This window comes from Shouchella xiaoxiensis, assembly GCF_016907895.1.
Taxonomy (GTDB): domain Bacteria; phylum Bacillota; class Bacilli; order Bacillales; family Bacillaceae_D; genus Shouchella; species Shouchella xiaoxiensis.
Genome location: NZ_JAFBCV010000002.1, coordinates 114,125 through 344,810, shown reverse-complemented (window position 1 = coordinate 344,810; position 230,686 = coordinate 114,125). Strand labels below are relative to the sequence as shown.

The 230,686-nt window shown below is 43.2% G+C and carries 231 protein-coding genes, 3 pseudogenes, 3 CRISPR repeat arrays and 2 riboswitches (2 of these 239 cut by a window edge); of the genes and pseudogenes, 33 read left to right on the top strand and 201 right to left on the bottom strand.

Annotated features, from left to right (window positions below; all coding sequences use genetic code 11):
• From JOC54_RS05110 to JOC54_RS05085, 6 genes are all read right to left on the bottom strand, one after another.
• On the bottom strand, window positions 1–31 hold the beginning of the coding sequence (locus tag JOC54_RS05110; RefSeq protein WP_204464921.1) for a DUF1659 domain-containing protein. 197 nt of this gene lie to the left of the window's left edge; the window shows 31 of its 228 coding nt (coding positions 1–31); the start codon lies at window positions 29–31; its stop codon lies off the left edge, out of view.
• Window positions 32–143: 112 nt separating this feature from the next.
• The gene (locus tag JOC54_RS05105) at window positions 144–440 is read right to left on the bottom strand and encodes a hypothetical protein (RefSeq protein WP_051991978.1); all 297 of its coding nucleotides are present in this window, start codon (window positions 438–440) and stop codon (window positions 144–146) included.
• A 2-nt stretch (window positions 441–442) separates the two neighbouring features.
• The gene (locus tag JOC54_RS05100; RefSeq protein WP_204464920.1) at window positions 443–1,120 is read right to left on the bottom strand and encodes an N-acetylmuramoyl-L-alanine amidase; all 678 of its coding nucleotides are present in this window, start codon (window positions 1,118–1,120) and stop codon (window positions 443–445) included.
• On the bottom strand, window positions 1,117–1,953 hold the full coding sequence (locus JOC54_RS05095) for an ATP-binding protein (protein WP_204464919.1): 837 nt from the start codon (window positions 1,951–1,953) through the stop codon (window positions 1,117–1,119). Before JOC54_RS05095 ends, JOC54_RS05100 begins: the two co-directional genes overlap by 4 nt.
• The gene (locus JOC54_RS05090; protein WP_204464918.1) at window positions 1,901–2,803 is read right to left on the bottom strand and encodes a DnaD domain protein; all 903 of its coding nucleotides are present in this window, start codon (window positions 2,801–2,803) and stop codon (window positions 1,901–1,903) included. Before JOC54_RS05090 ends, JOC54_RS05095 begins: the two co-directional genes overlap by 53 nt.
• 57 nt (window positions 2,804–2,860) lie before the next feature.
• Complete coding sequence (locus tag JOC54_RS05085; RefSeq protein WP_054792860.1) at window positions 2,861–3,082, bottom strand: helix-turn-helix transcriptional regulator; 222 nt, start codon at window positions 3,080–3,082, stop codon at window positions 2,861–2,863.
• 338 nt (window positions 3,083–3,420) lie between these two features.
• Here JOC54_RS05085 and spoIIP point away from each other — a divergent pair, with 338 nt between their 5' ends.
• The gene (spoIIP, locus tag JOC54_RS05080; RefSeq protein WP_204464917.1) at window positions 3,421–4,527 is read left to right on the top strand and encodes a stage II sporulation protein P; all 1,107 of its coding nucleotides are present in this window, start codon (window positions 3,421–3,423) and stop codon (window positions 4,525–4,527) included.
• A 159-nt stretch (window positions 4,528–4,686) separates the two neighbouring features.
• Here spoIIP and helD read toward each other — a convergent pair whose 3' ends face one another.
• The gene (gene helD, locus JOC54_RS05075) at window positions 4,687–7,026 is read right to left on the bottom strand and encodes an RNA polymerase recycling motor HelD (protein ID WP_204464915.1); all 2,340 of its coding nucleotides are present in this window, start codon (window positions 7,024–7,026) and stop codon (window positions 4,687–4,689) included.
• A gap of 261 nt (window positions 7,027–7,287) precedes the next feature.
• Between helD and JOC54_RS05070 the strand changes: the two genes are divergently transcribed.
• From JOC54_RS05070 to JOC54_RS05045, 6 genes are all read left to right on the top strand, one after another.
• Window positions 7,288–7,659, top strand: coding sequence for a hypothetical protein (locus JOC54_RS05070; RefSeq protein WP_204464907.1), 372 nt, complete (start codon window positions 7,288–7,290; stop codon window positions 7,657–7,659).
• A gap of 278 nt (window positions 7,660–7,937) precedes the next feature.
• Complete coding sequence (locus JOC54_RS05065; RefSeq protein ID WP_204464905.1) at window positions 7,938–8,525, top strand: TetR/AcrR family transcriptional regulator; 588 nt, start codon at window positions 7,938–7,940, stop codon at window positions 8,523–8,525.
• 26 nt (window positions 8,526–8,551) lie between these two features.
• Window positions 8,552–8,923: a DUF5367 domain-containing protein gene (locus JOC54_RS05060; protein WP_204464904.1), complete on the top strand. Its 372-nt coding sequence runs from the start codon at window positions 8,552–8,554 to the stop codon at window positions 8,921–8,923.
• Between the two features lie 183 nt (window positions 8,924–9,106).
• Window positions 9,107–9,265, top strand: coding sequence for a helix-turn-helix domain-containing protein (locus JOC54_RS05055; RefSeq protein ID WP_204464903.1), 159 nt, complete (start codon window positions 9,107–9,109; stop codon window positions 9,263–9,265).
• Window positions 9,266–9,283: 18 nt separating this feature from the next.
• Window positions 9,284–9,784, top strand: a complete 501-nt coding sequence (locus tag JOC54_RS05050; protein WP_204464902.1) for a kinase — start codon at window positions 9,284–9,286, stop codon at window positions 9,782–9,784.
• Between the two features lie 144 nt (window positions 9,785–9,928).
• Complete coding sequence (locus tag JOC54_RS05045) at window positions 9,929–12,001, top strand: autotransporter outer membrane beta-barrel domain-containing protein (protein WP_204464901.1); 2,073 nt, start codon at window positions 9,929–9,931, stop codon at window positions 11,999–12,001.
• A 20-nt stretch (window positions 12,002–12,021) separates the two neighbouring features.
• On the opposite strand, the gene JOC54_RS05040 is transcribed toward JOC54_RS05045, so the two are convergent.
• The 8 genes and pseudogenes from JOC54_RS05040 to JOC54_RS05005 form a co-directional block, all read right to left on the bottom strand.
• On the bottom strand, window positions 12,022–12,444 hold the full coding sequence (locus JOC54_RS05040; protein ID WP_204464895.1) for a hypothetical protein: 423 nt from the start codon (window positions 12,442–12,444) through the stop codon (window positions 12,022–12,024).
• 82 nt (window positions 12,445–12,526) lie between these two features.
• Complete coding sequence (locus JOC54_RS05035; RefSeq protein WP_204464893.1) at window positions 12,527–13,063, bottom strand: VanZ family protein; 537 nt, start codon at window positions 13,061–13,063, stop codon at window positions 12,527–12,529.
• 84 nt (window positions 13,064–13,147) lie between these two features.
• The gene (locus JOC54_RS23330) at window positions 13,148–14,365 is read right to left on the bottom strand and encodes a collagen-like domain-containing protein (RefSeq protein WP_204464891.1); all 1,218 of its coding nucleotides are present in this window, start codon (window positions 14,363–14,365) and stop codon (window positions 13,148–13,150) included.
• A 168-nt stretch (window positions 14,366–14,533) separates the two neighbouring features.
• Window positions 14,534–14,995, bottom strand: a pseudogene (locus JOC54_RS05025) (cupin domain-containing protein); the annotation flags it as partial.
• Window positions 14,996–15,183: 188 nt separating this feature from the next.
• The gene (locus JOC54_RS05020) at window positions 15,184–15,660 is read right to left on the bottom strand and encodes a nucleoside deaminase (protein WP_204464889.1); all 477 of its coding nucleotides are present in this window, start codon (window positions 15,658–15,660) and stop codon (window positions 15,184–15,186) included.
• Window positions 15,661–15,681: 21 nt separating this feature from the next.
• Window positions 15,682–16,878 (bottom strand): amidohydrolase, encoded by a 1,197-nt coding sequence (locus JOC54_RS05015; protein ID WP_204464886.1) that lies wholly within the window; start codon window positions 16,876–16,878, stop codon window positions 15,682–15,684.
• A 60-nt stretch (window positions 16,879–16,938) separates the two neighbouring features.
• Window positions 16,939–17,502, bottom strand: coding sequence for a GNAT family N-acetyltransferase (locus tag JOC54_RS05010; RefSeq protein WP_204464884.1), 564 nt, complete (start codon window positions 17,500–17,502; stop codon window positions 16,939–16,941).
• Between the two features lie 189 nt (window positions 17,503–17,691).
• Window positions 17,692–18,186 (bottom strand): hypothetical protein, encoded by a 495-nt coding sequence (locus JOC54_RS05005; RefSeq protein WP_204464882.1) that lies wholly within the window; start codon window positions 18,184–18,186, stop codon window positions 17,692–17,694.
• A 223-nt stretch (window positions 18,187–18,409) separates the two neighbouring features.
• Between JOC54_RS05005 and JOC54_RS05000 the strand changes: the two genes are divergently transcribed.
• Both JOC54_RS05000 and JOC54_RS04995 read left to right on the top strand, forming a co-directional pair.
• On the top strand, window positions 18,410–19,648 hold the full coding sequence (locus JOC54_RS05000) for an MFS transporter (protein WP_204464880.1): 1,239 nt from the start codon (window positions 18,410–18,412) through the stop codon (window positions 19,646–19,648).
• A 75-nt stretch (window positions 19,649–19,723) separates the two neighbouring features.
• Window positions 19,724–19,942: a hypothetical protein gene (locus JOC54_RS04995; RefSeq protein ID WP_204464878.1), complete on the top strand. Its 219-nt coding sequence runs from the start codon at window positions 19,724–19,726 to the stop codon at window positions 19,940–19,942.
• 180 nt (window positions 19,943–20,122) lie between these two features.
• Here the strand turns inward: JOC54_RS04995 and JOC54_RS04990 are convergent, their stop codons facing one another.
• From JOC54_RS04990 to hmpA, 5 genes are all read right to left on the bottom strand, one after another.
• Window positions 20,123–20,419, bottom strand: a complete 297-nt coding sequence (locus JOC54_RS04990) for a hypothetical protein (protein ID WP_204464875.1) — start codon at window positions 20,417–20,419, stop codon at window positions 20,123–20,125.
• 159 nt (window positions 20,420–20,578) lie between these two features.
• Entirely contained in the window at window positions 20,579–21,133 is a 555-nt protein-coding gene (locus JOC54_RS04985; RefSeq protein ID WP_204464873.1) for a GNAT family N-acetyltransferase, read from the bottom strand.
• Window positions 21,134–21,338: 205 nt separating this feature from the next.
• Window positions 21,339–22,888: direct repeats of the CRISPR family, unit length 32 nt; unit sequence ATTTCAATCCACGCACTCACATGGAGTGCGAC.
• Between the two features lie 323 nt (window positions 22,889–23,211).
• Entirely contained in the window at window positions 23,212–24,558 is a 1,347-nt protein-coding gene (gene allB / locus JOC54_RS04980; protein ID WP_204464871.1) for an allantoinase AllB, read from the bottom strand.
• A gap of 20 nt (window positions 24,559–24,578) precedes the next feature.
• Window positions 24,579–26,018 (bottom strand): YfcC family protein, encoded by a 1,440-nt coding sequence (locus JOC54_RS04975; protein WP_239586577.1) that lies wholly within the window; start codon window positions 26,016–26,018, stop codon window positions 24,579–24,581.
• A gap of 263 nt (window positions 26,019–26,281) precedes the next feature.
• A complete protein-coding gene (hmpA, locus tag JOC54_RS04970; protein ID WP_204464869.1) occupies window positions 26,282–27,451 on the bottom strand; it encodes an NO-inducible flavohemoprotein in 1,170 nt (389 codons plus the stop codon).
• Window positions 27,452–27,598: 147 nt separating this feature from the next.
• Between hmpA and JOC54_RS04965 the strand changes: the two genes are divergently transcribed.
• The gene (locus JOC54_RS04965; protein ID WP_204464990.1) at window positions 27,599–28,042 is read left to right on the top strand and encodes an RrF2 family transcriptional regulator; all 444 of its coding nucleotides are present in this window, start codon (window positions 27,599–27,601) and stop codon (window positions 28,040–28,042) included.
• Between the two features lie 6 nt (window positions 28,043–28,048).
• Here JOC54_RS04965 and JOC54_RS04960 read toward each other — a convergent pair whose 3' ends face one another.
• The gene (locus JOC54_RS04960; RefSeq protein WP_204464987.1) at window positions 28,049–29,668 is read right to left on the bottom strand and encodes a PucR family transcriptional regulator; all 1,620 of its coding nucleotides are present in this window, start codon (window positions 29,666–29,668) and stop codon (window positions 28,049–28,051) included.
• A 162-nt stretch (window positions 29,669–29,830) separates the two neighbouring features.
• Here JOC54_RS04960 and JOC54_RS04955 point away from each other — a divergent pair, with 162 nt between their 5' ends.
• Window positions 29,831–31,066: a Zn-dependent hydrolase gene (locus JOC54_RS04955; RefSeq protein WP_204464868.1), complete on the top strand. Its 1,236-nt coding sequence runs from the start codon at window positions 29,831–29,833 to the stop codon at window positions 31,064–31,066.
• A 12-nt stretch (window positions 31,067–31,078) separates the two neighbouring features.
• Window positions 31,079–32,290 carry a pyridoxal-phosphate-dependent aminotransferase family protein gene (locus tag JOC54_RS04950; protein WP_204464867.1) on the top strand — a complete coding sequence of 404 codons (1,212 nt, stop codon included), beginning with the start codon at window positions 31,079–31,081 and terminating at the stop codon, window positions 32,288–32,290.
• A gap of 45 nt (window positions 32,291–32,335) precedes the next feature.
• Here the strand turns inward: JOC54_RS04950 and JOC54_RS04945 are convergent, their stop codons facing one another.
• The 5 genes and pseudogenes from JOC54_RS04945 to JOC54_RS23495 form a co-directional block, all read right to left on the bottom strand.
• Complete coding sequence (locus tag JOC54_RS04945) at window positions 32,336–32,776, bottom strand: hypothetical protein (RefSeq protein ID WP_204464866.1); 441 nt, start codon at window positions 32,774–32,776, stop codon at window positions 32,336–32,338.
• Window positions 32,777–33,013: 237 nt separating this feature from the next.
• Window positions 33,014–33,634, bottom strand: a complete 621-nt coding sequence (plsY, locus tag JOC54_RS04940) for a glycerol-3-phosphate 1-O-acyltransferase PlsY (protein ID WP_204464865.1) — start codon at window positions 33,632–33,634, stop codon at window positions 33,014–33,016.
• 209 nt (window positions 33,635–33,843) lie between these two features.
• The gene (locus JOC54_RS04935) at window positions 33,844–34,848 is read right to left on the bottom strand and encodes an aldo/keto reductase (protein ID WP_204464863.1); all 1,005 of its coding nucleotides are present in this window, start codon (window positions 34,846–34,848) and stop codon (window positions 33,844–33,846) included.
• 31 nt (window positions 34,849–34,879) lie between these two features.
• Window positions 34,880–35,491, bottom strand: a complete 612-nt coding sequence (locus JOC54_RS04930; RefSeq protein WP_437183515.1) for an MFS transporter — start codon at window positions 35,489–35,491, stop codon at window positions 34,880–34,882.
• 16 nt (window positions 35,492–35,507) lie between these two features.
• Window positions 35,508–35,636, bottom strand: a pseudogene (locus tag JOC54_RS23495) (MFS transporter); the annotation flags it as partial.
• A gap of 150 nt (window positions 35,637–35,786) precedes the next feature.
• Between JOC54_RS23495 and JOC54_RS04925 the strand changes: the two are divergent.
• Window positions 35,787–37,028, top strand: coding sequence for a serine hydrolase (locus JOC54_RS04925; RefSeq protein ID WP_204464861.1), 1,242 nt, complete (start codon window positions 35,787–35,789; stop codon window positions 37,026–37,028).
• Window positions 37,029–37,042: 14 nt separating this feature from the next.
• On the opposite strand, the gene JOC54_RS04920 is transcribed toward JOC54_RS04925, so the two are convergent.
• The 6 genes from JOC54_RS04920 to JOC54_RS04895 form a co-directional block, all read right to left on the bottom strand.
• Window positions 37,043–38,263 carry an MFS transporter gene (locus JOC54_RS04920; RefSeq protein ID WP_204464858.1) on the bottom strand — a complete coding sequence of 407 codons (1,221 nt, stop codon included), beginning with the start codon at window positions 38,261–38,263 and terminating at the stop codon, window positions 37,043–37,045.
• Window positions 38,264–38,489: 226 nt separating this feature from the next.
• A CRISPR array of direct repeats spans window positions 38,490–39,051; the repeat unit is 32 nt; unit sequence ATTTCAATCCACGCACTCACAAAGAGTGCGAC.
• A gap of 266 nt (window positions 39,052–39,317) precedes the next feature.
• The gene (gene mtnA, locus JOC54_RS04915; RefSeq protein WP_204464856.1) at window positions 39,318–40,370 is read right to left on the bottom strand and encodes an S-methyl-5-thioribose-1-phosphate isomerase; all 1,053 of its coding nucleotides are present in this window, start codon (window positions 40,368–40,370) and stop codon (window positions 39,318–39,320) included.
• Complete coding sequence (mtnK, locus tag JOC54_RS04910; RefSeq protein WP_239586576.1) at window positions 40,354–41,571, bottom strand: S-methyl-5-thioribose kinase; 1,218 nt, start codon at window positions 41,569–41,571, stop codon at window positions 40,354–40,356. The genes mtnA and mtnK overlap by 17 nt, the downstream gene beginning before the upstream one ends.
• A 12-nt stretch (window positions 41,572–41,583) precedes the next feature.
• Window positions 41,584–42,555, bottom strand: coding sequence for an ABC transporter permease (locus JOC54_RS04905; protein WP_204464854.1), 972 nt, complete (start codon window positions 42,553–42,555; stop codon window positions 41,584–41,586).
• Window positions 42,548–44,035, bottom strand: coding sequence for a sugar ABC transporter ATP-binding protein (locus JOC54_RS04900; protein ID WP_204464983.1), 1,488 nt, complete (start codon window positions 44,033–44,035; stop codon window positions 42,548–42,550). Before JOC54_RS04900 ends, JOC54_RS04905 begins: the two co-directional genes overlap by 8 nt.
• Before the next feature lie 21 nt (window positions 44,036–44,056).
• A complete protein-coding gene (locus tag JOC54_RS04895) occupies window positions 44,057–45,166 on the bottom strand; it encodes a sugar ABC transporter substrate-binding protein (RefSeq protein ID WP_204464852.1) in 1,110 nt (369 codons plus the stop codon).
• A gap of 92 nt (window positions 45,167–45,258) precedes the next feature.
• Window positions 45,259–45,394: riboswitch (SAM riboswitch) on the bottom strand.
• Between the two features lie 192 nt (window positions 45,395–45,586).
• Window positions 45,587–45,700, top strand: a riboswitch (SAM riboswitch).
• 89 nt (window positions 45,701–45,789) lie between these two features.
• Here JOC54_RS04895 and JOC54_RS04890 point away from each other — a divergent pair.
• Genes JOC54_RS04890 through JOC54_RS04870 form a run of 5 tightly spaced genes read left to right on the top strand, consistent with a single transcriptional unit; the run spans window position 45,790 to window position 50,077 of the window.
• Window positions 45,790–46,980, top strand: a complete 1,191-nt coding sequence (locus tag JOC54_RS04890; RefSeq protein WP_204464848.1) for a 2,3-diketo-5-methylthiopentyl-1-phosphate enolase — start codon at window positions 45,790–45,792, stop codon at window positions 46,978–46,980.
• Window positions 46,977–47,642, top strand: coding sequence for a 2-hydroxy-3-keto-5-methylthiopentenyl-1-phosphate phosphatase (locus tag JOC54_RS04885; RefSeq protein WP_204464844.1), 666 nt, complete (start codon window positions 46,977–46,979; stop codon window positions 47,640–47,642). The genes JOC54_RS04890 and JOC54_RS04885 overlap by 4 nt, the downstream gene beginning before the upstream one ends.
• On the top strand, window positions 47,639–48,262 hold the full coding sequence (locus tag JOC54_RS04880; protein WP_204464842.1) for a methylthioribulose 1-phosphate dehydratase: 624 nt from the start codon (window positions 47,639–47,641) through the stop codon (window positions 48,260–48,262). Before JOC54_RS04885 ends, JOC54_RS04880 begins: the two co-directional genes overlap by 4 nt.
• A gap of 36 nt (window positions 48,263–48,298) precedes the next feature.
• Window positions 48,299–48,838, top strand: a complete 540-nt coding sequence (locus tag JOC54_RS04875) for a 1,2-dihydroxy-3-keto-5-methylthiopentene dioxygenase (protein WP_054792203.1) — start codon at window positions 48,299–48,301, stop codon at window positions 48,836–48,838.
• A 60-nt stretch (window positions 48,839–48,898) separates the two neighbouring features.
• The gene (locus JOC54_RS04870) at window positions 48,899–50,077 is read left to right on the top strand and encodes a pyridoxal phosphate-dependent aminotransferase (RefSeq protein ID WP_204464839.1); all 1,179 of its coding nucleotides are present in this window, start codon (window positions 48,899–48,901) and stop codon (window positions 50,075–50,077) included.
• A 63-nt stretch (window positions 50,078–50,140) separates the two neighbouring features.
• On the opposite strand, the gene JOC54_RS04865 is transcribed toward JOC54_RS04870, so the two are convergent.
• Together JOC54_RS04865 and JOC54_RS04860 are read right to left on the bottom strand one after the other, a co-directional pair.
• On the bottom strand, window positions 50,141–50,662 hold the full coding sequence (locus tag JOC54_RS04865; RefSeq protein ID WP_204464837.1) for a GNAT family N-acetyltransferase: 522 nt from the start codon (window positions 50,660–50,662) through the stop codon (window positions 50,141–50,143).
• Window positions 50,663–50,820: 158 nt separating this feature from the next.
• Window positions 50,821–51,115: direct repeats of the CRISPR family, unit length 31 nt; unit sequence TTTCAATCCACGCACCCATACAGAGTGCGAC.
• Window positions 51,116–51,386: 271 nt separating this feature from the next.
• Window positions 51,387–51,980, bottom strand: a complete 594-nt coding sequence (locus JOC54_RS04860; protein ID WP_204464835.1) for a histidine phosphatase family protein — start codon at window positions 51,978–51,980, stop codon at window positions 51,387–51,389.
• A gap of 82 nt (window positions 51,981–52,062) precedes the next feature.
• Between JOC54_RS04860 and JOC54_RS04855 the strand changes: the two genes are divergently transcribed.
• A complete protein-coding gene (locus JOC54_RS04855; RefSeq protein WP_204464833.1) occupies window positions 52,063–52,845 on the top strand; it encodes an NUDIX hydrolase in 783 nt (260 codons plus the stop codon).
• On the opposite strand, the gene JOC54_RS04850 is transcribed toward JOC54_RS04855, so the two are convergent.
• The 8 genes from JOC54_RS04850 to JOC54_RS04815 all read right to left on the bottom strand — a co-directional run bounded on the left by JOC54_RS04850 (window position 52,842) and on the right by JOC54_RS04815 (window position 58,878).
• On the bottom strand, window positions 52,842–53,372 hold the full coding sequence (locus JOC54_RS04850) for a DinB family protein (RefSeq protein WP_035421956.1): 531 nt from the start codon (window positions 53,370–53,372) through the stop codon (window positions 52,842–52,844). The genes JOC54_RS04855 and JOC54_RS04850 overlap by 4 nt on opposite strands.
• Before the next feature lie 15 nt (window positions 53,373–53,387).
• A complete protein-coding gene (locus tag JOC54_RS04845) occupies window positions 53,388–54,425 on the bottom strand; it encodes a DUF2332 domain-containing protein (RefSeq protein ID WP_204464830.1) in 1,038 nt (345 codons plus the stop codon).
• A gap of 234 nt (window positions 54,426–54,659) precedes the next feature.
• Complete coding sequence (locus tag JOC54_RS04840; RefSeq protein WP_204464827.1) at window positions 54,660–55,469, bottom strand: AAC(3) family N-acetyltransferase; 810 nt, start codon at window positions 55,467–55,469, stop codon at window positions 54,660–54,662.
• 16 nt (window positions 55,470–55,485) lie between these two features.
• Window positions 55,486–56,670 carry an RtcB family protein gene (locus JOC54_RS04835; protein ID WP_204464826.1) on the bottom strand — a complete coding sequence of 395 codons (1,185 nt, stop codon included), beginning with the start codon at window positions 56,668–56,670 and terminating at the stop codon, window positions 55,486–55,488.
• A gap of 91 nt (window positions 56,671–56,761) precedes the next feature.
• Entirely contained in the window at window positions 56,762–57,235 is a 474-nt protein-coding gene (locus tag JOC54_RS04830) for a DUF4352 domain-containing protein (RefSeq protein WP_204464820.1), read from the bottom strand.
• Between the two features lie 76 nt (window positions 57,236–57,311).
• Window positions 57,312–58,136 carry an NAD(+) synthase gene (nadE, locus tag JOC54_RS04825; protein WP_204464818.1) on the bottom strand — a complete coding sequence of 275 codons (825 nt, stop codon included), beginning with the start codon at window positions 58,134–58,136 and terminating at the stop codon, window positions 57,312–57,314.
• Between the two features lie 14 nt (window positions 58,137–58,150).
• Window positions 58,151–58,453, bottom strand: a complete 303-nt coding sequence (locus JOC54_RS04820; protein ID WP_054792215.1) for a hypothetical protein — start codon at window positions 58,451–58,453, stop codon at window positions 58,151–58,153.
• Entirely contained in the window at window positions 58,453–58,878 is a 426-nt protein-coding gene (locus tag JOC54_RS04815) for an acyl-CoA thioesterase (protein ID WP_275582682.1), read from the bottom strand. Before JOC54_RS04815 ends, JOC54_RS04820 begins: the two co-directional genes overlap by 1 nt.
• A gap of 229 nt (window positions 58,879–59,107) precedes the next feature.
• Here JOC54_RS04815 and JOC54_RS04810 point away from each other — a divergent pair, with 229 nt between their 5' ends.
• Complete coding sequence (locus tag JOC54_RS04810) at window positions 59,108–59,359, top strand: hypothetical protein (RefSeq protein WP_035421952.1); 252 nt, start codon at window positions 59,108–59,110, stop codon at window positions 59,357–59,359.
• Here the strand turns inward: JOC54_RS04810 and JOC54_RS04805 are convergent.
• The 4 genes from JOC54_RS04805 to JOC54_RS04790 all read right to left on the bottom strand — a co-directional run bounded on the left by JOC54_RS04805 (window position 59,356) and on the right by JOC54_RS04790 (window position 63,617).
• Window positions 59,356–61,539: an AAA family ATPase gene (locus JOC54_RS04805; protein WP_204464812.1), complete on the bottom strand. Its 2,184-nt coding sequence runs from the start codon at window positions 61,537–61,539 to the stop codon at window positions 59,356–59,358. The genes JOC54_RS04810 and JOC54_RS04805 overlap by 4 nt on opposite strands.
• 11 nt (window positions 61,540–61,550) lie before the next feature.
• Window positions 61,551–63,170, bottom strand: a complete 1,620-nt coding sequence (locus JOC54_RS04800) for a CopD family protein (protein WP_204464811.1) — start codon at window positions 63,168–63,170, stop codon at window positions 61,551–61,553.
• A 125-nt stretch (window positions 63,171–63,295) separates the two neighbouring features.
• Complete coding sequence (locus JOC54_RS04795; RefSeq protein WP_081761235.1) at window positions 63,296–63,433, bottom strand: acid-soluble spore protein N; 138 nt, start codon at window positions 63,431–63,433, stop codon at window positions 63,296–63,298.
• A 55-nt stretch (window positions 63,434–63,488) separates the two neighbouring features.
• Window positions 63,489–63,617 (bottom strand): FbpB family small basic protein, encoded by a 129-nt coding sequence (locus tag JOC54_RS04790; RefSeq protein ID WP_081765787.1) that lies wholly within the window; start codon window positions 63,615–63,617, stop codon window positions 63,489–63,491.
• Window positions 63,618–63,743: 126 nt separating this feature from the next.
• Between JOC54_RS04790 and JOC54_RS23135 the strand changes: the two genes are divergently transcribed.
• Window positions 63,744–63,878, top strand: a complete 135-nt coding sequence (locus JOC54_RS23135) for a hypothetical protein (RefSeq protein ID WP_275582681.1) — start codon at window positions 63,744–63,746, stop codon at window positions 63,876–63,878.
• 284 nt (window positions 63,879–64,162) lie between these two features.
• Here JOC54_RS23135 and JOC54_RS04785 read toward each other — a convergent pair whose 3' ends face one another.
• Together JOC54_RS04785 and acnA are read right to left on the bottom strand one after the other, a co-directional pair.
• Window positions 64,163–67,465 carry an efflux RND transporter permease subunit gene (locus tag JOC54_RS04785; protein ID WP_204464810.1) on the bottom strand — a complete coding sequence of 1,101 codons (3,303 nt, stop codon included), beginning with the start codon at window positions 67,463–67,465 and terminating at the stop codon, window positions 64,163–64,165.
• Between the two features lie 167 nt (window positions 67,466–67,632).
• Entirely contained in the window at window positions 67,633–70,350 is a 2,718-nt protein-coding gene (gene acnA, locus JOC54_RS04780) for an aconitate hydratase AcnA (RefSeq protein ID WP_204464809.1), read from the bottom strand.
• Between the two features lie 217 nt (window positions 70,351–70,567).
• Here acnA and JOC54_RS04775 point away from each other — a divergent pair, with 217 nt between their 5' ends.
• Window positions 70,568–70,696 carry a small acid-soluble spore protein P gene (locus JOC54_RS04775; RefSeq protein WP_035441987.1) on the top strand — a complete coding sequence of 43 codons (129 nt, stop codon included), beginning with the start codon at window positions 70,568–70,570 and terminating at the stop codon, window positions 70,694–70,696.
• Between the two features lie 71 nt (window positions 70,697–70,767).
• Window positions 70,768–70,851 (top strand): YjcZ family sporulation protein, encoded by an 84-nt coding sequence (locus tag JOC54_RS04770; RefSeq protein ID WP_051992938.1) that lies wholly within the window; start codon window positions 70,768–70,770, stop codon window positions 70,849–70,851.
• Between the two features lie 36 nt (window positions 70,852–70,887).
• Here JOC54_RS04770 and JOC54_RS04765 read toward each other — a convergent pair whose 3' ends face one another.
• Window positions 70,888–71,304: a hypothetical protein gene (locus JOC54_RS04765; protein WP_204464808.1), complete on the bottom strand. Its 417-nt coding sequence runs from the start codon at window positions 71,302–71,304 to the stop codon at window positions 70,888–70,890.
• Window positions 71,305–71,395: 91 nt separating this feature from the next.
• Between JOC54_RS04765 and JOC54_RS04760 the strand changes: the two genes are divergently transcribed.
• Complete coding sequence (locus JOC54_RS04760) at window positions 71,396–71,860, top strand: DUF2621 domain-containing protein (RefSeq protein WP_035421942.1); 465 nt, start codon at window positions 71,396–71,398, stop codon at window positions 71,858–71,860.
• Between the two features lie 330 nt (window positions 71,861–72,190).
• On the opposite strand, the gene JOC54_RS04755 is transcribed toward JOC54_RS04760, so the two are convergent.
• The 8 genes from JOC54_RS04755 to JOC54_RS04720 all read right to left on the bottom strand — a co-directional run bounded on the left by JOC54_RS04755 (window position 72,191) and on the right by JOC54_RS04720 (window position 80,165).
• On the bottom strand, window positions 72,191–73,972 hold the full coding sequence (locus JOC54_RS04755) for an ABC transporter ATP-binding protein (protein ID WP_204464805.1): 1,782 nt from the start codon (window positions 73,970–73,972) through the stop codon (window positions 72,191–72,193).
• A gap of 2 nt (window positions 73,973–73,974) precedes the next feature.
• A complete protein-coding gene (locus tag JOC54_RS04750) occupies window positions 73,975–75,723 on the bottom strand; it encodes an ABC transporter transmembrane domain-containing protein (RefSeq protein ID WP_204464803.1) in 1,749 nt (582 codons plus the stop codon).
• A 327-nt stretch (window positions 75,724–76,050) separates the two neighbouring features.
• Window positions 76,051–76,266 carry a YneF family protein gene (locus JOC54_RS04745; RefSeq protein ID WP_035421940.1) on the bottom strand — a complete coding sequence of 72 codons (216 nt, stop codon included), beginning with the start codon at window positions 76,264–76,266 and terminating at the stop codon, window positions 76,051–76,053.
• Between the two features lie 99 nt (window positions 76,267–76,365).
• Window positions 76,366–76,794, bottom strand: coding sequence for a sporulation inhibitor of replication protein SirA (sirA, locus tag JOC54_RS04740; protein ID WP_204464798.1), 429 nt, complete (start codon window positions 76,792–76,794; stop codon window positions 76,366–76,368).
• 151 nt (window positions 76,795–76,945) lie between these two features.
• Window positions 76,946–78,940, bottom strand: a complete 1,995-nt coding sequence (tkt, locus tag JOC54_RS04735) for a transketolase (RefSeq protein WP_204464797.1) — start codon at window positions 78,938–78,940, stop codon at window positions 76,946–76,948.
• Between the two features lie 86 nt (window positions 78,941–79,026).
• Window positions 79,027–79,266, bottom strand: coding sequence for a DUF896 domain-containing protein (locus tag JOC54_RS04730; protein WP_035421937.1), 240 nt, complete (start codon window positions 79,264–79,266; stop codon window positions 79,027–79,029).
• A gap of 60 nt (window positions 79,267–79,326) precedes the next feature.
• On the bottom strand, window positions 79,327–79,980 hold the full coding sequence (locus tag JOC54_RS04725) for a YneB family resolvase-like protein (RefSeq protein WP_204464796.1): 654 nt from the start codon (window positions 79,978–79,980) through the stop codon (window positions 79,327–79,329).
• Window positions 79,981–79,994: 14 nt separating this feature from the next.
• The gene (locus tag JOC54_RS04720; RefSeq protein WP_157683962.1) at window positions 79,995–80,165 is read right to left on the bottom strand and encodes a hypothetical protein; all 171 of its coding nucleotides are present in this window, start codon (window positions 80,163–80,165) and stop codon (window positions 79,995–79,997) included.
• 151 nt (window positions 80,166–80,316) lie between these two features.
• Here JOC54_RS04720 and lexA point away from each other — a divergent pair, with 151 nt between their 5' ends.
• The gene (gene lexA, locus JOC54_RS04715) at window positions 80,317–80,949 is read left to right on the top strand and encodes a transcriptional repressor LexA (protein ID WP_204464794.1); all 633 of its coding nucleotides are present in this window, start codon (window positions 80,317–80,319) and stop codon (window positions 80,947–80,949) included.
• Between the two features lie 48 nt (window positions 80,950–80,997).
• Here lexA and JOC54_RS04710 read toward each other — a convergent pair whose 3' ends face one another.
• The 5 genes from JOC54_RS04710 to JOC54_RS04695 all read right to left on the bottom strand — a co-directional run bounded on the left by JOC54_RS04710 (window position 80,998) and on the right by JOC54_RS04695 (window position 86,197).
• On the bottom strand, window positions 80,998–82,215 hold the full coding sequence (locus JOC54_RS04710; protein WP_367617765.1) for an MFS transporter: 1,218 nt from the start codon (window positions 82,213–82,215) through the stop codon (window positions 80,998–81,000).
• A gap of 282 nt (window positions 82,216–82,497) precedes the next feature.
• Entirely contained in the window at window positions 82,498–83,619 is a 1,122-nt protein-coding gene (dinB, locus tag JOC54_RS04705) for a DNA polymerase IV (protein WP_204464792.1), read from the bottom strand.
• A 313-nt stretch (window positions 83,620–83,932) separates the two neighbouring features.
• Entirely contained in the window at window positions 83,933–84,127 is a 195-nt protein-coding gene (locus JOC54_RS04700) for a hypothetical protein (protein ID WP_035422445.1), read from the bottom strand.
• Window positions 84,128–84,214: 87 nt separating this feature from the next.
• The gene (locus JOC54_RS23130; protein WP_275582679.1) at window positions 84,215–84,346 is read right to left on the bottom strand and encodes a hypothetical protein; all 132 of its coding nucleotides are present in this window, start codon (window positions 84,344–84,346) and stop codon (window positions 84,215–84,217) included.
• A gap of 1,317 nt (window positions 84,347–85,663) precedes the next feature.
• Complete coding sequence (locus JOC54_RS04695; protein WP_204464788.1) at window positions 85,664–86,197, bottom strand: hypothetical protein; 534 nt, start codon at window positions 86,195–86,197, stop codon at window positions 85,664–85,666.
• 403 nt (window positions 86,198–86,600) lie between these two features.
• On the opposite strand from JOC54_RS04695, the gene JOC54_RS04690 reads away from it, so the two are divergent.
• A complete protein-coding gene (locus JOC54_RS04690) occupies window positions 86,601–88,079 on the top strand; it encodes a hypothetical protein (protein ID WP_204464787.1) in 1,479 nt (492 codons plus the stop codon).
• A gap of 77 nt (window positions 88,080–88,156) precedes the next feature.
• On the opposite strand, the gene JOC54_RS23325 is transcribed toward JOC54_RS04690, so the two are convergent.
• The 6 genes and pseudogenes from JOC54_RS23325 to spoVK all read right to left on the bottom strand — a co-directional run bounded on the left by JOC54_RS23325 (window position 88,157) and on the right by spoVK (window position 94,040).
• Complete coding sequence (locus tag JOC54_RS23325) at window positions 88,157–89,047, bottom strand: N-acetylmuramoyl-L-alanine amidase (protein WP_367617764.1); 891 nt, start codon at window positions 89,045–89,047, stop codon at window positions 88,157–88,159.
• A gap of 74 nt (window positions 89,048–89,121) precedes the next feature.
• Window positions 89,122–89,531: pseudogene (locus JOC54_RS04680) on the bottom strand (phage holin family protein).
• Window positions 89,532–89,545: 14 nt separating this feature from the next.
• The gene (locus JOC54_RS04675; protein ID WP_204464785.1) at window positions 89,546–89,947 is read right to left on the bottom strand and encodes a hypothetical protein; all 402 of its coding nucleotides are present in this window, start codon (window positions 89,945–89,947) and stop codon (window positions 89,546–89,548) included.
• A gap of 337 nt (window positions 89,948–90,284) precedes the next feature.
• Window positions 90,285–91,634 carry a type I glutamate--ammonia ligase gene (glnA, locus tag JOC54_RS04670; protein ID WP_035422441.1) on the bottom strand — a complete coding sequence of 450 codons (1,350 nt, stop codon included), beginning with the start codon at window positions 91,632–91,634 and terminating at the stop codon, window positions 90,285–90,287.
• A gap of 115 nt (window positions 91,635–91,749) precedes the next feature.
• Window positions 91,750–92,991 carry a methionine gamma-lyase family protein gene (locus JOC54_RS04665; protein WP_204464979.1) on the bottom strand — a complete coding sequence of 414 codons (1,242 nt, stop codon included), beginning with the start codon at window positions 92,989–92,991 and terminating at the stop codon, window positions 91,750–91,752.
• A gap of 113 nt (window positions 92,992–93,104) precedes the next feature.
• Window positions 93,105–94,040: a stage V sporulation protein K gene (gene spoVK, locus JOC54_RS04660; RefSeq protein ID WP_204464784.1), complete on the bottom strand. Its 936-nt coding sequence runs from the start codon at window positions 94,038–94,040 to the stop codon at window positions 93,105–93,107.
• 218 nt (window positions 94,041–94,258) lie between these two features.
• On the opposite strand from spoVK, the gene JOC54_RS04655 reads away from it, so the two are divergent.
• The 3 genes from JOC54_RS04655 to JOC54_RS04645 are packed head-to-tail and all read left to right on the top strand — an operon-like array spanning window position 94,259 to window position 97,704.
• A complete protein-coding gene (locus tag JOC54_RS04655; protein WP_204464783.1) occupies window positions 94,259–95,263 on the top strand; it encodes a tyrosine-type recombinase/integrase in 1,005 nt (334 codons plus the stop codon).
• Window positions 95,247–96,044 carry an ABC transporter ATP-binding protein gene (locus tag JOC54_RS04650; RefSeq protein ID WP_204464782.1) on the top strand — a complete coding sequence of 266 codons (798 nt, stop codon included), beginning with the start codon at window positions 95,247–95,249 and terminating at the stop codon, window positions 96,042–96,044. Before JOC54_RS04655 ends, JOC54_RS04650 begins: the two co-directional genes overlap by 17 nt.
• Window positions 96,025–97,704 carry a putative ABC transporter permease subunit gene (locus JOC54_RS04645; RefSeq protein ID WP_204464779.1) on the top strand — a complete coding sequence of 560 codons (1,680 nt, stop codon included), beginning with the start codon at window positions 96,025–96,027 and terminating at the stop codon, window positions 97,702–97,704. Before JOC54_RS04650 ends, JOC54_RS04645 begins: the two co-directional genes overlap by 20 nt.
• 117 nt (window positions 97,705–97,821) lie before the next feature.
• Here JOC54_RS04645 and hfq read toward each other — a convergent pair whose 3' ends face one another.
• The 8 genes from hfq to miaB form a co-directional block, all read right to left on the bottom strand.
• Complete coding sequence (gene hfq / locus JOC54_RS04640; RefSeq protein WP_035422095.1) at window positions 97,822–98,055, bottom strand: RNA chaperone Hfq; 234 nt, start codon at window positions 98,053–98,055, stop codon at window positions 97,822–97,824.
• Between the two features lie 45 nt (window positions 98,056–98,100).
• The gene (miaA, locus tag JOC54_RS04635; protein ID WP_204464777.1) at window positions 98,101–99,060 is read right to left on the bottom strand and encodes a tRNA (adenosine(37)-N6)-dimethylallyltransferase MiaA; all 960 of its coding nucleotides are present in this window, start codon (window positions 99,058–99,060) and stop codon (window positions 98,101–98,103) included.
• Window positions 99,044–99,823, bottom strand: a complete 780-nt coding sequence (locus JOC54_RS04630; RefSeq protein ID WP_204464775.1) for a class I SAM-dependent methyltransferase — start codon at window positions 99,821–99,823, stop codon at window positions 99,044–99,046. Before JOC54_RS04630 ends, miaA begins: the two co-directional genes overlap by 17 nt.
• A 13-nt stretch (window positions 99,824–99,836) precedes the next feature.
• Window positions 99,837–101,729: a DNA mismatch repair endonuclease MutL gene (gene mutL, locus JOC54_RS04625; protein WP_204464773.1), complete on the bottom strand. Its 1,893-nt coding sequence runs from the start codon at window positions 101,727–101,729 to the stop codon at window positions 99,837–99,839.
• 15 nt (window positions 101,730–101,744) lie between these two features.
• Entirely contained in the window at window positions 101,745–104,351 is a 2,607-nt protein-coding gene (gene mutS, locus JOC54_RS04620) for a DNA mismatch repair protein MutS (protein ID WP_204464770.1), read from the bottom strand.
• A gap of 113 nt (window positions 104,352–104,464) precedes the next feature.
• Window positions 104,465–105,037 (bottom strand): outer spore coat protein CotE, encoded by a 573-nt coding sequence (locus JOC54_RS04615; RefSeq protein ID WP_035440665.1) that lies wholly within the window; start codon window positions 105,035–105,037, stop codon window positions 104,465–104,467.
• A 198-nt stretch (window positions 105,038–105,235) separates the two neighbouring features.
• Window positions 105,236–105,655 carry a YlbF/YmcA family competence regulator gene (locus tag JOC54_RS04610; RefSeq protein ID WP_204464768.1) on the bottom strand — a complete coding sequence of 140 codons (420 nt, stop codon included), beginning with the start codon at window positions 105,653–105,655 and terminating at the stop codon, window positions 105,236–105,238.
• Complete coding sequence (miaB, locus tag JOC54_RS04605) at window positions 105,652–107,217, bottom strand: tRNA (N6-isopentenyl adenosine(37)-C2)-methylthiotransferase MiaB (protein ID WP_204464767.1); 1,566 nt, start codon at window positions 107,215–107,217, stop codon at window positions 105,652–105,654. The genes JOC54_RS04610 and miaB overlap by 4 nt, the downstream gene beginning before the upstream one ends.
• 193 nt (window positions 107,218–107,410) lie before the next feature.
• Here miaB and JOC54_RS04600 point away from each other — a divergent pair, with 193 nt between their 5' ends.
• Complete coding sequence (locus tag JOC54_RS04600; RefSeq protein WP_035422086.1) at window positions 107,411–108,217, top strand: protein-glutamine gamma-glutamyltransferase; 807 nt, start codon at window positions 107,411–107,413, stop codon at window positions 108,215–108,217.
• Window positions 108,218–108,260: 43 nt separating this feature from the next.
• Here JOC54_RS04600 and JOC54_RS04595 read toward each other — a convergent pair whose 3' ends face one another.
• The 92 genes from JOC54_RS04595 to rnhB form a co-directional block, all read right to left on the bottom strand.
• Complete coding sequence (locus JOC54_RS04595; RefSeq protein ID WP_035422084.1) at window positions 108,261–108,521, bottom strand: stage V sporulation protein S; 261 nt, start codon at window positions 108,519–108,521, stop codon at window positions 108,261–108,263.
• 114 nt (window positions 108,522–108,635) lie between these two features.
• Window positions 108,636–109,427: a TIGR00282 family metallophosphoesterase gene (locus tag JOC54_RS04590; RefSeq protein WP_204464766.1), complete on the bottom strand. Its 792-nt coding sequence runs from the start codon at window positions 109,425–109,427 to the stop codon at window positions 108,636–108,638.
• A 52-nt stretch (window positions 109,428–109,479) separates the two neighbouring features.
• Entirely contained in the window at window positions 109,480–111,060 is a 1,581-nt protein-coding gene (gene rny / locus JOC54_RS04585) for a ribonuclease Y (protein WP_035422082.1), read from the bottom strand.
• A 140-nt stretch (window positions 111,061–111,200) separates the two neighbouring features.
• Window positions 111,201–111,863, bottom strand: coding sequence for an ATP-binding protein (locus JOC54_RS04580; RefSeq protein WP_204464765.1), 663 nt, complete (start codon window positions 111,861–111,863; stop codon window positions 111,201–111,203).
• Window positions 111,853–112,107, bottom strand: coding sequence for a hypothetical protein (locus JOC54_RS04575; RefSeq protein WP_035422080.1), 255 nt, complete (start codon window positions 112,105–112,107; stop codon window positions 111,853–111,855). The genes JOC54_RS04580 and JOC54_RS04575 overlap by 11 nt, the downstream gene beginning before the upstream one ends.
• A complete protein-coding gene (locus tag JOC54_RS04570) occupies window positions 112,104–113,543 on the bottom strand; it encodes an AAA family ATPase (protein ID WP_204464764.1) in 1,440 nt (479 codons plus the stop codon). The genes JOC54_RS04575 and JOC54_RS04570 overlap by 4 nt, the downstream gene beginning before the upstream one ends.
• Window positions 113,527–114,516, bottom strand: a complete 990-nt coding sequence (locus JOC54_RS04565; protein ID WP_204464763.1) for a metallophosphoesterase family protein — start codon at window positions 114,514–114,516, stop codon at window positions 113,527–113,529. The genes JOC54_RS04570 and JOC54_RS04565 overlap by 17 nt, the downstream gene beginning before the upstream one ends.
• Window positions 114,517–114,636: 120 nt before the next feature.
• Window positions 114,637–115,686: a recombinase RecA gene (recA, locus tag JOC54_RS04560; RefSeq protein ID WP_035422073.1), complete on the bottom strand. Its 1,050-nt coding sequence runs from the start codon at window positions 115,684–115,686 to the stop codon at window positions 114,637–114,639.
• A 215-nt stretch (window positions 115,687–115,901) separates the two neighbouring features.
• Window positions 115,902–117,515: a DEAD/DEAH box helicase gene (locus JOC54_RS04555; RefSeq protein WP_204464762.1), complete on the bottom strand. Its 1,614-nt coding sequence runs from the start codon at window positions 117,513–117,515 to the stop codon at window positions 115,902–115,904.
• Window positions 117,512–118,765: a competence/damage-inducible protein A gene (locus JOC54_RS04550; protein WP_204464760.1), complete on the bottom strand. Its 1,254-nt coding sequence runs from the start codon at window positions 118,763–118,765 to the stop codon at window positions 117,512–117,514. Before JOC54_RS04550 ends, JOC54_RS04555 begins: the two co-directional genes overlap by 4 nt.
• 13 nt (window positions 118,766–118,778) lie before the next feature.
• Entirely contained in the window at window positions 118,779–119,357 is a 579-nt protein-coding gene (gene pgsA, locus JOC54_RS04545; RefSeq protein WP_054792251.1) for a CDP-diacylglycerol--glycerol-3-phosphate 3-phosphatidyltransferase, read from the bottom strand.
• A 128-nt stretch (window positions 119,358–119,485) separates the two neighbouring features.
• Window positions 119,486–120,415 carry a helix-turn-helix domain-containing protein gene (locus tag JOC54_RS04540; RefSeq protein ID WP_204464758.1) on the bottom strand — a complete coding sequence of 310 codons (930 nt, stop codon included), beginning with the start codon at window positions 120,413–120,415 and terminating at the stop codon, window positions 119,486–119,488.
• 23 nt (window positions 120,416–120,438) lie between these two features.
• Window positions 120,439–121,206, bottom strand: coding sequence for a DUF3388 domain-containing protein (locus tag JOC54_RS04535; protein WP_035419252.1), 768 nt, complete (start codon window positions 121,204–121,206; stop codon window positions 120,439–120,441).
• Window positions 121,207–121,366: 160 nt separating this feature from the next.
• Complete coding sequence (locus JOC54_RS04530; RefSeq protein ID WP_035419251.1) at window positions 121,367–121,615, bottom strand: DUF3243 domain-containing protein; 249 nt, start codon at window positions 121,613–121,615, stop codon at window positions 121,367–121,369.
• Window positions 121,616–121,684: 69 nt separating this feature from the next.
• Window positions 121,685–122,398: an elongation factor P 5-aminopentanone reductase gene (gene ymfI, locus JOC54_RS04525; protein WP_204464756.1), complete on the bottom strand. Its 714-nt coding sequence runs from the start codon at window positions 122,396–122,398 to the stop codon at window positions 121,685–121,687.
• Window positions 122,399–123,685, bottom strand: a complete 1,287-nt coding sequence (gene yfmH, locus JOC54_RS04520; RefSeq protein ID WP_204464753.1) for an EF-P 5-aminopentanol modification-associated protein YfmH — start codon at window positions 123,683–123,685, stop codon at window positions 122,399–122,401.
• Window positions 123,672–124,964: an EF-P 5-aminopentanol modification-associated protein YfmF gene (gene yfmF, locus JOC54_RS04515; protein WP_204464751.1), complete on the bottom strand. Its 1,293-nt coding sequence runs from the start codon at window positions 124,962–124,964 to the stop codon at window positions 123,672–123,674. Before yfmF ends, yfmH begins: the two co-directional genes overlap by 14 nt.
• A gap of 52 nt (window positions 124,965–125,016) precedes the next feature.
• On the bottom strand, window positions 125,017–127,353 hold the full coding sequence (locus JOC54_RS04510) for a DNA translocase FtsK (protein ID WP_204464749.1): 2,337 nt from the start codon (window positions 127,351–127,353) through the stop codon (window positions 125,017–125,019).
• An 89-nt stretch (window positions 127,354–127,442) separates the two neighbouring features.
• Entirely contained in the window at window positions 127,443–127,664 is a 222-nt protein-coding gene (locus JOC54_RS04505) for a YlzJ-like family protein (protein WP_204464747.1), read from the bottom strand.
• Window positions 127,661–128,392 carry a ClpP family protease gene (locus JOC54_RS04500; RefSeq protein WP_204464745.1) on the bottom strand — a complete coding sequence of 244 codons (732 nt, stop codon included), beginning with the start codon at window positions 128,390–128,392 and terminating at the stop codon, window positions 127,661–127,663. The genes JOC54_RS04505 and JOC54_RS04500 overlap by 4 nt, the downstream gene beginning before the upstream one ends.
• 114 nt (window positions 128,393–128,506) lie before the next feature.
• Window positions 128,507–130,174: a ribonuclease J gene (locus JOC54_RS04495; RefSeq protein ID WP_035419245.1), complete on the bottom strand. Its 1,668-nt coding sequence runs from the start codon at window positions 130,172–130,174 to the stop codon at window positions 128,507–128,509.
• A gap of 439 nt (window positions 130,175–130,613) precedes the next feature.
• Window positions 130,614–131,498, bottom strand: a complete 885-nt coding sequence (gene dapA / locus JOC54_RS04490; RefSeq protein WP_204464743.1) for a 4-hydroxy-tetrahydrodipicolinate synthase — start codon at window positions 131,496–131,498, stop codon at window positions 130,614–130,616.
• Window positions 131,499–131,523: 25 nt separating this feature from the next.
• Window positions 131,524–132,738, bottom strand: a complete 1,215-nt coding sequence (gene dapG, locus JOC54_RS04485) for an aspartate kinase (RefSeq protein WP_035419243.1) — start codon at window positions 132,736–132,738, stop codon at window positions 131,524–131,526.
• Between the two features lie 9 nt (window positions 132,739–132,747).
• The gene (gene asd / locus JOC54_RS04480; RefSeq protein ID WP_204464741.1) at window positions 132,748–133,797 is read right to left on the bottom strand and encodes an aspartate-semialdehyde dehydrogenase; all 1,050 of its coding nucleotides are present in this window, start codon (window positions 133,795–133,797) and stop codon (window positions 132,748–132,750) included.
• A 99-nt stretch (window positions 133,798–133,896) separates the two neighbouring features.
• Window positions 133,897–134,481, bottom strand: a complete 585-nt coding sequence (gene dpaB, locus JOC54_RS04475) for a dipicolinate synthase subunit B (protein ID WP_035419242.1) — start codon at window positions 134,479–134,481, stop codon at window positions 133,897–133,899.
• 17 nt (window positions 134,482–134,498) lie between these two features.
• Window positions 134,499–135,383, bottom strand: a complete 885-nt coding sequence (gene dpaA / locus JOC54_RS04470; protein ID WP_204464739.1) for a dipicolinic acid synthetase subunit A — start codon at window positions 135,381–135,383, stop codon at window positions 134,499–134,501.
• 152 nt (window positions 135,384–135,535) lie between these two features.
• Complete coding sequence (locus tag JOC54_RS04465) at window positions 135,536–135,778, bottom strand: YlmC/YmxH family sporulation protein (protein ID WP_204464737.1); 243 nt, start codon at window positions 135,776–135,778, stop codon at window positions 135,536–135,538.
• Window positions 135,779–135,825: 47 nt separating this feature from the next.
• On the bottom strand, window positions 135,826–137,070 hold the full coding sequence (locus JOC54_RS04460) for a M16 family metallopeptidase (protein WP_204464734.1): 1,245 nt from the start codon (window positions 137,068–137,070) through the stop codon (window positions 135,826–135,828).
• Window positions 137,063–138,064, bottom strand: a complete 1,002-nt coding sequence (locus JOC54_RS04455) for a polysaccharide deacetylase family protein (protein ID WP_204464732.1) — start codon at window positions 138,062–138,064, stop codon at window positions 137,063–137,065. Before JOC54_RS04455 ends, JOC54_RS04460 begins: the two co-directional genes overlap by 8 nt.
• 110 nt (window positions 138,065–138,174) lie before the next feature.
• Window positions 138,175–140,313, bottom strand: coding sequence for a polyribonucleotide nucleotidyltransferase (locus JOC54_RS04450; protein WP_204464723.1), 2,139 nt, complete (start codon window positions 140,311–140,313; stop codon window positions 138,175–138,177).
• A gap of 162 nt (window positions 140,314–140,475) precedes the next feature.
• A complete protein-coding gene (rpsO, locus tag JOC54_RS04445) occupies window positions 140,476–140,745 on the bottom strand; it encodes a 30S ribosomal protein S15 (RefSeq protein WP_035419236.1) in 270 nt (89 codons plus the stop codon).
• Between the two features lie 137 nt (window positions 140,746–140,882).
• Entirely contained in the window at window positions 140,883–141,830 is a 948-nt protein-coding gene (locus JOC54_RS04440) for a bifunctional riboflavin kinase/FAD synthetase (protein ID WP_204464721.1), read from the bottom strand.
• Between the two features lie 14 nt (window positions 141,831–141,844).
• Window positions 141,845–142,762 (bottom strand): tRNA pseudouridine(55) synthase TruB, encoded by a 918-nt coding sequence (gene truB, locus JOC54_RS04435; RefSeq protein ID WP_204464719.1) that lies wholly within the window; start codon window positions 142,760–142,762, stop codon window positions 141,845–141,847.
• A 62-nt stretch (window positions 142,763–142,824) separates the two neighbouring features.
• A complete protein-coding gene (gene rbfA, locus JOC54_RS04430) occupies window positions 142,825–143,172 on the bottom strand; it encodes a 30S ribosome-binding factor RbfA (RefSeq protein ID WP_275582678.1) in 348 nt (115 codons plus the stop codon).
• Between the two features lie 23 nt (window positions 143,173–143,195).
• Complete coding sequence (locus JOC54_RS04425; RefSeq protein ID WP_198315989.1) at window positions 143,196–143,477, bottom strand: DUF503 domain-containing protein; 282 nt, start codon at window positions 143,475–143,477, stop codon at window positions 143,196–143,198.
• Entirely contained in the window at window positions 143,477–145,660 is a 2,184-nt protein-coding gene (gene infB, locus JOC54_RS04420) for a translation initiation factor IF-2 (protein WP_239586572.1), read from the bottom strand. The genes JOC54_RS04425 and infB overlap by 1 nt, the downstream gene beginning before the upstream one ends.
• A 13-nt stretch (window positions 145,661–145,673) precedes the next feature.
• The gene (locus tag JOC54_RS04410; protein WP_035440688.1) at window positions 145,674–145,982 is read right to left on the bottom strand and encodes a YlxQ family RNA-binding protein; all 309 of its coding nucleotides are present in this window, start codon (window positions 145,980–145,982) and stop codon (window positions 145,674–145,676) included.
• A complete protein-coding gene (gene rnpM, locus JOC54_RS04405) occupies window positions 145,979–146,254 on the bottom strand; it encodes an RNase P modulator RnpM (protein ID WP_035419232.1) in 276 nt (91 codons plus the stop codon). The genes JOC54_RS04410 and rnpM overlap by 4 nt, the downstream gene beginning before the upstream one ends.
• Before the next feature lie 20 nt (window positions 146,255–146,274).
• On the bottom strand, window positions 146,275–147,381 hold the full coding sequence (gene nusA / locus JOC54_RS04400) for a transcription termination factor NusA (protein WP_035419231.1): 1,107 nt from the start codon (window positions 147,379–147,381) through the stop codon (window positions 146,275–146,277).
• A 28-nt stretch (window positions 147,382–147,409) separates the two neighbouring features.
• Window positions 147,410–147,880 (bottom strand): ribosome maturation factor RimP, encoded by a 471-nt coding sequence (rimP, locus tag JOC54_RS04395; protein WP_035440690.1) that lies wholly within the window; start codon window positions 147,878–147,880, stop codon window positions 147,410–147,412.
• Window positions 147,881–148,083: 203 nt separating this feature from the next.
• The gene (locus JOC54_RS04390; protein ID WP_204464717.1) at window positions 148,084–152,376 is read right to left on the bottom strand and encodes a PolC-type DNA polymerase III; all 4,293 of its coding nucleotides are present in this window, start codon (window positions 152,374–152,376) and stop codon (window positions 148,084–148,086) included.
• A gap of 56 nt (window positions 152,377–152,432) precedes the next feature.
• Entirely contained in the window at window positions 152,433–154,133 is a 1,701-nt protein-coding gene (locus tag JOC54_RS04385; protein ID WP_204464714.1) for a proline--tRNA ligase, read from the bottom strand.
• Between the two features lie 42 nt (window positions 154,134–154,175).
• Window positions 154,176–155,429: an RIP metalloprotease RseP gene (gene rseP / locus JOC54_RS04380; protein WP_035419228.1), complete on the bottom strand. Its 1,254-nt coding sequence runs from the start codon at window positions 155,427–155,429 to the stop codon at window positions 154,176–154,178.
• Window positions 155,430–155,450: 21 nt separating this feature from the next.
• Window positions 155,451–156,593 (bottom strand): 1-deoxy-D-xylulose-5-phosphate reductoisomerase, encoded by a 1,143-nt coding sequence (locus JOC54_RS04375; protein ID WP_035419227.1) that lies wholly within the window; start codon window positions 156,591–156,593, stop codon window positions 155,451–155,453.
• 52 nt (window positions 156,594–156,645) lie between these two features.
• Entirely contained in the window at window positions 156,646–157,443 is a 798-nt protein-coding gene (locus JOC54_RS04370; protein ID WP_204464712.1) for a phosphatidate cytidylyltransferase, read from the bottom strand.
• Window positions 157,444–157,458: 15 nt separating this feature from the next.
• On the bottom strand, window positions 157,459–158,235 hold the full coding sequence (gene uppS, locus JOC54_RS04365; protein WP_035419225.1) for an undecaprenyl pyrophosphate synthase: 777 nt from the start codon (window positions 158,233–158,235) through the stop codon (window positions 157,459–157,461).
• 110 nt (window positions 158,236–158,345) lie between these two features.
• Window positions 158,346–158,903 carry a ribosome recycling factor gene (frr, locus tag JOC54_RS04360; RefSeq protein WP_204464709.1) on the bottom strand — a complete coding sequence of 186 codons (558 nt, stop codon included), beginning with the start codon at window positions 158,901–158,903 and terminating at the stop codon, window positions 158,346–158,348.
• A gap of 1 nt (window position 158,904) precedes the next feature.
• Complete coding sequence (pyrH, locus tag JOC54_RS04355; RefSeq protein ID WP_035419222.1) at window positions 158,905–159,621, bottom strand: UMP kinase; 717 nt, start codon at window positions 159,619–159,621, stop codon at window positions 158,905–158,907.
• 83 nt (window positions 159,622–159,704) lie between these two features.
• Window positions 159,705–160,589: a translation elongation factor Ts gene (gene tsf / locus JOC54_RS04350; RefSeq protein WP_204464707.1), complete on the bottom strand. Its 885-nt coding sequence runs from the start codon at window positions 160,587–160,589 to the stop codon at window positions 159,705–159,707.
• A gap of 88 nt (window positions 160,590–160,677) precedes the next feature.
• Entirely contained in the window at window positions 160,678–161,400 is a 723-nt protein-coding gene (gene rpsB, locus JOC54_RS04345) for a 30S ribosomal protein S2 (RefSeq protein ID WP_204464704.1), read from the bottom strand.
• 156 nt (window positions 161,401–161,556) lie between these two features.
• Window positions 161,557–162,006 carry a helix-turn-helix domain-containing protein gene (locus JOC54_RS04340; protein ID WP_204464701.1) on the bottom strand — a complete coding sequence of 150 codons (450 nt, stop codon included), beginning with the start codon at window positions 162,004–162,006 and terminating at the stop codon, window positions 161,557–161,559.
• A gap of 12 nt (window positions 162,007–162,018) precedes the next feature.
• Window positions 162,019–162,774 carry a FliA/WhiG family RNA polymerase sigma factor gene (locus JOC54_RS04335; RefSeq protein WP_204464699.1) on the bottom strand — a complete coding sequence of 252 codons (756 nt, stop codon included), beginning with the start codon at window positions 162,772–162,774 and terminating at the stop codon, window positions 162,019–162,021.
• A 13-nt stretch (window positions 162,775–162,787) separates the two neighbouring features.
• Window positions 162,788–163,270 (bottom strand): chemotaxis protein CheD, encoded by a 483-nt coding sequence (locus tag JOC54_RS04330; RefSeq protein WP_035419214.1) that lies wholly within the window; start codon window positions 163,268–163,270, stop codon window positions 162,788–162,790.
• On the bottom strand, window positions 163,270–163,872 hold the full coding sequence (locus JOC54_RS04325) for a chemotaxis protein CheC (protein WP_204464697.1): 603 nt from the start codon (window positions 163,870–163,872) through the stop codon (window positions 163,270–163,272). Before JOC54_RS04325 ends, JOC54_RS04330 begins: the two co-directional genes overlap by 1 nt.
• The gene (locus JOC54_RS04320; RefSeq protein WP_204464694.1) at window positions 163,856–164,764 is read right to left on the bottom strand and encodes a CheB methylesterase domain-containing protein; all 909 of its coding nucleotides are present in this window, start codon (window positions 164,762–164,764) and stop codon (window positions 163,856–163,858) included. The genes JOC54_RS04325 and JOC54_RS04320 overlap by 17 nt, the downstream gene beginning before the upstream one ends.
• Window positions 164,761–165,339 carry a hypothetical protein gene (locus tag JOC54_RS04315; RefSeq protein WP_204464693.1) on the bottom strand — a complete coding sequence of 193 codons (579 nt, stop codon included), beginning with the start codon at window positions 165,337–165,339 and terminating at the stop codon, window positions 164,761–164,763. The genes JOC54_RS04320 and JOC54_RS04315 overlap by 4 nt, the downstream gene beginning before the upstream one ends.
• Complete coding sequence (locus JOC54_RS04310) at window positions 165,308–166,321, bottom strand: flagellar biosynthesis protein FlhF (protein ID WP_204464690.1); 1,014 nt, start codon at window positions 166,319–166,321, stop codon at window positions 165,308–165,310. The genes JOC54_RS04315 and JOC54_RS04310 overlap by 32 nt, the downstream gene beginning before the upstream one ends.
• A complete protein-coding gene (gene flhA, locus JOC54_RS04305; protein WP_204464689.1) occupies window positions 166,318–168,354 on the bottom strand; it encodes a flagellar biosynthesis protein FlhA in 2,037 nt (678 codons plus the stop codon). The genes JOC54_RS04310 and flhA overlap by 4 nt, the downstream gene beginning before the upstream one ends.
• Window positions 168,355–168,384: 30 nt before the next feature.
• Window positions 168,385–169,473 carry a flagellar biosynthesis protein FlhB gene (flhB, locus tag JOC54_RS04300; RefSeq protein ID WP_200870814.1) on the bottom strand — a complete coding sequence of 363 codons (1,089 nt, stop codon included), beginning with the start codon at window positions 169,471–169,473 and terminating at the stop codon, window positions 168,385–168,387.
• Window positions 169,473–170,252 carry a flagellar biosynthetic protein FliR gene (gene fliR / locus JOC54_RS04295; protein WP_035440694.1) on the bottom strand — a complete coding sequence of 260 codons (780 nt, stop codon included), beginning with the start codon at window positions 170,250–170,252 and terminating at the stop codon, window positions 169,473–169,475. Before fliR ends, flhB begins: the two co-directional genes overlap by 1 nt.
• The gene (gene fliQ / locus JOC54_RS04290; RefSeq protein WP_035419207.1) at window positions 170,252–170,521 is read right to left on the bottom strand and encodes a flagellar biosynthesis protein FliQ; all 270 of its coding nucleotides are present in this window, start codon (window positions 170,519–170,521) and stop codon (window positions 170,252–170,254) included. Before fliQ ends, fliR begins: the two co-directional genes overlap by 1 nt.
• A 16-nt stretch (window positions 170,522–170,537) precedes the next feature.
• The gene (gene fliP, locus JOC54_RS04285; protein WP_204464687.1) at window positions 170,538–171,215 is read right to left on the bottom strand and encodes a flagellar type III secretion system pore protein FliP; all 678 of its coding nucleotides are present in this window, start codon (window positions 171,213–171,215) and stop codon (window positions 170,538–170,540) included.
• Complete coding sequence (locus tag JOC54_RS04280) at window positions 171,203–171,838, bottom strand: flagellar biosynthetic protein FliO (protein WP_051991371.1); 636 nt, start codon at window positions 171,836–171,838, stop codon at window positions 171,203–171,205. Before JOC54_RS04280 ends, fliP begins: the two co-directional genes overlap by 13 nt.
• A complete protein-coding gene (locus JOC54_RS04275) occupies window positions 171,813–172,175 on the bottom strand; it encodes a response regulator (protein ID WP_035419205.1) in 363 nt (120 codons plus the stop codon). Before JOC54_RS04275 ends, JOC54_RS04280 begins: the two co-directional genes overlap by 26 nt.
• Window positions 172,176–172,199: 24 nt before the next feature.
• Window positions 172,200–173,396 (bottom strand): flagellar motor switch phosphatase FliY, encoded by a 1,197-nt coding sequence (gene fliY, locus JOC54_RS04270; RefSeq protein WP_204464684.1) that lies wholly within the window; start codon window positions 173,394–173,396, stop codon window positions 172,200–172,202.
• Window positions 173,389–174,378 (bottom strand): flagellar motor switch protein FliM, encoded by a 990-nt coding sequence (gene fliM, locus JOC54_RS04265; protein ID WP_204464682.1) that lies wholly within the window; start codon window positions 174,376–174,378, stop codon window positions 173,389–173,391. Before fliM ends, fliY begins: the two co-directional genes overlap by 8 nt.
• A gap of 16 nt (window positions 174,379–174,394) precedes the next feature.
• The gene (fliL, locus tag JOC54_RS04260) at window positions 174,395–174,823 is read right to left on the bottom strand and encodes a flagellar basal body-associated protein FliL (RefSeq protein ID WP_035419202.1); all 429 of its coding nucleotides are present in this window, start codon (window positions 174,821–174,823) and stop codon (window positions 174,395–174,397) included.
• Window positions 174,820–175,038 (bottom strand): flagellar FlbD family protein, encoded by a 219-nt coding sequence (locus JOC54_RS23125; RefSeq protein ID WP_035419201.1) that lies wholly within the window; start codon window positions 175,036–175,038, stop codon window positions 174,820–174,822. Before JOC54_RS23125 ends, fliL begins: the two co-directional genes overlap by 4 nt.
• Before the next feature lie 10 nt (window positions 175,039–175,048).
• Window positions 175,049–175,834, bottom strand: coding sequence for a flagellar basal body rod protein FlgG (flgG, locus tag JOC54_RS04250; RefSeq protein WP_204464681.1), 786 nt, complete (start codon window positions 175,832–175,834; stop codon window positions 175,049–175,051).
• The gene (flgD, locus tag JOC54_RS04245) at window positions 175,831–176,286 is read right to left on the bottom strand and encodes a flagellar hook assembly protein FlgD (protein ID WP_204464680.1); all 456 of its coding nucleotides are present in this window, start codon (window positions 176,284–176,286) and stop codon (window positions 175,831–175,833) included. The genes flgG and flgD overlap by 4 nt, the downstream gene beginning before the upstream one ends.
• Entirely contained in the window at window positions 176,273–177,805 is a 1,533-nt protein-coding gene (locus JOC54_RS04240) for a flagellar hook-length control protein FliK (RefSeq protein WP_204464678.1), read from the bottom strand. Before JOC54_RS04240 ends, flgD begins: the two co-directional genes overlap by 14 nt.
• A 2-nt stretch (window positions 177,806–177,807) precedes the next feature.
• Entirely contained in the window at window positions 177,808–178,365 is a 558-nt protein-coding gene (locus JOC54_RS04235) for a MotE family protein (protein WP_204464677.1), read from the bottom strand.
• Window positions 178,366–178,809: a flagellar export protein FliJ gene (gene fliJ, locus JOC54_RS04230; protein ID WP_051991367.1), complete on the bottom strand. Its 444-nt coding sequence runs from the start codon at window positions 178,807–178,809 to the stop codon at window positions 178,366–178,368.
• Window positions 178,806–180,137: a flagellar protein export ATPase FliI gene (gene fliI, locus JOC54_RS04225; protein ID WP_035419197.1), complete on the bottom strand. Its 1,332-nt coding sequence runs from the start codon at window positions 180,135–180,137 to the stop codon at window positions 178,806–178,808. The genes fliJ and fliI overlap by 4 nt, the downstream gene beginning before the upstream one ends.
• The gene (gene fliH, locus JOC54_RS04220) at window positions 180,118–180,903 is read right to left on the bottom strand and encodes a flagellar assembly protein FliH (RefSeq protein ID WP_035419196.1); all 786 of its coding nucleotides are present in this window, start codon (window positions 180,901–180,903) and stop codon (window positions 180,118–180,120) included. The genes fliI and fliH overlap by 20 nt, the downstream gene beginning before the upstream one ends.
• Window positions 180,896–181,903 (bottom strand): flagellar motor switch protein FliG, encoded by a 1,008-nt coding sequence (gene fliG / locus JOC54_RS04215; protein ID WP_054792276.1) that lies wholly within the window; start codon window positions 181,901–181,903, stop codon window positions 180,896–180,898. Before fliG ends, fliH begins: the two co-directional genes overlap by 8 nt.
• 17 nt (window positions 181,904–181,920) lie before the next feature.
• Complete coding sequence (fliF, locus tag JOC54_RS04210; protein ID WP_204464676.1) at window positions 181,921–183,501, bottom strand: flagellar basal-body MS-ring/collar protein FliF; 1,581 nt, start codon at window positions 183,499–183,501, stop codon at window positions 181,921–181,923.
• Window positions 183,502–183,527: 26 nt separating this feature from the next.
• On the bottom strand, window positions 183,528–183,830 hold the full coding sequence (gene fliE / locus JOC54_RS04205; RefSeq protein ID WP_239586571.1) for a flagellar hook-basal body complex protein FliE: 303 nt from the start codon (window positions 183,828–183,830) through the stop codon (window positions 183,528–183,530).
• Between the two features lie 11 nt (window positions 183,831–183,841).
• Window positions 183,842–184,279 (bottom strand): flagellar basal body rod protein FlgC, encoded by a 438-nt coding sequence (flgC, locus tag JOC54_RS04200; protein ID WP_035419192.1) that lies wholly within the window; start codon window positions 184,277–184,279, stop codon window positions 183,842–183,844.
• A 12-nt stretch (window positions 184,280–184,291) separates the two neighbouring features.
• Window positions 184,292–184,687, bottom strand: coding sequence for a flagellar basal body rod protein FlgB (flgB, locus tag JOC54_RS04195; protein WP_035419191.1), 396 nt, complete (start codon window positions 184,685–184,687; stop codon window positions 184,292–184,294).
• Between the two features lie 519 nt (window positions 184,688–185,206).
• Window positions 185,207–185,986: a GTP-sensing pleiotropic transcriptional regulator CodY gene (gene codY / locus JOC54_RS04190; RefSeq protein WP_035419190.1), complete on the bottom strand. Its 780-nt coding sequence runs from the start codon at window positions 185,984–185,986 to the stop codon at window positions 185,207–185,209.
• Window positions 185,987–186,008: 22 nt separating this feature from the next.
• Window positions 186,009–187,406, bottom strand: coding sequence for an ATP-dependent protease ATPase subunit HslU (gene hslU / locus JOC54_RS04185; protein ID WP_204464675.1), 1,398 nt, complete (start codon window positions 187,404–187,406; stop codon window positions 186,009–186,011).
• A gap of 31 nt (window positions 187,407–187,437) precedes the next feature.
• The gene (hslV, locus tag JOC54_RS04180) at window positions 187,438–187,977 is read right to left on the bottom strand and encodes an ATP-dependent protease subunit HslV (RefSeq protein WP_035419187.1); all 540 of its coding nucleotides are present in this window, start codon (window positions 187,975–187,977) and stop codon (window positions 187,438–187,440) included.
• A 23-nt stretch (window positions 187,978–188,000) separates the two neighbouring features.
• Entirely contained in the window at window positions 188,001–188,903 is a 903-nt protein-coding gene (xerC, locus tag JOC54_RS04175) for a tyrosine recombinase XerC (protein WP_204464673.1), read from the bottom strand.
• A 65-nt stretch (window positions 188,904–188,968) separates the two neighbouring features.
• A complete protein-coding gene (gene trmFO / locus JOC54_RS04170; RefSeq protein ID WP_204464672.1) occupies window positions 188,969–190,279 on the bottom strand; it encodes an FADH(2)-oxidizing methylenetetrahydrofolate--tRNA-(uracil(54)-C(5))-methyltransferase TrmFO in 1,311 nt (436 codons plus the stop codon).
• A 158-nt stretch (window positions 190,280–190,437) separates the two neighbouring features.
• Complete coding sequence (gene topA, locus JOC54_RS04165) at window positions 190,438–192,510, bottom strand: type I DNA topoisomerase (protein ID WP_204464670.1); 2,073 nt, start codon at window positions 192,508–192,510, stop codon at window positions 190,438–190,440.
• Window positions 192,511–192,607: 97 nt separating this feature from the next.
• A complete protein-coding gene (gene dprA / locus JOC54_RS04160; protein WP_204464669.1) occupies window positions 192,608–193,516 on the bottom strand; it encodes a DNA-processing protein DprA in 909 nt (302 codons plus the stop codon).
• Between the two features lie 60 nt (window positions 193,517–193,576).
• Window positions 193,577–194,491: a succinate--CoA ligase subunit alpha gene (gene sucD / locus JOC54_RS04155; RefSeq protein WP_035419180.1), complete on the bottom strand. Its 915-nt coding sequence runs from the start codon at window positions 194,489–194,491 to the stop codon at window positions 193,577–193,579.
• Window positions 194,492–194,509: 18 nt separating this feature from the next.
• Window positions 194,510–195,670 (bottom strand): ADP-forming succinate--CoA ligase subunit beta, encoded by a 1,161-nt coding sequence (gene sucC, locus JOC54_RS04150; protein ID WP_204464666.1) that lies wholly within the window; start codon window positions 195,668–195,670, stop codon window positions 194,510–194,512.
• A gap of 133 nt (window positions 195,671–195,803) precedes the next feature.
• Window positions 195,804–195,983, bottom strand: coding sequence for a hypothetical protein (locus JOC54_RS04145; RefSeq protein ID WP_204464665.1), 180 nt, complete (start codon window positions 195,981–195,983; stop codon window positions 195,804–195,806).
• Between the two features lie 70 nt (window positions 195,984–196,053).
• Complete coding sequence (locus JOC54_RS04140) at window positions 196,054–197,127, bottom strand: hypothetical protein (protein ID WP_204464664.1); 1,074 nt, start codon at window positions 197,125–197,127, stop codon at window positions 196,054–196,056.
• A gap of 11 nt (window positions 197,128–197,138) precedes the next feature.
• The gene (rnhB, locus tag JOC54_RS04135) at window positions 197,139–197,924 is read right to left on the bottom strand and encodes a ribonuclease HII (protein ID WP_204464663.1); all 786 of its coding nucleotides are present in this window, start codon (window positions 197,922–197,924) and stop codon (window positions 197,139–197,141) included.
• A gap of 63 nt (window positions 197,925–197,987) precedes the next feature.
• Between rnhB and JOC54_RS04130 the strand changes: the two genes are divergently transcribed.
• On the top strand, window positions 197,988–198,743 hold the full coding sequence (locus tag JOC54_RS04130; protein WP_204464662.1) for a sulfite exporter TauE/SafE family protein: 756 nt from the start codon (window positions 197,988–197,990) through the stop codon (window positions 198,741–198,743).
• Window positions 198,744–198,766: 23 nt separating this feature from the next.
• Here JOC54_RS04130 and ylqF read toward each other — a convergent pair whose 3' ends face one another.
• The 18 genes from ylqF to smc form a co-directional block, all read right to left on the bottom strand.
• Window positions 198,767–199,600: a ribosome biogenesis GTPase YlqF gene (gene ylqF / locus JOC54_RS04125; RefSeq protein ID WP_239586588.1), complete on the bottom strand. Its 834-nt coding sequence runs from the start codon at window positions 199,598–199,600 to the stop codon at window positions 198,767–198,769.
• A gap of 39 nt (window positions 199,601–199,639) precedes the next feature.
• The gene (lepB, locus tag JOC54_RS04120; protein WP_204464659.1) at window positions 199,640–200,200 is read right to left on the bottom strand and encodes a signal peptidase I; all 561 of its coding nucleotides are present in this window, start codon (window positions 200,198–200,200) and stop codon (window positions 199,640–199,642) included.
• Window positions 200,201–200,291: 91 nt separating this feature from the next.
• On the bottom strand, window positions 200,292–200,639 hold the full coding sequence (gene rplS / locus JOC54_RS04115) for a 50S ribosomal protein L19 (RefSeq protein WP_035419174.1): 348 nt from the start codon (window positions 200,637–200,639) through the stop codon (window positions 200,292–200,294).
• Between the two features lie 132 nt (window positions 200,640–200,771).
• The gene (locus tag JOC54_RS04110) at window positions 200,772–202,607 is read right to left on the bottom strand and encodes an arginine--tRNA ligase (protein WP_204464658.1); all 1,836 of its coding nucleotides are present in this window, start codon (window positions 202,605–202,607) and stop codon (window positions 200,772–200,774) included.
• A gap of 133 nt (window positions 202,608–202,740) precedes the next feature.
• Window positions 202,741–203,898: an ROK family protein gene (locus JOC54_RS04105; protein ID WP_035419173.1), complete on the bottom strand. Its 1,158-nt coding sequence runs from the start codon at window positions 203,896–203,898 to the stop codon at window positions 202,741–202,743.
• 27 nt (window positions 203,899–203,925) lie between these two features.
• Complete coding sequence (gene nagZ, locus JOC54_RS04100) at window positions 203,926–205,452, bottom strand: beta-N-acetylhexosaminidase (protein ID WP_204464656.1); 1,527 nt, start codon at window positions 205,450–205,452, stop codon at window positions 203,926–203,928.
• A 26-nt stretch (window positions 205,453–205,478) separates the two neighbouring features.
• Window positions 205,479–206,393, bottom strand: coding sequence for a carbohydrate ABC transporter permease (locus tag JOC54_RS04095; protein WP_235194525.1), 915 nt, complete (start codon window positions 206,391–206,393; stop codon window positions 205,479–205,481).
• Window positions 206,393–207,277, bottom strand: coding sequence for a carbohydrate ABC transporter permease (locus JOC54_RS04090; RefSeq protein WP_204464655.1), 885 nt, complete (start codon window positions 207,275–207,277; stop codon window positions 206,393–206,395). Before JOC54_RS04090 ends, JOC54_RS04095 begins: the two co-directional genes overlap by 1 nt.
• Before the next feature lie 110 nt (window positions 207,278–207,387).
• Window positions 207,388–208,641 (bottom strand): extracellular solute-binding protein, encoded by a 1,254-nt coding sequence (locus JOC54_RS04085; protein WP_204464654.1) that lies wholly within the window; start codon window positions 208,639–208,641, stop codon window positions 207,388–207,390.
• A gap of 236 nt (window positions 208,642–208,877) precedes the next feature.
• Window positions 208,878–209,621: a tRNA (guanosine(37)-N1)-methyltransferase TrmD gene (gene trmD, locus JOC54_RS04080; RefSeq protein ID WP_035419167.1), complete on the bottom strand. Its 744-nt coding sequence runs from the start codon at window positions 209,619–209,621 to the stop codon at window positions 208,878–208,880.
• Window positions 209,621–210,139: a ribosome maturation factor RimM gene (rimM, locus tag JOC54_RS04075; RefSeq protein ID WP_204464978.1), complete on the bottom strand. Its 519-nt coding sequence runs from the start codon at window positions 210,137–210,139 to the stop codon at window positions 209,621–209,623. The genes trmD and rimM overlap by 1 nt, the downstream gene beginning before the upstream one ends.
• Window positions 210,123–210,548: a YlqD family protein gene (locus tag JOC54_RS04070; RefSeq protein WP_204464651.1), complete on the bottom strand. Its 426-nt coding sequence runs from the start codon at window positions 210,546–210,548 to the stop codon at window positions 210,123–210,125. Before JOC54_RS04070 ends, rimM begins: the two co-directional genes overlap by 17 nt.
• A gap of 54 nt (window positions 210,549–210,602) precedes the next feature.
• Window positions 210,603–210,833 carry a KH domain-containing protein gene (locus JOC54_RS04065; RefSeq protein WP_035419162.1) on the bottom strand — a complete coding sequence of 77 codons (231 nt, stop codon included), beginning with the start codon at window positions 210,831–210,833 and terminating at the stop codon, window positions 210,603–210,605.
• Between the two features lie 24 nt (window positions 210,834–210,857).
• Window positions 210,858–211,130 carry a 30S ribosomal protein S16 gene (rpsP, locus tag JOC54_RS04060; RefSeq protein ID WP_035419161.1) on the bottom strand — a complete coding sequence of 91 codons (273 nt, stop codon included), beginning with the start codon at window positions 211,128–211,130 and terminating at the stop codon, window positions 210,858–210,860.
• A 92-nt stretch (window positions 211,131–211,222) separates the two neighbouring features.
• On the bottom strand, window positions 211,223–212,578 hold the full coding sequence (gene ffh, locus JOC54_RS04055; protein WP_035419160.1) for a signal recognition particle protein: 1,356 nt from the start codon (window positions 212,576–212,578) through the stop codon (window positions 211,223–211,225).
• A gap of 19 nt (window positions 212,579–212,597) precedes the next feature.
• On the bottom strand, window positions 212,598–212,921 hold the full coding sequence (locus JOC54_RS04050) for a putative DNA-binding protein (RefSeq protein WP_204464649.1): 324 nt from the start codon (window positions 212,919–212,921) through the stop codon (window positions 212,598–212,600).
• A gap of 102 nt (window positions 212,922–213,023) precedes the next feature.
• Complete coding sequence (gene ftsY / locus JOC54_RS04045; protein WP_204464647.1) at window positions 213,024–214,013, bottom strand: signal recognition particle-docking protein FtsY; 990 nt, start codon at window positions 214,011–214,013, stop codon at window positions 213,024–213,026.
• A gap of 12 nt (window positions 214,014–214,025) precedes the next feature.
• Complete coding sequence (smc, locus tag JOC54_RS04040; protein WP_204464645.1) at window positions 214,026–217,592, bottom strand: chromosome segregation protein SMC; 3,567 nt, start codon at window positions 217,590–217,592, stop codon at window positions 214,026–214,028.
• Window positions 217,593–217,803: 211 nt separating this feature from the next.
• On the opposite strand from smc, the gene JOC54_RS04035 reads away from it, so the two are divergent.
• The gene (locus JOC54_RS04035; protein ID WP_035419156.1) at window positions 217,804–218,022 is read left to right on the top strand and encodes a DUF1128 domain-containing protein; all 219 of its coding nucleotides are present in this window, start codon (window positions 217,804–217,806) and stop codon (window positions 218,020–218,022) included.
• A gap of 39 nt (window positions 218,023–218,061) precedes the next feature.
• On the opposite strand, the gene rnc is transcribed toward JOC54_RS04035, so the two are convergent.
• The 12 genes from rnc to JOC54_RS03975 form a co-directional block, all read right to left on the bottom strand.
• The gene (gene rnc, locus JOC54_RS04030) at window positions 218,062–218,844 is read right to left on the bottom strand and encodes a ribonuclease III (protein WP_035419154.1); all 783 of its coding nucleotides are present in this window, start codon (window positions 218,842–218,844) and stop codon (window positions 218,062–218,064) included.
• A 160-nt stretch (window positions 218,845–219,004) separates the two neighbouring features.
• Window positions 219,005–219,238 carry an acyl carrier protein gene (gene acpP, locus JOC54_RS04025; protein WP_035419152.1) on the bottom strand — a complete coding sequence of 78 codons (234 nt, stop codon included), beginning with the start codon at window positions 219,236–219,238 and terminating at the stop codon, window positions 219,005–219,007.
• Window positions 219,239–219,317: 79 nt separating this feature from the next.
• Window positions 219,318–220,061, bottom strand: a complete 744-nt coding sequence (gene fabG / locus JOC54_RS04020; RefSeq protein WP_035419151.1) for a 3-oxoacyl-[acyl-carrier-protein] reductase — start codon at window positions 220,059–220,061, stop codon at window positions 219,318–219,320.
• 2 nt (window positions 220,062–220,063) lie between these two features.
• The gene (gene fabD, locus JOC54_RS04015) at window positions 220,064–221,005 is read right to left on the bottom strand and encodes an ACP S-malonyltransferase (RefSeq protein WP_035419148.1); all 942 of its coding nucleotides are present in this window, start codon (window positions 221,003–221,005) and stop codon (window positions 220,064–220,066) included.
• Window positions 221,006–221,998, bottom strand: coding sequence for a phosphate acyltransferase PlsX (gene plsX, locus JOC54_RS04010; RefSeq protein WP_035441950.1), 993 nt, complete (start codon window positions 221,996–221,998; stop codon window positions 221,006–221,008). It abuts the gene before it with no gap.
• Window positions 221,995–222,576, bottom strand: coding sequence for a transcription factor FapR (fapR, locus tag JOC54_RS04005; protein WP_035419257.1), 582 nt, complete (start codon window positions 222,574–222,576; stop codon window positions 221,995–221,997). The genes plsX and fapR overlap by 4 nt, the downstream gene beginning before the upstream one ends.
• 88 nt (window positions 222,577–222,664) lie before the next feature.
• Window positions 222,665–224,710, bottom strand: a complete 2,046-nt coding sequence (gene recG, locus JOC54_RS04000) for an ATP-dependent DNA helicase RecG (protein ID WP_204464643.1) — start codon at window positions 224,708–224,710, stop codon at window positions 222,665–222,667.
• On the bottom strand, window positions 224,707–225,597 hold the full coding sequence (sdaAA, locus tag JOC54_RS03995; RefSeq protein ID WP_204464641.1) for an L-serine ammonia-lyase, iron-sulfur-dependent, subunit alpha: 891 nt from the start codon (window positions 225,595–225,597) through the stop codon (window positions 224,707–224,709). Before sdaAA ends, recG begins: the two co-directional genes overlap by 4 nt.
• Before the next feature lie 11 nt (window positions 225,598–225,608).
• Window positions 225,609–226,271 (bottom strand): L-serine ammonia-lyase, iron-sulfur-dependent subunit beta, encoded by a 663-nt coding sequence (gene sdaAB / locus JOC54_RS03990; protein ID WP_204464638.1) that lies wholly within the window; start codon window positions 226,269–226,271, stop codon window positions 225,609–225,611.
• A 65-nt stretch (window positions 226,272–226,336) separates the two neighbouring features.
• Entirely contained in the window at window positions 226,337–227,197 is an 861-nt protein-coding gene (locus JOC54_RS03985; protein ID WP_204464636.1) for a DegV family protein, read from the bottom strand.
• Window positions 227,198–227,225: 28 nt separating this feature from the next.
• Window positions 227,226–228,854, bottom strand: coding sequence for a DAK2 domain-containing protein (locus JOC54_RS03980; protein ID WP_204464977.1), 1,629 nt, complete (start codon window positions 228,852–228,854; stop codon window positions 227,226–227,228).
• A gap of 56 nt (window positions 228,855–228,910) precedes the next feature.
• On the bottom strand, window positions 228,911–229,273 hold the full coding sequence (locus tag JOC54_RS03975) for an Asp23/Gls24 family envelope stress response protein (protein ID WP_035419142.1): 363 nt from the start codon (window positions 229,271–229,273) through the stop codon (window positions 228,911–228,913).
• Window positions 229,274–229,471: 198 nt separating this feature from the next.
• Here JOC54_RS03975 and rpmB point away from each other — a divergent pair, with 198 nt between their 5' ends.
• Window positions 229,472–229,660 carry a 50S ribosomal protein L28 gene (gene rpmB / locus JOC54_RS03970; RefSeq protein ID WP_035441949.1) on the top strand — a complete coding sequence of 63 codons (189 nt, stop codon included), beginning with the start codon at window positions 229,472–229,474 and terminating at the stop codon, window positions 229,658–229,660.
• 40 nt (window positions 229,661–229,700) lie between these two features.
• On the opposite strand, the gene spoVM is transcribed toward rpmB, so the two are convergent.
• From spoVM to rsgA, 3 genes are all read right to left on the bottom strand, one after another.
• Window positions 229,701–229,781: a stage V sporulation protein SpoVM gene (gene spoVM / locus JOC54_RS03965; RefSeq protein ID WP_035419138.1), complete on the bottom strand. Its 81-nt coding sequence runs from the start codon at window positions 229,779–229,781 to the stop codon at window positions 229,701–229,703.
• A gap of 189 nt (window positions 229,782–229,970) precedes the next feature.
• Window positions 229,971–230,627, bottom strand: coding sequence for a ribulose-phosphate 3-epimerase (rpe, locus tag JOC54_RS03960; protein ID WP_204464634.1), 657 nt, complete (start codon window positions 230,625–230,627; stop codon window positions 229,971–229,973).
• Window positions 230,628–230,629: 2 nt separating this feature from the next.
• Window positions 230,630–230,686: the 3' portion of a ribosome small subunit-dependent GTPase A gene (rsgA, locus tag JOC54_RS03955; RefSeq protein ID WP_204464632.1), read on the bottom strand. Its footprint extends 825 nt past the window's final position; 57 of the gene's 882 nt are visible here — the last part of the coding sequence; its start codon lies beyond the right edge, outside the window; the stop codon is at window positions 230,630–230,632.

The following is a 230,686-nucleotide window of genomic DNA, read 5'->3' as shown; positions in this document are numbered from 1 at the left end:
GACGCTGGGCGTATGCTTGTTTGCGGGCCATGTGGGTTCCTCCTTTCCGGTTGATAACTTGAGCATAGCATTGATGCTAACGGTTTGTATCGAAATAAAATTGAATATAACCATTATTCTGTTTTTATAACCAAAAAGCATTGTCAGAAGCGAAATTCTTGTTCAATAATGGGGCAATCTCCACCGTCTTCCAGACAGAGCTCTTCGCTTTCTTCCCCATCTGGCGCTTTTTTCGGTTGATCGAAGAGCGAGAGCTGGGCGGAGCGAAGTTCAATCTCGACGATCTCGTCGGGACGGAAGCGCCGTACTTCTATTAAGTTCTCGTTATTCATTTCAATGTCGGAAACGAGTATTTGAATCTCTTGATGCCAGCGTTCCCTGCCTGTTCGATTGATGATATTTATCTTCTTGACGCACCCTCTCAATATCGACGTACCCATCACTAGATTCGCTCCAGTTGAATCGATTTAGCTCGGCCGAAGTACGTTTCCACTTGTTTCGCGGCGTTTTTAGGTTCTTTGTATGCGCCGATTTGTTTGCCGTCGACAATGACACGGTAAAGTTGTTCGTGAACGCTAAGTCGGTGCTTAAGCGGAAGTTGCAGCGCGCGAACAATGCCTTCGCGATGCCCGGCGACAATCGCTTCAATAATGCTTTTGTTTTTTAACTGAAGTGCGTCAGCAGGATGATCAATAAATAAGCTCTCAGTTAAAATCGCCGGCATGCTTGATTGACGGAGAACGGCGAAGTTGGCGGTTTTCTGACCTCGATCACGTACGTTAAGCTGTTTCATGATCGCTTGATGCACCGTTTTTTGCATGTCCTTTAAGCGAGCCCCGTCCGTTGGATGAATAAACGTCTCAAACCCGGTTCCTCCCCCGGCATTAATGTGAATAGAGACAAATAAGTCGGCGCCCCAATTATTTGCTTGACGAGAGCGGTCGGTAAGCGAGACAATTCGATCCGTTGTCCGTGTGAGCTTTACCTCCACTTGATATGCAGCAAGCTCGGCTTCAATTCCTTTTGCGATGGTTAAGACAAGGTCTTTTTCCCGTAATCCATTTCCGACAGCTCCCGGATCGCTTCCTCCGTGTCCTGGATCAATCATTACTTTTTTCATTTGACATTCCTCCTCATAAATTCTTCAGCGCGATAATCGTTGCCGTCTAGTGATAGTAAACTGGTTTTGTAAAGCATCCGCGAGTGGTTCCGCTTACCGAGGCGATCAAACAGCTGCCGACTGGATAAATTGGTCGTGTAAATTGTTGGTCTTCCTTGTCTAGCATCTACCAACTCAAATACTTTTGAGGTCGCCCAACTTTCACTATCGCCACGGTTGTACTCTGCGCCAATATCATCAAGCACAAGGCAATCGACTTCCTTTAAAATTTGGAAAAAATCATATTCGCTAAAGGGGTTGTTTTTGCCGAACGTCCGCTTCACGTTATTGAGCAGCTCTGGCACAGAGATAAAAATACCGTTTATCTGTTTTTTAAATAGTTCTTTTAACGTACCAAGTGCGAGATGACTTTTGCCAAGCCCACAGTCGCCAACAAACAACAGATTACCTGACGTTTTTGTCGCGAACTCACTAACGTATGAGAAGCAATGTACGAGTGCGTCTTTCTGCCTGTCCGTTGTTGGCATGTATGAGTCCAGTGAGGCGGTCCGAAGCTCATCAGAGATCAAGCTGTATAGATCAAACAGCTTCTTTCGCTGGATCGAGAGCAGTTCTTTTTGACGCCTTAACACGCTGCGACTTAAAGCATTGTCCTCACACTTGCATCCTTTCGGGCATTGAAACCGCTCCCCCGCCCGCGGTCCTTGAAAAATCTCCATATCGTAAATGGTCACTTCTTGCTGGCATTGATCACAGGTGTAGCGCCCAACAATGTTCTCGTCAGAAATCTGCCGATGGATAGCGTTTAAAAAATGCTTCCTTGCTGGATTCATTGGTTTGATCCCCTCTCCGCTGCCGCGGTCGTTTTTGATTTGCCTGCTTTTGTTTAAAAAATGCCGCTCGTTCATCAATCGTTTCTTGAAGCGTCGTAAAGCCTTTTTTCTCCCATGCCTTAAGCAATGCCTGCACATAATTCCAGTGAAAACAGTTCGCATCACCTGCCGCATCAAGGGCACGTTTTGCCATTGCCAATCGGTCAGGAAACGTGTGCTTCTCCATCCAATCGCTAAGCCCTAAGCGCATGCTCTGACTAAGCTGGTTAAATCCGACGGAATAAGCATGGGCGACAAGGGGGCCAATTTGAGTAGTAGTAGGATGGTTTTGATCTTGGTTTAAAGCTTTTAAAGAAGCTCTATAAGAGATAGAGCTCAATTCCGCGTCAGATGCGCACGCATGAGCAAGCTGGTTTATGACGGCTTTCTCGGCTTCTTTACCCGCAACTTGTTCAGCAACTTCCTCACTATCTGTAACGCTTGTCCCACTTGGGCTTAAGTCGATTTGACCCTCAATTTCCCCACCACCTTTCTCAGTTACTTGATGGTCAGTTTGCTCAGTAGGTTGGAACGACTTTCCTTCACATAAGCGGTACGTCGCAAAGTGACTACCTCTCGTACTTTCAACAACTAAATACCCTCGATCCACCAGCATTTTACGCGCCTGCCAAAACATATCTTTAGATAGAGATGCGTCTTCCGTCAACGTTCGCGAAGACGTATGAAATGAGACAGTCTCATAATTGGCGGCCCAAAACAACAGCGTGCGCCACAGTGCAAGTGTATAGTCTGGTAATGATTTAGCTCGGTCATGTGTTGCATATAAGGCGTATAGTTTCATAAAGCTCATCGCTTACCCACTCTTTTCTATATAAAGTCGAAATTATTAGAATACAAATTGTGTCATCTAATCATCCATTGGAAACAATTCCATTGTCGTTACCTCGAGGGTATAAGCTACAAAAAGGGCTTTCACCTCAGCAAACCGCTTTCTCCCTGCCTCAACCTCAGCAATCATCGCTTGACTAACGCTAATTATGTCAGCCAGCTCTCGCTGTGTTAAATTTTTTTCCTTTCGAAGGTCAATCATCAACTGATTCGGCTCCACGTACTTTCGCTTACTTCCCAATCTACATCGCCCCTTCTATGACATTTTATTCAAGTCGTTTGACTCAAGTCTATTGTAGTAGCGCTTCTCAAAAATTGGAATAGATTTTGAGCAAATATAACCAGTTATATTTTGCAAATCGCTTATTTTTTTCGACATTACGTCAAAATACGATTATTTACCTTGTATTTCTTCTTTATTCGAGCTTTTTCTCGATCATCGTCCATTTAACGCTTTAAATCGCCTTTTCACGTCCTTCTTTCGCCTCATTAAATTCCGTTTATTCCCATTAATTATTAATGATAGGATTGACTTCTACTCTCTCTACTAGATTCATAGAGTAGAAAAGAGGTGATTGGATGAGCCGTATGTTAAAGGTAGTTGGAACCCTAGCCGTTCTATTGATGAGTGGACTATTGGTGATTAGCCTACTGGCTACGAATACGAAATGGTATAACCAACAGATTAATCAAGTCATGAGTTCATTTACAGGCGAGAACTTGCTTTATCTGATTACGACTGAAAACAGCCTTTTTAAACAAGCATTACCCGTATCGTATGAACCACCAAAAACGGCGGGAATCGTCATGAATGTTCTTACCAACTTTGACCTAGCCGACCCCAAAACATTACTATCTAGTGCCATTCCGGGAATGCATCCATTTGATACGGCGATTCTGTATGCCGGGGAAGGGACAAACCTTTCCAACATGCCGAGAGAGAGCCTCCCGCCAGAAGAAGCGTTAGAAGAACTAGCAAAGCTCCATCCGAATGATCAAGAGCATGAAGACAATGCAACAGAACAAAAACAAGAGCTTGAGAAGAACGACAAGCCAAACGTCCTCATCTATCACACGCATAGCTATGAATCGTATTTTCCCGAGCTAGGAGAAGTAAATACGGAAAATGCCAATAAGGCTGTTTCTAGTGATCCAACCAAGAACATTATCAATGTCGGCAATCACTTTTCACAGAAGCTGACGGATCAAGGCATTCCTAATCTGGTCGACCAAACGAATATGAATGCCTATATGAGCGAACGCGGTATGAAAAACTATTACACCGCCTCCCGCCAGATTGTCGAGAGCTATCAAGACGACCATCAGTTTGACTATATCCTCGACTTTCACCGTGATTCATTGCGGGAAAAAGACACGACGATCACGATCAACAATAAGGAATATGCGCGGCTTCTGTTTGTAGTTGGTCTTGAACATCCAAATTATGAAGCACAGGAAAAGCTGGCCACTTATTTTTTTAATAAATTGGAAGAAGAATATCCTGGATTAGTTCGAGGTGTCTTTCGAAAGGATAAAACAACTGGTAACGGTGTTTACAATCAGGATATGGCGGCTAATGCCTTGCTTGTAGAGTATGGCGGGGTTGATAATACGATGGAGCAAGCGCTTAATAGCGCTGAAGTGATGGCCGAACTATTCGTGGAGTATTACGAGGAGAATCAATAAGCCCTTTCTCGCTAGATGAGAAGGGGTTTTTACTTTTCACGCAAACGTTGGCTTCAATACGGTGAGTGAAATTACGAATTCTACAGAAAGAGTAATCCCCCAAGATTCGAATCGATCGTAAGCGCAAAAAGAGCCCCACACTAGGAGCTCCCTTCGCGATTACGGCTTAGTGATAATTAGCACACCGTCCCGAATCGCCCTTTGTAAAAACCGACTATCATCACCAAGGCTGAACAGATGCAGTTCGTGCATTGCCCGCGTACACGCTGTGTAAAACAAGCGGCGCACGCTCTCGTCCTGATAGACGGCCGTGTCGTAAAGAATGACCGCATCGAATTCCATTCCTTTAGCTAGGTAGGACGGGATGACGACGGTTCCTTGCTCGTATTCCGTTGAACTGGTGGCAATTAGCTTCAGCTCTAGTTGCTCACTTAGTGCTTCGTGTGCGTTCCTGCTTTCGGCAGCTGATTGACAGATGACGGCGATGCTGCTAAAGCCTCGCTCCTTTAAGCGATTGATCTGGGCAGCCATTTGCGTGTGCCGCTCTCTTTTCGTTTTTACTCGCGTCAACGTCGGTATTGCTCCGTCCCGTTCAAACGGAATAATTTGATCACCGTTCGGAACAAGCCGTCGCGTCAACTCAATAATCGGTTTCGTCGAGCGGTAGCTGCGCGTAATCGGGATCAGCTTTGTTTTGTCTGGTCCATAGAGGCTCGTTAATGAGTGAAAGTCACTGGTTTCCTGCGCATGAGAGAAGATGGCCTGATTAAAATCCCCGAGCACCGTCATCTTTGTAGCTGGAAACAACTGCTTCAGAAATTCAAACTGAAACGGCGAGTAATCCTGCGCTTCATCAACAACAATCTGCTTAATCGCCCGGTTCACTTGAAATCCTTGAATCAACTCCTGCAAGTACAAATACGGTGTTGCATCTTCATAAGCAAGTCGATCACTGTCAATCATCGCGACGGTGGCCGCACAAATCGCTTCCCAATTGCTAGGCAGAGGCTTATTCGTCCACCGCTTCAGTTGTTCCTCCCCTTGGAATAACTGCTTGTAAATCGCGTTTATATGAATAAAGCTGTATGCGCGGATTTCCTTTAATAGAGGTTTGACTTTCTGATGGACGAGCAGTCGAGCAAGCGCATCGTCTTCCATTTCATAATCAGCGGTATCTGCCCGCTTGAAGCCTCGTTTTTTCGCCAGATAGCGGTGGGCTTTGCGGTACTTCTCCTCACTCAACAGCTGCATCTCTTCTTCTACCCACGGCTGTGTGTATTCAGCCTTGATCCGCTGCTTCACTTCTTTTATCAGCCATTCTAGTAGCTTTTCTAATCGGTTGTGAAAACCGAGCGATACGTCGGTCCCATAAAAGCGTTCGTCTAATTCGTGACGCGAAATGAGCACGTTTCCTCGAAAAAGCAGATCGGAAAACACCATTCCCGTGTGTTCAAGTGATTGTCGATAGGCATTCACAGCATCAAAAAAGGGGATCGATGCCTTGTATTCAATCGCTGCCACCCTCGCCGCATAGTCGCTTGTTCGCGCTGCGGTTAACAGATATTCAAGCTGATCATACGGCTCTTCCAGATCAAACGACTGGCCGAGCCGACGATTAAGATACGCTTGAAACGTCACCTGCTGCATCGTTTCCTCACCAAGCTCTGGCAAAACGTTGGCAACATAGCGGTTAAACATCGTGTTCGGCGAAAACAAGATGATTTGATCGGCGTTTAGCTGGTGGCGGTTCCGGTAGAGCAAGTAAGCAATTCGCTGGAGCGCAGCCGACGTTTTTCCGCTTCCAGCAGCCCCATGTACAACGAGGAGCCTGCTTCTCTCATGGCGAATCACTTCGTTTTGTTCTTGCTGTATCGTTGCCACAATGCTTTGCATCTGCTTATTTGATCCTTTTCCAAGCACCTGCTGGAGAATCTCGTCACCAATCGTTAAGCTCGTATCAAACAACGATTGAAGGTGACCACCCTCTATTAAAAATTGCATCTTCTTCTCGAGCACTCCGTTAACCGTTCCACCCGGCGTCTCATAGGAGACAGCGCCCGGCTGATAATCGTAATAAACACTCGAAACCGGCGCACGCCAATCATAGACGAGAAAATCTTCTCCACTCTCGTCCATCAACGCAGCGATCCCGATATAGATTTGTTCCGTTCTATCCGCACCTTCCTCGCGTAAATCGATTCGCCCAAAATAAGGCGATCGCTCCATACGCTTTAATGTCGCAAGCCGCTTGGACGCTTGACGATGGCTGCTTTGACTTACGGCCAAAGCTTGTGCCTCCTGCCGTAAGCCAAGAATGGTTTCTAAATAATCATCGAATGTGTCCGTATTAATTTTCACTTCGTCCCAGAAGTATTTGCGAATATGAACGACTTCATCTTTACGCTTAGACGTCTCCTGCTCAAGCTTGCTTATCTCGCCAGCAATCTGTTCTCTCACTTCGTCTACTCGTTTCTGCTCGATTTGCTTGTTCTCACCCACGGCAAACACCCCTTAAAAAAATGTGATAAAAAAGCTTGACGAATTCACATCCTTGCCTTATAATTAAATAAGGATAAATACGCATATTTTTAATAATGCGTTGAATAACTCTCTAACTTTAGCATAGCTACATCGTTTTTTCAATGATCATTTTCAAAAACCTCGACCATTTCGGTCGAGGTTTTTTTATGGTACGATCCCCTTGGAGGTGATCTTATTAAGATTGTAGCAGCACTCCTCGCCCCACTGCTTTTAACAGTGTTGCTTGGTCTCTATTCCCTGTTTACAAACCTTGTGAATGGAGTCGATTCTCCCGTTTCAAGGCTCGTTACGAGCGAGACATGGCCATACATACTACTCATTTACCTCATTTCAAGTGGATGTTACCTCTTCCTAGCAGTCCCTGCCTCCATCTTAATTGAGCGGTATCAACGTAAGCTAAAGTGGCTTAGTTACGCAATCGCCGGCGTCGTTGCAGGCTACCTCTTCCTTTCCGTGACCGCCTCTCTCAATCAATCGCCTGCTAATCTAGCAATTGAGGCTACTTTGTTTTATGCAGGAGCAGGACTGCTTTATTATGGAACGCTTGTTAGCCTTCGTTCGCTTTTTAATAAGAAGACGGCTCATAGATGAGATGAGCCGTTGCAATTGCATTAACTAAGAATAGCCGAACTGCTATAGCTTGCAGTTCAGAAAAAATTGTTTATTAATCCATATTTTTCCATTAAATTTAACTGGACAAGGGGGGGAAATCCTTGTAAAGGAGGTGGGAGTGAAGAGTCTAATTACGATCATGTTCTCGATGAGATCTGTCTCGCTTAATACGATTGCTTGTTACAAATAGGTTGACAGCTAATGTAGTTAAAGATAATCTATTAGTTATATAACTAACTAAGTGATGGGAGATACGAATGGCTGAAGCTAATGTGATTAAAAAACAGGATTTAATTGAATCAGCAAAACGATGTATTGTTGAGAATGGAATGAATAAGGTAACGCTTAAAGCGGTGGCAGAAGGTGTTGGCGTTACTCAGGGCACTGTCTATTATCATTTTAAGACAAAGGATCAGTTGTTGCTCGAAGTTGTTAAAGATATGTGTCGAACCTCATGGGAAAGGCTAGAGGATATGGAGAAGAGCACAAGTGATCATGCAAAAGAATGGATACAAGTAGGACTTCAATCTGCCAGTAAGCGCAATGAAGAAGGAGCATTTTATCATTCTTTGTTTTTGTCCCTCTTAACAGCCAGTTTGCATAATTACGCTATTCGAGATCAGATAAGTGACTTATTACGTTATGAAAATGAAGTATTGAAATCTCAAATTGAGACAGCCGTTGGGCAAGAGGTTGATGGAATTTCTTCTGATGTCTGGAGTGTGTTAATAAATGCTTTAATTGATGGCTTAGCGATTCAATCTAAATTTAATCAGGATTTTGATGAATTAAAAACGTATCAAGCGCTTGAGTGGCTTCTTGTGAAGCAATTGAAGGAGACCTAATTAACATTAAAAATGGAGGATTTCAAATGTTTTTCCTTATTTGGGGTTTTTTAGTTTGGTTAGGCGCAACGGCTATTTTTCGATTTAGTGGACACTTATTTTTTTCAAATGAGAATTTATTTACGTTAGGAGCGAGCTATCTACTTGTCATTCCACTCGTCCTAGCTATTACACTTCCATTGTATTATTTTAAAAACGTGACTGGAGAAAAACGTTTAAAAGCAGCCGTTTTTATTGCTCTTCCTGGTATGATTCTTGACGTACTGGTTTTGCTTTATTTCTCCCAAATCTTTGTGAATTTAAGCGCTGAAATGGATCAATATTTTGCATCCTGGTTATTACTCGCTTATTCAACTATTCTGATTACCGGAATTTTCTCTAAACAAAAAAAGAAGTAAAAAAGTAAATAATGTAGCTAGAAATGTTAGCAACGGTTAAGTTTAATGAATGGAAATAGAGGGAGTATCTCGTCTGCAAATAGGACCGAGCTTAAATTAAAGGGTATGAGGTATGAGTGCGTCTGTTGAATTTAGCTCATTGCAAACAGCCGCTCTCCCTCTCTGATTTATCGCTTGCCCTCTTTGCGAACACAAGAGGCAAAACGGCTACTAACAGAAACGACAGATTCCATTACGACGATTGCGTTAGAGATTGGCTACAATGACAGCGCCCAGTTTTCGGCTACGTTCAAAAAGCAAGCCCCAAACGGCTTACCCCAATCAATGGACTGGCTACAATAGCGATTAGGAGGAAGACCATTGAAATCAACGCTTATCATCATTCGCGGCAATTCAAGAAGCGGCAAAACAACTGCAGCCAAGCAGCTCCAAGCTCAACTCGGGCACGGAACGTTGCTTGTTTCACAAGATGTGGTGCGCCGCGAGATGTTAAAGGTTCATGACCGAGACGGCAATTTGGCAATTGAGTTAATTGGGCAAATTGCTGCGTACGGACGCGATACATGCGACTATGTGATTGTTGAAGGGATTTTATACAAAGAGCGTTATGGCAAGATGCTATTCAATCTCATTGAGCAGTTTGACGCCAATGTCCACACCTATTATTTTGATATTCCGTTTGAAGAGACGATCAGACGGCACAAGTCTAGTTCAAAAATAGCAGAATTCGGTGAAGATGCGCTCCGTTCATGGTGGAATCCTGATGATTATCTGGGAGTAGCTGGTGAAGTGAGTTTATCTGCGGATATGAGTGAGAGCGATGTTGTGAATTTGATTTTAAAGCAAACAATAGGGAAATAAGCGCGTAGCCTGATGGGATCATCAGGCTTTTTTTATTCTTCTTTACCAAACTTTTAGACATCTCGCCCCCTCCATCTATACAAGCACCCCTCCCCTGTCCAGCATAAAATAAATGGCACCAAAAAATGATGAAAGGAGATTTCTATGGCTACAGTAACGACTTTTGCCGAACTGCAAGCGGCAGTCACTGCACTGGACCCTGACATTACGATCGCTCAAAACATTGCCTTTTCTGCGACAATTTTTCTTAATTACCAAACCATCATCCGCGGCAGTAGTTCGGCTAATACGTTAACTCGTGCACCCGGTTTTAGCGGGCCCTTATTTGCGATTCAAGCCGCCGGGATTGTCACGCTTGATACGTTAACGATTGACGGTCAGGGAGCAACCGCATCCCCGTTAGTGACCTCAACCGGGAATTTAACCATTTCGAATTCGGTTCTACAGAACAATAACGCTACTTCTGTCGGCGGCGCGGTTTTTGCCGATATAGCCTCCACATTAACTTGTACCAATTCCGTTTTTACAACAAATTCATCAAGCGCTCAAGGTGGTTCGATTTTTGTCAACGCAAGCGCAACAGCGACACTTACGGATTGTACAGTTGCAACTAGCGGGGCTACTGAAGGTGGTGGTGTTTATATTAACGCCAATGCGAGCTTAACAGCTGCTGGTTGTTCGTTTTTAAACAACACCACGCAACAGAACGGCGCAGGTCTTTTCTTAAACACATCTGTTGTTGGAAACATCATGTACTGTACGTTTACAGGCAACAACGCTGCAAATGGATTTGGCGGAGGGCTGTTCTCAAACAACAATGTCTCAACAACTCTTACAGGATCAACCTTTGTTGGCAATCAATGTGCCTTTGATGGTGGCGGCTGTTTTTTAAACGGAGGTGGTTCCGCAAGCGTTTCTGGCACGACGTTTCGCGGAAATTCCAGCGGTCGTGATGGCGGCGGGCTTTATTTGAACGAATTAGTGGGCACTACACCTGTCACTGGCTGTACGTTTGAAAACAATTCGTCCGGCAATGGCGGTGGCTTGTTCATTAACCGCAGCAATGCAACGCTTGATGACAGCACGTTTACTAGTAATACAGCGAGTCAAGCGGGCGGCGGTCTATTTGTAAACATCGACTCAGACTTTATTGGCGACAATAACCTTTTCCAAGGGAATCAAGCAGGAGACGGAGGTGGCGGTGGGGTTTTCCAGAATGCCAACACGGTTGCAACATTTAGCAACTCTTCGTTCACGAACAATTCTACGACCGGTGGAGCGGGTGGCTTATTCATTAACGAAGGCGCAACCGCTACCGTTACTTCATCCTTATTCGCACAAAACCAATCCGCTGTTGGAGGTGCCATTTTTATCAATACGGACGCTACGCTTAACAGTTCAAACAACACGCAGTTTATTGGCAATACAAGTACAGGAGATGCTGGTGCGGTACAAATTAATCCAACCGGCACCTTTAATGAACAAGATGGCACATTTTCTGGTAATTCCGCCGCTCAAACAGGGGGCGCGATTAACAACCTCGGGACATTGAACATTTCTGGAACAACATCGATTGGTGTACCGGTTAGTAATACGGCAGCCACCGCAGCAGGTATTTTTAATGGTGGTACCTTAAATGCCCAAGATACAACAAATGCGACAAGCGGCGTGTTTATTCCCAGTATTGATAACGTTGTCCAGATTACGCAGCCACTTTTACCGGGTTCAATTATTCAGCTTGATCAAACCGACTATGTCTTTCCTGACCCGGCTAACAGTCCGATTGTTGTTGGTGTTCCGACACCACAATATCCGACTTTAGTGCAAAGCGATGCCGACCAGTTTGCCAAACCAGTAACTGGGTTTGAGGATTGGGTTGTTCGCTTGCTTAACAATCAAGTCGTACTCGTATTTGATCCAGCGTTTCGCATCACCTATTTAAATCTGATGGGCGCCTTTAACCCAAATCCAACAAGCTATCGACCAGAGGATTTACCAATCGTCCTGCAAAATCCAGGATCTGTCCCAGGATTCCGCTTTGTCGGTTGGTTTGATCAGGCTGGCAACCAAGTAACAGTCATTCCAGTAGGGTCAACCGGCGACCTTGTTTTTATCGCCCGCTTCGTTCGTGTTGGACCGGCTTACTCACCTGAATTCTTCGCCCGGTGTCGACAGCTGAAACGCTGTAAATGCTGCTGCAAATGTAGGTGCCAGTAATCGTCTAAAAAACCGCAACCTCAATGAGGTCGCGGTTTTTTGATTCGTTTCCAGAGGGATACAGTCAAAAGATAAATATGAAAATAAAAAATAGCAGCGACACTACCTATCACAAAGACGGCGATGTAATCCATCAATGACTGGAGCTGACCGAATAGAAGGACCACAACGATCCCTGCCATCCCGCCTGCCAAAGCATAAAAAAACAAGTTAACCGAGTATGTATTAAAGTCTGGCCATCTGCTTACTAGTTTACGAATGCTATAAGATGCCGGGGCTCCAAGCACAACATAGGCAGGCAAAAAATAGATCGCGACAAAGAAAAATCGTTCAAAGAAGTGAAATTGATACACACCAGGTTCTGGCGTAGCAAACAAGGACGGGATGGCAATAAATGTGGCTATAACGATACCAGCTACAGCTGCTGCGACAAAATGAACCATAAAAAACTCCTACAAAGCGACGTCGGTCTCTTTCAAAAAACCTCCCCCAGCATAACAGATTGCTAGCGTTGCTTAAACCGATCTATCGAAATCGCTGAATGAAATGATAGACTCCCTTGACGCTATAAAAGCCAACCAGTCCACCTGCCGTATTCAAGATCAAATCGTCACTATCAAATACACGAGGCCAGATAAACCCAAAAGCACTTAACAGCAGCTGCAAAAGTTCAATCGTTAAACTCACGAGAAAAACAAGCGGCAATACCCTTCTGCCCTTTCGCCAACCAAATAAAAAGAGGAAGACACCTAAAGGCGCAAGCAGCAGCACATTGTAGAAAGAAATACGGATCGCATTAAAAAATAAAAACGAGCCAATCTCATAAGAGAAAATATCTCCTACAAATTGAAACGGAATCAATTGGACATTGATCGCTGTTTCTTGCGGGGACAGATGGATCGAGCCAATCGTTTCATCGACAACGCGTAGCAAGTAAAAACCAAAAACAATTTGTAAACCGCGGTTTAGCCATCCCCTCTTCTGCCGAATGAGATCGTAGATAAAAAATAAAACTAAGACAAGAAATAATAAAATACTAGCTGGTATAATCGTTTCGGCCATAATAACTCCTATCTGTATATGAAAAAATGATGTATGACAAATCCATTATATAACAAAAAGCACGGGCTCCCCCGTGCTTTTTAATCAAATCGTATCAAGCTGTTTAATTGTAAATGACCTAGCACCAATATCTGCCCCCGGTGCAGCGATTGAATAGAAGAACTGCACGACATCACCGGCATTCAGTTGGCCCTGCCAAAGCAATGAAATAACATCTACAACCGGTTCATTGGCACCAAAACTACTTCCAATTAGCTGTACATTGTTTGCGACAAAGTAGAATTGAACAGGAAGCGTTGATTCCACTTGAACCGCTGCTAGCAGCTCATACACCCCAGACTGCTGGATGATAAACGAGGTTTCATTTGTTGTCACATTCCTTGTAGGACCAAACGTGTTAAACGTGAATGGCGCTTGACCTGCGGTTGGTATAAGTGTACCAGAGACAAAATATTCCGAGCCATAACCTAGCACGTTTGTACCAGTTCCAGGTGGTCCCGTCACACCAACACCTGTTGCTCCAGCAGGACCGGTTGGACCTGTTACTCCAATTCCTGTGGCTCCTGTTGGCCCCTGCTGTCCGACTGGGCCTGGTCCGGTTGGGCCTGTTGCGCCCGTTGCTCCTGTTGGTGGTCCGGGAATTCCTTGAGCTCCTGTTGCTCCGGTCACGCCAATTCCTGTGGCTCCCGTAGCACCCGTGACTCCGGTTACTCCTGTTGGTCCCGTTTGACCCGTTATCCCAATTCCTGTCGTTCCTATTCCCCCTGTAGGCCCAGTTGAACCGGTTACTCCTGTTGGTCCCGTTGGACCTGTTACCCCAATGCCTGTCGTTCCTATTTCCCCTGTCGGTCCAGTTGCTCCGGTTGCTCCGGTTGCTCCGGTTGCTCCAGTTGCTCCGGTTGGTCCCTGTGGTCCGACTGGTCCTGGTCCAGTTGGTCCCGTCGCTCCAGTTGCTCCCGTTGGTGGTCCGGGAATTCCTTGAGGTCCTGTTGCTCCTGTTACGCCAATCCCTGTGGCCCCTGTTGGTCCAGTAACACCTGTTGCACCGATCCCTGTTGCTCCTGTTGCACCTGTGGGGCCCGTTACTCCTGTTGCTCCCGTTGGACCTGTCGTACCAATAATCCCTGTAATTCCTGTGATCCCTGTGATTCCAGTAATTGAAATGGGTGGTCCCGTCGGTCCGGTTGGGCCCGTAATTCCTCGACAAAAATTACAGACATCGTTGCCGCCATTCGATGGTGTTCGCTGAAAATGCTGAATGGAATTACAAGAACAGCCGTATTTCCTATCTCTACTTCTCATAGAAATCCCCTCCTGCACCTGCATTGATCTACATATATACCTATGCAGGTCATAAGAAAAGGGAATATTGCACTTGCCTATTTTCTATGTTGACAAGGGTTACGAATAAAAGCGTTGATTCGAAAAAGGGATGTATCTTGACTGGGCAGGCTGCTTTAGCTGTCTTGAGCAATCGGCAGGTGGACCGATAATAACCGTTTGATTAATTGATGAGATCGCCCCATCCCACATACGCTGATCGAGGCAGTAGCTGTTCGCCATCGCCTGACTTGGAGTTAACCGTAAAATATCAGATCCATAGATTGCTTGGGGATACGGCGCATCAAAGATTGCCAACAGATGGGTGTGATCTTGTGTGGCGACTTCGTAATGCCAGAAGCCTTGTGGGATATTTGCCGTTTGACCGGGAAAGATCTCGAGATTAATCACTTGTTTCGAAAAAGGGTTGATAAACGTAACAAGGGCAGAACCACTAATGCAGTAGACAAGCTCGGACGCATTTTGATGAATATGTGGCTCAACGTACTGATTGGCACTTAAAAAGATGTCCAGCATCGACAGGTTCCCAAGCGTGTTCATTTGATCCCTGCCAAGAGCCGTAATGTAATTGGCTTGATCCTTCATAGAAAAACACATTATAAGGAGATGAATAATCAATATATAAGATTGCCATTGATGGTCACATTCCTTTCCGTTTCTTTTTCTTAAATTGATATGACAAAACAAAAAAGTCCATACATCATTCATGATCTTGACCAACAACAAAAAACCACCAAAGCCTTGATTCCATTGGCTTTGGTGGGTTACCAACTCTTCCCTTATCCTCTTTTCTTTCTCACGTGCAGCTCCTTGACCTGTGCGGCAAATTCCTCGACAGGGCCGATTACGTCGATCTCTTTCACCACGTCTTGAATGGCTAAATGAACCAAGTTCCCTTCCGTTACTCCTAATTCCTTGTCCCATTCTCTTAACTGCTTTGATGAACTGGCATAAATAATTCTTCCTAAGCCAACCAGTCCGTGGGCCGCGGCGCACATTGGGCAGTGTTCCCCTGATGTGTAGACTGTTGCGGTTTTTCGATCTTCTACGCTTACGTTTTCAGCCGCCCAGCGTGCGATCGCAAACTCTGGGTGCTGCGTTTGATCCCCGCTTGAAACATGGTTATGATCTTCAAAAAGCAGCTTCCCCTCTGCCGAAACAAGGACAGAACCAAACGGCTCGTCGCCTGCCTCAACCGCAGCTGCGGCTAACTCAACACAACGATTTAAAAAGAATTTATCCTGATCTGTAATCATTGCCAACACCTCCCCATTCGTTTAATTCCGGCACCCTTTATAAAAACTTGCCTTAATTTGACTTTGTCGTGCAACAAATTCCGCTGTTGACGATGCCTCAACAAGAATAAATGAGGCAGCCATCCCCGGCTTTAGCCACGATTCCTCGTTCGCTAAAGCAAGCGGTTGACCACTAATAAGCTGAAGCGCATTGGTTAGCTGCTCTTGCGAGGTTAACCTAAAGATTTCCGCATAGCGGTTTAGTTTTTCGAGAACTCGCCCTGTCCCAAATGGCGACCACGAATCATAGACATTGTCACAGCCGAGCAGCACGTTGACACCGTAAGAGCGCAATTCTTCTAGTGGAGGAACGTTGCCATTGATGGGCACACTCGACACAATCGTCATTCCTGCTTCTGCTAGTGCCGTAAAAACTTCCGCTCGCTCTTCTCCGGCAAAATCATTAAGCCCAAACGCATGGCTAATCGCGACCTTGCCATGCCAGCCGCTTTGCTTCGTGTAGTCTAGTAACGTCCGTACCGTCTCTCGTCCGTTTTCTCCCCGGTCATGGACATGAATGTCAATCGGCACTTGATGCGCTGTTGCTAACTCAAACGTTTGCGAAAGCGAGCGTTTAACATCGCCGTCAAGTGAAGCGGGATCTACCCCACCTACAAACTGAACGCCTGACTGGAGCGCCTGCTTCATCTCGCCATAGGCTTCTGAGCGCAACAGTCCATGCTGCGGAAAAGCAACAAGCTCGAAATCAAGTTGATCCTCGTACTCCTGGAGCACAGCTTGAACGTCTTCTAAATAACGCTGCCCTACTCGCGGATGCACATCAATATGCGAGCGAAAAAACGTCACGCCATTAGCCAATTCCGTGTCGATTAGATTCCGTGCCCGGTCTTTCAATGAGAGCGACAGCCCGTCCAATTCTCTTATCTCACTCGTAAAACGCTCAACAAGGTTTTTCGCCGGTGTAATCGGGCGCCAAGGTACGCCGAGCTTACTTTTGTCTAAGTGGCAATGCATCTCACGCAAGCTCGGTAACAGCAAATAAGCTCGTCCGTTTACGTCTTCTTTTTCCATTTTCAACCGATCGTGAGGTTGAATTTCTGTTACTACACCGTTCGCCATCTTTACGTCAATTGCCTCTGTGCCCGCTCCATATGTAAACCCTTCGTGTTTCAAGTAATGCGTTTCCACACGCACGTTACGTAACCATGTTTGCTTCATCTGATCGACTCCTTTTACGAAAAAATCAGGCCGTCTCATTGGGCCTGATTTTACTAATTGTTACTGCCTTGCTTGCCAATCCTTGCGCGTTATTCCCATCACCAATACATCATGGAACATGCCAAAACGAAAAATTTCCTCCCGAAGCGTTCCTTCCAGCTGAAACCCACACTTCTGATAAGAGGCAATTGCCTGCATATTAAAGCTGAACACGCTTAGCTTGACCTTATTGATGTTGATCGAATCGAATAGATACTGAAGCAAAACGCTCATCGCGTCTGTTCCGTAGCCTTTTCCTTGCTCACTCTCCCCAATTGAGATACCAACATGGCATGTCCCATTTTTCCAATTAAAGGCGTAAGCCGCAACCGTTCCGATAAATGCTTGACTTTCAACAGCTTCTACCGCAAACAGATAGTCATCTTTCTCAGCGCTAACAGCGTTCAAAAAAGCTTCATGATCACCATCAGTTGGCGGATGAGGCAACCCATCATTCATCAGCAATCTGCTTCTCATATTGTCTTCAATCTTTTTAAATGTCTCTTTGTCTGCTTCTGTTACTTTGCGTAATTTCACTAAAGAGCCTCTTAAAAAAGTCTCCATATACGTATCAATCACTTTCATTTCCCCCTCACATTAACAGGGGTCTGCAGCAGTTAAACGTCCGCTTTCCCCGTACTTATATACTGAAAGCTCTTACTTACGTTTTCCGCACAGCTAGACAACATCGGCACAACTCCTCTATCGTAAAGTCACTTTAGTTTACCATTTTTTTCAGATGATTCAATATAAAAAAAACAGTAGCCTCAGCGGCTACTGTTGCGAACGATACACGTTTACTAATTCCTGCTTGTAATCGAGCGGGCTATTCGTAAAAATCCCAATCATGTAAACGAGCTCATCTTTTTCATACGTAAGAAATTTTCTTTCGCCACGTAAATCGAACATACCATACAGCCCGTCTCCTAGCGCAACTTTCTCACCGCTATCTAAGAAACCCATTCCATCATCCTTCAAGTACACATCAAACCGCAAGCTGTTATTCGTTCGTTCATCAAGATACTCCATTTCAAGCACATAAGGCGGGTCGTTGAAATACGCACCTGTTTTTGTATAGGCAATTGGAATCTCAGTCGGTAACGAAATGGTTTTTCCATACACGTGTTCAAATAAAATGAGCGCCTGTTCTATGCTAAGCGCATCATCTAACGGATTAGGATATTTCTCAAGATAATCGTCTAACTCATCTCCCGGAGAATAAGGGCTAGTTTGCAAACCAATTAGAACTGCAAGTACGAGCTTTAGCATCATCCTGTTCACCTCAAAGCTAGTGTTTCAAAACCTTACTTTTTTATCCATCTTTTGATACAGTTAGCTATACCTATTTTTAAAATAATTGAATAAGTGATACATTTCCCAATTGTGCAAGTGACGAAACTATCTTATACTATCTGCAATTACAACTTTTTCCTTTTAATTTTCATAAGGAGAGCTATCGCCGCAGCAAGACATCATCTAGGGGGACTCAATAATGGAAAATCCAGTACCAAAACCGCAAGAAGAGCCTACTCGCTCGCTCTGGAAAAACCGCCCGTTCCTCCTTTTAATCGGAACGGACACCACAAGCAGCATCGCGCTCTATATGTACATCCTAATCATTCCACTGCTCATGTATGAATTAACGCAAAGTGCCCTAATGATGAGTACGCTGCGCTTAATCGAATTTTTCGTCAGTGGAGTACTTGGTGTTGCGGCTGGCATTTTTGTCGATCGTATTAATCGAAAAAACATCCTCGTATCCGCAGCCTTGCTTCAATGGCTAACGATTGGCTGTCTTACCCTGCTTTTATTTACAAACAATCTTCAGCTTTGGAACTTGTATTTTATCGGATTTTTCTTTTACACATCAGGGCTCCTCCATACCAATGCAACACATGCGGCTTTACCGCAAATCATACATAAAAGTCAGTTAGTTGATGGCAACGCCAAGATCGGCATTTTCTCCAATACCGTTCGCCTCATCGGCCCTTTATTTGGCGGAATCGCCCTTGCCGCGATGAGCTTTGCTGGGGCAACCGCCGTCATGCTTGGGTTTGTCACGCTGATGCTCGTTTCCGTGCTTTTGTTACCAACACTAAAGATTGAAGGAATTGAAGAACGAGAAAAAAGCACGTTTTGGAAAGACGCCAAAGAAGGGTTCCATGAACTGTTCCAGAACCCGCTTCTGAAGATAACAACCATCGTGATCTTTTTTCAGAATTTTGGCTTTAGCTTGGTAATGGGTGTCCTGCTTTTCTTCACCGTCGATAACCTGCAAGCAACGGAAGCGCAAATCGGCACAAACATTAGTATTGGCGCTGCTGGCGGATTGCTCGGCATGCTCGTCGTCACAAAGCTTGTCAGACGCTTTCCTCGCGGCAAAGTATACACCTATACGAATTTATTTGACATTACCGCCTTTACCATTCTAGCGTTTTCAACCGTTTGGTGGATGGTGGCGATCGCCCTTGCACTGTTCTCCTTCTCCACAGCGATTTCAAACGTCATTTACCGCGCCATCCGTCAAGAGATGACGCCAAATCATATGCTTGGACGCGTCTCCGGAACAATTGCAACGATTGTGCAATTAACGATGCCTCTAGGATTTATTGCCGGAGGACTCTGGGCAGAGTTTTTTGATATTCGCGTGTTGTTCTACGCGAACATCGTGCTATCAACAATTATCTTGATTGTCTTAATGCGGACAACATTCCACAAAACAATGAGATAACGAGTAGACGGGTTTGCGTTTCATTAAATGGATGAACGCAGACCCTTTTTTAAAGACAACGAGGAGCAATCGATCATGACGAAAAAAAGAACCATTATTCTCGCATCCATCACGCTCATTGCCCTAATGATCGTTTTTGTCAGTCAATCCCAATCAAGCAAAGCAAGCCGATTAAAGGAACATTTGTTAGCGCTGAAAACACTTTTAACACGATCGTATTTGATTACGATGACGACGAAACGTTTTATTTTTACAACCAAGATGACGCATAAATCGGTAGTTATGAAAAAGTAGAAGAAGGCTCCTACCGCATCAACGGTACCAGCCTAGAGATTCAAGAAGTTGTATTTGATGGTCATAATGAGATTGAACTAATCATAAACGACGTGAGCGAATTGTATAAAAGAGAATCGGATTTGCCAACGATTATGGATTAAGAGGCACGTAAATAACCTATGGCTGCGTCATCGTTTGTCAATTTCTAATGTGATAAGATCTTACTTCTTTCACCACACCTTTATTTGAAGCACTTGTAAAGGTAAACACATCACAAAAAGAAAGTGGTTTCCCATTTGAATAGTTTACAACTCCATCAATTGATGCAAACTTTCCGTGTGTAATTACAGATAAAATCGTAATTTCACTTGGCTTTTCTTTACTATCTTTTAATTTCCCGATGATTTGCTCGACACCCGTTAACGCTTCATTCGAAGCTACTTTCAACCAGACAGCAGATGGATTCAAACTCTTCTCAACAAAAATCAACATCACTTGTTAAAAATGCCAGCGTTACATCAATCAGAACTTTTTTGCGTGGAGCGTTGTCGCACCCAGAAGGAACGTTTACATTGACGTTATCTAATGAACTCACCTTTGGAAACCTCCTTCGTTTACTCACCCTTTTTAATTAGGTTAAGCTACTTAATACCTCTAGTTTCTCCATTCTCGCTTTAACAACGAATACGAATAATGATCATAATAAACACCTCTAAACAGGTGTTTTTCTCGCATAATGCCTTCCTTTTTGAACCCAAGCTGCTCGAGCAGCTTAAACGAACTGTAATTCTCCAACGCAACAAACGCATTGATTCGATTTAAGTTCATACTCGAGAATCCATTGTCAATCGCTCGGACTAATGCTTCTTTCATATAGCCCGCTCCCCAATACTCAGGCCACAAATCATAGCCGATTTCCGCAATTTGATTGTAGCGATCCCACGAATCAAACCCACAGGTCCCAAGTAACACGCCATCCGTCTTTCGTTCAATTCCCCAACGATTCCGCCCTTTCTTCTCAGGCTCAGCATGCCACTCAATAAACTCCCTTGCATCATCCATCGACGTATAAACCTCTTCATCATACAAATACGCGCACACTTTTTCATTACTATACAGTTTGAAAATAAATGCCGCATCGTCATCCGTTAACGCTCTTAAGCGCAGTCGATCTGTTTCCAATTGCGGGAAGAAGGGTTGTTTGGGCATAGTGAATACTCCTAGTTTGTACTTTTTTTATAGTAATTTATAAATTGGAATTATGAATCTATTTTTTGGGTATTTTATTTGTTTGATAATGTCCTGTTAAAAAATATAGTTGGTTTACAGCTCATTAGTAAAACATCTTCGTTTTATTTCGTGTATTCATTTGAGTGCGAAACATTGCCTGTGTGTGCGCTACCGAGTCCCAAATATTTCAATCCACGCACTCACATGGAGTGCGACTCTTTATTAATCGAGTAGTAAATCTGGTAATTAAATTTGAATCCACGCACTCACATGGAGTGCGACAGCAGCCTTGCTAGACATCATGGATATGGACATAATTTCAATCCACGCACTCACATGGAGTGCGACAAAGATTATGAGGCCAAAGCCATGAGGAGCAGTATTTCAATCCACGCACTCACATGGAGTGCGACCATGAAAACGATTGAAGTGATAATAAAAGGAATAATTTCAATCCACGCACTCACATGGAGTGCGACCTAAGTTCGTCCTTTACTTCCTCAACCTTAAAATATTTCAATCCACGCACTCACATGGAGTGCGACGCACAAGAAAAAACATGGGACGAGCGTGCAAAAATATTTCAATCCACGCACTCACATGGAGTGCGACTCGACTGAATCCGTGCGGTTCCATTGTTGGAATAATTTCAATCCACGCACTCACATGGAGTGCGACCAGTGGCAGGAATGATTTCTTTCGCGCGTCTTTCATTTCAATCCACGCACTCACATGGAGTGCGACCATATTAGTGACTCCGACTTATGGATTAGGAGGATTTCAATCCACGCACTCACATGGAGTGCGACAAGGATCAGAGCCAAGTGAGTTTACGGATTACGGAATTTCAATCCACGCACTCACATGGAGTGCGACAATAGCACCTCGTGATGTTTCAATCTCTTTTAGATTTCAATCCACGCACTCACATGGAGTGCGACGTTAGCAGAGCCCGCGCCTACGAATGCAGACCCAAATTTCAATCCACGCACTCACATGGAGTGCGACATTAAAATGGAACAAACAAACCGCGGAGCATATAATTTCAATCCACGCACTCACATGGAGTGCGACACGAACGATGAGTCAAACGATACAGAAAGTGAAATTTCAATCCACGCACTCACATGGAGTGCGACGTCTAGGTAATCCTCCTCAATAAATTTTATTATTATTTCAATCCACGCACTCACATGGAGTGCGACGGTAAGTAAATTCTAATAAGGAGGGTTAACGATATTTCAATCCACGCACTCACATGGAGTGCGACGTTAACACCGTCGTTTAAGGCAACTGAGTCATGGGATTTCAATCCACGCACTCACATGGAGTGCGACGTCCTACTTGTATATAGGTGTGAGTAGAAGGGCTAATTTCAATCCACGCACTCACATGGAGTGCGACGACCGAGCCGGGCGTCAGCGTAAAGCGAGCAGGCATTTCAATCCACGCACTCACATGGAGTGCGACGGTTCAACGGGAGTTAAGACGCTCAAACGAATAATTTCAATCCACGCACTCACATGGAGTGCGACCTCGAAACTGCGCTTAATCGCGTGGTCGTCCTCATTTCAATCCACGCACTCACATGGAGTGCGACTATCGGACCATATTCCCGTACTCATCGACAACGGTACATTTCAATCCACGCACTCACATGGAGTGCGACGAGGTACAAACCGAAGCACAAGCAATGGTGGAGATTTCAATCCACGCACTCACATGGAGTGCGACAGCCAATCTCTTCATAAAAGCCGCTTGAAAATCACCTTACCGAGCAAAATGAAGCGTTTAAACCGCGAATTCCCTACCCCAGCACTCGACCTTTTACACAGTTACTCATATTCGACAAAATTCTTGGTGCGGGTCTACTAGGGTTTTTATGTTTGCTTGGGGTCCGCACCTGCAAAGTATTCTTTATTTTACATTAATTCCACTCTTAGTCTAGCAGAATGAGCAAGGGGATGACAAGCTTAGGTCGATTTGTACTTTGAGCCATTTTTAAAACGATCAAAGAAAAAACAAGTACCTGCTTGGCACTTGTTCCTTAGAAACCATTAAGTTGTCTGCACCAATCTTCCGCTGCGTTCTTCTGCAAAGGGTTCACCGAGCGTATAAACAACTTGTCCTCGCACAATCGTTTTCGTCACGCGGCAGCCGATCTTCCTGCCAACATAAGGTGAGAATTGATTTTTGTAATATAAATCTTCCTTTTTCAACGTGTAGCTCTCTTTGTCGTCTAGAAAAAAGAAGTCGGCGTCTTTGCCAATGGCGATTTCACCTTTTTGTGCTAGACCGAAACGCTGAGCCGGATTTCTAGCGATAAGCTGACTGAAAACGACTTCTGACATTCCTCGTTTCTTGACGGCTTCGTCGAAAAAGAGATCAATTGTATTTTGGCAACCGGAAATACCGCCCCAGGCACTGAAAAAGTCCCCTGCTTTCATATCGATTGTGCAGGGCGAGTGATCAGAGGTAATCCAGTCGATTTCCCCGCGAAAAAGACAGTCCCACAGTTTCTCGACCTCCGCTTTCGGACGCAGCGGCGGCTGGCATTTGGCTAGTGGGCCGAGCTCTTCTAGCTGTTCTGCTGAGAAAACGAAGTAATGGGGACATGATTCAACAGTGACATGAACTCCTGCTCGTTTGGCTTGCTCGATTGCCGCGACAGCTTCTGCGGATGAGATATGGACAAAATGAATCGCACATCCTGTTTGTTTTGCGGCTGTAATCGCTTTGTTGACGGCGAGCACTTCTGTTTCAATTGGTCTGGATTCAACAAAATCCGTTGCTGTCGTTTTTCCTTGGGCTCTTTTTTCTTGTTCAAGTTTATTCGTTAACGTAGCGTCTTCAGCATGGAGACAGAGCAGCTTGTTTTTTCGGGCAAGGATCTCCATGCCTTTGAGTAGCGTCTCGTCATCAACGCTGGAGAAATCCCCGGGCTCGTCTGATCCGCACGTGGAGAGGAAGCATTTAAACGCCACGACGTCGCTAATAGCTAGCTCTTCAAGTTGATTCAGATTGGTGTTTGTTAACCCGCCGTAAAAACTGTAGTCAATCACATTCTTCGTTTTTGCTAGGTCAAGCTTCAGCTGAAGGTTTGCTCGGTTCGTTGTGGCTGGGAGAGCGTTGAGCGGCATCTCTGCATACGTCGTCACACCGCCCGCCGCGAGTGCCATACTACCCGTTTCAAATCCTTCCCACTCAGTCCGCCCTGGTTCGGAAAAATGAACATGGGTGTCAACACCTCCAGCAAAAACGAGTTGTCCCTTCGCATCAATCGTCTCTATCGCTTCGTTAACCTTTCCAATCGAAGCAATTTTCCCATTCACAATGCCGATGTCGGCGTTAATGAGGCGGTCGTGTAGAACGACTCGCCCCCCGGTAATACAACGGTCTATCATCTTGTCTGCCCCTTTTTATCTTATCCTGTCCAGCCTGTTAGCTGTGCGTATAGTAGAAATAAAACGCCGATGCCCATATAAATCAAGAACAGCGGTACAAAGAATTTAACCCACTTCGTCCAGCTAATTCCGGCAATGACCAGTGCAGCCATAAAGTAGCCCGAAGTCGGAAATAGAATGTGAGCAAAACCATCGCCAAACTGAAACGCGAGTATCGCGGTCTGCCGCGTCACGCCAAGCATATCGGCAAGCGGGGCCATGATCGGCATCGTCACAAGCGCTTGTCCGCTGCCTGACGGGATAAAGAAATTAATAAAAAGCTGCACCGTCATCATGCCGATCGCGCTTAATGTGCTCGGTAGCTGTCCAACTAAGTTCCCAAGCCCATAAACAATCGTGTCCATAATCTGCCCTTCTTCAAGCACAATCGCCACAGAGCGGGCAATGCCAATGATAATTGCCCCCATGAGCACCTCACGAAAGCCTTCTGTAAAAGCTTCACAAAGTTTTGTGAGGGAAAGTCCTGCGATTATGCCGACAATGACGCCCATAAAAATGAATAACCCGGACATTTCAAGCATAAACCAGCCTAGCTGGGTTACACCGAACACAAGGATGCCAAAAAACAACGGTAGCGTCGCAATCGCAACTAGTTGTCGTTTTGTTGCTCGCTTAGCTGGCTGCTTGAGCGCATCTTTGTATTTTGCCCGCTTTAACTCGTCTTCTTCATGCGTATAGCTTTTTAATGGATCGTGCTTTACCTTTTTCGCATAACGCATGACATACAGGCTACCGATTGTAATGATGACGATCAACACAACGACGCGCAAGCCAAAACCAGAATAAATCTCTAGCCCGGAAATTTGTTGAGAAATCCCCACAGTTCCTGGATTCATCACCCCGGCGGTGAACCCGAGCGCCGTCGCAATTAAGGCAATTCCTGCAGCGGTCATTGAGTCATAGCCTAGTGAAATAAACAGCGGGATCAACACGGGAATATAGACAAGCGATAATTCAGGTGTACCAATTGTTGTGGCAACGACGGCAAATAGCGTTAACAAAACGGGAATGACGGCAAGGCTTTTGTTTTTAAATTTTCTGGCTAATCGATCAACACCAATTTCAATAATCTCCGTCCGGCGCAATACCATAAACATGCCGCCGATAATAAAAGTGAAAAAGATAATTTCGCTTGCCCCTGCCATTCCTGCTGGTATAGCCAACATAAAATCCATCAAAGATACTGGTGATGCCTCAATCGTTGTAAAGGAGTTTGGATCAATTGATTCTCGCCCATTCGGTCCGGGAACACGCTCAAAAGAACCTGCTGGGATAACGTAGGTGAGCAACGCGGCGATCCCACTAATGACAAATAGCAGCACATAAATATGCGGCATTCGGTCTTGTTTCTTTTCTGGTGCATTTGGTACTTGTACTTCCTCACGCTTGAGCTGTTCCATCGCTTGATCCCTCACTCTTTCGCTTTGTCATTTATGTGACCATCTTACTGGCGCGGTTGGTGAGATACATTGGTTAGTTTAGCTAAAAAGAGAAAGATCAATTAGCCAAGTTGACTAAAAAATAGGGTCAGTTCAATTGATGCTAGCCAATCAAGCGTAAAGCTTCAGCTTTTATTCGCGCGATCCGTTAGAAAGAATCTGACAATCGTTTTTAAGCAGAAACTCGGAGGCGACATGCGCCTTCCGATTTCTGCACAGCTCGTTTAAGACAACGCAAGTGCTGGTTCAAAGCTTTCAAACTGAATTTGGTCGCTGTTCACACCATATGTTGTTAAAAGCGCATAAACCTCTTGCACAAATGTACGGGAGCCGCTGATGTATATGGACGCTTCTTTTGCCTTTAGCAAGACAGGTTGAAGCATGTCTACATGAATCTCTCCTTGGTAATCAAAGCGATCCGTTGCAAGTGGGGAACGATAAATCGTTGTGCTCTCGATCTTTTCATTGTTTTTAACGATCGTATCGATCTCCTGTTTAAAAGCATGAGTCTCACTGTTTCTTGTTGCGTGGACAAGATAAACTGCTCGCTCAGGCCTCTCAAGCTCCAGTGTTTTAATCATTGAGACAAACGGCGTAATGCCTGATCCCCCACTAATAAAAAGCAGCGGTGAGTTGCTTGATTTGCTATATGTAAAAGTTCCAGCAGGCGCACTCGCCAGAATGGTTTCACCAACGCGTAGCTCTGATTGAAGCAGATTCGAGAGAAGTCCGCCTTGTTCTGCTTTGACACTGATTCGGTACTCGTTTTCGGTCGGTACACTCGTCAAGCTATATTGCCGAATTTGGTCATAGCCTTGGACGTTTCGTTTTACGCTTATGTATTGACCCGAAGTAAAGGGCGGCAGTTCTTTTCCATCAGCTCTTTGTAAATAGATCGATGTGATGTCGCTGCTTTCCTGAACTTTTTTCGTGACGACAAGTGGTTGATCGTCTTTCCAACCAGCTTCAGCATACAGATTAGCCTCCGTCTCGATAAAAAGCTTGGCGATCACACCATAGGCTTCTTCCCACGCCGTGAGAATCGAGTCTGTTGCATCCTCTTTTAAGACATCCTTCATCGTCTTGAGCAAATAGTCACCAACAATCGGATAATGCTCGGCTTGTACACCAATGCTCCGGTGCTTATGCGCAATTTTTTTCACAACAGGAACAATGACTTCCAGCTGTTCAATATGAACGGCCGCCGCATAGAGCGAGTCTGCTAAGGCCTGTTGCTGGATGCCTCTTTTCTGATTTGCATGGTTAAAAACATGCCATAGCTCGGGGTGCTGCTCCAATAAAAGCGTGTAAAAATGCGTTGTAATGGCCAGCCCGTGTTCCGCTAAAACGGGCGCCGTTGCTTTAATCGTTTTGATCGTTTCTTGCCCTAACATCCGTTTTCCTCCTCAATGTTTGAATCTATTTAAGTGTAAAGCATAAAAGACCGATGATAGAAGTAGAGAGTGAGAGCTGACTTAGAAGATTTAATGAACAAGTATGTAAATCTGGCTCTCATTACTATCTATGAAGCGAGGTCAACGATGAAACTAACAAGCTATACGGACTACTCTTTACGTGTATTGATTTTTCTAGCCTTGCAGGATCAATCAAAGCTCATTAAGATTCACGAGATTGCCAATACCTATTCCATTTCCAAAAACCATTTAGCAAAAGTTGTCCACCAATTAGGAAAAGCAGGTTATTTACTCAACACACGTGGTCGAAACGGCGGACTAAAGCTGGCCAAAGCCCCGCTAGAGATTAACATTGGCACGGTCGTTCGTGAAACAGAGGATGATTTTTATATGGTCGAGTGCTTCGACCCCGCTCGCAATACTTGCGTGATTACGCCGGCTTGCAGCTTAAAGCACATCCTTGCTGATGCCACGAATGCCTATCTAGATGTACTTGATCGTTATACGCTTCACGATGTTGTGCAGAACCCAGCTCCTTTACTGGAACTGCTTGAACAGTCCCGCGTTTGAGAGCGGTCAGGAAAGCTCAAGCGTTTGCTGGATACGGAGTGCGAGCCGCAGATGGAGCGTCGTGTCCGGGTCTTTGATGCTTTTACCGAGCAGCTCTTCAATTTTTTCAAGCCGATAAATAATGGTATTGCGGTGAACATACAAGCGTTTTGCCGTCTCTGAAATTTGACAGTGCGTTTCTAAATAAACGGCGAGCGTCTGCATCAGCGCCATTTCACTGACGCTCGGATCCGTCAGTTTCTTCAAATTATAGTGGTAAAATTCCCGGAGGTCTTCCCGGGGAATCATACGTAACAGCTTCGCTAAGTCTTTGGCTTGATAGGTTTGAATAAATTGTCTGTTCCCTGACATTCGACCAGAATGAAGGGCATTTACTGCTTCTTCATGGGCTTCGCGTACATCAAAAAATTCTCGGCATAGATGGCTGATTCCAAACGAAAGCGAACGGTTAAACTGACGAACAACGTGATCCTGAATCATTTCAAGTGCTAGTTCAGCTGACTGCAGCGACTCTCCGACCGTGTCTTCCGCCTCCCCCTCTAACAAAATAGAGCACTGCTCGCCTTTCAGAAATAAATGAGAGCGAAACGGAAAAATCGTCAGCTCCTCTTCGACAAAATCAAATACTTTCTCCATTTCGATTTGATTGTCCTTAAAGCCCAGCCCCTTTTCCTCTTGATCCAACCGTCCAACCACGCATATATACGGTCGCTCATTTGGCAGACCGAATTCTTTTGCCCGATTGATTGTTTCTTCTTTTGTTGAAAAGTCGCCGTTTAGATAATGCAGAAAAAATTCATTTTTTGCCCGACGCGTATATTGATTCAAGGCATTTTCCTTCATTAATTCAAACGCAATGACGTTGGTTGCTTGTTCGATTAACAGCACGGATTGGTGGGCATTTTCAGGTAACGAACCGAGAATCGTGAGCAAGCTTTTCTTCGCTTTATCGATATAAACGGGAAAAACGGTAATCGTTTTCGGTTGCTTCATCAACAGTGTAAAGCTTGTATAGCGGCTCCCATTTGTAAAAAAAACATAACCCATCCGGTACAAATACTCCATTCCGTTGACAACAGGACTTGCGGTATTGGACGAAATAAGCAACTGACAGCGCTCGTTCATTAACAATACAGGCGCATTCACCAGTTGCGCGACGTTCTCGACTAAATGAGCGAGCCCTTTACCGCTCACGATGTGATTGGAGAACGTCCGATGCGTCTCAAGAGCCATCTTCAATTCATCCGTTCGCTGATCAAGAATGTGACTTAATACTCGATTGGCAATATCACTTAAACCAAGATGCTCGGGCAGGGCAATAATCGGAAAGTGATGCGCTTCTGCATACGCTAGGACTAGCTCCGGTGTCCTGCTTAAAAAACGTTCCTGCTTAATGCCAAGACCCGCACAGCCCATTTCGTTCATCGCCTTTACAAGCGCAAGCAAGGTTTCCGGTTTGTCTACATAATGATAAGCTGTTGTAATAAGGAGGTCATCCTTTGTTAAATAGTGAAGGATATCCGGAGCATCCATCATTTTTACGTTGCCGATAATGCGTCTGCGTCCCTTCTCCCCTGCCAACACCGTTGCTCGTTTTAAATCAGGCAACTGTAAGAATTGATCCATTTCCACCGTACTGCCTCCATTCGTTAGTTACTATGTACAATGATTTAATCAAAAAAGCACAAATGTTCCAATGAAAAAAGGTTAGTTTAACCGTACACTCAATGTGAGATCAATTCAACTGTAAATTTTCAGACTTAAATGAAAAGCGAGGCGATGATGAACATGACAAACAACCAACAAACGCTTTCGGCGATTACAACGCTTATTGAGCAAATGGCCCAAATCGGCAAAACTTCAGACGGTGGGGTTACCCGCCTTCTTTACACATCTGATTGGTTCAAAGCCCAGCAGGAAATCAGCGATTTGTTTCAAACTCATCAGCTCAAAACGTTTTTTGATGATAGCGGCAATGTTTACGGGCGGGCGGAAGGAAAAGCAGCTGCAGAACCCGTCATATTAACTGGTTCGCATATTGATACCGTTATAAACGGTGGCAAATACGATGGCACATACGGGGTTCTTGCCAGTCTACTCGCGGTCTCCGAACTATTGGAAGAACACGGACAGCCGCAAAAAACGATTGACGTCGTCTCTTTCTGCGAAGAAGAAGGCAGTCGCTTTCCCCTAAACTTCTGGGGTTCTGGCAGCGTCACAGGCATTCATACCGGCAAAGACTACAGCGATGTATTAGCCGCCGATGGCACAGCTTTTACAGAGGCGAAGGCCCAGTACGGCTTTGGTCAAGGCGACTATCTTCCAGCAGAGCGTACCGATATTGGCGCCTTTGTCGAGCTCCACATTGAACAAGGAGCCATTCTTGCTGATGCTGGTGAGTCTCTCGGTATCGTCAAAGGAATTGTCGGGCAAAAACGCTTTATTTTCACCGTGACTGGGGAAAGCAATCACGCAGGAACAACACCGATGCATAAGCGCCGTGACGCGATGGCTGTCGCAACCGAGCTCATTCATAAGCTGATTGAGACGGGCCGCAAAACCGATGTCTCTTTTGTCGCAACGGTCGGTCAAATGATGGTCGAACCAAACACACCAAATGTGATTCCAGGGAAAGTGACGTTTACCCTCGACGTTCGTCACCCTAGTAAGGAAGCACTCGTAACGTACCACAGCAAGATCAATGGCTTTGTTGATCAGCTCCGCACCGCTGACGTTGATATTGCCGTCAATCATTATTCCGATGTTGCTCCAGTAGCGATGTCAGAAAAACTAGCAGCACGCGCCTACGAGCACGCTCAGGCAAAAGGATTAAAGAGCCGCTATATGTACAGTGGTGCCGGTCATGATGCCCAAATTCTCGGCTCCGTCGTCCCAACCTGCTTGTTATTCGTGCCGAGCAAGAACGGCATCAGCCATTCACCCCACGAATATACCAAGCCGGAAGACTTACAAATCGGCGTTGACGCGCTCAAACAAGTCATTTATGAACTAGCCTATACGTAAGGAGAGAACAAGATGAGCCAGATAGCCAAACGCACGATTATGACCCCTGGCCCGGTTGAAGCAGAACCTCGCGTTCTCCGGGCAATGAGCGCCCCGATTCTTGGTCAATTTGATCCAGCATTTACGGAAATGATGAACGAAACGATGGCAATGTTGCGCAAGCTGTTTCAAACAAACAACCACTGGGCTTACCCAATTGATGGAACATCCCGCTCTGGCTTAGAAGCGGTTTTAACGAGCTTAATTGAGCCGGGCGACCGTGTCTTTGTCCCCATTTACGGTCGCTTCGGTCATTTGCTCGTGGAGATTTGCGAGCGGCTTGAAGCCGAGGTCCACACAATTGAATGCGAATGGGGCACGGTTTTTAGCGAGGATAAGGTTATTGCCGAATTTAAGAAAGTCCAGCCAAAAATTCTTGCCTGTGTTCACGGAGAGACGTCAACTGGCTGCTTGATGCCGCTCGAAAGGATCGGGCGCGCCTGCCGAGACGAAGATGTCTTGTTTGTAGTTGATGCCGTTGCGACGATTGGCGGCGTTGAATTTAAAGTCGATGACTGGTTTGTTGACGCAGCGATTGGCGGCACGCAGAAATGCCTGTCGGTTCCCTCCGGCATGGCGCCAATTACCTACAACAGCCGGGCAGAAGCCGTAATCAATCGCCGTAAAAAAGTGGAGCGCGGAATAGCAACGGAACAGGACCAAACCCAACCAGAATCGACCATCATCCGCAGCAACTACTTTGACTTAAGTCAGCTGCAAGACTACTGGAGCCCGCGCCGCCTGAATCATCATACCGAAGCAACATCCATGATTTATGGTCTGCACGAAGGCCTGCGCGTCCTGCTTGAAGAAGGATTGCAATCAAGATTCGAGCGCCACATCTATCACGAAAAAGCCCTTATCGCCGGCATTAAAGCAATGGGGCTCGAACTATACGTCGAGCACGAGCAGAAATTACCCGTCGTCACCTGCGTCACCGTACCTAACGAGATCGATGCAGATGCGGTTCGCTCCTTTATGCTGACGCACTTCGGTGTCGAAATAGCCAGCTCCTTTGGTCCTCTTCACGGCAAAATCTGGCGCATCGGCTCGATGGGCTACAGCTGCCGCAAAGAGAATATCTTGTTCGCCCTCTCAGCACTAGAAGCCACGCTGTTGTTTCAGGGCGCAGCGATCGAGAGCGGAAAAGGGGTTCAAGCGGCGCTTAGGTATTATGAAGCGTAAGAGTAAGAAAAGGCACTCATTTATTCGATGAGTGCCTTGTTTGATTTAGCGTGCATCTTCAATCCAGTCAAAATCCCTTTGTTCAATTGCCGCAACAAACAAATTCTCCCCCTCAATTTTAAAATGTGTCCCCAACATACTAAGCCCCTCATCGTAAAGCGTAATGTAGGACGTGCGGTCTGTCGTTCGAATGCGGAGAGAGTACTCAATTAATGGTCCTAAATCTGTTGTCCGAAGAGCGGTTGGTGCTGCTTCATTTAATAGCTCCCAAATGACATCTAGATCTTCAATAACGACATATTCATCGTACGCCTCGCTATCAATCGGGGCATGCTGGGTAATTGTCAATCTCTGAATCTCGCCATGCTCATTTTGAAGCTTTTCAATTTCGTCAGCGACAGTTGATGTTGACGGTGCTTTAAGCCATACAATCAATACAACAACTGCAACGGCACTCCCTATTAAAGCAATCTTCCATAATTTCAAACAAAGAACCTCCTTCCTAAAAGACTAACGACAACAAGAGACCACTTTAAATAGATCGTCTTCCCGCAGAAAAATCTTCGAATCAACTAAAATGGAACGTTCCTGTCAGTTAAGTCTTTCCTATACACATCGCTTGGAGGCCCCAATTCAGCGTCAAGCCAAAAAAGCTTTAAAAAACAAGCAAGCCGCTAAACCAAATCCTTTTCTTGTCATGGTTCGATCTCACTTTCCTTAAACTTAAAAACTTAGTTTGTTCTCCGTACCTGACAAGAGTCGCTGAATATTTTGCCGGTGGCTAAAGACAACAATGAGCGCGAGCAGGAGCGCAAAGATATAGAAATACAGCGTGCTTGCAAAGATGGGGATAAAGGCTAAACCTGCAAACAAAATGGTTGCGCTGATTGTCCCTAAAGAGACGTAGCGCGTAACTGCCACAATTACGACAAAGAAGCCAAGGCAGAGAAGCGCCATCACCCAATCAACCATAAAGAGAACGGAAATCGCCGTCAGTGCACCCTTCCCACCTCTAAACTTGAAATAAATAGGCCAATTATGACCAATGACGGCTCCCGCACCTGCCGCTAACAAGCTTATGCTATCAACGGCTTCTCCAGACGAGAAGGTTACACCAAGCGCTAAACCGACCAAACAGGCAACAATTCCCTTGCCAATATCTCCAGCCAACACAAGCACCGCCGCTGGCTTGCCAAGCACACGTAAGGTGTTCGCTAACCCAGCATTTTTGCTGCCATAGCTGCGAATGTCTTTGCCATAAGCTTTGCCAACGATAACGGCTGTATTTAATGAACCAATGAAATAACCAAGCAATAATGCAACACCAATTAATAAAATGGACATATCGCTTTACTCCTTTTTTCTCAGCTAAGGTTCTATGCTTTTAGTCTATGAGCCAAGCTGAGTGAAACATGCTTCTATTTGAATGCTGTGCTTGCTCTCTGACGCTCTTCTACCCTATTATAGCAAACCATTATGTAAACATACAGATTTTTCAATATAATAGCACCATTAAAAAACGACTTTCCTCAGAAAGCCGTTCCCTCTTTATACTAGTTTGCTTTACTCGGATCAGCCAATGCCCCAATAACCGGATGCGGCACGTACGGTTCTTCCAGAAACGCTAGCTCGTCAGTCTTTAAGCTGAGATCAAGAGCACCGACAGCACTTTCAAGATGGCGCTCTTTTAAAGCGCCAATGATCGGGGCAGCGACTTCGTTCTTCTGCAGCAGCCAAGCGAGGGCGATTTTGTCTTTGCTCACGTTATAATTATCAGCAAGGGTAGCGACTCGGTCGATAATCACGCGGTCAACATCCATCATTTTATCGTATTTCGATCTCTGGGTATTGTCCGTTTTTGAGCGCTGACTTTGCTCATCCAAACCTCTCGTCAGACGACCGGAGGCAAGCGGGCTGTAAGGCGTTAACGAGACACCTGCGTCGTTGCAGTACGGAATTAATTCCCGTTCGTCTTCGCGATACATCAGATTATAATGGTTCTGCATCGAAATAAATTTCGTCCAGCCGTTTTTCTCGGCAACGTACTGCGCTTTTTGAAATTGCCATGCATACATCGCGCTCGCCCCGATGTAGCGAACTTTACCGGACTTAACTAAGTCGTGGAGCGCCTCCATCGTTTCTTCAATTGGTGTATGATAATCCCAGCGGTGGATGATGTACAGATCGACGTAGTCTGTTCCAAGCCGCTCTAAGCTGTGGTTTATTTCCGTCATGATTTCTTTTCGTGATAAACCACCACTGTTAGGCACGTCGCCACGCATGCCAAAATGAACTTTTGTAGCAAGCACAACATCATCGCGCTTCGCATAGTCCTTCAGCGCTTTTCCAAGAATTCGTTCACTTTCGCCAATCGAGTAAACGTTTGCTGTATCGAAAAAGTTAATACCGAGATCCAGCGCTTTTTTGATAATCGGTCGGCTCTCTTCTTCCGGTAACACCCAATCGTGGATCCAATTAGTCGGATCTCCAAACCCCATTGCCCCTAAACAGATACGCGATACGTCTAAACCAGAATGACCAAGCTTTGTATACTTCATCTTTTCTACCTCCAGTTTTTTATTAAAGGCGTTACGCCGTCTTACGAGTGTTCTCTTTTACTTTTTCATTTCGCTGAATGACTGTAAAAACGAGCAGCGATAACAGAACCGACACCGCACTGACAAGAAACAGCATCCGGAATGAGGTAAACTGCGAGACCACGCCTAGCAGCATCGCACCAAGGCCAATTCCTAAATCGGTCGCGGTCGAAAACGACGCATTGGCACTGCCTATTCGCTCAGTTGCAACACGTCGGATCGTGGTTGCTTGTAGCGCTGGCTGGACCGAACCAAAGCCAATCCCGTATAAAATTGACGCCGCAATCATTCCAGTAGCACTAGGAAAGAAAGCGAGAATGACTAACGCAACCATCGTAACGCCGAGCGCCGGCACAATAACCATCTTGTCTGAATAACGGTCCGCCAGCATACCAGCAACCGGCCTCGTCAGCAACAGCGTTAGTGCATAAATGAAAAAGAAAGTGCCTGAATGAAAGGAGATGCTCGCCGCGTATAAGGGAATGAACGTCGTAATTCCCCCGTAGGAAACAAACACAAAAAACGTTGAAACCGAGACGGGAATAATCTGCTTATCAAACAAAATTAATCTTTTTCCCGATGAAACCGGTTTGGCAAACGCCACATTTACCTGACTAGCAAGAACGAGCGCCACCAATAAGCTCCACAATGTAGAGTGGCATTGTTGGATAAAGCATGTAAAACGACGTGAATAAAAACAATAGGCTCACCGTCATTAAGATAAACGGCTTTGTCCAAAGACGCTCCATGCGCTCATACCCCTTTTGAAAGTATTCCCCCTATCGTCACTATAAATCTTAGAGTCTACTCTAGGTCAAGACAATCAATGAAACTTTTTTATGAGACAAAGCGTACGTATCTAATACACACATCACTAGAGCAAAAAGAAAGGAACAGCCATGCCTACTCTCACCTTAATCATTATCCTTGGATTCGCTGTCATCAGCATCCTCCCTTTATTAAAAGAAAAAAACCGAACAAAGTGGGGCTACATAAACGCCATTGGCACGACGACAGCCGCTCTGCTCCTCATCGTTTTCGCAACATTCTTTCAGATTAATTTATTCCTCGGAATAGGCGCTTTAGTTGTCGTCATGTTTTTAGTCGATCGAAAAACATATACGAAAGCCGGGGCTATTTCAATCGGAGTTCTTGCCCTGATAGCGGGAAGCGTCGCTTATTTTATCTTAAGAGAAGATCTTGATTATGTGTTGGACCATTTAACAACGAATCCAACAAGCTCTTATTATTTTGCAGTAAACGGTGAAGAGCTTGCTAGTCGAAACAGCGAGACCAACTTCCCCCTTGCAAGCACGGCAAAGATGACGATTGCTGCTGTTTTTGCTGAAGAAGTCACGGCAGGCACCATTGATCCGAATGAACAAATAGAAACGTCAGAGCTAGAGAAGTTCTACTTACCTAACTCCGATGGCGGTGCTCACCCTGCTTGGTTGGATGATGTCGGTGAACCAACCGTATCCCTTGCCGAAGTTGTCCGCGGCATGATTTCATTTAGTTCAAATGCGAACACTGATTACATGCTTGAGCGACTGGGAATCGACCACATCAACGAACGGATTGACAGTTGGGGGTTAACGGCGCATGACGATCTGATTCCGTTTGTCAGCGGTATCCTCGCTATCGAAGAGCGTGCCGATGACTTAGAGGAATTGACATTTCCTGAATACAAAGAGCAAGCTCTAGCGATTCATCAAGAGATTGTTGCCGGAAAGAAAACCGCAAATGAGAAAGAGTTGAGCCTGCCTATCGGCGACCAGCGCTATTGGTCCGACTGGCTCCCCGCCTCCACAACGGCTGAATACAGCGAGTGGCTCTATCGCGTCCAGACCGGTGAATGGGCAGACGCAGAAACAACCGCATACTTTCTTGCTATACTAGCCGATCCCTATCCCGAGTTAAACGGATTTGAACAGACCGGAGGAAAAGGCGGTTCAACCGCTTTTGTCTTAACCGGCGCCCGTTTTTTTGAAACAGAGGATGGCGATGTCATTCAGTGGAGCATGTTTGCCGACGATTTATCGATGTGGCAAAGCTTCAAACTAACACGCAACTATCCCCGTTTCCTCCAGCGCTTTATTGAAGATCCAGAGTTTCAAGCAGAAATGCTCGAGATTTTATAATAAGAAAGAGCCCCCTACTCGATGTTGGTAGGGGGCTTCGCTTCATTTCTAGCTTTTTTTTGAACACGTAAACCGCGCACAACTATTTCTGAACAGACTAACATACTCGTTAAAAACACTAGAATAATAAAAGGAAGCAAAGCGAGCGTCGTCCAATCTGCTAGTAGCCCAAATAATGGCGGGAAAAATGTGCTGCCTGTATAGGCAACCGCCATTTGATAGCCCATTAACCGAGCAGAATTCCGTTTTCCAAACCGCCTTGGTGTTTCGTGCAGCAGCCCTGGATAAATAGGAGCTAAACCCAAACCAATAATTAACAACCCAACAATCGAGATGCTTGGTGAAATGGGATCAAGTAGAAAAACAACACCGACAATTGCACATACCTGTCCTGCAAGGATTAATATTCGATTACTAACCTTAAAAGAGATAAAGCCTGTCACAAAGCGCCCAATCGTAATACCTCCATAATAAAGCGAGATTAATAGCGCCGCATTCTCAACAGACACCCCGCGCGCGAATACGAGGTAACTCGCTCCCCAAAGTCCGACAGTAGCTTCCGTACCCGCACAAAACATAAATGAAGCTAAAGAAGGCTTGATCCCCCTCAAACGAAGAATGTTCTTTTCATAAGGTTGACTCAATGCTTCATCCTCTACTTGAAGCTCTTGATTGTTCTTTTGAGCAGCTACTTTTTTCCATAATGGAATTGAAACGAATAAAATAATAACAAGCGCAAATTGCATCACCGCAACAACAACATATCCAGCTCTCCATGAACCTGAATCGGCTAATGTCATCCCCATAATAAACGGTCCAGCAGTTGCACCTACTCCCCAAAAACAATGAAGCCAGTTCATATGATGAGCTTTGTAATTTTCAGCCACGAAATTATTTAAAGCTACATCTACTGCCCCTCCTCCTAACCCCAATGGAACAGCCAAAAGCAGAAACCACAACAACGAAGGTGCAAATGCAAAACCAAGCAAAGCACCCGCTGTAAGAACACAGCTGATAAAAGCCAGAAAACCCGTTCCAAATCGTTCAATTAGAAAACGGCTGGTCAAACTAGAAACAATTGTCCCTCCTGCAATAACCATTGAAATTGCCCCAGCCGCACTAAGTGGCAACGTCAGGTCTTTGCTTATAATTGGCCAAGCTGTCCCCAAAAGAGAATCAGGCAACCCTAAACTAATAAATGCTAGATAAATAATGACTAGAAAAGCCGTAGCCATGTAAACCCTCCCCGCAAATGAATTCAGCAAATGGCATAGCTGACAACACCCTCTCATGTAGTGTACCTTATATAATCAACTTAATAAATAACCTTTATTAAGTTTTTACGAAGAGGCGAGGCTGTCTCTAGCCACGTGTTGATGAAAACATAGGATGTTAATTTTATAAGTCGCACTTATAGTGAGTGCGACCCAAGTTCGGATAAACGGAAGTAAGGCGTATTCTATTTCAATCCACGCACTCACAATGAGTGCGACCCCTCAACCTTCTGATTCGAAACTTCGTGCAAAAAGGATTTCAATCCGCGCACTCACAAGGAGTGCGACTCTTATCTCAAAATGGAGATGATTCCCTGTACTTATTTCAATCCACGCATTCACAGGGAGTGCGACACGAACATACATAAAACCAAAATAAAAAGGAGCTATTTCAATCCATGAACTCACAATGAGTGCGACGTTCACCACCACTAATGCGGGCATTTAACCGCTCCGTATTTCAATCCACGCACTCACAATGAGTGCGACCGTTAGGGAGTTTCTTCGTAGTGTTTTGTTTTAATTTCAATCCACGCACTCACAAAGAGTGCGACTGAGATCAAGCATAGGAATACCAGTTGGCTTAAATTTCAATCCACGCACTCACAAAGAGTGCGACCTGATACTAGTTTTTGGTACGACAAAGAGGTAGATTTCAATCCACGCACTCACAAAGAGTGCGACGCTTTATTTATATTCTTAACAAAATTTATGTCTATTTCAATCCACGCACTCACAAAGAGTGCGACAGCGATTTAAGCCGCAATCCGCTCGAAACGACAACATTTATCTAATACATTTTACCAACTAAGCCGAAAAACGAATGCTAATCCAGAAAAACCTCACAAACTGTTACACAATCACCTCATTTTTTGGTGCGGGTCTCCTAGGGATTTTATGTTCGCTTAGGATCCGCACCATGCGTCATCACGACATTTATCCAAATTCTGCTCTACCTAAAGGATAACAGAATTTGGATAAAGGAGATAGATCGAATAAACAATTTTCTTTCCATTTACCCCACATGCACATGCGCGGCAATTGCTTCTTTATATGCTGGGCGAATGATACCGTGTTCAGTGATAATGGCGCTAATAAGCGTGTGATCGGTCACATCGAATGCGGGATTATAGGTTTTGACGCCTGCTGGAGCCATTGGTTTTTCATACCAGGCTTCAGTAATTTCTGATCCTGCCCGCTCTTCTATCTCGATGTCTGCTCCTGTTTGACAAGTGACGTCGATCGTTGATGTTGGGGCACAGACGTAGAACGGAATGCCGTAATAGTTTGCGAGAATTGCGAGGCCCGATGTGCCAATTTTATTGGCGGTATCGCCGTTTGCGGCGACGCGGTCACAGCCGACAATGACGGCATCAACTTTGCCTTGTTGCATGACAATTGATGCCATGTTATCGCAAATTAACGTGACGTCAATCTGAGCTTGCTGCAGCTCCCATGCGGTTAGGCGCGCACCTTGCAGCAGCGGCCTTGTTTCATCGGCGTAGACGTGAAAGTCATAGCCTTGTTCCTTGCCAAGAAACAGCGGTGCGAGCGCTGTGCCGTACTTGGCCGTGGCGATTCCACCAGCATTGCAATGAGTCAGAATGCCGGCTTGATTATTCAAGAGCGTTAGCGCATGGCGGCCAATTGCTTCGCAGACGCAGGCATCTTCTGTGCGGATCGCTTCCGCTTCCCCACGGACTGCTTGGAGCGCTGCTTCTGCTCCATTCCACGGTTGGCTTACGACTTTCTCTAAGCGCTCGAGCGCCCATGCCAGATTGACCGCGGTCGGTCTAGATGAAGCGAGATAGTCTTTTATGGTGGCAAACGTCTGTCGGAAATCGCTAATCGAATCATAGCTGTAGCGGGCCAGTTCAACATAAGCTCCGTAAGCAGCAGCAATGCCAATTGCTGGCGCACCACGCACTTGAAGCGCGACAATCGCTTGCCACACATCTTCTTTTGTTCGAAGTGTCCGATAAACGAGTTCGTTTGGCAACAGCGTTTGATCAAGAATGACGAGCGTGTTTTCTTCGGTTAGTTTGACTGATTCAATGGTTGCCGGCATAAGGGGGAACTCCTTTGATTGCGTCTGTGATCGAGCTACCAGTTTGATAGTTTGCCCGCTCAAGAATAAACGTTTTTCCAAGTGTTAAACAGGTTATTTCCGCTTCCGTCCGGGCCTGCTCATCGGTGATGCTCGTCAGATCAGCGACCTTCGCAATCCCAATGACGCGGCGACAGAGCTCCAGCCCTGCGACAGCGATGGCATCTTCTACTACACCTGCTAAATAGTGTTCGAGAAAACCTTCGTAGCGAGCAACCGGCTCCGTTGCTTTCGCTTCAAATGCCAGAACAAACTTTGTCCGAAACGAATCAACGAGCGTTTCTATCGTTTCGAGAATGTATGCTTGGAATGATTCCTGCTCCGCTCCTTCACTCGTGTAGCCGCTATGAACGTAGGCAAAAATGAAGTTGGCGATTAGGTTACCGATGTCGTAGCCTGCCGGGCCATAGAAGGCAAACTCCGGATCAATTACCTTTGTCTCTGTTGGCGTCACAAAAATCGAACCGGTGTGTAAATCGCCGTGAAGCAGCGCTTGCGCGTGTGTTAAAAAATGAAACTTCAGCTTTGCCGTTTCCAGCGCCAAGCGATTGTCTCCCCAAATCTCTTGCTCAACATAGGGGCGCGTGCCGGCAAAAACGTCGTTTCGAGGGTGTGGGAAGAACGGTTCTGTGTAGACAAGATCCTCGGTTATTTCGCATAACTCCGGGTTCGTGAAAGACTTAACGAGCTCTTTTTTCTCCTTATGGTTGAGCACAAGATCAGACGTTGATACGAGCGTTTCAACGAGAAACGTGGATAGATGTTCCGCAAGCTCTGGGAACTGTCGCTGCTCAAGTAAAGCTTTGCGCAGGATCGTATAGTCGGATAAATCCTCCATGACGACACAGTTTTTCTCCCCGTCATAGTGATAGACTTCCGGTACATAGCCTGGTGCGAGCGTGCCTTGCAAGCGCAAGATTTCCGTTTCAATCCGATTTCGATCAGGCGAGACAATGAATTCGTCGGAGATTCGGGCAACCGAACCTGCCTGTTTGACAATGAGCGACCTGTCGCTTGCTTGATCAACAACGTGAAACACGTAGTTTAAATTGCCATCGCCAATTTCAGTACAGGCAAGCTCGGCAGTTTCATCAAAGAAATCAAGCGTCGCTTTCACATACGTGATAACTTCCGTCTCTGTCATAATGCCTTCTTGCGTCATCGTTTTCTCCCCCTAATTTGTTTGTTTGTAATACGTCACCGCTAAAGCCAATGCCAGAACGGAGCCTTTGACAATATCCATTGCATAGTAAGGAACATTTAATAAAATAAGGCCATTTGCTAAAATACCAATTAAAATCGCACCGATAAACGTACCAAATGCGTTTGGTTTACCTGCCCCCAATACCGCAAAGCCAATAAATGCAGCGGCAACCGCGTCCATCAAATAGGGTCCACCGGCGTTTATTTCCGCCGTCATGACTCGTGAGGCAAGCACCATTCCTCCAAGGGCAGCAAAGAAAGCACTTAAGCTGTAGGCAAGCACTTTATAACGGTTCACCGCGATTCCAGAAAGGCGCGCCGCTTCCTCATTGCCACCGATCATGTACATGTAGCGCCCATGTTTTGTGTACGTTAAAAACAGATGAACAACAATGACGGCAACAATCATAATGATAATAATGTACGGTAGGCGTCCAAGTAGGCTAAATGCCTCAGGAATTTGACCCGTTGCATAACTTCCATCACTCATAATCATGTTCTGAGAAATCGTCGCGCCCCGCGTATAGGTCAGGGCAATTCCTTGGACAATAAACATCACCGCTAACGTGAGCAGCAAATCTGGAATGCGAATTTTCACAATCATCCAGGCGTTAAATAATCCGATACAAAGCGCAACAGCGAACCCAGTAATAAGCGCGATCCAAGTTGGCTGTGCATACCAGACAAATAAGCTAATGACAACTGCATTTGCAAGCGAAGCTGTCGAGCCGACAGAGAGGTCAAATCCCCCGACTGACAGACTAATCGTAATACCGATCGCAATGAGCGTAACGATGGAAATGGAGCGCAAAATCGATAATAAGTTTGCCGGTTGTAAAAAGGCAGGATTTACTAAACTAAAGCCAATAATTAAAAGAACAATCAGTAAAATGGTACCGTATCGATAGAAAAACGAAACAACATCTAGCTTGCCGTTAGTCATGTACTGCCCCTCCTGTTGCAAGATGTAACAGCGCCTCTTCCGTCGTACGATCCGGCGCTACTTCTTGGGCAATTTTCCCGTCATACATGACGTAAATTCGGTCAGATAGCCCGATCACTTCAGCTAATTCACAAGAGGCGAACAAGACCGCTTTCCCCCGGGCTGCAAGACGTGCGATTAATTGATACACATCACGCTTTGCGCCGACATCAATGCCCTTAGTTGGTTCATCAAAAAGGTAAATATCCGCGTCGTCAATCATCCACTTGCCTATCGCAATTTTTTGCTGGTTTCCTCCGCTTAACGTCCGAACCTTGGTCAGTAAACTCGGTGTTTTAATGCCAAGCTGCGACACGACTTCCTCCGCCCGCTCTCCTTCAGCTCGTTCCTTTAGAAACGCCCCAACCGTTGTAAAATTGGCTAGGCTAACAGCCGTGACATTTCGGGCAACTGTTTCTTCAACAAAAATGCCCTCCTTGCGTCGTTCTTCTGGAACAAGGGCCATCCCTTTTTTTACCGCTTCGTGAGGGCTTCTCAGTCGAGCTGTTTTTCCTTTAATCGTTATCGTTCCAGAACGACTTCTTGCTGCACCAAACAGCAGTTTACAAAGCTCCGTTTTACCCGCTCCGACAAGACCGGCCAGCCCGACAATTTCACCTTGATGAAGGCGAATGCTAACGTCTTTCACCCGCTTATGGTCGGAAAGATGTTCTGTCCGCAACCACTCTGCTCCTCTCGTTCGAGGAACATCCGGAAACTGAGCCTCCATTTTCTTCCCAAGCATCGCTTCAACGATTGCCCCTGTCGTTAGCTGATTGGCCGCTTGTTTGAGCACGTGCTTGCCATCGCGCATGACTGTAATGTGATCACAGTGATCAAGCAACTCCTGAAGCCGATGTGAGATGAATACAAGCAGCAGGCCCCGTTCTTTCAACGTTTTGACAACGCGGAAAAGCGCGGCGGTTTCACTGTTGCTCAGTGGCGCAGTTGGCTCATCCAATATGAGAATCCGGCATTCTGTCGCAAGGGCTCGCGCCAGTAACACCAGTTGCTTTTCAGCGAGCGTTAAGTCCATCACTCGCTTTTTAACGGGAATGTCCACATCCAGCTCTCTTAAAGCTTGCTCCGCACGGCGATGCATGGCCGACCAAGAAAGAAACAACGGTTTTTGCGTAATCAACTGTGTTGATAGAACGTTTTCGGTTACGGTCAACTCCGGAAAAAGCGCCATATCGACTTCTTGATGCACAAGCTGAATACCGTAAGCAAGCGCTTGTTTTGGTGTGCCGATTTCAACCAGCTCACCGTTGATTTTGATCGTACCGGAATTGGCTTGGTGCACCCCGGCAAGGACATTCATCAACGTTGATTTACCGGCACCATTCGCGCCAATTAAGGCATGAATTTCACCAGACTCCGCTTCAAATTCGGCTTGCTCAAGCGCTTTTACCCCAGGAAACGCGAGCGAGATTTCGTTCATTTCAAGTTTCACACCATCACCCTATTGCTTGTAGTAGTCTTTTAAAGTTGTTATCCATTCCTCTTCAAACGCATCGCTTTCGCCCCAGTCAGGTATCACATCCGCTAACGTGACCATGTTGACGGGTTCGGATGATCCAGCTAAATCTTCACGGGAAATGAGTGTCGCTTCAAGGTCGTAGGTTGCTGGCGTCTCTTCTCCTGCAAGCTTCTTCGCTAAAATTCGTGTATTAATCGCTCCGATTAATTTCGGGTCAACTGCCGCAGTGTATGCCCAAGCGCTATCTTCTTGCTGAATGATTTGGAGATCGGCATTTGAGACGTCGATCCCATAAATGCTTACATCGGTCCGACCAGCTTCCTGAATTGCCCGAGCTGCCCCTATCGCAAATGCATCCCATGTCGCAAAAATCGCGTCAAGGTCTCCTTCAGGGTATTGATTTAACAAAGCAGCTACGGCGTTTTGCGTTTGCACGCTCGTATCTTCAGACGCGACCCCAAAACGACTTAGCTCTTGAATTCCGGGATGCTCTTCAAGCACCTCCGTATAAACAGCGTTTCGTCGCACCATTGGTGGGAATCCATCAACCCATAAATACGCAATGTTGGCCTCTCCATTATAATCATCAACAAGTTGGTCAAGCGCCAGCTGGGCGAGCGCTTCATCGTCTTGCGAAGTTAAGGTCACACCATCAAGATCGGAAAGCTCGGATATAGAATCGAAGGCGACCACCTCAATTCCTTGCTCTCGCGCTCGTTTTACCGCATCAACCGTAGCCGCGTCGTCTCCGTGCGATAAGATCAAGCCGTCAACGCCACTCGTAATCGCTTGGTTGATGGCATCATGAAATTTTGCCGTATCTCCATTTGCCGCAAACACGTCGACATTAAAACCAAGCGCCTGCCCTTCCTCCTGTACCCCTGCTAAAAACTGGGCGGTATGATCGTCCCCACCTAATTTGCGAATGACGCGCACGTTGACCTCTTCTCCCGTGGCAAAGCGTTCAGGTACTCCTTCAATTGAGGTCTCTCCCCCTTGCCCGCTTGCCGTCTGCTCACTCTCGCCGCACCCTGCTAAAAAAGCCGTTAGTGCGAGCGCTGACACGATCAATCCCTTGTTTGTTTTATTCATTTTTTCTCTCCCCCATCTGCTCCTTCGAGAACGTCCACGTTAAAAAGCCTCCTTCTTTGAATAAGAAAGAGGCGGGAGCATGCACGGTCCGTCTCTTATCTCTCAGGTGAATATACCTGTTGGAAGTAGCACCGTGCCTTACACCTTCTAGGAGGTTTCCGCTTGATTACGGAAGGTCGGTTGCCGGGCGTCTCAGGGCCAAATCCCTCAGCCAACTCTCGATAAGAGCAATATGTTTTTGTTGAGAGTAATCATAAATCGCTCCCTTTGCTTTTGTCAAGACTCTTTTTCATAAAAAATAGACTCTTCTTACTAATAGTCCATTAATCAAATCAATTTTCTAAAAAAAAGCCATTGACAGCTTTTCTTTTCCCTGTCATACTTTGTTCCAACGATTCTCAATTGAATGAAAGAAACAATCTCTTATGTAGAGCAGGTGGAGGGACGATCCCGATGAAACCCGGCAACCTGTTTCGGTCTTGCGACTGATTCAAGGTGCTAATTCTCTCGCGCAGACAGCGTGGCAGATAAGAGGACACGTTTTTTTGTCGTATAGACACGTCCTCTTCCTTATTGCGAAGTGGGCGTTTTTCATTTTTTAAAACAGAAAGAAGGGGTATGCCATGAGCGATGTAACAGCAACATACCGCGTTCCAAGCGGTCCTGATCTACATAAAAAAGCGGAAGGCATTGCGCTTGGACTGACAGTTGGATCTTGGACGAATCTGCCGGCACTTGAACAGTCACAGCTACAGCAGCATAAAGGTGAAGTCGTCAGCGTGACCGATGACGGTTCACAGGCAACGCTGACGATCCGCTACCCAGCGGCAAACTTTAGTCCAGATATTCCGGCAATTTTGACAACCGTTTTTGGCAAGCTCTCTCTTGATGGAACCATTAAGCTTGTTGACCTGTCCTTTTCTGAGTCGCTAGCGCAGCAGTTCCCCGGGCCCACCTACGGAATTGACGGTATTCGCAAACAGCTCGGAGTCACCGACCGCCCTCTCGTTATGAGCATTTTTAAAGGGATGATCGGCAAAGGGATTGATGAATTTGAAAGCCAGCTAAAAGCACAGGCACGTGGTGGCATTGATTTAGTGAAAGACGATGAAATTCTTTTCGATAATCCCCTCACCCCGTTTGAATACCGAGTGACGATTGGCAAACGAGTGCTAGATCAAGTCGAACGAGAAACAGGACGGCGCGTTTTGTACGCTGTTAACTTAAGTGGACGGACGTACGAACTGCGTGACAAGGCCCGGCGCGCAGCTGAGCTAGGGGCATCGGCCTTGTTGTTTAATGTGTTTGCCTACGGTCTTGATGTTCTCCAAGCGCTTGCAGAAGATCCTGAGATCCCGCTGCCGATTATGGCTCATCCGGCAGTATCAGGTGCGCTAACCGCTTCGCCTGAGTACGGTATTGCCAATCAGGTATTGCTTGGCAAACTATTGCGGGCGGCTGGCGCTGATCTCGTCTTGTTTCCATCGCCGTACGGAAACGTTGCGCTGGCGCAGGAAGAGACCACGGCAATCGCATCCGCTTTAACGGAACAAGCACCTTATCGCTCTGCCTTTCCTGTCCCATCAGCAGGGATTCATCCTGGGCTCGTCCCTCAGCTGATCGCGGACTTCGGTGTTCACTCCGTCATAAACGCAGGTGGCGGTATTCACGGCCATCCTGATGGTGCTGCGGCTGGGGCAACGGCCTTCCGGCAAGCTGTTGACGCTGTGCAAAACGGTCTGACGCTTGAGGATGCAGCGCGTGAGCAAAAAGAGCTTTCAGCAGCGCTCAACCTATGGGGCGTGCCGCAATGACGAAACGCCAACGAATTGTTTTTTGTGATTTTGACGGAACGATCACAACGAAAGACAACATTATGTCGATCATGAGCGCGTTTGCCCCGCCTGAATGGGAAACGATTAAGGATCAGATTCTTGCCCAAGAACGCTCGATTCGCGACGGTGTTGGTGAGCTGTTTACGCTCATCCCGACGTCAAAAAAAGCAGAGATTCAGGCCTTCGTTGCCCAGGCGACAATTCGGCCAGGTTTTGCAAATTTTGTGGACGAAACAAACAGAAGCAACATACCGCTTCACGTCGTTAGCGGTGGAATCGACTTTTTTGTTGAACCGATGCTCGCGCCTTATCCGATTAATGGCGCGCTTTACTGCAACGGCAGTGACTTTAACGGGGAGACGATTGAGGTTACGTGGCCCCACGCATGTGATTCTCTTTGTACAAATGATTGTGGCTGCTGCAAGCCCTCGATTTTGCGTCAGTATCCGGCCGATCAATACGAACGAATTGTTATCGGCGATTCGATTACCGATCTTGAAGCAGCTAAGCTAGCAGACCATATCTTTGTTTGCGGAGACTTTTTAGAAGAAAAATGCCAGCAGCTTCAGCTTACGTACACGAGATTTACCGACTTTTCAACCGTAATTGACCAGCTCAAATCGTCAGGAGTGACGCCATGACAATCACTTTGCAGCTTTCACAGAAATGGGAAGAACTTGCAAACATCAAAGATGAGCTCGCAGCGCGTGACTGGTTTCCTGGCACAAGCGGCAATCTTTCCATTAAAGTCGCTGATGACCCACTCGCCTTTCTCGTGACGGCAAGCGGAAAAGACAAGCGCAAGCGCACCTCTGACGATTTCTTACTCGTCGGTCCCGACAGCAAGCCACTTGAGCCAACAATGTTAAAACCGTCAGCTGAAACCGTGCTCCACCAGCGCATTTATGAAAAAACAGATGCTGGCTGTTCTCTCCATGTGCATACAGTCGACAACAACCTTATTTCTGAACTGTATGCCGACCGCGGTGAGATCGTCTTTTCCCAGCAAGAGTTAATTAAAGCGTTTAACATTTGGGAGGAAGATGGAACATTAACCGTTCCAATCGTCGAGAATTTCGCAGATTTAACAAAGCTCGCCGCTGCGGTCGCTGAACGGATCCACCCTGATATTCATGGGGTGTTAATCCGCAATCACGGCATTACCGCCTGGGGACAAACCGGATTTGATGCAAAAAAGAAGCTAGAAGCATTTGAGTTTTTATTTTCGTACCAAGTAAAAAAAGAATTACTGCTGCGCTAATCAAGCGCACGACACGACATTGAGGAGGAAGAAACGATGGCGACAATTGTAATCCGTGACACAGAGGAAATCATTAAAGGACAAGAAAAGGTACAGGCATTTTTAGAAAGCCAAGAGGTGCTTTATGAGCACTGGGACCCAACAAAGCTTCCTGCTCAACTACAAGACAACTGCCACATTACTGACGACGAGAAAGCCCAAATTCTCACAACTTATGATGAAGACATTCGCTCTCTCGCCGAGCGTCGCGGCTACAAAAACTGGGATGTGATTGCCTTAAACGAAAATACGCCGGACTTAGATTCGTTATTGAAAAAGTTTGAGCAGGTGCATACACATACAGAAGATGAAGTTCGCGCGATTACCGCTGGTTCTGGCAGCTTTGTGATTAAAGGCGCAGACGTTGGTTATTTCGACGTTCAGCTTGAGCCGGGTGATGTTATCAGCGTCCCTGTTGATACGCCACACTTTTTCACTCTATCATCAGAACGACAAGTTGTTGCGGTCCGCCTCTTTATTGATCCAGAAGGCTGGGTTGCCCACAAATTTAATGATCCAGCTTTTACATCGAACTAAATCGTCTAAAGGGGGCTTACGACACCATTGTCCTAAGCCTCTTTTTTTGGAGGGACATTCATGACGCACTTTGAACAATCTACTCTTTTACAAGGGTTGCCAGACCAGTTTTTTGCACGCTTAACGGCGACCGTCCGAGACCATATTAGCAAAGGGCACGACGTGATTAATCTTGGTCAAGGAAATCCTGACTTGCCTACACCAGCCTTTATCGTTGAAGCGCTCCAAGAGGCAGCCACTGAACCGCGCTTCCACCAATACTCGCCGTTTAGTGGGCATCACTTTCTAAAAGAAGCCGTTGCCACCTTTTATAAACGAGAGTACGATGTTACGCTCGACCCAGAAACAGAAGTTGCCGTTTTATTCGGCGCTAAAACAGGGCTTGTAGAAATTAGCCAATGCCTGCTTAATCCTGGTGATGTCGCCCTTCTGCCTGACCCCGGCTATCCGGACTATGCATCTGGGATTGCGCTCGCTCAAGCGCGCACCGCCCTCTTCCCCCTCCTTGCTAAGAACGATTTTTTACCAGACTACTCTTCTTTCTCGCAAGCAGACGTTGATCAGGCGAAGCTACTGTTTTTAAATTACCCAAACAACCCGACGGCCGGTGTCGCCACCCATCAATTTTTTGAGGAAACGGTCCGCTTCGCTTCGGCCAACAGGATTTGCGTTGTCCATGATCTCGCCTACGGTGCCATTGGGTTTGACGGAATCAAGCCACCGAGCTTTTTGCAAGCAGAAGGCGCGAAAGAAACCGGCGTAGAAATGTATACCCTCTCCAAAACGTATAACATGGCCGGCTGGCGCGTTGGCTTTGCTGTGGGCAATGCTTCAGTAATTAAAGCGATTAATTTGCTGCAAGACCATCTTTACGTCAGCTTATTTGGCGGCATTCAACAGGCAGCTGCTACCGCACTCCTGTCAGACCAGCAAGAGGCTAAAGAGCTCGCCACTCGCTATGAAAAACGGCGTAACGTCTTTATCGCAGGCTTAAAACGAATTGGTCTTAAAGTTGACGCCCCAAAAGGTTCCTTTTTCGTTTGGATGCCCGTACCAACCGGCTTTACTTCAGAATCCTTTGCCCACTATTTATTAAATGAAGCGCATCTCGTGGTCGCCCCTGGAAACGGATTTGGTCAATACGGTGAGGGTTATGTGCGAATCGGTTTGCTTGCGGAGGAAGAGCGGCTAGAAGAAGCTATTAAGCGGCTTGAAAAACTGGATTTTCATAAGGGATAATTGTATCGAAAAAGACTGAAGCGGGGCGCTTCAGTCTTTTTTTTGCTAATGATAGAGTATGCTTTATTCGACTGCCGGTTCTGTTGCTTTCAAACCAAGCTGCTTATTGGCGTGCACCGAGTGACCCTGAATAACGCCTGAATCAATAAACCCAAACGAAGCATAAAGGTTTTTAGCTACAGCATTGTTTTCATGATAAAACAGGTCTACATAGTCAGCTTCACCACTTGGCATCTTTTCAATATCCGCCATGATTTTTTCAAACGCAAGCTTGCCATACCCTTTTCCTTGATAACGCTTTCCAATCATCAAATGATAAATAAAATAAGCCTTCTTCCCAAAAAACACTTCCGCTTGAAACGACTCATGATCCGTCGTATCGTATGTATACATATAAAAGCCCACTACAACGCCATCTGCATAGATAGCAAATGGAATTGCCGGTATCCCCTCTTCGTTTAGCACATACGCATCGGCAATACACCTAAGATTCGTCACTTCTATTAACTCTTTTTGTCCCTCGCCAACCTCAAGTGCAATAACTTCTTCAATGTTGTCCTCATTTACTTTTCGCAATTCGATCATGACGATCTCTCCCCCTTTTAAAACAAACCACAAAAACGGCTGAAACCAATCAAACTATTATTGGTAAATGTTAGCTCGTGTAGCGATGGATTTTAATTAATGCACTCATGTAGAGTGCGGCGAGCTCTATCATACGGAGGCGCGCGGCGTCAATTGGGTTTCAATCCACGCACCCATACAGAGTGCGACTAAAGCATCTAAAGACAACACTCATCTATTCGGTATTTCAATCCACGCACCCATACAGAGTGCGACGTTTAAACATCGTTATATATTATGTTCAGGAGGTATTTCAATCCACCCACCCATACAGAGTGCGACTGAATACGGTGGAGAATTTATGCTAACCACAGAGATTTCAATCCACGCACCCATACAGAGTGCGACGGAAGTTAGAAAAGGTTTGTGGGGCAACAATCCAATTTCAATCCACGCACCCATACAGAGTGCGACAGCGTTTTTACTACAAAAAACGCCAAAACTCTAGCATTTATCCTCTTAACCATTTAGATCAAGCTACTAATCAATGCTAAACTCTCTTCCCTATTACACATTTACACATAATTAATGCATTTTTTGGTGCGGGTCTCCTAGGCTTTTTATGTTCGCTTCGGGTCCTCACCAATATCTTATTTTACTACTTTCTATTATTCTAGCAAATTATTTTTAAGAATATTCAACCTTAAATACGTGTTTTAGTCAAAAAATGGTTCCCTCACAAAATTTAACGTACAAATTTCGTCTGTTCACTTGCTTCCCACACCCGGCTCACATCGACCAGCTGCTCTTCTTTAAACGTGAGTTTGTATATATCCGGCTTTGTTGTGCTTTTCCAGAAATCAAATGCATAGTTTGAATCGAAATAATGGAGAATCACGGTCATAATTGTTCCGTGTGTTCCAAGGACGATCGTTCCGTCTTTATAGTTAGAGAGTAATTCTCGCATAATTGGAATCGATCGATCCTGCGCCTCACGCATCGTTTCTCCGCCAGGGAGGCAATAGTCGGGATCTGCAAAGGAGCGTTCAATTGCGTCGAACAGCTCTTGTTCGGGCAATTTGTAATCGAGCCCTTTAATCGGTCTTTCAATTAACCCTTCGTATGTTTGAACGGTTAACCCTTTTTTTACGGCAATGCCCTCAACCGTCTGCACCGCTCTCGTATAGGCACTAGAGACAACGGCATCGATCTGTTCTTCCTCCAAGCACTTCGTTACAGCTTTTGTTGCTGTCCAACCTGCTTCTGTTAGTCCTCTCGTCCGCTCTTGACCGAATAAATGTGGTGATTCGGCATGGCGAACCAAGTAAATAATCGTCATTTCGATTCATCTCCTTTTTAATAGATGATAGGATTTTTTAAAACAATGTCGAATTGAAAAAGAAGAAGGAGGCTTTCATTCTATGATTTATCGTCGTAAAACGTACAAGATTTTACCTGAGATGCTTGAGCCTTTTAATCTTTTTTTCCATACCTATTTGTACCCGAATCAACGTCAGCACGGTGCGAAATTAATTGGACGCTGGACGAACGATACGCACACGGAAATTGTGGCGATCTGGTCTTATACAAGCAAAGAGCACTATGAATCCATTGAAACGAGCATTCGGGCAAGTGATTTACATAAGCAAGCTCAGAAAAAACGGCAGGAGCTCGGTCCGCTGTTTTTGGAAAGTACGCAGGAATTTCTTACCTCAACAGCTCCCTCCTCATATCATCCTCCAAAACAGATTGTCTCGGTTGCTGGATTAATTACGAATGACGCAAACGAAACGCTCCTTGTCCGCAATCTTCATCGTGCTGATACGATGGAAATTCCAGGTGGTCAGGTTGAAGAAGGTGAAACATTGGAAGAGGCGATTCACCGCGAGATTTTAGAAGAGACCGGCGTTGCGGTTTCGTTGCGAGGAATTACCGGAATCTATCAAAACGTCACGAGTGGCGTGATCTGCGTTGTCTTTAGAGGCGATTATCTATCTGGGACATTGCAGCCGGATGGGCAAGAAACACCAGAGGTTGTTTTTCAAGAACTGTCTAAAGACAATGTAGATAAATGGATTACACGTGAACAACTTAAGAACCGAACGCTTGACGCTTTTACAGAGAACTACTTGCCCTATGAAGCAAACCGAGTCAGGCCATATGAACTTCTGACACGGTTTGAGGCGACAAAGGAGTACAATTAGCTACATCTTATCCCACGTTCCTGCTTAAACCAGCTTCTTAATTGATTGATATGCGCCTGATGGTAGCGGCTATGATCAGCCATATGCCAAATGCCCCACTGAATCGTTGCTGTTTTTCCTTCTTCATAGGCAACGGTTTTTTGGAGTTCGGCATCGGTTCGCTTCCGGCATTCTTCTTTTAGTTGTTCCAATACATATTCATAAGCGGAAAGCAAGTCTTCTAGCGTGCGATTTTCCACCTTAGGTAACTGTCCGTTTTCATCTACCATCGGTCCGTATGCGCATTCCACAGAGAGCGGCATCGCATCACCTTTAATGCGGTAAACCCAGTTCAAATCAACGTAGGCTAAATGCTTAAGCAGCTGGGCTATGCTGTTGGCATCGTGACTTAATCCGGTGTAAATCAATTCGTCCGGGCTGACCCCTTCCAAACTTCTCGTTAAGCGGAGAAAATTCTCTTCGACCATCGCTACGAACAAGCCAATAAGTGGCGTCATCTCGCTGTCTTTTTTCAAATCAATCGTCATCATCGTTCCTCCGGCTTAAAAGAGTTTATCTGTGAGCCACTCGACCCACTTGCCATGGCCTTCTGTGACCGCAAGCGTCTGTTTTCTTTCCGTACCATTAATTATCGCATCCCCGTGTAGGTAGGGATCAGTCATATTGTTGTAAATGTGAAACACGTCCCGCGTCTGACCAATGGCAGCAAGTGTGTTGAGCAAGCGCTCTTTTGCTTCAGCTGGTAGCTGATTCGCCACATGCGTGTGAAAAATGCAGATCGTGCTGTCCTTATCAATCATGTTGGCAATGGTTTCGAGTTGGGCAATTCCGTCGCCGTCCTTAAAATGAACCGAGCCTTCCAGAACGTAGGTTGCCGCCTGCTCAAATAGAGCAAGTCGCTCTTGATGATCCGGCCAAATTAACGCTTTTAGCCACTGCTTCTCGTCTTCGTTATGTAAATCAATTGTGTTTAAATCCAAGCCAAACCGGTCGGTAACAGGTGGCACCTCATTAGGCATAGGCGGGCGCACCTCGCTTTTAATCGCTGTCGTTAGCAGAAGGCTTGACTTCTCATTTCCATATGTATTGCCATCTCCGTACGCATACGCATACTTGTCCCAAAACAGCTGCAGCCCTGCACTTGTGCCGATTTCGATTAGTGCGATTGGCTTTTGTGTTTTTTCATAAACGGCTGAAAAAACAGGATACAAATACGCGCAGCGCCGCACTTCATTCGTTTGAACAATCTTTGTTTGCAGCAGCTGTTCGATTTCTTCTTGATGAGACAAACAAAATTCTTTAAATGCCGCAAACGTATCCCCTGTTTGATCTGGATGAGCCACAACGCTCGGGTAAAACTGCTTTAGCGGGTGATCACTGCCACGCAGTAGCAAATAATGGACCGCACCAAATAATAAATTGGGGATCGGTTGTCCTCGCTTCTCAGTCTGACAGAGCTCCAGTAAATCCGCATCGAGCGCGATTTTCTGCGCTAACTCGTAATACAGCTCGCTTGAGCCCTTGCACTCCAATTCAGCAAATGTTAAAAATGTTTTCTGTAAGGATTCAGCTGTTCGCATAAAAAGCCCCCTTCTTTCTTTTTTATCTGAATAGTTATAGTTTAAACGGTTTCATTTAATCAGAAAAGCAATGTGCTCTTTCTATATAGAGAGTCTAATTCGACACGCCCCATGGGTCGTCCAAAAGCTTGTGACTGACTGTGGGGGTTTTAAGCTTTGAGTAGCTGTTAAACAACAATGATAAATCAAGAAAAAACGAGCAGCACTGATCAAGAACCACTCGTTAAGGAACATTTACTTAATTGTCATTGCAGCTTTTTCGATCAACTTTCTTTTCGTAAAATCAACTAGCTCTGTTTGATTCACAAGCCGCGCAGTCGCTTGGCCAACGAGTCCTGTTGTTACATCGTATTCTTTTTCATACAGAGCGCCAATCGAGGCGAAGTGCGTCTCATCATAGGCTGGTTCACTGTATTCTTTCCAGATGCGCGCTCCATTTTCGATAATCGGACTTTTTTGCTTGATTTGTTTTATTTCTGGGACGAAATGCTCGGCATAATGCATCGACGTATTTGTTTCATAACCGGTACCGAGCATCAGCACATAGCCGCCGTTCGCATACACATAGCCAATCGGTGACTCTTCGCCGAGTCCGTTGTTTAATGAATGGTTTTGCGCAATGATTGCTTGATCTTTGCCCCAGACGGCGAAGGAATGAATCGGATGGTTGCTTCGTTTTACGTCAGGATAAGTCCGAAACGCTTCTGGAATCGCCCCCATGGCCATTGTCGGTGTACGCTCTTGATCATATGCTGGCATTTGCGCGATGATTTCTGGCACCCACTCGTCTGGAACGGGTGGATTGCACCACTCAGCAGGATCGGTCAGATCGGCACTGTGGGTTGGCATGATAATGGTTCCGGCTTCGGTCACGACGTCTTGCAAAGCTTGAATAACAGCAAGTTGTCCCCCGCACACCCAGCCAAGGGATTTTAGCGAAGAGTGGACGAGAACGAGCATGCCTTTTTTTAGGCCAAGCGCCTCTAGATCACGTGCGATTGTTTCTCTTGTTTGTAATTGGTTGTTCTGGTTTTCTGGATTCATTTGGCTACCCCTTTACCTAATTCGCTTTAAAATTGTACAACGGCTTAATGACCGCAGTTACGTCAATGGTATCTTTCGTATGTTTAATAATGTCAGCCAGCGGCTTATACGCCATTGGCGCTTCGTCAAGCGTCTGTTCCGAAACGGATGTGCTCCATACACGCTGCATCGTATGGCGAAACTCCCCTACTTGTAGCGTTTTCTTTGCTTTCGAACGGCTCATTAGCCTGCCAGCACCGTGGGGACCGGAATAATTCCAATCGGCATTGCCTTTGCCTGTGGCGATGATGCTGCCGTCGCGCATATTAATCGGAATAATAACGCGCTCATCCTTTTGCGCGGAAATGGCTCCTTTGCGCAAAATGCGCTGCTCCATATCAATATAGTTATGAATTGTCGTGAAGCCATCAACAACTTGCCAGTTCATGCGTTGGACGATTTCATCAATCATTGCTTTGCGGTTTAGCGCAGCATAGTGCTGGGCGATCGCCATGTCGTTCATATAGTCGTCAAAGCCGTCTCCTTGCAAATAAGCAAGGTCTTTATGTACAAATGGCTGCTTTATTCGTGCTAGCTCTTGTTCAATTTCTGCTTGCCGTCCTTCTCGTTTTAAGCGCGTAATGAGCTCATCTCGTTGATCGGTAGCGTGACTTAACTCATCATACGCACGATTCTGATAATATTCTGCAATTTGTTTCCCTAAATTGCGTGAACCCGAGTGAATTACCAGAACAACGTGATCGTTCCACTCGTTCAGTTCGATGAAATGATTTCCCCCACCTAGCGTGCCAATGCTTTTTTCCGCTCGGTCTCGCTTAAAAGGAGCGCGAACGTGATCAAACATGACCTCTTTGGCAAAGGGATGCGCGGATTGACGTATTCCGAAGCCATTTGGGACATGCGAACGAATCGTTTCATCCAACTGGTCAAAGTGTACGTCTGCTTTGTTTTGCTTCATTATAGCGACTTCCATTCCACAACCAATATCAACACCAACGAGGTTTGGAACAATCTTATCGCGAATCGTCATCGTTGTTCCGATTGTGCAGCCTGCCCCTGCGTGGGTATCAGGCATGATTCGAATGGACTCCCCTTCAACAAATGGTTGGTTGCAAAGTTCGGTAATTTGCGCAAGGGCCGTCTCATCGACTGTATCTGTAAAAATTTTCGCTTTATTGTATGTTCCTTTTGCTTCAAGCATCGTATTGCCCCCTTCATCTCGCTTTTATTATAGCGTAAGCGCTACTCCTTATGTAGCAAAAAAAGCCCCGGTAAGCAACCGGGACTTGCTTTTAGTCTAATTCAATTGGAAAAAAGAGCTGCCCTTCACGGAAATGGTCGGTATAAATCAGCTCAAACTCCGTTCCTTTTGGGACGATGAAGGCCAATTCTCCAGATACTGAACGACCGGCACCAAGCTGACCGCTTAATATTCCTTTTGTATCAATATGCGATGCATGAGAATACGAATAATGCTCGCTGTCCATCAAGGACATATTCATCGGTGTGAAATTGACGCTGGAATCGCGCTTGTTTTCAATCGTTAGATCAACCTTAACGACAAGCTCGTCCGCTTTTTCTTCTTCATAAGTTACACCATTCACGCGAATACCTAAACCCGATATTTCTTGTTGCAGGTTCGTATCGATTTGTTGTTCTCCATTCGTTGTCGTCTCTTCTGATGATTCATTAAATCCTTTTGTAAAGCCAATAATCAGCAGCAAACATAGGACAAGTCCTAACAACACCAATACTTTTTCTTTCATTGCTTCCTCTCCCTGTCTATTCACACTGTTTCTTCACGCTTCATTCTATGACAGGTTGTCTGTCTCTATTCCTGTTTTACTTCCACCACGTATCGTAAACTGTTACAGGTGTCTGGCGTTTATGCTCCGTTGCCGCATAGCGCGCCTCTAGCTTTTCTGTTAATTCTGCTTCAAGCGGCTTGCCTTCTAAGTAAGCATCAATCTGTTCATACGTCATGCCTAATGCTTCTTCATCTGGTAAGCCCGGCTTATCGTCTTCCAAATCAGCCGTAGGAACTTTTGTATAAAGGAACTCCGGCGCACCGAGCTCTTTTAGAAGCTCTTTGCCCTGCCCTTTTGTTAAGCCAAACAATGGGGCAACGTCACAGGCACCATCACCAAACTTTGTAAAAAAGCCCGTGACTGCCTCTGCCGCATGATCCGTTCCAATCACAAGTGCTTTGAAGTGAGCCGCAAGATCAAACTGGACTTTCATGCGCTCTCTTGCTTTTGTATTCCCTTTTAAGAATCCAGTTAATGCCTCACCGGTCGCATCTTTAAACGCTTGTTCCGAGGCATCAACCGCTGGTTTGATGTTCACGGTGTGCACTTTATCTGCTTCAATAAACGAAAGTGCGGCTTGAGCATCGTCTTCGTCATGCTGAACACCATATGGCAGACGGACCGCATGAAACGTATAGGTCTCGCTCTGCTCTTCGTTTAATTCATGCACGGCCATTTGCGCTAATTTTGCCGCAAGCGTTGAATCTTGCCCGCCGGAGATGCCGAGCACAAACCCTCTAGTGCCTGATTTTAACGTGTATTCTTTGAGAAAATCGACTCTGCGTTTAATCTCTTCTGTGGGAGAAACGTCCGCTTGCGAAAATAAATCTTGGCGTATTGAATCTTGATTGACCTTCATTCTAACACCCTCCATTAACGTGGTTGCAGTCGCTCCAGCTGCCAGAGCTTGCCTTCTGCCTGCAAAATCTGTTGTTGTGTTTCACCGAGCAAATCGTAATGTGAAAACTGCTCGCGGTAATCAATCCACTCCCGTTTTAGACCGTAGCGCTCTCCCCAGTGCGCAAGCCGGTCCAAATCCAAACAAGCTACTTTTGTAACGGTTGTGTAGTCTGGGAAACGGGGATCATGCCAGTAATGCGTGAGAAAAGCAATCTCACCGGAAGCAGCTCTTGCTTTCCATTCCTGTAATTCTGCCCGCTTTATACCAAAGGCCATTAGTCTTGATCCATTAAAGCTTGATAGGTTTTAAACCACTCCGGAAACGCTCGTTTAAATGGAACGGGGCGAAATGTGTCTTTTTTCACAATGACGTGAGTTGTATAGCCCGTCACGCACACTTCATCATTCTGGTTGCGAATCTCGTATGTATAAATGGTTTTCACACCGTCATTAAGCGTCAACCAGGTAACAATCGTCGCCACATCGCCATACTTTAACGGCTGTTTGTATTTCGCATACGCGTCATACACTGGAGCAAAATAGCCTTCTTCTTCCATTTGAACATAGCTGTAACCTGCGGCTTCGATAAAGGCTGTCCGCCCAAGCTCAAAATACTTTAAATAATTGGCGTGGTACACCACACCCATCATGTCGGTGTCCGCATACTGCGGCTTCGCCTCTATAGTTGTTTTTTTCGGCAAAAACGGTCTACCTCCAATCTGTTCCCTCTATCCTATTTCTTCTCTCTATTATCATACCCACTTGCACATAGATGTAACAAGCATTATATCATTAGTCGAAAAACGTTACAAAAAAATACTCTCTTCGGAAAATCAGCTACTTTTTTTCGGCAAAAAGACGTTTTATCAGCGCGATTTCGACATTTCTCTGCTATACTTTTCATAGATGAGAAAGGACGGTTTTTTTCCTATGCGTGTGTTGATTAAACGGTTTGCCCATACATTAAATGACCATAACAGCATTTCCATTCCGACCGATTTGTTTAATGACTCCCAGCTACCGGCAGAAGCGATTGGATTAATGCTTCACCTCTACGCCTCCAATCGTGATGTGGTCGATGAAGCGTTTTTTCAAGCGATGCCTGTAGAGGAAACCCAGCTACACCTAGCCCTTACAGCGCTAGACGCAGCTGGTTACATTGAAGTGCTAAGACCCAACTAAGCATCGGTCGTTAAAACTCGATCTAGGTCGTCCTCTGTAATCTCCATTAACGTTGCTGAGTTTGTTTCCTCGTTTGCTAGTCGAACCGCATGCGCTTGAATCATGTTTTCAAATAAACGTGCGACATAGCGGCCGTTGCCTTTGATGGACTCCTGTTGAAAATGTTCCTCTGTCCGCACGAGCGCGGCGTTCGTCCATGTATACCCGTATTGAGACGCTTTTTGCTTGATCATCTCAAATAACTCGGCTCCGCTGTAGTCAACAAACTCAATTTCCTTCCGCACGCGCGATTCCAAACCTGGATTGCTTTGCAAGAGCTGCTGCATTTCTCGCTGGTAACCCGCAAAGACCACAATCAAGTTTTCTTCATGTTCGGTCATCGCCTGCGTGAGCGTCGTTACTGCTTCCGCCCCGTAGTCGTTGGTTCCTCCCTGTATGAGCGAATAGGCTTCATCAATGAACAATACGCCACCAAGCGCATCTTGAATCACTTCATTGGTTTTGATTGCGGTCTGGCCAATATAGCCACTAACAAGATCACTTCGTGTAACCGTAACAAGATGGCCTTTTTTTAGTAAGCCGATCTCATTAAGAGCTTCCGCATAAAGCTTAGCAACGGTCGTTTTTCCTGTGCCAGGAGGTCCAGAAAAGACAGTGTGGAGCGGCAGCGGTGGTACCGGAAGCTGCATACGCCGGCGCGATTCTTTCACTTTCGCAAAAGAGGTCAGCTTGCTTACTTCTTCTTTCACTTTCGTTAAGCCAATCAATTGATTTAACTCATCCATCGCGCGGTAGGTCCGCTCGTTTTGACTTGAGCGGATGTGGCGTTCTTCCAGCAACACAAAGTCAGTTTCGGTTCGCTGCTGTCCTTCTGCGCCTTTTTCAAAAATCGCCATTTTTACAATGTCCTCGACAACGCGAGCATTGCCGAATGATTGATCGACTTGCGCCCGCTCAATTTCCGCTTCTACTTTTACTAAAGCGTCTGGAGTGAACACGAAATCATTATCTAGCGCTTTTTTTTCACCAATCAAACACAATTCTTCTTTTGAGTAGTTCGGTAAATGAAGGTGATTCTGATCAGGAAAACGACTGGACAACCCAGGATTTGAGCGAATAAATGTCCGCATTTCTTTCGGATAACCGGCCAGGATAACGGCAAAACGTCCAGCATATGCACCGCTCGTCATTGCCGAGACAAGCGTGTCAATCACGGCCTGTCCATAATCATTGCCACTCTGTCCTTCCCGCTTTAGACTGTACGCCTCATCAATAAATAGAACGCCACCGACCGCTTTTTCAATCGCAGCCATAGTCTGTTCTTCGGTTTGCCCAACATAGCCTGCAACAAGCGATGCCCGATCGACTTCATAGACGCTCGGCTTTTCAAGCACGCCAAGCTCATGGTAAATCGCCGCCAGCAAGCGGGCGATTGTTGTTTTTCCTGTACCTGGATTCCCGGTGACAATCATATTTAAATTTAATAAGGCATTTGTTTGGAAACCTAGCTCTTTCCGCTCTTGCTGGTATTTTAAAAAGGCATAGAGCTTTTTCACACGAGTCTTGATTTCCTCAATCCCAATCATTTCATCAAGAAGCGCCAGAGCAGAGGGGTCCTGCTGCCCTGTTGCCTGATCGAGCGCTTGATTAAACTGGAGCTGCAGGTAATGAATGTCGTCCAACTTCTGTCTTACTTCGGTAAACAAGCTTTTTGAATAATATTGACCTTGAAAGCTCGACTTTAATGCTTCAGCTGTTTTAATGAGCTCCTGTAATTCATCGCGTAGAGAGTGCAGCACCTTAAGTTCAGGCTGCTTTGTCGTTTCTGTATCTGCAAGCACATGATTCGCCCGCTCAAGCAGAGCGTCAAGCTTTTGCTGCTTTGCCCGCACTTGATCCGTTTCCCGGAGCGCGGGCCACTCTTCCGTCAGCCACTCCTGCTGTTTCCACTGTAAAAACACGGCGCGTTCTTTTAAAGCCGCAAATTGCTGCTGTGATTCAGCAAAGACACTCGTTTCATTCATCCATTCTTGCATAAACAAATCAAATTCTTGGCGTCGTTCAAAGCGAAGTGTTGCCAGTTTGACGAGATTATCTGCTTTTTCTTCTGTCATCTGCCCTTGCTCGTCATCAAGCAGACGCTGTCGCCAGCGTTCTGCTTCTTCTAATTTCATTAACATCACTTCACCTCCTAATGCGCATGTCCCTCATGGACAAATTGACGCTTGTCGATTTCCTGTACAAGATTTTCGTTTTGATCATACAGCCTGTATTGGTGCTCTTCCGCAAACGTTTGATTGACGCTAAGGACGTTAAGAAACACACCATTTGTGACAGGTACGTCAATCGTTTCTTCTGAAAATACGAGTTCAACTCGTTCAATTGATTCCGGAACAACCCCAACCGAAACATAGGTGCTAATCTTCTCTTGATCGACCCAGTCATTTTCCAAGAACATAAACGTATCCATAAACTGCTCGCCTCCTGTTAAAAAGGCATTTTCCATTTCGACTTCCGCATCTAAATACTTACGGTAGCCATCCGCTTCCACTAATAATCGTTCAGCAACAAGATGGCGTTCATTAACGGCATAAATCACACCAATCGAGTCTTCGTCGAGTTCAACTGTTGCCAACAGCTCGAGCTCATCCTCTTCATAGCGTACCTGAATCGCCTCTTCTACCGAATCATGTACCGTTAAATTGACAGGGATTTCTCCTGGAGCACTTCCGCTCATTAAAGCCAAATAAAACACGACAACAAAACTAGCACTAGCAGCGGCCGTCACCCATGTTCGTCTAAACCACCAGGCAGCAAAAACAGCAAACAGTAAAAGCAGTCCCGACGCAACAAGCAACAGGATCGCGCCAATCGACGGGGCAAATGTGATCAGTTGGTTCTCAATTAAGGGCTCTGATAAGAAAAACGGCACAATCGGATTCATCGGTTCAAACTGAAGCGTTCGCAGCACATTATGCGGCGGCTCTGTTTCCGTTAGCCACGCCGTAACGATGAAGACAAGCAACACAAAAATCGACTCGGTTCGAAATGAGCGCTGGCGCTCCGCAACGGTTAGCGCCTTGCCTTTTCCACTAAGGTGAATTAAATGACGAAAACCAAAGACAAGCAGAGGCGCAATTAATATATTCTTGATAAGCAACAGCTGCCCATACGTCAGCATCCAGCTATGTACGTATTCAGGCGCAATTTCGCCCATCATGACAATTCCGCTTGTTCCAAGCAGGAGCAAACAGAATACGGCAACGGCAGAAAACCATTGATGAAACGTTTTTTCATTAACGAGCTGCTTCCCGTAGACACTAACAACAAAAAGCGGCCCCGTCCAAAATGCCATCGCCGTAACGTGAATCGCATTTGAAAGGACTCCTTGCATGTCTGTTAAGGATGCACTATGACTCGATAAACTTACGGCAACGATATGTCCGAGTAATAATACTAGCTGTATGAGAGCAGTAAACAACGGGAACTTAGACTTTAAAAACAATTGCAGGAGCACCATGACAATGGTGATGCTTCCAATGATAAGAAAACTCTTACCTAACACATGGTCATTTAAGGCTGTCAGCACGCCCTCGAAAAAAGAGATCGAAAAAAAGTTCGCATAGGTCACACCTAACTGCAGTACGTACCCAGAATACACGACGGGTACAAGTATAATTACGCCAAGCACAATTTTTGCGGGCACTTTTTGCTTTAGCCCTCGGCTTATCGGAACAAGCTCCATTACAATAAGCCCTGCGAGCAAGGCTAACACGCTATATAAAGCCCCATTTATAAACGGTTCAATCATTCTATCGATCCTCCTGTACATATACCCTTCTATCATAGCAGGCGAACGCCTTTTCTGTCGCTTCTTAGAACAAATCGACAAAAAAACGTAAAATAAAAGCCGTCAAGTGTTTGACGGCTTCCTCGTTATCCTTTAGGAGGTATATAATCTGGCTGCTCATTCGACTTTTGCGCGATCTTCTTGCCGTTGTTGCGGTTTGATTTACGCGGCTGCGTCCCTAAATGATCTGGTGTAAATTGGGCAAATCGATTTTTTTGGCTCATAACTATCCCCTCCATAGGAAATAGGATGCCCGATCAACACGGAAGATTTCGTACTTTATTTTGGAAGCGCATGTTTTTGCTCGAAGCGCTCTTCTAAACGATCGATTTCAGCGCGATCTTGCGTTAAGCGCTCTTTATTTTGTTTTAATAATTCATTAAAAGGAAGTCTGCCAACACGTCTCATCTCCATCACCTCTCTTTTTATCAATAGTATTTCACCAATTCAAACTTCTTAAACCTTCTTTTTTAAAAATAAAGACGAATATTCATCAAATTTTGCACATAGAGTCATAAAAAGGAGTGAACAGGGATGAAAAAGGAACTAAAGTTGAAACAAGAATTTGAAATGAAATTAAAACGTCCGGTTACAGACGATGAAAAACGATTAATTGAATGGATATGTCAGCAAGAACCAATAGAAAAAAGAGACAAAGCAGCGCTGTAGTTGCTTTGTTTTTATGCATTTAGCTATGATGTTGGAATCAGGGGAAATGTGAACGTGATTAATTTTTATTAGTCGTATTGAGAGGTTGATTTCCACTACAGGTGGAAGCTTGCCGCGGAGGAACGGTTGAGCCTTCGCAGTCTTCGTTCTGCTTGTCTCAACTCGCTCCTTTTTCCGCAGGCGTCACCACCTTTCTTTCCAATCAATACATACAATTATCTTAAAGAGAACACAAAAAAGCGCGGATGGATAAAATAAATCCTTCCGCGCTTTTTGTTCATCATTTATTTCTTCTCATCGTCTTTTTTTGACTTTGAGACAATCGTTTCAAGCAGATTAACGATTTCGTCGCGACTTAAATCGCGCTTCTCTTCGTTCTGCTCCGTTTTAGCTTCGTCTTCCGGCTGCGTTTGATCTTCATCTGTTGTCGTTGCTTCTTCATCAGATTGATCTTGTTTGCTTTGTGGAAGTGTTTTTGTCGCCCGGTTCTGCTCATCGACTTCATAATATTCTCCGTCAATCGTTACAAACTTCGGGTTTTTCTTTGAGCGTGTTTCTTTATCAAACAAGCTGTATAGTACTGGAATGAAAATGAGCGTCAGTGCTGTACTACTAATCAAACCACCAATAACTGCAATCGCCATCGGTTGCTGAAGTTCAGCACCTTCACCAAAACCGAGCGCAATTGGCACCATACCAAGAATCGCCGTTACCGACGTCATCACAATTGGACGCGTTCGTAACTGAACCGATTCAACAAGCGCGTTGTACGTAGACATTCCTTTGCGCTTCTGCTGGTTCACAAAGTCGAGCATCACAATTCCGTTGTTCACAACAACACCAACGAGAATAATGATCCCAATGAACGTTGTAACCCCAATCGCTGTTTGCGTTACCGTTAGGGCAATGGTTACCCCAATTAACACAAGTGGTACGGTCATTAACATGATAAATGGTAGCTTAAAGGATTCAAACTGAGCTGCCATAATCAAGTAAATAAAGACAATCGCTAATACAAGCGCCATAATCATGCTTCCGATGGAGTCGTCAAGAATTTCTTGTTCTCCACCAAAACCAAATGTCATCCCATCTGGTAGCTCAACATCATCAACTACATCTTGAATCAGCTGTGATACATCACTTTGAGTCGCGTTCGTTGTGTAGCCAACCGTTACTTCAACCGCCTCTTCTTGATCGGCGCGTTGAATGGTTGCTGGTGATTCGCCCTCTTCAATCGTGGCGACGTCTGCTAAGCTTACGACTGAACCGTCTTGAGAGGAAATCGATAAGTTCTCAAGAGCTTCGACTGTTTCTGTAAATTCTGCGCCAAGACCAACATTGACTTCATACGTCTTGTTCGCTTCGTCTTCACTTGTAATCTCGACCGTCATTGCTGTTTCCCCGCGAGTAGCTTGACTAACCTGATTGGCAATTTCAGCAGGTGTTAAGCCAGCTGCCCTTGCTTCTTCTGGGTCGACATCAACGACAATCTCTGGAATCGTATCTTCAATACTAAGCTGTACTTCACGGACAATTGAAGAATCATTAAGTTCTTCTTCAATTTCATAGGCCGTGTCGTAAAGCGTACCGCGATCTGAGTGAGTTAGTGTGAACGGTGTTGTATTTGCTTCGCCACCAAAGGCTGCCGCCTGTGTATAAGAGCGTATTTCCGCGGCTTCATCCGCGCGCTCAAGATCACGTTCAATTGATTCGACAAACTCTGCAGTCGTAACTGACCGCTCATTTTGAGGCATCATTGCTACTGTAATTTGTGCCATGTGGGATTCTCCCGACTGACTTGGATCATTACTCGAACCAATGATGCTGACGTAATCACTAATTTCTTGATAGTCTTCCAGCACTTCTTCCACTTGGGCAACCGCTTCTGTTGTCCGCGTTAAGCTCGTTCCCGTTTCCATCTCTATATCAACGGTAAAGGAACCTTGATCGCTTTCTGGAATAAGTTCTGTGCCGACTGTTCTTAAGCCAAGTCCACCTAGCACAAGTAAAGCAATGGTAATAAAGATAACCGTTTTCCGGTGGCCGAGGGACCAATTCGTCATCGCTTCTAGTCGTTTCATCGTTTTGGTTTCGCGACGATTTGTTTCGGTATTTTCAAGCGGCGCTTTTAAAACGCGACTAGCAATCATCGGAACTACCGTAATCGCAACAAGAAGTGAAGATAGTAAACTGAATGAAACCGTTAATGCAAGTTCTCTAAACAAGTTTCCAACAATCCCACCAATAAAGACAATCGGTAAGAATACGGAAACCGTCGTTAACGTTGACGCAACAATCGCCCCAAGCACTTCTTTTGTTCCATCAGCAGCAGCTTGTTTGGAATTTTTCCCTTTAGAAAGGTGGCGGTATATGTTTTCAATAACAACAATTGCGTTATCAACAACAAGACCAATTCCGAGCGCTAGTCCTCCGAGCGTCATAATGTTTAAGCCAATATCCAAGAAGAACATAAAGGCAAATGTGACGATAACAGAAAATGGTATCGCTAAACCAATAATTAATGGTGTCTTCAAATTACGTAAGAAGAAGAATAAAACAACCATAGCTAACGCTCCACCAATTAACAAAGCAGTCGCTACGCTTTGAATGGCGGAGTTAATATAGTCGCCTTCATCGTATAACACAACAACATCTAGGTCTTCATAATCCGTATCGTCAGCAAGTTCAGCCAAGCGATCATTTACGGCATTTGATGTTTGTGTCGTGTTTGCACTTGATTCCTGCATAACTGATAAGCTAATCGCCGGCTCTTGGTTTGCCCGTGTTAAGCTTTGTTGCTCTTCATTCGTTATTTCAACAGTTGCAACATCACTAATCGTTACTTCTGAACCTGTTTCAGGATCGACAGAAACGACCAGCTCTTCAATATCAGCTAAGCTGTTCAACTGATAGATCACGCGTGTGGTTAAGCTTAAATCATTTTGTTCCACGACCCCACCTGGTAGGGAAATGTTATTTGCCTGCAGCGCAGACACGACGGTTTCTTGCGCGACGCCTTGTTCAACAAGCGCATCTTGGTCAAGCTCAATTGAAATAATTTCTGTTAAGCTGCCGGATTCCGTTACGCTCGCAACGCCGGGAACTTGTAAGATTTCTTGTTCTAAGTCAAACACATCGTCTTGAAAATCGGCTATTTCCTCACTGGATGTTACAGCAAGCTGCATCATTGGGAACATCGATGGGTCAAACTTTAAAAAGCTCGGCTCCCCTGCCCCGTCAGGCAAATCCAACTGTCGAAGTGCATTAATAATGTCTAATTCAACATCTTCAATTGAGCTACTCCAATCAAACTCTAGTACAACGAGCGAGGACCCTTCTGACGTATTTGATGTCATCGTTTGCAAACCAGAAATCGTTGCTAAACGATTCTCTACAGGGATCGTCACTTGATCCTGCACTTCTTGCGGATTTACATTTGGAAAGCTTGTTGCAACTACGGCAACCGGAGGGTTAATTTCCGGCAAGAGCTGCAATGGCAACCGTGTTAACGAAACAATACCCATTATGATGAAAAATATCATTCCCACAATGGTAAACACGGGCCTGCGGATTGAAAAATTAGTCACAGTTGGTTTCCTCCATCGTCCCATTTCTTTTTCTAGTTTCTATGCTATAACTACCTTACACAATTACCCTTTCAAAGATCAAGCAAAACAATTTAGACCTCTAAACTAGTTTGATGCAAAAAAGCCTGCTTGAAAAGAGATTCAAGCAAGGCTTTTTTAAATTTACATTAAACTGTCGCTAATTTGTCACGTAAAACCATTTGTAAGATACCACCGTGACGGTAGTAATCCACATCAACATCACTATCAAAGCGTACAAGCGCTTCGAACTCCGTTATTGTACCATCTTCAGCAACAGCTGTTACGTTCACATGGTCACGCGGCTTAACCGTATCGTCAATTGCGACTGAAATGGTTTCTTTTCCAGTTAATCCAAGTGATTCAGCGCCTTCACCCGCTTTAAATTGAAGCGGAAGAACACCCATAAGCACAAGGTTCGAACGGTGGATACGCTCATAGCTTTCAGCGATAACCGTCTTAATTCCTAGAAGGTTTGTTCCTTTTGCCGCCCAGTCACGAGAAGATCCCATGCCGTAATCTTGACCAGCAATAACCACTAAACCAGTGTTTGTTTCTTTGTACTTCATTGCCGCATCATAAATTGACATCACTTCACCTGTCGGCCAGTACGTTGTGAAACCACCCTCTGTACCTGGCGCGATTTGGTTGCGGATACGAATGTTGGCAAACGTTCCACGCATCATGACATCATGATTTCCACGACGAGAACCATATGAGTTAAAGTCAGCTGGTTTTACGCCTTTTTCAATCAAGAATTTACCGGCAGGCGTTGTTTTCCCAATCGCTCCTGCTGGCGAAATGTGATCCGTTGTCACGGAATCGCCAAACTTACCAACAACTCGCAGATTGTTTAACGGTTTCACCGCTTCTGGATCTTTTGCCATCTCTTCAAAGAACGGTGGGTTAGCAATGTACGTAGACTCATCATCCCACTTGTAAAGAGCATCGTCAGTTGTATTAATTTCGTTCCAACGCTCGTTGCTTGTAAATACATCTGCATACTCGCGACGGAATAGTTCAGGTGTGACTGTTTTGTCAACGATCGCACGAACTTCTTCCGTAGAAGGCCAGATGTCTTTAAAGTAAACGTCTTTGCCGTTTTTATCAACGGAGATTGGATCGTTTAATAAGTCAAGATCTACAGAGCCCGCCAGTGCATAAGCAACAACAAGTGGCGGAGAAGCCAAGTAATTTGCTTTCACAAGTGGATGAATACGACCTTCGAAGTTACGGTTACCAGAGAGAACCGACGTTACCGTCAAGTCGTTTTGGGCAATCGCTTCTTCAATCTCATCTTCAAGTGGACCAGAGTTACCGATACATGTTGTACAACCGTACCCAACAAGGTTAAAGCCGAGGTTTTCTAAATAAGGCATTAAGCCTGAATCATTTAAATAACCCGTAACAACTTTTGAACCTGGTGCAAGTGATGTTTTTACATATTCAGGTACTTTCAAACCAAGTTCACTTGCTTTTTTCGCAACTAAACCAGCTGCAACCAGCACGTATGGGTTTGAAGTATTTGTACAGCTCGTAATCGCGGCTATCGCAACAGCACCTGTTTTCATTGTTGTTGTGCGACCGTCTTTGTAGGCGACATTAACCGTTTTATTAAATTCCGCTTGATCAAGACCTAGACCGTGGTTACCCGCAGGCGCAACAACCGCTTCTTGGAACGATTTCTGCATCTTCGGAAGCTCGATTAAATCTTGAGGACGCTTTGGACCAGAAAGATTGGCATGAATCGTAGAAAGATCTACTTCCACAACGTCTGTGTAGGCAGGATCTGGTGTTTCACCAGGAACGTACCATAGACCGTTTTCTTTGCTGTAGGCACGAACAAGATCAATTTGCTCTTCTGAACGACCTGTTAAACGTAAGTAGTTTAATGCTTCTTCATCTACCGGGAAGAAACCACATGTTGCACCATATTCAGGCGCCATGTTTGAAATCGTTGCACGGTCAGCAAGCGGCATATCGGCAAGACCAGGACCAAAATACTCAACAAATTTTCCAACAACGTTCTTTTGACGAAGAACTTGCGTCACTTTAAGCGCGACGTCTGTAGCTGTTGTTCCACTTGGTAATGATCCTTTAAACTTTAAGCCGATAACTTCTGGTACTGGGAAATAAGAAGGCTGTCCAAGCATTCCTGCTTCAGCTTCAATTCCACCAACGCCCCAGCCAAGTACACCGATCCCATTGATCATGGTCGTATGAGAGTCTGTCCCAACAAGAGAATCCGGGAAAGCAACAAGCTCGCCGTCTTTCTCAATCGCGTGAACGACATTCGCTATGTACTCCAAGTTTACTTGGTGCACAATACCCGTTGCTGGCGGGACAGCGTTGTAATTATCAAACGCTTTCTTTGCCCAGCTTAAAAACTCATAGCGCTCACCGTTACGTTCAAATTCACGATTCATGTTGTACATCAATGAATCTTCTGTACCAAACTTGTCGACCTGAACCGAGTGGTCAATGACGAGATCAACCGGGATTTCAGGGTTAATTTGGTCAGGGTTTCCGCCAAGATCAGCCATTGCTTTACGTAAAGCAGCCAAATCCACTACAGCTGGAACACCTGTGAAATCTTGCAGGATAACGCGTGAAGGTTTAAATGGAACGTCAATCTCTTTTTGTTCTTTCGTTCCCCACTTCGCTAGGTTCTCCACATGCTCTTTCTTAATTACATAATCGTCATATTGTCTTAAAACAGATTCTAGTAGCACTTTCACCGAATATGGAAGCTTGCTCACTTCCCCAATTCCAGCCTTTTCAAGGGCATCCAGTGCATAATAATGATACGTTTTTCCATGTAAATCAAAAGAAGACCGAGCTTTAAATACATCTAAATTAGTTGACATTATAGACCCTCCTTATCAGCATAATCATATCGCAAAATGACAGCGTTGTCTAAAGATCTGCACCAAACGTAAGCGCTTTTAAACTGTCGCAAATATGATTCCCTTCATTAGAATAGCAAAAGTCTTGCAAAGTTTAAATCTTTTTTTCGACACAATTTTAAAAAAGGGATAGAAAAAGTCGATTTTCTCATACTGTAAGAGAGAGGAGGGATTGTTCATGAAGGGGAATTCTAAAAATAGACGCAATCAGCCACTTGACGCAAAAAGCGGTCAACCAAAACCAATGAGTGGGTCGCATAAAACAAAAAAAGCGAACCATGTCAGTCAAACTAATGGCGAAGGCTAACCTTTCGCCCAATCCAATTTAGACCAACGCGCATAGACTACCTTATACCAGATGGTGAAGGGGGTTTAACTATGAGCGGTGGATACGGCGGCGGTTTTGCCCTTATCGTAGTATTGTTTATACTTCTTGTTATTGTAGGAGCAAGCTGGTTTTAAAAAAGAGGACTGCGCTTCAGCAGTCCTTTTTTCTCTTTAATCAATAAAATAAACCCCATACTTCACGGCAAACATAGCAATGATGCTTGCGCATAGAACTAAGCTAGCGTACCGAAGCTGCGTTTGCGCCTCTTTATTTGCAAAATTTTCGCGGAGCAACCGCACCGATTTTGCCGAGAACCCTAAGCTTGAGCCAATTGCAACCGTAATGACTAGAACCAACCAAATCCAGGGGTCGCTCCAATCATTTACTAAGCCAATCCCCGTCGCAATTAACAAAACAAGCGCAAGATGAGCACCCATAAAAATAAAGCGGTACGCATTTAACAATATTCGACGCAAGCGCTCTCCTTCATCGAGGCGCGCCGCGTAAAATAAAAACGGCAAGGGAATACATAAAAAAAGAAACAACGAACTAAACATATGAAGCGCAAACCAAACAATTCCTGACATAAAATCCTCCGTCCTTCCGTGGCACCACTGTCTATTTTATGATAAAGTAAGAAAAAAGGACAAGAAGAAAAGTCATGTAAGGAGGATAACAATGACTGGCTGGGACTGGTTTATGAGCTTAATTATAGTTTGGACATTTATTCTGCTCGGCCTAATGCTGATCGGTGGCTTCTTTATGTTCCGGAAATTTCTAAAACGCTTACCAAAAGAAGATGGAAAATCAATCTTGGATTGGCAGGCTTATTATATCGAACAAGCATTACCACTATGGAAAGACGAACAACGCTCATTGCTCAATGAACTTGTTCAACCTGTACCAGAACTTTTTCGAGATGTCGCCAAAGAGAAGATTGCCGGCAAAATCAGCGAGATTGCCTTAAAAGAAAATGCCACTCAATTAACGCTTGATATGATTATTCGCGGCTATATTATTGCCACACCGAAAAAAGATCATCGCTTTTTAATTAAAAAATTAACTCAGAAGCAGATTGACCTTGAACCATATGAGCATTTATTGGACCGCACCACAAAGAGCCGTGGTCGCGAAATTTCCTGAAGTATACATAAAAGGAGCTGTTCCAATTAGGTTTTAATCGACCTGATTGGAACAGCTTTTTTTACATTAATAAGGAAAGCGTAAGTAAGTGGAGCGGTTGATTTCAACTTCAGGCGGAAGCTTGCCGCGGAGGAACGGCTGAGCCTTCGCAGTCTTCGTTCTGCTTGTCTCAACACGCCCCTTTTTCCGCTGGCGTCACCGCCTTACGTTCCAATTCAAACTCTATTTCATAAAAATGCGCCTCGCACAAAAATCATAAAAAAGTACGAAAGGATTTTTTTAACCCCTTCGTACTTTTCAAAGACTTTTCAAACAACCTCGCGCTTAACGCTACGCCGTCAGCTGCTCTCTAGCTTGCAGAAGGTACATCTTATGATAGAGCCCTTCTTCTTTTAGCAGCTGCTCGTGGCTGCCTTGTTCGACGATCTCTCCTTGATGCAAGACAAGAATCACATCTGCGTGCTTAATCGTTGATAAGCGATGGGCAATTGCAATCGTCGTTCGATTTTGCTGCATCTTGTTTAAAGCAGCTTGAATCGCTTCTTCCGTTTCCGTATCAACATTTGCCGTAGCTTCATCAAGCACTAAAATGGCCGGATCAGCAAGCATTGTCCGTGCAAAGGAAAGAAGCTGTTTTTCCCCGCTCGAAAACGTCGCTCCACGCTCCGTCACTGGCGCATGATAGCCACCAGCTAATTTTTCAATAAAACGATCAGCTCCCACAAATTCACAAGCCGCTCGAATGTCTTCGTCCGTAAATCCTTCTCTGCCAAGAGTGACATTGCTCGCAACCGTCCCGCTATACAGAAACGAGTCTTGAAGCACGAGTCCAACGTTGGCACGCAGCTCCTCTTCACTGAAGGCCTGTAAAGGTTTGCCGTCAATGGTAATCGTCCCATTGATCAGTGGATAAAAACGCATAAGCAAATTAATGATGGAGCTCTTTCCGCTACCAGTATGGCCGACTAAGGCGATCGTCTGCCCTTTTTCCGCTGTAAAGGAAATATTGCGCAATACATCCGTTTTCCCATCATAAGAAAACGTCACGTTGTTAAACTCGATTCCTCCCGCCTCAATTTTCGGTGCGTCTTCGCCCTTCTGTTCTGGCGCATATTCACGCTGATCCATTAAACGAAACACCCGTCCAGCGGACACAATCGCTTGTTGAAACAAGGACAAACGCTGCATAATTTGATTCACCGGTTCAAAGAAACGATCAAGGTAATTAACAAACGCGTAAAGCACACCAAGCTCGATTGGGCCAATAAACGATTGAAAACCGAAATAAAGGAGCACAATTGAAATCGCGATTAAACTAAGAATGTCAACGATTGGACGCAGAAGAAGCGCGTCTGCTTTCATCGCTCTCATCCCGGCTTGGTAATGTTCTTCATTGGTCTGACCAAACTCTTTGCGCATTCGCTTTTCCTGGCGAAACACCTGAATGATGGCCATTCCTTGGACAGACTCACTCATCTTGGCATTAATCTCACTCACCTTCGCACTTACACGCTCATAAAACCGTGAGCTAATCTTCCGGTATAGACGAATGACTAGTAAAAGTAGCGGAAGAAAGATTAAACAATAGAGCGCGAGCGTCGCATTTAAATAAAACATCGCGACAAATGTCCCAATCATAAAAATCCCATTTTGCACAAACACAGCTAATACACTTACATACAGCTCTTTAATCGACTCTGTATCATTCGTAATCCTCGAAACAAGTCCCCCACCCGGCATCCGGTCAAAAAAGGATAGCCCAAGCTTCTGAACGTTTTTAAATACATCAACGCGCAGTGCCTGAACAATTCTTAGGGCAATCTTTTGAAACAGCAGGCTCTGCACGTATTGGCTTATTACCGCAACAATGAGTAAACCAACATAGAGTGAAGCGAGCATCACAAGCGGGTCTGTTGGAAACACTTGTGGCGTTAAATAGTCATCAATAAACCGAGCGATTAATATCGGCTGGAGCAATTCCGCACCTGCCGCAATAAACATAATTAAAAAAGCGAGAATCAATTTTTTGTAATGAACCTTGGCATAGCTTAACAAGCGCTTAAAGATCACGCGCTGTTCTTTTCCAGTCAAAACCTCATCTGTATGTTTCATCATCAACCCCCTTGCTCAACGATCGTCTCTAACTGCTGGCGCTCGTACATCTCTTTATACCAGCCACCTTGTTTCATTAACTCAGCATGGGTTCCAGCCTGGGCAATCGTTCCATCTTCCATAACTAGGATGAGTGACGCGTGGCTGACGGCGCTAAGGCGGTGGGCGCTCATAATAAGCGTCTGGTTTGAATTGGTCTTCCTTAATGCCTCTAAAATTTCTTCTTCTGTCTTCGCGTCAACAGCAGACAGAGAGTCATCGAGAATAAGAATGGCTGGATTGCTTAAAATCGCCCGAGCGATCGAGATGCGCTGCTTTTGTCCACCCGAAAGCGTCACGCCACGCTCACCAACAATCGTGTCATACCCCTCAGGAAAACGCCTAATATCCTCGTGCACGCTTGCCAGCTGACAAGCACGAATAATTTCGGTTAACGCGGCCTCTGGTTTCGCAAAAGCAACGTTCTCAGCAATTGTGGCCGAAAACAGAAAATGTTCTTGCGGCACAATGCCAAAGGCTTCTTTGACCCGGTCGAGCTCAAACTGGTCGATCCCAATGGAATCAAGCTTTATGGACCCTTTTGTCACATCGCTTTCCCGTTGCAACAGCGACAGCAAAGTAGATTTCCCACTTCCCGTCTTGCCCACGATACCAAGCGTCTGCCCCTGCTTTAAAGTGAAATGAACGTCTTTTAACACGGGGGAGTCTGTTTTCGCATAGCGAAACTCGTCAATCTCCACCTCGATGTTTCCGTCAATCGGCTTTGCCACAGCCTCACTTACTTCCTGAAGGTCGGACTTCGCTCGTAACACGTCGCGGATTCGGTCATAGGAGGCTCTACCTCGCTCGATTACGTTAAAAAACATCCCTAAAGCGAGCATCGGCCATATTAACAGTCCTAAATACACAACGAATGACGTCAGTTCACCAATCGTCATTGTGCCCGCAACAACAAAATTGGCCCCAAATCCAATCGCCAGTAAATAACAGGTTCCGATCACTGCGCTAATCGTCGGATCAAACAACGCATCGACTTTTGCGACTTTCACATTCTGTTCGACAACCATTGCTGATTGATTGCGAAAGCGCGTGTTTTCTGCCTCTTCTTGCCCAAACGCCTTTGTTACCTTCATGCCGCTAATATTTTCTTGAACCGTATCGTTTAACGAGCTAAAAGCCGCCTGCGCTCCACCAAAACGTTTATGTAATAACGAGCCATAATAACTTGTCAAAATCGCCATCAACGGCAGTGGCAACAAGGTAATTAACGTCAGCTGCCAATGCAGAGTCAACGCCATCGTCGCAACAACCATTCCCCCTAGCAAAATCGCATCAACAATGGTCAGCACGCCTTCCCCGGCAGTTGCCTGTACGGCACGCACATCATTTGTGGAAATCGCCATTAAATTACCCGTGGTTCGCTGATGATAGAAGGACTTTGGCATTTTCGTATAATGCCGATACAAATCATTGCGCACTTGACGCGCCAGCTTAAACGCAGCCCCAAAGATGAGCACGCGCCATAAAAAGCGCAGTACGTATAAAACAATCCCAATTCCCATGATCAGCGCAACATACTGAAACAATGTTGCTTGCGTCAGTGTATTCGTATCGATGAGATCAACGACTTGCCCGATAACTCGCGGTGGCACAAGCGATAAAAACGATACGAGGGCTAAAACAAGCGTTCCAAATACATACGCCTTCCAGTGTTTCTTAAAAAACCAGCCCAAATCTAAAAAAACACGCATACTCTTCCCCCATTACTCTAGCTGTAGATTTAATTTTCACATAATACACAACAAACAAATAAGAAGCACCTCGCCGTGAGCGAAGTGCCAGTCCTTATGTAGACTGTTGCATAAGCATAGCTTTCCTAGCTGTATCATTATGTCCTCAACAAGAAAGATACCATAGAAAGCTAAATATTGTACAGAAAGTTCGTTCGATTATAGAATCAATCCTCTTATTTTCCCCGCGATTCCATGTGAAGAACGACAAAAAATCACTTTACCTAAGATGTGTTTCCCTTCCTAGATAAAGTGATTTGTTCGTTTTAATGACTATCAGAGGTTCGCTTACTTCCCCTGTTGCTTTTGCATAGCTTTCATCATTTGTGTGATTTTCTTTTGTGATGGGTTTTGTCCCATTTGCTGCATCATCACACGCAACATTTGCTCATTAATTGGTGGGTTTTTCTTTAAATAAGACATCATTGTTTTACGAGCAATAAAGAAACCAATTGCAAGACCCGCTAAAACAGCAACGGTGTACCCGATAATATGCCAAATCATCCTAATTCCTCCTTCGTGCAATCTCCAGCTTCATATACAACCTCATCTATTATACATGAGCATTCGTCGATTTAAAAGTAGCACAAACAAAAAAGCATGCTAGAGCACGCTTTGTCTTTCATATGGTTTGAGCCAGCCAAAGCGCCGGTCTTCAACATTTACGGCAAAAAAGTGCGAATCAACTGATTTTAACAGATCGAACACATCGGTTTCAGCACTTAAATCACCCTGAGCTTTTAAACAAATTTTTCGTTGCTGGATTTCAACGGTGCACGAATTGACATCAACAACCGGGGAATGAATGACATAACCCTCTTCGTCTCGCGCTGTTTTTGTTCGATCAAAAACTGTTTTAAGCATTTCTTCAGGCAAAATTTTGGTAATGTAATCAATTTGACGGTCATATACCAAGCGTTGATCACGCGACGCCCGTTCGCGTTCTTCAAAAAGTTGAAACAGCTTGGACTCTTTGCCCGAATAGGATGTTGCTACATCATCTGTTACCAAATAAAGTTCATAGTACCTCATTTGAATTCGCCTCCAACAAAATGAGCTCATAGCCATTCCTTTTCACCAGTATAGCATTCTTTTTTGAAATACCTGTCAATTCATCGGCGAGAATCGCTCTAGTTTTGTCGAATGCAAAAAAAGAGGTTCAAAAAGAACCTCTTTTACTGCATTATTTCAATAGTGCTTTCGCTCGATTCACGACATTCTCAACCGTGAAGCCGAATGAGGCAATAACTTCGTCGCCAGCACCTGACGCACCAAATGTATCAATCGTAAGCGTATCGCCTTCATCGCCGACGTACTTCGCCCATCCAAGTGAAGCACCCATCTCAATCGCTAGACGAGCCTTCACGTCTTTTGGAATAACCGCGTCTTTGTATTCTTTCGGCTGCGCATCAAAGCGATCCCAGCTCGGCATGCTGACAACAGATGCATCGATTCCGTCTTTGGCAAGCTGAGTTTGTGCTTGCACAGCAAGGGGAACTTCAGAACCAGTCGCAAGTAAGACAACTTCTGGTTTGTCCTTTGCTTCGGAAACGATGTAAGCACCTTTCTTCACGCCTTCGTACGCTTTCGTATCCGTACCTACTTGTGTTTCCACGTTTTGACGGCTAAGAACAAGAGCCGTTGGTTTATCCGTTGATTCAAGCGCCAGCTTCCAAGCAGCTGCCGTTTCATTGCCATCACCAGGACGAATAATTGAAAGACCAGGCATTGCACGTAATGCCGCTAATTGCTCAACCGGCTCATGAGTTGGACCGTCTTCTCCTACAGCCACACTGTCATGTGTTAATACGTACGTAACAGGAACGCCCATTAACGCCGATAAACGAATTGCAGGGCGTAAGTAATCTGAGAATACGAAGAACGTACCGCCAAATACTTTTAAGCCGCCGTGAAGTGCCATACCGTTTAACGCACAGCCCATTGCAAATTCACGCACACCAAACCAAATATTACGTCCACCGTAATTGGTTTGACTAAAGTTGCTTTCGCCATTCAGCGTCGTTTTGTTTGATCCAGCTAAATCAGCAGAACCACCAAACAATTCAGGAACATGTTTCGCAAGCGCATTTAATGCTTCACCACTTGATGCTCTTGTTGCCAAGCTCTTACCCGCTTCATATACAGGAAGTGCTTGATCGAAGTCTTCCGGCAGCTCACCTGCAAACGCGCGCTCATACTGAGCAGCAAGCTCAGGGTTCTCCGCTTTATACGCCGCAAAAAGCTCGTTCCACTCTTGCTCTTTCTTTGTTCCTGCTTCTTTCACATCAGCAAAGAAAGCGGCAACCTCTTCTGGAACATGAAATTCTTCTTCATACGTCCATTTGTACGCATCTTTCGTCAACGCTACTTCATCAGAACCAAGTGGGGCACCATGTGAAGCCGATTTAGCTGATTTGTTTGGCGAACCAAAGCCGATAACCGTCTTCACTTCAATTAAAGTCGGTTTATCAGACGTTTTGGCTTCTTCTAATGCTTTATGAATCGCCGTCATGTCCATCCCGTCTGTTACGTAAATAACGTTCCAGCCGTATGCTTTAAAGCGATCTTCTACACTTTCAGAGAATGATTCATGCAAATCACCATCAAGCGAAATATCATTTGAATCATAAAGCACAACAAGACGATTTAGCTTTAAGTGACCGGCAAGTGAAGCAGCTTCCGCAGAAACACCTTCCATTAAGTCCCCATCGCCACAGATCGCATACGTGAAATGATCAACAACTTCATGCTTGTCTGTATTGTATGTATCAGCTAGGTGACGCTCAGCCATAGCCATTCCTACTGCCATTGCAATTCCTTGACCAAGAGGACCTGTTGTTGCTTCAACACCATCTGTGTGACGGTATTCTGGGTGCCCAGGTGTCCGGCTGCCTAACTGGCGAAACGACTTTAAATCGTCAAGCGTTACGTCGTATCCGGTTAAATGAAGCAAGCTGTATAATAACATCGAGCCATGACCAGCTGATAGCACAAAGCGATCACGATTGGACCAGTTTGGGTTCGCTGGATTATGGTTCATATGTTTTGTCCATAAATTGAGTGCCATCGGCGCAGCACCCATTGGCATTCCTGGATGTCCTGAGTTTGCTTTCTCAATACTATCAATCGATAGTGTTCGAATCGTATTAACCGCTAATTCTTCAATATGGTTTGTCATCTACAACACCCTTTCTTTCTGCTTTCCTACTGGTTTATCATAAACGTTCTAAAAAAAATGTACAAGCCAAACAGTGGCTTATACATTTAGTGTAATGGTTTCTGACGTTTCTCTTTGCTTTCTTTCAGCTTCTGCGGTGTAACATCGGTTCCTTCATCATCAACAACTTTGACGGAATGGAGCTGATTGGTAAACGCGCTGCGGAACGTTGCTAAGTATTCTTTTCTTAGCGCTTTCTGTTCGTCCGCTTGTTTTTTGGTTAAACCGCTTGATTTCGACAAACGTGATAACTCATTAATTCGCTCTAATTTATCTTTTGGTAGCAAGAAAATCACCTATCCTTCTTCCATACAATCATAGCATGTCCAAAAAACAGGATCAAACTATTAGCTATGTTCCTTTACATACAGTTGGTACCGACGATGAACGGTTGCTTTTGAGCAGGTGTAGCCGAGACCTCTTAACGTTAGGGCAATCTCATGAAACGTGAGACCCTTATTGCGGAGAGAGACAATCTCATCCGTCGGTAGCTCAATTGAATCTCTTCCACCCGCGTTTGTTCTCGTTAAATTTTGTTCAGGTCGATACCCGTTCTTAACAGCCGCTCTCATGCCTCGCTTAATTTTCAAATTATGTAATTTACGCTGATATTCTTCTACAATCGCAACAATTCCGAGCACCATTTCATCTGCTTCTGATAATGATAGCTCGCCGTTGTCATTAACCGTGAAAATGGAAATCCCGTATTTCTTCAGTTGAAATAGCAAAGCAATCTTCGCCTCACCTCGACCGATTCGTGTGTCATCCGTGACGAGCAAATGCGAAAATTGCTTTTGTCTTGCAGCGTCCAAAATTGAAAACAACGCTTCCCGCTCTAAGCTGTAGCCACTAGCAATTTCATGGTAACAATGAATGACCGGGAGCTGGTTGCTGGCAGCTACTTGTTTTAGTTCATCTTCTTGACGTTTTAGAGAAGCCTCCTGACTTTGCTTTGTCGTACTCACTCGACAATATAGAATGGCTCCATGTTTTTGTTCCACTACCTTATACCCTCCTAATTATCAATGACGATTCGTTTATCATAGCGATCGACTTGCTCTGATTGAAAAGAATTACCTTCTTGGTCATTCAGATTAACTGGTTCATCAAATGAAACCAAGCTTGATACGATAAATAGTAACGTTGCCACTCCACACCCAATTAAACTCCACTCTTGCTTTTTCATATACGATCACCCGTTCCTAGGAATATTTGTTCTATTACTAGATTAATAGGAACGAGCGTTCGTGTCAAGTCTTTTTAGAACTTATGTTTGCGTTCGTATGTTCGATATGATAAGATTTTGATAGGAAATATGTAGAAAGCAGGTGATTTAGATGTCAAAACTATCAACTAGACAAGAAGAAATCTTAGATTTTATTAAAGACGAAGTAAAGAAAAAAGGATATCCACCATCCGTACGTGAAATTGGCGAAGCCGTCGGTCTTGCTTCCAGTTCAACGGTTCACGGCCATCTTGCCCGCCTTGAAAAAAAAGGATACATACGTCGTGATCCTACGAAACCGCGAGCAATTGAAGTACTTACGCTTGAGTTGAGCTTAAATCAAGACTCATTTACAAAAACCGATACGGCACGCTTTATTCCGATTATTGGTAAAGTAACGGCTGGGGTACCAATTACTGCCGTTGAAAACGTCGAAGACTACTTGCCACTTCCTGAGCATTTAGCCGGGGCGGACAATACGTATGCGCTTGTTATCCAAGGTGAGAGTATGATTGAAGCTGGTATCTTCGACGGCGATCAAGTGATTGTACGTCAACAACAGACCGCAAACAACGGGGATATAATTGTTGCAATGACTGAAGATAATGAAGCAACAGTTAAGCGTTTTTTCAAAGAGAAAAACTACATTCGCTTACAGCCTGAAAATTCATCAATGGAACCTATTATTCTCGAAAACTGTACGATTCTTGGTAAAGTCGTTGGTGTATTCCGCACGATTCATTAATTCATAGAAAAACCCTCTATTACACGATGTAATAGAGGGTTTTTCAGTTTACGCACTATTTTCTTCTTGCCTGCTCTCCCTACCTGCATTTAACACGAGCTTAAGTGCAACTGCTGTCAGTAAAAGCAACACACCTGAACCAATAAACACGTAGGAAATGCCAAAGCTTGCCGCAACCATTCCTCCCGTCACCGGCCCAAGCACATTACCTAGGAAACGAAAGCTTTGATTGTAGCCAAGCACCTCTCCCTGCATTGATACCGGGCATGACAACCGTATAAATGCCGTTGTACAGGGAATTAAGCCGCCGACGGCTAGACCAAAAAGAAACCGCAAGCTAATTAACTGCCAAAGTGAATCCACAAAGCCTTGTGGGATAAATAAAATTCCCGATAAGATCAGTAAAATAAGCATGACTTTTTCATGACCAATTTTGTCACCAAGCTGTCCCCAACGCCGCGTTGATAGAAGATTACCTAAACCAGTTATTGAAAAGGCAACACCAGCTAGAAAGGCCATGTTCTCTGGAGAGTTCGTTAAGTCATCAACGAACAGAGCTAGCAGGGGCTGCACGCTAAACAACGCCATTTGAATGATTAAAGCCACAATCATAACCATAATAAGCATCGGGCTCTTCACAATATGCTGCACTACTTCTTTTGAACGATAATGCTTTTTCTTTTCACCTTTTTCCTCGTAAAGCACTTCTTTTACACCGAAGACAACAAGCAGAGCAGCCACACATAGAATCGCTGATGTTAAAATAAACGTCAGTTCCATGCCAACTCCGTCCGCAATAAGCCCTCCAAACAAGGGGCCAAGTAATCCCCCAGATACCGTTCCTGTCTGTAACGTCCCAAGTGTTTCACCAGCTGTACGCTTACTGCTTTGCGCGGCAATTAGCGCCATTGAAGCAGGAATAAACCCTGTCGCTAACCCCATAAACAACCGCAAAACAAAAAGGGCTTCGACCGAGTTCACATAGCCCATTAAAAATACAGAAATGGCAATCCCAAATCCCGTACCAATTAATACTTTCTTCCGCCCAAAACGATCGCCAATCTTCCCCCAAATGGGAGATACAAAAAAGGCAACTAAAAAAGAAATCCCGAAGACAAAGCCAGCCCACCGCTGCACTTCTTCATCTGAATACTGTCCAAGTGAGTCTATATACAATGACAGAAAAGGGATAACCATTGTCATACTTGCGCCAACAAAGAAGTTGGCAAACCACATGATGATTAAATTTCGTTTTTCCGGTTGTATGTCCATCACCTTCGTTTGTACTTAATCGAACTTTTTTATTTCGCAAGTCTAAATATATGGCAAAAAAGCGTATCAGTCAAACCTGCTCTTCCTTGATAATGTAAGAAAAAAGCATAAAAGAGCGTTATATTCTAACGATTCATGCTTTTTTCACACTCCTTGAAAATGTGCATAGTCTATATCATTAGGAGGGGTTTCTATGGACTCAGAGGATGGCTGGACGTTGTTAATCACAATCTTAGTATTGTTTATTCTGCTCGTCATCGTTGGAATTATCTTATTTTATTTGTAGCTAAACAATGAAATCGGCTGATACTGTATCGGCTCTAAGTTCGTCACGGATATGCCGAGCAGCCGCACTTCTCGCTCAATTTGACCATATTCATTCCATAACTCGGTTGCTGCGGTAAAGAGCTCATCGCTTTTTTGTACATAGGTGGGCAAACTGATTCGTCTCGTAAGCGTATCAAACGAGCGATAGCGGATTTTTAACACAATCGTTTTCCCCTGCTTCTCTACCCGTTCAAGCGCTGCTCCCACTTCCCCCGCAAGCCGCTTTAATTGAACCTGAACGTCGTCTTCAGAACGAAGCACGTTCCCATACGTGTGCTCTTTGCCAACCGATTTTCGTTCTCGGTCAATTGTTAATGGCTTATTGTCAATCCCCCTCGCCTTTCGGTATAAAGACAAGCCCATTTTTCCAAAATGATGAATCAAATCGAGCTGCTCCATCTGAAGGAGGTCCCCGCCTGTATAAATTTGAAGTTGATGCATTCTTTCGGCTGTTTTTGGTCCGACACCTGGGATTTTTTCAATGGGTAGATCCTTTAAAAAATCAAGCGCTTTTTCCGGTGTAATAACCGTTATCCCCGCCGGCTTTTTCATATCGGATGCAATCTTAGCTAAATATTTGTTATAGGATACCCCAGCGGAGCTCGTTAACTGCGTCTCCTTCCAAATATCTCGTTGAATGCTGCGGGCGAGCTTAATCGCACTCGTTTCCTGTTTATGATTGCTCGTGACGTCTAAGTAGGCTTCATCAATCGACATCGGCTCCACAAGATCCGTATAGCGATGCATAATCTCACGTATTTGACTAGAAGCATCCCGATATGCCTGATAATTGCCTTGAACAAATATACCGTCAGGACATCTTTTTAAAGCTTCATAGGCACTCATTGCCGAGTGGACGCCGAACTTACGCGCTTCGTAGTTAGCGGTCGAAACAATTCCCTTGCCGCCCGTTTTACGCGGATCTTTCGCAATAATCACCGGTTTGCCAACAAGCGCAGGGTTGTTGCGCTCTTCCACCGCTGAAAAAAAAGCATCCATATCAATATGAATGATTTTTCGAGTTGTATCACGATAAGGTTCAGGTAACTGAATGCCGTCAAAAGATCCCATGGTTGAAATCCCTCTCTGTTCGTTTAGTCTTTTCATTATAGCGAACGTTTGATCGGTAGTCAAATGTAAAGAACTGTTTTATCCTTGAATAAAGCGCTTCACTTGCTCACTCTTTTAACGATGGAGGTGGAAGGATGAAAAAGAACGTGCTTATCTTTTTGGCAGGCATGCTAACATACTTTGTTGTGTCGACGATTATTTACATCATCTGGTTCAGCTAAACAACAATTAACGCAAAAAAAAAAAGCGTTGCGTAATCTACCTCTTTACACAACACGATTTTAATCTATTTCTATTATGAAACATTCAGCGCTCATTCTTCTTCATTCGGTCTTTTTCCAACCAAAAACAATTCTAGCAACATGATTAAGAACGCCAGACTAACGCCGTACATAAAATTGCTGAACCAATTAATTGGCTGGTCTTGAATCACGTCCCATAACGTAAACAAACCGGGTATGAGAAAAACCAAAACGGTGTACATGATTATAAAGCGCTTCGTAAACATGATGATGAAACCTCCTGCGAGTACAACTCTTCTCTGTGATGTATTCAAACTAAAAATGACTAAGGATGACGAACCGTACGCAACGTATTAGCGTCTACCTTTTGAAAAATAACGAATGCCAGCAATTAAAAAGTAGACAAGAAGAAACCCAAATCCGCCGATAAGAACAAGCGTAATGAGTTGATAAAGCATCGTGCCATAGTCAATCACTTCAAACATCATTATCTCTCCCTTTTTCTTTAGTATAAAGGGGATTTGACTAGTTGGCTAGGTTATTAGAGATCACGAACTCTTAATAATGGTAAAAAAGTATGTTTTTTGCAAGGCAAACTTTATCTTTACATTATAAAGTAAGTTTCTAACTCCATTATCTATTTTCCATGGACAACACTCTTTCAACGACATAAATCAAAGGCACAACAACAACACTAAAAATAATATGTTCAGACCAATTTATCTCTTTCCCATTAATCACGTCCCAGAAGGCGAGAATGAAAGGAATAATGCTTATTAGGATTAAATAAAAGATTGTTTTTTGTATTTTAGACACGAGCAACACCTTTAAAATATGACTTTATGATTTCTGAAAAAGTATAGATGAGAAACAGAAATTAGAGCGAGGCATTATTTAGAATGTTAAAAATTATATTCACAAACAAGCTTAAGCCACAAATGGAACTGTTTTTATTTACATTGTTATTATCTAATAAAATTGTTTTTATCTTACCAAACAACCCCCCAGCATCTCAACGCTGAGGGGTTTAATTAATTCTTAATAATTCTGCAAGAACTGCTCTCTTTCCCACGGGTGGACTTGCGTGCGGAACAAAACTCCGCTTAGTATATCATAATATAGCATGCAGAAAACCCTTATTTTTAAGGGTTTTCATTTTTTTACTTTAATATATATAGTTATATCTTTTTGAACTTATGGGACACCTTTGGGGACAACGAAAGCAGAAAAGAAAAGAGGCTACGTGTGGGCGTAGCCTCTAATCGGAAGTTGTGTGTAACGGAAACGGACTTTCACGTCAGCACAGTAGTATTTTGCTCCAGTAAAACCAATTTTATTCATATTGACTAACACTAATTATCTTGCTATTCTCAACTTATCTGTTGACCCCCAATTAACAGATGTTCCGAATATGACCATTCGGATTTTACATTTCCCTTTACCCCGTGTTCTTAACGGGGCCTTTTTATGCACAAGAAAAGAGGCTACTCATCATGAGCAACCTCTCCATTCGGAAGTAGTGTAAACGGAGGCCTACACTTTATTAGCGTTTCCTTAGCTAGATATTTTAATACTTTTGTTGACTAAAGTCATAATAATTGATACTTTGATCAAGTCTTTAAATCTAATTTGAGGACACTTCCAAACATCTTAGTGGAAGCACGTCAATTGTACCCTGCCTGTTTGGCGGGGTATTATTATGTACCCCCTCGCACTGAGGGGATTTAAGGAGTACTTCTTATAAGATAGGTGAGCTGCGATAAATTTATTATATGAATTGTACGCGAATATGTTCTAAGTAGTTACTCTAATACCACATCTTTAACAATAGAAAATCTATACCTCTCGTCTTCAGTTCCATACCTAGCTTGTACTGTAAAAATAGCAATTCCTTCATATGGTATGCCTACATGATTTACAGACTCTATTTCATATTTAAATGTAACGTCATAAAGTGTATTTCCGTGGTCCAAAAAAATGGTATCACTTGTATGCTCAGTTATCTCCAAATCAAGCGCCTCAGCTTTTCTTAACAAGTCCTGAACGAGTTCTTCGTAAGTTGAGTATGATGCACCAATCTGCCCATTCTCAAATTCTTCTCTCGAATATTTTCTTATATCACTAAATCCATCACTTACTTCAAGTAATTCAATTAACTCATAACTAGATACCTCAGCGACTTCTTGCTGCACCTCATGATCCACATCTAAGTTATAGACATCACGTTCACCATATTCGAAAAACTGTTCTAATGTTTTCTGCGCATTTCCTTCAATTGTTCGTACACATCCAGAGAGAATACACAAAATAAGTAAACTAACAATTAACCGCTTCATCGCCTCACCTCTTATTAACATTATGTTAATAGTACAACACAATCAACTTATGTAATAAAGGGATTCAAATAAATTAGACCTCTACTCCATTGAGTAAAGGTCTGTTGCGCGTGCCTATCCCAGAGGATCGCAGTAGCGTCGCGCGCGAACGCGCCCTACATGTTACTTAGTGAGTATATCATACAATTTTATATAAGGATTAGTTTATCTGAAGATGATGAATGGATAGTGAGCAGCAGAGTGTAAGCGAGGGCGTTGCGGATGGGGTTCATGGCAGGCCAACTACTTTATGTATTGTTAGAGCTATATAAGAATTGTTCTTCCGCTATAAACTTTTTTTATTACATTACAAATAAATATAAATTATACTTTAATTATTAAATATAGATAATGGAGATTATTAATGAATGAATTACCAATAATTAGATCAGGGTTCGTAGATTATTACTCTTGTTTCCGGTTATTTGATAGCAACGAAATAAAAGATTATCATTTCGATTTTAATGGTCTTAGAGAATATTTAACAAAGTTTTCACTTATAATGAACACCCATACTATGAATGACAATCAAATGAGTTATAAGTTAAAGGACAATTTGAGTAAATTAATTGTTGATATTGGCGATGAAAAATTAATAGTCCAATTACCATACTTGGAAAAAATTCATTATAGTATGGATTTATTGGTTCGGGTCTCAAATGACGAATTCTCCCTTACAAACTCTAATTGGACTGATCTAAAGTTTAAGGTTGCTTTAATTCCTTTTATGTATCAACCTGTTGATAGTGACAATAAAGAATTTGCAACTGTTATATTAAGTGTATTTAAAAGCGGGTTAGCAATTTTACATACCTCCCACAAAATAATTAATGAAAACGTTGATGAGCTATCACTAAACGCTGGTTATTCATTATATGATAAAGTCCAATTACCAGGGGTACTATTATCCGACAGTAAGAAGACTTTTAAAAAATTTGGGATTAATCCCAAAAACATTATTGATATTAGCGACAAATATATCGATTATTTAAAGAGTAAGTTCTCGAATAAGAATTACACCGTAAAAAGATTAGTTCAATATCATCTTATGGATTATGCGTTCAGACCGAAAGAGATGGATTCTTATAGTAGTAACCATAATTTCTTACATCTACTACATAAACTACTCTACTCGCCAGTCGATAAATATAACGGATTGACAGATAAACAGGTAAAACACAAAATACCGCAACACCATTATGAAATATCACGGCATTCCTCGTATTTTGTAAGTGATGGATACAAACTAGTTATCGCACATTCAAAAAGCGCTTCCTCTATTGTTTCTAAATCAATAGAAGAAAACTCAAGTGCCTTATACTTTGCTGGATTATCAGGAAGTTTAGTTCAGGTTGAACACTTACTTATAAAAGATTATGCAAACGGAGAGTTTTTAATAAATAGTATAAATACTAACATGAGTATAACAGATCTTCTTTTAGCAAAAACAAGGCTAATGGATACCTTGAGTATTGTGCAGAGTAGAATTGATTCTGGTTTTAGTTCAATGAACAAATTACATCTATTTATGGAACAAAGAATGATGCTGATAAGTCAAGAAGATATTGTGAAACAACGAACCGAGAACATTGAAGAAATAATACATCTAAAAGAACAGAGTTCAAATACCTTAAAAACAACTGCAGTTGCTATTTTTTCTTTAATACTTACAGCGTTTTTATCGCCTAGCGCAATCAAAGACCTGTTAGAAATGTTTGGGTTCGATCAATCTTTTATTCTTCCCACTTGGTTATTCTTAATGGTGGTAAATGTTCTTATTATTATTTTATTATTCACCGGTAAACTCAAAAAAATTTTCAAAAAAAACATTAAAAAGCCCTGATTTAAGGGCTTTTCTAATTCTATTCGGAAAGAATATTAAGCAGTCGGCTGTTTTGCGTTGCCGTACCTCGATAGTTTTTAATAACCATGCTGTGCAGCCAAACGAGCACGATTGGTGTAAGAGCTGTCCAATTTAGCTCTATTCATCCAGTTAACAATACCTTCTCCTGCTCGTACAGCAGGCTTAGATGGAGCGCTAGTTGATCCACCACCACGCAAGATATTAAGCAAGCGCGTGTTTTGTGTCGCTGTGCCTGAGTAATTGCTAGTGCCGTGCTGTTGAGCTAAACGAGCTCGGTTGCTGAAGCTTGAATTAACTCCAACGCTATCAAGGTATACAACAATGCTGCCAGTTGTTTGATTGCCTTTTGGTTTAGCTTGTGCTGGTGCAGGTTTACTATTAGAGGAGCGCTCGAGTTCATTGACTCTACGTTGAACTGCGGCTGCATCATAACCCGCTGCTTTTAAGTCTGCTTCACGTTGAGGATTGTTCCCCCACGCACCTTTTCTAACTTCTTCAGCGACTTGATCGATGCTTTTACCTGTCGATGGCTTAGATGGTCTTTTCTCGATGATCTCACCACCAACAGCACCGTTAGTGATTCTTGCTCTTACAAGGTTCATGTTAATGCCAGGGCAAGCAGTAGAAGCGTTTGGCATTTCTCTATGCCCTTTTACATTATCTGCTTTGATGTTAAGGCGTTGCATATTGTAAGCTACGCGTTCATCCCACGCCTTTTCTTGCGCTTCGGTAAATGATCCATTACCCACCAAACAAATATGATACGTATAGTTGTTAGCTCCACCTACGCCGTTTGTAATCTCGTTCGGATCGTAGCAAAGTTCAACGGTACCGTCTCTCCAAATAATCTCATGATAACCACCAGTACCCCAACCATTCGTACCGTTCCAATATCGCCAAAAACTATCGAAATTTCCGTCTGTAGTTGCTGAATGGTGACGTACAATAGTTGTAACCCGATATCAATCTTGTCCCATTTGTTCTTTGTGTTCTATTACGAATATCAATAAGCTTCTTCAAACTACTCATCTCCCTTTTCATCTTCTAGTGGTCCTTGCCGATCAAACCCTCTAAGCTTTTTCTGTATGACTGGGGGAACTTTTAGACCTAGCTTTGCTGCATTTTCTGTAATAAATAGAATCTCATTGGCCATATAAAAAAGGACAGTAGCAGTTGCTACCATCCCATTTAAATCAAGAATCCTATCCACGATGTTTGCTACGATGATAATGCCGAATACGGCAATCTTACGTGCATACCCAAACATGGCGTTTCGACTACGTAAATCCTTATCTTTCCAAGCTTTTAAAACACCTGTTATTACATCAACAAACATCAGCACAATAAGCAGATCTAGCCACTTCACGTTTCAAACAGATACATCCTTGCTACTTCCAATGTTTCTATATTAAAAAATAAAATATTTCCCATATATACACGACCTTTTAATTTCCATCAACAATTGTATAGATTTGTTTACCGATTGATGCAATCAAACTAGCAATTAGAAGACTACAAGCAAGTAGATACAGCCTGTGAATTAAAAATCCATGTTCATAAATTAGTTCAAAAGGTATCAATGAAACAAACAAACCTATCAAACTAAAAAGTATTATCACCATAGACTCCTTAATAATAGAAAACTTCTTTTTAATATCTTTTAATGCAATCATAATTGCACCAATCCCAATTACTGTCGTGATATTTATTTGAACAACTAATTGAATTGCCCCTCGCAAGTGTTGCTTTTCTATCATACATGAAGCCACAACACCTAAAACCACAACCATTAACGCCAATACACCTAAAAGTTGTTTACTTTGTAGAACCTTATCAAAGAAATTCACATTTATCCCCCCCACTAAATGCTATCGACAATTTCAAAATAATTTAAAGTTAAAGATGGTATTTATTCCCCTTTTCTGTACTTATGATTGAGTCAGGTGTAAAGATGCTCTATATTCAAGAGGCATTGGGTCATGAGTCTATAAAAATCACTTCAGACGTTTACAGCCACGTTAGTAAGAGAATTGAAACTAAGTCCCTCGAAAGCTTCGAAAAATACACCGAAAAAATTTTAATTGGGGACACTTTGGGGACACGAACTCAAAACTAACCCTCAACATGTATTTTGTCCCCAAAACAAAAAACCCTCAACACCAACAGTGTCAAGGGCTACCTCATTTAATAATTCTGCAAGAACTGCTCTCTTTCCCACGGGTGGACTTGCGTACGGAACATATCCCATTCGATTTCTTTTGCTTCAAGGAAGTGTTCGATCGCGTGCTCGCCAAGGGCTTTAACAAGAACGTCATCTTGTATAAGTTTATCAAGCGCATCTCGTAATGAAGCCGGCAGGTCTTTAATGCCTTCTTCAATCCGCTCTTCTTTGCTCATGACGTAGATGTTGCGATCCGTTGCTTCTGGTGGCGTGAGCTTGCGCTTAATGCCGTCAAGACCGGATGCAAGCATAGCAGCCATCGCTAAGTACGGGTTCGCAGATGGGTCTGGGCTTCTTACTTCGACACGTGTTGAAATTCCACGTGAAGACGGGATGCGGATTAATGGTGAACGATTGCGCATTGACCATGCGATATACACCGGCGCTTCATAACCTGGCACTAGGCGCTTGTATGAATTAACGATTGGGTTTGTAATCGCCGTGAAGCCTTCAGCGTGATCAAGAATACCGCTTAGGAACTGCATCGCCGTTTTGCTTAATTGGCTTTCTGTTTTCTCATCATAGAACACGTTGCCGTCTTTGTTAAAGAGCGACATGTTCAAGTGCATGCCTGATCCGTTCACGCCGAACAATGGCTTTGGCATAAAGGTTGCGTGCAAACCATGCTTACGGGCAATCGTTTTTACAACGAGTTTAAACGTTTGGATGTTGTCACATGTTGTGATGGCATCTGCATATTTAAAGTCAATCTCGTGCTGGCCTGGTGCTACTTCGTGGTGTGACGCTTCAATTTCAAAGCCCATGTCTTCAAGTTCAAGCACGATGTCACGACGGCAGTTTTCACCAAGATCGGTAGGCGCTAAGTCAAAGTAGCCGCCTCGATCATTCAGTTCAAGCGTTGGCTCGCCACGCTCATCATTTTTAAACAAGAAAAACTCTGGCTCTGGTCCGATGTTAAAGTCGGTGAAACCAAGCTCTTCTGCCTGCTTTAACACACGCTTTAAAATACCGCGAGGATCTCCGTCAAATGGTGTTGGCTCCTCACCTGGCTTACCTGGCTGGTAAATGTCACAAATTAAGCGCGCGACTTTCCCTTTTTCAGGTGTCCACGGGAATACCACCCATGTATTTAAATCCGGGTAAAGGTACATATCTGATTCTTCGATGCGAACGAATCCTTCAATCGAAGATCCGTCAAACATCATTTTGTTATCAAGCGCTTTTGAAAGCTGATCTACTGGGATTTCAACGTTCTTAATCGTTCCGAGCAAATCTGTGAATTGTAACCGAATAAAACGAACATTATCTTCTTGCGAAATGCGTACAATGTCTTCTTTTGTAAAACTAGCCATAATTTCGTTTGCTCCTCTCACTTCTCTTAATATGTAGAAAGGGAAAATCCCTATTCTCAAACTCCTACTCCGTTTTATCGTACTAAAGGAATACTAAATCAGTCAACTGTCTACTTTATTCTGCTTCCCGCTTCGAGTCGTTTATAAACGTTTTTTCTACAGCTTTTGTCACAGCTAGCTTAATATGCTCATACGTTAGCCCACCTTGAACATAAGCGGCGTATGGCGGTCGCAAGGGACCATCAGCCGTAAGCTCAATGCTTGCGCCTTGGACAAATGTTCCTGCTGCCATAATCACGTCATCAGCATACCCCGGCATATAGCTTGGTGTCGGCGTGACGTGGGCATTAATCGGTGAAGCATGCTGAATCGCTTGACAGAATGCCACCATCTGCTCTGCTGACTGGAAGTGAACTGCTTGAATTAAATCCGTTCGCTTGTCCGTTGAAGCGGGTTCTGTCTTCATCCCGACTTCCTCAAGCAGTGATGCGGTATAATAAGCACCTTTCACACTCTGGGCAACGACATGAGGCGCGAGGAAGAAGCCTTGATACATATCAAGCAGTGTGTATAAGCTTGCGCCACCTTCTGCGCCAATCCCTGGTGCAGCTAGACGGTAAGAAGCGAGCTCAATTAAGTCTTCTCGCCCGACTAAGTATCCACCTGTTTTGGCAATGCCGCCGCCAGGGTTTTTAATGAGCGAGCCGGCAATTAAATCAGCGCCGACATGACACGGTTCTGCGGTTTCCACAAATTCCCCATAGCAATTGTCGACAAATACAACAACGTCGGACTTAATTGATTTTACGTAAGCAATGATGTCTTTTATTTCCGCTATAAAGAAGGATGGGCGGTCGCCGTATCCTTTTGAACGCTGAATCCCAATCATTTTTGTGTTTGGGCCAATTGCTTGCTTTATCGCTTCTTTATTAAAGCTTCCTTCGTGCAAGTCAACTTTTTGATAAGTGATTTGGAAGTCTTGTAGAGAGCCTTTCTTGTTGCCACGAATGCCGACGATTTCTTCCAGCGTATCGTAGGGTGTTCCTGTTATGTATAACAGCTCGTCGCCTGGACGTAACACGCCGAATAAGGCAACGGCAATTGCATGTGTACCCGACACAATTTGGTTGCGTACAAGCGCAGCTTCTCCACCAAATACATCGGCATAAATTCGTTCCAATGTATCGCGACCTGCATCATCGTAGCCGTAGCCAGTCGAGGGAGTAAAGTGAAAATCTGCTACTTGGTGCTTGGCGTAGCTGTCAAGCACCCGCGCCTGATTAATGAGGGCGATTTCATCCGTTGCTTCATGCTGTTGTTTAATTTTTTCTTCGGCATGCTTTACTAAGTCACGCATTTTTTCTGAAAATAAAATGTGGTTCACTTCTCGTCTCTCCTATATGTTCAATCTTTCACTAGCTTATCATGCAGCGCTGTGGAAGTGAAATAGGTAAGCTCATTCTCCTGAGCTTACCGCTGTTGTTTAAATTGAAAGTCTTCTTTCTTAAGCACCTCAAGTGCCGTTCTCGAGAAGACATTTTGTTGGAGCACTCGAACAGCCTGCATACGAATCGCTTCTTCAACAAGATTGCGAATGTAGCGTCCATTGCTGAACGTGCTTGCTTCTTCGCTGAGCATTTTGCGCACTTGGATTTTGCACGCTGCGATTGCCTCGCTGTCAATTACATAATCTCGTTCCTTTGCCATGCCAATTAACATCTCGACAAGTTCATCAACCGTATAGTTTGGGAAAGTGACTGAGATTGGAAAGCGCGAAGGTAAGCCGGGGTTGAGTGAGAGAAAGAAGTCCATTTCTTTTGAATAGCCAGCGAGAATGAGCACGAATTCATTGGCGTTGTTTTCCATTCCCCGCACGAGCGTGTCAATTGCTTCTTTGCCAAAATCTTTCTCCCCGCCCCGTGATAACGAGTACGCCTCATCAATGAACAACACACCACCTTGTGCTTGTTTTAGCACCTCTCTCGTCTTCTGCGCCGTATGTCCAATGTATTCCCCTACTAAATCCGCCCGCTCCATTTCGAGAAAATGACCTTTTGAGAGAACCTTCATTTCGTGTAAAAAGGAAGCAATAATCCGAGCAACCGTTGTCTTACCCGTACCAGGGTTCCCAGAGAAGATCATGTGCAACACTTGCTTCGGCGCTCGTAGACCGTATTCTTTTCGTTTCTCATTAATGTAAATCCACGCATAAATTTCTTTAATCAAAGCTTTAATTTCTTCTAGACCAATATAGGCGGATAGCTTTCGTTCAAATCGTACTAATATCTCATGCTTTTCTTGTTCCTCCACAGATACAAACCAATCCGTATTGGCGTGTTTGACTGGCATTTTATTTAAAACCACATTAATACGCGCATTATTTTTAGTGTTTTGCGGATTCGTCATCGATGACATCCCCCTTTTAAGACCGCGATAACACTTCCCTCTCCTACTCTACGCATCCGCCCAACTAAACGTGACAATCACCCAGATTTCTCTCTCCTCTATCTTATCTTATTGAATAAAAAGCCATGCCATGCCATTGTTTTCGCTTCGCGCACGGAATAGAGGACGTGACCTTTTCTCATTCGTTTGCTACTATTTAGTTAGAAGGGGGAATGAGGATGAACCGGGAGCATATGCAGCAGGCTTTTATCAAGCATTTGCAACAAAAAGGACGTAAGCCATCAACCGTGGAACGCTACAGCTATGACTTGAACGATTTTTTTAGCTGGCTGAAGGATAAGCCGTTTACGAAAATGAATCATGCTGATGTTGAAGCCTTTTTCTATGAATTAATGGCTGCACGTCAGTATAAAACAAGAACGATTAGACGAGTGGCATCGGTTTTGCGTCAATTTACGGTTTTTATCAAGGACGATTACCACTGTCCCCATCATCCATTGCTTACCTATGAAGCCCCATCCCTTGAACTTGAGCCATTGGTAAGAGAAGAGTGGCTCAGTCAAGATGAAGTGAAAAAACTGCTTTGGTCCACTCACTCTGATCATGATTTAAGCGAGAATCAACTTCTTGCAAGACCTCAGCTAACAGAGCGAAACTATGCGATCGTTTTGCTGCTTTCCTATTATGGTTTAACGCTGCAAGAGCTTTGTCAGGTAACGATGAATCAACTAAACTTAATGCAACGCACGATCGATATCGAGAATGGCCCTTTTTCACGAACCCTTTACATAGATGAAGCGACGTCAACACAGATTCATGCTTACTTAATGCTTATACCGGAACCAGTGCGTCCTAGGTTTCATTCGCTAGATCCACTTTTTGTCGCCTATGACTTCACGAGAAGAACGTATCACTGGTCGTATGACCGGGATGCGCCAAAAGCCTTAACAGAGATTGCTCTCCAGAAAGTGATTCGAACGGAAGTCGCACGGGCTGGACTACGCAAAGGCATCTCTGCCCAGCACTTCCGCCATACGTTTATTTTACGGTTGCTTCTTAGTGACAAAGAAATTGGCACGATCCAGCAAGAAACAGGTTTGCGCAGCGTGCTTTCATTTAGGCGATACGCGCTGACCGTCACTCAGTTAACAGACAAACAGAAGCAAGCCTTGCTCTATCCTACAGAAGTGAAAGAAGAGGTTCTCCATGAAACCAATGATTGATGTTCAACAGTTAAGCAAAATGTTCGGCACCAAAAAAGCCGTCGATTCGATCAACTTACAGGTCGAGAAAGGCGAGCTTTTCTGCTTTTTAGGGCCAAATGGCTCCGGCAAAACCACAACGATGAAAATGATGACCGGCCTACTCCAACCATCATCGGGTAAGGTCCAGCTTTCATCGATTGATGTCTGGGCAAATCCGGTAGAAGCAAAAAAACGAATTGCCTATGTACCAGATCAACCAAATATGTACGATAAGTTAACCGGCAACGAATATTTGCGCTTTATTGCCAGCGTCTTTTCAGTAAAGGAAGCTGATTTTCAAGCACGAAAAGAAAAATACATCACCTTGTTTGAACTGGAAGAAGCCTTAAATGATCGGATTGAATCTTATTCCCACGGCATGAAACAGAAATTAAATCTCTCTGCGGCGCTGTTGCATCAGCCCGACGTGCTTTTTTTAGATGAACCGACCGTTGGCTTAGATCCTAAGGGAGCAAAGACCTTACGACTGTTACTAAGAGAGCTTTGCGATGAGGAAAAGATGACCGTCTTTATGACGACACATTTGTTAGAAGTTGCTGCTCAAATGTGTGATCGCGTCGGTATTGTGTTTAAAGGCGAATTAATTGCAGTCGGTTCGATTACAGAATTACAAGAGCGCAGCGGTCAGGCTGATGCGTCTCTTGAAGATTTATTTCTGGCCATTACTGCCGATGATGAGCGGGCACGCACGTTAATTGCATCGTTAAGAGGAGACAGCTATGCTCAGAAAACTGATTAAGCTTCAGCTCCTGTTGCAACTGCGTGAGATCCAGTCTTGGACGCCGGGTCAAAAACTATCAACGCTTCTTCTTGTACTCGTTATTGCTCTTTTCGCTGTCCCGTTTGCGGGAATGATGGGCGTAACGTTTTCAGAAATGGACAATTTCGGTTCCTTGTTTTCAGCAATAGCGCTTTCCTTAACGGTGATCGTATTAATCCTGACGATTCCAAGTGTATTTAGTCACTTATACCGGGCAGCCGATTTACCGTTGCTGTTTGCTTTACCAATTTCAACGACAAAGCTGTTTTTCTCAAAAGTGATAGCGCATCTGCTTCAGACGCCGCTGCTCCTCTTTCTAACAAGTACGATTTTACTTTCAGTCGCAGGGGTCGGCGCCCAAGCTTCACCGCTTTTCTATTTCATTCTCATTCCGGTGCTCGCTTTTGTTCTTTTAGGCAGTGTTGCATGCGTTTATCTCTTGACGCTTGTGCTTGCACAATTTGTGCCAGGTTATCGCACAAAAGAATTAACAACCGTTTTAACGGCAGTAACGGGAATCGGCTTCTTTATTGGCGTTCAGCTGCTGCTCCCTTCAACAGAATCATCATCTTCAGCCGAATTTCTTCTAATAGACTTTCCTACTTGGCTGCCTACCACTTGGGCCGGTTTCGTTCTGGCTGACGGTTTTAACGGGAACATCACGGGCACTACCTTTTGGTATGCACTCTTGCTAGTGCTGACGGTTAGCGTTCTTCTTTTCTTAAGCTTGTTTTTAATTGAAAAAGGATTTCGCCTCGGCTGGGTTCAATCAAATGATCAAGCGAGCAAACAAAAACGGACGAAACGAACGAACGAAAAACGTCTACTCTCTCCAACAAGAGCGCTGATGAAAAAAGAACAAGCGTATGTACTTCGCGATAGCCGTGAATGGCTTCAGTTAAGTCAACTGTTTTTATTTCTCTTTCTTTTGTTGTTTCCCGTTATACGCAGTGAGTCCTTTGCATTCATTCAAACACAACCTTTGCTGTCTTGGAGCCTATTTCAACTCATCTTCTTTAGTGCTTTCGTAGTCGGTTCGGGACCCTTTATCGCTGCGAGCGTTGGTCGCGAGGGATCGAACCTTGAACTGCTTCAATCTTTGCCACTAAAGGGCATCGATCTTGCTAAAGCAAAATGGTTGTTTCATTCAGTCGCCTTGCTTCTTTTATTAGCTGTATTTGAGGTGATTGCGATGGTCTTTTTTGGCTGGCCGCTTACACACACGCTATTCGGGTTCGCGACAATTGCTATTGCCATTAGCGGAATAACAAGTCTTAGCTTATGGATTGGCACACTTTATCCACGCTTTAATGCGGATCAGCCCCAAGCTCGAATTCAAACAACGGGTTCAATCCTACTTGTTCTCGCCTCCTTTGCTTACGGCTTAATTCTGATCCTTCCTGTTGGTTTTTTCCTTTCACCATTTGAAGCCATTCAGCGCGATGCGGAAGCGATGTATCATCCATTTGTTGAACTAATTGCATTTATGACGCAAGTAAAAAGTTCAAACCCTGTCACAACTATAGTCATAAGTGCATTTGTCTTTCTTTGCGCCATTGGCTTGAGTTTTTATTTTATCGTTCAAAGTGGAAAACGGTTTGAAGCAGGCGTCGAAATTGAATATGTTGAAAAAAAATAAGCCTCGTCCTAAGACGGCGCTTATTTTTTTCGGTTAAGTAGAAAATAACGTCTAAAAAAAAGACTGTCCCATTAAGGTCAATGGTAGACCTTGTATGAGACAGTCCTTGATTAACGTTTATACCTCTGTTTCACTTTTGAGCTGAACGTTTTTTTGTGGTGCAAATGTAGAAATGGCATGCTTGTATACGAGCTGTTGTTTACCTTCCGTTTCAACAATGACCGTAAAGTTGTCAAACCCTTTAATGAGGCCGCGTAATTGAAACCCATTAAGTAAGAAAACCGTTACAGGAATGCCTTCTTTACGCAGTTGATTTAAGAATTGATCTTGAATGTTAACCGTTGCTTTCATGCTGAATAGCTCCTCTCTCTCTATCGTTCTTTACATTAGTTCGAGCTATTTCTCTATTTTCCTGCAAGAATAATCGACTATTTTTGTGAAAATTTCTGAAGGGGTTTCTGCTCCAACATTAAACCACTCGGCGGCGCTTCTATTGCGGAACCACGTTAATTGTCTCTTAGCATAGTGCCGAGAATTCTTCTTTAGCAAATCAACTGCTTCAGCAAGTGCTACATCCCCATTAAAATAAGCATACAGCTCTTTGTAACCAATTGCTTGAATCGCTTGACTGTGGACGCCAGCATCATACAGGCGCTTTACTTCCTCTAACAGTCCTTGCTTCATCATTAAATCAACTCTTACATTGATGCGCTCATACAGCTTCTGCCGATCCATCGTTAAGCCAATTAAAGCCGTGTTAAAACGGGCGGCACCGAGCTGATTTTCTTGTTCCGAAAACCGCACGCCTGTTGTATGGATTACTTCCAAGGCGCGGATTACACGACGGCTGTTATTCGGATGAATGGTTTCTGCTGCTTTCGGGTCTTGCTCTTCCAGCTGCTGGTGGAGCGCGCGAATGCCATGGGCTTCCAGAAACGCTTCAAGCTGCTCGCGATAAGCAGGATCTGATTTGGCATCAGCAAACGATAATTCATGGGTGATGGACTGGATGTACAGTCCTGTCCCACCAACCACAATCGGCAGCTTCCCCCGTGCCCGAATGTCCTGAATCGCTGCTAACGCTCGCTCTTGAAATGCTGCGACGGTCCACGGTTCTTCTGGGTCTAGTATATCAATTAAGTGATGCGGGATTGCCGCCTGCTCTTCTTCGGTTGCTTTTGCTGTTCCGATATCCATTGTCTTATAGACTTGCATGGAATCTCCGCTAATGATTTCCCCATTTAATTGTTGCGCAAGTTTAATACTTAAATCGGTTTTTCCAACAGCGGTTGGGCCAACAATGGCAATAAGCGCTTCTTTCGTCACTACAGCAGCTCCTTTATTGTTGTGATACATCAAGTCGTCCGTATTGAAATGCTGCGTGCTGACGACGTTGAACGGTAAATCCATACTTGGCAAACTGACTGCTTTTGAAATGGTCTTTTAACACAACGGCTCTTGTAGCAATCCGACTTGCTTCAGTAATATGCTCAGCCGTGACGGGAAAATGACAGGCATAGTGCCTCATTCCGGCAAGACCAGGCGAGTCAATTTTGGTTTCAAACATCGGATCAAAGTAGACGATTTCTGCACTTTTATCAGCTCGGTTTTTTAAATAGCTGAGACTATCGACTTGATGGACTTGAATTTGCCGCATCGCGTTTAAAAAGAGCGCATCCGCCTCATTCCACGTATGCAAGCCCTTTTGTACAACAAATGCAATTTCTTTATTTGCTTCTAAGCCAATGACCGTACCCGTTTCACCAACAGCAAGCTGAGCAATAATCGAATCAGCAGCCATCCCAAGCGTTGCATCAATACAGGTTTCCCCAGCTTTAAGCCCTGTTATCTCGATAAACGGATCATGACCGGTCTGCTTCCATTGTTTATAGCGCAGCAAAGCCGCGTTCGGATGGTAAAAAAATGGGTTGGCTCGGTCAAGCGGATAAAGCATGACCTTATTTTTGGCGACAATGAGCAAATCTTCGCTGTATAAACTCGTAAGCGCTTCGAGTGACCGATCCTCTCGCTGCACAAACGATGCCTGCAGTTGATCCGCATACAGACGAGCTGTTTGTTCTAGGGCGGTTGCTTGTTTTCGTGCCGTTGTTACAATCACTGACTGTTCTCCTCTACATGACGCGTTTAAACATTTTTTCGAGTTCATAGGTGGAAAAATGAATCACAATTGGTCGCCCATGGGGGCATGTGTATGGCTCCTGACAGCGTCTTAACGTCTCTAATAGCTGAAAGATTTCATCATGGCGCAAATGACGATTCGCTTTAATCGCGGCTTTGCAGCTCATTAATATGGACGCTTCTTCTCGCAACGCCTGTACACTTAGCTTCCGGTTCGATAACAATTGTTCAATCATTTCTTTAATCGTTTCCTCTTCGTCCCCTTTCGGAAACCAAGTCGGATGGGCGCGTACAACAAAAGTATTCTTCCCAAAATCTTCTAGAAATAAGCCAATCGCTTCGAATTTAGCCAGTGACTCGTTAATGAGCTGGGCTTCACTTGTCGTAAATTCCAGCGTCATCGGCACAAGAAGTGTTTGCGTTGCCGCAATCGGTTCACCGAGCTTCTTATGAAAGTATTCGTATTTAATCCGCTCTTGCGCCGCGTGCTGATCCACAAGATACATCCCGTTCTCGTTCTGCGCAACGATGTACGTGCCGTGCATCTGCCCTACTGGGTAAAGCGGAGGCATTTTCGTTAAGTCAGATTGAGCCTCAACCTCGTCCTGCGCTTGCTTTATTGGCTCAGCCGTAACGCTTTCTTGTTGCACCGGTGCCAGCTCGAAGTCAGAGCGAGGCTCGGCATCCTCTTCTTTTATTTCATGAACGGGTTGAGGTGGTTCTTCTTCCTGTTTCCATGACGAAACGCGGTCTTCCTTCTGCTTTAAAGGAAGAGGCTGCGCTTCTGCTACAGTATTTCGCTCAGCTGGAGCCTGTTCTTCCTGCTGATAAGACAGTGTAAACGCCAGCTGCTCCGTTTCGTCTTTTTTTTGCTTAGCCTGTTTAGACGGTTCAGGAATGAGCGTTTGCTGTGCAAAGACTTTTTTAATGCTCGTCCGGATTACTTCTGCCAACTCATCTTCCTTGCTTAAGCGCACTTCCAGCTTAGCAGGGTGAACATTCACATCAATTAATACCGGGTCCATCTCTAATTTTAAAATCGCGACGGGAAAACGTCCGATTGGCAGGAGCGTATGAAATCCTTGTTGAATCGCATTGGCTAGCTTGTAGTTACGAATGTAGCGGCCATTGATATAGATCGACATATACTGACGTCCCGCTCGGGTTAATTCCGGCTTCGCAACAAAACCGGACACATGGTAGTCAAGCGAATCTCCTTCAACCGCAACCATTTGCGCAGCCGTTTGCCGTCCGTACACTTGCGCGATCACCTGCAGGAGGTCATTGTTTCCTGCTGTTTGCAGCATCGTTTTTCCGTCGCTAACGTAGTGAAAGCGAATGTCTGGATAAGCAAGTGCCATCCGATTTAAAACATCACTGACATGCCCTGATTCCGTCAAGACCGTCTTTAAGTATTTTAAGCGAGCTGGCGTATTGTAAAACAAATCGGTTACTTCGATTGTTGTGCCTCGTCTTGCGTGGGCAGGCTTCGAGCTCGTTATTTCTCCTCCTGCCAGCTGCAGTTCTTTTCCATCTTCCCCCGTGCTTGATTGGATGTTTACGTTCGAAACCGAGGCAATACTTGGCAATGCCTCTCCGCGGAAACCGAGCGTCCGAATCGAGAACAAGTCACGGTCGGTTTTAATTTTTGACGTCGCATGGCGCAAAAATGCCGTTTCTAACTCGTCTTTTTCGATGCCAATCCCGTCATCAACAATTCGAATCGAGCGTAAGCCCCCTTCTTCTATTTCAACGAGAATATCCTTCGCCTTAGCGTCAATCGCATTCTCAATTAGCTCTTTTACAATGGAAGCGGGGCGCTCGACGACTTCTCCTGCGGCGATTTTATTCGATAACGCATCGTTTAGTTGTTGAATTCCAGCCACCGTCTCCACCTCCCTTTACTTCTTTCGTAGCTGCTTCTGCCATTCATTAATTTTTTCAAGCGCCTGAAACGGCGTTAAATGCCATAAATCTAGCTCACTCATGCTTTGTAAAACCGCATCTTCCTTCTTGCTTCGCCCTTTCTTCTCCGGCACGTCTTCTGTCTGGAACAAGGTCAGCTGCGTTGACGCGTGCATCGATGTGGCGGCGACTTCCTCTTTAACAAGTTCTGGTGTATTGGTTGTTTGACTCACATGCCTTTGCCCCGTCTCTAGCGTCTCGAGCAACTGCTCTGCCCGACTCGTGACTTGTGGTGGCAACCCGGCAAGCTCGGCGACATAAACACCGTAACTCCGGTCAGCAGCTCCAGCAATAACGCGGTGTAAAAAGACCACTGCTCCGTCTTCCTCCGTTGCCGAGACATGGACGTTTTGTAACGTAGGGATGGAATCAGCTAGAGTCGTTAACTCATGGTAATGTGTAGAAAACAGCGTCTTAGCGCCAATCGATTCATAAATGTATTCGATGATCGCTTGCGCAAGCGCCATCCCATCATAGGTTGATGTGCCTCGCCCAATCTCATCCAATAAAATTAAGCTGTTTGCCGTTGCTTTTGTCAGGGCATCTTTCGTCTCCATCATTTCAACCATAAACGTACTTTGGCCGCTTGCCAAATCATCAGCGGCACCAATCCGTGTAAAAATTTTATCAAACACAGGCAGTTTGGCTTCATCTGCCGGTACGAAGCTGCCAATTTGCGTCATGACGACGGTTAGGGCCAACTGTCGCATATAGGTTGATTTCCCGCCCATATTCGGCCCGGTAATGAGCAACATATTGAGATTGTCAATTAGGTTAATCTCATTTTGAACATAGCTGCCACGCTTAATGACCGTTTCCACAACCGGGTGACGTCCACCTTTAATTTCCACATCTCGAGTTTCGGTTACTTCAGGTTGAACATAGCCGTTTTGTTCGGCGGTTGCCGCAAAACCAGCAAGCACATCAATCTCGCTAATGTCACGGGCAAGCGCCTGTAAATCAGGAACATAGCGCTCGATTTCAGCCCGAATTGCTGTAAAAAGCTGATATTCAAGGTCGGTCAGCTTCTCTTCCGCCTCCAAAATTAGCGCTTCTTTTTCTTTTAACTCAGGTGTGATATAGCGCTCGGCGTTGGCAAGCGTCTGCTTCCGCTCATATCTGCCCTCTGGCAAGAGGTGGGTATTGGTTCTTGACACTTCAATGTAATAGCCAAACACCTTGTTATAGCCCACTTTAAGAGAGCGAATGTTCGTTAGCTCTCGCTCTGACTGCTCCAAAGCCGCAATCCACTGCTTGCCATTGCGACTGGCATCTCGATACGTGTCTAGCTCTTCGCTGTAGCCATCAATAATTAAGCCACCTTCTGTAACAGAAATCGGTGGGTCTTCGACTAAACTACCTGCAAGCTTTTCGACTAAAGCTTGAAACAGCTCACTCTTGTTCAGCCACTTTTGTTCTAATCCGATTAGAGTAAGCTGTTCTTTCATTTCCGGGAGCTTATTGAGTGAACGCTTTAACTGGACGAGTTCCCTAGCATTGACGCTACCATATGCAATACGTGCAGCTAGCCGTTCAATATCATAGACCTCTTTAAGTGAATCACGTAACGATTCCCGTTCAAAGAAATGCGTAAGAAAAGAGCGAACCACTGACTGACGCTCGCCAATTTTTTTACGGTTTACAAGCGGTCTGTCAAGCCATTGTCGAAGCAAACGTCCTCCCATTGACGTGACCGATTGATCAATAATTGAGAGAAGAGAGCCTTTCTTTTTCTTTTCGCGCAACGTCTCAACCAGTTCTAAATTCCGCTTCGCATGAACATCCATTTTCAAAAAAGAGTCGGCATGATACGTCACAGGCTGCTGGAGATGCTTAATCGACTGCTTCTGCGTTTCCAGCAGATAATGGAGCATATGCTGATACGCTTCTTTAATAAGTGGCTCCTTCATGTTATCTGTTAAATACGTGTACTCACTCAAATCACTCACATTTTCTTGATAGCTTACGAGAAACGCCGGGTTACTCGAGAGCTTGTCCTTTAATCGTTGTTCAATTGAAAGGGGCGCAATCACTTCGCGTGCTTCACTTGTACCAATCTCATGCAGGAGGTCGCTATCATCTCCTGTAACGAGCGTGATATCGTTTTCGCCTGTGGACAAATCACAGCGGGCGATTCCAAAGTTCGATCCATCGGTTGCAAAAGCAAAGAGGTAATTGTTCTCCTTTTCAGCAAGCAGATTGCTATTCATTAACGTGCCTGGCGTCAACAGCTTTGTCACTTCACGCTTCACAACGCCTTTAACCATTTTCGGGTCTTCCACTTGTTCGCAGATCGCGACTTTATAGCCTTTTTCAATTAGCTTTGCTTGATAGCCTTCCGCAGCATGGTGAGGGACGCCGCACATCGGAATCCGATCTTCTCCCTGCCCGCGTCCGGTTAAGGTAATCTCTAATTCTTTTGATGCAACGAGAGCATCCTCATGAAACATTTCATAAAAATCGCCTAAACGAAAAAAGAGAATCGCATCTTGATAGTTTTCTTTTATTTTTAAATACTGATTCATCATTGGGGTTTGTGCCATAAAAAGCCTCCGCTACTCTAGAAAAATCTTAAGCTCCATTATAACATAGGACGACAATTCTCTACACGGAGAGCATAAAAAAAGCCGGCTGTTTTTAAACAGCTCGACTTCACTTATTTATCCATTTCTTCTTGCAAGAAATGTGGATCAATTTGCTCAAAATCCTCATCACGAATCTCATCTGATAACACATCAAGTGGGTATTCTTCAATTAAGCCTTGAGGATTAACGGCTACCGCTACTTTTGTCTCACCGATGCATTCAACGATAAATTCTCGCTCGACCTGCACGTCGACGGAATGCCCATTTTCTGAAATGACCGCTTCAAGCGTATTTGGCTGCTGCACGGCACGGGCAACAACGTCTAACTCTTCAGAGATCACGTTTTCATCTTTCATCGACAGCGGTACAATATCCGTGTAAGACACCGTCTGCGTCGCTACATCGGTTTTCGTATTATTAATGTATGAAAACCATACATTAATATCGTACGTTCCGTTCACTTCCACCGTATCCCCGCGCTTCTTTGCACTGTACGTATGATTGATAATCCAGCACCCTAATATGCTTGACGGTGGCTCCGACGGTCTAATGTGATGAGTCGCTTCTGAAAACTTCCGTCCTTTGCCGCAGACAGCTTTTGTTATAATTTCGCGGTAACTCGTTTCGTTTCTTGAGTCAGCCATCATGTTCCCTCCATTATCACGATTTACCTATTAGGATAGGTAGACGTCTCATTTTCATTAACCTATGCACGATCCACCAGCAAGGTGCATTCGCTACAAGTAGACGCTTCTTTACCAAACATATGACAACCTCATACCGTTTAGACCACTTTTAAACGCAAAAAAACAAGATCTCTTTGAGGAGACCTTGTTTTTTAATTAACAGCTATGGAAAGGGTTCTTCGTCGTTGTTCCGCGCACCAAATCGCCGTCCATTGAACGAACGATTTCATCGGTTACTGTTTTTGAAACAGTGTTTGTAATTAGCTGAAGCAGGTGATTCACTTCTACCTGGCTGCGTTTAAATTCCTGAACAAGCGGAATTTGATCAATCTCATGATGAAGAGCGTCGATGCGATCCTCAACTTGTTTAAGTGCTTCCGTCTTGCCATAATGCTTTAAATTAACGGCTTCTTTCTGATTGCGTTTAATTTCTGCGATCATTTCCTGAACCCGCAAATGATCATTAATTTGCTTTTCAGCTCGCTTAAAGAAATCAACTTCCTCTGTTTGCGCCAGCATTGTCGCTAATTCGTTTGCTTTGTCTTTGATGTCCTTTTTTGTATAGAGTGTGCTCATTTCGCATATACCTCCGCAGGTTCTACCATTTTTCCATTTAATGACCATGTTCTTGCTTCTGTAATTTGAATATAGACAATCTCACCGATAACGGTTTTTGGACCTACGAAATTAACAAGACGGTTCGTCCGTGTGCGGCCCGCTAATACATTCGGATCTTTTTTGCTTTCACCTTCAACAAGTACTTCAACCACTTGATCTTGGTAAGCAAGATTACGCTTGCCAGAAATCTCGTTTACGAGCGTGTTTAAGCGAGCAAGACGTTTTTTCTTTACTTCCATTGGCACATTGTCTTCCATTTTAGCAGCTGGAGTGCCTTCTCGTGGTGAGTAGATGTAAGTAAATGCCGCATCAAACTGAATTTCTTCTACAAGCGACATCATATCTTCAAACTGCTCGTCGGTTTCATTAGGAAAACCAACGATTAAATCGGTTGTAAACGATGCGTTTGGAATGGCTTTTTTAATCTTTCCAGCAAGGGTTACGTACTGCTCACGCGTATACTTCCGACCCATTAACTTCAGAATATCGGAGTTTCCGTGCTGAACAGGTAGATGGATATGTTCAACTAAGTTGCCACCTTGTGCGAGCACCTCAATTAGATGGTCATCAAAATCACGGGGGTGGCTTGTCGTAAAGCGAACGCGCGGAATATCGATTTGATGAATCGCATCCATTAAGTCGCCAAGTCCGCCATAATCACCTGGTAAGTCCTTCCCGTAGGCGTTAACGTTTTGTCCAAGCAGCGTGATTTCCTTATAGCCTTGACGAGCCAAGTCACGCACTTCAGCAATGATGTCTTCCGGCAAGCGACTTCGCTCTTTTCCGCGTGTATACGGAACGATGCAGTATGTGCAGAACTTATCACAACCGTACATAATATTTACCCACGCCTGCGTCTTGTGTTGACGCTTTCTCGGCATGTTTTCAATCACGTCGCCTTCTTTTGACCATACTTCTATAACCATTTCTTTACCGAAAATGGCGTCTTGTAAGAGGTGCGGCAAACGATGGATGTTATGCGTTCCAAAGATCAAGTCAATATGCTGATGCTTTTGCATTATCTTATGAACAACTGACTCTTCTTGGGACATACAGCCACAAACACCGATTATTAATTCCGGCTTCTCTAGCTTCAACGGTTTTAAGTGACCGATCTCACCAAACACCTTGTTCTCCGCATTTTCACGAATTGCACAGGTGTTTAATAAAATAACATCTGCTTCCGTCGTCTCTGTAGTTTCTTCAAAGCCCATTTCTAACAATAAACCAGACATATTCTCTGAATCGTGGACATTCATTTGACAACCGTATGTACGAATCAAAAATTTCTTGCCCGCCCCAAGGGTTGCCAGCTCATCTGGAATCATTTTTTCTGGACGTAATACTTGAACACCTTCGCGTTTACGTTTTCTCCCAGAGCGATAGTTTGGTTGATCATAGATCGTAATTTCTCGACCTTTTATTTTTACAACTTTCTTTTCGTCATCTTCAGAAACAATTCGTGCATCCGTAAAATCAAAATACTGGCTATAGTCCTTTGCCTTTTTTTGATCACTCATCTTGTAGCTCTCCTTCCTTGCAAACAAAAACATTCCCTTCACATTATACGTGGCTTGTCCTTAGAACACAATGACTAGGATTCGTCTCTCCGTACAAAAAACTGGGTCGTCCGCTTAAATATCTGCATATCGTTAAGTAATAACGGTATGATTTGTTACCGTCGAAAAAACGTCTGATTGAGGGGTTGGTTACATGATTGAAATAAACGGAAAACCACTAGATCTTTCGACGCTTCCTGCACTTTCACAAGTTGAACAGGCAATCGTTCAAAGTTTAGCAGCGACAGACGTTGTTTATTCATACCAAAATCCAAAAGAATTAAGCTTCGAACTCGCTTTGCGCACCAACATTTTGCAAGCGTCCGTTGCGCTGCTTCAAAGCGGAGCTCGATTCGAGTCGTTTCAAAAATCGTACTGCAATCCGCGTTTTTGGTATCGGATGCCTAACGGGGCGTTTCAATTAAGGCAGGGCGTTCGTCCTTCCAGTGCAATTGATGACATTTTTTACAATGGACAGCTGTACGGTTTTGAATGTGCAACCGCCATCATTATGATTTTTTATAAAGCTGTCAGGGAATCGATCGACCAACCTTCGTTTGATCGCTTATTTCAACAACTTTATCTCTATTCATGGGAACATGACGAAGATCTCCAGTTGGAAACACGCGAAGGAACTGACTTTGTCATTGGTGATTGTGTCTATTTCAACAATCCTGATTTTGCTCCTGAAAATGCCGTTTGGCGAGGAGAAAATGCCATCAAGCTTGATGACGATTTGTATTACGGACACGGAACGGCGATTGCTTCCAGCGAACAGATTATTTTCCACTTAAACCAGCAACGTCGCCCTGGGTCAACCCTTTCCGCCTATTTGCTAAACCAAGTGACCCGCTTAAATTTCCGCTTTGTACGGACTTTTTCTGATACAGGTTATTCACCAAGAACCGGCCTTGATTCAGCCATTTTTGTCGAGCAACAACGCTTGTCTCGCTTTATGTAAACATAAAAAAGAGGCTTTCAACTGAAAACCTCTTTTTTGACTATTAACGTGGTTCAATAATCAGCTTAATCGCCGTTCGTTCTTCGCCATCAATCTGAATATCTGTAAATGCGGGGATACAGACTAAATCAATTCCACTGGGGGCGACAAACCCTCTTGCAATCGCTACTGCTTTAATTGATTGGTTTAATGCGCCAGCGCCAATGGCCTGTATCTCAGCCGCTCCACGTTCACGAATAACGCCAGCAAGAGCTCCTGCTACTGAATTTGGTGTCGATTTTGCTGATACTTTTAAAACTTCCAATACTACCCCTCCTTAAACAAGTTAAGCTCATCCATTCACTCACCGTTTGACCTTATAAATGAAACAGGCAGTTGCCTTAACACATTTATATTTAAGGAGGGGCCATGATATGCCTTAATAAATCATTTGATTATCGAAACGTTGAATACGGGTAATCTTCCGCGCTTTGCCCGTTTTTTCATCAATATCAATAAATGCACCGTTTAACTGTTTCTGACCTTCAGCCACTTCAAATTTCGCTGGTAGTCCTGTTAAGAAACGGTGTAAAACCGCCTCGCGATCCATACCAAGAATGCCGTCAAGTGGACCAGTCATACCTGAATCGGACAAATACGCCGTCCCTCGCGGTAGGATGCGCTCATCAGCTGTTTGAACATGCGTATGCGTTCCGATGATGGCACTAACGCGTCCATCAAGATACCAACCCATTGCCTGCTTCTCGCTCGTTGTTTCTGCATGAAAATCGACAAAAATCACGTCTGCTTCGCCTTCAAGCTCTGTTAAGATCTCATCAGCTTTGCGAAATGGACAATCAGCAGGGTTCATAAACGTTCGTCCGAGCAAGTTGATGACGGCCATTTTCGTTCCATTTAAGTTCATAATTCGGTACCCTACGCCAGGGGTTCCTTTCGGCAGATTAGCTGGACGAACCAGCCATTTTGCATCCCCGATAAAGTCGAAAATCTCACGCTTGTCCCAGGCATGGTTTCCGAGCGTCACCATTTGTGCTCCTTGCTCAAGGAAGCCTTTGTAAATTTTTTCAGTAATGCCTTTGCCATGCGCCGCGTTTTCACCGTTAATGATCGTTACGTTCGGTTTAAACGTTTGTTTCAGTTCTTTCAAATGCGCTGAAATCATCTCTCTTCCTGGAGAACCAACAACATCGCCGATAAATAAAATCTTCAAAAAATCACTCTTTCAATTCATTTTTCAAAAAAATAAAGTGGCTTTCGCCACTTTATTTTGCATATTCAACTGCACGCGTTTCTCGAATAACCGTTACCCGGATATGACCAGGGTAGTCCAGTTCTTGTTCGATTTTTTTGGTGATGTCTCGTGCTAACTTATGTGCGTTGGCATCATCAACAACATCAGGGCGGACCATAATGCGCACTTCTCTTCCCGCTTGGATCGCGAACGTTTTCTCAACTCCATCAAATGACTCAGAAATTTCTTCAAGCTTTTCTAAGCGCTTAATATACGTTTCTAACGTTTCACGTCTAGCTCCTGGTCGAGCTGCCGACAGCGCATCTGCCGCGGCGACAAGTGTCGCAATAATTGATGTGGACTCGGTATCGCCATGGTGTGAAGCAATTGCATTCACGACAACAGGATGTTCTTTATACTTTGTCGCTAATTCTACACCAATTTCAACGTGGCTTCCTTCCACTTCATGGTCAATCGCTTTCCCAATATCATGCAATAACCCTGCTCGCTTAGCGAGTTTAATATCTTCGCCAAGTTCCGCTGCCATTAATGCCGTTAAGTGCGCGACTTCCATTGAATGCTTCAGCACGTTTTGACCGTAGCTTGTACGGAAACGCAAACGCCCTAATATTTTGATTAAATCAGGGTGAAGTCCGTGTACACCAACTTCAAATGTCGTCTGTTCTCCATATTCACGAATCGTCTCGTCTACTTCACGTCTGGATTTATCCACCATCTCTTCAATGCGAGCCGGATGAATTCGTCCATCTTGCACAAGCTTTTCGAGAGCAGAGCGGGCAATTTCTCGTCGTATTGGGTCAAACCCAGACAAGATAACCGCTTCTGGCGTATCATCGATAATTAAATCAATTCCGGTCAATGTTTCAAGAGCACGGATATTACGGCCTTCACGACCAATAATGCGCCCTTTCATCTCATCATTCGGAAGATTAACGACTGATACGGTTGTTTCAGCCACATGATCAGCAGAGCAACGCTGAATTGCTAGTGAAAGAATTTCACGTGATCGCTTGTCCGCCGTTTCTTTCGCTTCAGCTAACTTGTCTTTAATCAAGATCGCTGACTCCTGTGCAACTTCTTGTTCCACTTCTTGGCGAATAATCATTCTGGCTTCTTCACGACTTAAGCCAGATACGCGCTCCAACTCTTGTTTCTGATCCAGCACTAGCTGGGTCATCTTACTTTCCATCTCTTCAACTTGTCGTTGTTTTTTGGCGAGAGACTCCTCCCGTTTTTCTAACGATTCTTCTTTTTTATCGAGAGTTTCGCTTTTCCGATCGAGAATCTCTTCTTTTTGGACCAAACGATGCTCTTGTTTCTGAAACTCATTTCTTCGCTCACGAACCTCGCGCTCTGCATCACTTCTAAGACGATGAACCTCATCCTTCACTTCAAGAATGGCTTCCTTCTTATTCGTTTCTGCTTCACGCGTCGCGTCATCAATAATCTGCTTGGCTTCCTGTTCAGCACTTGATATTTTCCGTTCAGCGACTGATTTTCGAACAAGATATCCAACAACTGCAGCAACTACAGAGACAGCAAGTAAAATGAGGATCAGAACCAAGAAACTAATTTCGATATTACTTGGCATCGTTACACCTCCCTTGCTATCCAATTGTTGGTTTTAACGTTTTTACGTTTGTTAATCATTAATGAATAATCGATGTCATTAAAATACAGCCAACTTATACACTGTATTACTCATTATTTTACGCTTCACGACAATTGATGTCAAGGGTTGGCAATTTCTTCAAGGTCGCTAATTCCATCACGGATTGAGACTACAAACGCTTTGTCTCCAGATTCGGTTAAATGCTGGTTATGGGTAATCATGATAATTTGTCGGCCGAACATCGTAGCGAGTGATTTGAGAAATTCATACAAGTAGTGGGTGTACTCTCCAGATACATGTTTCCCCGGTTCATCGAGCAGCAACGGACCGGCTTGACGTGGCTGTGTTGTCTCCATCAAGGCAACACGAAGTGCCAACGTCACAATGTCAACCACGCCCCCACCTCGCGCATCTTGCGGTTTGGTTTTCACTTTCATTCCTTCAAAATCTGAAACAACAAACATTTCGGCTACAGCTCTGCTGCCATGTTCTTCAAGTTCAATTTCGAACGATATAAGTGGACCAAACACATACTGCAGCGCATTCGTCACCAGCGTCTCCATTTGCTGCTTCGCCTGCTTTCTAGCGTACTCAGCAGACTGCTGTAAAAGAATTCGCGCTTTCTCATACGTATCAACCGTTTCTTGAAACTCTGTTAGATCACGCTCCGCTTGCTGAAGCCGTTCCACAAGCAGTTGCTTTTTCGCATCAAGTCTCGTCCACTGTTCCTTCGCTTGCGAGAGCGCCCCCTCTAGCTCAGCAATCTGTGCTTCACTGGTCACGGCTAATGAGCTCCTTCGGGATAAGCGCCCATGCTTCTTGCATCGATTGGTCAATCTCCGTTTCTAACTTGGCAATCTCTTGATCGAGCTGTTCTGGTTCAACGCCGAGCTCCGCTAATTCCTGCAACAAGCGCTGCTTTTGATTTTCCAATTCTTCGAGCTTCGCCTCAGCTCGGTAACGAACGTCCTTTGCTTTGTCAATCGCCTGCTTCATTTGCTCTAATTCTTGTTCTACTTGTTTCATCTATGAATCTCTCCCTCCGCATGAATGGCTTGTCCGCATGTTGGACATAAACCCAATTCACTTAATGTTGCGCTGTAATCATTTGCTAGTTTTTCTTCTTTCTTTTTCGTTTCTTCCACAAACGACTGCCCGTCTTTTAAGCGTTTGTTGTATTCGTTTAAATTGTTTAAATGAGCGACGAGCTTTTTCTGACGCTCAATCGTCATTTTCGTTCGATTCATTAATTCTGTTATTTGTTCAAGCGAGTGCAATTGCTCAAAACGCTCACTCGTTTGTTGCTGTTCTTGCTTCATTCGTTTCCATTGCGCCCCAAGCTGCGTTAGCCTCTCTTTGCGAGCTTGCTTTTCGTGCACAATTGTTAGCTTCTCGTTATTCCAATCGTTTAGAAACCTTGTTTGCTGGAGTGCCCGATCCAAGCGCACGGTTTGTGCATGTAAATGCTGATGCTGCTCTTTTGCTCTCGCTGTTTTTTGCAAATGAATAGAGACACGCTCAATCGTTTGCAGCTTGTCCGTTGCCTCATTCACGCGCGCAGTTTTATCAAGCCATCGCTCGCATGCTTGGCTATCTTTATTAAGGCGATACCACTGTTCATGGTGTTGTCGAAAGCTTCTTTTTCTTGCATTAAGCTGGATTAGTTTCTCATAGCGCAGTTCCCAGTCTGTTAGTGATACGACAAGCTCGAGGCGTGCTTCGGTTTGCTCTTTCTCGTTCCTTAAGCGATCAAATTCAGCTTTTACTGTTAAAACACGCTTTAGCCGCTCTCGTTTTGCTTTAATTGCCTGAAGATGCTGTTCGGTTTGATCAAGTTGTTCTTTTGATTTTTCCAATGTTTCAAAGGGTAATAGTTCTTGTTGAAGCTGACTTACTTCGCTCTCGATTTGCTTTGTACGTTGAGAGAGTTGCCCAACGTCTTTTGATGTATCGCGAATCGCCATATCCAAATAATGGGCTCCGCTCATCCGGCCAATCGTTTTTGCTCGCAGTGACCCTGTCTGCTCCAATAAAAAAGGTCCTTCTAATTGTTGCGAGACTTGAAGCTGCCATTCATTATCTGAATCAATTCGAAACGGACGCATTTGGTGCGCATCCAGGACTTCTTCAGGGACCTGCGTGCCAAAGCCCTCAAGCACCAGTTCGTCTTGCTCAAGCGCTTGTATCTTATAGCGGTTTTTTGAAGACGTACGCTCCCGGACAATCTTCGTTCCATTTGTTAACGTGACCGTGACGCGAACAAAATCAGCACCTACCTTTAAAAAATCGGTTCCTCGAGGCAGGTTAAACAACGCCCACCTTAACCCTCGTAGTACGGCGGTTTTTCCGCTATCTGATTGACCAACAATGACGTTTAGCCCTTGATCAAATTGGATCGATGTATCCTGATGCGACTGGAAATTTTCCAAGCGAACCGATTGTAAATTACTCAGCTTGATCACGCTCCCATCGCTCTTCGATTAACGTCATTCTCCGTAACGCTTCTTGTCTAACCTTGTCTTCTACGTTAGACATCGCTGCGATTTCGCGAATAATGTCGTTCATCTGGAGTGTTTGAAATTGAGCTCGTTCTTTTACTTGCTGCACGAATTCATGCAGCTTCTCTTCTTGATGACTTGCTCGCTCCACATACGTCCGATCAAGCACCTCACTGCCTTTTTTTGCTTGGAGCTCCACCTCTTCTAGCTCAATGCCGCTTTCACTCACTTTTCCAATGACCACTTTCGGCATGCGTTCCATTTCCGTCCAGTGGTTATTAATCCGGGCAAGGGCACCGGGGTTACAAATAAACGTCCCCTCTCGTTCTTTGATGCCGAAACCCGAATGAAAGTGGCCGGTAAAGAGAATGTCTGCTGTCGTTCCCCAAATATGATCAACAAGCGTATGGGCAACACCTTCTGGCAGTGCTTTTTCCACGAGCATGCTGTGGACCATATGAATGAGCACGTCAGCGTTGGTTTCGTTCGCTGGGTAATAATCCAACTTTACGTCGCGCTGATCTAAATCATAGTGATAGGGCTGTCCTGACAGCTGCACGCGTAAATCGCCTTTTTCAATCAATACTGGTGCTTCTGGATGTATTAGCGTTAGAATCCCGAATGCGTCAAGCAAACCAAGCATCGTTCTTGAGACGGTTGCAGGATTATGTCCAAACGTATCGTGGTTGCCAGATATCGTATAAATTGGTGCAGGTGCCTTTCGAAATAACTGAGCAAACTGGCCAACTGTACTCGGTGATAAGTCAGGCCGATCGAATACATCTCCACCATGGAGCAAAAAGTCAACCTCTTCTTTCTCAGCGATCGTAAGCACTTGATTGATTTTATCTTTTAATGTCTCCGGAAAAGCGTCAAGCCGGTTTTTTGGCGTTGTTCCCCGAATATGTGTGTCCGTAAAATAAACAAACTTGATCATTTGATCACCTACACTTTTCTAGTCCTTCTCCATTAGTTTAAAGCAAAATGGCGATGCGGTGAAGACTAACCACTTAAAAAGGCTGCCTCCTCTAATAAAGAGGGGCAACCCTGAGATGCATTATTTTAAGTCAAGCGGCACTTCTTCAAATGATTCATCTTTTTCATCTGCTGCTTTTGGTTGACCGTCTAAACTATGATGCTCACGAATTAAACGTTCAATTTCAGAAGTCGTTTCTGGATTTTCTTTTAAATACTGCTTGGAATTCTCGCGTCCTTGTCCTAAGCGATCGCCTTTATACGAGTACCAAGCACCACTTTTTTCAACGATATCCAGTTCCGCCGCGATATCGAGCATCGAGCCTTCTCTTGAAATTCCTTCTCCGTACATGATATCAACTTCAGCAAGTCGAAACGGTGGAGCGACTTTGTTTTTTACCACTTTGATTTTCGTCCGGTTCCCGACAATATCATTCCCTTGTTTTAATGCTTCTGCTCGACGCACTTCAAGTCGAACCGACGAATAGAACTTAAGTGCACGTCCACCAGGTGTTACTTCAGGGTTACCAAACATAACGCCGACTTTTTCACGGATTTGGTTAATAAACACAGCAATCGTTTTCGACTTATTAATTGCACCAGAAAGCTTACGTAGCGCTTGTGACATTAATCGAGCTTGAAGACCAACATGGGAATCACCCATCTCGCCCTCGATTTCCGCTTTTGGTACAAGCGCCGCGACACTGTCAATAACAATAATGTCAAGCGCACCACTGCGTACAAGTGCTTCGGCGATTTCAAGCGCCTGCTCGCCTGTATCAGGTTGAGAAAGAAGTAACTCATCAATATTTACACCTAATTTTCCTGCATAAACAGGATCTAACGCGTGCTCCGCATCAATAAACGCTGCTTGTCCGCCTTGACGCTGTACTTCAGCAATCGCGTGGAGAGCAACGGTTGTTTTACCAGAAGACTCTGGACCATATACTTCAATAATCCGTCCCTTCGGATAACCACCGACTCCTAAAGCGATATCCAGCGCAAGTGCTCCCGTTGAAATTGTGGAAACTCGCTGTTCTGCTTGTTCACCAAGCTTCATAACTGAACCCTTACCAAACTGCTTTTCGATCTGACGTAGCGCCATGTCTAACGCTTGTTTGCGGTCACTCACTTTTCATCTCTCCTCTTATTCCTCATTTACGAACGTTTATTTACACATGCATGTTTTGAAAACCATGTCTAGATGTTATCAAGTTTCGATCTGCTCTTTCTTACGTTTCTATCATAACTTGTTTTATGAGATTTGCCAATAGTTTTTACGAACATTTATTCGGTTTTTTTAAAATAGAAAAAGACCGGCCGTGTTCCGGTCTCATTCTATTTGGCTTATGTTCTCCGTGGGCTTGATGGCGTGCGTCTTTCTCTTTGAGGACGAGGCTTGGCTGGTTCCAAATTAACTCGCGCCCCATTAATTCTTGAATAACGCAGACCTTCGTATACAAATGGTGCTGCCTCTTCCGGTACATCAACAAACGAGAAGTTATCAAAAATGTCGATTCTTCCAATCGATTTAACTGGAATCCCTACTAAGCGGGCAATTTCTTCACCTAGAATCTTCGGTGTAAGGTTGACGTTGCGTCCAACATTGATAAAGAAGCGCACCATTCCTTTTGCTCCGCCTGTTTCTCCGAAGCTATAGCCTGCGTCTTCATTGGCTGTCTCAGTCGAAAATTTAAGCTTTAGTAAAGCGGCAACAACCTGTTTCGGATCTTGTTCAGCAAGAATCTCATCAACAAGAGGGAGAAATAAGTCCATCTCTTTTCCAGCTTGCTCAATCGTTTCTTGAATCAAGTTTTTCCAAGCGCTTTGCTGCTTTTCAACCACGTCTTCAATCGTCGGAACAGACTGCGACGGAATATGCATCTTAATTTCTTTTTCAATCGAACGTAGATGCTTCATCTCTCTTGGCGTAACAAGCGTTACCGCTGCACCTGTACGGCCTGCTCGACCAGTTCGGCCAATGCGGTGCACATAGCTTTCAGGGTCCTGCGGGATGTCAAAATTAATAACGTGGCTTACGTTCTCAACATCGATCCCTCGTGCTGCCACATCGGTCGCAATTAAAAATTCAATAGAGGAATCACGAAACTTCTTCATGACAACATCGCGCTGTGATTGCGTTAAATCACCGTGAAGGCCATCAGCTAGATAGCCTCGTGCCTGGAGGGCTTCCGTTAGTTCTGCAACGCCTTTTTTGGTCCGGCAGAATAAAATACCTAAATCAACATCATCACTGTCAATAATTCGACAGAGTGAATCGACTTTATTCCGCTCAAGCACCTTATAATAGACTTGATTAATTAACGGTGCGGTTACTTCACCTTTATTAATTGTTACTGTTGATGGATTGTCCATGTACTTACGCGAAAGCTTACGTATCGCTGGAGGCATTGTGGCCGAGAACAACAGCGTTTGGCGCATGTCTTTTACTTCTTTTAAAATTGATTCAATATCGTCAACAAAGCCCATATCAAGCATTTCATCTGCTTCATCAAGTACAACAGTATGAACGGAGTTTAACTGTAAAGTACCACGACGCAAGTGATCAAGCATCCGCCCTGGCGTACCAATAACGATTTGTACACCTTGTCTTAACGCCTTTATTTGATGACCAATTGATTGCCCTCCGTAAATAGGCAACGTCCGAATTCGCTTATGCGTCGATAACTTTTGCAATTCCCCTGCAACTTGAATGGCTAATTCTCGCGTAGGAGTTAATATGAGTGCTTGAATAAAACGTTCTTCCGTCACTTTATCAACAACAGGAATTCCAAAAGCCGCTGTTTTTCCTGTACCTGTCTGCGCCTGACCAATAACATCGCCGCCCGTTAAAATCGCAGGAATTGCTTTTTCTTGAATTGGTGAAGGCTCTTCAAAGCCCATATCTTTAATTGCTCGTTTCACTTGATCTGATATCTCGAAGTCTGCAAAGAATGTCATTTACTACCATTTCTCCTTTTTAATTCTTCCAACAAGTAAAAGTATCCGTATTTTACCGCACGTTTACGCACGGCGTTTCGTCCACCTGACAGCGACAAGGCGTATACCCGTTCCTCTCCGTCAGGAAGAACAAGTGCCAACTTGACGACGCCAGCTTCTTGATCACCAACTTTATCCGGCCCGGCAACGCCGGTAAAAGCAATTGCGACATCCGTTTGAAAAAGTCGCTTGGCGCCTCTCGCCATTTCCAGCGCACACTCTTCGCTGACTGCACCGTTTGTTGCTAGCGTTTCATTCGAAACCCCTAATACCACTTGTTTTATTTCGTTGGTATAGGCCGTTATACTTCCTTTTAACACTTGGGACGCTCCCGGAACAGAAGCAAGCTCGCTAGAGAAGAGCCCCGCCGTTAAGCTTTCTGCGCTTGAAATGCTTAATCCTTGCTCAGATAAAACCGCATAGGATTCTTTGACAAGCGTTGTTTCATTATAGCCATACAAAAAAGAGCCGACTCGAGCGGAAATCAACCGCTCTGTCTCATCAAGTAAACGAATCGCTTCTTCTTGATCTGTATGTTTGACTGTGAGACGAATCTTGACTTCACCGTCACCTGCAAGAGGAGCAATCGTTGGGTTCGTTTGCTGATCAATTAGATCTTCTAAGTCTGTTTCAAGCTGAGACTCGCCTATTCCGAAAAAATGCATAATCCGCGAAGTAATGGCCGATTGGTCACTTACTCCTAGCAATAGTGGCATAAGCTCATGTTCAAACATTGGCTTCATTTCACTCGGTGGACCAGGAAGTAACACAATTTTCTTTTGGTCGGCAAGTTCCACAACCATCCCAGGCGCCATGCCGTGACGATTTGCAAGAACAGTAGCATCTTCAATCACATAAGCCTGCTTTTTATTATTTGGCGTCATCGTCCGGTTATGACGTTTAAAAAAAGTTTCGATGTATTCAAGAGCTTGTTGATCATAAACAAGCTTTCTCCCACAGAAGGAGGCAACCGTTTCTTTTGTTAAGTCGTCTTTTGTCGGTCCAAGTCCCCCTGTTAAAATCACAACATCGGAACGATCATGCGATTGCTCAATTGCTCGCGTTAACCGTTCTTGATTATCGCCAACAACCGTATGGGAGTATACATTGACACCGATACTCGCTAACTGTTTTGAAATAAACTGGCCATTTGTGTTGGCAATTTGACCGAGCAACAGCTCAGAACCAACTGCAATAACTTCAGCGTTCAACCAATCCCCTCCGTTACATTGATTTCAAAATAACATGTTTGTTTTTAAGAAAATAATCAATTCCTGACCAAATCGTCAAGAAAGCGGCAATGTAGAGCATGATGTCAGCAAAAGGTAGTGACAGCGCTGAGAAAGGAATATTATGTAATAACGTTGCGATAATAGCCACCATTTGCGTTAATGTTTTCCACTTGCCAAGGTTGCTCGCAGCAATGACATCTCCTTCTGCTGCTGCAACTAAACGAATCCCTGTAACAGCAAACTCACGACTAATAATAACGATGGTGATCCATGCCGGGACAAGTTGAAGCTCAACTAAACCAATTAGAGCAGCCGCCACTAACAATTTATCAGCTAATGGATCCAAAAATTTACCGAAACTTGTGATGAGATTTAATTTCCTTGCATAATAACCATCAAGCCAGTCCGTAGCCGCAGCGACAATGAAAATGGCGGTCGCGACTAAAATTGAATTCGAGATGGTTACATCAAATAAACTCACTTCACCAAGAGGCACTTCCACTAACAAAAAAACCATAAAAAGTGGAATCATACAAATTCGTGCTATGGTAATTTTATTTGGTAAATTCACGTTCTTCCCTTCTTTCCAACTTGCCTTTAAGCTTTAGTTTTATTGTACGTTTCTATTGTACCATAGACAGGTTCAGACTAAAAAAAATCACACTCAAAAAGAAGTTTCCGCTACGCGGAAACTTCTCCTTATTCTTCATCTTGCTCAACGCTAATAATAACGGTTTGTGTATCTCGGTCAAGCAACTCAAGCTCAACACCATTAACAACAAAGGATTCAACACCAAACCCGTTACCGATTCGGATATTAACCGCTTCTGATCCGGCAACATCAGGCTCAAAGTCTTGGTCGTAATTAGGCGCGTTATCTTCAAGAATTGTACTTGTATTATCAACATCACGTACGCCCACAAAAGAACCATCTGACATCGTAATCACAATTGACTCGATTGCCTCTGCATTCGTTAATGTAAACGTCTGTACTTCATTTGTCGCTTCGTCAAGAACAAGCTCAGCTTCAGCACTCGGCTCTTCTTCATCACCCGCAGGTTCTTCCTCTTCTTCATCCGTTCCTGCTGGGTCTTCTGTTTCATCAGGCTCAGCAGACTCATCTTCTTCGTCATTGCCAGTTGCCGAGTCATGGGTATTCGATTGTTCGGTTTCACCTGTATTACCGGTGTTTTGATTGTTATCGTCATCGGTATTCCCAAAATAATTCCATGCTAGCACCACAGCAAGAACGATCACACCAATAATTAAGACAGGGATTAGAATACTGGAAATGGAGCGACGTTTGTTCCCACCACTTGATGTCGGTCGTTGTTTCGCCTGCACAGACTTCGACCGTTCTGTACGGGAAGGCAAGTCAACCGCTTCATTTTGTGGATTAGGCAGTTCGTTTTTGTACGTTGCAATCACTTCATCGGCATTAAGACCAATCGCCTCTGCATAGGTCTTAACGAACGCTCTGGCATAAAAAATGCCTGGCAGCGTATCAAAGTTTCCTTCCTCGATCGCTACCAAATACCGCTTTTGAATTTTTGTTGTACGCTGAAGATCATCAAGCGTGATCATTTTTTCTTCACGTACTTGTTTTAAATAACTACCTAGTTCTGACATTTTTACACCTACCTACACATGCTTTAACTAATATCAAAGGAAGAGAATCCAGGCTCAACTACATCATACGTAATTTCTTCGTTGTCATCATTTCGCAGTTCAATAATGCAATCAAAGTCTTCCAATTCGTATTCTGTTTCACGAATAAAAATGTCTGGATGCTCAACCACTTTTACAGCTGGTAAACGCATAATATCATGCACCAGCATTCGATGCTTTTCCGTAGCTCGCATCGTGGAGACAATGCCATCAATAATAAAAATATTATCACCGTGCATTTCATCGTCTGCCAGTTGGCTTCTAACCGTTTGGCGAAGTAAAGTAGAAGAAATAAAAGACCAACGTTTATTTGCACAAACGCTTGCAGCGACGACTGATTCCGTTTTGCCGACGCGCGGCATCCCGCGGATTCCAATTAAGTAATGCTCATCTTTTTTCATCAATTCTGCCATAAAATCAACTAGGAGACCAAGTTCTCTTCGAATGAAGCGGAAGGTTTTTTTCTCAGCTGCATTCCGCTCAATATAGCGACCATGCCGAATAGCTAAGCGGTCACGAACACGAGGTTCGCGAAACTTCGTAACGGTCACGCTCCCAATTGTATGTAAAATCGCTTTAAACCGCTTCACACTGTCATCATCCGTACTTCTGAGTAACATGCCCCTGCGCGTATCATCAATGCCATTAATCGTGACGATATTGATTGAAAGCATACCAAGAAGAGAAGAAATATCCCCAAGTATTCCTGGCCGGTTTTCATGTAACTGGTACTCAAAATACCATTCTTTCACCGTGCCACTCCCTTTCCACAACAAAAAATTGACAAAAACAGCTAATCTTCTTGGCTCTATGATATAGGATTCACTTTTAAAAGGAAAGCATTTTCCTGTGTAAAATCATTTTACTAACAGAAAAAAACTGCTTGTTCGGGTTACGAACAAGCAGTCAAACTTACTTATGACCAACTAATTTAACCATCATGTTTGCAATGGCATGCTGCTCTTTTTCGTCGGCTACTTTCCAAAGCTCAGCAAGAACACGTTCTTGCTCATTTTTTGGTTCCACTTGCTCTGCTAAATATTCACCGACTTGATAAGCGACATCGCTGACAATTTCTTCGTTCATGCCTTCGTGTTGCGCTTGATCAAGACGGCCTCCTAAAAATTCTTTCCAGTGATCCCAGTTGTCTAATACTGACATGTGAACCCCTCCTTTAAATTTTAAAAAAAGATTCACCTGTAGTATGCCTATTTCTGCAGCCGTTATGCATTAACAGTGCCAGCCGCCATTAACGGAAAGAATTTGGCCATGGATGTAGGTTGCTTTCTCACTTGTTAAGAACTGGATAGCGTTTGCCACTTCATGCGTTTTCCCTAGTCGTCCAACTGGAATATCATCGGCAAGCAACGCCAGCTCTTCTTCCGAAAAAACCGAAAGCATGTCGGTCTCAATCGCACCTGGGGCAACGGCATTTACTCGAATGCCACTCCTGCCGACTTCCTTTGCCATGCTTTTCACAAAACCATTAAGCCCACTCTTCGCTGACGCATAGACGCTCTCCATACTCGCACCTTCTAATCCCCAAATGGACGACACCATTACAATGGCGCCTTTATGGGTACGGATCATGTCTGGCAATAGCGCTTGCGTTAGCTTTATTGGACTCGTTAAATGCACGGCAATCAATCGCTCAATCTCTTCTACTTGCATGTCTTGAAGCAGCATTGAGGTTGCGTGACCAGCACAGTAAATCATCGTGTCTGGGGGAGCTGGCAGTTGAGCAATTAATTTATTTACACCATCAGCTGCACCAAGATCCGCTTGAACAAGGAGATGATCACAGGAAAGTTGCTTGCTCAGCTCTTGTGCCTTTGTTTCATTTTGATTGTAGTGAACATACATTTCAGTTGTGCTGTTAGCAAGGGCAAGACAAACGGCTTGCCCAATCCCTCCAGTTGCTCCTGTTATTAAGACATTGCCCATTTACGCCTCGTCTTTAACCGTTACAACCGTCTGCTGTTCCGCTAAAAAGTGTTCATGAAGCACCGTCTCCAAGTCTTTTGCTTCTAATGATTCAAGCACTGGCAACACGTCAAATAAGTTCATGTCGTTAAAACGATAACGCGTAAATTCATTTGCAATGAACTCTGGGGAATTAAGCGCCCGTAAAAACGTCCCAATTTTCTTTTTTAGAGCACGGTTGGCATCTTCAGCAGACAATGCACCTTGTTTAAACGTCTGAATTGTTTCTTCAATCTTTTGTTTTAGCTCTTCTGGGTGCTGCGTATCTCCGCCAATGATCGAAAAGCCAAATCCTTTCTCGGCTGTAAAGTCAAATGAAAAGGAATCATCGATATATCCATTGTCATAGAGTTCTTCATGTGCTTCAGAGCTCGGACCGAACATTAAATCAAGCAGTACATTAATCGAAAGCTCATACTTTAATAGCTCTTCGCCTTGGCGGGTAGGTTGCTTTTCTTTAAATCCGACAAACAGTTTCGGTGTTTGAATGGGCATGTTTATCTCGTGATTTGCTTTGTGTGAACGGCTGCCCTCGTCATCGACGCGACGATCAATTTCTGTTGGTTCAGCGAATGTTTTTGCTGCTTGATTTTTCTTGACTAACGCCATCATTTCCTCTGGCTCAACCGATCCTACAATGAATAAGAGCATGTTATTCGGATGATAAAACGTTTCGTAGCATGTATATAGATCTTCTTTCGTAATTTGATTAATGGATGGTATTGTTCCCGCAATGTCAATTTTGACGGGGTGAGATTTATACATGTTTTCAATCGTACCAAAATAGGCGCGCCAGTCAGGGTTATCATCATACATCGTAATTTCTTGAGCAATAATGCCTTTTTCTTTCTCAACTGTTTCATCTGTAAAATAAGGATGCTGAACAAAATCCAAGAGCGTTTCCACGTTTTCATTCACATTGGTCGTACTTGAGAACAAATAAGCCGTGCGCGTAAAGCTTGTAAACGCATTGGCAGACGCTCCTTGTTTTCCAAATGTATGAAACACATCTCCTTCTTCACTCTCAAACATCTTGTGCTCAAGAAAATGAGCAATTCCGTCCGGAACTTGAACAGGCTCTGTTTGACCAAGGGGGACAAAGGCGTTATCGATCGAACCGTATTTTGTTGTAAATGTGGCAAATGTTTTATGGAACCCTTTTTTCGGCAAAATATAAACGTCCAAACCATTGTCTAATTGCTCGTAGTATAGCGTTTCTTCTAATTGTTTAAATTCAATTGGCTTCATTTGCTTCATCCTCCCCTTTCAAAAAGTAAATGGTGTCAAGCTCCCACTTATTAACTGCTGCCACAACCGACTCTTTCGTAACCGCTCGAATGCCCTCAATCCGCTCTTCAATTGATTTAGCATAATTGGCAACGACTTCATGATACGTTAATTCAGCAAAGCCACGAGGTGTATCAATCGCTTCAAGCGCCTGATTGATTAACATGCCTTTCGCTTGCTCGACGTCTTCTGCTGTGAAGTCACCTGCTTTCATCGCCTCGACCTGTTCCTTAATGATTTCAACAGCACGATCATATTTATCAAACTCAATGCCGGACATAACCATCAACACACCTTTATGACTTTCGATCCTCGAGGCAGCGTAATAAGCGAGACTTTCTTTTTCTCGCACATTGATAAACAGTTTAGATGATGGAAACCCGCCAAAAATAGCGTTGCCGACTTGAGCAGCTTCGTACGCTTCATCACTGAACGTTGTATGTGTACGAAAGCCCATATGAAGCTTCCCTTGCTTCACTTTCTGTTTATCATGAACAGTCTTCACCGCTTGAACCGCCTTACTCTTAACTGCAGCCGGAGTTGGAGCTTGCTGAGCACGTGTTTCGGTGAACAACTGTTTAACCGTGCTCGTCACTTCTTCCTTATCAAATGCACCAATAACAAACAGGTCAAAGCGATCGTTTGCAAGCATGTTTTTGTACACATCATAGATCTTTTTTTCATCGAGATTGTTTAAGTCATCAACCTTGCCGTAAGCAGGTAGACCATAAGCTTCCCCGTTAAACATCTCTTCTGTAATTCGCACGTTTGCGTAGCGCATTTTATCATCATAGATGGAATCAATCCGTTGCTTTAGCGACCTTTTCTCTTGTTCTACGACTGTCGTTTGAAAGCCGTTATTTTCCACTTTCGGCTCATAAAGTATGTGATGCAATAAGTTAATTGCTTCTTTTATTAAGGGTGTTGCCGTGCTTAAAAAGCGATCAGCAGCGATGTCGATTCGAAACGTCATCACTTGCTGTTCCCCTTTTTTTTGCACATCAGTGGAGAATGTTGCACCGTACATATCATCAAGCTTCTGTTTGAGTTGCTTGCGGTTTTTGTATGTTGTTGTTCCACCTTGGAGAATATGCGGAATAAGCGCTTTTGCCGTAAGCGTTTCTTCATCAAGTGGTGCTTTTGCCATTAATAAAAGCGTAATTGTTTTAAATTTATCCGTTTCCCATAAATGCATATGCATTCCGTTCAGTTCACTGGATTCTACTTGTAATTGGACCATGTGCATCTCCTTCATTACCGTTTTTTTCAAATCGTTCATTACACGTTTCTTATTAGGATGTCGCCTCTTCATCGGTTCTATTCCCAATTAATACTTCACGCGGCTTGCTGCCCTCATAGGGACCAACAACGCCTCGCGCTTCCATCTCGTCAATGATTCTTGCTGCACGTGTATAACCAATGCGGAATCGGCGCTGAAGCATGGAAACAGAAGCAGTCCCAATCTCAATCACTAAATCAACCGCATCACTATAAAGTTCATCTTCCGGTGGTGCAGAAGATGTTTGTTCTGTTGAAGGAATCATCTCTTCTACATATTGAGCTTTTTGTTGCGATATGACATAATCCACAATTTTTTCTACTTCCGAATCTGAAAGAAAGGCACCTTGGATGCGCGTCGGTTTGGTTGCGCCCATTGGTAAATAAAGCATATCGCCACGTCCGAGCAATTTTTCAGCCCCACCCGAGTCGAGAATCGTACGGGAATCGGTTTGTGAAGATACACCAAATGCAATTCGTGAAGGAATATTTGCTTTAATGACACCAGTGATCACGTCAACTGACGGGCGCTGTGTGGCAATAATCATATGAATCCCTGCGGCACGTGCCATTTGAGCGAGACGGGCAATGGAATCTTCTACATCACCAGAAGCAACCATCATTAAGTCGGCAAGCTCATCCACAATCACAACAATATAAGGCAGAACGGCTTGTTTTGCTTCATTCTGTTCATTTTGGCGACGAATCAATTCATTGTACCCTTCCATATTCCGCGTACCTGAATGGGAAAACAAATCATAGCGTCGCTCCATCTCAGCCACGACTTTTTTAAGCGCTTGTGAAGCTTTTTTAGGCTCTGTAACAACGGGTGTTAATAAATGAGGGATACCGTTGTACACATTGAGCTCGACCATTTTAGGGTCGATCATCATTAGTTTCACTTCGTGCGGCTTCGCTTTCATTAAAATGCTTGTAATAATGCCATTAATACAGACACTTTTTCCGCTTCCTGTTGCTCCTGCAACGAGCAAGTGCGGCATTTTGTTTAAAGGAGCGAGTACTGGCTCACCTGAGATATCCCGACCGAGACCGACCGATAGTACTTCGTCTTTTCGATCAATTGCACCACTTAACACTTCTTTTAAAGAAACAATCGCCACTTCTTGGTTTGGCACTTCGATCCCAACAGCAGATTTTCCAGGAATAGGTGCTTCGATCCGAATATCTTTTGCAGCAAGCGCCAACGCTAGATCATCTGCTAAATTTACAATTTTACTAACCTTAACGCCGATATTAGGATGCACCTCATACTTCGTTACAGCAGGTCCTAAATGCACTTTTGAGACACGTACCTTCACACCAAAACTCTCGAGCGTTTTTTCTAGCTTTCGAGCATTAGAAGTTAGCTGTTGCTTCTCTGTTTTTTGATCTGGTTTCTCAGGGGTAAGCAGCAAGTCCATTTCTGGTAATTGATATGCTTCATTCGTCGCCTGATCATCAATTGACTGAGTTGGCAGCATGTCTATTTCTTCTGAGTTTGTGTCTACTTCCTCTTTTGCTGGTTGGTGCGTCTGCTTCGGTGCATCTTGTTTCTCAACCGCTGGCACCTCATGTTGCGTAAAATCGACGATCTCAGGTTCTTCTTGTAGTTCGTCTTGATACACTTCTTCTTCCGCGCTTCGCGGATTATCCATTACAGCCGCTTTCTTCTTCGTTCGTTCCTGTTTTTCTTTTCGTTCATCTTCCATTTTGGACCTTGCCTGGTTACGCCACTCACCAACGTCTTTCCACGTCGATGTGATAAAATCACTAATAAATAAATATGTACGACGATACACTTTACCAAGAATATCCGATAATGAGCGCCCTGATATAAGAATAATTCCGATAATCACTAAAATGATACAGAGTAGATAGGTACCGGCACTTGCAAATAAAAAGTGACTAACGGCGTATCCAATTGCGCCAATCATTCCTCCGCCTAAATCTTCGGATTGACCAGTCGTTAACTCTTGCCAAAACAATGCCCACGTTCCTCTTATGACGGATTGGTCCGTAATCGCATCGCTTAATGACAGTTCTCTAAACAAACTAACATGGCCTATAATCGCCAGTGCCAAAAAGATCGTATAAATACCGCTTAATTGCCTTGTCCACAGCTTTGGCTTTTTTCGCTTAACCATAATGTATAGCGCAACAAAGAGAAATCCGAGCGCCAACAATACAAACCATTCACCTAAAAAGAAACGAAACAATCGAACGAGCGCTTCACCTACACTGCCTAACCGTCCGAGCGTGACAACAGCAACGACGAGTAGACCAAGCCCTAGCAATTCGTATGTTAATTGTGATTTCCATTGATTCTTTTTTCGCTTCTTTCGTTTTGCCATTTCGTCACCCTCTAGATCATACTCGAACAAGCAGTCTGAGTGCCAGACTGCTTGTTCTAAAGTTAGATCCAGTATAACATATCTGTCTTTTATATGAGGTGATCAGCTCTTAAAATTGTGCCAGGCATATACTCAGGTTGTAAAAAAGCATTCGGGTCACTTGATAGCAAGCGGACAATTCGATAGTGTCCTTCTGGCTCTTGCTGTACAAGCAACTGACCGGCTTCACAAGGAATTGTTTTTTGAGCTTCATACACCGATTGTTCTTCAGGGAAAACTTGTTCAACTGGCATCGTTGTGTATAGGATCATTGGATAACCTCATTTGGTCGTTGTTCCTCGATTAATTGATTAAGCTTCTTAATGGCTTGCCCAATTCCACCAACCTCATTAATTAAACCGTATTCAACCGCATCCGTCCCAATAACGTTCGTCCCAATGTCACGTGTCAAGTTGCCTTTTGAGAACATCAGCTCTTTAAACTTTTCTTCCGATATACCTGAATGATTTGTGACGAAGTTAATGACGCGATCCTGCATTTTATCCAAGTATTCAAATGTTTGTGGAACACCAATAACAAGCCCCGTTAAACGAACTGGATGAATGGTCATCGTTGCCGTCTCAGCGATATAACTATAGCTAGCGGCCGTTGCAATGGGAACTCCAATTGAATGCCCCCCGCCAAGTACCAGCGTGACGGTTGGTTTCGAGAGGGAAGCGATCATTTCGGATAAAGCTAGACCAGCTTCAACATCTCCACCGACGGTATTTAAAATAATTAACAATCCTTCGATCTTCGGATTTTGTTCAACGGCCACGAGCTGCGGAATCATATGTTCATATTTCGTCGTTTTGTTTTGTGGCGGAAGCTGCATATGGCCTTCTATCTGTCCGACTACCGTCATGCAGTGAATGTTAGAAGGACCCATTTCCGCAACGCCGGTCTGTCCAAGAGCTTGAATCTTTTCAACTAGTGAACTTTTTTCTTCTTGTGGCTTTTCCTTTGGCGCGTCTGGTGTTGGCTGCTGTTCATTACTCATCTGATCCACACTCCTTATGAATATAGACGTTAGTATGGTCTTGTTCGTTTTTAATATGTGCCTGCAGAAGGAATCAAAAAAACTCAACCTACCTTCTGTAGGTTGAGTTCGCTTTTATACTTCCATGATAATCGGCAGAATCATCGGACGTCGCTTCGTTTTCTCAAATAAGAAACGGCTTAGTCCTTCACGAATATTGCTCTTTAAACTTGACCACTCACTCACATTCTCCGTAACAGATTTCTGCAAAATTGCTGTGACAAGTTCATTGGATTTTTCAAGTAATTCCTCTGATTCACGGACGTAGACGAAACCACGAGAAATAATGTTTGGACCAGAAACAATCGTATTTGTTTTTTTGTTTAATGTAACAACAACAACAAGTATTCCATCTTTTGAAAGCAGTCGGCGGTCACGTAAAACAATGTTGCCAACATCGCCAACACCAAGACCGTCAATTAAAACGTGACCAGATGGTACTTTTCCACCACGACGCGCTTGGTTATTCGTGAATTCAACGACTTCACCTTTTTCAACAATGTAAATACGTTCCTTTTTGATGCCAACTTGGAGCCCAAGCTCGCGGTGAGCATGCTGCATCCGAATTTCACCGTGTATCGGTAGAAAGTATTTCGGTTTCATTAAGTTTAACATCAGCTTTAATTCTTCTTGCGAGCCGTGTCCAGATGCATGAACTGCTTGGCTACCGTAAACCACTTCTGCGCCAATACGATGGAGCTGGTCAATTACCGCAGACACGCTTTTTTCATTTCCGGGAATGGCCGAAGCCGCAATGATAATCGTATCATCGGGTGTAATCGTAATGTGGCGGTGTGCTCCACGTGCCATCCGCGTTAAAGCAGACATCGGTTCCCCTTGACTACCTGTTGTTAAAATAACTACTTGTTCTGGTTTTAAGCGGTTTACTTCATCAATATCGATTAGTAAGTCCTTTGGCATTTTTAAATAGCCAAGCTTTGAAGCAATGGTAATGACACGAACCATGCTTTTTCCAACTACAGCAAGCTTTCTTCTTGAAGCAACCGCCGCATGAATGACCTGCTGCAAGCGGTGTACATTTGAAGCAAATGAAGTGACAATCAAGCGACCTGAAGTTTTTGCAAACACATCAGTGATTCCTTGTCCAACTTCAGATTCTGATTTTGTCGTGCCTGGGCGCTCTGCATTTGTTGAGTCTGATAATAAACATAAAACGCCGCGCTGGCCAATTGCAGCCATCTTGCCTATTTCTGCATGCTTGCCGTCAACGGGTGTTTGATCAAATTTAAAGTCACCTGTATGCACAACGGCACCTTGTGACGTCTCAACACAAATCCCGACGCAATCAGGTATCGAATGACTTGTTCTGAAGAAAGACACCGGCGTTGAGCCGAGCTTGATTCGCGAGTTACAATCAATTAAGCGAAGCGTCGTTTGCTTATGGATTCCTGCTTCTTTTAATTTTTCCTCAACAAGTCCAAGCGTTAATTTCGTCCCGTAAACAGGCACATTTATTTTTTTCAATACATACGAAAGACCACCGATGTGATCTTCGTGGCCGTGGGTTAATAAAATTCCCCGCACGCGATCTTCGTTTTCAACTAAATAGGTTACGTCTGGGATGACGATGTCGACTCCAAGCATATCGTCGTCAGGAAACATTAAGCCTGCATCAACAATGATGATGTCCTCGTCCACTTCAACTCCATACATGTTTTTTCCAATCTCTCCAACGCCGCCAAGGGCAAATACCCGTACTTTTTCTGTTTCTTGCTTAGACACTGAATTATCCTCCTATTACAACATCAAACTGGCATCTTACCATTATCGTTGTTGCTTATTTTCGTTTTATTTGTCACGTTTTACGTATCACGCGTATCTTAGGTTAACTGGAATGGCCACCAAACGATGCCAAACAACAGCGTTACACTCCTTTGAACATTCTCCTCAATCATAAAATGAAGCGACCGTGGCGCTTATTTTTAGAAAACGTCTAATTCGTAGAACACTAAAAGGAATATAAGCTGCATTTGCTCGTATTGTTCCGATTCAATACAATGAACTATTTATACTGGTGGCTTCCAAGCCTACCTTTACCCGAACGCATCACTTGAGACTTAGTATACCTTAATTTTCTAGTTAAAAACAAGAGGATTCCTTGTCCACGGGTGTGAGAGGAATAAAAAACTCCGTTAAGTCGCGACTTAACGGAGTTTTTTATTTATTCCAATGTGTTTAACGCTAAATCAACGCGTGTTTTTTCTTGAGCAGTAATCGGTTCGAGCGGCAGTAAAACGTCGCCTACATCGATTCCTCGTTGTTTTAAAGCATATTTGACACAAATCGGATTCGGTGCTAAAAACATTGCCTTCATGACGGGTAGGAGCTTGCGATGAGCTGCAGCAGCTTCCAAGTGCTGTCCACTTTGATAAGCTTGAATCATCGCTTGCATTTCTGCACCTATAACATGAGAAGCCACAGAAACAACGCCATCTCCACCTAACGCTAGTATTGGTAATGCTAAAGCATCGTCTCCGCTGTAAACGGCAAACGTCTCATCTGTATGCTCGATAATCGTTGCGATTTGTTCTAAATCACCACTCGCTTCTTTAATCGCGACGATATTGTTCACTTTTGCAAGCTCAATCGTAATAGGGGCTTCCATATTTATTCCTGTTCGCCCTGGCACATTATAAAGCATCACGGGTAATTCTGTACATGCAGCAACAGCTTTAAAATGAGCAAGCATGCCTTGCTGAGACGGTTTGTTGTAGTACGGGGTAACAACCATTATGCCATCCACACCGGTTTTTTCAGCCGCTACAGTTCGCTCAATTGTTGTTTTTGTACTATTTGTTCCTGTTCCAGCAATAATCGGCACACGATTGTTTGCATGCTGCACACAAAAGCGAAACAAGTCGCTGGATTCAGCTGCTGAAAGCTGTGGGGATTCGCCGGTTGTTCCAGCTACCACGAGGACATCTGTCCCGTTAGCAATCAAGTAATCTATTAAACGTGCACAAGCTTTGTAATCAATTTTTTCTTCAGTTGTAAACGGCGTAACCATTGCTGTCCACAATGGACCAAAGTTTTCAATCGGTTTCACAACTAGCGCCTCCAATAAATCGGAATTAAGCGATGACTTCGTTTAATTGAAACATGTTGTGGAGCGCATTAACGGCTCTTTCCATATCTTCGTTTTTAACCAACACCCATATAGTCGTATGGGAATCAGCTGATTGCAAGATTTGGACGTTTGCTCCACTCAAGGCAGAAACAATTCGTGCTGCTACGCCCGGAACACCTGTCATACCTGCACCAACAGCAGATACTTTTGCACAACCTTTGCGCAGTTCGGGCTTATAGCCTAAGTTCCGCAAGACTGCCTCCGCTTCTTCCGCGTCGTCATCCTGTACAGTGTACGTGACTCCACTCGGGCTAATATTAATAAAATCAACACTAATCTTGGCTTTTGCCATTGATTTAAATACATTTTCTTGCAAATCAAGCTGCCCTTCTTTTACGCCTACTTTAATTTGCGTGACGTTTGCCACATGAGCAATTCCTGTAATCATTCGTTCACTCACGTCCATTCCATGAGAGGTTAAACCAGATGTGACAAGGGTACCTTCCGAGTCTGAGTATGTTGAACGAATTCGCAGGGGAATTTTTGCCTGCATCGCAATTTCGACTGCCCGGGGATGGATGACCTTCGCTCCCTGGTAAGCCATATTGCAAATTTCATTGTATGACATGGTTTGCAACGCTCTTGCATCATGAACGATGCGAGGATCAGCGGTCATCACACCTTCAACATCAGTGAATATATCAACCCATTCGGCATGAATCGCTGCACCAAGTGCGGTTGCCGATGTATCGCTTCCGCCTCTACCAAGTGTTGTCATATCGCCTGACTGAGACTGGCCTTGAAACCCGGTTACTACAACTACATCAACTGCTTCAAGTGTTTTTAGTAAATGCTCACACTTCATTTCTTTAATCTTTGCATTTTGAAATTCTTCATTGGTGCGGAATCCTGCTCTTGCCCCGCTCATTGCTTGCGCTTGAACTCCGTGAGAATTAAGCAACTCGGAGAAAACAACAGCTGAAATCGTTTCTCCACAAGAAACGAGCAGATCTTGTTCTCGTTTTGTAATATGAACCTTGTTTACAAGGGAAAGCAACGTGTCGGTTGCGTAAGGGTCACCGCTACGCCCCATCGCTGATACAACAACGACGACTTTATAACCGTCATTTACTGCTTTTTGCACATGGCGGACGGCTTGAAGCCTCGTCTCCGTTGATTTAACAGACGTTCCACCAAATTTTTGAATGATTGTTTTCATAATCTACGCTCACTTACCCAACAGGTTCAGCTTAACGAGACTTTCAGCAATTTGCACCGAATTCCAAGCTGCCCCTTTTAATAAATTATCAGATACAATCCAAGCATGATAACCATTGTCACGATCTAGGTCGCGACGAACTCGGCCAACAAATACATCGTTTTTGCCAACTGAGGTAGTAACCATTGGATACAATTGTTCAGATGGGTTATCTTGTAACGTCACACCTGGCGCATCGGCAAGCATTTGCTGAATGTCCGTGACGCTTGTGCCACCCTTGTTTGTTTCAAAATAAACCGACTCAGAATGACCTGTTTCAATCGGGAGACGGACGCAAGTTGCAGCCACTTCAAGCTCAGGCATATGCATAATTTTCTTCGTTTCATTAATCATTTTCATTTCTTCAAATGTATAGCCGTTCTCTTGGAACAAATCGATTTGCGGAACCGCATTAAAGGCAATTTGATAATGCTTTTTGTCGCCTCCGACTGGTAACACTTCAGCCTTAACCGGTTCGCCATTCAGAATGGCTTTTGTTTGATGTTCCATTTCCTCCACTGCATCTAACCCTGCTCCGGAAACAGCTTGATACGTTGATACGACAACTTTCTTTAATCCCAGTTCCTGACGAATTGGCTCAAGTGCAACAACCATTTGGATCGTTGAACAGTTTGGGTTCGCAATCACCCCAGTGTGATTGTGTAAATCTGCTTCGTTCACTTCAGGCACAACAAGGGGTACGTTTTCGTCCATACGAAACGCACTTGTATTATCAACACATACAGCCCCGCGCTTAACCGCCTCTGGAATAAGTGCTTTAGATACAGACCCACCTGCGGAAAACAAAGCAACATTTACATCAGCAAACGATTCTGGTACTGCCTCTTCTACTGTATAGGTCGTTCCTTTAAATTCAATCTGCTTACCAGCTGAGCGTTTCGAAGATAAGAGCTTTAAGCTCGCAATTGGAAACTCTCTTTCTTCCAACGTTTTAAGCATCTGTTGTCCTACTGCTCCAGTTGCTCCTACGATTGCTACATTATACGCGTGTTTATTCATCGTTCTCTTCCTCCCTTAAGTTCAGCACTCTATCTCTTTTTGTCCTCTACTAAACTTTACGGGATTTGGCGTTCTTACGCAACTGTCCGAAGCCTATTTTTATTTTTGGTAGGAAAGAACGGGCTGTATTTGCTGGCCATTCATCGCTGCTTTGGCTGCTGGAATCAGTTGATCCATGTGGGCAACCAATGAATTTGGCTTTTTTATATGGTCATCTTGACCGTAAGGCACAAAGAAGATGTTTTTTGTAGCCATAAGCTTCATAATGTTGACGCCGTTAAGACCAAGGCCGTCATTTGTCGAAATCGCAAGCAGTACAGGTTTCCCATTGCGCAACGTTGATTTTGCGCCCATTAAAACAGGAGAGTCTGTCATTGCATTCGCAAACTTTGAAATGGAATTGCCCGTCATCGGTGCAATAATCATCAAATCAAGCGGTGTTTTTGGACCAAAAGGTTCTGCTTTCACCATTGAATTGACGAATGGCTCTGGCGTAATACTTTGCAATTTTTGCATCCAGTCGGCACTGTCACCAAACTTGGTGTCGGTTGTTTCAACGGTATAAGTCAGAAAGGGGGTCACTTTTGCCCCGAGCTTTACAAGTGCTTCAATCTGCGGATATGTCGCCTCAAATGTACAATGAGAGCCTGTTAAACCAAACCCAATATGCTTTCCTTCAAACATCCTATTCGCTCCTTTGTTTATGATTGAATTTGTTCCAGTAATAAATCACTTAACACGTTTGCTAAAATTTTTCCGGCTGTTTTTGGGGCGACCATCCCTGGTAGTCCCGGGACGAGCATCGCTTTTAAACCGCGTTTTTCCGCGTATGTTAAGTCAATTCCTCCAGGTTTTGAAGCTAAGTCCAGTAAGAACGCGTGTTGCTTCATTTCCGTCAACACATTTGCCGTCACCACTTTAGCAGGAATGGTATTAATCACAATATCCATCTCCGATAGTGCTTCTTTTGCGCGATCAATTGAAAAAGGTCTCATTCCAAGCTCAAATGCGCGCGCCAACAATGCCGACTCGCGGACACCAACTGATACATCCGCACCAAGTGATTTAAACGTTTTCGCAATGGTCAATCCAATTCTGCCTAATCCTAGAACAGCAACCTTGGCATGATGAATCGTAGTGTCCGTGTGCTGGATCGCCAGCATCACCGCGCCTTCAGCTGTTGGAATGGAATTATAAATGGCAACATCGTCACGGTTCATTAAAACAGCGATCTGACGTTTTGTTTTTTTCGCCAATTTCTCTAATCGGTCGGACGAAATTCCCGTATAGATCGTACACGTTTCAGGTGTTTCACTTAAATGAATCTCTTCTAACTTTAATTTTTCATTTGAGAAGACACTGTTGATAAAACCATCATTAGACATCCCACCAACAGGGAGTAAAATCGCTTCAGCTGTTCCCCAATCAATCTCTGAGAGCTCTTGTTTGTTTGCACCAATAAACCCATCATTAAGCTGATCAAATCCGACAAGCGAGATTCGCGCATCAAGCGTCGATAGCTTTCGAATGATTTCCAACTGCCTTGCGTCTCCGCCAATCATTACAACGTGAATGCCAGTCAGCATGTTGTTACCTCCCATAAACCAGATCACTTCTATCAAACAATGCATGCGAGTTGATTTATACAGACTCGCTCACTTTAGGCAAATAGAATCTTCTTTCTTTACCATATGACCCGGTAGCATATTCCGTTCCAGCACAAAAAAAGGCCTGCCCCCTAGGACAGACCTTCCGTATCAATGATGATCATATCTTGACCAATCTTTTTAATTTGTTGCCAGTATACCGTTACATCTTTATCTTTACGATTAAATTGATACCACTTTGAGATAGGTACGATAAAGGCGTGAATTTCTCCTGTTTGTTCATTGAAAAGCACATCGGTTTGTCCAAGTACGCCAAGGCGCTCCCCTTTTTCAAAATCAATGATTTCTTTATTGGCAATCTCACTTAATCTCATCTCACTCACCTCTTATCTCATGATATGAGGATCGTCCATAAACTAGACTAGTTGTTGTAAAAAGTCATTGGCATCGTTTCACTTGGAGCAACAATGGATAACGCAGGGCTAACGTTAAATAAGCGCTCTGCTAATTCATTGACATTTTCAAGTGATACACGGTTAATATCATCGAGTAATTGGTCTAAGCTTCGATGCTTTTCAATCATCAATTCGTTCTTCCCATTACGGGTCATTCTGCTGCTTGTACTTTCAAGCCCGAGCATGATGCTTCCTTTTAATTGTTCTTTTCCATTCTCGAGCTCTTTTTTCGTTATTCCTTGTTGTTGAACATTCTGCGTCACCTGAGCCATTGCTTCAGACAGTTTTTCGAGCTGAGTTAACTGCGTACCAGCATAGAGCGTAACGGTTCCGACATGTTCGTAGGAGGAGTGGTAAGAGAAGACTGAATAGCATAAACCTTGATCTTCTCGAATCGTTTGAAACAAGCGGCTTGACATGCTTCCTCCTAGCGTATTGTTTAACAGAACTAAACCAAACATATCTTCCGAACCAACTTCCAGTCCTGGGTATGCTAAACAAAGGTGAGCTTGTTCGGTTTCTTTATAGCGGTAGTTTTGAATCGGTTCAAACCGAGCCTCTGGAACAAGGAATTCTTCCCTGCTTTTCTTTACAGCTGAGAAAAGATCTTCAAGCTCTAAAAGAAGTTGATCGTCGTAATGACCAGAAACAGAAATAACAACACGATCACCTGTATAGAAGCGATCCATGTAGTCATGCAGCTGGTTCTTTGTAAAGGAATCAAGCGTCTCTTCCGTTCCTAATATCGGATTGGCGAGCGTTGCCTCACCAAACGTCGCCTCACTTAATAAGTCATGAACTAAATCGTCCGGCGTATCTTCTACCATCCTAATTTCTTCAAGAACAACATTTTTTTCCCGTTCTATCTCTTTTTCTTCGAACACGGAATTGAAAAACATGTCTTGAAGAACATCCAAAGCAATACGCACATGCTCATCTAATACTTTTGCGTAGTAGCATGTGTATTCTTTTGCCGTAAACGCGTTGACTTGACCGCCAATCCGGTCAAATGCTTCTGCAATCTGCTGCGGACTTCTCGTCTCTGTGCCCTTAAACAGCATATGTTCGATAAAATGAGAGATACCATTCTCATGTAGTCCCTCATTCCGCGAACCCGTTTTTACCCAAATTCCGATCGCAACAGAGCGGACGGTCTCATTTTTCTCCGCCATAATGCGCACGCCATTATCTAGCGTTTGTTTATTAATCACGATTTGAACCCCCATTGATGTCTACTTCCATATTGCGCGGTATTCTGGTTTCATCCATCAGCTGACTGACTGTACCAACTAATAGATTTTTTTGCTTTATCCCCGAAATCATTGCATCGAGTCCGGTTGAGGATGCTTCTGTCGGATGCATTAACAGCATCGAACCAGCTTCCATTTGATTCACAACTCGCTCTACCATAACAGACGGCTCAGGCTTCTTCCAGTCAATCGTATCGACCGTCCATAAAATCGTATGCATATCATGCGCAGCAACTCGATCGATGACTTGCTGATTAAATTCACCACTTGGCGGCGCAAACCACTTCGGTGTTAAGTCTAGTGTCGCTTCAATTACTTCATTCGTTTTAACCAGCTCTTCGTCAATTGCAGCTGCAGATAACGAATTCATATGCGGATGAGAATACGCATGACTGCCAATTTCATGCCCTTCTTCTTTAATCATCAGTGCTAATTGTGGGTTTTTCTTAACCCAAGATCCGTCAAGAAAAAAAGTAGCTTGAACATTATGGTCCTTTAGTACTTTAAGCATATCTGGTAAAAATTCATTGCCCCAGGCGACATTAATTAATAAGGATGTCATCGGTTTGTCGGATAACCCTTTATACGTAGGTGCAGGAGGTAAGTCCGAGAGGTGCAGCTCCGGTTTTGTTTCCTTGAAAACGAGCTTCGATTGGCTAAATGTCCCAGATTCTTTCATCTTATCATAGGATTGTTGCACGTCAACCTCAAGTCCATTATATCCTGGCAATGCCTTCCATACTTTATCCACTCTTGCATCAGTAGCAGGAATATTGACTTGGGACGCATGGTCGGTGATTTCTTGGTAAAGCGGATCTTCTTCTGTCTCAACAAGCATCGTCGCATTTGTTTTAACCGTCTCAATATACTGAAGTGAAAACGGATTTTGAATCGCTCCATAGGCCAATACAGCGACCGAGCAACATAGTACAATATGAATCCATCTTTGTTTCATTTAATCGCCCCCTAGCTAAAAAACATCTCTTAGCATGTCTATGTAGCGAAGGAGGGGACTAGACGTTGAGAAACAAAAAAAGACTAGGAAATCGCCCCAGTCTCTTATCTTTATTCTGTTGCTGCTTCTTCTTTAGCAGCTTGTTCTTTCTCTTCCTTCTCACGTTGTTCTTTTAATAAAACTTTGCGTGACAAGTTTACACGACCTTGGCTATCAATCTCCGTTACGCGAACGTCAATCTCATCACCAATTTTCAGGACATCTTCCACTTTATTCACTCGCTCTTCCGAGATTTGTGAAATATGAAGAAGTCCGTCTTTGCCTTTAAAGACCTCAACGAATGCGCCGAATTTTTCAACGCGCTTCACTTTTCCATGATACGTTTTGCCAACTTCAACTTCGCGAACAAGATCTTCAATAATTTGTTTTGCTTTGGCATTCATCTGTGCATCTAAAGAAGAGATATAAACCGTACCATCTTGCTCGATGTCAATTTTTACATTCGTCTCTTCAATGATCTTGTTAATGACTTTACCACTTGGCCCAATAACATCACGAATCTTATCTGGGTTAATAGCCAAAGTTAAGATCTTCGGTGCAAATTCTGATAGCTCTTCGCGTGGTTTTTCAATTGCAGTCAACATATTATCAAGAATCTTCATACGTCCACGCTTCGCTTGTTCAAGCGCCTGTTCAAGTACTTGACGGTTAATTCCCGAAATCTTGATGTCCATTTGCAGAGCGGTAATTCCAGCAGCCGTACCAGCTACTTTGAAGTCCATATCTCCTAATGCATCTTCCATTCCTTGAATATCCGTTAAGACGGTCATATGCTCGCCTTGTTTAACAAGTCCCATCGCAATTCCGGCAACCGGTGCTTTAATTGGCACCCCAGCATCCATCATCGCAAGCGTACTTGCACAAATACTAGCTTGTGATGTTGAACCATTCGATTCAAGCACCTCAGATACTAAGCGAATCGTATAAGGGAAATCTTGTTCGTTTGGAATCACTTGCTCTAGCGCACGTTCACCAAGCGCCCCATGACCAATTTCACGACGACCTGGCGCACGAATTGGACCTGTTTCACCAACGCTGAACTGCGGGAAGTTATAATGGTGCATGAAGCGTTTTGTTTCTTCGATACCAAGCCCGTCCAAGATTTGCACATCACCAAGCGCACCTAATGTACAGATACTTAGTGCCTGTGTTTGACCTCGTGTAAATAAGCCTGAACCATGCGTGCGTGGAAGCATGTTAATCTGTGAGTCTAGTGAACGAATTTCATCAACACCACGACCATCAGGACGGATTTTATCTACCGTTATGAGGCGACGAACTTCTTCTTTTACAAACATCTGAAGAATGCCCTTCACTTCACCAACGTTAACATCTTCATTTTCCTCATACTGTTCCACTTGTGCTGCAATCACTGCATCAATGGCTTCTTGACGCGCATGCTTTTCAACCACTTGAACCGCTTCTTTTATCGAAGCTTCTGCGGTTTCTCTAAGCGTTGCTTCAAGTTCAGCATCAAACTTTTTAAGCGGAATATCACGCTTTTCTTTACCGCACGCGGCAACGATTGTTTCTTGGAACGCAATCATTTCTTTAATGTTTTCATGGGCAAAAAGAATCGCTTCAAGCATGATTTCCTCAGGTACTTCTTTCGCGCCTGCTTCAACCATGTTGATGGCATCTTTTGTACCCGCAACAACAAGATCAATGTCACTTTCAGCTAGTTGACTCGGTGTTGGGTTTACGACAAACTCTCCGTTTATTCGGCCAATCGTTACCCCGGCAATCGGTCCGTCAAAAGGAATATCCGATACAGATAGCGCAAGGGATGATCCAATCATCGCTGCCATTTCAGAAGAAGCGTTTTGATCTGAACTCATAACAATGCTTATGACTTGTACATCGTTACGAAAACCATCTGGGAATAGTGGACGAATCGGACGGTCGATTAAGCGACTTGTTAATATCGCGTTTTCACTCGGGCGACCTTCTCGTTTAATAAATCCTCCTGGGATTTTACCTGCTGCATATAATCGTTCTTCATAATTGACCGTCAGTGGAAAGAAAGGAAGATCCTTTGGCTCCTTTGAAGCCGTTGCAGTTGATAGCACGGCTGTGTCTCCATAACGAACAAGAACTGCTCCACTTGCTTGTTTCGCTAGTTGTCCCACTTCGACTGTAAACGTGCGTCCAGCCCAGTCAATGGAAAACTCCTGTCGTTCTTGATTCATGACTGTGTACTCCTCTCGTACATCTAAAAAATTCTTCTTTCTTATTATGACCGAATCAGAATAAGTTTAAAAGAGTTATTTCGAATGCTTGTTTGTAAGATTCCTTGTTCATTCATATTCATGAAGAAAAAGCGGGAGAGAATCCCCCGCTTTTTTCAAATCCTATCGGCGTAAACCAAGTTTATCAACTAGATTACGATAACGTGTTACGTCTTTATTACGCAAGTAAGTTAGCAAGTTACGACGTTGACCAACCATTTTCAAAAGACCACGACGTGAGTGATGATCTTTCTTATGCGTACGCAAATGATCGTTTAACGTGTTAATTTGCTCCGTAAGGATAGCCACTTGAACTTCTGGAGATCCAGTGTCCGTATCATGCGTTTTAAAATCTGCAATTAGTTCATTCTTGCGCTCTTGAGTTAATGCCATCAGAGCCACCTCCTTTTTTCTTAAACCCGACTTCTGAGCAGACGTTGGTGAATCGCCCTGCCAAGAACTGGGTCGCGTTCGTAGTAAAACGAACACTTGTTATTATAGTCTTCTAAATGAATAATTGCAAGTAGTTACTAGATCTTTCTTTGCTCGAGCAAAACTCGACTGGTCTGTTCATCTCTAGCAAGCTGTGCTTTAATCTCGTCAATCCCGCTAAACTTTTGCTCATCACGAATGCGATCCAAAAACGTTACAACAACATGTTCATCATAAATGTCACGATCAAAGTCAAAAATATGAACTTCAATTGATGGCTCCGGTAGATCATCAACAAATGTTGGCTTAAAGCCTACGTTCGCCATCCCTGTAAACGTCTCATCACCAAGCGAAAGCGTCACAACATACACGCCCGTTTTTGGAATAAAGAAACGCTCTGTCGGCGAAACATTTGCTGTTGGATAACCGATTAAGCGCCCTCTCGCATCACCATGAATAACGGTTCCGCTTAAACGATAAGAATAGCCAAGCAAGCGCTCTACTTCGCTTACGTTTCCAGAATCAAGCTCGTTTCGTATACGAGTTGAAGAAATTTTTTCATTGTCATCGCTCAATTTTTCAACAATGGTGTAGGTAAAACGTTCTTGCGCAAACTGGGCTAAATCATCCATCGTACCAGACCCTTTCACACCATAAGTGAAATCAAATCCAGCGACAAGATGAGTCACATTTAAATCGACTAAAAAACGATCAACGAACTGCTGTGGCGTCAGTTTGGAAAAATCCTTTGTAAACTCAACCGCATAAACAAGATCAACACCTAAATTCTCAAGTTGATCAATTTTGTATTGAAGCGGTGTTAAATAGCGCATTGGCTTATCGGGACTCCCAAGCACTTCTTTCGGATGTGGATAAAACGTCATAACAGCCGCTTTTATCCCTCGAGTTTGCGCTTCGGCAATTGCACGCCCAATCACTGCTTGATGCCCTCGATGAACGCCATCGAAATAACCAAGCGCCATAACAACTTGATCAGGTGCTTGAACGGTATGTACATTATCTACATTTATTTTAACAAGCTTCACTTCTTCTGCCCCTCCTACAATCCTGCTGACTGACAAAACAGTTTTTCCGGCTTAATGAGTCCTGCTTTGCTCGGGTGTGGCTTATAAAGAGCCAAGCACTCTCCATCCTCATTATAGAACAAAAAAGGCTGTTCTCCAAAGGCTAAAGACTCATCAAGTACGGCACCATTGCGAATTTTTTTTTCTAGATCGCGATTCGCAATTTGACGAGGAAATTGTTCCAGTGCCCGATCAAACGGGTAGAGCAACGCCTGTCGCTCTGCTAAAGACATTTCCTCAAGCGCTTCAAACGTTATTGTATCACTAGACAAAAAAGAGCCCGAGGCGGTTCGCGTTAACTTTGACATATGCGCTGGATAACCGAGAGCTCTGCCAATATCGACAGCCAGCGTGCGGACGTATGTCCCTTTGCTACAGGTTACTTGAAACGCAAAGGAAAATTGTTCGCTTTCGCGCTTAGTGCTATCAATAAACTCCAGTGCATAAATTTGAACGTGCCGCGATGGCCGTTCAACCTCTATTCCTGCCCTTGCATACTCATACAACCGCTTTCCATTTACTTTGACAGCAGAGTAATATGGTGGCGTTTGTGTAATCTCCCCCGTAAACGATTGAAGAACTGCTTTAATCTCCGGTGCTGAAAATTTGTCCAGCACCGGCTTTTGTTCAACAAGCTCACCGTAGGCGTCTTCAGTTGTTGTGGTAAAACCAAGCGTCACCTCTCCGACGTACGTTTTATCAAAATTGGTCATGTACTCAGCTACTTTTGTTGCCCTGCCAATGCAGATTGGCAAGACGCCGTCTACTTCTGGGTCAAGCGTTCCCGTATGCCCGACCTTCTTTGTTTGAAACAGCTTCCGTAGTTTATAAACACAGTCATGGGAAGTCATTCCCCGTGGCTTATGTAAAGCAAGAATGCCTGATGGTTCCATATGAACGACACTCCTTTCAAAAAATAAAGAGCAGCAGCCATCGCCGCTACCCTCAGTGTAGTTTAATCCTCTTTTTTTACTTCACGTAAAAGCGATTCGATATGATTCCCGTATTGAATCGACTCATCAATCGCAAATGTTAATTCAGGCGTTTTTCGTAAGCGAATTCGCTTACCAATTTCTGAACGAATGAAACCCTTTGCTTTTTCAAGTCCAGCAAGAGTCGCTTTCTGTTCTTCCGCTTCACCTAAAATGGTAATGTACGCAGTCGCCTGCTGTAAATCTCCTGTTACATCTACGCCTGTAATCGTGACAAAACGGACGCGCGGATCTTTAATTTCTCGAATTAAAATATCGCTTAATTCTTTTTTCATTTGTTCGCCTACGCGAACAGCACGGTTACTAGCCAACATGCTCACCTCTAACTAAAATATTAAACCCATTCCCAATCGGTTATCGTGCGCTCCACATTGTCTGCTTGGTCGATAAGCGAAAGAGCACGGAATAATTCTGCTTCCGCACTCTTTCTACTTGATCCAACCGCACAAAGCGTCAGCTCCGAACGTTGCCAGACCTCTTGATAACCCGTCTCAGCAACACTAACGTTACAGCGTTGACGTGTCTTTGTGACAATGCTTTTCACAACCGATCGTTTGTCCTTAAGCGACTGTGCCATATAAATGAACAATTCGCATCGAACAAGCGCCAGCACCATTAGCGCTTAATTTCTTCCATGACATATGCTTCAATGATGTCGCCTTCTTTAATATCATTGAACTTTTCAAGCGTAATACCACACTCGTACCCCGCCGCTACTTCTTTCGCATCATCTTTAAAACGTTTTAATGCGTTTAGTTCACCTTCATAGACAACAATGCCATCACGGATTAAGCGTACCGTAGAGTTACGGGTAATCTTTCCTTCCGTAACGTACGAACCAGCAATTGTCCCTACTTTAGATACTTTAAACGTTGTGCGAACTTCAACTTGACCGATGACTTTTTCTTCAAACTCAGGGTCAAGCGCACCTTTCATTGCCTGCTCGATCTCATCAATCGCATTGTAGATAACGCGGTGTAAACGAATGTCTACGTTTTCCGCTTCAGCTACTCGTTTCGCGTTAACGTCAGGACGAACATTAAAGCCGATTACGATTGCGTTTGATGCAGAAGCAAGAATGATATCCGATTCTGTAATCGCCCCAGCACCTGTATGAATAATATTAACTTTCACACCTGCAACGTCGATTTTTTCAAGTGAACCTTTCATTGCCTCAACAGAACCTTGAACGTCCGCTTTAATGATAACGTTAATGTCCTTAATATCCCCTTGCTGGATCTGATTAAACAAATCATCTAGGCTTACTTTTGATGATTCAGTTAGGTTCTGCTCACGGTAACGAGCCATTAACCCTTCACCAACTTGACGCGCTTTTTTCTCATCTTTAAACGCTTGGAAACGATCGCCTGCTTGTGGCACTTCGTTTAAGCCGGTAATTTCGACTGGAGCAGAAGGTCCAACCGTTTTGACACGACGACCAAGATCGTTTACAAGAGCACGTACACGACCAAATGTGCTTCCAACAACAACGGCATCGCCGACGTTTAATGTTCCACTTTGAACAAGCAGGGTTGCAACCGGTCCGCGCCCTTTATCTAACTGAGCTTCAACCACTGTACCTGAAGCTAATTTATCTGGATTCGCTTTTAACTCTTCCACTTCAGAAACAAGCAAAATCATTTCGATTAACTCATCAATTCCGTCCCCATTTAATGCAGATACATTAACAAAGATGGTGTCTCCGCCCCATGCTTCTGGAACGAGTTCATACTCGGTTAATTCTTGCATAACGCGATCTGGATTCGCCGCTTCTTTATCCATTTTATTGACAGCGATAATAATTGGAACTTCCGCTGCTTTCGCATGGCTAATCGCCTCTTTTGTTTGTGGCATAACACCATCATCGGCTGCAACAACAATGATTGCAATATCAGTTACTTGCGCACCACGAGCACGCATCGTTGTAAATGCAGCGTGACCAGGTGTATCAAGGAACGTAATTTGCTTGTTGTTTTGCGTAATTTGATAGGCACCGATGTGTTGCGTAATTCCACCCGCTTCACCAGCTGTTACTTTTGTATTACGAATGGAATCAAGTAACGTTGTTTTACCGTGGTCAACATGCCCCATAATCGTTACAACTGGAGGTCTTTCTTGTAGCTCTTCCTCTTTATCTTCACTGTCATACAGCTCGATATCAAGCTCATCGACAAAAACAGCTTCTTCTACAGCAACACCGTAATCTGCAGCTAAAAGTTCAACCGTGTCTTTATCAAGCTCTTGGTTAATCGTAGCCATAACACCGAGTCCCATTAATTTCTTAATCAACTCTGAAGCCTCACGGTGAAGCTTTGCAGCTAACTCACTAACTGAGAGAGATCCAGAAATGGTGATTTTTTCAGGAAGCGGCATTTGCTGATGGTTCGGCTTGTTTTGTGGGCCTCCACGTCTTTTGCCACCACGGTTTCCTTGATTGCGGCGATTGTTATTGTTTCCTGGTCGGCCGCCTCCTTGACCAGGTCCGCGGTTGTTGTTGTTATTGCGCCCTTGGGCTCCTGGACGATTTCCTCCAGAACGGTTTCCTTGGCTAGATGAGGATGATTGGTTACTGCGGTTCCCACCTTGACCTTGGCTTTGCCCTTGTGGACGAGTTTGATTTGTTTTTTGGTCTTTTCCTGTAGATGATTGCATAGATTGCTTCGCCTTCCCTAACGTCTCTTCTTCGACTGTTGACATATGATTGGACACTTCAACACCCATCGACTTTAATTTTTCGATCAGTTGTTTGCTTTGAACTTGATTTGCTTTTGCGTATTCATGAATTCGCATTTTTGACATATACATACCTCCATTATTGGTTCAGTAATGCAGCAATTTTCTTAGCAAACCCTTCACTCCTCACGCCTAGAACGACACGTGCTTCTTTTCCGATTGCTTGACCTAAAGCATAGCGGTCGCTCGTCATATAGGCCGGAACTGTATAATAGCTACATTTATCTTTCACTTTTTTTTCGGTATTTGCGCTCGCGTCACTTGCCAAAATAACGAGGGAGACATTTTGTTTTCGAACATCATCCAACACGAGCTCTTCCCCTGAAATGAGTTGACCAGCACGTTGGCAGAGTCCTAAAAGCGATAACACTTTTGCTTCGTTTGTCATCGTTTCTTCCCTTTAAGACGGTCCGCAATTAACTGATCGTACGCTTCCTGACTAACTTGAACTTGCAAATGGCGCGATAAACTATCTCGCTTCTTCGCTGTCTCAAACACGTCTTCGCTATTTGTTAAATAAGCGCCGCGCCCGTTTTTCTTACCGGACGGATCGAGTTCAACCGTTCCTTCCGTCGTACGAACAATGCGCATTAATTCACCTTTTGGTCTCATTTCATTTGTGACAATGCATTTTCTAAGCGGTACTTTTCGTTGTTTCATATCGATTCCCCGCCTTTATTTTAGCGCTCTTCTTCAGCTGTCGTAAACGATTCTAGCTCATCCGCTTCACTTGATTCATCAAGAAGTCCTAGTTCACGCGCTTCTGATTCGCTTTTAATGTCAATCTTCCAACCGGTCAATTTCGCTGCTAAGCGAGCGTTTTGACCTCGTTTTCCAATTGCAAGAGATAATTGATAGTCAGGGACAATGACTTGAGTCATTTTTTCACCATCAAGTACGTTGACTTTCATGACCTTTGCTGGACTAAGCGCATTGGCGACATAGACAACAGGATCTTCTGACCATTCAACGATATCAATTTTTTCCCCTTTTAATTCATCGACAATCGTCTGAACACGTTGACCGCGTTGACCAACACATGCCCCAACTGAATCAACTTCAGGGTTATCTGAATGAACCGCGAGCTTCGAACGGTCACCCGCTTCACGCGAGACCGATTTAATTTCAACCGTACCATCGTAAATTTCTGGGACTTCTAGTTCGAACAAGCGCTTTAGCAGGCCTGGATGAGTTCTAGAGATAAGAATTTGTGGCCCTTTTGTTGTTTTTTCCACTTTAGTAATAAATGCTTTAATGCGGTCGTTATGCTTATACGATTCATTAGGCATTTGTTCCGTAAGCGGCAATAGCGCCTCGACTTTGCCAAGATCAACATAAATAAAGCGGTGGTCTTGACGCTGCACAATTCCATTCATGATGTCTTCTTCGCGATCAATAAAATCGGAATAAATAATGCCACGTTCTGCTTCACGTACGCGTTGAGTAACAACTTGTTTCGCTGTTTGCGCAGCAATACGACCGAAGTCTTTTGGCGTTACTTCAATTTCAAGCACGTCGTCGACTTCGTAGCTCGGATTAATCACTTGTGCGTCATCTTCAGAAATCTCTAAGCGCTTGTCAAATACTTCTTCTACAACGATTTTACGTGCAAACACGCGAATACTTCCATTCGTCCGATTGACATCAACACGCACATTTTGTGCTTGGCCGAAATTCCGCTTATAGCCGGATATTAACGCTGCTTCAATTGCTTCAATAATAACATCTTTTTTTATTCCTTTGTCTGTTTCAAGCGTAGACAAGGCTTCCATAAATTCGCTATTCATGGAAAGCACCTCCTTTTTTTGCTAAAACTTATAACAAAATAGATAAGCGAATACTTGCTACTTTTTCATAAGGAACAACATTCGTTACTTTTCTTGTTTTTACTTTTGTTTCAATAACAAGTTCATCTTGATCAAATGATACCAAAATGCCTTCAAATGATTTTGCACCGTTGAATGGTTCATATGTTGTTGCATATACCCCTTTACCCACGGCTTTTTCAACGTCTGCTTTCTTCTTAAGCGGTCGCTCAGCACCTGGCGAAGAAACTTCCAAGAAGTAAGCATCGCTAATCGGATCTTTTTCATCCAGCACTTCACTTAGTTTTTCACTAACCGCTTCACAATCATCTAAATTCACACCGCGGTCAGAATCAATAAAGACACGCAAAAACCAATTTGATCCTTCTTTTTTGTATTCAACTTCAACGAGTTCAAGATTTAATTCCTGAACAATTGGTAAAACCAACTGTTCCACTTTGCTAGAGACTATTTTGCTCAAAGCACGTCCCTCCCTTATATAGTAAAAAACGTATACTCAACTACTCGCATACGTTTATAAAGGCCTATGCAACTTTTAAGCGCCTAGCCGTGGGCGAACAAAAAGAGTGGGAAGCCCCCACTCTTTTTGTTCATATCGTATGCTAACTATTACCATAAACGATTGTACCATAGCAAACCCATTCATGCAAGGTACGACGAGCCTTAAAACAAGGATAGCTGATTTGATTCTGGTAAACCTTCTAAACACCCGTGATCAGACAGATTTTCCACAACCGTTTTTGTTAAACGTGCTCGTTGTTGCAAATCTTCTTTTGATAAGAAATGCCCGTCTTCGCGTGCCTTGACAATGTTTAATGCGGCGTTTGTACCGACACCATTTAACGAATTGAACGGTGGTAGAAGTGCGTTCCCATCAACAATAAATTCAGTTGCCGATGATTTATACAAATCAACCTTTTGAAAGCTAAAGCCACGTTCAGTCATTTCAAGTGATAATTCCAACACCGTTAAAACGGCCTTTTCTTTCGGCGCCGCATCAAGTCCTTTCGCATTAATCTCTTCAATCTTAGATTTAATTGGCGTTGAGCCTTTAATCATGATATCCATCTCAAAATCATCCGCCCGCACCGTAAAGTATGTTGCGTAATAAAGGATGGGGTGATGAACCTTAAAGTAAGCAATCCGAACCGCCATTAACACGTATGCAGCCGCGTGAGCTTTCGGAAACATGTACTTAATTTTTGTACAGGAATCAATGTACCAGTCTGGAACTTGATGCTTCTTCATTTCCTCGACCCACTCTGGCTGCAACCCTTTCCCTTTCCGAACAAACTCCATGATTTTAAACGCAAGAGAGGATTCTAACCCTTTATAGATCAAATAGACCATGATGTCATCACGACAACCGATTACATCCTTTAACTCACAGGTACCGTTGTAAATAAGCTCGTTTGCATTGCCGAGCCACACGTCCGTTCCATGTGAAAGTCCGGAGATTTGCAGGAGCTCTGAGAACGTACTTGGCTTGGTTTCTTCAAGCATCTGGCGCACAAACCGCGTACCGAATTCAGGGATGCCAAGCGTTCCTGTTTTACACATAATTTGTTCTTCCGTCACGCCAAGAACGTCAGGTGAGGCAAAAATCTTCATCACCTCAGGATCATCTGTTGGAATCGTTTTCGGGTCGATTCCGCTTAGATCCTGAAGCATGCGAATTGCCGTTGGATCATCGTGACCAAGAATATCAAGCTTTAGCAAGTTATCATGAATCGAATGGAAATCAAAATGAGTGGTTTTCCATTCTGAATTCTTGTCATCAGCCGGAAACTGTATTGGCGAAAAATCATGGATGTCCATATAATCAGGAACAACAATAATTCCTCCCGGATGCTGACCTGTTGTTCGCTTAACGCCTGTGCACCCTGAAACAAGACGGTCAATCTCTGCACCACGCATGAATAGATCGTGATCACCTTGATAGCCTTTGACATAGCCGTATGCTGTTTTTTCGGCAACCGTACCAATTGTTCCGGCACGGTAAACATATTCTTCGCCAAATAGATCTTTCGTATAGGCATGGGCTCTCGGCTGGTAGGCTCCGGAGAAGTTTAAATCAATATCGGGAACTTTATCTCCTTTAAAACCAAGAAACGTCTCAAACGGAATATCTTGTCCTTCTTTGACATACGCCGTTCCACACTCCGTACAATCGGCATCTGGTAAATCGTAACCAGAAGCAACGGAACCATCATCAAAAAATTGAGAGTGCTGACAGTTCGGGCAAACATAATGTGGTGCCAGTGGGTTAACCTCGGTAATTTCAGTCATCGTTGCAACAAAGGACGAACCAACTGATCCACGAGAACCAACGAGATAGCCATCATCCAGTGATTTTTTCACCAGCTTTTGTGAGATTAAATAAATAACCGCAAAGCCGTGGCCGATGATACTCGTTAACTCTTTTTCCAGTCTCGCTTCGACAATTTCCGGCAATGGCTCACCGTAAATCGCTTTTGCCCGGCCGTAGCTCATCTCCCGCATTTCATCATCCGCACCTTCAATTTTCGGCGCGTAAAGATCATCAGGAATCGGATGAACTTCATCAATTCGATTGGCAAGTTCATTTGATGCTGTTACGACAACCTCATTCGCCATCTCTTCACCTAAGAAAGAAAATTCGTTGAGCATTTCATCCGTTGTCCGGAAATGGACTTGTGGCAGCGTCTGTTTGTTTAGTGGATTTGCCCCACCTTGAGAAGCAATCAAGATTTTACGGTAAATCTCGTCTTCTTCATCTATATAATGAGCATTTCCTGTTGCAACAACAGGTAGATTTAGCTGCTTTCCTAGCTCAACGACTTTTCCTAGGATCTCTTGCAAAGCCTGTTCATTTTTTATAAACTCTCGTTCAATTAAATGCTGGTAGTTTCCAAGCGGCTGAATTTCAAGGTAGTCATAGAATCGTGCGATGCTCTCTACTTCATCGGCTGACTTCTGCATCATACCTTCAAAGACTTCTCCTTTGTCGCAAGCTGAACCGATTAGCAATCCTTCTCGATGTTTATTTAACTCTGAGCGCGGGATACGGGGCGTGCGGAAATAATACTCGACATGCGACATCGTGACAAGCTTATATAAGTTCTTCAGACCGACTTGTGACGTGACAAGAATCGTCGCATGAAACGGACGTTGCCGATGAAAATTCCCCTGGCCCATATGATTGTTTAACTCATCGTGATAAACAATTTCGCGTTCACTCGCGTCCTTAACCATTTTCCATAATAGGTAAGCGGTCGCTTGTGTATCATAAATCGCTCGGTGATGACTCACGAGTTCAATATCAAACTTTTTACATAGCGTATTTAAGCGGTGGTTTTTAAACTCTGGATAAAGAAAGCGACCGAGCTCAAGCGTATCAATAACGGGATTTTGCACTTCCTGTAACCCTAATTTCTTATAACCAACGTTCAAGAAGCCGATGTCAAAACTGGCGTTATGGGCAACAAGCGTCGCATCGCCTGCAAACTCACGGAACTGCTTAATGACTTCAAGCGGATCCGGTGCGCCTTTTACCATATCATCGGTAATGCCCGTTAACTCAACTATTAATGCCGAGATTGGTTCTTTCGGGTCGGCAAAGGACTCGTACGTATCTATAATTTCGCCATTTTTAATTCGCACTGCTGCAAGCTCAATCACGGTGTTATACACAGCAGATAAACCTGTTGTCTCGACATCAAACACAACGTATTCTTCGTCTAATAAATGACGATGATCAGAGTTATACGCAATAGGAACCCCATCGTCTACGATATTGGCTTCCATTCCGTAAATCATCTTGATTCCATGTTTTTTACTCGTGTTGTAGGCTTCAGGAAATGCTTGTACGACACCATGATCCGTAATCGCCACAGCGGAATGGCCCCACTTCGCTGCTTGTTCAACATAGCGACCAACGGAAACAAGTCCGTCCATCTGGCTCATCGTTGAATGCGTATGAAGCTCAACCCGCTTTTCCTCAGCTGTATCAACCCGGAACGTTGGTGTTACTTGGTTAAAGTCATTGGCAATCATCACGAGATCACGAACAAACGTGTCGTTTTGAATACCGCCGCGTACTTTAAGCCACATGCCTTTTTTCACGGCCTGCATAACGGGCACATCTTCTTTATCGCGAGAAAACATTTTTACTAAAATCGAGTCCGTATAATCGGTAATTTTAAATGTAAGGAGCGTACGACCGCTGCGCAGCTCACGAATATCCGTTGCAAATACATACCCTTGCACCGTAATACGGCGTTCTTCATCAACAATCGCTTCAAGCGGTACAGGGTCTTCTTTAATCGTATACCCCATTGATAAATTCGCATTTTTCACTTGCTTAGACATCTCGTCATCAACGCGCTTCTTCTCAAGCATCGCTTCAACGACTTTGGAGTGGTCTTCCTCTTCGCGCTTGCGAATAAATTCGTCATAAGCCTCCGTTGACTGTTCAACTGAAATTGCCAGAGGTACAAGCGGCAAACCAAAGCGTCCGCAAATTTCTTTAAATGGTTCGGTTAGTTTACGCTTCATTGCTTGTGCTTCCGCGTCGTTTTGCGCAACAAGAGCTAGCTTTTGATCGACCATTTGCGGTTTTTGTTTTTGCAACACTTGGGCAAGCGGTGGTGAAAACGGCACAAGCTCGGTTGCAAGGAGCGGCCAGTAGCTAGTCCAGACGTCACTGCTTATTTCACCATTGCTATAGCTAAACGAACAGCTAGCTTTAGCAATTTCGCGAAACGTTTGCGCCAACCTGCCTCTAAACAATTCACAGATTTCAGCTGGAAGAATAGAAGGTAGCTGAATGTAAAAATGCCATGTTTTTGTTTCTTTAGAGATTGCTAGCTTTTGAATATAGCCACCTTCAAAGTGATGCATGATGTCAGAAGGCATTTGCAGCTGTTCCAATAATAACTGCAACCTTTCTTCACGTGATTGCATCGCTGAATCCATCTTACACACTCCTCTCAAAAGGAAACAGGCCGGCAAATGGCCAGCCTGTCTTTACTCTATTTTGTAAAGAACTCAGATAACCAGCTTGCTAGTTCTGGCACAGTGAGTTCCAACTGCTCACCAGTTTTTCTTACTTTCACTTCAACGATCTCTTCAGCAGCACGTTTTCCAACGGCAATGCGAACAGGCAATCCAATTAAGTCGGAATCCTTAAATTTCACACCGGCACGCTCTGGACGATCATCATACAAGACATCCATTCCTTTAGAGCGGATTAACTCGTATAATTTCTCTGAAAGTGCTTTTTGCTCATCATTTTTCACATTTAAAGCTAAGAGATGCACATGGAATGGCGCAACTTCATTTGGCCATACAATGCCATTTTCATCATGGTGCTGTTCAATAACCGCAGCAATTGTCCGAGATACACCGATTCCGTAACAACCCATTAGAAACGGCTGAGCTTTTCCATTTGCATCTAAGAACTTGGCATCAAGCGATTCTGAGTAACGAGTACCTAATTTAAATACTTGGCCGATTTCAATACCTTCAGCAAACTGAAGAGTGCCCTGCCCGTCAGGTGACGGATCGCCGGCTTGTACGGTACGTAAGTCTTTATAAGCCGTTACTTGATAATCTCGACCAGGACCAACATGAACATAGTGCACCCCTGTTTCATTAGCTCCACAAGCAATCTTGTCCATTGCTTGAATACGGTAATCTGCATAAATTGGGATGTCACTTACTCCAACTGGACCAATAGAACCAGGCGTTGCTCCGAATGCTTGAAGAACCTCTTCCTCCGTTGCCATTCGTAGCGATGTTGCACCAAGCTCATGCAGCGCTTTTACTTCATTAAGCTCATCGTTTCCACGTAGAAGCAGTAAATTCACTTCCTCTGCAATGACAACAACGAGTGCTTTTAAAATGTCATCCGCTTCGAGTCCTAATTGTTCAGCTGCGTCGTTTACCGTTTTTGCGTCCGGCGTTGCTTGTTTCTCAAGCTGCCCATGTGTTTGCGAAGCAGGTGGTGTTGGACGAGCGCTAGAAGCCATCTCTAAGTTCGCCGCGTAGTCAGACTGGTCCGAATAGGCAACCGTATCTTCGCCAACCGATGCAAGCGCCATGAATTCATGCGTATCTTTTCCACCCATTGCGCCTGAATCGGCAATAACAGGACGAAACGTTAAGCCAACACGGGTAAAAATGCGTGAATACGCCTTGTGCATGGCCCAATACGTCTCATTTAAACTTTCTTCTGTATCATGAAACGAGTATGCATCTTTCATAATAAATTCTCGACCGCGCAAAAGACCAAATCGAGGTCGGCGCTCGTCGCGGAATTTCGTTTGAATTTGGTACACATTTAGTGGGAGTTTTTTATAGGAAGCAATCCCATCTTTAATCAGTGATGTAATTACCTCTTCATGTGTTGGTCCAAGGGCAAAATCACGGTTATGGCGATCTTTTAAGCGGACAAGCTCATCACCCATCGCTTCCCACCGACCTGATTGTTGCCATAGTTCAGCCGGATGAAGTGCCGGCAACGTCAGCTCTTGTGCCCCAATTGCATCCAATTCTTCACGGATGATCGTTTCAATTTTTGCCATTGAACGCTTGGCAAGAGGCAGATACGCATAGACACCAGAAGCAATCTGGCGCATCATGCCTGCACGAAGCATTAATTTATGACTGATTGCATCTGCATCAGCTGGTACGTCGCGCATCGTTGGCGCTAAGTAAGTTGATTGTCTCATTTGCGACACTTCCTTCTATCTACCTTGTTAATCTAGCCTCTCTTACGAGAATAGTTTACTAATATCATTCCACGTGACGATAATCATTAAGAGCATTACTAGCGCAAAACCAACAAATTGTATGGCTCCTTCTTTTTCAGGCGAAACTGGCTTTCCTCGAATTGCTTCATAGCCAAGGAACATTAACCGTCCTCCGTCCAGAGCTGGAATTGGGAATAAGTTAATGACCCCAAGGTTCACGCTCAGTAATGCGGCAAACCAGAGCACATTATATAAGCCAGCTGCAACCGCAGCATCGGTAAAGTTATAAATACCAACTGGACCAGAAATATAATCTAATGAGAATTCACCTGTGAAGATCAGCGCTAACGTATCAAATATAGAAGTAGCCATCATCACAAATTCAGACCCCGCGTTTGAGACCGCTCCAAGAAAATCATTCGCTCTCATTGGTGCAATGCCAATAACGCCGCGCTCTGTGTCAATTTCTTCAACATAGTCCGTGTCCGTCGTCATTGTAACAGATTGTTGTTCTCCATCACGCTCGTAAGTGACCGTAATTTCCTCATTAGGACGCTCGCTAATTAAGTTTACTAAATGCTGCCACTCGTCCGCTTGTTCTCCGTTAACGGCAACAATCGTATCACCTTCCATTAACCCGCTCTCAGCGGCAACGGAACCTTCTACAGGGCTTATTTGATTTGTATTGTAGCCAAAGCCCCAAAACAAGCCAATCAAAATAATAAATGCAAGGATAAAGTTCATTAACGGACCAGCAAAAATTGCCATCGCCCGCTTCGGCAAAGATTTCGATCCGAATTGGCGGTGCCAAGGTGCATTAATTTGCGCGACTTCATCTTGGACAAGCATCGCTTTTTCATGAACCTCGTAGCGAACGGTCTCCCCTGTCTCATCATCGATCGTTTCAATAAAAAGCTCGTGAATTAAATCAATTTTTTCCACTTGAACCACATGGGCTTCTGGATGCTTTGATTTATTATTAATGATAATCTCGGTTACTTTTTGCTGATTATCAAAAACAAGTCCAATTTCATAACCCGGGCGAATTGTCGTTTGTTCAGGTTCTTCTCCTGCCATCCGAACATACCCACCAATTGGGAGAAGTCTGACCGTATAAATCGTATCATTTCGTTCGAATGCAAATAATTTAGGTCCCATCCCAATCGCAAACTCGTAACAGAGAATACCAGCTCTCTTGGCAAAATACAGATGACCCCACTCGTGTACAAACACAAGTACACTAAAAATAGCAATAAACGCGAGCAATGTGTTCAACAGCCAAACCGCCTCTCTTGATTAACTAACACTTACTTGTTGCCGTATTTCTTGATCAACCGCTTGAATCTGTTCAAGCGTTGGGTTTGATTGAATGGTATGTGCTTGAAGCGCGCGCTCAATCACATCTTCAATTTCTAGGAAAGTCAGTTCCCCTTTTAGAAAACGGGCAACTGCCACTTCATTCGCGGCATTCAAAACGGTTGGCATCGTCCCGCCTGCACGACCAGCATCATAAGCAAACTTCATGCAACGATAGCGACTCATGTCCATCTCCGAGAAATGCAGTTTGCCAATTGCTGCTAAATCAAGACGTTCCTCATCTAATCGAGAAAATCGCTCAGGGTAAGTCAGCGCATATTGAATGGGAACGCGCATGTCTGGTGTTCCAAGCTGAGCAATCACGCTTCGATCAACAAATTCAACCATCGAGTGTATGATGCTTTCTTTATGAATCAACACATCAATTTTGTCATAATCCAGTCCAAAAAGCCACTTTGCTTCTATTACTTCAAGCCCTTTGTTCATCATTGTTGCTGAATCAATGGTAATCTTTGCGCCCATCGACCAGTTTGGGTGAGAAAGAGCTTGTTCCACCGTTACATGCTTTAATTCATCGCGTGAACGATCGCGGAAGCTTCCGCCAGAAGCGGTAATTATCAGCCGCTCAATCGCTCGATGCGATTCTCCGTTTAACGCTTGAAAAATTGCCGAGTGTTCACTATCAACTGGAATAAGCGCTACTCGGTTTTTTTTCGCAGCTTCGACGACGATATGACCTGCAGTCACCAGCGTTTCTTTATTGGCAATCGCAATCGTTTTCTTCGCTTCAATAGCAGCTAAAGTTGGGAGCAACCCAACCGACCCCGTAATCGCTGTGACGGTCGTATCTGCTTCACTGTAGCGAGCTACTTCCACAAGCCCTTCACCGCCATGTAAAAATTCGATTTCCGGACCAAATTCCCCTGCTAGTATTTTCGCATCTTCAGGGGTTGCAACCGATACAAGCTTTGGCTGAAAAGCAGCAATTTGTTTTCGGGCAAGCTCGATATTTGTTCCGCAGGCTAGGGCAACAAGCGTAAACGACTCGTTGTTTGCCGCGATTACATCGAGCGTTTGCGTTCCGATGGAGCCGGTTGAACCTAATAAACTAATCTTTTTCATTCTATTGTCCTCCATTATTATTCATGCTACTTAATCGATGAGGGCATGTCTATTAAATTAACTGCAGTAAGTGTAACAACGGCATAACAAAGATCAAGCTATCAAATCGATCTAAGATGCCCCCATGACCAGGGAGAACATTACCAGAATCTTTTACGGCATAATGGCGCTTTAAGGCCGATTCAACTAAATCACCAATTTGACCAAATACAGCTGTTGCAAAAATAATGAGCAACGCCGTTATGTACGTATCAAGGAACGGATTTATGATATAAAATACGCTACCTACAAGCACGGCTAGCAAAATACCACCAACCGAACCTTCAATTGTTTTATTTGGGCTAATCTCCGGCCACAGTTTGTTTTTGCCCATAAATTTCCCAACAAAATAAGCGCCAGAATCGGTTGTCCAAATTAAGACTATAACAAATAAAACAAGCCATAAGCCGATGTCAGCTACTTCTCTAGTCATAATCAAGTAATGGAAACCAAAACCGACATAAACACTTGATAAGACAATAAAGCCAACCTCATCAAACGTAAATTTGTTTTTTGTTAATACGGTGAGCATTAATAAAACAAGAATGAGAAAAATAAATGTTTCTATTTTTGTATATTGAATAGGGATGGTTTGATCAAACCAGCTTGTTGGCACGAGTAACAGCCACATCGATATCAAGCCAACGATTCCTCTAAGGGAAAAAGCCCTAATCTTTTTCATTTTCAAAAGTTCGATCATCGCAACGGTCGCCATCAAGCTAACAAAAATCGAGAACCACCAGCCGCCTAAACCAACCATAGCCAGAATGACAATTCCAATAAATAACCCCGTTACAATTCGCGTCTTCATATAAAGAGCCCCTTCCTATAAACCACCATATCGACGGCCTCGATTTTGATAGGTGGCAATAGCCTCATGGAAATGAGCTTCACTAAAGTTTGGCCACAGCACATCCGTAAACCAAAATTCGCTATAAGCCAGCTGCCAAAGCATAAAGTTGCTTAAGCGTATCTCGCCACTCGTACGAATTAATAGATCCGGATCACGAAGCTGGCCACTCATTAAATGGGCACCTATTAAATCTTCATTAATTTCATCAGGCTGTAATTCACCTGCTTTTACTTTTTCAGCGATGGCTTGCATCGCTTGCGACATTTCAAAACGACTTCCATAATTCATAGCAAAATTCAAGATTAATCCTGTGTTGTTCTTTGTTTTTTCGATTGCTTCTTCAAATGCTCCAAGCGTGTAGCTCGGAAGCTGATCTTTTGTTCCCATTAAACGAACTTGAACATTTTCTTTTATTAAAGTTGGTAGCTCCGTTTTCAAATATCGTTCTGGAAGTTTTAATAAGAAGTCAACTTCTGCTTTCGGTCGCTTCCAGTTCTCTGTCGAGAATGCATAGAGCGTCAAAACTTCGACATTTAGCGCATTTGAAGCACGGACGATCTTGTTTACATTCTTTACACCTTCTCGATGTCCAGCAATACGAGGCAACCCTCTTTCTGCTGCCCAACGGCCATTACCATCCATAATAATCGCCACATGTTTTGGTATATTCGTTGGGTCAAGATTAAGTTCAAGTGTCTTTCCTTCTGTTGTCGTAAAGACTTGCTTCCATTTTGAAAATTTTTCGAGCATGGTTCGCCCTCCGTCTCACTAGCGCTTCGCCCTATATCATACTATAAAAGTGTAAAAAACCCCCTTAATAAGAGGGTCTCCTACTTTCCTTCATCATACACGCAAATGGATTAGACTTCCATGATTTCTTGCTCTTTTTCTTTCGCGCGCACGTCAATTTTACTAATATATGAATCTGTCAGCTTCTGAACTTGGTCTGTTGCACCGCGTAAGTCGTCTTCTGTCATTTCGCCATCTTTTTGTTGCTTTTTCAACTCATCGTTTGCATCACGACGAATATTACGAACGGCAACTTTTGACTCTTCAGCTGTTTTTGACACAACTTTAACTAATTCTTTGCGACGTTCTTCTGTTAATGGTGGGATCACGATACGAATAACCTGTCCATCACTTGAAGGTGTTAAACCTAAATCTGATTTTAAGATCGCTTTTTCAATATTACCGACAGCTGTCTTGTCATAAGGTGTAATTAACAATAAACGCGCTTCTGGTACCGTTACAGAAGCCAATTGATTTAACGACGTTTGCGCTCCGTAGTAATCAACCGTTACACGGTCAAGGATTGCCGGGTTTGCTCGGCCAGCACGAAGCTTAGCAAGCTCACGCCCTAATGCATCAATCGCTTTATCCATTCGTGAAGTTGCTTCCGTTTGAATTTGCTTTGTCATCTTATTTCCCCCTCACAATTGTTCCAATTTTTTCACCTAATACAGCACGCTTAATATTTCCTTCTTCCATTATTGAGAATACGACAAGTGGAATATCGTTGTCCATACATAAGGATGAAGCTGTGGAATCCATCACCTGAAGTCCATCTTTTAAAACGTCCATATACGTAATTTTTTCATATTTTTTCGCATCTGGGTCAACACGAGGATCCGCATTGTACACCCCATCAACATTATTTTTCGCCATTAAAATGACTTCTGCTTCAATTTCAGCAGCACGCAAAGCTGAAGTCGTATCAGTTGAGAAGTACGGGTTACCTGTTCCAGCAGCAAATATAACGACGCGTTTCTTTTCTAGATGACGAATCGCTTTACGGCGGATATAAGGTTCAGCAACTTGACGCATCTCAATTGAGGTTTGTACTCTTGACTCAATGCCAATCGCTTCAAGACTATCTTGTAAAGCGAGCGAATTCATGACGGTTGCAAGCATGCCCATATAATCAGCAGTTGCCCGGTCCATCCCTTGAGCGCTGCCAGCCATCCCACGCCAAATGTTTCCTGCGCCAACGACGACAGCTGTCTCTACTTCAAGCTCAACAACTTCTTTTATCTGACGCGCAATGGATTGAATGATAACCGGATCAATTCCATAACCTTGCTCTCCTGCTAACGCTTCTCCACTTAGCTTTAGTACAACACGTTTGTATTTGCTCATCTTAACCTCCAGAATGCTTTCGTTTCTATTTTTTTCTTGAAAAAAGGGACACAACTCCTGGCAGTGTCCCTTTTTGGCTTAAATTATTTTTTCACTTGAGACATAACTTCTTCAGCGAAGTTATCTTCACGCTTCTCAATGCCTTCTCCAACTTCGTAGCGAACAAATGATTTTACAGTAGCATTTTTCGCTTTCACATATTTACCAACTTTTTGATCGCCATCTTTAACAAAAGGCTGATCAAGTAGGCAAACTTGCTCGAAGAATTTGCTTAGGCGGCCTTCAACCATTTTCTCAACGATGTTCTCAGGCTTGCCTTCGTTTAGCGCTTGTTGCTTAAGAACTTCGCGCTCACGATCAACTTCATCACCTGTTACTTCATCACGAGATACATACGTTGGGTTAATGGCAGCTACGTGCATCGCGATGTCTTTTGCTAACGCTTCGTCTGAAGAAGAACCGATTACCGTTAAGACACCAATGCGTCCACCCATATGAAGGTATGAACCGAATACATCTTCATCTGTTTTTTCAGCGATTGTAAAACGGCGTAGCGAAAGCTTTTCACCGATTTTTGAAATAGCTGTATTAATGTGCGATTGAACCGTCTCACTTCCACCTTTAAAAGGCTGCTCTAAAGCTTCTTCAACAGAAGCTGGGTTTGCTGATAAGATGTGCTCAGCAAGCTCTTTTACAAGCGCTTGGAAGTTTTCGTTCTTTGAAACGAAATCTGTTTCAGAGTTTACTTCGACAAGAACGGCTTTATTTCCTTCTGCTACTGCTGCAGTAAGTCCTTCAGCTGCTACGCGGTCTGCTTTCTTCTCCGCTTTAGCGATCCCTTTCTCACGAAGGTAATCAATCGCTTTATCCATATCTCCATCAACTTCAACAAGCGCTTTTTTACAATCCATCATTCCTGCGCCAGTTTTTTCACGAAGTTCTTTAACCATACTAGCTGTAACTGCCATGTTCGTTCCTCCTAATAGTTGTTTTTTGCACAAAAAAAGGGGAGTAAAGGGTTCATCTCCCTTTACCACCCTTTTTGGAGTCCGTCATTTACGCTGTTGTCGTCTCTTCAACGTCAACTGCTTCTTCTTCACCAGAAGTAGCTTCGATTACGGCATCAGCCATTTTGCCAGTTAATAGTTTAACGGCACGAATAGCATCATCATTTCCTGGAATTACGTAATCAATCTCGTCTGGATCACAGTTTGTATCAACAATCGCAACGATTGGAATGTTTAACTTATGAGCTTCAGCGATCGCAATTCGTTCTTTACGTGGATCAATAACAAATAGTGCATCTGGTACACCATTCATATCTTTAATTCCACCTAAGAATTTCTCTAAGCGGTCCATTTCCTTTTTAAGCAAGATAACTTCTTTTTTCGGAAGGACATCAAATGTACCATCTTCTTGCATTTTTTCAAGGTTTTTAAGACGCGTAATACGCTTTTGGATTGTTTCAAAATTCGTTAGTGTACCACCAAGCCAGCGTTGGTTGATGTAATACATGCCACAACGAATCGCTTCGTCGCGAACTGAATCTTGAGCTTGTTTCTTAGTACCAACGAAAAGAACTTTTCCTCCGTCAGCTGCGAGATCACGAACAAAGTTGTACGCAGACTCGACTTTCTTGACCGTCTTTTGAAGGTCAATGATATAAATTCCGTTTCTTTCTGTGAAGATGTAGCGATCCATTTTAGGGTTCCAACGACGAGTCTGGTGACCGAAGTGTACACCTGCTTCTAGTAATTGCTTCATGGAGATTACTGCCACATCAAACACCTCCTTTTGGTTTTTATTCCTCCGCTCTTTTCATTTTTTGACGACACTCTCAATAAAGAATCGAGCACCTTCGCCAAAATCCAAGGCGTGTGTATTTAACACCGTCAATTAATATACCATATCGGTTTAAGCAACGCAAGATTCCCGTTACGAATTTGACCCCTTTTTTTTCTGATTAAACGCAATCAATAATTCGACTTCCGTCACGCCCATATGTAGTCGCTTCGCAATTTCTGTCGCACTGTAGCCTTCATTAAGGAGTTGATGCCAAGACTGTTGTTCGTTTTCTTGCACGGATGAAGGAGCTTTGACATGGCTTGGTGACTCACTCGCATAGGTAAAGGGAAGCACGTGTGCAGAACGCTCTGTCGACTCGACCTCTCCATTTTCTTCTTCCCTTAATTGCGTCACACGCTGTGCAACAAGCTGCTCAATCAAAGCATCATTGTCTTGTTTAATCTCTTCTACAAAATGGTCAAGCGCTTGCTCCAACTGCTCCTGACTTAATAATTGATCCATTTGTTTTTGAAGCGTTCGTGTTCGATAGAATAAAAACAAGCTAAAACAAATGAAAAAGAAGAGTACTAGTTCACTCATTCTCTTAACCCCCTATCGAACAAACTCTTTTTTTACTAAACCTTGCTTCAGTTTATCAATCGCCCGAGCATGAATTTGTGAAATCCGTGAGGTAGATAACGAAAGAACTCGTCCAATCTCGGTTAATGTCAGTTCCTCATAGTAACTTAATTGAATCACTAACTGTTCGTTCTCACTTAAGCACAAAATTCGTTCAGCAAGTTCTTTCCGGGTATCTTCTGCCACAAGCTTATCTTCTGGGTTACGAGTCATTGGATCTTGGATTTGCGAGGCATAAGACTGATCCTTACTCCCGTTAATCATGTCATCAAACGACAGATTGGTACTCATTAGTTGCTCATATTTTAACAGGGAAATTTCCTTTTCCGAGAGATCCATTAGTTGAGCCACTTCAAAGAAGTCAACAGAGCGACCACGTTCCTGCTCTAGCTTTTCAGTCACTTGATCCATTTTTTTGATTTTTTCACGTATCGTTCTAGGAAGCGGATCTTCTCTGCGCAGTCCGTCAATCATTGCTCCTCGAATACGAAACGAAGCGTATGTATCAAATTTTAGCGCGCGGGATGAGTCGAATTTATGGATGGCATCGAGCAGCCCCTCAAGGGCATGGCTTTTTAGTTCATCTTTTGTAACCGAAACAGGGAGACCATTTGAAACACGCTGCACATGATACGTGACAAGAGGAAGATAATGGTTAATTAAATTCTCAACAGCGTTATCTGACTTTGTCTCATCCCACGATTTCCAAAGCCTTGCTTCTGTGTTCATTTTTTCATCCCCTTTAAATAATAATCTCATTTTGATGCACCGTTCGTATAATCAAATCATTTGTTTCAAGTTGAAACTCAATCGTTCGCCCACTGGATCCGCCAACGCATTCAGAAATAATCGGAATTCCCAATTGCTTCAGCACAAGCTTAACCGCTTCTACATTGCGTTCACCAATCTGCATAAACTCTTGCTTAACAGCATAGCGGAACATTTGCGCCCCGCCAGCTACTTTTGCTTTAAGCAATCCAGCACCTTTTGCTTTTAATTGATTGCTTAAAGAAATAAGTGCAGTATCGGCATAGCGATAAGGGTTCACTTTTCCCTTCCGTGCTTTTGAGGAATCAGGAAGCATAATATGGACCATGCCGGCGATTTTTTGTAGCGGGTCATATAATACGACGCCAACACAAGAACCTAGTCCACAAGTACGCAATTGACCAGTTGATTGAATTAATTTCCATTCCCCAATTGAGATTGTTGCCGTCGCACTCATTATAGGGGCCTCGGAACTTGATTTGTTAGGATTTTTACAGTGTCCGAATTGGGAATAAACAAGAGCAGTCCTGTCATAGCTTGCTCTGTGTCGTTTAGCTGCATCTCCGTTTCCATTAACACAAATGACTCTTCCTCAAGTACATGAAATGCTCCCTCTGCAAGCAAAGCGCCACATAAATCAATGGAAAGTTCGGTTACAAGTGGGTATGAGCTCACGTTCATCATTTCTGAAAATGCGGTTAAATAAGAGCCAATGACAATGTTTCCTATTTCTTGAAAAGCTGATTGCGCTAGGGCGTTTTTATGAAAGGCCTCTTCCCTAAAAGGATCGGCTAAAACCTGTTCAACAAACAGACAGGCGGCTGTCATGGATGTGATAAAAAACATGCCTCCACCAGCCTCTCCCTCAACCGGGGCATAAACGGCTACACACTCCTCCGCTTTGCCAATTGATAGTCGAGGTAAGTCTTCAAGCTGACAATGAAAAGCTAAAGGCACATCCATTGTGACTCTTCGATTCAAGAATGTTGATAACGCTGTTGCTGCATGGCCTGTGCTAATATTCGCCACTTCTTTTATTTGATCAAGTTGATCCGTCATTCTGCGCCCCCATCCTCGCTAACCATTCGCCAATTTCATCATTTAAAAGCGACTCGTCGACAAAGCCTGTTTTGATGGCTGCTCTAGGCATCCCAAAAATGACGGCACTTTCCTTTTTTTCTGCTAAAATTCTGCACTCGCCTGACTGTGACAACTTTGCTAACGTATCCGCTCCATCAGTTCCCATTCCAGTTAAAACAACAACCGTTTTTTTCTTAAAAAAAGAAATCGATTGAAACAAGCGAGACACAGATGGATGATAAACATCTCCCTGTTCAGGATCGGATATATGAAGATAAGCGCCCTCTCTATCACATGCAACTTCCATCTGTTTCCCTCCAGGAGCAATATAAACGGTGCCAGCACTAAGCCTTTCGTTTGCAAGTCCCTCTTTAACACGAATAAGACAATCCTCATTTAAGCGCTTGGCAAGCTTTTTTGTAAACTGAGCTGGCATATGCTGGGCAACAACAATGGGCGCTGGAAAATCAGCAGGCAGACAGCTTAAGACTTTCTTTAATGATTCTGGACCACCTGCTGAGGAACCAATTGCGACAATTTCAGAAGAGGAAAAAGAATCTCTATCCGTCACCTTGCTTAATTGATGCCATTGTGAAACCAAATCCTGCTTAAATTGAGCACTGCTCGTTAGATCTGACTTCACTACATATTCGTAGTGGGTGTTCTCAGAGGATACACCTATAAAAAGCGTTTTTTTCACCGGAAACTGTCGCTTTGATTGTGTAGACATTGGTGCATAAATAAAGCGATCAAAATCATTAAGGTTGATTGAATCACTTTCACTAAAGCAAGTAAACGGTTCATCCAGCATAGATACTTGAATAAACTGCTGCATAAATAATGAGGAACTGATGAGCGCATACCTTTTCACGCAAGTAATACCTCTCTCACAAGTAAACCTGTGCTTTCGTAGACAGAATCAAGCCAATCTTCATCTGCTCGGATAGGTACGATACCAATTGATATTGTTTCTTTTGCTAAAAATCGTGCAGACGCATCTGATAGATTTACTAAAGCTTGTTGAAGCTGATTTCTGTTTGCGGACCCTGTTCCAATCGTATATATGGTTTGAGTTGGTACACGTTTTACTAAGTTATACTGTTGGATCAATCGTTCTCGATCAGGACAAACAAACAAAAAAAGAGGCTTATGATTTCGATTGATTGGTAATTCAGGTACTAGATGCACATAAATCATTAACTGGACATTCACTGAGTTTATATGCTTTACCGTTTCACTGGAGAATAAGCGATCTTGGGCATTTGCGCGAAACAACGGCTTTACCAACGCTGTAGCCACTAGAATGGCTTGGTAACCATACTCTTCTAGTGCCTCTACCATCTTTTCCAGAATGAAGGCTTCATCATTTGTCGCTAGGTAGACATCAAGGGCTTTCATCCTCACTTGTTTTCGCTTAAGCTCTCTCAGCCCTTGCGCTTGGTCCATTAGGTTGTTCCTCCTCCAATCTCATCCAATTAATAATGTCTTGTTTTTCAGGAAACCAAAGGTCATCTGGAACTTGCTGCCCCGTTGTTACACATGAAATGGGAACATCCGTTACATACAGTAGTTCAATTAGTGAACCAATTGATGTTGTTTCGTCTTTTTTTGTTAATACCAGTCCTGTGATTTCTGTTGTTGAGAATCGCTTTAACAATTCTAGTGAATCTTCAAGCTTGGAAGTTAAACTAACGGCTAGGTGAAATTCAGCCTCTACATGATTTGTAATATAATAAAGCAATTCACTTGGCATCGATTCCGTTAAATAATTTCGTCCTGCTGTATCAATTAGGATTAAATCCGCTTCAACCGTCTCGCAAAACCGCACTAGTTGCGCTGTGTCGTAAGCAACATGAACGTCACATTCCAATATTTCAGCGTATTTTCTTAATTGATCTACCGCAGCAATCCGAAACGTATCAAGAGTTATAAACGCAATTTTTTTCTGGTCTTGATAAATCGCTTTTGCTGCTAGCTTTGCAAGTGTTGTTGTTTTACCAACCCCAGTCGCTCCAGCAATAAAAAACAACTTTTTTTGACACGGTTTCTTAACCCTTACTTTCATTGTTGAAGTAAACATGCGCTCAACGATCGTTTTAAAATCTGTAACCCCAGACCGCTCAATCATCGTTGACGTTAGCAGCAAATTGGTTTGAATCGACGGTTTTACACCTTGTTTTTTTAAGAATACTTGTACCTGTTGCTGCATCGGGGAAAGCATTTGAGAAAGTTGATCTCCTTTTTTTCCGTGATGCGGGTCTTCACTTACTCCTACCGTTAGCTGTACTTGTTTTTGTTGGAATATGCCTAACCAGCCACCTGTTCGAACGTCTCTTGTATGAAGAATAGTCACGTCATGACCTAATTCATTACGAGCAAGTGCAACTGCTTGTTCAACAGTTGCCGCTCGGAATTTTTTTATTTTCAATCTGCTCTCACCACCCCTACACTTTGGATTTCAATGTCAGGCTCAAGCTCATTAAAGGAGACAACTGGAACATGAGGCAGGTAGCGTTCGATTAATTGTCTTACATACATCCGAACAGCAGGCGAGCACAGGATAACCGCCTGACGACCGACCTCTGCCATTTTTGTTGTTTCCGCCGCTGCATTTTGCAAGATTTGCTGTGAATCATTCGGAGCGAGAGCAAGAAAGTTCCCATTTTCATTATGACCGACCGCATCTGCAATCTTTTTCTCCGCGCTTCCTGCAAGCGTAATAACAAATAATTCTTTAGAACCTTGTGTTAGCTGTTCTGAAATTTGTCTTGAGAGCGCTTGGCGCACATACTCTGTAATGACGTTCATATCCTTCGTTAATGGCCCATAATCAGCAAGTGTTTCGAAAATAACAGGCAAGTTACGAATCGATAATTGTTCTCGCAACAAGTTTCGAAGCACTTTTTGTGTATCGCCAATTGATAAAGGATTTGGGGTAACTTCATCAACTAAAGTCGGATAGGATTCTTTAAGATGATCGATTAGTTGTTTCGTTTCTTCTCGACCTAACAATTCATGGGCATGGCTCTTTAAAACCTCTGTTAAATGAGTTGAGATAACGGTAGGTGGATCTACAACGGTATAGCCCGATAATTCTGCCCGATCTCTCATCTCGTCGTTAATCCAGAGCGCGTTTAAGCCAAAAGCAGGCTCAACCGTTTCAATTCCAATGATTGATTCATCTTCAATCCCCGTATTCATCGCCATATAATGATCCAGTAACACCTCACCTGTTGCCACGGCATTGCCTTTCACTTTAATTACGTATTGATTTGGATCAAGCGATATATTGTCACGAATGCGAATAACAGGAATGATTGAGCCAAGTTCGAGCGCCATTTGCTTGCGAATCATCACAACCCGATCGAGCAAATCGCCGCCTTGATTGGCATCGGCAAGTGGAATTAATCCATAGCCAAATTCAAATTCAATTGGGTCCATCTGCATGAGCTGCATTACATTTTCTGGACCAGATGGTTCTTCTTTTAGCGGCTCTTCTTTTAACGATTGCTCCAGCTCTTTTTCAAACTGCTTCGCTTTCGATAATCTGTAACCAGCAAATGCTAATAGGCCCGCTATCGAAAACGTCACTAGCTTTGTAATCGGCGTTGTTAAACCGAGTAAAAATATCGTTACCGCCGTTACATATAGTAATGTCGGATGAGCAAAGATCTGTTTGGTAAGATCCGTACCGACGTTTCCTTCAGACGCCGCTTTCGTCACAATCACACCGGTCGCTGTAGAAATTAGTAAGGCTGGAATTTGCGTTACTAGTCCATCCCCGACCGTAAGCAATGTATATGTACTTGCAGCAGTGCCCATATCCATGCCCATCTGCATCATGCCGATAATCAGTCCGAATACCATGTTTATGATTACGATAATGATACTGGCAATCGCATCACCTTTAACAAACTTACTTGCCCCATCCATTGATCCATAAAAATCAGCTTCATGCTCAATTTTTTCTCGACGAGCTTTGGCATCCCGGTCTGAAATCAAACCAGCATTTAAATCCGCATCAATGCTCATCTGCTTCCCTGGCATGGCGTCTAGTGTAAAGCGCGCGCCAACTTCTGATACACGTTCAGCACCTTTTGTAATAACAATAAACTGAATAATGATGAGAATTAGGAAAACAACAAAACCAACAACGGCATTACCGCCGATAACAAAGCTACCAAATGTGTCGATGACATTCCCGGCTTCCGCGTTCCCTAAAATCGAGCGAGTCGTTGAAACGCTAAGCCCTAAACGAAAAAGAGTGACAAGTAACAGCATTGTAGGAAAGATCGAAAACTCAAGCGCATCTTTTGTGCTAATCGCTACGAGTAAAATTAATAAGGATAGCGAGATATTAAAGATAATGAGTACGTCCAATAAAAAAGGTGGGAGTGGGATAATAAGCATAATAATAATTAAAATCACACCAGCGAGCACGCTTAAATCTCTTGCTTTCATTCATGTCCCTCCCTTTTTCACACGTTTTAATTACGAATGGTTTTCTTTTAAACGATACACATAAGCCAGTACTTCGGCGACTGCTTGAAACATTTCTTCATTCACTTGCTGCGATACTTCAACAGAAGCGTATAAGGAGCGTGCTAATAGAACATTTTCCACTAGTGGAATTTCATGCTGCTTCGCTACACGTTTAATACGCTCGGCCATAAAATCAACGCCTTTTGCAACAACAACTGGCGCATCTGCTTTCTTCGAGTCGTATTTCAAGGCAACAGCGAAGTGAGTCGGATTCGTTACGATTACATCCGCACTCGGAACTTCCTGCATCATCCGATTCATCGCCATTTCCAGCTGTTTCTGCTTACGACGCGATCGGATCTTTGGATCGCCTTCCATGGTTTTATGCTCATCACGAATATCCTTTTTCGACATTCGAATTTGCTTTTCATGGTCGTAGCGCTGATACAAATAGTCTGGAATTGCTAAGATTAACAAGAGTACCGCCGCAAACAGTCCCATAATGATCGCTAGCTCACCGATCGTCGCAGCGCTCACTTCAATGCTCTTTTGCGAAAGCACTAAGACATCTTCAATATTTAAAAAGATAACGGTTGTTACAACAGCTCCAACAAACGTAATTTTCAAGATTGATTTAGCTAATTCTACGAGCGCTCGCGCAGAAAAAATACGCTTTGCTCCTTTAATTGGATCTAGTTTCTCAAGCTTTAATTTCATCGGTTCTGCGGTAAACAAGGAACCAACTTGTAAAAAACTTGCAAACGCACCAGCCAAAACAATTAAAACCATGACTGGCAGGACAGCAATACCCATCTCCCACGTAAGCTCTCGAAAAAGAGCAACGATGTTCTCTGTAGTAAAGGAGAGATGCAGAAAGCGATTGAACACATCTGCCATCATTCCTTGTAAATGAGAAAACAACAAAGGTCCAGCAAAAAGCCACATTAGTAAAAACGCTGCGAACAGCATAAATGCTGTGTTAACGTCTTGACTCTTAGGAACTTGGCCTTTTTTTCGAGAATCGAGCCTCTTTTTCGGCGTCGCTTTTTCCGTTTTCTCTTCTGAGAAAAACTGCAGGTTCAGTTTTAATCGCGTCATCATAAAGAATCACCGAGTCTTTCTAACAAAGCTCTCATTGATAGCAAAATTTCTTGAAACAAATAGTTCACACTCATAAAAAACACACCGATATAGATAAAAAGAACAATTAATCCCGAAATCAGCTTAATTGGGAGCCCAACAACAAACACATTCATTTGCGGAACGGTTCGCGATACAATTCCTAAGGCTATGTCAACAAGAAACAAAGCACCGACTACTGGGAACGCCATTGATACACCAAAAGCGAACATCGACACAATCACCATTGTCACTTGCTCCATCACCGCTTCAGAACCTAAAGGCAGAATTAGCTGGTCAATCGGTATGTATTGATAGCTATAAACAGCACCGTCCAAAAGCAGATGATGGCCATCAATTAAGAGAAGATAAAAAAGAGCAAAAACATATAAATAACTACCAGTTAGCGGGCTTTGCGCTCCCGTCTGTGGATCAACAACGTTCGCTAACATAAAGCCCATATGAAAATCAATTAAACCACCAGCAACTTGGACAGCATAGAGTAGAATTAATGCGATTAAACCTGCCAATAAACCAACAGCTACTTCTTTTAACACGAGCAGTACATACGATAAATCAATCGTTATAATCGGTAACTCTGTCGCCATTACAACCATCAACGCAACAAATGCAGCCATACCAATTTTAAAAGGGGCTGGCAAAGCACGGTGACTATACAACGGCAAAACAATAAAAAACGAGCTAATTCGGATAAACACGAGCAAAAATGCCGGGTACAACGATAAAAGCTCATCCATTAGCCGATAAACCTGTATAAGTTGTTATATATGCTATAGGTCATTTCTGTAAGTTGAGATAACATCCACGGTCCAAAGAATACTAGCGCCAGCAATACGCCAACGATCTTCGGAATAAACGCGAGTGTCTGCTCTTGTATCTGCGTCGTTGCTTGAAAGATACTGACAAGCAACCCCAAAGCAAGCGCAATAATCAATAGTGGACCCGCAACGATCAATACGGTCCAAACGCCACTCTGAGCAAGGTGTGTGACCATTTCTAAACTCACGCGGTCACTCTCCTTCCTATTGATAACTTATTAATAAGCTTTGTACGACTAAATACCACCCGTCAACAAGTACAAATAACAGTACTTTAAACGGCAAGGCGATCATAACTGGTGGTAGCATCATCATTCCCATTGACATCAATACACTCGCAACAATCATATCAATGACTAGAAAGGGAATAAAAATCAAAAATCCAATCTGAAAAGCTGTTTTTAACTCACTGATCGCAAAGGCAGGGATTAGCGCCATAATTGGCACCTCTTCAAGTGATTCTGGTTTCTCATAGCCACCATACCCCATGAATAATGCTAAATCTTTTTCGCGCGTATGCTGCGCCATAAATTCCTTCACTGGCACGATTGCCGCATCTAGCGCTTCCTCTCCTGACAGTTCTCCTTCTGATAAAGGCACGTAAGCCGTCTCGTATACATTCTGAATAACTGGAGCCATAATAAAAAATGTCATAAACAAAGCGAGTCCGATTAACACTTGATTTGGTGGTGTTGTTTGTGTCGCTAATCCTTGACGGACAAAAGAAAGAACAATAATGATGCGCGTGAAACATGTCATTAAGATTAAAATACCAGGTGCAATGGATAAAATGGTTAAGAGTAGAACCAGTTGAACGGTTGTGGCAATCGTACCTGTATCGGAGAAATCAAATGAAAGAAACGAAAGAATCATGGTTTCCATTCGTGCTCATTTCCTTTCTCTTGAAACAGTTGCCGATTTTTGGCAAGCTCTTGCTTCGAATCGTTTAATCTTGAAGACAGTACATCTTGAAACGATTGTTTCTGCGCTTTTTTGTTAGGAAAAAGGCTTGCCTTCATGACGCCAAGCGCATCTGTGACAGACTGACTATCTTCATTTCCTTGTTGTTTTTTTAACAAGGCTTCAATTTCTGCTTGATCTTCAATCGTATGTAAAAGCTGGACGCTCTCACCCACCCCAACCACTAGCAATTTATCGCCCACTTTCACGAGCTGCACGGACCGATTTGCTCCTAAGGACACTCCGGATACAAGCGACATGGCTTTCGTTTCTTGAAAGGATCTTGCCCGCTTATTCACAAATTTTAATAAGCCAACTAAAAGAAGAACCACAAGAAGCAGCGCACCAATCATTTTTAAAAAGCTAAGCCAAGGAGATTCACCAAAGGCAATCTCCTCCTCAACTTCAGACTCATTCACTTGCTCTTCACACTCTTCATCAAAAAGGTAACAGTCTTGCGCAGCAGCAACTTCAGCATCCGCCAGGGCAAAACAGAGAAGCACCACGGCCAAGAACCACTTAATTAATTGCTTTAGAGATTGCATCAATCACTCGATCAGCCTGGAATGGTTTCACGATAAAGTCTTTTGCCCCTGCTTGAATGGCATCAATAACCATCGCCTGCTGCCCCATTGCGGAGCACATGATAATTTTTGCATTTGGATCAAATTGCTTGATTTCTTTTAAAGCGGTTATCCCGTCTTTTTCAGGCATTGTAATGTCCATCGTGACTAGATCCGGTGATAATTCCTTATAGCGATCCAATGCTTCATTGCCATCATTTGCTTCACCAACAACGGTGTACCCATTTTTCGTCAAAATATCCTTAATCATCATTCTCATAAATGCTGCATCATCAACTACTAATATGTTTCTAGACATACAAAGCCCTCTTTCTATCGAACGTTAATTTAGTTGGTTAATTCTTTCTTTTTTGCTGACGATGTCCGTTATGCGAACACCAAAATTCTCATCAATAACAACCACTTCACCTTTTGCAATTAAGCGATCATTAATTCTCACATCTACTGGTTCTCCTGCGAGCTTATCAAGTTCGATAATGGACCCTTGAGTAACGCTTAAAATATCACGAATCGTTTTTTTCGTTCGACCAAGCTCTACCTTTACTTCTAGCGGAATATCTAGCAACATATCTAAATTTTGCATCTCTGAATCAGGTAATGGATTCTTTTCAAAGCTTGAGAAGATTGCTTTTTCCACGACTTGTTCAGAAGATTGAGGGGCAAAGGTCTGAGCAGTTGAACGACTGTGTCGAGTCACTGGCTCTTCTTTTTCTACAGATTGGCTTTTTGGCCTTTTTTCCTCCTGCTTTACTACTGGTGCTGGCTCTTCTTCTATGCTGCTCATTTGTTCTCCAAGCAAAGCGTTGGCGTAGCTTTTTCCAAACGGAACGCTAATTAACTGCATTAACTTTGAATCAATTAATGTGCCAATCTTTAATGTGAAGGTGATCGCAATAAGATGGTCGCCTTCAGGAACATAGCTTGGCTCTGCATCAATGTTAAAATCAACAACATTTACATTTGGAGGTGAAATATCGACTTTGCGGTTAAACAGAGTTGACATGGAGGTTGAAGCTGAACCCATCATTTGATTCATTGCCTCTTGAACAGCACTTAAGTGCATCTCTGTCAGATCCAGATTCGGTTCCTCTCCATTTCCTCCTAACATCAAGTCCGCAATAATGGCTGCATCTTCAATCGTAATCACAAAAAGGTTAGAGCCCTCAAATCCTTCTGTATAACTCACATGAACAATCACATGAGGATGAGGAAACAAATCACTTAGCGTCTCTGTGCTCACAGCTTTCACAACAGGTGTCGTAATATCTACTTTTTGGTTTAATAACTCGGATAAAGCTGTTGCAGAGCTGCCAAAAGAGATATTGCCAATCTCACCAATTGTATCTTGTTCCATTGGTGTTAATAAGCCATCAATGTTTATTAATTCGAGCTCATTCTTTTCTTTCGCTGGTTCTTGCTTACCTGAGCTAACTGGGCTTTCGTCGGCTGAGCTATCATTTTGTTGAATGCCTTTAAGCAATTCATTGATCTCATCTTGGGAAAGCGGCTTGTCATTCATCTTCCGTTCCTCCTAAAACTTCAGTTACTTGGATAGCCATTCGATCTCGCTGAAGGCCAGGCTGCCCCTTAAATTTATGTTCTCCACCTACTAATACTTGCAAGGATTCATCGATCAGCTGATTTAAGGTAATGACGTCTCCTTCTCGTAATTGGAGAAATTCATCAATCGTAATTTCGGAACGCCCCAACTCCGCAGAAACGTCAATTGATGTTTTTTTCACTTGTTTGTTTAACAACTCTGCATCTTCTTCAGAGATGACGCCGCGCTGCTCTTGAAACCAATGGTGATTTGTTAGCTTTGGTAAGATTTCTTCAAGCACAACATGTGGCAAACAAAGCGTCATGTAGCCTGATGTTTCCGCAATACTTGTTGATAACGAGATTACTACGACGGTCTCATTGGGAGAAACCAACTGCAGGAATTGCGGATTCACTTCAATATTTTCAGAGACTGGCTGTAAATCAATGACGGATGACCATGCCTCTGCTAAACTTGTCAGCATCGATTCAAATAAACTCGAAAGAATCTTCCGCTCAATTTCCGTCAAATTATCGATTTTGTTGATGCTCATTCCTCTTCCACCTAAAACCCGATCAAACATGGCATATGCAATGTTTGGATTCGTTTCTAGAAGAAACCTTCCTGTTAGTGGTGCAGGTTCAACTACGTTTAGAAAAGTCATCGATGGAATCGAGCGAATGTATTCCTCATAAGGAACTTGCTCGACTGATGCCACTTGAATTTGCACAAGTGAACGAAGCCTAGCCGAAAAATAAGTCGTTAACAACCGCGCATAGTTTTCGTGAATGCGAGACAAATTTCGAATTTGATCTTTTGAAAACCGCAGCGCTCGTTTAAAGTCATACATTCGAACTTTTTTTTCTGACTCAAGCTTTATTAGCTCTTCCGCATTCATCTCTCCCGTTGTTAATGCTGAAAGAAGCGCGTCAATTTCGCCTTGAGACAGGACATCTGCCATATTTGCACCTCATTTATCATTGAACAACCTTCATTGTTGTGTATACGGCCTCAACCGTACCTTGCTCAAGATGGTCATTTAATTTGGACTGAATCATTTGTTCAAGCTCATTAATTCCTTCAGATCCAAGTAAATCTTCTGATGTTGTTTCAGCTAGCGACAGCAACAAGACATTCTTCACTTGAAACTCTCGATTATTCATATCTTCCAATGTTGATTCGGCATCCAGCTGGATACGAAACTGCGCGCGAATAAATTCACCAGATTTTAAATTAGTCGTTACTTCTTCTGTATCAATCGATCGTTTATTAATTTCTTCAATTGTTGGTTTTGCCGAAGCTTCCGATGATTCAAATGGACCAAGCTCCAATAAATACAAACTCCCCACAAGAATTGCTAGTCCAATTACTAAGCTCGACAAAATTCCAACAGCTCGTTTACTCATGTAAGTGTAGAATCCTCCTTCTTATACGAACCAATTAAGCCGAACTCACTCATTCGTTTGTTAATTAATGCGCCGACATGGTCAAGCTGGTCGGACACAACTAATTTCTTTCCACTAATAAGCGTAATGGTTGTATCTGGTAATGCTTCTACTTTTTCAATTAAAAGCACATTTAAAAGCATCGGTTGCCCATTCAAGCGTGTAACTGAAATCATCCGTTATCGCCTACCTTTTTAAGTTAACAAGCTCTTGTAAAATTTCATCCGATGTTGTAATGACTCGTGAGTTTGCCTGAAAACCACGTTGTGCAACAATCATTTCCGTAAATTCATCGGTTAAGTCGACATTGGACATTTCTAACGAACCACTTTGTACAGCTCCTTGACCACCACCGTTTACAACAGCAACACCAGAAGCAGCGGTTTGTGCAAATAAGCTTCCACCAACTTTATTCATCCCGTCAGGATTCGAGAAGGTAGATACAGCAATCTGAACAGGATCAACTTCATCAGCATCTTCCGGCATTGTAAAATGAACAAAGCCTTCTTTATCAATGGAGATTCCAAGCGCCCCTTCTGGAACACTCATTCGCTGTCCATCTACGTCTAATAAATACGAACCTGAACTGTTCACAATGTCGCCTGCTGGATCAATATAGAAATTACCAGCTCTTGTATAAAACGTTTCGCCATTTTGATCCACTGAGAAATAACCATCTCCATTAATCATTAAATCAAGTGTTCTCCCTGTAAACTGTGAGCCACCTTCTGTATGAACCGTGTCAATCGCCCCAATCATCGAGCCCGTTCCTACTTGTTGCGGATTCACTCCCCCACGCACCTCTGTAGGAGCAATTGGGTTTTGCAACTGTTGGCTGACCATATCTTGAAACATGACGCGTCCTTTTTTAAAGCCATGTGTATTGACGTTTGCTATGTTATTACCAATAACATCGAGCTTTGTTTGAAAGCCCTTCATACCTGATATTCCAGAATAAAGTGAGCGAATCATGAATTATTCCCCGTTTCATCATTATTTTTTGGTGTTTCTAAAATTTGCAGAAGTCTACTTGCTTCAATCCAGTCCTTACTTTCAATCTCGACCAGCATTTCACCAGCTTGACTATATTTAACTCCAGTAACGCGGCCCGTCTGTTCACCGTTGTCTTCCTGTTTCCAAGAAACCTGCTTGCCAATTATTTCACTCAAGGAAACCAGTTGCTGGCTTTTTTGTTCAAAATACAGCAACTCCATTGTTTTATTCAGTTGGCTTAACTGCTCTAATTGTGAAAACGTTGCTAACTGCGTAATATACTCTCGATCATCTAGCGGGTTCGTTGGATCCTGATGTTGAATTTGCGCCAGTAAAAGTTTCAAAAAAGCATCTTGTCCAAGCACATTCGACTGAGGCTGTGCTTGGGTGTTTTGCGACGACAGCAGCAAACTCGGATCAATTTGTGTCATCAAACTCCTCCTCCACTTCGCTAGTTGCATTTAACCAGTCTTTAAACAAACTGGCCTTTTGTTGTTCTTTTGCTTGTTGCTCTTTTTGTTGGTTTTGTTTTTCTTGGTGGTTATCATCTAACGTTTCTTCCTCAAACTGTTCAACTTCAATCTTGTGTTCAAGTGTTGGGAGTAACTGGCGAATATTGGGTAATGCTCGCTCAACCATCTCCACTGTACCTTGTTTATCAGCGACAATTTTTATTAATAACCCTTGGTTCTGCTGAATGAATTGAATTTGCATTCTACCTAACGACTCTGGGTGAAGCTTAAGCGTTAGTTGCTGTTGTCCATTTGCTCCACGGTTCATAACAGCAGCTTGGAGAATCCGAAAGAGTTGCTTCGATAATAACTCAGACGAATTGAATTGTTGCTTAACTATTACCGTTGAATCTGCTGTTGAGCCTGTTGGTAGCGGCAGCGGCTGAACACCGTCACTCTTGTCGACTCGCTTTGCTTCAGGCTCTAACGATTTCATTGCCACAGCTGGAACTTCCGCTTGATCTTCTTGCCTCACATCAGTTACAGGTACTTGCTGACGAGCTTGATTAGTGGAGGGAACATCGTTGTCTTTCTCCGTTTGAACAAATCGACGTTCTCCATCTAGAAGCTCCACTTGTGGATCATTTTCTAGAGCTTTTTTTTCTACCGTACTTGACCGACTAACTCGATTCAACACTGGCTCTTGCCCCTGTATAACGGGTTGACTTCCTGTAGATCCAGTCGTCGCTTGCTCTTCAGTAGTTACGACCGGAACAACCTGTTCAGTAGGTGTACTAGGAGCTGGCGCTGGATTCGCCTCGTTTTCAGCAAAATGATGTGAGAGGTTCTGCACGTGAGGCTTCTCACCCCCCCGCTCTGCTGTCTCCACCTCTTTATTTGCCGTGAACTCGGTTTGTTGGAAAGGAAGATCATTACCGGATAAAGGAGCAGTTGCTTTGACCAGATGATTTGCGTTATTTTCACCTGCAAGATTTTGGTCATCTAGCTTCTCCGGTTGTTTAAAAAGAAAGAGCTGCTCTTGAGGATTTGAACGAACTTCATCGTTAGCATAGTTCAGTTGATTCAATTGTGAGCGTTCCTCATTCAATGATTCTGACTTTAGTTGTTCAACTTGACTTGTTTGCCGCTCCTCTTTTTGTAGCAAATCCTCCACACTAGAAATAGGCGATTGAATCCGTTCAATTGGTAATTGTGTGAAAGACTGCCCGAAGAGATTTATTGATGCCTCAACCGCAGACAACTGCGTCAATTCTTCTTGCTCACTTGCAGAACGTTCGTCTGCTTTGCGATCTTGCTTAGTTGATTCAGGGAGTTCGCGCTTTCCTTGCTGTAGCGCCTGTTCCATCGCCTCTTCAAAAGGCTCGTTATTCAAAGCAGGCTCACTGTTCATCTGTTCAAACAATAAACTCGTTGCCAGAGCCGTTTTCTTCTCTTTCAATCCAGTAAGCGTAAAATCCGAACTGATGATTTGCAGCATCTTTATCTCCCTTCTTGAGCCAATCTTTCAAGAAAAGTAGCCCCTTTTTCTGCTGGCAAACGCGCAATAACAGAACCTCTAAGTTGTTCCTTCATAGAAGAAATATGAATGTATGCCTCTTCTTCATTCATTTCATCAATTAAAGCTGCCGCTCGTTTTGGAGACATTTCTTCATATGTTTTTAGAACCGCTTCAAGGCCCGTGGCCATTTCTTGAACAGTTCCTTGCGTGAGCACTTCTTCGTTCGTTTCAGAGTTAGTTGCGTCATCTAGTTGCGCTTGGAGTTCGTTCATCTCGGCTTCTCTTACAACAAGTTCATTTGTTGCTTCCTGCAGCAATGCTTGAAGCTCCACCACTTCTTGTTCCATTTCTGTGAACTGCTGTTGGTATGAACTCCCATCTTCCGTACGTTCTGTTTGAAAAACCTCTCTCACTTGATCACCAACATGTAAGCCAAATAAAGGGCCGATAAAAAGAATGACAACCGTCAGCACGGCGAGTAATGGGATAAGAACGGAAAGTACAATCGGCCATTTCGATTTCTTTGTTTTTGCTGCCATTTATACGAGTACCCTTCGATAGCGAGTAATGCTTACTTCATCCATTTGTTTTTGCTCAAGCTGCTTCTCAAGCTGATCCGCCTCAATGCGTTTCTTTTCTTTTAAGCGTTCGTACTGCTTATATGCTTTCGCACATTCATTAAAATACGTTTGCTTTATTTGCATACGATCTCTCGCTTGGTCCGTTTGTTGTTTGTTTTCCATCAGCTTTGTTTCTAACGCTTGCAAGTAATTCTCGTAAGAACTGAGTGACAAAACCGTTGTCTTTCTTTGTAGAACCGTCGCTTGCTCCGTTTCCAATCCTTCTTTTTCAATTAATAGATTGTATAAAGCGGTAGCTTTCTCTTTAAACTCACCCTCAGCCTGATCGAGTTCTTTTTTAGCAAGCTCTTTTTCACGTTTTGACATATCCATTGCTTCTTGGAGCGAAAATGTAAAGCTCATTTCGTCAGGTCATTCCCTTCTAAGAAATGCTTCATCTGGTTCACTGTTTGCTCATACGTTTGCCAAACATCGGTACGTTGCTTTAAAAAATCGACAATGATTGGGTTCATATGAATCGCTGCGTCAATTGAGCTTGAATTGCCTTTTTTATAAGCACCAATTTGAATTAAATCCTCTGATTCTTCATAATCTGCTAGTCGCTTTCGTACCAAACTCGCCATTTGAGCATGTTCATTTGCTACTAGATCCTTCATTAATCGGCTAACGCTTTTTAGCACATTAACCGCCGGAAACTGGCCTTTATTAGCTAAATTACGATCTAATACAAAGTGACCATCTAAAATTCCTCGAACAGCATCCGCTATCGGCTCGTTTAAATCATCACCATCAACTAAGACAGTATAAAAAGCAGTAATTGTACCGTGATTACTTGTTCCGGATCGCTCCAGTAGTTTTGGAAGCATGGCAAAAACAGACGGTGGGTATCCTTTTGTTGTTGGCGGCTCTCCAATAGCAAGCCCAATCTCTCTTTGCGCCATCGCAAAGCGTGTGACAGAGTCCATCATTAAATTAACCGAATATCCTTGATCGCGAAAATATTCAGCTATGGCCGTAGCTGTTAATGCACCCTTTACTCGTAATAAAGCAGGCTGATCTGATGTGGCCACAACAACAATGGATCGTTTCAAGCCTGATTCACCTAAATCACGCTCAATAAATTCTTTAACTTCCCTTCCTCGTTCACCGACGAGAGCAATAACATTCAATTCCGCTTCAGATTGTTTTGCGATCATCGACATTAATGTACTCTTACCAACACCACTGCCAGCAAAAATACCAACGCGTTGACCTTTTCCCATCGTTAAGAGTCCGTCTATAACCTTGACACCAACACTCATAATTTCTGTAATCCTTGGTCGTTCGAGCGGATTCGGAGGCATTTGATCGGTCGAGTAATAAGATTGTACGCGACTATCCATTTTTTTTGCTGGATCAAGCAACTCGCCTGTACCGTCTAACACTTGACCTATTAAATGAGGGCCAACAGGAACACTCAATGGCTTTCCAGTCGCCTCAACGACACTACCAGCTTCAATCTGGAGCAATGTATCAAGCGGCATTAATAAAACACGATCTTCTCTAAACCCAACCACTTCTGCACGAATACGTGAAGTTTGTCCATCTCGCTTGGACCAAATAAAACATAGTTCTCCAATGAACACTTTCGGACCTGCTGACTCAATTGTCAGTCCTGTAACCTGCTTTACTAAACCGTACCATTTATATGGATTGAGCTTGGTTACTTCATCAATTAGTTGTGTTCGCATAATTAGTCCTCGAACGTTGATTTAATTGGTGCAGCTGCTGTTTTAATTGAATCAATTGCGTATCTAATGACGCATCAAGCCTTCCTGCATTTGTTACAAGATAACAATGATTTTCAGTTAATTTCGTATCTGGAATGACTTTAAAATCTTTGCAACCAGCAACTTCTTCAGCTAATTCCAGCACGGAATCTTTCATTTTGTCATACCAGAACGGGTGAACATACACCCTGATAAATTGATGTTCTTTCACTTCATAGAGTGCACTTTTAAGATAGTGCTTGATCTGTGTTTCTTGATTTAATACGTCACCAAGGATCCGTTCGGCTATTGCCGTTGCTAGATCAATTATGAACGGTTCGTGTTTTTCAATTGTATGTATTGCTTCTATTTGTGCATCTTCTAGAATCTGCTGAGCTTGAACAAGCTGCGATTCATAAATCGTAGTCACTTGCGTTTCTCCTGCAGAAAAACCAGCTTCGTACCCTTGTTGCTCTGCTTCCGCAAGCGCCGTTTTGCATTCTTGCTCAAGTTGACTTTTTCGTAACTCACAATCTTCCTTAATTCGCTTGGCTTCATTCGTTGCTTCTTCAATCATCATTTGGGCTCTTTGCTCAGCTGCGGCAATAATTGCTTCCGCTCTGTTTGAACTCGTTTCTTCCATAGGTTCGGTTGATTCTTCATGCGCACTTTCAAACACAACCGGCTGAAGACCTATTTCTCTAGCAGCCACTTTCTGCTTGGTCGGATAACGAATGACATTAGACAAGGATGTCCTCTCCATTCGTCCGTGCGATTACAATTTCACCAGAATCTTCAAGACCCCGAATGATTGCAACGATACGTGATTGAGCTTCCTCAACATCTCTTAAGCGCACTGGTCCCATATATTCCATCTCATCTTTAAATGCATCTGCCATTCGCTGAGACATATTCACGAAGACCATGTTCTTCACTTCATCACTGGCTACTTTTAATGCTAACTGAAGATCATCGTTATCCACATCGCGGATAACGCGCTGAATGGCTCTTTTCTCAAGCGTAACAATGTCTTCGAAAACAAACATACGCTTCTTGATTTCTTCAGCTAATTCAGGATCTTGAATATATAATCCATCTAGTATGGTCCGCTCAGTTGACCGATCGACGCCATTTAATACTTCGACAACAGCTTCAAGTCCACCAGCTTCCGCAAACTCTTGCGTAATGGTTTGGGAGAGCTTCTCTTCAAGCACAGCTTCAACTTGTGCAATAACCTCAGGAGATGACCGATCCATTAGCGCCATTCTTCTGGCAACATCCGTCTGCACCATTTCTGGCAATGAAGAAATAATTTGACCTGCTTGTTTTGCCGGAATATAAGCTAAAATAACGGCAATCGTTTGAGGGTGCTCATGCTGGATAAAATTTAATATTTGCGATGGGTCTAGTTTACGAGCAAAGTCAAACGGACGCACTTGGATCGTGGACGTTAAACGTTGGATCATTGACGCAGCACCATCTGAACCTAAAGCTTTTTCGAGAATCGACTTCGCATAAGCAATACCGCCTTGAGCAATATATTCTTGCGCCATTGCAATCGAATGAAATTCATCCATAACTTGTTCTTGTATGTCTTTCTCGACTTTTCTCACTGAAGAAATTTCTAGCGAAAGGCTTTCAATTTCATCTTCAGACAGATGTTTATATACTTGAGCAGCCGTGTCTGGCCCTAATGAAATTAATAATATTGCAGCTTTTTGTCTTCCTGTTAATTTAGTAATCGCCACTTAAGCTACCTCCTCGTTCAATCGTCAGATAACCACGTGCGCAGTAGTTTAGAGAATTCTTCCGGCTTTTCGTTAGCTAGATAATTTAAATCACGAACGCGTTTCTTCTCATCTGTCTCAGGTCGATCCGAGAATGGCACTGGCTCTTTTTCAATATATGTATCTTCCTCAGCTGTTTCATCAAGAGCAAGTTCTGCACCATGATTACGACCTCTCATTAATAGAACGATGAGAACGACAATCACAACGATAAATCCGCCCCCTACGACAAACATCCACGTAGGAACGCCCCCCGCCTCTTGATCAGCATCAACTGCAGCGGTCTCGGCAAACGGCATTGAAGATACAACAACACGGTCATTAATATTTTGAATTTCGGCTCCATCTGTTGTTGGTAGTGTCGTTCGCACGATGGTCTGAAGCATTTCGGTTAAGTCAGCTGTCTGCTGAGCTGGAAGTTGAGCCATCCCCTCAGGTGGGTTCACCATCACTTGGATACTTACATCACGAACTCGGTAAGGGCTCTCGATAATTTCACGGTGAATTCGATTTACCTCATAATTAATTCGTTCTTCACTACGCTCTGACTCACTGTCACCACCTGGCACAACACCTGTATAATTCGGAATCTCTTCGCCAGTACCTGTGACACCTTCACCTGTACTAGTAGACCCTTCATATAGCTCATTAATTCGTTCCGCGCTTACAGCAATACCAGTCATTTCTTCTTCATCAACTGCTTCGACTAAATCTTCCACTCGCTGTTCTTGCGTGTAATCAATATCCGTAGTAACAGAAACAATTGCATTTTGTTGCCCAACAACAGCACCAAGCAACTGCATAATGGTTTGCTTTAAATCCGATTCAATTTCCTGTTTCACTTCTCGTTGTGATTGGAACGAAGCAACAGGACTAACCTCTTCTTCTTGATACGTATAATTATTGAAATTGGAATCAGAAAGTACGATATTTTCTATAGGTAAATTCGGTACACTTCTAGATATTAAATGGTAGAGCGCTTTAACTTGAGATTGTTCTAATGATTGCCCCGCTGCTAAATCGAGCACAACCGCTGCTGTCGCAGATTCTTGACCAGAACTGAGCCAAACGCTATCTTCTGGAATAGTAATGATTACATTCGCATTCTGAACGCCTGAGATACTCCGAATCAGTTCAGCAAGTTCGGTTTGCATCAGAGACCGTTCAATAACAGTGAATTCATTATCCGTCATTCCAAATCCCATCTGTTCCTGGAAAAAGCTGTAGTCAATGCTCCCACTCTGTGGTAACCCTTCGGCAGCTAACTCCACTTTCAAACGGTCAACGTCTGCTTCAGGAACGTGAATGGTTGTTCCATCGTTTGAGACCTGTACGCTGACCCCTCTTGTTTGTAAAACTTCTTGTATTTGACCTGTTTCCGCTAAGGTTAGATTACTGTACAATGGCGCATAATTCGTTCGTGAAAAGAGGGCAATAATAACCGCAATAATTAATAGGATAATCAAAACACTTCCAACAAGCAGCCCTTTTTGTAAACCCGTTCGATCATTCCAAAGTATTTTTACCTTATCTGTATAACGTTTCGCTTTCTCGTTCATGACGCCTCCACTTACAGTCTGCCTTATTACACTTGCATTCTCATCATCTCTTGATAAGCTTCAACTGCTTTATTACGGATTTCCAGCGTTGCTTGCAGTGAAACAGACGCTTTATTTGCAGTAATCATCACTTCATGCAAATCGATGGGTTTTTTTTGCGCCATCGCTTGTGTTGCAGCTCCAGAAGCTAATTGTGCGTCATTCACATTTGTAAGTGCTGTCTTTAAAGCACTTTGAAATGAATGGGCCGTTTGTTCAACGCCACTGTTCTTGGGCACCATGCTTGTTTGATTAAGCTGTACGAGCCCTTGCAAAGGAACTAGTTCCAACTATATCCCTCCTAACGACCTATTTCTAATGATTTAAGTAACATATTCTTACTTGCCTGTAAGGCGCTAACGTTTGCTTCATAGGAACGAGTTGCGCTCGTCATATCAATCATTTCTCTAGCAATCTCTACATTTGGTTTTGCAACATAGCCCTCTTCATTTGCATCAGGATGAATTGGATCATAGATAAGTGTTGCTGGCGTTTGATCTGCAACAATTCCTTTAGCAATCACGCCTTGATTTAAGCGTGCTTCTTCTTGTTTTAAATAATTTGAGAATGAATGAGGCTGTTGAACGACCATTTTACGTTGATAAGGCTGCCATTCTCCATTCACTAGCTGTGCTCTTGTAGTGTCTGCATTGGCTATATTACTTGATGCGACATCCATGCGCAGGCGTTGAAGTGTCAAAGCAGAACCTGATACATTCATGCTCGTAAACATTGACATGAATACCCCTCCTTATTTACTACCTCGGATTGCCATTTCAAGCGATTGGAAATTTCCACTTATACGATCCACTAGTGCATTGTAATAGATTTGATTCTCTGCCATCTCCGTCATCTGCTTATCAACATCAACGCTGTTTCCGTTGTGATTGTATTGCTCCATCGTTTTTCCTATAAAAGAGTCCATACTCCCAGGCAAAGGAAAGCTCAAATGCTGCGCATGAGTTCGCTTCGACTGGAAACCAGTCTCATTTGACTGCGCCGTTTGTAACACATCTTTAAATGAAACGGTTTGTTCTTTGTAATGAGGTGTATCAACATTTGCGATATTAGAAGAGATCGCTTTTTGTTGAGCCGTTGAATAGCGAAGTGCTTCCTCAAGCGTTGCGATTGTACTAGTCGTAAACATTTATTCCTCCTTCTTCTTAAACATTTCCGTAAATACAGGAAAGTTTAAGCATTATTTCCCATTTCCTATTGATGATAAAATTTTACTAGTTTTTTCGTGATTTGTCTAAACACATTTTCATATAAAAGAGATTTAAGTCGAATGAACCATTATTCTGGCTCCATATCCATCCTTTATACCTATAAACAAAACAACAACCATGTCATTGATCCTACATAAAAGTTGTTAGAATTACAAATTAAATGGAAGTACATATACCTAGTTGGAAATAGGTATTCTTCCTCAAAAATGGGAGCTTATTTGGAGTAACCATCTTTTTGTATCAATCATCGCAGCGAGCATTAAGAAAAAAGAGACTTCAGCAGGCAAAGCACATGTCTGAGGACTCTGTAGTGGCGTTTTTTTGCTGAGGGAATGAGGGAGCGGGGGTTTCTTCTGTTCTCTAGTAAGATACGATGTTTGTCCTAATATCGCACACAAAAAAAGCAGCCGACAAATTTGTCGGCTGCTACTAGCTTCTTAGTTTTCTTTCATACGATCAAGTTCATGCAAGAACTTATCATTCAATACTTTAATATACGTTCCTTTCATTCCAAGCGAGCGTGATTCAATGACACCAGCACTCTCAAGTTTGCGCAATGCATTCACAATGACAGAACGTGTAATTCCAACACGGTCAGCAATTTTACTTGCAACAAGAAGTCCTTCTCTACCGTCAAGTTCTTCAAAGATATGCTCAACAGCTTCTAATTCACTGTATGAAAGTGAGCTAATGGCCATTTGAACAACTGCTTTGCTACGCGCTTCCTCTTCAATTTCTTGTGTTTTCTCATGAAGGATCTCCATGCCAACAACTGTTGCACCGTATTCAGCAAGAATCAAATCATCATCACTGAAAGGTGTTTCTAAACGAGAAAGGATTAATGAACCTAGACGTTGTCCGCCACCTTTAATTGGAACAACTGTTGTTAAACCTGTTTTGAAAAGGTCTCTGTTTTCTACTGGAAACGCTGTGTACTCACTATCAACATCGATGTTCGCTGATGTATCTTCAATTTTAAATAAGCCTTCTGTGTAGTCCTCAGGGAATTGACGCTCATCAAGCATCTTCTTCATACGATCATTTTCAATCTCTTCTTCAATTGAAAAACCAAGTAACTTTCCTCTTCTGCTAACAACGTATACATTTGATCCAATTGCATCACGTAGTGTGATTGCCATTTCACGGAAATTCACGTGCTGCCCACTAGTTTTTTGTAACATCTCGTTGATCTTCCTCGTTCTTGTCAATAAATCCATTTTAAAATCTCTCCTTTTTTATCTACAAAATAAATTGGCTTAAATCTCGGTTTTTAGCAATTGTCCCTAACTTTTCTTCGACGTAGGTGTCCGTAATGGTTAACGTTTCAAGATTAATATTTGGGGCTTCAAACGATAAATCCTCTAAGAGCTTTTCAAGGAGGGTATGCAACCTTCTTGCCCCAATGTTTTCGGTTTCTTGATTGACCTGGCTTGCAATCGTCGCAATCTTACGAACAGCATCGTCTGAAAATGTAATTTCTATACCTTCCGTTTGTAAAAGCGCAGCGTATTGTTTTAACAATGCGTTATCCGGTTCAATCAAAATCCGTACAAAATCATCAACAGTCAAACTTTTTAGCTCCACTCGAATTGGAAAACGTCCTTGCAACTCAGGAATGAGATCAGATGGTTTCGCCGTATGGAAAGCACCTGCAGCTACAAACAATATATGATCTGTTTTTACTGCACCATACTTCGTCACAACCGTAGAGCCTTCTACAATCGGCAAGATATCTCTTTGAACACCTTCTCTAGAGACATTTGCATTCTGATCTCCTTTTCCGACGACTTTATCAATTTCATCAATAAAGATCATCCCAAGCTGTTCTGCTCGATTAATGGCTTCCTGCGTGACATCATCCATATCGATAAGCTTTTGTGCCTCTTCCTCAGTAAGCACGGATCTTGCTTCAGCGACCGTCATTCTTCTTTTTTTCTTTTTCTTTGGAACCATGTTCCCAAGCATTTCCTGCATGTTCATCCCCATTTGTTCCATGCCTGCTCCACCTTGAAACATATCCATAAAGCCTTGTGATTGTTCTGAAACCTCAATCGTAACGATGCGGTCTTCTAATTCTCCCGCTTGAAGCTTTTGCTGCATTTTTTCTTTCAAGTTAGAGCGATTTAGTTCTTCTTCCTGCTCTTCTTGTTCATCATCCTCTTTGCCCGTTTGATTAAAAAGCATTTCAAACGGATTTTTATAATTTGACTCTTTTTTCAAAGAAGGAACAAGAATGTTAACTAATCTTTTTTCAGCAAGCTCTTTTGCTTGTTCTTTCACAAGACCAATGCGATCTTCTTTAACAAGTCGAACGCTTGATTCAACTAAATCACGAACCATTGATTCTACGTCACGCCCGACGTAACCAACTTCGGTAAATTTCGTTGCCTCAACTTTAATAAATGGTGCTCCTACTAGTTTGGCTAAACGTCGAGCAATCTCCGTTTTTCCGACACCAGTTGGTCCAATCATTAAGATATTCTTAGGTGTAATTTCATCACGCATCGTTTGCTCAAGTTTCGTTCTGCGATAACGATTCCGAAGCGCAATGGCTACAGAACGTTTAGCGCCTTCCTGTCCAACGATATACTGATTTAATCGTTCGACGATTTGGCTCGGTGTAAGTGAACTAGTCATTGTTGTACACTCCCTTAGTCGTTTTCCTTATTTATAGTTCTTCGACAATAATCTGGTCGTTTGTATACACACAAATCTCAGAAGCTGTTTTCAAAGACGCTTCAGCTATTTCCTTAGCAGATAACGATGGTGAATAGGTTTTTAATGCCCGACCCGCACTGAGAGCGTAGTTGCCGCCAGAGCCAATCGCCAAAATTCCATCATCTGGTTGAATCACTTCACCAGTACCTGAAACAAGCAATAGATCCGTTTTATCCATTACAATGAGCATGGCTTCAAGTTTTCTTAAAACACGATCACTGCGCCATTCTTTTGCCAGTTCAACCGAAGCACGCTGCAAATTGCCATTGTATTCTTCCAGCTTAGCTTCAAACTTCTCGAATAACGTAAAGGCGTCGGCAACTGAGCCAGCAAAACCAGCTAGAACATTTCCTCGATAAAGCTTACGTACTTTTCGCGCTGTGTGCTTCATTACGACAGCATTACCGAGAGTTACTTGGCCATCACCGGCCATCGCAAATTGATTTTGGTGGGCAATCGCAAAAATCGTTGTCGCATGAAAAGTTTCCATGTCACACACTCCTTTTCTTGAAACTAAGCTCGCGGATGATGTTGTTGATACACAGAAAACATACGTTCTTTACTAACATGTGTATAGACTTGCGTTGTTTTCAAAGATTGATGACCTAATAACTCTTGCACAGTTCTTAAGTCTGCTCCACCGTTTAGTAAGTGCGTCGCAAATGAATGGCGAATATCATGCGGACTCACATGTTTGTGAATGGTCGCTGCCTTTGTCCGTTTTTCCACAATCTTGCGAATGCTCCGATCACTTAACGGACCTCCACGATGGTTTAAAAACAACTGCGAAGTTTGAACAGAGTTCACAAACAAATTCGGTCTTGCTTCATCTAGATAGATTTTAAGTGCATGCTCAGCTATTTTGCCAAAAGGAACGTATCTTTCTTTGCGTCCTTTTCCAAAAACGCGAATCGTACCACTCGTCCAGTGAATTTGGTCAACTTGCAGAAGACTACATTCTGATACACGCATTCCCGTTGCATAGAGCAACTCAATAATCGCTTTGTCTCGTTTATCAAGAATGGTTTCTTGTGGCAATTCCTTCAGCCATTGATCCATTTCTTCTTCATAGAGAAATCGCGGTAATCGCTCTTCTTGTTTTGGTATATGCGCATGTGTGAATGGATTTTCATCTATAAGTTGCTCTCGAACGAGAAATCGCCCAAATGTCCTGAGTGAAGATAACTTTCGCGCGATTGTCCGCTTTGCATACCCTCTATCGACAAGTATACTTATAAACACTCGTACTTCTTGATACGTGACGTCTGTTAATTCAGCTAGTCCTTGCTGCGACAAAAATGCAAAAAATTGCTTTACGTCTCTTGTGTAATGGTCAACCGTCCACGATGAACTGTTTTTTTCCACTTCCAAGTATCGAATAAACCAATCGATCCAAAGTAAGTCCTTTGATCTCACATGATTGTCCTCCCTCTTAGAACTAATAAATTTTACCACAGTTTAAGAGGGAGAAGCAACAATCGTCACACTTCTTTCATAAAATTCTGAATCGACCCTAACGCCCGCTGAGCAAGCGCTTCATAACGATCTTTTTTCGCTTTAATCCGAACATCAAGTGGTGGAACAAGTCCAAAGTTCGCATTCATTGGCTGGAAATTCTTCTTATTTGGCGTTGTAATGTACTGAGCCATGCTGCCAATCATCGTTTCCTCTGGAAACACGTTCAATGCTTGTCCTTGACTTAGCTTAAAAGCATTAATACCAGATATTAACCCAGCAGCGGCAGATTCGACATATCCTTCCACTCCCGTAATCTGTCCAGCAAAGAACAAGTCATCACGTACATTAGATTGATAGGTAGGCTTAAGAAATGTTGGTGAATTCAAGAATGTATTCCTGTGCATAACGCCGTAACGTACAATATCTGCGTTCTCAAGACCAGGGATCATTCGGATTACTTCTTTTTGCGGTCCCCATTTTAGATGCGTTTGGAATCCAACCATGTTGTAAAGTGTTCCAGACATATTGTCTTGCCTCAACTGAACGACTGCATATGGACGCTTCCCTGTTTTCGGATCTTCTAAACCTACGGGCTTTAATGGTCCGAACAGCATCGTTTTACGCCCTCTTTCAGCCATTACTTCGATTGGCATACAGCCTTCAAAAAAGATATCTTTCTCAAACTCTCTTAGAGGAACCGTTTCCGCTTCAACAAGGGCATCATAAAAGCGGTTAAACTCTTCCTCAGTCATTGGACAATTCAAATAGGCAGCTTCACCTTTGTCATAACGGCTTTTTAAGTACACCTTGTCACGATCAATCGTGTCAGCATCAATAATCGGTGCTGCCGCATCATAAAAATACAGGTGTTCTTCTCCACTAATTTCCTTTAACTGCGCAGATAATGCTTCAGAAGTTAGTGGACCAGTAGCAATGATCGTTGGACCATCTGGTATTCTTGTCATTTCTTCGTTTACAACGGTTACATTTGGATGCTCTTTCACATAACGGGTCACACGCTCCGCAAAATCATGGCGGTCAACAGCTAAAGCTCCACCAGCAGGTACAGCAGACTCATCAGCCGCTTTAATGATGACAGAATCAAGCATTCTCATTTCTTCTTTTAACACACCAACTGCATTTGCGAGAGAGTTACCGCGCAAGGAATTACTACAGACAAGCTCTGCAAATTTGTCTGTATGGTGAGCAGGGGTTTGTTTTACTGGACGCATTTCATAAAGGCGAACATGTCCTCCACGCTTCGCTATTTGCCATGCGGCTTCACTTCCAGCTAAGCCAGCACCAATTACATTTATTGTTTGTTGTTCATTCATGCTCATTAACTCCTTTATAGCTTCGCCAAATGTACTCATACAAACGCCTTCACTCCTTAGGCAGAGTGAAGGCTTTATTTCATCAAGTAATCATATCATAGTATCTTTGATGTTACTTTTCAACTAATAGCTTTCAAAAAACGATCATTTTCGACATTTTACTGTTTTTCTTCTTCATAATCACACGAACTGCATGCAACATGCACTTCTTTTTTAGATTTCTTTTCGACAAGAAGGCTGTGACATTTCGGACATGGTCGTGCAATTGGCTTATCCCAAGAAACAAATTCACATTCTGGGTAACGGTCACATCCATAAAAGATGCGGCGTTTTTTACTTTTACGTTCAACAATGTTTCCTTCTTTACACGTTGGACAAGAAACACCGATGTCCTTAACAATTGCTTTTGTATTTCGACATTCTGGGAAATTTGAGCAGGCCATGAACTTGCCATATCGTCCCATTTTATAAACCATCTCGTGACCGCATTTCTCGCAGTCTTCACCAGCTGGCTCATCTTTTATTTCTACTTCTTCCATTTCTTCTTCCGCTACTTTTAAACGCTTTTCAAAGCTTTGATAAAATTGATCGATAATGCCAATCCAATTATCTCTACCGTCTTCGATACTATCAAGATCTTCTTCCATCTTTGCCGTAAATTCAACGTCAAGAATCTCTGGGAAGAATTCAACAATTAAATCGAGAACAATTTCCCCAAGTTCTGTCGGAACAAAGCGTTTTTCATCTAGAGCCACATACCCTCTACGTTGAATCGTATCCAAGGTTGGAGCATAAGTTGAAGGTCTGCCAATACCTAATTCTTCTAGCGTTTTAACTAATCTGGCTTCAGTATACCGCGGTGGTGGTTGAGTAAAGTGTTGATTAGGCGAAATTTCATCCTGTTTAACTACATTTCCTTCAACAAGCGCAGGCAACAGCCTATCTTCTTCTTTTTTATTATCATCGTTTCCTTCAATGTACACTTTCATGAAGCCTGGAAACTTTAATTTTGATCCGTTCGCACGGAAGAGAACACCGTTATTGTCAAGATCAACAGACATGGTATCCATTACCGCTGGCGCCATTTCACTCGCAACTAAGCGCTCCCAAATCAAGCGATATAAACGAAGCTGATCACGTGATAAAAAGTCTTTCATCGCTTTTGGCTCTTGCAGCACAGATGTCGGTCGAATCGCCTCATGTGCATCTTGTGATTTTTTATCTTGCTTCTGTTTACGCTCTTCTTGGCTCACATACTCGGCACCGTAAGTCGATTGGATGTATTCCGTTGTTTCTTGCTTAGCCGTATCGGAAATACGTGTCGAATCCGTACGCATATAAGTAATTAACCCGACTGTTCCTTGCTTTCCAAGGTCAATTCCTTCATATAATTGTTGCGCAATAAGCATCGTTTTCTTCGCACGGAAATTCAGTTTGCGGGCAGCTTCTTGTTGCAAAGAAGACGTTGTGAACGGAGTAACTGGGTTCCGTTTCCGTTCTTTTTTACTCACGTTTACAACTTTGTAGTTATCACCTTTTAGTTGTTTTAGAACGCTGTTCACTTCTTCTTCACTGGCAAGAGTCGTCTTTTCACCGTTTAAACTGTGAAATTTCGCCTCAAACAATTCATCTTCTAAATAAAATTGTCCTTTAATGCTCCAGTATTCTTCTGGTTCAAATGCTTGAATTTCTTTTTCACGATCCGTAATTAATTTTACGGCGACTGACTGTACACGACCAGCACTTAAGCCTTTTTTCACTTTCTTCCATAACAAAGGCGAGATGTTATAGCCCACTAATCGGTCTAAAATCCGTCTCGCTTGTTGTGCATCAACTAAATCCATATTAATTGGTCTTGGGTGTTTAAATGCATCTTTGATTGCTGTTTTTGTAATTTCATTAAACACAACTCGGCAGTCCGAATGCTCATCTATGTTTAAGCTATGTGCTAAATGCCACGCAATCGCTTCCCCTTCGCGATCCGGGTCAGCTGCTAGATAAATTCGCTTTGCCTTTTTTGCCGCCGTTTTTAATTCTTTTAAAACCGGCCCTTTTCCTCGTATCGTAATATACCTTGGTTCAAAGTTTTCTTCTACACTAACGCCCATTTGGCTTTTAGGCAAATCTCGGACATGGCCCATTGACGCTTTAACAACGTATTTTTTACCTAAATATTTTCCAATGGTTTTGGCTTTAGCGGGAGATTCCACGATTACTAAATAATCGGACATGTAAAGCAACTCCCTCTCAAATTATTCTCTATTGATGAAGTAAATCTTCCTCATTATTAAACAGACTTTCCCTATTTGTCAAACGCCAAAAGTTAATTTAAGTAAATCGAGACGGTTCGCTATTTTTCGACATGAACTCCGGCATTGTTTCGGCAAACGTTTCTTGATTACAAATACAATATGCCCCTTGCTGAATCAGTCCATTCACTCCTGCTGATTGTTCTGAGACAATTTGCCCCGGCACAGCAAATACATATCTGCCTTGATCAAGAGCTAAGTCAGCTGTTATAAGCGACCCACTTTTTCGTTTTGCTTCTATAATAATCGTTGCATAGGACATTCCACTGATAATTCGATTTCGTATCGGAAAATGCCATTTTTTTGGCTTAATAAAAGGGGGGTACTCTGTGAGAACAAGATGGTTTGTGGCAATTGAGTGGAATAAAGCTTTGTGTTCAGGAGGATAAATCGTTTGAAAACCCGAAGCCGTAACAGCAATTGTATTTCCTTGATGGGCGATGGCTTGTTCATGAGCAGATCGATCAATTCCTCGTGCTAGCCCACTTACGACCGTAACATTCGCTTCAATTAAAGCTGGTATTAGCAGTTTACTTGTTTCCAACCCATAAACAGTTGGGGTACGCGTGCCCACTACAGAAGCTTTTTTTGTCGCTAACAAGCTTTTATTTCCTTTTGCGTATAGAAGAGTAGGAGGGTTGTAGATTTGCTTCAATAGAGGGGGATAGAGTGGGTCTTCTTGTGAGATACAGTAAATGTCTGCTTCGATGAAGCGATTGGCATATGCTTCTGCATCTGTTTTCTTCAGCCACGCCTTCAGCCGCTCGACGACAGATTCTTTTGCGTTCATTACGTGCATCAACTCCAATGTTGTATAACGGTAAACAGACGTAAGATCTGGATCATATACAAGCAATCGAGCAAATGCTTTATGGTGTTCATATAAAACAGCATGTACATGTGTGAGCCGATTTAGAAAGGTCGACAAGCTATTCAACTCCTTATTTTCAAAAAAGCCCCTTGCAAAAGCAAGGAGCCGTTTTATTGTTTATTTTGCTGTTTCATGAGTGAGGCTTTTTTCGTATAAATCATTCGCTTTAAGAGATTCAATCAATGTTTCTCCCATAACGGATGGTGTTGCAGCAACACGGATGCCACAAGCTTCCATCGTCTTGATCTTTTCTGCAGCCGTCCCTTTACCACCAGAAATAATCGCACCAGCATGACCCATGCGCTTACCTGGAGGTGCCGTTTGACCACCAATAAATCCTACTACTGGCTTTGTCATGTTGGCTTTAACCCACTCAGCAGCTTCTTCTTCAGCCGTACCACCGATTTCACCAATCATGATAACTGCATACGTATCTGGATCATCATTAAACAAAGACAAGACATCAATGAAATCTGTCCCATTAACTGGGTCTCCACCGATACCTACAGCTGATGATTGACCAATTCCTGCTGTTGATAATTGGTGTACCGCTTCATACGTCAATGTTCCTGAACGAGAAACGACACCAATATGACCTTTATGGTGAATGTATCCTGGCATAATACCAATTTTACATTCGTCAGGCGTGATTACACCAGGGCAGTTCGGTCCGATTAAACGAGTTTTCTTGCCTTCCATATAGCGCTTAACGTTAATCATGTCAATGACAGGAATACCTTCAGTAATACAAATCGCTAAATCAAGACCTGCATCTGTCGCTTCCATAATGGCATCTGCAGCAAATGCTGGCGGTACATAAATAACCGTTGCATTTGCTCCTGTTGCATCGACTGCTTCTTTAACTGTATTGAAGACAGGAACACCTTCAATTTCTGTGCCACCCTTACCAGGCGTCACACCACCAACGACTTTTGTTCCATACTCAAGCGCTTGTTTTGTATGAAACAAGCCAGTCGCGCCCGTAATACCTTGAACAATAACTTTTGTATCTTTATTAATGAGAATGCTCATTTGTTAGCTCCGCCCTTCCTATTTCACTAGTGAAACGATTTTTTGTGCGCCATCTGCCATAGAGTCTGCAGCTGTAATGTTTAAGCCCGAATCTTTAAGAAGCTGCTTTCCGAGTTCAACATTTGTTCCTTCTAAGCGAACAACAAGTGGAATTTCTAGACCAACTTCTTTTGTTGCCGTAATTACACCCTCAGCAATAATGTCACATTTCATAATACCACCAAAGATGTTTACGAAAATTCCCTTTACCTTTTCATCAGATAAAATCAATTTGAAGGCTTCGGTTACTTTTTCAGCAGTGGCACCGCCCCCTACGTCAAGGAAGTTTGCGGGATCACCATGATAATGCTTAATGATATCCATTGTCGCCATAGCAAGGCCAGCTCCATTTACCATGCAGCCAATGTTTCCATCAAGAGCGATATAGTTTAAGTCATGTTTTGACGCTTCAATTTCTTTTACATCTTCTTCATCTAAATCACGCAATGCTACGATATCTTTATTGCGATAAAGAGCATTTGAGTCAAAGTTAAACTTCGCATCAAGCGCCATTACTTTCCCATCACCTGTTGTAACAAGCGGGTTGATTTCAGCAATTGATGCATCTTTATCTACAAAGACTTGGTATAAGCCCATCATAAATTTAACAGCTTGCCCAACTAATTCTTTAGGGATATTGATGTTGAATGCAATACGACGTGCTTGAAATCCTTGTAATCCAACCGCTGGATCGATCACTTCTTTGAAGATTTTTTCAGGTGTTTCTTCTGCAACTTCTTCAATTTCCGTGCCGCCCTCTTCAGATGCCATCAAGACCACACTAGAAGTAGCTCGATCTACGACTAAGCCGATATAGTATTCGCTTTTAATGTCGCAACCTTCTTCAACGAGTAAGCGCTTTACTTCTTTACCTGCTGGTCCAGTCTGATGTGTAACAAGCGTTTTTCCTAGAATTTCATTCGCATATGTACGAACTTCATCTAGATTTTTCGCAACCTTTACACCGCCAGCTTTTCCACGTCCACCTGCATGAATCTGAGCTTTTACAACAGATACAGACGAGCCTAGTTCTTTTGCTGCTTCTACTGCTTCGTCAACAGAGAATGCTACTTTTCCGTTTGGAACGGCTACTCCGTAAGAACGAAGAATTTCTTTACCCTGATACTCATGGATATTCATTCTCTCTCCAGCCTCCTGTAATAACGTGTGGCTTTTCCCCACACGAGAATTTTCGTGTTAAGACGAAATCCTTTTTCATTTTAGCACTTTTTTACGTGCTTGGGGAGGGGTAACCGCTATCATTGCGACAATTTCATTCATTTTCATTGTTTTTCTTGGTTTTTTTTGCCTGTTTTTCTTGTTTTTTCGCTTTGTCATTTCGTTGAAACAACGCTTTAAGCCCTTTCACAACTTGATCTTGCTCACTTGCTGGACTGTGCTGACCAAATTCACTAGAAAATTCTTCAGACTGCGTCTCTTTTTTCTTAGTCATTTAATCACTCCTCAATTGACCCTTATTATTGCTAGTATTAACCGTTTTGAGGCAAATATGATTAGTTGTACTATAGCCGCATATCGACACCCGTTCGATTCGTACCTAATGGTGTTTCTATTACCTGTTTAATCCACTTACAACTTGTAAGTACAAAGCCTTGTTCTGCTAACTTGCGTTCATATCCTTTCTGTTTAGCAGAAAACCAGCTCGGTTCGTCTTCCTTACTCCGAACTGCGAGAAATAACTGATTTTCTTTCAAGCGAATCAAGATCGATAAGTAGCCAAACATGGACACAAATCCTTGCAGGTGAATCATCACAATCTCTTTTTTTTCACCTTCATTGGTAAAATGAACAACCCAATCTGTCCCCCACTTCGAAACAAAACAATAGTGGCTTTCGTGGAAGGCATTTGGAATCAACAACATCAGCTCCAGTTTTGAAAAAAGTTCGTTATAAGCTTGGTTTACATTCACTTTTTCCCTCATTTTTCTTAGCTCTGTCACTAACTCCTGTTGCACATAAGACAACGATGTAAGCGATTGAATGGTGAACGGGTATACTTGCTGAAACAACTCCGTCTCTCGTGCATTCATTGTATGAATACATGCTTTTACAAACGACCAAGCATCTTCATTCTCTTTTTTCATGATAACGGAAAGTACTTGCGCAATCGTTTCGTCATTATTATTTAACGCAACCGTTCCTTTTAAGCTTGCTGAAGTGAGTGGAAGGTGCTTCGTTTTTATAAATGAAAGAATCGAGACCCACTCTGCTAGAGAGAGATTATCTTGTTTCTGGATCTCCTGCGCCTCCTTTATCATTGCTTCTGAAAAGGGACATTGAATTTGCTCAAAAAGGGTGAGCAGCGTTAAGACAAAACGGTTCGGTCTCACACCCCAACAATCCAATAAATGAGTGTATGTCGCCCCCGTTGTTAATACATGTAATGCCGGGGTCAATCCTGTTTGCTCGATTTGAAACCAATAGGTCTTACCTAAATCAAGTGATGCCGTTAACTTTGCAGTAACCATTGAATGTCCGATTAACAGTTGAACGAGATCTTGCCGCGGAAATCGTTTATTGACTAAACCACGGATGACGGCATCCTTCTGCCAATGATTTATTTGAACCGGTTCCACCGTTATCACTCCTAACGATCGTTTATGTACAAGAGACCAGCTGCTTTTTCCATCACCGGCTTAAATGAACGTCGATGTTCTTTCGTTACACCATGCTGTTCGATTGCCGTTAAATGTTTCACCGTTCCGTAACCAGCATGGTCATTAAAGCCATATTCCGGATAGGATTCCGCTAACCGTTCCATATAGTCATCACGCCATACTTTCGCTAATACAGAGCTAGCGGCAATCGATAGACTTTTAGAATCGCCTTTAATTAAAGACATTTGTCCAATTGGGATTGGTAATGTAATAGCATCAAGTAATAAGTAATCAACAGGTAGCTCTAACCCGTTGATGGCAGCCTGCATCGCTTTTTTTGTCGCCTCGAGTATATTGATTTGATCAATTTCTAGAGCAGAAACGGATGATATATGATAAGCAAGTGATTGCTCTTTAATAGAGTTTGCAAACTCTTCTCGTTTCGCTTTTGCTAGTTTCTTAGAATCGGTTAACCCAAGCAATTTAAAATCGAGGGGGAGGATACAGGCACAAGCCGTTACTGGCCCAGCTAACGGGCCTCTTCCAACTTCATCTACGCCGCATATGAACTGGTAGCCTTTTTCTCTTAGGTCCTGTTCAAATTGCCACATGTCATCGTGCATCGTGACTAAAGTACGCTCTTTTTCTAGCTGCCGCTCATAACGATTTAATAGAGCCTGTACCCCTTTTCGGTCGTCCTTACGTAATTCCTCAAGCTCTTTTTGGTCAAATTTATGTTGAACCAATTGTTCGCGTAACGCATGAATGGATTGCATGAATAATACCTGCCTTATTTATGCTATAGTATGTAAAGATTGTTATGTGAGGGGTTTGTTCCAGTGTTCATTTTTGAAATGATTTTATTAATTGGTGTCGGCTTTATAGCTGGAGTGATTAACACTGTATCTGCTGGTGGTTCATTAATTACCTTACCAGCCTTGCTATTTCTAGGGATTCCATCCACTGAAGCCAACGGAACAAACCGTGTTGCCATCGTCGTTCAAAGCTTAACATCCTTTTTTACCTTCGTCCGAAAAGGACAGGTAAAATTAAAAGGCAACGCCAGTATATTAATAGCTTCTACACTGGGAGCGATCTTTGGTGCACTTTCTGCAATAACTGTTTCAGATGACTCGTTTATGCTTATTCTTGCTTTTACTATGGTTGTCACCTTATGTTTCATCATCTGGAATCCCGTTAAAGCGATTAATCGTCCAAGCACTTTAACACCACTTGCCTATGCGCTAGGCACAGCTGCCTTTATTCTCATTGGCTTCTATAGTGGCTTTATTCAAGTAGGCGTTGGGTTTTACATCATGATCGTAGCCATTTTACTTTACAAAAAATCGTTTGTCGAGGCGACATTCCTCAAAATTATCGTTGTGGGCTTATCGGTCTCGATCTCCCTCATTATTTTTGCCGTCAATGGACAAGTATTATGGGAAATTGGTCTTATTTTAGCGATTGGTAACGCCTTAGGTGCCTGGGTAGGTAGTAAAATGGTTCTTCTTCAACGTACAGGTTGGATTCAGTTTATCTTAATTGTAACGGTCATCACTCTAGCAGGTCGTCTTTTGTACGAAGCGCTCGCTTAAAAAAAGAATCGCGGCTTGATTCATCAAGCTTGCGATTCTGCTTTTTCCAGCGTTACCTTTCCAATCGTCCCACTTCTTAACTCACGGAGAATAAGTTCTGCTGTTTTATCATAATCAACAAGGCCACCTTTAACAATGCAACCACGTTTTTTCCCAATTTCATCAAATAATTGACCCACATCTTCACTATCAACCGGTAACTCAATCGCGTAGCGGTTCTGCAACTGCTTTGGGTAATCCTCAGCTAGTAGCCGAAGCGTAAATGCAGCCACATCACCATAATCAAGCAGTTCATCCTTAATGGCTCCTGTTGCAGCCAGTCTGAGACCTACTTCTTGATCATCAAACTTTGGCCAAAGAATCCCCGGTGTATCGAGTAAATCAAGCTGATTCCCTACCTTTATCCACTGCTGTTGTTTTGTTACACCTGGTCTATCGCCTACTTTTGCTTGGCGTTTATTCACGAGTCGATTAATGAGTGTTGATTTTCCTACGTTAGGAATTCCGAGAATAACCGCTCGCAATGCCCTTGGTTTCATGCCCTTTGCTTCCCACTTCTCATAAAGAGCGTGTGCAAGCTTTTGACAGGCGGGAGCAATTTTTTTAATCCCCTGCCCTGTCTGTGAATTAATCGCGAGAACTTCTGCACCCTGCTTGCGAAAATAAGAACTCCACTGTTCTGTTTGTTTTTCATCTGCCAAGTCTGCTTTATTAAGTAACACCAAACGTGGTTTCTGATCAACCAATTCTTCAATAATTGGATTTTGTGATGACATCGGGATGCGCGCATCTAATAACTCAATAACAACATCAATCATTTGCAATTTCTCTTTAATTTCCCGACGCGCTTTGGCCATATGGCCTGGATACCACTGAATTGTCTTCACTACATACACCTACTTCTTATTTACAATTGTCATATTATCTAATGGATAAAAAATCAAATTGGCTTTGCCGATAAACTCTGTTTTTGCAACAACGCCAATATCTCTGCTATCTTTACTTAATCGACGATTATCGCCCATTACAAAATAATGTCCTTCTGGAATGGCATCTAAGCCTGTAAGTTCTTTTAAAGTAAAATCTCCCGTTAACGGCTGCTCACCATGTAAGGTTGCTTTTAATTTATCTAAAAAAGGTTCATCAACTGGATTTCCATCGATATACAAGGTATCGCTCTCATAAGAAAGCGATTCTCCCGGAAGACCTACGATTCGCTTAATATAATCTTTTCCACTTGGTGCATGAAAAACAACGATGTCAAATCGTTCTGGCTTTAAAAATGTATAGCCGACTTGATTAACGATCATTTTGTCACCTGTGTCAAGGGTTGGCTGCATCGAATGACCTTCAACAATGATGGGTGCAAGTAAAAAAATTCGAACAGCTATTGTAATTAGAAGAGCTAGACTAATTATTTTTGCCCATTCCGTTGTCGGGGACTTACGTACGTTCAATGCATTCTCCTCCTTTTAATCCATCATACCATGTTTATAGAGAAACCTATCAAAAAAAAGCACGGCATAAGCGCGTGCTTTCTTTGTCTGATTATCGACGAATCTCTTTAATACGTGCTTTCTTACCACGAAGATTACGCAAGTAGTAAAGTTTCGCGCGACGTACTCTACCTTGACGCTTCACTTCGATCTTTTCGATCTTCGGTGAATGTAATGGGAATGTACGTTCAACACCTACACCGTATGAGATTTTACGTGCGATAAACGTTTCGCTGATTCCAGCACCGCGACGCTTGATCACGACACCTTCAAAAAGCTGAATACGCTCACGAGTTCCCTCCACTACTTTTACGTGGATTGAAAGCGTGTCTCCTGGACGAAAATCCGGGTGATCTGTACGCAATTGCTCATTAGTGATTTCATTAATTAGGTTGCTCATCGTATTGTTCCCTCCTTCCGTACAGACATTCATGCCATCATACCAGCAGCGGAACATCGTAATCTCGCTAATGAATACTCATTAGTCACAACCAATATCATAGCATATTCATTCTACAATCTCAATAAGTAACTAAATCTTTTTTTGACTTGGCAAACCAAGAATGGCAAACACATCTTCAAGCTTTTGAATGACCAACTGCGTTAGTAGAACACGACGCTTCTGCTCATCTTCATTTGCCTTTAAGACAGGACATTGCGAATAAAAGCGATTGTAGAGACTTGCCAGTTCAAAAGCAAATGTACAAATCAAATTAGGTTCTAGTGTATGAACGGCTTTTTGGAAAGTTGTCGTCCAGCCCGATAAGTGCTTAAGCAACGCTCTTTCACTATCTGCCGCTCTTGCAAACGACGCTCCATCTGCCGAAATGTTTGCCCCTTCCGCTTTCTCTGCAATACTGTTTGCCCGTGCATACGTATAAACTAAATAAATGCCCGTGTTCCCCGTCACCTGTGTCGCTTCATCTAAATCAAACACAATGTCACTCGTTGTATTATAACGAAGCATATTGTAACGAATGGCTGCAAATGTTAACGTTTCGACTGTTTGTTCATTTGCTTGAGGACTTTGAACACGTACAGCTTGCTTCATTTCTGTTATTAAATCATTAATTTTTATGCCGATTCCTTTTCGACCCGACATCGCGTATACATCTTTATCCGCTTGCACTTCTAATCCCAACCGCTTGGCTGTTTGTTTACTGAGCGACACAACCCCGTAAGGTACATGATGAAGCTGATTTGCTTGTTCTTCGTAGCCTGCAGCGAACAACGCTTGCTTTACGACTTTCTGTGGATACTCCTGGCGATAGTCAATCACATTGATCACAGCATCCGCTTGTCCGAATTCAGCCTCGATTCCATCTGCATTGGTTGTCCAAAGCTCATTTGTTTTCGGTTTATATAAGAAATTACGCTCAAGCAAACCAAATTTCCACATATGATAAGCAATATCTTTAGCCGTGTATGTTAAGACGCCATTGGAGCGAACTAAGATCTTATCCGCAAGGTGAGCCGACTCTTCTAAGTCGTCTTCCACATCCTCACCAGTTCGAATGACCCAACATCCAGCCTGAGGCCCACTTTCCTGTTTGAAAAAAACATCTGTTTGTTTGAGCTTTTCAAACGCTTCTTCCCAAAACCCTTTTCCAACAATGTCTCTTTCCCACACAAGTAAATCATAATCAATGCCAAATTGACCCATTTCCTCAATGTGCTCCGATGCCAGCTTGTCGGCAACCGCGTAGCCTAGCCAAGCAATGCTGTTGTTCCCCGCTTCAAGCTTATGAAGAATATCATCCCTCACGTCTGTTGAAAGTTCATTCGCTTCGTATGCTTGATTAAGCGATGAATAGATCTCCCAGCAGTAGTCCCCAAAACGCGCAGCTGGTTTACTTGATTCTGTGTGCAGTAAAGCTGTCACCGTATCCGCTAATTGATTCCCCAAATCATCTATATAGTTATGTACCTCTACTTCGGAACCCGCTAATTGGTGGATGCGTACAAGCGTGTCTCCGATGCACGCATTGCGCAAATGCCCAATATGAGCTGATTTGTTGGGATTAATCGACGTGTGTTCAACAACCACTTTTCTTGGGTTCGTTGCCCATTCATTTACCGTTGCTTCATTTAATTGAATTTGATCCCAATCGATAAAAAAGTTAATAAAGCCTGGGCGCACAACATCGACTTGATTAATCGGAAGCTCTTTTCTCTCAAGCTGTGCTTTTAAATCCATGGCAATCTCAAATGGATTTTTCTTCGCGACGCGCGCCAATTTCATCGCCACATTTGTTGAATAATCACCATGAATAAGCTGAGCAGGCTGTTCTAATTCGATTTGTATTTGGTCAGAGTATGTTCCCGCTGCATCTTGAATCGCTTTTGATAATTGCTGTTCCAATTGCATCAGCAAAACCACCTTTTTCTATTTTTGCTAATCAGTATAGCATGCCGAATTCGCTAAGGGGAGTCGTTTTCCGTTTTTCTTCCAAAAAAAGACTACATTTTCTGACAGAAAATGTAGTCTAGCAAGTATGTATCTAAGAAAACTGCATTTCTTTGAATATATGGTGCAATGCTAGTCTTGCCGCACCTAGTGATGGGCCCTTTTCTTTCCAATAAGACTTTTCTAAGCAAATCGACACATTCGTCGTTTTTTCTAATTCTTGCAGTAAATGAAGCATGTATTCAAAAAAGAGATGCTGTTCGGCAATCCATCCATTCACTAAAACCTTTTCAGGCTTAAGCAATAAAGCATAGTTGCACAATAATGTTACGATATCGTGCGCAATCTTTTTTGCTTCGCTAAGATAGGGGTCTTGATTCTGCTGAAAAGCAAGCGTGAAGAAACGGTCAATGACAGAGTGATTGTCTAGCGTATCGGTAAATTCGTGCGGATAGCGCTGACGTAACCCTTTTGACAAATTATAAATTGAATACACGTTTAATGGTTGAAAAATGGTCTTTTCATCATCAAATGCACTTGCCATGATCGAGTTTCCTGTTTCACCTGTATCATAAATTTCATTTCTGAGAATAATACCCGTTCCTACGCCTCGACTTAACAACGTATAGACCAAGCTATGACAACCTACGGCATTCCCACTGCACTGCTCAGCAAACGCTGCTGCATTGACGTCATTAACAAGATGGATCGGCACTTGAAATACGTTTGCGACAAGATCATGTAGTGGATAATGTCTCACATTCAAATTGTAAGAGAAAACAATTTTTTTCCGTTCCTCATCAAGAATACCTGGTAGAGAAATGCCAATTCCTTTTATTTCATCGAGATTTAACTTCTGTTCTCTTATGAATACATCCAACAGCTTGGGCAAATCAGCTAAATTCTCATCAGTTAACTCACCCATTCGTTGCGTAACAAGGAGTTCCCCTCGCAAATTTAACAAAGTCAGTTCAGTCGCAAAGCTAAGATCAACACCAACGACAAATCCACCACGGGCGTTAATTTCCAATAACGTTGCTTTCCTACCAACACCTTCACCAACTGAACCCGTCTCTATTACAATGCCTTCATGTAGGCTTTCTTCAATTAAGGTCGATACTGTGGTTGGACTTAACCCTGTTTTTTGAACAAGATCTGTTCTGGAAATAGGTGCAAAAAGATTGATAAGGCTTAATAACTTTGATTTATTGTATTGCTTCAGCAGTTTCTGATTTCCTTGCCTTGCTTGCATATGAACTCCACTCCATTCCCTGCCGCTTTAACTGTATTCGAGTGCAAAGGCCTCCATACTCGATTCGCCAGTGGAACAGATCAGCACAGCTGTATGCTCATCCGGGATCACATCACAATCATATGGATCGCGTAGGACGAGCACAATGCAGTCTTTATGATTCAACCGACGTAATAACGCTTGTTGCTCAGTGAACAAATGTGCGTTAATTGTACCGATAATAACGACTTCTTTCTCGTTCACTTTTTTTACTAGTTCTTCTATCTCTTCATTCGTTGGTTTTAATGATAGCGAAAAGGTATCTACTTGTAAATGACTGAGCTTGTCCGCCAATGGAACTTGCTTTCCTCCAGTCGAATCAGCAGGAGTCAACGCTTCAAGATCAGGCAAAATCAACGCATAGGAGCGCTCTTGCTGAAGCGGAAGGAGATGCTTCGGATCCCGCTCTAATTGTAGACTTTGCTTGGCAAGATCCAACGCTTTTTCTTTCCATTCCACCTCAGGAATTGGCTCTGCTTTTAGCTGGTACCGTTTCACAGCTTGTTTCATTTGTAACAAGCGTTCAACCGACTCATCGATTCGCTCTTCTGTAATTCTACCTGATTCTACTGCAGCAACTAAGCCATTAAAAACCTCTTGCTGAAATGCTGGCGAGTGACAAATTAACAGTTGATCAACCCCCGCTTCAACAGCAAGCACACCAATTTCACTAGCAGGAAAGTGGTCTTTAATGGCGTTCATCTCCATGTCGTCTGTGCAGATTACTCCAGTAAACCCTAGTTTTTCACGCAAGATCTCCGTCATCCAATAATGCGACATTGTCGCTGGCAACCCCTTGGACTCTTCTACTTGATCATAGATGACATGGTTGACCATAATAGCATCCACACCCTCTTCAATCGCACGCTCAAATGGCGGAATGATCTTTGTGAAGATATCTTCTTTGCTTAAACTGCATGTGACCGAACCTAAATGTGAATCTGCTTCCGTTTCCCCATGACCAGGGAAGTGTTTTGCTGTTGCCGCAACCCCAGCATCATGGATGCCTTGTATGTATCTAGCACCATACTCACTAACAAGTTCCGTATTCTCACCGTAGCTCCGTACACCAATGACCGAATTCTTTCGATTTGTATTGACATCAAGGATTGGAGCCCAGTCAATCGCTACTCCATGCGCAGCCATCATGCTCCCAAGTAGCTTTCCATTTTCATAGGCTAACTGAGGATTTTTTTTAAGTCCGAGAGCGCGATTTCCTGGAACGGAAGGAAAAAAACGATCAAGTGTCGAAAGGGTTCCACCTTCTTCATCTAAAGCGAGTAAGAACGGTTTTTCATAGCCTTTTTTTTGATAGTAATCATGAACCTCACTAAATAAAGTAAGTAACTGTTTTTTGTTTTCAATGTTATATGGATAAATACTCATGCCACCAAAAGGTAATTGCGAAAATCGCTGATCAAATTTTTCATCGATGAAATTACTTGGTGAACCCATCGAGAATAGAAACCCTACTTTTTCCCGAATGGTGGCGTTTATCATTTCTTTCGTAATCACTCGTCATCCCTCTTTCTTCTATAAATTTAAGACTTTATTGCTCCAGAAACGAGTCCAGATATAATTTGCTTTTGGAAGAAAATAAAGAGAATAAATACAGGGAGGAGCGACACAACAGAAGCTGCCATTAAATTCCCCCAATTTGTGTTGTTTAAGAAACTAAACTCCGCTAACCCTAATGGTACGGTCCTCATTTCCGGTGAAGTTGTTAAGATTAATGGCGATAAGAAGTCATTCCACGAGTTCAAGAACGTCATAATCACAAGAACGGCAACAATCGGTCTTGCTAATGGAAAAATGATTTGCCAAACAATCCGGAATTCTGACGCCCCATCTACTTTTGCTGCATAAATCAATTCATCTGGTAAACCCGAGATGTATTGCCGCATGAGGAAGATACCAAAAGGCGTAACGAGTGTTGGCACAATTAAAGCGCGGTACGTGTCAATCCAACCAATATTCTGCATTAGTTGAAACACCGGTATCATCGTGACTTGAAAAGGAATCATGAAGCTTGTTAGCACCAGAATAAATATCATGTTTTTTCCAGGAAACGTCATTTTAGCAAACGTATAACCGACCATTGTACAGAAAAAAACATTTCCAATGACAATGGACGATGAAATAAACAAACTATTTCCTAGATAACGAGCAAAGTTTCCATTTGAAAGTACCGTCACATAATTATCAAAAGATGGACTTTTCGGCAGAATATCCGCTAATGTACGTAAAACAACTCCGTCTGTTTTTATTGAAATACTCACCATATATAAAAAGGGAATGAGCATGACACTTAATGGAATTAACAAGAGTAGAAACAACACAATCTCTCGCGGCTTATAGTCAAAGAATTTTCGTCTTGGTTTCTTTTTTTGTCCAATAGGCGGTTCTTTATCTTGCATTAGAAGCGGCGCTTTCGGCTGGTGTGATGGCTGATTCATCAGTCTCCAACCCCCTTATTAATTCCCATAATCTTCAGCATCAAGAGCGACACACCCATTATAATGACAAACAATACATAGGCAGTAGCTGATGCTGGTCCAAACTGGAACTGTCTAAACGCTTGTTCATATAAAAAGAACACAATCGTTGTTGTTGAATTTAACGGTCCACCGCTCGTAAGCGTATAGACTTCAGGAAAAACTTGAAAGGTGTTAATCGTGTTTATCACAATAACAACAATCGCGATCTGGCGAATATGTGGCATTGTCACATGCCAGAATTGTTTAATGCGCGAGGCACCATCGACTGTTGCAGCTTCGTACAAGTCTTTTGGAATCGATTGCAGCCCAGCTAAAAAAATGAGCATGTAAAACCCACATGACATCCAGACGGATAAGCCCATTAACGAAGCAAGTGCCGTTCTTGTATCCATTAACCAATTCATTGTCGGTAAGTTAAATACATTCAACACCATATTTAAAAAGCCTGAAGGTGAATACATGAAGTTAAACATCATTGATACAACAATTATCGATGTTACAGTAGGTAAGAAAAATCCAACACGGAAAAAATTCTTGAATGGAATTCGTTGGTTCACTGCAAGCGCTAATAAAAGAGCAATTGAGACCGTAAAAGGAATGGTACCTACTACATAAATAAATGTGTTGATTAATGCTCGTCCGAATACCGGATCCTGAAATAAATTCGTATAATTAGCTAAGCCAACAAATTCCATCTCTCCCCGTAAGATTTTCACATCATGAAAACTGTAGATAAAGGATTGGATTAATGGATAGACACTAAATACGGCAAAAAGTATAAACCAAGGAAGTAAAAAGATATAAGCCATCTTATTACGTTTCATTGCGATCCAAGTTGACACAGTCACACCTCCATGATAAAAGCGATATCCCTCGTTCAATACGAGGGATATAACTTTTTCAAAAATTGTTGCTTTCTCAAGTCGATAGAACGTCAAACGACTAGCTTGTTTTATAGCTCATTTTCAATTTTATCGTGTGCATTATTTAGTGATTCCGTTGGATCAACATTGTTTAGTAATGTTTGTTCAACTGCTTCAACAACATGTCGACTTATGTTTTGCCATTGCGTGATGGCCGGAGACGACTTCGCACTTTCCAATTGTCCTGCGAACACTGAAAGTTGTGGATTCTCATCAAAAAATTCATGTTCTTCTACACCAGGAACTGCAGCAAACATTGATCCGATACGCTGCATATGATCAATCGCTTGTTCCTCGGAAGCAACATGCTGCATTAATTTGAATGCCTCTTCTTTATTATCTGATCCCTCTGGAATAACTAAAATTTCTCCACCAGCAAAACTGGATGCGGTTGATTGAGCACCGTCTGGAATCGGTGCAACATCAAAGTTTAACTCTGGTGCATCACGCGGAATCGAAAAGACACCCCATGCTCCTGAAAAAGACATTCCGATATTACCTGCGCGGAATTCGCTATCAATAACTTCACTTTGAGATACAAGTGAGTATTCACTAATCTCTTTATAGAATTCCAATGCTTCAATCATTTCAGGCGAGTTAATCGTACTAGCTGTATTGTCTTCGTTTAAAACATCTGCGCCGTTACTCCATGCTGTGGCCATAAAATAATGCCAGGTTGCTTCTGGCTCTCCAGCATGAATACCAAATCCTGAAGCATCCGTATTCTCTTCAATTTGTTTCGCATATTCAAGCATCTCATCCCAATTTTGCGGTGGATTGTTCGGATCAAGACCAGCTTCTTCAAATAGATCAGTATTAATGTACATCGCTCGAGACGACATTAACCAAGGCATGCCATACACATCCTCTTGGTAAGTAACCGTATCCCAATTCACATGATCATCATAGATTGGTTGCACTTGCTCCGTAACGTTTGCAAGAACTCCTTCTTCCACAAAATTTGCAAACCATGTGTCACCAAGCTCAATGACGTCAGGTACGGAATTACCGGCAAATGCTGTCGTAATTTGCTCTAAACCGTTGTCCCATGTTAACTGGCGTAAATTCACTTTAATGTTTGGATTTTCTTCAATAAATGAATCAATAACTGGGTTTATTGTATTTTCTGAATTTGAATCATCTTCTCCTGTAAAAAACCAAAAGTCCAACGTTACTTCTTCATCTCCACCAGTTGCATTCCCTTCCTCACCGCTTCCATTACATGCTGCGAGCATGACGCTCATTCCTCCAAAAACCGCTGCGTACTTTAAGTACTTTTTCAACGTATTGACCCCCTTAATTAATTTTTCCAATGGACGTATTAATTAAGTAGAGGAAGTCTAGGTGCTTGTCCATTTGAAAGTTGACCTAATTGTAGTTGATTTATATTTAATTGTCAATTATATTTTTATTTTCTAATAGTAATCGCTTTCAAGTTGATTCTTCCCTGCTATTGCCCCTTTCATTTAGATGTTTTCATCTAAAACAAAAAGACTTATTCTTTCTAGAATAAGTCACGTTACTTTCCGTCGAGATCTCGTTTTATATGATCCAGTTGTTTTGCTTCTTTCTTATTTAAATCATAGGACGCTAGTAAATCTGGTCGACGCAAATACGTTCGCTTCAATGACTGTTCAGAACGCCACTCTGTAATCTTTTCATGATGACCAGACAACAGAACATCTGGAACATCCATTCCGCGGAATTGTGCTGGTCTCGTATAGTGAGGATGCTCAAGTAGACCTGTAGAATAGGAATCTGTAACGGCTGATTCATCGTTTCCGAGAACACCAGGTAATAAGCGCGTCACGCTGTCAGCAATGACCATCGCCCCAATTTCCCCGCCGGTTAGCACATAATCACCAATTGAAATCTCATCGGTTACTAGATGCGCTCTTACCCGTTCATCGAAGCCTTCATAGTGGCCGCAAAGAAAAATGAGATGTTCCTCCTTCGCTAAATCCTCCGCTTTCTTTTGTGTATATTGTTCTCCCTGAGGACACAGAAGAATGACCCGCGGCTCCGTTTTAGCTTTTTCTTTAACCGCTTCAACAGCATCAAAGATTGGCTGCACAGATAATACCATACCTGCTCCACCACCGTATGGGTAATCATCTACTTTTCCATGTTTGTTTGTAGAATACAAACGAAAGTCAATTGCCTGAAAAGAAATGAGCCCTTTTTCCGCTGCTTGTTTTAAAATAGACGAACCAAAAACCGCCGTAAACATATCAGGAAATAACGTTAGCACGTCTATCCTCATTAGTGATCCAGTCCTTCTAATAAATGAACATCAATGCGCTTATTTTCTATGTCAACCTGTTTAATAACGGATTCAATGTAGGGTAAGAGTAAATCTTTTTTACCTTTTCGTTCAACAACCCACACATCATTTGCACCTGTTTCAATAATGTCCTTTACACTTCCAAGGATTTCTCCTTCTTCATTGTAGGCAGAACACCCAATGATTTCATGGTAATAAAATTCATGTTCTGCAAGGTCCGTTAATTTAGTCTCTGACACATAGAGATTCGATCCTTTGAACAATTCTACTTCATTTATATTTCCATAACCTTCGAATGTAAGTAAGTCAAAGTTTTTGTGCACACGATGACTGTTTACTTTTACAAATATGCCTTTTTCATTTGGGGCAGTAGCTATTTTTAATTCTGAACCAATAGCGTAACGTTCGTCTGCAAAGTCTGTATTGGACAAAACCCGCACTTCGCCACGAACACCATGCGTATTGACAAGTCGTCCTACATTAAACCAATTTGCCATCATTTAAAAACTCACTTTCTCTAATTTCTAAAATTTTTCCGTCTTTAACGACAACTGTTATATCGGTTTCATTCGTAACCCAGCGGTCGCCTACCGTTAAATCAAGAAGGACTTCCGTTTTGCCTGAACTAATTTCCGTGCCAATCGAAAGAGCGGATAGTTGAGTGAGTTGAAATTCCAGTGACTTTCTTTTCTCTTCTCGTCTCTGTAATTCTTTCTTATATTTATCATGAATCCCACTCGATTCTCGGTTTGATTTTACTGTTTTAAGCGCTCGTTGTAGTTGAAATTCCATTTGCTTCATTTCAGTTGTAACTTGTGTAAGATTGCGTTGAAAGGATTGTTCTAATTCGTTCTTTTTATCTGCTGTTAAGATCATTTTTACAGAAGCGGTTCGTACGTATTTCAAACAAACACCTCCATTCAATTACATACAAAAAAGGGAGAGGTTTCCCTCGCCCTTTTATTCGACAATATCAAGACGAACACGTTCATTGTGTTTGCCAGTTGCAGCATACAGCACAGAGCGAATCGCTTTTGCCGTTCTTCCTTGTTTTCCGATCACTTTACCCATATCATCAGGATGTACCAAGAGGCGCAATACATGCGTTCTCTCTTCATGAGCTTCTTCAACTTGTACCGAATCTGGATGATCCACTAGCGATTTGGCAATATGTTCAACTAAAGCTTTCACGTTCGTCATCCTCCTTAGGAGTGATTACTTACTGTTTTTTTCGTTGTGAAGCTTTTCCATCAAACCAGCGTTTGAGAACAAGTTACGAACCGTATCAGAAGGCTTCGCACCTTTAAGCATCCATTCTAATGCTTTTTCCTCTTTAATATCAACTTGAGCTGGTTGAGCGATTGGGTTGTATGTTCCAATCTCTTCAATGAAACGCCCGTCACGTGGGAAACGAGAATCAGCAACTACTACACGATAAAATGGGGCTTTCTTTGAACCCATACGTTTTAAACGAATTTTTACAGCCATTTGCTGTACACCTCCAAATAATAATACACACAATTTTTTATCATATCATCAAATCTACTTATTCGCAAGATAAACTTTTAAATAGATGTTGATTAGAATGGGAGTTTAAACCCACCAAGGCCTTTGCCTTTTTTCTTTCCTTTACCTGCTTGCATACCTGTCATTTGTTTCATCATTTTCTTCATGTCTTCAAATTGCTTTAACAGTCGATTGACATCCTGAATCGTTGTACCGCTACCTTTGGCAATCCGCTTGCGCCGACTACCATTGATCACGCTTGGATCTCTTTTTTCAAGTGGCGTCATTGATTTCACAATTGCTTCAACTCGAACCAATTGTTTTTCATCGACCTTTAAATCTTTCATCCCTTTTTTATTCATACCCGGCATCATGCCAAGCAGATCTTCAAGAGGACCCATGCTTTTCACTTGCTCAAGCTGTTCCAAGAAATCATCAAACGTGAAGTCCATTGTCCGAAGCTTCTTTTCAAGCTCCTTCGCTTTCTCTTCATCCACATTTGATTGCGCTTTTTCAATCAGAGACAGCACATCACCCATACCAAGTATACGAGAGGCCATTCGATCAGGATAAAATGGCTCTAACTGATCGATTTTTTCACCCATACCGGCGAACTTAATAGGAGTATTTGTTACTGCTTTAATTGAAATTGCCGCACCACCACGGGTATCTCCATCAAGCTTCGTGAGAACTGCACCAGTGATGCTTAGCTGTTCGTTAAAGCTTTCAGCAACGTTCACAGCATCTTGACCTGTCATTGAATCAACAACAAGGAGAATCTCATCTGGATTAACGGTTGCTTTTATTTCGCTTAGTTCCGCCATCAGTGACTCATCAATATGCAGCCGCCCAGCCGTATCAAGAATAACGTAATCATGGTGCTCTTCTTTCGCTTTTAACACGGCTTGTTTAGCAATTTCAACAGGACTAACTTGATCTCCAAGTGAAAACACTGGCATATCTAGCTGCTTCCCTAATGTCTCAAGCTGTTTTATCGCTGCAGGGCGATAGACATCACAAGCTGCTAGTAACGGCTTGCGGTTGTGCTTTTTACGTAAATAATTCGCTAATTTAGCTGTTGTAGTTGTTTTACCGGCACCTTGCAATCCGACCATCATCACAATGGTTGGAGCTTTTGACGCAACAGCGATCTTGCTTTGTTCTGAACCCATTAACGTGGTTAACTCTTCATTAACAACTTTGATAACTTGTTGACCAGGTGTTAAGCTCTTCATGACTTCTTGACCAAGCGCTTTTTCTTTGACGCTGGCAATAAATTGCTTCACCACTTTAAAGTTAACATCCGCTTCGAGCAAGGCAAGGCGAACTTCCCGCATCATTTCTTTGATGTCTTGTTCGCTTACTTTTCCTTTTCCACGAATTTTCGTTAGCGTACCTTGCAGGCGCGCGGCGAGTCCTTCAAATGCCAAATAAATCGCCTCCTACGTACTATTCAAGTTTCTCTATCCGTTCGACTACGGAAAGAATAACACTCTCTCGCTCATCAACCGTTTCTTTGAGTTCTTTTAGTAAAGCTCGTCGTTGTTCAAACTTTGTCAGTAACAGTAGCTTGGCTTCGTATTCTTCAAGCATGGCTTCTGTCCGGCGGATATTGTCATAGACCGCTTGTCGACTAACTTCGTACTCATCTGCTATCTCCCCAAGCGAAAAATCGTCTAAATAATAATAAGACATATAGTTACGCTGTTTTTCAGTTAACAAGGGATGATAGAAATCAAATAAGTAATTCATACGTAATGTTTTATCGAGCACGGGACAACACTCCATGTTAAGTCATTTCCCTTTACGAATACACATATTACCGTATCACTGTTTATCTGTCAAGTTTTTATCTTAACATCTTTAAATCATGCTTTACTGACTGGTAGATTCCTCAATCATATCTTTAAATAAACCGTAAACAAATTGTTCTGCATTAAACGGTTTAAGATCGTCTTTTTGCTCACCTAGTCCAATGAACTTAACTGGAATATCGAGCTCTTGGCGCACAGCGATTACAATACCACCTTTAGCCGTCCCATCAAGCTTCGTTAAGACCAAACCAGTAACATTTGTTGCTTGACCGAATGCTTTTGCTTGTGACAGAGCATTTTGACCCGTCGTTGAATCAAGGACAAGAAGAACCTCATGTGGTGCTCCAGGAACTTCTTTTTCTATAACGCGCTTTACTTTTGCAAGCTCATTCATTAGATTGACCTTATTTTGCAACCTTCCAGCTGTATCGCAAATTAACACATCTGCTTTTCTTGACTTAGCAGCAGCGATTGCATCATACATGACAGCAGCAGGATCCGAGCCTTCCTGCTGCTTAATAACTGGAACACCGACACGCTCGCCCCAGACGTCAAGTTGGTCAATTGCCCCTGCTCGGAACGTGTCACCTGCAGCCAAGACGACAGATTTTCCTTCCTGCTTCAAGTGATGTGCGAGCTTGCCAATTGACGTTGTTTTACCAACGCCATTTACACCAACGACTAAAAGGACAGTCAGCTCCCCTTCTTGGATGTTTAAAGCAGCATCGTCTCTTTCCTTTTCAAGCAGACCAGCTAATTTTTCTGAAATCACTGGCTGAATATCCTTTGTGTCCTTAATGTTTCTTAAGCGAACTTCATCTTTCAAGTCCTCAACTAAATCCATCACGGTTGCTACGCCTACATCCGCACTAATTAAGAGCTCTTCAAGATCTTCAAAGAAATCCTCGTCAACTTTGCGGTAGCGAGACATCAACTCATTCATTTTCCCAGAGAAGTTGGTTCGCGTTTTTTCAAGTCCCGTTTTAAATTTATCCGTTACTTCATTTGTTTGTTGGGACATCTTGTCTTTTAATTTTTTAAAAAAGCTCAATCGTTTACCCTCCTAATTTTCAATAAGCTCGCGTGTTTCTTCTAACTTAACCGATACTAGTCTTGAGACACCTGATTCCTCCATTGTCACTCCGTACAAAACGTCAGAGCCTTCCATCGTCCCTTTACGATGAGTCACAACGATAAACTGCGTTTTTAAAGAGAAGTCTCGTAAATATTGGGCAAAGCGACTTACGTTTGCTTCATCTAAAGCTGCTTCCACTTCATCAAGCACACAAAATGGAACAGGACGTACTTGAAGGATGGCAAAGAGTAACGCAATCGCCGTTAGTGCGCGCTCTCCCCCTGATAAAAGCGCAAGCTGCTGTCGTTTTTTTCCTGGTGGACGAGCAACAATTTCTATCCCCGTGGTTAAAGGATCGGCTTTATTTGTCAACACTAAATCTGCGTCGCCACCACCGAATAGTTTCGTGAAGACAGCTTGAAAATGGCTTCGAATTTGAGCAAACGTCTCACTAAAGCGCTTCGTCATCTCTTCGTCCATTTCTGCAATCGCTTGATCAAGCGAACCACGAGCTTCAGCCAAATCGTTTTTTTGCGCCATTAAAAAGTCATAGCGCTCCTTCATCCGTGCATATTCATCGATTGCTCCAACATTTACGACGCCAAGTTCATCAATAGACCGTTTCAATAGCGTTAATTTCCCTTTGGCCTCTTCTATTTCAATCGAGAGCGGGTAGTGTTGGGCTGCAGCTTCATAAGACAATTCATATTCTTCACGTAAACGATTCAAACGGTAATCTAAATCAACATCGAGACGATTTACTCGAACCTCTAGTTTTTGACTCTCGTCAACTGTATACGCATACTCTCCTTGGAATTGTTTCATTTCCGTTTCAAGGCGCTGATAACTGTTGTTTAAGCGTTCATCTTCTTTCATCAGTTGTTCAAGTTCATCGGCAAGTTGCTTCTTTTTTGTATAGCCCTGTGTAATTTGCTTAGCCAATGAATCTTTCGTCACTGCTTGTTCGTCGCTTGATGAATGAAGTAACTCAAAGTGCTCACGTTCTGTTTGAAGCGATTTTACGAGCTGTGCTTCAAGCTGACTCAATTCTGCTTTTTTCGTATGGCTATACTGCAATTGTTGATTCACTTCTGCACGCTTAACTTTCAGCTCGGTCAATTCAACAGTAAGTTTTTCTTTTGACTCTTGCTGTGATTGTACCTGCTGCTCAAGCTGAGCAATTTCGATCTCTAATCGCTTCGCTTCTGAAGTGGCCTGCGCTTCTGCTTGGTCAATTTCCGAGAGTCGTTGTTTCGTTTTCTCACCCTCGGCATTCTGCTCAGATGCTTGTCTAGTTGCTTGTGATAATGCCTGAGTCATTCGCTCATATTTAAGCGTTTGGTCTTGATACAGACGCTGTTTTTCTTCTAATTCATTCCGAGTAAGTGCTTCTTTTTGTTCCAGCTCTTCAATTGTCTGTTTGTAGGTCTCGCGATCAACCTTGCCTTGTTTCACTTGTTGTTCAAGCTTTGAAATTGCGTGGTCAAGCTGCTCTTTTTTCGTAACTAGCTCTTCTTTTTCCCGCTTTCGGCTTAACAGGGAAGATTGGCTTTGTTTATGACTACCACCAGTCATTGACCCACCCGGATTGACGATATCCCCATCTAACGTGACTACACGATATCGATGATTAGCGAGCTGAGCAAGCTGGTTCGCGTGAGCAAGCGTATCCGCAATGATTGTTGTCCCAAGTAAGTATTCCATAATCGGTCGATATGTCGATTCTACATGAAGCTTTGCGGAAGCAACCCCAATAAAACCATTAGCATTGGCAAGCTTGGCTACAACAGCATCAGGAATTTGACGAGGCTTAATTGTTGTCAAAGGCAAGAAGGTCGCTCTGCCTAAGCGGCGCTGCTTTAGAAATTCAATCGCTCCCCGCGCTGCTTTTTCATCGGACACAACCACATGCTGCGCTTGCGCCCCTAATGCAAGCTCAATTGCTTTTTCAATTTCTTTCGGGACCTTCATTAATTCTGCGACCGCACCAATAACACCTGACAAGCTTTGGTTTCTGTGCTTTAAAATCTCTTTAACGCCTTGAAAAAAGCCTGCAAACTCTTCTTCCATTTCATGTAACACTTCTTGCCTGGACGTTATTTTTTGCAAAACGCCGTACGCTTCATACAGCTTGGCTTCCTGCTTAAAGAATCGGTCTTTTATCGCTTCTTCTTGCTCTTTTTGCTGCTTCAATTCTTGTTTCATTGCCATACTTGCTTCTTTTACTTCGTTGTATTGATGCTCAAGTACTTTATTTGTCTTTTCAAAAGCAGCTAGCTCTTGCTCAAGTGCTCGTTTTTCCGTTTCGGAACGCTCAACAGAACGCTGTTTTTGATTGAGCTGTTCGTTCAGGTAGCGACGTTCATTCCGCAAAGACGCCTGCTCATTCAGCCATTCTATATAATCACCTTTTGCATGCTCAATTTGCTCAGCACGATCTTCCTTCGAAAGGTTTAACGCATCCTGTATTTTTTTATAAGACTGATTAACGAGGTCTGCTTCTTGCTGCATTTTTTGATGAGCGACACTTACATCTTTTAATTGTTTGGCCAATTCGTTTTGCTGCAGCTCTTTCTCAGCGATTGCTGCCGTAAGCTGTTCTTCATTTTGAAGTGCGTTTTTCTGTCTTTCTTCTAAGATACCACGGCGCCCTTCATTTTTTTCCAATTCTTCGCTTACTTGTAAGCGAAGTTGTTGAACCTCAGACGTCTTCTGTCTAACAACAGCATGTTCTGTCCGAAACTGTTCTAAACGTTCTTCGGTTTCATTGAGCTGATTTTGCCGCTCACCCAGCTTTGTTTTTAATGTTGTTAGTCGTGCAGATTCGGTTTGCCAGTCATGATGCAGATCCGTAATTTCCTTGGCGATCACTTGGATATCAAGGCTCTCTTGCTCTTGTTTTAAAGCCAAAAACTCTTTTGCGATTGAGGCTTGTTCCCGTAGTGGTTCAACTTGACCTTCTAGCTCATTTAGAATATCAGCTACACGAAGTAGATTTTCTTCCGTTTGATTCAGTCGCTTTACCGCTTTTTGTTTCCGAGTCTTGTATTTTAAAACTCCAGCGGCTTCTTCAAATATCGTACGTCGGTCCTCTGCTTTACTACTTAAGATTTCTTCGATCTTTCCTTGACCAATAATTGAATAGGCCTCTCGCCCAAGGCCGGAATCAAGAAAGAGGTCAACGATATCTTTTAGACGACAGGGCATACGGTTTAATAAGTATTCACTCTCACCAGATCGATACAAACGTCTTGTTACACTTACTTCACTGTAATCAATCGCTAAATGTTCGTCTTCATTGTCTAAAATGAGCGATACTTCCGCAACATTAACCGCTTTTCTTGAATCACTACCAGCAAAAATGATATCTTCCATCCTCGCTCCACGGAGTGATTTTGCACTCTGTTCACCGAGCACCCATCGTATTGCATCAGCAATGTTACTTTTGCCACTTCCATTCGGACCAACAACTGCCGTCACTCCAGGAACAAAATCAATTAGAATGGGTTCTGCAAAAGACTTAAATCCTTTTACTTCAAGTCGCTTGAGGAACATTCGTTATCCCTCGCTTTCTTTCAATCAATACAACCATTTTAAATTCTATATTTTGATTCATATCGTATGTATGTACACTCCGTTTTCATCTTTATAACTCTATTAGTTTATCACACAAAAAAACAGCTGAACATGTCCATCTCTCACTTTCTAGTTGGGTTTGACTAAAAATCATGGTATGGTTAATCTACCGTTAAAGGAGGATATAACCTTGAGTCAACAATTAACCGAAGCAGAAGTAACCGTTATGTTAGATGAAATGAAAAAAAAGCTGAACGTTGTAAATGCAAGTGTCATCAAAGCAACTGGAATCAGCCCAAATAAACAGGAAGATTTGATCGCGCTACATAAGCATGTCATGCGCCAACCGTCATTTTCTATTAGTGAAATGGATGAAATTGTGCAAGAGCTTGGTCAACTAAGAGACTGAAAAAGCTAGAAAAAAGGGAGCGTTTCCGCTTCCTTTTTTCTAGCTTTCTTTCCAATCTAATGCAAGCAAAGCCTGCTTTGCAGCAACCTGCTCTGCTTCTTTTTTCGAACGCCCCGTGCCCGTTCCAATCGTGTGATCATCCAGCTGTACTTCAGATACGAATTCCCTATCATGAGCAGGTCCTCGCTCCTGTACAATTAAATACTTGATTTGCCCTCGATTGTCACGCTGAACAAATTCTTGAAGCTGGCTCTTAAAATCCATTTTGTGCGTAAATGCACCTTCTTCAATTTTTGGATACATAAAGCGCGATAAAAACATAAAGACGGCATCAAGCCCTTGATCCATATATAAGGCGCCGATAAATGCCTCAAACACATCAGCCAGTAAAGCCGGTCGTGTTCGTCCACCCGTCACTTCTTCTCCCTTACCAAGAAGAACGAGTTTACCAAATTGAAGTTCTTGCGCAAAACGAGCAAGGGATGGTTCACAAACAATAGAAGCACGCAACTTCGTCATGTCCCCTTCACTCATGTTCTTATACGTTTTAAACAAGTATTGAGAAACAGCTAACTCAAGAACTGCATCGCCTAAAAACTCCAATCGTTCGTTGTCCGATGAAGAAAAAATACGTTGTTCGTTCACGTAAGATGAGTGGGTGAATGCTTGGATTAATAATTTACGGTTTTCAAACGTAAGCCCTGTTCGCACGAGCAAACCATCAAACTCTTTTTTTTGTTCTTCGGTAAGTTCTAATCGTCTGCTCGTCCGCTTTCGCTCACCTGAGCGTGGTTTACGATGATATTTTGATGATTGTGGCATAAGTGCCTCCAGTCAATGGAGTGTGTGATTTATTTTAAGAAACAATTGTTACTCTTGACGTTAATTGTACCAAATCTTGTTTCGGTTGTGTAATTGTTTTTGTGTGAAGATGTGAAAAAGAGCCATCAGCAAAAGCTGAGAGGGCTCTTTTGAAAATCGGTTATTGGCTGTTATTTATGTAGTCTACAACATCTTTAACCGTAGCAATCTTTTCCGCATCTTCATCAGCAATTTCCATGTCGAACTCATCTTCAAGTTCCATTACAAGCTCCACCACATCAAGTGAATCAGCTTTAAGATCTTCTTTAAATGAAGCTTCTAACTTCACTTCAGATTCTTCAACCCCAAGACGATCAACAATAATTTTTGTTACACGCTCCATTACATCTGCCAAAATAGTCACCTCCTCTCAAAAATTCTTAGCACAGCAAAAATTGTACTTAGATGCTGCTTACCTGTCAAGCACATCCTTTTTATGGCATAACCATCCCGCCATCGATATGAATCGTTTGCCCTGTCATGTATGCCGCATCATCACTTGCTAAAAAGCGGACAACGTTTGCAACATGTTCAGGTTCGCCCAGTTTCCCTAGAGGAATCTGCGTAAGTAAGGCTTCTTTTGCAGTAGAATCGAGCTCGTCTGTCATATCGGTTGAAATAAATCCAGGCGCAATGGCGTTAACAAGAACATTTCTTGATGCAAATTCTCTTGCCAGTGATTTTGTTAAGCCAATAACACCAGCCTTAGCAGCCACGTAGTTCGCTTGGCCTGGGTTTCCTAACACACCAACAACTGATGCCACATTAATAATTCTACCAGAACGTTGCTTCATCATTTGACGACTTACTGCTTTTGCACAAAGAAAAACGCCTTTTAAATTTGTATCAATAACGTCGTCCCAATCTTGCTCCTTCATACGCATAAGCAAGTTGTCCTTTGTAATACCCGCATTATTGACAAGGATATCAATTGAGCCAAAGCGAGAAATCGTTTCTTTCATCATTGCTTGTACATCGTCACTATTTGCTACGTCCGCTTGATAAGCAAACGCCTCGCTTCCAAGTTCTTTTACTTGAGCTACCACTTCTTCAGCTTTCGCTTGATTTCCTGCATAATTAATAACAATGTTGGCCCCTTTTGCTGCCAGTTCAAGCGCAATGGCCCGACCAATTCCTCGTGAAGCTCCTGTTACGATCGCTGTTTGATTCGCTAACATCGTCATTCTCCTTTCACCGCTGCCACCGTCTGTTCAAACGAGGCTTGATCTTGAACAGAATAAGCATGCAGCGACCGATCAATCTTTTTCACAAGTCCAGTTAATACATTACCTGAACCAACTTCAATAAATGTATCCACACCTTGATCCACCATGTATCGAATGCTTTCTTCAAAGCGAACAGGCGAATAGATTTGCTCAGCAAGCAAAGCTCGTATCACTTCCGGTGCATGCACTACTTCTGCAGTTACGTTGGCCACAACCGGCGTCATTGGCATCGTGATTTGTGTATTATGAAGATCCGTTTCAAATTTATCAGATGCAGGTTTCATTAGCGATGAATGAAACGGTCCACTTACCGCAAGCGGCATCACTCTTCTGGCACCGGCTTCTTTTGCTTTTATAGACGCCTGCTCCATGCCTCTCGCTGTCCCCGAAATAACAATTTGCCCTGGACAGTTCAGGTTTGCCAGCTCAGCAACTTCTCCATCTTGTGAAACAGCACGACACACGTCTTCCAAGGCTTTCTGGTCTAATCCAAGAACAGCTGCCATCGCCCCTTTGCCTTCTGGAACAGCTTCTTCCATTAGCTTTCCGCGCTTATGTACAAGAGCAATTGCCGCTTCAAAAGAAAGTGCCTCGCTAGCAACGAGAGCAGAATACTCTCCTAAACTATGGCCAGCGACATAATCAGCTTGAATATCGCTACCGCGAAACAGTTCTAGCACTGCGGCACTCATTGCAACTAATGCCGGTTGTGCATGAGCCGTTTGCTTTAATTTTTCTTCTGGCCCTTCTTTCATCAGGGTCGACAAAGAAAAGCCTAACACATCATCGGCTTTGGATAAGAGCGATTGTGCAGCGTCATTCTGTTCAAATAATTCACTGCCCATGCCCACTTTTTGCGAGCCTTGCCCAGGAAATAAAAAGGCTATTTTTCCCATCTAGTTTCCTCCGTCCTTTAAGTTTGCTGCAATCACTTTTACAACATCTTGATCTACCATATTTTTAGCTTGACGAATGGCATGAAATACCGCATTTGCATCTGATGATCCATGTGCTTTAATCACAGGAGCCTGCAAACCAAATAACCCTGCACCACCGTATTCTGAGTAATCCATTTTCTCTTTAATCTTCGAGAACTTAGGCTTTAACATCCCTGCGGCGAGCTTCGCAGAAAGTGAGCTAGTTAATTCTTCTTTAATCATGGAGAACAGCATCTTCGCTGTACCTTCAATCGTTTTTAGGACTAGATTACCAGAAAACCCATCACAAACAACGACATCACAGACGCCATCAAGCAAATCGCGTGCTTCGACATTGCCAATGAAATGAACGTCGCTTTGTTCGAGCAATTCTTGTGCTTGCTTCGTTAATTCCGTTCCTTTACCAGCTTCAGTTCCGACATTTAATAGGCCTATGCGCGGTTTCTGCACTTGACGCACTTGCTTCATATACGCGTCTCCAATAATCGCATACTGCAACAAGTGCTCTGCTTTTGCTTCCATATTCGCCCCAACATCTAGGAGTAAAAAACCGTTGCCATCTCGTGTAGGCAACATCGGTGAAAGCGCCGGGCGATCAATACCTTTCTGTCGCCCCACATATAAAAGCCCAGCCGTCATCAGTGCGCCCGTATTCCCAGCAGAAATACATGCATCAGCACGCCCTTCTTTTACTTCTGTTACCGCAAGCACCATTGAAGCTGTTTTTTTCCGACGAACAGCTGTTGTTGGCTTATCGGTATCCTCAATTTTTTCGGTTGTATGAATAACGGTTATTTTATTCGACTCACTAGCTAGCTCTGCTTGAATTAATTCTTCGTCACCTATTAGCGTAATTTCTAAATCGGTGAATTCCTTTACTGCACGAATGGCAGCTTGGACATGGGCTTTTGGGGCGTTGTCGCCACCCATCGCATCGATTGCAATTCTCATAGCTGCTCGCCCTCTTCCTCCGTAAAATCTGTTTGTTTAAACATATAGAACTCGCCTCGAAAGACCAATTCCTGGTTAACTCGACTACTGACAATGACTTTTGTTCGTTCTTTCTCGTCTTGAGTTGCTTCTGCTTTAGCAACAACTCGTTCACCTGTATAGACAGGCCGTTTAAACTGAATGTCGGCTTTTGCAGTTAAGACAAACTCGTTATCTAATACGGCAACAGCCAGGGAATTGGCTTGAGCAAATAAATGATGCCCCCGAGCAATTCCGCTTCTAGCAAACACATGATCTTTCGTTACATCAAAAATAGAAATGGCTTGTTTTTCTAAAACAAGATCAATAATCTCACCAAACACTTCATCTGGCGCTAATGAAATAACTGGATCTCGATGTTTGTATGCAACATCTTTAATTCGCTCCCGCAATTCCGGAATGCTTTTTTCCATTCGATCAAGCCGAATGGTTTGGATGCTAACAGAAAAAAAGAGCGCTAGTTCTTCATCTGTTAAAAATGGATTTTGCTCAAGTTGTTCCATCAACTGTGATTGTCGTTCTCTCTTTTTCAGCTTCATCAATTCACCATCCGTCTTCCACACGTCCAATTTCCTTATGACTAGGTACTAAGACTAGTATAAAGTTCTTACGCGTTTGATTCAACCATTAATCTATTTTTTCACCAGAAAAAGCGCCAACTTGTGCAAGGTACATCGCTAAATAACGATATTCTCGATCGGTTTGCAACAATCCAGTTGAAATAATCGTGTCTGCATCTTGGCGAGCCGTTTCAAGCGTTCGGTAATCATGTACAACATCGGCTAGTTTAAAGTTCGGCAACCCACTTTGTTTTGAACCAAAGAAGTCACCAGGCCCTCTTAATTCAAGATCTCTTTCCGATAATAAAAAGCCATCCGTTGTTTCCGTCATAATTCGCATTCGTTCTTTCCCAACCTCTGATTTTGGTTGGGCCATCAAAATGCAAGTAGACTGCGCTTCACCTCGACCGACACGGCCTCGAAGCTGATGCAACTGGGCAAGTCCAAAGCGGTCTGCATCATAAATAAGCATCACCGTGGCATTTGGTACGTTTACACCGACTTCAACAACCGTTGTCGATACAAGAATTTGTAGGTCGTTATTCGCAAATGCATTCATAACATCGTCTTTCTCTCCAGGAGACAAGCGTCCATGCATTAAACCAACCTGAGCATTTCCCTGAAAATGGCCCGAGAGCATTGCATGAAAGTCAATTGCGTTTTGGACGTCGAGTTTCTCCGACTCTTCGATTAAAGGACAAATCACGTAGGCTTGTCTCCCCTGCTCGATTTCCTTACGAATAAAGTCTAGTACACGCTCTAACATGTCATGCTGAACCCAGTAGGTTTCAATTGGCTTACGTCCCGCAGGAAGTTCATCCAATACGGAAACATCCATATCCCCAAATACAGAAATCGCAAGCGTTCGTGGAATCGGTGTCGCCGTCATGAACAACACATCTGGACTTTCTCCTTTATCACGCAAGACTCTGCGCTGCTCGACACCAAAACGATGTTGCTCATCCGTAATGACTAGTCCAAGCGTGTTGAAATGAACATCGTCTTGAATCAAAGCATGGGTACCAACAACAATATCAACCTCACCAGACACAATTCTTTCGAGTAGTTCACGCCTTTTCTTTCCCTTTACTGAACCAGCGAGCAAAGCAACTGTAAGCCCAAGTGGTTCAAACCAAGCGCTAAGCGACTGAGCATGCTGCTCCGCAAGTATTTCTGTCGGCGCCATCAATGCACTTTGCGCACCTGCCTTCACAACTCCATACATGCAGGCCGCTGCCACAGCTGTTTTTCCCGAGCCAACGTCCCCTTGTAAAAGTCGATTCATTCGGTGAGTTGATTGGATATCTGCTAGAACCGTCTGAATCGCTTTTGACTGAGCGTTCGTTAGCGTAAATGGAAGACGCTGCAGAAACTCATTAACAGCACCTTCTGGTATACGCAGGCGCGTTCCATGCTGTTGTTCGCGATTTGCTTCTTTGAAAGCCCGCATCTTTAGCTGAAAAAAAAGAAGCTCTTCGTAGACAAAACGTCGCCGTGCCTGTTTAACCAGTTCTGGTTTTAACGGCTGATGCAAGTGACGAATCGTTTCCGCCTTACCCATTAACTTATAGCGCGTTCGAATGGATTCTGGCAAAGGTTCAGTAATGTCTCCTGCAAATTCAGCAACGGCTCCTGCAATCCACTTTTGAATTTGTTTGCTCGACAACTTACCTGAGCTATGATAAACAGGCTCAACGTCTCCTTCTCGCTCTACTAGTCCAAACTTTAATTCGCTGCCAGTTAAAGAGAGCCTATTCGCGTCCCATTTACCAGTAATCGTCACTTCTGTCCCAATCACAAGCTTGCTTTTTAGAAAAGCACGGTTAAAAAAAGTCACGGTTAGCAGAACATCGCTTGATACTATCCGAAACGTTAGTTTGTTTTTCTTTTTTCCATAGTAGCGGACTGATGGTTCGTTTTGTACAACCCCAGCAAAGGTTACTCGTTCCTCATGTTTAGCTTCTACAGGTGATTGTAACGAATAATCCTCATAGCGAAACGGAAAATACTCCAACAAATCTTGGACGCTTTTAATACCAAGGCCCCCTAGAAGTTTTCCACTTTCTTCACCAATCCCTTTCACCTGTTGAATGGGTAGGTCGTTTAAATTCAATTGATTTTCTCTGCCTTCTGACCGAAAATCGCCGCTTCCAACTTCCGTCCTGTTGGGGTCGCCGCTAGTCCCCCCTCACCTGTTTCTCTTAATGATTCCGGTAACGTTTGTCCAATTCGATACATTGCTTCAATCACTTCATCACAAGGAATTCTACTTTCGATCCCAGCAAGTGCCATATCGGCAGCCGTTATTGCGAGAGAAGCACCTGCCGCATTTCGCTTGACGCAAGGTACTTCGACTAACCCAGCAACTGGATCACAAACTAAGCCAAGCATGTTCTTAAGCGCAATCGCCATTGCGTGAGCGGATTGCTTTGGAGACCCCCCCGCCAGCTCAACTAACGCTGCCGCAGCCATCCCCGTTGCTGATCCAACTTCCGCCTGACAGCCGCCGGCAGCACCGGATATTGATGCATTGTTCGCAACAACGAAACCAAATGCTCCACTTGTAAACAAAAAGGCTAATTTCTGTTCTTCAGTCGGCTTCAGCTTATGTTCTACCCCGAACAATACGCCCGGCACAACTCCAGCAGATCCAGCCGTTGGTGTTGCACAGATAATTCCCATCGCTGCATTTACTTCATTCGTCGCCATTGCGTTTGCAACAGCTAATAAAGTTGTATCGCCACCAATTGGATTGCCATATTTCAAATAATGGGCTAATTTTTTCCCGTCTCCTCCAGTTAAACCAGAAACGGAGACGACATCTTCTTCAATACCACGCTTTACCGCTTCTTCCATCGTTTTAAGATTTAGTTGCATCTTAGCAATGATTTCTTCACGGGAACGTCCTGTCACATCTATTTCCTGCTCAATCATTATTTCTGAAATAGGTTTATTGTGCTTCTCGGTTAATTCAAGTAGCTCTGAAACATTTCTAAACATTTTTTTCCTCCTTAATCATGAATCTTGCTTACATGAAGAATATGGGGTAATTCAGAAAGCGACTGGACAAGAAATTCATCTACGTTCTGATCTACTTCTATTACCATTAAGGCTTGCTCTCCCTTTTCTTTACGAGAGACCTCCATATGACCTATATTCATTTGATATTTTGCCAGCAAATTACTTACTGCAGCAATAACGCCATAGCGGTCTTGGTGAACGACTAGAATTGCCGGATGATTACCAGATAAGCGCAATTCAAATCCATTTAATTCAATGATTTCGATTTTGCCTCCACCAATTGACACTCCAACTAACTCGAACTCGCGGTTTCCTTTGTAAAGTTTAATCTTTGCCGTATTTGGATGGTGATCAATCGCGCCTTCTTCATGAATCGATACGTCCATAGCTGCCTCTTTTGCATAGCGGTAGGCATCTCGAATCCGTTCATCATTCGTATTATAATCAAGTAAACCACCAATTACAGCTACATCCGTTCCGTGACCTTTATAGGTTTTTGCAAACGATCCATAAAAGTACAGATCCGCTTTATCTGGAACTTCACCAAATAATGTTCGAGCCACTTTCCCAATCCTTGCTGCACCTGCAGTGTGTGAGCTAGAGGGACCAATCATCACCGGGCCAATAATATCAAAAACCGTACGATACTTCATTTGATTTCCTCCTAAAAAGATCCGAACAAAAAGGCTGCCATCAATGACAGCTGGCAACCTTTTGTTCACGCTTGTTCTACATTCGTCATGGATAATGAAACCGTTCCTGGACCAACATGAGCCCCAATAACAGATCCAATTTCTGTAAGTACAACCGATTGAGTATTAAACTGGTGCTTGATTTCCAACGCAAGTTCATTTGCCAATTCTTCATTTACAGCATGAGAAATGCCAACATGAACTTCCCCACTTCCAAACTCTTCTTTTAGCAAAGCTAGAATACGAGCGGCTGCCTTTTTCTGTCCGCGCACCTTCTCATGGGGATACACTTCACCAGGCTCGTTTAAAGATAAGATTGGCTTCATTTTTAGAAGAGATCCAAGCAGAGCAGATGCTTTTCCAATGCGACCGTTCTTTTGAAGAAACTCAAGCGTGTCAACCATAAAATAAACCCTTGTATCTTTAAGCAATTCATTTAAGCGCTTCTGACACGCTTCAAGATCTGCACCTTGTGCCACAAGCTTAGCGATTTCGACAACAACAATGCCAATTGCGTATGAAGCACGCTTCGAATCATAGACATGAATAGCTAATTCATTCTTTAATTCTTCCTTTGCAATCAAAGCAGCCTGCATTGTACCACTCATTTGCGAGGAAAGGTGAATGGAAAGAATTTGATCGTCTTTCTCCGTTGCCACTTGTCGATACAGCTCTTCAAATTGTTGTGGTGAAGGCTGAGACGTTTTTGGCATGACTTCACTGCTTGTTAATTTTGCGTAAAACTCTTTTGGTTTTAATGAAATGCCATCTTCGAACTGCTCTTCGCCAAAATGGACATTTAATGGGATAACATGAATATTGTATTTTTGTACAAGTTCCTCTGGGATGTCTGCAGTTGAATCTGTAACGATCTTAATGCTTGTCATCTTTATTCCCCTCCCATATCAATAACGGTTATTCTACTGAAAAAATGTAAGAATAAAGTGGTTGTTTTCCTTCGACCACATCAATTTCGAGCTCAGCAAACGTATCATTCAAAAAGTGTTCAATCGTTTGAATATCTTCACTAGTTGCATCCTCACCTGTAATGATGGTGACTACTTCAGATTCTTCGTCAACCATGTCCGTTAACAATTGTTTGGCAACATCAATTAAATCCCTACCCGATGAGACAATCTTCTTTTCAAAAATACCCATAAAATCGCCATTTTTAATCGTTTGATTATCCATCTGCGTATCTCGAACGGCGTACGTCAATTCCCCTGTTTTAACGTCCTTAATTGCTTTTGTCATCGTTTCTGCATTTTCATCAATTTCTTTAGATGCATTAAATGCAAGCATTGCAGCTAAACCTTGTGGAACCGTTTTTGTTGGAACAACAACCGCATGAACGTCACAGACATCCGCAGCTTGCTCCGCTGCCATAACGATATTGCTATTATTCGGTAGGACAATGACATTCTCTGCATGAACCTTTTCAATAGCTTGGACAATATCTTCCGTACTAGGATTCATCGTTTGTCCACCTGCAACAACTGCATTTACCCCAAGACCTTTAAAGAGCTTTTCAATGCCAGACCCCATCGAAACTGCCACAATGGCGAACGGCGCCTTTTCTTTTGGTTTAGTTGATTGCGATTGCTTCGTTGCGTGCGTCTCAGACAGGTTTGAGTTTTGTTCACGCATATTCTCAATCTTTACTTGAATAAGCGGTCCAAATGCTTGCGCAGCAGTTAGTACATGTCCAGGGTGCTCAGCATGAATATGCACCTTTAATAGATCCTCATCTGATACAACAAGCAATGAATCTCCATAATTACTTAACTTTTGACGGAAAGCCTCTTCATCATAAGGATTCTTCTTAGTCATTTCCGCATCAAACTGAACCATCACTTCTGTACAATAGCCGAATTCAATGTCATTCGGGTCCATCTGTCCATGCTGATGATGCTCGACATTCACCAGCTCTTCCATTTTAGGTTCTTGAACAATCGTGTTCGTTTTTTCGCCTGTAAGCGCTTGTAGAAACCCAGCATAAATAAACACAAGGCCTTGCCCACCGGAATCTACAACGCCGACTTCTTTTAATACAGCCAGTAAATCAGGTGTTCTAGATAGTGAACGCTCGGCTTCTTTAATAATAGCCTTTAGAAAAGAAGGAAAATCATCTTCTTTTTTCGCTTGTTTAACCGCAAATTTAGCTGTGTCTTTTGCAACCGTTAGAATCGTACCTTCAACTGGCTTCATGACAGCTTTATAGGCCGTTGTTACACCAGCGTCTAGCGCTTGTGCGAATTGCTCAATCGTTAATTCTTTTTTTCCCTCTGCTGATTTTGCAAACCCTCTAAACAGCTGGGACAAGATGACACCAGAGTTTCCTCTAGCGCCCATTAGCAACCCTTTTGCAAATGCATTTGCAACAACACCCGTTTCTGTTAAAGCCGCTTTACGGACTTCTTTAACCCCAGATGTTATCGTTAAATTCATATTTGTACCTGTGTCTCCGTCAGGCACAGGGAATACGTTTAGCGAATCAACGAGATCTGCTTTATTCGATAGCTCGCTTGCCCCTTCTATAAACATGTGAGCGAGCTGTTCGCCATTTAACTTCCTAATCACTTTGTCTTCCCCCTTTAATCCTAAGGATTCGTTACACGAACCCCTTGCACAAAAATATTTACTGATTCAACATCTAGGCCGAGCATTTTTTCCAAATGATATTTTACTTTTGTTTGGACGTTATGGGCAACCTCAGAAATTTTTGTGCCATAGCTTACAATGATGTACATATCAATATGAAGCTCTTCTCCTTCTTCACGGGTGATGACGCCACGACGGAAATTTTCTCTTCCTAATAAGTCACTTAGTCCATCTTTAAATTGTTTTTGTGAGGCCATGCCAACAATCCCGTAACAGTCTGTTGCTGCACCTCCGGCAATTGTCGCTACAACATCTTGTGACACGTCAATTGTGCCAAGTTGTGTTTTCATTTCAATAGTCATGATTTGCCTCCTCTATAATAGTACAATGTACATACGTACCGCCATTTTACTATATTGCCCATTATTTTAAAAGCCATTTTTTACGTCAAGGAAAAATACTTGTCTTTCCTTATTGCTTTATGCAAATGGCTATGCTAAGATGTTTTGGTGACTAAGTCATCGTGTTTTTATCCGAGACTGTTAAGGAGGTGGCACAACATGGCTCGTGAATGCTATATTACTGGGCGCAAAGCTCGCTCTGGTAACAAACGCTCCCATGCAATGAATAAAACGAAGCGCCGTTGGGGTGCAAACGTACAGAAAGTTCGTATCATGGTAGACGGGAAACCTAAACGTGTATATGTTTCTGCTCGTGCGCTTAAATCCGGCAAAGTAGAACGTGTATAAACACAAAAAACGCCTCTAGCGTGCAGAGGCGTTTTTTGTATTACCCTTTTTTAAATGAACCAAGCATCGCTCTTACAAAACCTCCTAAAAACTTCGGCAGCTTGATCGTATAGAATTTCATAAGTTCTCCTCCTCAGAGCATACTGACACGGTCTTTGCTCACCGATACCGTGCGGGCACACATCAGATTAGATACTATTCATACAAGGAATTGTAGCCCTGCGGATAAGCTGTTTAACTCCTGAAGAACATCATCGTCTTTAACGTGTCCACCCGTCGTTACTATAAGGGTATGCAGTGGTTAGAGGAATCAGACCTTTTTTTCTCCACGAATTTGTTTTATCGCGTCGCTATAATCTGCGTGTCCAAGAATTGCCGAACCAGCAACGAGAATGGTTGCACCAGCATCAATACAAGCGAGCGCCGTTTCTTGATTCACACCGCCATCAACTTGAATATCAACGGGAAGCTGCTTATCGTCAATTAAGGTCCGAAGCGCTTTAATTTGATTTAAGGTAGACGGAATAAATGACTGACCACCAAAGCCGGGATTCACAGTCATTTGCAAAACAAAATCAATATCCCCGATTACAGGCTCAACAAAGCCTATTGGTGTGGCTGGGTTTAAAACAACCCCTGCTTTTAAACCCGCCTCTTTAATCGAATGAATGGTTTTATGTAAATGTTTTGTCGCCTCAACATGGACACTAATACAATCTGCGCCCGCTTTCACAAAAAAATCAATTTGATTCTCTGGCTTTTCAACCATTAAGTGAACATCCAGAGGTAAATCTGTATAGGGCCGAATCGCCTCAACCATTTGATGTCCGAACGTAATCGGTGGAACAAATTGACCATCCATTACATCAATATGAATCCAATCTGCACCTGAGTCTGTTAATTCTTTAACGGTTTGTCCCATTTTCGAAAAATCACTTGCTAAAATAGATGGGGCTACTTTTACCATACTTAATATCTCCTTTTTTGATTTTGTATGTCGGTTAAAAATTGAATGTAGTTCTCGTA

Bases quoted from the DNA above. Each gene is read 5' to 3' on its own strand.
- JOC54_RS05105 (WP_051991978.1), bottom strand. From the start codon at position 440: ATGGGTACGTCGATATTGAGAGGGTGCGTCAAGAAGATAAATATCATC.
- JOC54_RS05100 (WP_204464920.1), bottom strand. From the start codon at position 1,120: ATGAAAAAAGTAATGATTGATCCAGGACACGGAGGAAGCGATCCGGGA.
- JOC54_RS05095 (WP_204464919.1), bottom strand. From the start codon at position 1,953: ATGAATCCAGCAAGGAAGCATTTTTTAAACGCTATCCATCGGCAGATT.
- JOC54_RS05090 (WP_204464918.1), bottom strand. From the start codon at position 2,803: ATGAGCTTTATGAAACTATACGCCTTATATGCAACACATGACCGAGCT.
- spoIIP (WP_204464917.1), top strand. From the start codon at position 3,421: ATGAGCCGTATGTTAAAGGTAGTTGGAACCCTAGCCGTTCTATTGATG.
- JOC54_RS05065 (WP_204464905.1), top strand. From the start codon at position 7,938: ATGGCTGAAGCTAATGTGATTAAAAAACAGGATTTAATTGAATCAGCA.
- JOC54_RS05060 (WP_204464904.1), top strand. From the start codon at position 8,552: ATGTTTTTCCTTATTTGGGGTTTTTTAGTTTGGTTAGGCGCAACGGCT.
- JOC54_RS05045 (WP_204464901.1), top strand. From the start codon at position 9,929: ATGGCTACAGTAACGACTTTTGCCGAACTGCAAGCGGCAGTCACTGCA.
- JOC54_RS05040 (WP_204464895.1), bottom strand. From the start codon at position 12,444: ATGGTTCATTTTGTCGCAGCAGCTGTAGCTGGTATCGTTATAGCCACA.
- JOC54_RS05035 (WP_204464893.1), bottom strand. From the start codon at position 13,063: ATGGCCGAAACGATTATACCAGCTAGTATTTTATTATTTCTTGTCTTA.
- JOC54_RS23330 (WP_204464891.1), bottom strand. From the start codon at position 14,365: ATGAGAAGTAGAGATAGGAAATACGGCTGTTCTTGTAATTCCATTCAG.
- JOC54_RS05020 (WP_204464889.1), bottom strand. From the start codon at position 15,660: ATGATTACAGATCAGGATAAATTCTTTTTAAATCGTTGTGTTGAGTTA.
- JOC54_RS05015 (WP_204464886.1), bottom strand. From the start codon at position 16,878: ATGAAGCAAACATGGTTACGTAACGTGCGTGTGGAAACGCATTACTTG.
- JOC54_RS05010 (WP_204464884.1), bottom strand. From the start codon at position 17,502: ATGAAAGTGATTGATACGTATATGGAGACTTTTTTAAGAGGCTCTTTA.
- JOC54_RS05005 (WP_204464882.1), bottom strand. From the start codon at position 18,186: ATGCTAAAGCTCGTACTTGCAGTTCTAATTGGTTTGCAAACTAGCCCT.
- JOC54_RS05000 (WP_204464880.1), top strand. From the start codon at position 18,410: ATGGAAAATCCAGTACCAAAACCGCAAGAAGAGCCTACTCGCTCGCTC.
- JOC54_RS04995 (WP_204464878.1), top strand. From the start codon at position 19,724: ATGACGAAAAAAAGAACCATTATTCTCGCATCCATCACGCTCATTGCC.
- JOC54_RS04985 (WP_204464873.1), bottom strand. From the start codon at position 21,133: ATGCCCAAACAACCCTTCTTCCCGCAATTGGAAACAGATCGACTGCGC.
- allB (WP_204464871.1), bottom strand. From the start codon at position 24,558: ATGATAGACCGTTGTATTACCGGGGGGCGAGTCGTTCTACACGACCGC.
- JOC54_RS04975 (WP_239586577.1), bottom strand. From the start codon at position 26,018: ATGGAACAGCTCAAGCGTGAGGAAGTACAAGTACCAAATGCACCAGAA.
- hmpA (WP_204464869.1), bottom strand. From the start codon at position 27,451: ATGTTAGGGCAAGAAACGATCAAAACGATTAAAGCAACGGCGCCCGTT.
- JOC54_RS04965 (WP_204464990.1), top strand. From the start codon at position 27,599: ATGAAACTAACAAGCTATACGGACTACTCTTTACGTGTATTGATTTTT.
- JOC54_RS04960 (WP_204464987.1), bottom strand. From the start codon at position 29,668: ATGGATCAATTCTTACAGTTGCCTGATTTAAAACGAGCAACGGTGTTG.
- JOC54_RS04955 (WP_204464868.1), top strand. From the start codon at position 29,831: ATGACAAACAACCAACAAACGCTTTCGGCGATTACAACGCTTATTGAG.
- JOC54_RS04950 (WP_204464867.1), top strand. From the start codon at position 31,079: ATGAGCCAGATAGCCAAACGCACGATTATGACCCCTGGCCCGGTTGAA.
- plsY (WP_204464865.1), bottom strand. From the start codon at position 33,634: ATGTCCATTTTATTAATTGGTGTTGCATTATTGCTTGGTTATTTCATT.
- JOC54_RS04935 (WP_204464863.1), bottom strand. From the start codon at position 34,848: ATGAAGTATACAAAGCTTGGTCATTCTGGTTTAGACGTATCGCGTATC.
- JOC54_RS04925 (WP_204464861.1), top strand. From the start codon at position 35,787: ATGCCTACTCTCACCTTAATCATTATCCTTGGATTCGCTGTCATCAGC.
- JOC54_RS04920 (WP_204464858.1), bottom strand. From the start codon at position 38,263: ATGGCTACGGCTTTTCTAGTCATTATTTATCTAGCATTTATTAGTTTA.
- mtnA (WP_204464856.1), bottom strand. From the start codon at position 40,370: ATGCCGGCAACCATTGAATCAGTCAAACTAACCGAAGAAAACACGCTC.
- mtnK (WP_239586576.1), bottom strand. From the start codon at position 41,571: ATGACGCAAGAAGGCATTATGACAGAGACGGAAGTTATCACGTATGTG.
- JOC54_RS04905 (WP_204464854.1), bottom strand. From the start codon at position 42,555: ATGACTAACGGCAAGCTAGATGTTGTTTCGTTTTTCTATCGATACGGT.
- JOC54_RS04900 (WP_204464983.1), bottom strand. From the start codon at position 44,035: ATGAACGAAATCTCGCTCGCGTTTCCTGGGGTAAAAGCGCTTGAGCAA.
- JOC54_RS04895 (WP_204464852.1), bottom strand. From the start codon at position 45,166: ATGAATAAAACAAACAAGGGATTGATCGTGTCAGCGCTCGCACTAACG.
- JOC54_RS04890 (WP_204464848.1), top strand. From the start codon at position 45,790: ATGAGCGATGTAACAGCAACATACCGCGTTCCAAGCGGTCCTGATCTA.
- JOC54_RS04885 (WP_204464844.1), top strand. From the start codon at position 46,977: ATGACGAAACGCCAACGAATTGTTTTTTGTGATTTTGACGGAACGATC.
- JOC54_RS04880 (WP_204464842.1), top strand. From the start codon at position 47,639: ATGACAATCACTTTGCAGCTTTCACAGAAATGGGAAGAACTTGCAAAC.
- JOC54_RS04875 (WP_054792203.1), top strand. From the start codon at position 48,299: ATGGCGACAATTGTAATCCGTGACACAGAGGAAATCATTAAAGGACAA.
- JOC54_RS04870 (WP_204464839.1), top strand. From the start codon at position 48,899: ATGACGCACTTTGAACAATCTACTCTTTTACAAGGGTTGCCAGACCAG.
- JOC54_RS04865 (WP_204464837.1), bottom strand. From the start codon at position 50,662: ATGATCGAATTGCGAAAAGTAAATGAGGACAACATTGAAGAAGTTATT.
- JOC54_RS04860 (WP_204464835.1), bottom strand. From the start codon at position 51,980: ATGACGATTATTTACTTGGTTCGCCATGCCGAATCACCACATTTATTC.
- JOC54_RS04855 (WP_204464833.1), top strand. From the start codon at position 52,063: ATGATTTATCGTCGTAAAACGTACAAGATTTTACCTGAGATGCTTGAG.
- JOC54_RS04850 (WP_035421956.1), bottom strand. From the start codon at position 53,372: ATGACGATTGATTTGAAAAAAGACAGCGAGATGACGCCACTTATTGGC.
- JOC54_RS04845 (WP_204464830.1), bottom strand. From the start codon at position 54,425: ATGCGAACAGCTGAATCCTTACAGAAAACATTTTTAACATTTGCTGAA.
- JOC54_RS04840 (WP_204464827.1), bottom strand. From the start codon at position 55,469: ATGAATCCAGAAAACCAGAACAACCAATTACAAACAAGAGAAACAATC.
- JOC54_RS04835 (WP_204464826.1), bottom strand. From the start codon at position 56,670: ATGCTTGAAGCAAAAGGAACATACAATAAAGCGAAAATTTTTACAGAT.
- JOC54_RS04830 (WP_204464820.1), bottom strand. From the start codon at position 57,235: ATGAAAGAAAAAGTATTGGTGTTGTTAGGACTTGTCCTATGTTTGCTG.
- nadE (WP_204464818.1), bottom strand. From the start codon at position 58,136: ATGAAGGTCAATCAAGATTCAATACGCCAAGATTTATTTTCGCAAGCG.
- JOC54_RS04820 (WP_054792215.1), bottom strand. From the start codon at position 58,453: ATGGCCTTTGGTATAAAGCGGGCAGAATTACAGGAATGGAAAGCAAGA.
- JOC54_RS04810 (WP_035421952.1), top strand. From the start codon at position 59,108: ATGCGTGTGTTGATTAAACGGTTTGCCCATACATTAAATGACCATAAC.
- JOC54_RS04805 (WP_204464812.1), bottom strand. From the start codon at position 61,539: ATGTTAATGAAATTAGAAGAAGCAGAACGCTGGCGACAGCGTCTGCTT.
- JOC54_RS04800 (WP_204464811.1), bottom strand. From the start codon at position 63,170: ATGATTGAACCGTTTATAAATGGGGCTTTATATAGCGTGTTAGCCTTG.
- JOC54_RS04795 (WP_081761235.1), bottom strand. From the start codon at position 63,433: ATGAGCCAAAAAAATCGATTTGCCCAATTTACACCAGATCATTTAGGG.
- JOC54_RS04790 (WP_081765787.1), bottom strand. From the start codon at position 63,617: ATGAGACGTGTTGGCAGACTTCCTTTTAATGAATTATTAAAACAAAAT.
- JOC54_RS23135 (WP_275582681.1), top strand. From the start codon at position 63,744: ATGAAAAAGGAACTAAAGTTGAAACAAGAATTTGAAATGAAATTAAAA.
- acnA (WP_204464809.1), bottom strand. From the start codon at position 70,350: ATGTCAACTAATTTAGATGTATTTAAAGCTCGGTCTTCTTTTGATTTA.
- JOC54_RS04775 (WP_035441987.1), top strand. From the start codon at position 70,568: ATGAAGGGGAATTCTAAAAATAGACGCAATCAGCCACTTGACGCAAAA.
- JOC54_RS04770 (WP_051992938.1), top strand. From the start codon at position 70,768: ATGAGCGGTGGATACGGCGGCGGTTTTGCCCTTATCGTAGTATTGTTT.
- JOC54_RS04765 (WP_204464808.1), bottom strand. From the start codon at position 71,304: ATGTCAGGAATTGTTTGGTTTGCGCTTCATATGTTTAGTTCGTTGTTT.
- JOC54_RS04760 (WP_035421942.1), top strand. From the start codon at position 71,396: ATGACTGGCTGGGACTGGTTTATGAGCTTAATTATAGTTTGGACATTT.
- JOC54_RS04755 (WP_204464805.1), bottom strand. From the start codon at position 73,972: ATGAAACATACAGATGAGGTTTTGACTGGAAAAGAACAGCGCGTGATC.
- JOC54_RS04750 (WP_204464803.1), bottom strand. From the start codon at position 75,723: ATGCGTGTTTTTTTAGATTTGGGCTGGTTTTTTAAGAAACACTGGAAG.
- JOC54_RS04745 (WP_035421940.1), bottom strand. From the start codon at position 76,266: ATGATTTGGCATATTATCGGGTACACCGTTGCTGTTTTAGCGGGTCTT.
- sirA (WP_204464798.1), bottom strand. From the start codon at position 76,794: ATGAGGTACTATGAACTTTATTTGGTAACAGATGATGTAGCAACATCC.
- tkt (WP_204464797.1), bottom strand. From the start codon at position 78,940: ATGACAAACCATATTGAAGAATTAGCGGTTAATACGATTCGAACACTA.
- JOC54_RS04720 (WP_157683962.1), bottom strand. From the start codon at position 80,165: ATGAAAAAGCAAGAGTGGAGTTTAATTGGGTGTGGAGTGGCAACGTTA.
- lexA (WP_204464794.1), top strand. From the start codon at position 80,317: ATGTCAAAACTATCAACTAGACAAGAAGAAATCTTAGATTTTATTAAA.
- dinB (WP_204464792.1), bottom strand. From the start codon at position 83,619: ATGGGATCTTTTGACGGCATTCAGTTACCTGAACCTTATCGTGATACA.
- JOC54_RS04700 (WP_035422445.1), bottom strand. From the start codon at position 84,127: ATGTTTACGAAGCGCTTTATAATCATGTACACCGTTTTGGTTTTTCTC.
- JOC54_RS23130 (WP_275582679.1), bottom strand. From the start codon at position 84,346: ATGTTTGAAGTGATTGACTATGGCACGATGCTTTATCAACTCATTACG.
- JOC54_RS04695 (WP_204464788.1), bottom strand. From the start codon at position 86,197: ATGAAGCGGTTAATTGTTAGTTTACTTATTTTGTGTATTCTCTCTGGA.
- JOC54_RS04690 (WP_204464787.1), top strand. From the start codon at position 86,601: ATGAATGAATTACCAATAATTAGATCAGGGTTCGTAGATTATTACTCT.
- glnA (WP_035422441.1), bottom strand. From the start codon at position 91,634: ATGGCTAGTTTTACAAAAGAAGACATTGTACGCATTTCGCAAGAAGAT.
- JOC54_RS04665 (WP_204464979.1), bottom strand. From the start codon at position 92,991: ATGCGTGACTTAGTAAAGCATGCCGAAGAAAAAATTAAACAACAGCAT.
- spoVK (WP_204464784.1), bottom strand. From the start codon at position 94,040: ATGACGAATCCGCAAAACACTAAAAATAATGCGCGTATTAATGTGGTT.
- JOC54_RS04655 (WP_204464783.1), top strand. From the start codon at position 94,259: ATGAACCGGGAGCATATGCAGCAGGCTTTTATCAAGCATTTGCAACAA.
- JOC54_RS04650 (WP_204464782.1), top strand. From the start codon at position 95,247: ATGAAACCAATGATTGATGTTCAACAGTTAAGCAAAATGTTCGGCACC.
- JOC54_RS04645 (WP_204464779.1), top strand. From the start codon at position 96,025: ATGCTCAGAAAACTGATTAAGCTTCAGCTCCTGTTGCAACTGCGTGAG.
- hfq (WP_035422095.1), bottom strand. From the start codon at position 98,055: ATGAAAGCAACGGTTAACATTCAAGATCAATTCTTAAATCAACTGCGT.
- miaA (WP_204464777.1), bottom strand. From the start codon at position 99,060: ATGTATCACAACAATAAAGGAGCTGCTGTAGTGACGAAAGAAGCGCTT.
- mutS (WP_204464770.1), bottom strand. From the start codon at position 104,351: ATGGCACAAACCCCAATGATGAATCAGTATTTAAAAATAAAAGAAAAC.
- JOC54_RS04615 (WP_035440665.1), bottom strand. From the start codon at position 105,037: ATGGCTGACTCAAGAAACGAAACGAGTTACCGCGAAATTATAACAAAA.
- JOC54_RS04610 (WP_204464768.1), bottom strand. From the start codon at position 105,655: ATGAGCACACTCTATACAAAAAAGGACATCAAAGACAAAGCAAACGAA.
- miaB (WP_204464767.1), bottom strand. From the start codon at position 107,217: ATGAGTGATCAAAAAAAGGCAAAGGACTATAGCCAGTATTTTGATTTT.
- JOC54_RS04600 (WP_035422086.1), top strand. From the start codon at position 107,411: ATGATTGAAATAAACGGAAAACCACTAGATCTTTCGACGCTTCCTGCA.
- rny (WP_035422082.1), bottom strand. From the start codon at position 111,060: ATGCCAAGTAATATCGAAATTAGTTTCTTGGTTCTGATCCTCATTTTA.
- JOC54_RS04575 (WP_035422080.1), bottom strand. From the start codon at position 112,107: ATGAAACAAGTAGAACAAGAATTAGAGCAAATGAAGCAGGCGATTGAC.
- JOC54_RS04565 (WP_204464763.1), bottom strand. From the start codon at position 114,516: ATGATCAAGTTTGTTTATTTTACGGACACACATATTCGGGGAACAACG.
- JOC54_RS04555 (WP_204464762.1), bottom strand. From the start codon at position 117,515: ATGACATTCTTTGCAGACTTCGAGATATCAGATCAAGTGAAACGAGCA.
- JOC54_RS04540 (WP_204464758.1), bottom strand. From the start codon at position 120,415: ATGTCAGAACTAGGTAGTTATTTAAAACAAGTACGTGAAGAAAAAATG.
- JOC54_RS04530 (WP_035419251.1), bottom strand. From the start codon at position 121,615: ATGTCAGTATTAGACAACTGGGATCACTGGAAAGAATTTTTAGGAGGC.
- ymfI (WP_204464756.1), bottom strand. From the start codon at position 122,398: ATGGGCAATGTCTTAATAACAGGAGCAACTGGAGGGATTGGGCAAGCC.
- yfmH (WP_204464753.1), bottom strand. From the start codon at position 123,685: ATGAAGCCAATTGAATTTAAACAATTAGAAGAAACGCTATACTACGAG.
- yfmF (WP_204464751.1), bottom strand. From the start codon at position 124,964: ATGGTCCAATTACAAGTAGAATCCAGTGAACTGAACGGAATGCATATG.
- JOC54_RS04510 (WP_204464749.1), bottom strand. From the start codon at position 127,353: ATGGCAAAACGAAAGAAGCGAAAAAAGAATCAATGGAAATCACAATTA.
- JOC54_RS04505 (WP_204464747.1), bottom strand. From the start codon at position 127,664: ATGATCCTATACACAACGATGCCAGTTGAACAAGTTTTCCCTGAAGAA.
- JOC54_RS04500 (WP_204464745.1), bottom strand. From the start codon at position 128,392: ATGAGTAATGAACAGCAGCCAACACCAGACGCGCCAAAGGAAAAGCCA.
- dapG (WP_035419243.1), bottom strand. From the start codon at position 132,738: ATGAAAACAATCATTCAAAAATTTGGTGGAACGTCTGTTAAATCAACG.
- asd (WP_204464741.1), bottom strand. From the start codon at position 133,797: ATGAATAAACACGCGTATAATGTAGCAATCGTAGGAGCAACTGGAGCA.
- dpaB (WP_035419242.1), bottom strand. From the start codon at position 134,481: ATGTTTGAAGGAAAGCATATTGGGTTTGGTTTAACAGGCTCTCATTGT.
- dpaA (WP_204464739.1), bottom strand. From the start codon at position 135,383: ATGCTGACTGGCATTCACGTTGTAATGATTGGCGGAGACGCAAGGCAG.
- JOC54_RS04465 (WP_204464737.1), bottom strand. From the start codon at position 135,778: ATGAGATTAAGTGAGATTGCCAATAAAGAAATCATTGATTTTGAAAAA.
- JOC54_RS04455 (WP_204464732.1), bottom strand. From the start codon at position 138,064: ATGAAACAAAGATGGATTCATATTGTACTATGTTGCTCGGTCGCTGTA.
- JOC54_RS04450 (WP_204464723.1), bottom strand. From the start codon at position 140,313: ATGAATCAAGAACGACAGGAGTTTTCCATTGACTGGGCTGGACGCACG.
- rpsO (WP_035419236.1), bottom strand. From the start codon at position 140,745: ATGGCATTAACTCAAGAGCGCAAGAATGAACTAATTGCAGATTTTAAA.
- truB (WP_204464719.1), bottom strand. From the start codon at position 142,762: ATGGAACCATCAGGCATTCTTGCTTTACATAAGCCACGGGGAATGACT.
- JOC54_RS04425 (WP_198315989.1), bottom strand. From the start codon at position 143,477: ATGGTGCTGGCGCTTGTTCGATGCGAATTGTTCATTTATATGGCACAG.
- infB (WP_239586572.1), bottom strand. From the start codon at position 145,660: ATGTCAAAAATGCGAATTCATGAATACGCAAAAGCAAATCAAGTTCAA.
- JOC54_RS04410 (WP_035440688.1), bottom strand. From the start codon at position 145,982: ATGACAAACGAAGCAAAAGTGTTATCGCTTTTAGGACTCTGCCAACGT.
- rnpM (WP_035419232.1), bottom strand. From the start codon at position 146,254: ATGAAACAACGAAAAGTACCGCTTAGAAAATGCATTGTCACAAATGAA.
- nusA (WP_035419231.1), bottom strand. From the start codon at position 147,381: ATGAATAGCGAATTTATGGAAGCCTTGTCTACGCTTGAAACAGACAAA.
- JOC54_RS04390 (WP_204464717.1), bottom strand. From the start codon at position 152,376: ATGGATTCAGCGATGCAATCACGTGAAGAAAGGTTGCAGTTATTATTG.
- JOC54_RS04385 (WP_204464714.1), bottom strand. From the start codon at position 154,133: ATGAGACAATCAACTTACTTAGCGCCAACGATGCGCGACGTACCAGCT.
- JOC54_RS04375 (WP_035419227.1), bottom strand. From the start codon at position 156,593: ATGAAAAAGATTAGTTTATTAGGTTCAACCGGCTCCATCGGAACGCAA.
- JOC54_RS04370 (WP_204464712.1), bottom strand. From the start codon at position 157,443: ATGAAGACGCGAATTGTAACGGGGTTATTTATTGGAATTGTCATTCTG.
- uppS (WP_035419225.1), bottom strand. From the start codon at position 158,235: ATGCTCGAAAAATTTTCAAAATGGAAGCAAGTCTTTACGACAACAGAA.
- frr (WP_204464709.1), bottom strand. From the start codon at position 158,903: ATGACAAAGCAAATTCAAACGGAAGCAACTTCACGAATGGATAAAGCG.
- pyrH (WP_035419222.1), bottom strand. From the start codon at position 159,621: ATGAGCAAATACAAACGTGTTGTACTAAAGCTAAGTGGAGAAGCGTTA.
- tsf (WP_204464707.1), bottom strand. From the start codon at position 160,589: ATGGCAGTTACAGCTAGTATGGTTAAAGAACTTCGTGAAAAAACTGGC.
- JOC54_RS04340 (WP_204464701.1), bottom strand. From the start codon at position 162,006: ATGAGTGAACTAGTACTCTTCTTTTTCATTTGTTTTAGCTTGTTTTTA.
- JOC54_RS04335 (WP_204464699.1), bottom strand. From the start codon at position 162,774: ATGAACACAGAAGCAAGGCTTTGGAAATCGTGGGATGAGACAAAGTCA.
- JOC54_RS04330 (WP_035419214.1), bottom strand. From the start codon at position 163,270: ATGAGTGCGACGGCAACAATCTCAATTGGGGAATGGAAATTAATTCAA.
- JOC54_RS04325 (WP_204464697.1), bottom strand. From the start codon at position 163,872: ATGACGGATCAACTTGATCAAATAAAAGAAGTGGCGAATATTAGCACA.
- JOC54_RS04315 (WP_204464693.1), bottom strand. From the start codon at position 165,339: ATGGACCAAGCGCAAGGGCTGAGAGAGCTTAAGCGAAAACAAGTGAGG.
- flhA (WP_204464689.1), bottom strand. From the start codon at position 168,354: ATGAAAGCAAGAGATTTAAGCGTGCTCGCTGGTGTGATTTTAATTATT.
- flhB (WP_200870814.1), bottom strand. From the start codon at position 169,473: ATGACGCGATTAAAACTGAACCTGCAGTTTTTCTCAGAAGAGAAAACG.
- fliR (WP_035440694.1), bottom strand. From the start codon at position 170,252: ATGGATGAGCTTTTATCGTTGTACCCGGCATTTTTGCTCGTGTTTATC.
- fliP (WP_204464687.1), bottom strand. From the start codon at position 171,215: ATGGAAACCATGATTCTTTCGTTTCTTTCATTTGATTTCTCCGATACA.
- JOC54_RS04280 (WP_051991371.1), bottom strand. From the start codon at position 171,838: ATGCAATCTCTAAAGCAATTAATTAAGTGGTTCTTGGCCGTGGTGCTT.
- JOC54_RS04275 (WP_035419205.1), bottom strand. From the start codon at position 172,175: ATGTCTAGAAACATATTAGTAGTTGATGATGCAGCATTTATGAGAATG.
- fliY (WP_204464684.1), bottom strand. From the start codon at position 173,396: ATGAATGACAAGCCGCTTTCCCAAGATGAGATCAATGAATTGCTTAAA.
- fliM (WP_204464682.1), bottom strand. From the start codon at position 174,378: ATGGCAGATGTCCTGTCTCAAGGCGAAATTGACGCGCTTCTTTCAGCA.
- fliL (WP_035419202.1), bottom strand. From the start codon at position 174,823: ATGAGTAAACGAGCTGTTGGAATTTTGTCGAGCTTAGTAATTGGACTA.
- JOC54_RS23125 (WP_035419201.1), bottom strand. From the start codon at position 175,038: ATGATTTCAGTTACACGCTTGAATGGGCAACCGATGCTTTTAAATGTG.
- flgG (WP_204464681.1), bottom strand. From the start codon at position 175,834: ATGATTCGCTCACTTTATTCTGGAATATCAGGTATGAAGGGCTTTCAA.
- flgD (WP_204464680.1), bottom strand. From the start codon at position 176,286: ATGACACAAATTGATCCGAGTTTGCTGCTGTCGTCGCAAAACACCCAA.
- JOC54_RS04240 (WP_204464678.1), bottom strand. From the start codon at position 177,805: ATGCTGCAAATCATCAGTTCGGATTTTACGCTTACTGGATTGAAAGAG.
- JOC54_RS04235 (WP_204464677.1), bottom strand. From the start codon at position 178,365: ATGGCAGCAAAAACAAAGAAATCGAAATGGCCGATTGTACTTTCCGTT.
- fliJ (WP_051991367.1), bottom strand. From the start codon at position 178,809: ATGAGCTTTACATTTTCGCTCCAAGAAGCAATGGATATGTCAAAACGT.
- fliI (WP_035419197.1), bottom strand. From the start codon at position 180,137: ATGCGAACACAACTAATTGATGAAGTAACCAAGCTCAATCCATATAAA.
- fliF (WP_204464676.1), bottom strand. From the start codon at position 183,501: ATGAACGAGAAAGCGAAACGTTATACAGATAAGGTAAAAATACTTTGG.
- flgC (WP_035419192.1), bottom strand. From the start codon at position 184,279: ATGTCAATGTTTACGAGCATGAATGTATCAGGTTCTGCTTTGACACTT.
- flgB (WP_035419191.1), bottom strand. From the start codon at position 184,687: ATGTTTACGACTAGTACAATCGCAACGCTTGAGGAAGCACTTCGCTAT.
- codY (WP_035419190.1), bottom strand. From the start codon at position 185,986: ATGGATTTATTGACAAGAACGAGGAAGATCAACGAGATGTTACAAAAA.
- hslU (WP_204464675.1), bottom strand. From the start codon at position 187,406: ATGACTAGTTCACTTACACCGAGCCAAATCGTCGAACGATTAAATCAG.
- hslV (WP_035419187.1), bottom strand. From the start codon at position 187,977: ATGGAAACTTTTCATGCGACAACGATTTTTGCGATTGCCCACCAAAAT.
- trmFO (WP_204464672.1), bottom strand. From the start codon at position 190,279: ATGAATGAACAACAAACAATAAATGTAATTGGTGCTGGCTTAGCTGGA.
- topA (WP_204464670.1), bottom strand. From the start codon at position 192,510: ATGTCCGATTATTTAGTAATCGTGGAATCTCCCGCTAAAGCCAAAACC.
- sucD (WP_035419180.1), bottom strand. From the start codon at position 194,491: ATGAGCATTCTCATTAATAAAGATACAAAAGTTATTGTTCAAGGTATT.
- sucC (WP_204464666.1), bottom strand. From the start codon at position 195,670: ATGAATATCCATGAGTATCAGGGTAAAGAAATTCTTCGTTCTTACGGA.
- JOC54_RS04145 (WP_204464665.1), bottom strand. From the start codon at position 195,983: ATGACTAAGAAAAAAGAGACGCAGTCTGAAGAATTTTCTAGTGAATTT.
- rnhB (WP_204464663.1), bottom strand. From the start codon at position 197,924: ATGCAATCCATTCATGCGTTACGCGAACAATTGGTTCAACATAAATTT.
- ylqF (WP_239586588.1), bottom strand. From the start codon at position 199,600: ATGGCCAAAGCGCGTCGGGAAATTAAAGAGAAATTGCAAATGATTGAT.
- rplS (WP_035419174.1), bottom strand. From the start codon at position 200,639: ATGAGCAACCTAATTAATGAAATCACTAATGAGCAATTGCGTACAGAT.
- JOC54_RS04110 (WP_204464658.1), bottom strand. From the start codon at position 202,607: ATGCAATTGGAACAGCAATTATCAAAAGCGATTCAAGATGCAGCGGGA.
- JOC54_RS04105 (WP_035419173.1), bottom strand. From the start codon at position 203,898: ATGCAAGCAAGGCAAGGAAATCAGAAACTGCTGAAGCAATACAATAAA.
- JOC54_RS04095 (WP_235194525.1), bottom strand. From the start codon at position 206,393: ATGAATCAGCCATCACACCAGCCGAAAGCGCCGCTTCTAATGCAAGAT.
- trmD (WP_035419167.1), bottom strand. From the start codon at position 209,621: ATGAGGATAGACGTGCTAACGTTATTTCCTGATATGTTTACGGCGGTT.
- rimM (WP_204464978.1), bottom strand. From the start codon at position 210,139: ATGGCAAATTGGTTTAATGTAGGACGACTTGTCAATACGCATGGTGTT.
- rpsP (WP_035419161.1), bottom strand. From the start codon at position 211,130: ATGGCTGTAAAAATTCGTTTAAAACGTATGGGTTCAAAGAAAGCCCCA.
- smc (WP_204464645.1), bottom strand. From the start codon at position 217,592: ATGTTCCTCAAGCGACTTGAAGTAAAAGGATTTAAGTCTTTTGCAGAA.
- rnc (WP_035419154.1), bottom strand. From the start codon at position 218,844: ATGCCACAATCATCAAAATATCATCGTAAACCACGCTCAGGTGAGCGA.
- fabG (WP_035419151.1), bottom strand. From the start codon at position 220,061: ATGTTAGCGAATCAAACAGCGATCGTAACAGGAGCTTCACGAGGAATT.
- fabD (WP_035419148.1), bottom strand. From the start codon at position 221,005: ATGGGAAAAATAGCCTTTTTATTTCCTGGGCAAGGCTCGCAAAAAGTG.
- plsX (WP_035441950.1), bottom strand. From the start codon at position 221,998: ATGAGAATTGCAATCGATGCGATGGGTGGCGACAACGCCCCAAAAGCC.
- fapR (WP_035419257.1), bottom strand. From the start codon at position 222,576: ATGAAGCTGAAAAAGAGAGAACGACAATCACAGTTGATGGAACAACTT.
- sdaAA (WP_204464641.1), bottom strand. From the start codon at position 225,597: ATGTTTAGAAATGTTTCAGAGCTACTTGAATTAACCGAGAAGCACAAT.
- sdaAB (WP_204464638.1), bottom strand. From the start codon at position 226,271: ATGAAGTATCGTACGGTTTTTGATATTATTGGCCCGGTGATGATTGGT.
- JOC54_RS03985 (WP_204464636.1), bottom strand. From the start codon at position 227,197: ATGACAAGCATTAAGATCGTTACAGATTCAACTGCAGACATCCCAGAG.
- JOC54_RS03980 (WP_204464977.1), bottom strand. From the start codon at position 228,854: ATGTTTATAGAAGGGGCAAGCGAGCTATCGAATAAAGCAGATCTCGTT.
- JOC54_RS03975 (WP_035419142.1), bottom strand. From the start codon at position 229,273: ATGACTATTGAAATGAAAACACAACTTGGCACAATTGACGTGTCACAA.
- rpmB (WP_035441949.1), top strand. From the start codon at position 229,472: ATGGCTCGTGAATGCTATATTACTGGGCGCAAAGCTCGCTCTGGTAAC.
- spoVM (WP_035419138.1), bottom strand. From the start codon at position 229,781: ATGAAATTCTATACGATCAAGCTGCCGAAGTTTTTAGGAGGTTTTGTA.
- rpe (WP_204464634.1), bottom strand. From the start codon at position 230,627: ATGGTAAAAGTAGCCCCATCTATTTTAGCAAGTGATTTTTCGAAAATG.